Here is a 230,686-nt window from a genome sequence, read left to right as displayed (position 1 = left end):
GTGCCGGCTTCGCCATCGTGAACTTCGTCCGGGTGCAGCACCATGGTCCCGCCCGGCAGACTGTGGCGCCAGCCACCGCGGTACTGAAAACTCTGCACCCCCGCCAGGGTATGGCCGATGGCGTAGGTGTCGTGGCGGTGAAGGTCGTAGCCGTGCCCTGCAAAAAACGCCTCGAAACGTTGAAGCCCGCCAACGTCGGGCGCGCGGTGGAACCAGTCGATGGGAGGTGTGTGCTTGGCCATGGGTTGTTGCCTTGAACTCAATGCTGAACACGTTACCCCACTGACCAGCCGCCTGTCTGCTGCCGATCGAATCATCCGGCCGGTAGAAAATCCCCGGCTAATGTTGCAAGGTGTTGCATATTTTCTAAGCCAAGAAGGCGACCCACATCATGGAAATATCCCACCTTAGCTATGCTGCTCCGTTGTTGTCGTTGGCGCTGTTATGGACAGTTGCGGTGGTGACGCCGGGGCCGAACTTCTTCAACACCGCGCAACTGGCTGCCAGTTGCTCCCGGCGCCACGGGGTCGTCGCCGCACTGGGCGTGGCCACGGGCACGGTGCTTTGGGGGTTGGCGGGTGGCCTGGGCATCAAGTCGCTGTTCAGCGCCGCGCCGACGCTCTACCTGAGCTTCAAGATTGCCGGCGGTTGTTACCTGATCTATCTGGGTTTGAAGCAGTTCAAGCGCAAACCACCGAGTGTGCCGGGCGATAACGGCTCGCTGAATGTCGCCGGTCGCACGCTGCTATCGGCTTATGGCCGGGGCTTTGTGGGCAACATGACCAATCCCAAGGCCGCGCTGTTCGTTGCTACGATTTTCGCCACGGCCATGCCGGCCTCACCGCCACCGATGTTGCTGGCGCTGGCCGTGCTGACCATGGCGACCTTGTCTTTCAGTTGGTATTGCAGCGTGGCGCTGCTGTTTGCCAGCCGGCGGGTCGCGGGTGCTTATGATCGTTCGCGTAAATGGCTGGATCGCTTCGCCGGCAGTTGCTATCTGCTGTTCGGCGCGCATCTGGTGGCCAATCGTTGAGGAGTTCTGAATGAGCAAACTGCGGGTGGGCATTATTTTTGGCGGCCGTTCGGCTGAACATGAAGTGTCGCTGCAATCGGCGAAAAACATCGTCGATGCGCTGGACCGTTCGCGCTTTGAACCGGTGCTGATCGGCATCGACAAGCAAGGCCACTGGCATCTGAACGACCCTTCGAACTTCCTGCTCAACCAGGAAAACCCGGCGTTGATCGCCCTTAACCAATCCAACCGCGAACTGGCCGTTGTGCCGGGCAAGGCCAGTCAGCAATTGGTGGAAACCTCCAGTCAGGAAATGCTGGGTCATGTCGATGTGATCTTCCCGATCGTCCACGGCACCCTGGGCGAAGACGGTTGCCTGCAAGGCTTGCTGCGCATGGCCGATCTGCCGTTTGTCGGCTCCGACGTGCTCGGTTCGGCCGTCTGCATGGACAAGGACATCAGCAAGCGCCTACTGCGTGACGCCGGGTTGGCGGTTACGCCGTTCGTCACCCTGACCCGCGCCACCGCGGCCCGCACCGGGTTCGCCGAGGTGCAAGGCAAACTCGGCTTGCCGCTGTTCGTCAAACCGGCTAACCAGGGATCTTCCGTGGGCGTCAGCAAGGTGAATGACGAAATCGAGTACGCGGCAGCAGTGGCGCTGGCCTTGGGTTTCGATGAGAAAGTCCTGGTCGAGTCCGCCGTCAGCGGCCGCGAGATTGAATGCGCGGTGCTCGGCAACGAAGACGCCATCGCCAGCGGTTGCGGCGAGATCGTGGTACGTAGCGGGTTTTATTCCTACGACAGCAAATACATCGACGCTCAAGCGGCGGAAGTGGTGGTCCCGGCAAACATCAGCCGCGAGGCTAGTGAACGCATCCGTGCCCTGGCCGTCGAGGCATTCCAGGTGCTGGGCTGTTCCGGGCTGGCGCGGGTCGACGTGTTCCTGACCGACAGCGGCGAAGTGCTGATCAATGAAATCAACTCGTTGCCCGGCTTCACCCGCATCAGCATGTACCCCAAGCTATGGCAGGCCACTGGTATGACTTACAGCGAGCTGGTCAGCCGTTTGATCGACCTGGCGCTGGAGAAGCATCAGGCGCGGCAGGCGCTGAAGATCTCTCGCTAGGCTGAATCCAGCGCGCAGTGAACTCCGAAGTCGTCATCCAGCTCGATGGCGACGCTCACGGCGTCTCATATCATTTTGGGTATCTCGGCCTGATTCGTCTGCTGACGCAACCGCTTCGATTCATAGGCTTCGATCAGCGTGATCATAATGTCGAAGTAATCACCCTCAGGGGTGCCAGGCTCTGGTTCGTTGTCGAATAGCGCTGACACGTTCTTGAGGGCTGCACGATAGTCCTCGTCGGTGTGAATGGGGCGGATGTTCATGGGTTACTCCATCTCGACGGTATCAGCGTCGATTGCGTCGTACTGTTTGGGAGTGCCGACTCTATCCAAGAAGCAGTCACTTGCGGGTAGGAAAAGGCTGCGCGAAGTGGCCGATCAGGATGTATCGGGTGTAAAAAAGGGCCTACCTCCCGGTAAACCCTTGCTCATTCCCGCGTACGACTCAATCCCCCAACGCTGCCCCCTCACGCCGCGGATCAGCCCCACCCGCCAACGACGTTTTCCCTTGCGCATCCTTGACCCGAACAATCGCCTGGGTCCCGCTGGTCATGTCGATCTCGTTCACGCTGTGCCCTTTGTCCTTCAGCGCCTGAATCAGCGCCGGGCTGAACTGCCCCTGTTCCAGTTCGGTCGGGCCGTTGCGGCTGCCGAAGTTGGGCAGGCTGATGGCGGTTTGTGGGTCGAGGTTCCAGTCGAGCAGGCCGATGGTGGATTTGGCGACGTATTCGATGATCTGCGAGCCGCCGGGGGAGCCGATGGTGGCGAGGAATTCGCCGCTCTGGCGGTCGAAAATCAGGGTCGGTGCCATGGACGAGCGTGGGCGTTTTCCGGGTTCGACGCGGTTGGCAACCTTCTGGCCATTCTCTTCGGGGATGAACGAGAAGTCGGTCATCTGGTTGTTCAGCAGGAAACCCTGAACCATCAGGTGCGAGCCAAACGCGGATTCCACCGTGGTGGTCATGGACACGGCGCCGCCTTCGTCATCCACCGCCACCACTTGCGAGGTGGAGATGCGCAGCGGCGAGCGGTCCGGTGCATAGGCGACTTGAATGCCCGGCGGGGTGCCGGGTTTGGCTGTGCCCATGCTGCGATCGCCGATCAGGGCCGCGCGATCGGCCAGATACGCAGGGTCCACCAGACCTTTGACGGGGACGGGCACGAAGTCTGCGTCGGCCACGTACTGCGCGCGGTCGGCGTAGGCCAGGCGCTCGGCCTCGGAGATCAGGTGCACGGCTTCAGGCGTCGGTTCGATGCCCGCAGGTTTGTTTGTCTTGACCGGTTTGAGCGGCGCCAGGGCAAAACGCGGGTCACGGGTTTCCAGGGCCTGCAAGGTGCCGAGGATCTGCGCCACGGCGATCCCGCCTGACGACGGTGGCGGCATACCGCAGACCTGCCAGCGTTTGTAATCGGTGCACAGCGGCGCGCGTTCCTTGGCGCTGTAGCCGTTGAGGTCGTTCAGCGACAGGCTGCCAGGGTTGGCGTGGCCCTGAACCTTGGCGACGATCTCCTGTGCGACGGGGCCTTTGTACAACGCATCCGGTCCTTCCTTGGCAATGCGTTTGAACACCGCGGCCAGCGCCGGGTTTTTCAGCGTAGTGCCCGCGGCTTTCGGGCTGCCATCGGCATTCAGGAAGTAGGCGATCATGTCCGGCGAGCGTCGGATAGACGAGTCCGAGGCGATCAACTGGTGAAGACGTGGCGAGATGGCGAAGCCTTGTTCCGCGAGTTTGATCGCTGGTTCGAACAGCCGCGCCCACGGCAGATGACCGTGCTTCTGATGGGCCAACTCGAGTGCCCGCAACACGCCCGGTGTCCCGACTGAACGACCGCCAATCTGCGCCTGGGTGAACGGCATCGGTTTACCGTCGGCTTGCAGGAATAGCTTCTCGGTGGCGCCGGCCGGAGCAGTTTCGCGACCGTCATAAGTGCGCACAGCCTTGCCATCCCACAGCACGATCAACGCGCCACCGCCAATGCCCGAGGATTGCGGCTCGACCAGGGTCAGCACGGCCTGCATCGCAATCGCTGCATCGATTGCCGAACCACCCTGGCGCAACATCTCCCGCCCGGCCTCGGCCGCCAGCGGATTGGCCGCGGCTGCCATGTGTTTCGAGGCGTGTTGGGTTTGCAGGTCAGTGCGATAACCCGACGCGACTTCTGGTGCGACAGGCAACGTCGAAGTGGTCGGGGCGCTACAGGCTGCGAGGGTTAAAGCCGCGGCGATCAGCGAAAAGGCTGACAGGCGATAGTGGCTCAAGGGGAAGATTGAGAACACGTGGGGGCACTCCGTCCGTGGGAAAGATCAGGGGACTTTATCGGCCGAAAGGGAGTGACGCAAACCAGCGCCTACAGCAAAGATGCTTTTGCCCTTCATGAGTCCGCGGATTTTCTGTAGGGTCGAGGGCAACAGACTGGCCAGAAGATCAACAAGAGGCAGACATGCAGACCGAGTTCCCCACCCAGCCAAGTTACCGCACCCAGCGTGATCAATTCCTGGCCGCCGCGACCGCGGCCGGTGCGACGCTGACCGAGTACCCGCATCCACTCAAAGGGCCGTTCGGTGAGCCGTTGAGCACCGATGTGGCCGTGCTGGGTGATCCGCGGGCGAAGCGTTTGCTGATTGCGCTGAGTGGCACTCATGGCGTCGAAGGTTTCTACGGTTCGGGGTGTCAGATCAAGTGGTTGCAGGCGTTGGGCAAGCGTTCGCTGCCGGCCGATGTCGCGGTGGTGATGATCCACCTGATCAATCCGTGGGGCACTGCGTGGCTGCGTCGGGTCAACGAAGACAACATCGACTTGAACCGCAATCACCTGAACTTCGAGCATGCATTGCCAGATAATCAGGCCTATGCGGCGCTGCATGAAATCTATGCCTGCACGCAGTTGCAGGGCCCGGAACGTGATCGCGCCGATGCCTTGCTCGATGAACAAATCGCCGAACACGGCTGGCCCGCCGTGATGTCGATTGTCGAGGGTGGCCAGCACCGTCATCCCGATGGTTTGTTCTACGGCGGACTGGCGCCGAGCTGGTCGAACCGCACGTTGCATCAGATCCTTCAAAAGCATGTTTCCCATGCCGAAGTGGCCATGTGTTTTGATTTGCACACCGGCGCCGGGGAGTACGGGCATCCGATGTTGCTGACCATTACCGAAGCGGCGTATCCGGCGCTTGCGGATGCGCAGGCGATTTATGGTCCGTGGCTCTATACCTTGCACACGGGCGCCAACACGCTGAGCGAAACCGGCGTTGCTGCCACTGCTACCGGCTACACCTCGCAGGCGTTGATCAATGCGTTGCCGCACGTGCGGTTGATGCCGTTTGTGATCGAGTGCGGGACGTATCCCGGCGCAGAGGTTCATCGTCATCTGCGCGATGATCACTGGCTGCACCTGCATGGCAATCCGAGTGATGCAGTGGGGCGCGGGATCAAACTGAATCTGGTGGAGCAGTTCTATCCCGCCGACAGCGACTGGCAGGCGATGGTCTGGCTGCGCACCTGGCAGATTTGGGAGCGGGCGTTGTCAGCATTGCCGGCAATTCGTTCCTGACGTGATTTGCGCGGACGTGGCCTCTCGTTGCCCGAACTCATGCGGTTCAAATCTTCCTGCAACCGCAGCATGCTTTCTTCGCCGACGCGGATGAAGCCGCTGCGGGGTTGATCCAGGTCGAGGGTGATGGTGAAGACCATGGCAATCAGGATCGCGAAGATGGCCGTCGAGCCGTGCCGTCGACGGTGACCCAGGCCATAGCTGTAAGCGATGAAACCCAACGCACCGATGGCCACGACGAACAGCAGATTGATGACGGTTGCCGGGACATGATCGTCCTGCTCGGCGCGGCGCTTTTCATTGACGTTGTAGACGTCGGTCAACGCCTGGATCACCAGGTTCATGGCGGCTGTCGCTTCGCCCTGAGCCTCGGCGGCTGCGGCCAGGTTCCATAACTGGTCCTCGATCGTCCGCGACGATTCGCTGGCGGCCTTCAACAGTTTCTCGTCCGTGCCGGCGCGCATGAATTCAATCCGCGCCGAGACATAATCCTTGAGCATCGCTGACATCTTCCCGCGCAGATCAGACGGCAGCAATTTCGCTCGCAGGTAGGTCGAGCCGATCACCGTGACTTCATCTTGAATCAGTGTCTTGCGCGCTTCGAAACGTGAGGTGGCCATGGCGAAGTTGAAACCCAGCAACAACGCGAGCAGACCGAGGAGGGCGGTCTGCAAAACGGTGAGGTGGGAGCGGGTCGAATCATTGCTGTGGGTTCGGTGATGACGGCCGAGACGAAAAGCGAGTTCCAGCACCACGCAGAAGATGGCGACCACGATGAAAAACAGAATGATTTCGTCCAGGCCCCAGTACATAGGCTAGGTCTCTCTGCGTTCAAGCTTTGGCATTAACTGTAGGAGAGAACCGCGAAGAGTGGGCATTAACCGCCCTGTGGGCCGGGAGCACTTTTCTCGAGGCATAAAAAAACGGCCTACCTTTCGGTAAGCCGTTTTTAGTACTTGGTGGCTACACAGGGACTTGAACCCCGGACCCCAGCATTATGAATGCTATGCTCTAACCAACTGAGCTATGTAGCCAAGTGGCGCGCATTATTGGCTCGTAACGGAGATGTGTCAAGCGTAAATCTAAAATATTTCTCTACGCTTTCAACCGCTTATCCGCCTGACCCGAAAAAACGGGCCAGGAGGGGGCATCAACTGAGCTGAAATCTCCCGGTATTGGCACTCAAGGCCTTGCTGCCCTGGCTCAAGGTGTCCGCTGCCAGGTTCACCGCTCGCGCGCCTTCGAGCAAGCGTACCGCGGCCTGATCGACTTGCTGGATATTGCCGCTGACCTCGTCGGCGGTGGTCGCTTGCTCGTCGACCGCGGTAGCGATTTGCGCCAGCGTGTCGGTGACGCTCTGCACGGCACTGGCAATTTCCCCCAGGCGTTCGCCGAGGCCAGTGACGGCCTGGGCGTCGGACTGAGCCTGGCCGCAAGCGGCTTCCATCAGGCTCACCGCTTCGTTTACGGTGCTGCGCAGGCTGTCGACAGTCCCGGCAATCTGCGCGGTGGAGGACTGGGTGCGTTGCGACAGGCTGCGCACTTCATCGGCCACCACCGCAAAGCCACGACCTTGCTCGCCCGCGCGAGCGGCCTCGATGGCGGCGTTAAGTGCCAATAGATTCGTCTGCTCGGCAACGCCGCGAATGGTATCCACCACCAACTGAATTTGCTGCCCTTGTTCACTGACCCGGCCCAGTGCTGCCGCGGTGTCGTTCAAGCGCTGATTGAGTTGCTGAATACTCGCCGTCGTGCGCTGGCTGTCACGGCTGCTGTCGGCGGCGATGCGCTGGGTGTGCTGAGCGCTGCCGGAGGCCTGTTCGCAACTCTGGGCGACCCCTTGGGAGGTCGCGGCCAATTGCGTGGCTGCCGCGGCGATCTGGCTGATCTGCAACTGCTGGGCTTCGACTTCTCCAAGGGCGCCGCTGGAGTGATGGTTGAGGGTGCGAACCGCGTTGCTCAGCTGCAAGGTTTCATGATCGACCCCCAGCAAACTGTTGCGCAGTTGCACCACCGCGACGTTGAGGGCGGTGCTGATGGCGGCCAGTTCATCGCGACCTTCTACCGGTACTTGCAGGCTCAGATTGCCGTCGCGCAAGGCTTCGGCCAGCAGGGTAATACCGCTGGCGCTACGACGGATCGAGGTCTGCAAGCAGATGAACAGGTACAGCGCGGCCAGCAACAGGCAGCCAAAAATGCTCGCTACCAGGATGAACTGGCGAATGGCAGAACCGTGGTAATAGTCCAGGCGCTCATCCAGCGACACCAACGACTGCTGACGCAACGAAGCGAGGTCGGCGAGCAGGGTGTCGAGGCTGCGTTCGAACTCTTCCGGCTTGAGCTTGATGCTGCCACCGAACACACCGTCATCGAGGACTTTCAGCTCGGCGTCCAGGTGCTTGAGGCTGTCATGGTATTGCCCGGCCCAGGTTTGCAACGCGCTGGGCAGCCGCGCTTCCAGCAGGTTCGCTGTTTTGACCAACTGCTCCCGGGCGTCGCCGATGCGGCTGCGCAAGTCGCGCAGTTGCAGACGGCTTTGCAGGGTGAATTGCCCGGACACTACAGAGGCCTGGCCAACACTGGCGAGACGGCCGACGCGTTCAATCAGGTCTGGCGCGTGCTGCGTGGAGATCTGCGTCAGCAAATAGGTCTCGAGCCACGGCGCCAGCGTCAGGCGATTATCCATGGCGATCTGCTCGCGCAAGGCTTGCAGGGCACTCAAGGCATTGGTGAAACGATCGTAACCGTCCGGCCACCAACCGACGCTGCTCAGGCTTTTCGAGTCCAGGCCGTTGAGGGCGGTTTGCAGGGCTTGATATCGGGTCAGGGTTTCGCCCTCGGCGCCTTCGGTTTGCAGTGCGTTGCCAAGGTCGGTGGTGGCTTGGGCGACGGCGGGCTGAACCGTATCGAAAGCCGCCATCGCCGCGATCGTCGCGGGTGTCGGCTGGCGATTGGTTTCCGTGGCGCGCCAGCGAGCCGCGCGGTCACGTTGAGCGGCGAGCAGGTTATCCAGAGCATCGAGGGCGAGCAGTTGCCGAACCCCGGCACGTTCGCCGGAGATCAGGTTCAGTTTGTCGCGATAGTCCTGACCGATCATCCACAGGCTGCCCGTCAACGGCAGGATAAACAGTAGAAACAACAGCTGAAATTTGCGTGCGAAGCCAAAACGCCCCAGCAACCCGATCCCCGGTGATAAAAAAGCCTGCATGCCCCAAAACTCCTCTGGACACCACGCACCATTGGCGTGCGTCGCAACCGTTGCGGTCGCGACCTGTGCCCTTCTAAAAGGCCTCGAAAGTTCACCCTCGTCAGCTCTGTAGGCCGACTCTGTGGCGAAACTTCCCATTCTCGGTCCCCTTTGTAAGGGGCCGCGTTGAAGCGGATTACCAAGGCAAGATTCAGACCATGGCGTTGCGCTATCACCTTTCCAGCGATGAAAATCGAGGTCGTTAGCAGGCTAAGGGGATGGCGCTGCTGCACTGAAAAATGGCACATTGACGCACCTGCCCGTGTGCACCCATCTGTTGTACGGAAACTCTTATGGCTATCAGCAATGTCCAGACCGGCGCGCAGCCGGCATCCGCGACTTCACAAAGCAGCCCTTTGGTGATGCGTATTATCGGCGCCGTGGCGCTGGCGCATTTGATCAACGACTTGATCCAGTCGGTGCTGCCGTCGATCTATCCGATGCTCAAGGCCAACTATGGCCTGACGTTCACCCAGGTTGGCCTGATCACTTTGACGTTCCAGCTGACGGCTTCGCTGTTGCAGCCGTGGGTCGGTTACTACACCGATCGGCACCCCAAACCCTGGCTGCTACCGGCCGGAACGGTTTGCACCTTGATCGGCATTTTGATGATGTCGGTGGTCGGCACCTTCCCGTTGATTTTGCTGGCGGCAGGGTTGATCGGTATCGGCTCCTCGACCTTTCACCCGGAAGCTTCTCGCGTGGCGCGACTGGCCTCGGGCGGGCGATTTGGCCTGGCGCAATCGACCTTTCAGGTGGGTGGTAATGCCGGTTCGGCCTTCGGTCCGTTGCTCGCCGCCGCGATCATCATTCCATTCGGTCAGGGCCATGTGGCCTGGTTCGGCCTGTTCGCGGTGTTTGCGCTGTTCGTGCTTTATCGGATCAGCCGCTGGTACGCCAATCACTTGAGCCTGTTCAAACTCAAGCAAGGCCAGGCGGCGACGCATGGCTTGTCGAAGAACCGCGTGATCAGTGCACTGGTGGTACTCGGGCTGCTGGTGTTCTCCAAGTATTTCTACATGGCCAGCTTCACCAGTTATTTCACCTTTTACCTGATCGAGAAATTCGACCTGTCGGTAGCGAGTTCGCAGTTGCACCTGTTCCTGTTTCTCGGCGCGGTAGCGGCGGGGACCTTCTTTGGTGGACCGATCGGCGACAAGATCGGGCGTAAGGCCGTGATCTGGTTCTCGATCCTCGGCGTAGCGCCGTTCACCCTGATCCTGCCTCATGTCGACCTGTTCTGGACCAGCATTCTCAGCGTCGTGATCGGCTTCATCCTGGCGTCAGCGTTCTCGGCAATTGTGGTGTATGCGCAAGAGCTGGTGCCGGGCAATGTCGGGATGATTGCCGGGGTGTTCTTCGGGTTGATGTTCGGCTTTGGCGGGATTGGTGCCGCGTTGCTCGGGCATTTGGCGGACATACACGGCATCGAATACGTGTACTTGCTGTGTTCGTTCCTGCCGTTGTTCGGTGTGCTGGCGATCTTCCTGCCAAGAACCAAAAAAGCCTGACCCTCACAAATCCCCCTGTGGGAGCGAGCAAGCCCGCTCCCACAGTTGATCGGTGGTGTGGTGGTGATTATTTCAGGCACAAAAAAGCCGCGTCTAAACGCGGCTTTTTCTTGGGCGGGTGTCTTACACGTTAAAACGGAAGTGCATCACGTCGCCGTCTTTAACGATGTAGTCCTTGCCTTCCAGACGCCATTTACCGGCTTCTTTGGTGCCGGCTTCGCCCTTGTACTGGATGAAGTCGTCGTAGGCGATGACTTCGGCGCGGATGAAACCTTTCTCGAAGTCGGTGTGGATCACGCCAGCGGCTTGTGGTGCGGTGGCACCCACGCGGACGGTCCAGGCGCGGACTTCTTCGACACCGGCGGTGAAGTAGGTCTGCAGGTGGAGCATTTCGTAGCCGGCGCGGATGACGCGGTTCAGGCCAGGTTCTTCGAGGCCCAGGGCTTCGAGGAACATGTCTTTCTCTTCGCCGTCTTCCAGTTCGGCGATTTCGGCTTCGATCTTGTTGCAGACCGGAACCACCATGGCGCCTTCTTCTTCGGCGATGGCTTTGACGATGTCCAGCAGCGGGTTGTTCTCGAAACCGTCTTCAGCGACGTTGGCGATGTACATGACCGGCTTGGTGGTCAGCAGGTGGAAGCCACGAATCACCGCTTTGTCGTCGGCGCCCATGTTCTTCATCAGCGTACGGGCAGGCTTGCCGAGGGTGAAGTGAGCGATCAATTGCTCCAGCAGGCCTTTCTGGACCACGGCGTCCTTGTCACCACCCTTGGCGTTGCGGGCGACTTTCTGCAGTTGCTTCTCGCAGCTGTCGAGGTCGGCAAAGATCAGTTCCAGGTCGATGATTTCGATGTCGCGTTTCGGGTCGACGCTGTTGGAGACGTGAATCACGTTCTCGTCTTCGAAACAGCGGACTACGTGCGCGATGGCATCGGTTTCACGGATGTTGGCGAGGAACTTGTTGCCCAGGCCTTCACCTTTCGAGGCGCCGGCTACCAGGCCTGCGATGTCGACGAATTCCATGGTGGTCGGCAGGATGCGCTTTGGATTGACGATGACCGCCAGGGCTTCCAGACGTGGATCCGGCATCGGCACGATACCGGTGTTCGGCTCGATGGTGCAGAAGGGGAAGTTCTCGGCCGCGATCCCGGATTTGGTCAGGGCGTTGAATAGGGTGGACTTGCCGACGTTAGGCAGGCCGACGATGCCGCAATTGAATCCCATGGTGTTTTCCCCGAGGAGTGAGTCAGGCCTTCTGGCTGTGCAGGTTTTTCATCGCGCGGTTCCATTCACCGGCGAGGATATCCGGCAGCACGCCGAGGGCAAAGTCGATGCTGGCATCGAGTTTTTCCTGTTCGGCGCGTGGCGCACGACCCAGGACGAAATTTGAAACCATACTGGCAACGCCCGGGTGGCCAATGCCAAGCCGCAAGCGGTGAAAGGTATTCTGATTGCCCAGTTGCGCGATGATGTCGCGCAACCCGTTGTGACCGCCATGGCCGCCGCCCTGTTTGAGCTTGGCAACGCCGGGTGGCAGGTCGAGTTCGTCATGCGCCACCAGGATTTCTTCAGGCGTAATGCGGAAGAAGCCGGCAAGTGCCGCGACGGCCTGGCCGCTGCGGTTCATGTAGGTGGTGGGAATCAGCAGACGAACATCCTGACCCTGATGCGAAAAGCGCCCGGTCAGGCCGAAATATTTACGATCCGCCACAAGGTTTACGCCTTGTGCGTTCGCGATGCGCTCAACAAAAAGGGCCCCTGCGTTATGCCGGGTCTGTTCGTATTCAGCGCCTGGATTTCCCAGGCCAACGATCAGTTTGATGGCAGTCACGATAGGGGCCCTTCCTTGGAGTGGTGGATAACATCGCCGCGACAGGTGTGTGCGGCGAAAGTGGACGACAAGTGCTCATTTACCATTATGTAAACTCCGCGTTCTCGCCCGCTTTCTCGCTACGCTCTAGTCCGCGATGTTTCCGGTCACTCCGGCGAACAGAGTGAAATTACTCTGCTGCGCCTTCTTCAGTAGCTTCTGGAGCAACACGTGGAGCGTGGACGTTGGCAACAGCCTTGTCATCACCGTGTACCAGAGCAACAAACTCAACGCCTTTAGGGGCTTTGAGGTCAGACAGGTGAATGATCGAGCCGATTTCGGCGTTAGCCAGGTCGACTTCGATGAATTCAGGCAGGTCTTTCGGCAGGCACGAAACTTCGATTTCAGCAACAACGTGCGAAACTTCGCCGCCTTTCTTGATCGGCGCTTCTTCACCAACAAAGTGTACAGGCACGATAGCGGTCAGTTTCTGGCCAGCTACAACGCGTACGAAGTCAGCGTGCAACACGTGGCCTTTGGCCGGGTGACGCTGCAGAGCTTTGATGATTACGTTTTGCTTGGTGCCGCCAACGTTCAGCTCGATGATGTGGCTGTAAGCCGCTTCGTTTTCGAGCAGTTTGGCAACTTCTTTAGCCAGCATGCTGATGGATTCAGGGGCTTTTTCGCCACCGTAAACTACAGCTGGTACCAGGCTTGCGAGACGACGCAGGCGGCGGCTCGCACCTTTCCCCAGGTCGGAACGCACTTCAGCATTCAGAGTAAATTCGTTCATGTTGTATCTCCAAAATAACCACATTCGCCCCAGCGTTTGCGACCAGCGCTAAAGGCGATATGGGCAAAAAAGCCCCGCCCCGACAGGAATGCCGGGGCGGGGCGCTTTTCGTCAACGAAATATTCGAGAAGGGCAGGGCCCTTAACGGAACATCGCGCTGATCGATTCTTCGTTGCTGATGCGGCGAACCGCTTCGGCAACTACCGGCGCGATATCCAGTTGACGGATACGCGAGCAGGCTTGAGCAGCAGCGGACAACGGGATGGTGTTAGTCACCACCAGTTCGTCCAGCATTGAGTTTTCGATGTTTTCGATCGCCCGACCGGACAGCACAGGGTGTGTGCAGTAGGCGAAAACCTTGGCAGCGCCATGCTCTTTCAGGGCCTTGGCCGCGTGGCACAGAGTGCCGGCGGTATCGACCATGTCATCGACCAGAATACAGGTACGCCCTTCGACATCACCGATGATATGCATCACTTCAGAGTGATTGGCTTTCTCACGGCGTTTGTCGATGATCCCGAGATCCACGCCCAGGGATTTGGCAACAGCACGTGCACGCACGACGCCGCCAATGTCCGGGGACACGATCATCAGGTTTTCGAAGCGCTGATCTTCAATGTCATCCACCAATACCGGGGAGCCGTAGATGTTATCTACCGGAATATCGAAGAAACCCTGGATTTGGTCAGCATGCAGATCAACCGTGAGAACACGGTCGATGCCGACTACGGTAAGCATGTCAGCAACGACTTTCGCGCTGATAGCCACACGTGCGGAACGCGGACGGCGATCCTGACGGGCATAACCAAAGTAAGGAATAACAGCAGTGATACGAGTAGCCGAGGAGCGGCGGAAGGCATCAGCCATCACTACCAGTTCCATCAGGTTATCGTTAGTCGGAGCGCAAGTCGGCTGAATAATGAAGACATCTTTACCGCGGACGTTTTCATTGATCTCGGCGGTAATTTCGCCGTCGGAGAACTTACCGACAGAGATGTCACCGAGAGGGATATGCAGCTGACGTACAACACGCCGAGCCAGATCGGGGTTAGCGTTCCCCGTAAAGACCATCATCTTGGACACGCGCAGTACCTAGAGGCTGAGGGTAACCTGGATGAGTATAGAAAATGGCAGGGGCGGCTGGATTCGAACCAACGCATGGCAGGATCAAAACCTGCTGCCTTACCGCTTGGCGACGCCCCTGTATCTGTTGCAACGAGTACCCAGTACTCGATTCCTTTTAGAGCAGACTTTGCAGCTTGCGATGCAACATCGAAACGTTGCTTCCCTTTGCTACAAACCCTGTAAGGGTCTCTGTAAGAAGGGCCGAGACTTTATCAGCTTCAGCTTTGCTTGGGAAGCCCCCAAACACACAACTTCCAGTTCCGGTGAGTTTTGCTTCGGTAAATTTACCTAACAAATTCAAAGCGTTACGTACATCTGGGTAACGCCTTGCTACCACCGGTAAGCAGTCATTTCGACTGTTTCCCTTGGGAACGGGGCGCACTTTAATGGGAGAAGAGTTACGTGTCAACAACGGATCTGAAAAAATTTCTGCTGTACTTACAGAGACTTGCGGCACAAGCACGAGATACCACGGTTCTTCGGGGTCTACAGGGGTCAGTTTCTCCCCCACGCCTTCTGCAAAAGCCGCGTGCCCACGCACGAAAACCGGGACGTCCGCGCCAAGCGTCAGGCCCAGCACGGCCAGCCGATCCTCATCCCAACCCAGTTGCCAGAGATGATTGAGGCCGAGCAAAGTCGTCGCAGCATTTGAACTGCCACCACCGATACCACCGCCCATGGGCAGAATTTTTTCGATCCAGATGTCGATACCGAGGGAACAACCGGATTGCTCCTGAAGTTTTTTTGCAGCTCGAACAATCAGATTGCTGTCGTGAGGAACGCCATCGAATTCGGTGTGCAGTCGAATGACACCGTCATCACGAACGGCGAACGTGATTTCATCGCCGTAATCGAGAAACTGAAAAATAGTCTGCAACTCGTGATAACCGTCTTCACGGCGACCGAGGATGTGCAGCATCAGATTGAGTTTGGCCGGGGAGGGCAGCGTCAAGCGCGGAGCGGTCATGTTCACTGCCCCAATTTGCGAGGTTGCCATTCCTTGATCACCAGCGTGACGTCAAGGTCGGTGCCGTGCAGTTTGATCCGCTCGGGCAGCCAAAAGCCGTTTTGCTCGGCATAGCTGAGGTATTCGACCTGCCAGCCATCCTGCTCAAGATTGGCCAGGCGGCTGTCGGCATCCAGCGTCAGACGGCTTTTGCTGTCCGGAGCCGGGAGCCCGCGAACCCACCAGGCCAGATTGGACACCGGTAACTTCCAGCCCAGTTGTTCTTCGACCAGCACTTCGGGCGTCGGCGCTTCATAGCGGCCCTGGTTGGCGACTTCCAGCGAGACCTTGCCGGGGCGGCCGGTCAGGCGTGCTGCGCCGCGACCCAGGGGGCCGGAGAGGCGAATGTCGTAGTAATCCTGTCGCTGCAGCCAGAACAACGTGCCGCTGCCCGAGTCTTTCGGGGCGCGAATGCCGATCTTGCCGTTGATCTGCCAGCCGTCGAGGCTGGTCAGTTGCTGTTTGTACTCGCGCCATTGGGCCGGGTTGCCTTTGCCCTGGACCGATTCGCGGGCGCCGAAGCCCGCGCAACCGGCGAGCAGGGCGATGAAGCTGAAAACAATGAGGTGGCGCAAAAACATAATCTTAAAGAGTCTCTGATCCGGTCAGGCGCTTGATGGTGCTGCGCAGGAGGGGGCTGTCGGGCTGTTCCTTGAGGAACTTGCTCCAGATTTGTTTGGCTTCCCGTTGCTTGCCATTGGCCCACAGGACTTCGCCCAGGTGCGCGACGACTTCCTGATCGGGGAAGCGCTCCAGCGCCTGGCGCAGCAGGCGTTCGGCTTCGTCGAAATTGCCCATGCGGAAGTTCACCCAGCCGAGACTGTCGAGTACCGCCGGGTCTTCCGGATTGATCTTGTGCGCCTGTTCGATCAAGGCCTTGGCTTCGGCGTAGCGCGTCGTACGGTCGGACAGGGTGTAACCGAGGGCGTTCAGCGCCATCGCGTTGTCCGGGTCGCGCTTGATGATCAGGCGCAGGTCTTTTTCCATCTGCGCCAGGTCATTGCGTTTTTCCGCTTGCATGGCGCGGGTGTACAGCAGATTCAGATCGTCCGGGTATTGCTGCAAGGCTTGCTTCAATACATTCCAGGCCTTGTCGGGCTGTTTATTGGCGGACAAGGTTTCGGCTTCGATCAAATACAACTGAATCGCGTAATCGGGCTGTTCATCGCGCTCCGCAGCCAGGCGGCTTTGGGCTTCGGCGGTCTTGCCGTTGTTCATCAGGATATCGGCCTGACGCAATTGCGCCGGCAGGTAATCGTTGCCCGGGCCGACCTGGGCGTACTCGATCAGCGCGCCTTGAGGGTCATTGCGCTCTTCAGCGATACGACCGAGGTTCAAGTGCGCCGAATCGACGTGGCTTTCCCGGGCAATCAGGTCTTCCAGATAGCCCTTGGCCTCCTTCCAGGCCTTGGCTTCCAGGCAAACCAATGCCAGGGAGTAACGCAGTTCGTCGTCTTCGGGGTACTGCTGAACCAGGCTCGAGAACTCGGCTTTGGCGTCGTCCATGCGGTCCTGTTCAACCAGCATGCGCGCATAAGTCAGGCGCAGGCGTTTGTCGTCCGGGTATTTCTTGATGCTTTTTTGCAGAAGCGGCAAGGCTTCATCGCCACGACTGAGGGTCTGCAGCAGGCGTGCGCGCAACAGAATCGGTGCTATTTCGCCTTCGTCCGGAGGATTGTCTTCCAGCAGGCCCAGCGCACCCTTGGCGTCACCGTCCTGTTGCATCAGCAAGGCTTTGCCGAAAATCAGCTGACTGTTGTTCGGATGGCGCTGCAATAAACGGTCAAAACTTTTCATCAAGCCGTTGCGCGTGTCCTGGTCGGTATCGGCCGCAGACAGGGCGAGGAAGTCGAAATGCGTGTCGCCCTTGCCTTGCAGGACTTTCTCCATATAGGCCATGGAGTCGTCATAACGCCCGGCACGAGCCAGTTGCACGGCAGCGGCCCGTTGCGCCTCAAGGTCTTGCGGCGCGTTTTTCGCCCAGATCAACGAGGTGTCCAGGGCAGCCTGATCGGCGCCCAGGTACTCGGCGATACGGAATGCCCGCTCGGAGATGCCCGGATCCTGAGTGTTGATCGCCTGGGTCACGTAGTTGTCCAGGGCAATGTCGAAACGATTGCGCTGGCCAGCCAGTTCGGCGCTCAACAGACTGAAGATGGTTTCTTCACTGAATGAGCTGTAAACCTTGGGCTTTTCAGGGGCCGGAGTGCTGTCTTCGACCGGCGGCGTACCGTCCGACGAAACGGGTGCCAAGGCCTGGCAGCCGCTGAGGAAGACAAAAGCGAGGAGCAACGCGGAAGATCTATTCATATAGGAAGAGGACGACTAACCTGCGGTCGGATCATCATGACACAAGCCTTCGGCCAAACATAACCGTGTCTCAATTGGCGCCTTTATAGAGGCAGGTCATTGGGACAATAGTCAGCGGTAGTTGTTCTGGCTCTGTCGAAGTAGGACAATTGCCGGCTTCACGTCACCATCAGCGACCTTGAATGGCCTTCCTTGCACTCGGTATTAACCACAAGACTGCTTCAGTAGACGTCCGCGAGCGCGTGGCCTTTACCCCTGAGCAGCTGGTGGAGGCTTTGCAGCAGCTCTGCCGACTGACCGACAGCCGCGAAGCTGCGATCCTCTCCACCTGCAATCGCAGTGAACTCTATATAGAACAGGATCACCTTTCGGCGGACGTCATCCTGAGCTGGCTGGCCGATTATCACCATTTGAGCCTCGAAGAGCTGCGCGCGAGCGCTTATGTGCACGAAGATGATGCGGCAGTTCGTCACATGATGCGGGTGGCCTCCGGGCTCGATTCGCTGGTGTTGGGCGAACCGCAGATTCTCGGCCAGATGAAATCGGCCTACGCCGTGGCCCGCGAGGCCGGCACCATCGGTCCGTTGCTCGGGCGGCTGTTCCAGGCCACCTTCAATGCGGCCAAACAGGTGCGCACCGACACCGCCATCGGCGAGAACCCGGTGTCCGTGGCGTTTGCCGCGGTCAGTCTGGCGAAACAGATTTTCAGCGACCTGCAACGTAGCCAGGCCTTGCTGATCGGCGCTGGCGAGACCATCACCCTGGTCGCCCGCCACCTGCACGAATTGGGCGTAAAACGCATCGTCGTTGCCAACCGCACCCTGGAGCGCGCGAGCATTCTGGCCGAGCAGTTCGGCGCCCACGCGGTGTTGCTCTCGGACATCCCGGCGGAACTGGTGCGCAGCGACATCGTTATCAGCTCCACCGCCAGCCAGTTGCCGATCCTGGGCAAGGGCGCGGTGGAAAGCGCCCTGAAACTGCGCAAGCACAAGCCGATCTTCATGGTAGACATCGCCGTCCCCCGGGATATCGAGCCGGAAGTCGGCGAACTGGACGACGTTTACCTGTATAGCGTCGACGATCTCCACGAAGTGGTCGCCGAGAACCTCAAGAGCCGCCAGGGCGCAGCCCAGGCGGCGGAAGAGATGGTCTCGATCGGTGCCGAGGATTTCATGGTCCGCCTGCGTGAACTGGCGGCGGTGGATGTGCTCAAGGCCTATCGCCAACAAAGCGAGCGCCTGCGCGACGAAGAATTGCAGAAGGCCCAGCGCATGCTGGCCAACGGCAGCAGCGCCGAAGACGTGCTGGTGCAGCTGGCGCGGGGCCTGACCAACAAACTCTTGCACGCACCGAGCGTGCAGTTGAAAAAGCTCTCTGCCGAAGGCCGCCTCGATGCGCTGGCCATGGCCCAGGAACTCTTTGCCCTGAATGAGGGCTCATCGGATAGCTTTTCGGATAAAAAACCGCAATGAAAGCGTCACTGCTCAATAAGCTGGACATCCTCCAGGACCGTTTCGAGGAATTGACCGCCTTGCTTGGCGACGGCGAAGTCATTTCCGATCAGGCCAAATTCCGCACCTATTCCAAGGAATATGCGGAAGTCGAACCGATTGTCGAAACCTATAAACAGTTGCTCAAGGTGCAAAGTGATCTCGAGGGCGCTCAGGCGCTGCTCAAGGACAACGACCCGGACATGCGCGAAATGGCCGTGGAAGAAGTCCGCGAAGCCAAAGAGCAACTGATCGACATCGAAGCCAGCCTGCAACGCATGCTGCTGCCCAAGGATCCGAACGATGGTCGTAACGTGTTCCTCGAAATCCGTGCCGGCACCGGCGGTGACGAGGCGGCGATTTTCTCCGGCGACCTGTTCCGCATGTATTCGCGTTACGCCGAGCGTCGCGGCTGGCGGGTGGAAATCCTCTCGGAGAATATCGGTGAACACGGCGGCTTTAAAGAAGTCATCGCCCGCGTCGAAGGCGACAACGTCTATGGCAAGCTGAAATTCGAATCCGGTGCCCACCGCGTACAACGGGTTCCCGCTACTGAATCCCAGGGTCGCATCCACACCTCGGCCTGCACCGTAGCCGTGTTGCCCGAGCCGGACGAGCAGGAAGCAATCGAGATCAACCCCTCGGATTTGCGCATCGATACCTACAAATCCTCCGGTGCCGGTGGTCAGCACGTTAACAAGACGGACTCGGCGATCCGCATCACGCACTTGCCGTCCGGTATTGTCGTCGAGTGCCAGGAAGAACGTTCCCAGCACAAGAACCGCGCCCGGGCGATGTCCTGGCTGTCGGCCAAGCTCAACGATCAGCAAACCAGTGCCGCCGCGAACGCTATCGCCAGCGAGCGTAAGTTGCTGGTCGGTTCGGGCGATCGCTCGGAGCGAATCCGCACGTACAACTTTGCCCAGGGGCGGGTCACTGACCACCGGGTCAACCTGACGCTGTATTCCCTCGACGAAATCCTTGCGGGTGGCGTCGATGCGGTGATCGAGCCGTTGCTGGCCGAATACCAGGCCGACCAATTGGCAGCGATAGGTGAGTAAATGACGATCATTGCCAGTTTGTTACGCGCCGCCGACCTGCCAGATTCGCCCTCCGCGCGCCTGGATGCCGAACTGTTGCTGGCCGCTGCGTTGGGCAAGTCCCGCAGTTTTCTGCACACCTGGCCCGAGCGCATCGTTCCAAGCGAGGCGGCACTTAAATTTGCCGAGTATTTGCAGCGCCGCCGTGGCGGTGAGCCAGTGGCCTACATCCTCGGTCAGCAAGGTTTCTGGAAACTTGATCTGGAAGTGGCGCCGCACACGCTGATCCCGCGCCCGGACACCGAGCTGTTAGTGGAAGCGGCGCTTGAACTCCTGCCAGCCACACCTGCCAAGGTCCTCGACCTCGGCACCGGCAGCGGCGCCATTGCGTTGGCCCTGGCCAGCGAGCGTCCGGCCTGGAAGGTGACCGCCGTGGATCGCGTGCTCGAAGCCGTGGCCCTGGCCGAGCGCAATCGCCAGCGCTTGCATCTGAACAACGCCACCGTGCTGAGCAGTCATTGGTTCAGTGCGCTGGAAGGTCAGCGTTTTCAGCTGATCATCAGCAACCCGCCTTACATTGCCTCCGCCGATCCGCATCTGGTGGAAGGCGATGTGCGCTTCGAACCGGCCAGTGCCTTGGTGGCTGGCGTCGATGGGCTCGACGATCTGCGTCTGATCGTCGCCCAGGCGCCGGATTATCTGGAAGCGGGCGGTTGGCTGATGCTTGAACACGGTTACGATCAAGCCACTGCGGTACGCGATTTGCTGCTGACCCGCGGCTTTGAAGAAGTCCACAGCCGCACCGATCTGGGCGGTCACGAACGTATCAGCCTGGGGCGCCTGCCGTGCTGAATGATCAGGAATTGTTGCGCTACAGTCGGCAGATTCTGTTGCAACACGTCGACATCGACGGCCAGTTGCGACTGAAAGAAAGCCGCGTGTTGATCGTCGGTCTTGGCGGCCTCGGCTCGCCGGTTGCGCTGTATCTGGCCGCCGCCGGCGTCGGTGAGTTGCATCTGGCGGACTTCGACACTGTCGACCTGACCAACCTGCAACGCCAGATCGTCCATGACACCGACAGCGTTGGCCTGAGCAAGGTCGACTCGGCGATCCGCCGACTGACTGCAATCAATCCCGAAATTCAGTTGATCGCCCATCGCACCGCGCTGGACGAAGACTCCCTGGCCGCCGCCGTGGCCGCGGTGGATCTGGTGCTGGACTGTTCCGACAACTTCTCCACCCGCGAAGCGGTCAACGCTGCGTGTGTCGCTGCCGGCAAACCTCTGGTCAGCGGCGCAGCGATTCGGCTCGAAGGGCAGTTGTCAGTGTTTGACCCGCGTCGTCCGGAAAGCCCCTGCTACCACTGTTTATATGGTCACGGCAGCGAAGCCGAACTGACCTGCAGCGAAGCCGGCGTCGTAGGGCCATTGGTTGGCCTGGTGGGCAGCCTCCAGGCGTTGGAAGCCATGAAGTTGCTGGTGGGTTTCGGCGAACCGCTGGTGGGGCGCCTGTTGTTGATCGATGCCTTGGGCTCGCGCTTCCGCGAATTGCGGGTCAAGCGTGATCCGGGCTGCAGCGTTTGTGGTTCGAAGCATGCGTGAAGCGCCGATTGGCGTGTTCGACTCCGGCGTCGGTGGGCTTTCGGTGCTGGCCGAGATCCAGCGTTTGCTGCCCAACGAGTCACTGTTGTACGTCGCCGATTGCGGGAATATTCCCTACGGCGAGAAAACCCCGGAATTCATCCGTCATCGCTGCAGCGTGATGGCCGGTTTTTTTCAGCAGCAGGGCGCCAAGGCCTTGGTGCTGGCTTGCAACACGGCGACGGTCGCTGGCGTTGCCGACTTGCGACGCGATTATCCCGAGTGGCCCATCGTCGGCATGGAGCCGGCGGTCAAACCGGCCGCTGCCGCCACCCGCAGCGGTGTGGTCGGTGTGCTCGCTACCACCGGCACCTTGCAGAGTGCCAAGTTCGCCGCGTTGCTCGACCGATTCGCCACCGATGTGCGCGTCATCACTCAGCCGTGCCCCGGCCTGGTGGAGCTGATTGAAAACGGCGATCTGCACAGCGAGGCATTGCGCCAGTTGCTGGCCAGGTATGTCGAACCACTGCTCGGCGCCGGGTGCGACACGATAATTCTGGGCTGCACGCATTATCCTTTCCTAAAACCGTTGCTTAAGCAGATGATCCCCGATGACATCAGCTTGATTGATACCGGCGCCGCTGTAGCGCGGCAACTTCAGCGATTGTTGGCCGAGCGGGAATTGCTTGCCGAGGGGCCTGCACGTGCGGCACAGTTCTGGACGAGTGCCGATCCAGAGCATTTCAGAAATATCTTGCCGATACTGTGGAATACCGCTGGCGTTGTGCGAAGCTTCAAGGAGTAAACAAAACTCGGGGCAAGCGAGTAATTGGGGTGAACTTCTGATTAATCGTCGACTTCTATAGCGTCAAGCAACAAAAAAACCTTACGAAATCGTTCGGAAAAGGATGTTTCTAATGAAGCGACTATTCTGCTTGGCCGCGATTGCGGCTGCACTGATGGGGCACAGTTTTACCGCACAGGCGGCAGGCGTGGAGTTCGCGGTCGGAGAGACCAGCGACTCGACCATGACCTATCGACTGGGCATGCAATTCGATTGGGACAAGAGCTGGTTGCAGAGTGATATCGGTCGTGTGACCGGTTACTGGAGCGGTGCCTACACCTATTGGGAAGGCGACACGACCTCCAGCAACCACAGCCTGTCGTTCTCGCCTGTGTTTGTTTACGAGTTTGCCGGTCAGAACGTCAAGCCGTACCTGGAGGCCGGGATTGGCGTGGCGTTGTTCGCTCATAGCGAACTTGAAGACAACAACCTCGGTGGTGCTTTTCAGTTCGAAGACCGATTCGGCTTTGGTCTGCGCTTTGCGGGCGGACATGAAGTCGGGATTCGTGCGACGCACTACTCCAATGCCGGTCTTAACAGTTACAACGACGGCGTAGAAAGCTACTCGCTGCACTACACGATGCCGTTGTAGGCGCTTTGAATGTGGGAGCAAGTCATGTGGCGAGGGGATTTATCCCCGTTCGACTGCGAAGCAGTCGTAGACGCGGTTTAACTTTGAAATGCTGGGGCTGCTACGCAGCCCAACGGGGATAAATCCCCTCGCCACAGAGGCTTGCTCCCACATTTGTATTCGGTTGACTTCGACTTCAGCGATACGCCGTGGTAATCCCTTGGCGTTCGTCGATGCATTCTGGTGCGCCCATCTCGAACTCCCGGCAGATCAACGGGCGTTTTTCATAGATGGTGCACATCATCGTGTTGCGATCCAGCGCGGCGCACCAGCCGTCATCCAGACGCAGCATGACTTCCCCACCCCAGTCATCGGTATCGATAAAACGTTCGGGCACGCCCGTGTCCGTGATCAGCATGACTTCGAGCTGACAGCAGCAAGCTGCGCAGGTCGAGCAGGTGACCGCAGGCTCGGCGATTTGCGTATGGGGAATGGTTTTCATGGCGCCCAGTGTAAGGCACTGAGCCGGTGCTGTGTGAAAGGCCTGACGGACGCTTGGTTACCGGTTCGAACAGGGTGATCTTATGGCTGCGATTCAGCAGCCAGGTGCGATCAGCCTTGAGAGGCAGGTGATTTCACGGCTGGTCCTTGATCGGCGGATTGCTGCGCACCATGCGTTTGCCGATTGCCAGTTTTCCTCGGTTGGGTCTTGTCGACAATGGCCAGTGGTCGGCCATGAACAACGCCGGAAAGGCTATCTCCAGTGGACGATTCTTGAGTTCGGCGAAGATGTAGCGTGCGGACTTGTCCACCGGCCAGCTGAGTGGCATGGAGACGTTGTGCGCCGTCAGCGGCGTCTCGACAAACCCCGGGCTGACCACGGTGACTTCGATGCCTTGCGGTGCAAGATCAATTCGCGACGATTCAAACAGGTAACGCAGCCCGGGCTTTGAGGCACCATGCGCCTCGGACCGTGGCAGCGGCAGGTAGGTGACCGAGCTGGCGACGCCCACCAGATACGGCGCGGTGCCGGCGCGCAAGAGCGGCTGGGCAGCCTGGATGCAATAGCTGCTGGCAAGCAGGTTGGTGCGCACTACGTGCTCGACGATCGATGAATCGAACTGCTGAACGTCGACATATTCGCAAGTGCCGGCGTTGATAATCACTGTGTCCAGAGCTCCCCACGCCTCGGCGATCTGTTCGCCGATTTCTCGCACGGTCTGGCTGTTGGTCAGGTCACCGGCCACCACCAGCACTTGTCCCGGATAACGCTGGGACAAGACTTTGAGTGGTGCCACCGAGCGAGCGCTCACCGCGAGGTGAGCACCGGTTTTCAGTATTTCTTCGGCCAGCGAGGCACCAATGCCGTTACTGGCACCTGTCAGCCAGTAGCGCCGTGGAGGTGTAAAACTCATCCCATTCTCCTTTTCAGTCAGGCAATCGCCCGGCAGGTTGTCGTGATGGCAGGTTCTTGAACGCGGCCAGCGCCCGTTGGCGAGAGCTGCTCAGATTGACGATCGGTGACGGATAGTCCGCTACGCCGAACAGGCCGCCGAGGTTCGCCGGGTTGTGCACATCCTTCTTGTTCAGCCCGGCCAGTTCCGGCAGCCAGTACTTGATGAACAGCCCCTCGCTGTCGAATTTCTCCGACTGGCTCAGCGGGTTGAAAATCCGGAAGTAGGGCGCTGAATCGGTGCCAGTGGACGAACTCCACTGCCAGCCACCGTTGTTCGCCGCCAGGTCGCCATCGATCAGATGCCGCATGAAAAAACGCTCGCCTTCACGCCAGTCAATCAGCAGGTTCTTGGTCAGGAACATTGCCACCACCATGCGCAGACGGTTGTGCATCCAGCCGGTTTCAAGCAATTGACGCATGGCCGCGTCGATAATCGGCAGGCCGGTACGGGCTTCTTGCCAGGCCAGGAGTTCATCCGGGGCATCGCGCCAGGCGAGGGCTTCGGTTTCCGGGCGGAAGGCGCGATGACGCGAGACCCGTGGGTAGCCCACCAGAATGTGTTTGTAGAATTCGCGCCACAGCAATTCGTTGATCCAGGTGACGGCGCCGACCTTGCCACTTTCGAACTCGCCCTGATTGCTTTGCAGCGCGGCGTGCAGACATTGGCGGGGGGAAATCACCCCGGCGGCGAGATAGGCCGACAGCTGGCTGGTGCCCGGTTTGGCCGGGAAATCGCGTTCGTTTTTGTAGTCGTCGATCTGGGCATCGGCGAAGGTGTCGAGGCGATGGTGGGCTTCGGCTTCACCGGCAGGCCATAGACTGCGCAAGTTGTCGCCGGGCGTTGCGAAACCTTCAACGTTTGATGGGATCTTGTCGCTGCTGATCGCCAGCGGCGCCTGCACGGCAGGTGCTGGGACCCGCTTCGGCAACGACCCGCGCAGACGGTCGTAACACGCCTTGCGGAACTGGCTGAACACCTGAAAGTAAGTGCCCGTTTTGGTCAGTACGGTGCCCGGTTTTAACAGCAGTTGATCAAGGTAGCTAAAAAAGTCGATGGCATTGGCTTTCAGTGTTTCGGCCACCGCTGCGTCACGACGGCTTTCATGAATGCCGTACTCCTCGTTGACGTGCACCGCGCCAATCTTCAATTGTTGGCAAAGATCGAGCAGCACCCTGGGTGCCTCATCCCAGCGAGATGCCTTGCGGATCAACAAGGGAATGTTCAGCTCATCCAGCGCGCCGCGTAACTCGCTCAGGTTGCGTAGCCAGAAATCCACTTTGCATGGCGCATCATCGTGCTCCAGCCATTGCTCCGGGCTCAGCAGGTACACCGCCACAGTCGGGCCGCGGGCTGCGGCGGCCGAGAGGGCGGTGTTGTCCTGTAGGCGCAAGTCGCTGCGCAGCCAGATCAATTGCACAGAGGTGTCCGCACGATTCATTAAAAATTCGCCATTAAATGAGCCCACGCTGAATCAGGTCCTGATGCGCTGCTAACGGATCTTCAGCCAGGAACAAATCAGTAATCTTGAACGTTCGTGCGGACAACTCGGTGTGATGGATGCATACCGTTGGTCCGGCAATCATTTTTGGGCAACTGACACCATTCAAAAGTTTCGGCAGCTGCGAAAGATTCATCGCTTTGCTGGAATACAGCAGTACGCCGCGGGCTTGCAGATGATCGACCGCCAGCGCGAGTTCGCCAGCGGGGAGCGGCCAGTCAAACACTTCCACCGGGCAATCGGCGCTGCTGATCAGCCAGGCGGTCAGCCACAAGTGAGGTTCCAGTGGCAGGTCCGAGTGATTGATCAACAACAGTGGCGCGGTGCGTAACTGACGGTTGTTATGGTAGATGCGTGCGCCAAATTTGCTGCGTAACCAGGAGTAAAAAAACACTTGCTCCATCTGCGCGCCGAACTGGCCTTGCCAGCGTTGTTCCAGTTCAGCCAGCAAGGGCATCAGCAGTTGTGCGCACAAGGTCCGTGGTGGATACAGCGCCATGGCCTGATTGACCGTGTCATCGACGGTGCGTTCGTTCAGTTGAGTGACCGCTTGCAGCAGCGTATGGCGCAGCACGTGCCAATCGCTTTCGACGGATTCGGTAAAGGCCTGCGGAGTGTCGAGCAGTGGCTTGACCTGGCTGACGGCCACGCCACGGTTGAGCCAGGTGAGGATCGTCAGGATGCGTTGAACGTGTTCGGCAGAGAACAGTCGATGACCCTTGGGCGTGCGTTGCGGCACGATAAGGCCATAACGCCGTTCCCAGGCTCGCAGGGTGACGGCGTTGACACCAGTCTGCCGCGCGACCTCACGGATTGGCAGCCAGCCTTCGTCGAGGGCTTTCTTGAAGTCGGCGCCGAGGTCTTCGCTGGCGCTGGTGTCGAGTGGGCTTTTCATTGGATTGGCATTAGATTGCGTTTCGCAGGCTGAGATTTTCCGGATGCGGTTGCAGGTAAACCTGTTGCGCAATGTAGGGATCCGGGTGTTGACGGAAGTAGTGTTTGAGCAGCGTCAACGGCACCACCAACGGCACGATGCCGTGGCGGTACTGGCCGATGACGTGTTGCACTTCCTGTTTGTCTTCAGGGCTGATGGTCTGTTTGAGATAGCCACTGATGTGTTGCAGGACGTTGGTGTGGGTGCGGCGGGTGGCGCATTTTTTCAAGGCCCCCATCAGCTCGCTGAAGTAGCGTGGGCCGAGTTCGTTCGGGTCGGTCTGGCCCATGTTGCTCAGCAGGTTTCCCAGGGTTTTGTACTGCACCGGGTTGTGGGCCATCAGCAGGTATTTGTAGCGCGAGTGGAAGTCCGTGAGGCCGCGGCGAGTCAGGCCGTCGCGCAGCAACTGCTGCCAGGCACTGTAGGCGAACACGCGGGTGAGGAAGTTTTCTCGCAGCACCGGGTCGTTGAGTCGGCCGTCTTCTTCCACCGGTAAATCCGGATGCCGCGCGCAGAACGCCTGGGCGTAGATGCCGCGGCCACCACCGTCCACCGGCGCACCGTTGGCATGGTAGACCTTGACCCGATCCAGGCCGCATGACGGGGATTTCTGCATGAAGATGTAGCCGCAGATGTCGCCCAGTTCCGCGGCCATTTTCTGACCGTATTCGGCGAGCGGCCGGGTGACATTGAGTGTTGTGTTAACGGTACCGATGGCTTCTGGATGTTGTGGATCGCCCACCAGACGGATCGGTTCACGGGGAATGCCGAGACCGATGGCGACTTCCGGACAGACCGGAACAAAATCGAAATAGTCGGTGAGGGTGCGACTGCACAACTGCGAGGCCTTGTGCCCGCCGTTGAAGCGCACTTCTGCCCCCATCAGGCAGGCGCTGATGGCGATCTTCGGTTTCACGGTGACGTGGGGCATCGGAGCACCTCGAATCTAAACCTGTACAGACTGTTCGGTCTGTACAACATAACTTCATCATAGATTCAAAGGTGTACAAGTCAAATTATTTGTATAAGTTTTTCCTTCGGCCTCCTCCCGGATTAATGCGGTTCACTGCAAATGTGCATGCAAGCGGCGGGCGGCTTCCTGGCCGCTGAGCCAGGCGCCTTCGACACGACCGGACAAGCACCAGTCGCCACACACATAGAGGCCCAGATCGGCATCGGCCAGGGCTCCCCATTCATGGCTGCTGGCGGGCCGGGCGTAGAGCCAGCGGTGCGCAAGGCTGAAGGTCGGGGCGGGCATGGAGTCGTGCAGCAGCTCGGCAAATGCGCCGTGCAATTGCTCGATCACCGCTTCCTTGGACAGGTCGATATGTTGCCGGCTCCAGGCACTGGTCGCATGCAGCACCCATGTATCGAGGGTGTTATCGCGCCCGGGTTTGCTGCGGTTGCGAGCCAGCCAGTCGAGTGGACTGTCCTGTACGAAGCAGCCTTCCATGGGCGTATCCAGCGGTGTCTCGAATGCCAGCGCGACAGCCCAGGTCGGGTCCATTTTCACCCCGGCGGCGGCACCGGCGAGTTTCGGCGCGGTGGCCAGCAGTGCAGTCGCCTGAGGCGCCGGCGTGGCGATAATCACATGACTGAACGGGCCGTGGGTGAAGCCTTCGGCGTCCTGCAGATGCCAGTGCTCCTCGCCGCGATAGACCTCGGTAATGCGGCAGGCGAAATGAACTTCCAGGTCGCCGAGCAAGCCGCGGGTGATCGCGCTCATACGAGGCGTGCCGACCCAGCGAGTCTGTTCGTCCGGCGACAGGTTGAGCTGGCCGCCATGGTAGGTGTAGAGCTGCGGCATCCATTCAGCGACCCAGCCGTTGCCTTGCCAGCGCTGGACTTCAGTGACGAAGCGGCGATCGCGGGCGGTGAAATATTGCGCGCCCATGTCCAGAGCCCCCGCATCGCTGCGCTTGCTTGACATGCGTCCGCCACTGCCGCGGCTTTTATCGAAAAGTTGAACGACGTGCCCGACCTCTGTCAGGGCCTGGGCGGCGGAGAGTCCGGCGATGCCGGTGCCGATGATTGCGATAGGTACAGTCATAGGGGCCTCGTTTACCTTTCTGTACAGACTACGCCGTGGATGAAACCTGTACAATATTGTTTTTTGGTATAACTTTTAGCGTTCTCGTTCTGACAGCTTGGCCTATTGTTAAACACAGAGCCTGCCCGATACCAAAGATCCCTGCATATAAAAATAGACTAGTGATCAAGGTAAAACGCCACGCGAGGAAGAAGTCATGCACATATTGCTGACCGGCGGTACTGGTTTGATAGGACGTCAGCTCTGCCGACACTGGTTGAGTCAGGGACATCGTTTGACTGTCTTGAGTCGCACACCTGAAAAAGTCGCAAAAATTTGCGGTGCGCAGGTGCGGGGAATCGCACAGTTCGAGGATATTGGACAAGAAACGGTTGATGCCATTATCAATCTGGCGGGCGCACCGATTGCCGACCGGCCATGGACCTCCAAACGCAAAGCGCTGCTCTGGAGCAGCCGGATCACGCTGACCGAAACCCTGCTGGCCTGGCTCGAAAGCCGCGAGCACAAACCTCAGGTATTAATCTCGGGCTCCGCCATTGGTTGGTACGGCGATGGGGGCGAGCGGGAGTTGACTGAAAAATCCCCGCCCGTTATCGATGATTTCGCCAGCCAGTTGTGCATTGCCTGGGAGGAAACGGCCCAGCGCGCCGAGGCATTGGGCATTCGCGTGATTCTCATCCGCACCGGGCTGGTGTTGTCGGCAGAGGGCGGCTTTTTGTCGCGGCTGTTGCTGCCGTTCAAAGTGGGGCTGGGCGGGCCTATCGGCAGTGGCCGGCAGTGGATGCCGTGGATTCATATCAACGATCAAATCGCCCTGATTGATTTTCTTCTGCATCAGGAAGACACCAGTGGTCCTTATAATGCCTGCGCGCCCAAGCCGGTGCGCAACCGCGAATTCGCCGATACGTTGGGCCGCGTGTTGCACCGCCCGACGTTCATGCCCATGCCGGCCCTGGCGTTGAAGGTGTGTCTGGGCGAGTTGTCATTGCTGTTGCTGGGCGGCCAGAAGGCCGTACCGGCTCGCTTGCTGGAAGCGGGTTTCACTTTCCAGTTCACTGATTTGCGCGCGGCTCTGGACGACCTTTCCAGCCGCCTTTGAAATAGGACGTTGCATGACCGATCACGCATTGCTTCTGGTCAATCTGGGCTCACCGGCTTCCACCTCGGTGGCGGATGTGCGCAGTTACCTCAATCAATTTCTGATGGACCCGTATGTGATCGACCTGCCATGGCCGGTGCGACGTTTGCTGGTGTCGCTGATCCTGTTCAAGCGCCCGGAGCAGTCGGCCCACGCCTACGCCTCGATCTGGTGGGAGGAGGGCTCGCCGTTGGTGGTGCTCAGCCGTCGCCTGCAACAGGCCATGACTGCCCAGTGGCACCACGGGCCGGTGGAACTGGCGATGCGTTACGGTGAGCCGTCGATGGAGTCGGTGCTGGTGCGCATGGCAGCCCAGGGTCACAAGCGGGTCACGCTCGCACCGCTCTATCCACAGTTCGCCGACAGCACGGTGACCACGGTGATCGAGGAGGCCAAGCGGGTAGTCCGCGAGAAGCAGCTGGACGTGCAGTTGTCGATTCTCCAGCCGTTCTACGATCAACCGGAATACCTCGATGCGCTGGTCGCCAGCGCCAAGCCGTATTTGCAGCAGGATTACGATCACCTGCTGTTGAGTTTCCACGGTTTGCCGGAGCGGCACCTGACCAAGATCGACCCTACCGGTCACCATTGCTTCAAAAGCGACAATTGCTGCCAGAACGCTTCGCCAGAAGTCTTGGCGACTTGCTACCGCGCCCAATGCCTGCGCACGGCGTCCGAGTTTGCCAAGCGGCTGGGGCTGCCGGACGGCAAGTGGTCGGTGTCGTTCCAGTCGCGTCTGGGGCGGGCCAAATGGATCGAACCCTACACCGAAGCGCGCCTTGATGAGTTGGCTGGAATGGGCGTGAAGAAAGTGCTGGTGATGTGCCCGGCGTTTGTCGCCGATTGCATCGAGACGCTGGAAGAGATCGGGGATCGCGGCAAGGAGCTGTTCCGCGAGGCGGGGGGAGAGGAGTTGGTGCTGGTGCCGTGTCTTAACGACGATCCGCAGTGGGCGCGGGCGTTGAGCACCTTGTGCGAGCGAGCGCCGCTGGCACTTTAAAAGCTTCGCGAGCAAGCCCGCTCCCACATTTGATCTGAGTACACCGAATATCAAATGTGGGAGCGGGCTTGCTCGCGAAGGCGTCCTGTCAGTCAGCGATAATCTTGAGCCTGCTTACAGCAGCGATTCATTCGCCTTCTTGTGCTTCCAGCTGTCATTACCCGGCAGCAACAGGTTCAGCGCAATTGCCGTCACCGCGCACAGCGCGATGCCTTTGAGGCCGAAGTCGTCCGGCCCTGTGCCGGTGCCGACCAGTACGCCGCCAATCCCGAACACCAGGGTCACCGAGACAATCACCAGATTTCGTGCTTCGCCCAGGTCGATCTTGTGGCGAATCAGCGTGTTCATGCCCACCGCCGCGATCGAACCGAACAACAGGCACAGAATCCCGCCCATCACCGGCACCGGAATGCTTTGCAGCAGCGCGCCGAACTTGCCGATGAACGCCAGGCTGATGGCAAATATCGCCGCCCAGGTCATGATCTTGGGGTTGTAGTTCTTGGTCAGCATCACCGCGCCCGTCACTTCGGCATAGGTGGTGTTGGGTGGACCGCCAAACAGGCCGGCTGCGGTGGTGGCAATGCCATCACCGAGCAGGGTGCGGTGCAGGCCGGGTTTCTTCAGGTAATCGCGACCGGTCACGCTACCGACAGCGATCACGCCGCCGATGTGCTCGATGGCCGGAGCCAGGGCCACCGGAACGATGAACAGAATCGCCTGCCAGTTGAACTCCGGCGCGGTGAAGTGCGGGATTGCAAACCACGGTGCAGCAGCAATTTTCGCGGTATCAACGACGCCGAAGTAGAACGCCATCGCAAAACCCACCAGCACGCCCGAGATGATCGGCACCAGGCGGAAGATGCCTTTACCGAACACCGCGACGATCAGGGTGGTCAGCAGCGCGGGCATCGAGATCAGCATCGCCGTCTGATAATGGATCAGTTCGGTGCCATCGCCAGCCTTGCCCATCGCCATGTTGGCGGCGATCGGCGCCATGGCCAGGCCGATGGAGATGATCACCGGGCCAATCACCACCGGTGGCAGCAGGCGGTCAATGAAACCGGTGCCTTTGATCTTCACCGCAAGGCCGAGGAAGGTGTAGACGAAACCGGCCGCCATCACGCCACCCATGGTCGCCGCGAGACCGAACTGGCCCTTGGCGAGAATGATCGGGGTGATGAAGGCAAAGCTCGACGCCAGGAACACCGGCACCTGACGCCCGGTGACGATCTGGAACAGAATCGTCCCCAGGCCTGCGGTGAACAGCGCCACGTTCGGGTCGAGGCCGGTAATCAACGGCATTAACACCAGAGCGCCGAAGGCCACGAACAGCATCTGCGCACCCGACAGCACCGTGCGCCAGAGCGGATCGTTGAACTCTTGCTGCATGCTCAAGCGTCCTTCTGCTTGGTGCCGAAGATCTTGTCACCGGCATCGCCCAGGCCTGGGATGATGTAACCGTGTTCGTTGAGTTTTTCGTCAATGGACGCGGTGTAGATGGTCACGTCCGGGTGAGCTTTCTCTACCGCGGCAATGCCTTCAGGGGCCGCCACCAGCACCATCGCGCGGATATCCCGGCAACCGGCCTTTTTCAGCAGGTCGATGGTCGCGACCATGGAACTGCCGGTGGCGAGCATCGGGTCGATGATCATCGCCAGGCGTTCGTTGATTTCCGGAACCAGTTTTTCCAGGTAGGTATGAGCCTGTAGCGTTTGTTCATTGCGAGCCACGCCCACGGCGCTGACTTTGGCGCCCGGGATCAGGCTCAGCACGCCTTCAAGCATGCCGATACCGGCGCGCAGGATCGGTACTACAGTAATTTTCTTGCCAGCGATTTTCTCGACCGACACCGTGCCGCACCAGCCTTCGATGTCGTAGCTTTCCAGCGGCAGGTCTTTGGTGGCTTCATAGGTCAGCAGGGCACCGACTTCCTGAGCGAGCTCACGGAAATTCTTCGTGCTGATGTCGGCGCGGCGCATAAGGCCGAGTTTATGGCGGATCAGCGGATGGCGGATCTCGAGGATGGGCATGGGAAAGGCTCCGGCGGCGGGCAAAAAAACCGGCCTAGATTAATCTATCCGAGGGTGTTGTCCTATAGACATTCAGAACGTTAGTCCACAAACGCTTGATCTGGCCTCGCTTGATGCGTACCTTTGCCCGCTTTTCCTGAACCGCCACCCCCCTGGAGAACGCCATGCCCGCAGATCTCGAGCATATCCGTCAAATCATGCGAGAGGCTGACTGCCTGTACACCGAAGCAGAAGTCGAGGCGGCCATCGCCCGCGTCGGTGCACAAATCAACGACCAGCTGGCTGAAAGCAATCCGGTGGTGTTCTGCGTGATGAACGGCGGGCTGATTTTCTCCGGCAAGCTGCTGACCCATCTGAACTTCCCGCTGGAAGCGTCCTACCTGCACGCCACTCGTTATCGCAATGAAACCAGCGGCGGCGATCTGTTCTGGAAAGCCAAGCCGGAAGTGTCGTTCCTCGACCGCGACGTGCTGATCATCGACGACATCCTCGATGAAGGTCACACCCTGGGCGCGATCATCGACTATTGCAAACACGCCGGTGCCCGCGCTGTGCACACCGCCGTGCTGATCGACAAGGACCACGACCGCAAGGCTCGCCCGGACCTGAAAGCCGATTTCGTCGGCCTGCCATGTATCGACCGTTACATCTTCGGTTACGGCATGGACTACAAAGGCTACTGGCGTAACGCCAACGGGATTTTTGCTGTTAAAGGCATGTAAGAAAATGAGCGCTCCGAGCTTTCTCGATCAAACCCTGTTCGCTGAATTGGCCGAGAAAGCAGCAGCCAATCCTCGTGGGCGTCAGCATCACAACCTCCATCAGATGGAAGATGCCTGTCATCGCATGGTGGTTGGCTTGCAGCCCGACACCTATATCCCGCCTCACCGGCACTTGGGGGAAAACAAGGCTGAAACCTTGTTGGTCCTCAAAGGGCGACTGGGTGTGTTGATCTTCGATGAGTCAGGCGCGGTGGTGAACAAACAGATCCTGCAGGCCGGTGGCGACTGTCTCGGCGTGGACCTGCCAGCCGGCGTGTTCCATGGCCTGGTGGTACTGGAAGCGGACAGCCTGATGTTCGAGTGCAAGGCGGGCCCGTATCGCCCGGTCGGTGACGGTGAGCTTGCTCACTGGGCGCCGCGCGAAGGCGAGCCTGGTGTGGCTGAGTATCAGGCGTGGATGCGCGCACAGTTCACCTGAAGCGCGCTCAATTTTCCCCGGCCAGCCAGCGCTCGCTTTTGCGACGAGCCTGTTCCAGGTTGTTCACGTAGGCCAACTGACGCTGCTCCCGATGGATGCCCGCGCGCCTGAGCTTCAGGCGCACCCGTGGGGCGGTCGCCACTAGAATCAGGCCAATGCCGTCTTTGCGGTAATCCCTCAGGATATTGTCGAAGGCTGCCAGCGCGGTCATGTCCAGCATCGGCACGGCGCTCATCTCGACGATCACCACTTTGACCTCCGGACTGAATTTGCGTAGCACCCCCAGGGCTTTTTCGGCAGCACCGAAGAACAGCGGCCCGCGTATCGCATAGCAACGAACATGCGCCGGCATGTCCTTCAAGGCTTGATGGAAGCCGCGGGGCAGTTCGGCGGTGTCCGTGAGATCGCTCATGCGCTTGATAAATAACCCGGCGGCCAGCAGCAGGCCGACGGCGACGGCCATCACCATGTCAAACAACACGGTCAGGCTCAGGCAGGTCAACAAGACCAGCACATCGCTGCGGGGCGCGATGCGTAAGGTATGCAGCACGTGCCGGGCCTCGCTCATGTTCCACGCCACCATCACCAGCAACGCGGCCAGTGCTGCCATCGGCAGGTAGCTGAAAAGCGGTGCGAAAACGAGTATCGCCATCAGTACCACCGCGCTGTGAATAATGGCGGCCAATGGCGAAAAGGCCCCACTGCGCACATTGGTGGCGCTACGGGCGATCGCCGCCGTGGCGGTAATGCCGCCGAACAACGGTGCGATCAGGTTGCCCAGGCCCTGACCCAGCAGTTCTGCATTCGGGTCGTGTTTGCTGCCGGTCATGCCATCCGCCACCACCGCACACAACAAGGATTCGATGGCCCCGAGCATGGCAATGGCGAACGCCGGCGCCAGTAGCTGACGGATCAAGTCGTAAGACAGGTGCAGAGGCTGGCCGTCGGGACCGGAAAGGTTCCACGGCCAATCGAAGCTCGGCAGAAATGGCGGAATCCCGGGATGGCTGACGCCTTCGACCATATAGCTGAAACGCTCGCCCAATGTCGCCACCGACAGCCCGCCGTGCTCTAGCGCCAACCCCAGCAGCGCGCCGATGGTCAGCGCCACCAGATGCCCCGGAATCCTCGGTACCCACCGTGGCCAGACAATCAGAACGGCCAGGCAGGTGATGCCGATGATCCCGTCCCCCAACCGGGCGCTGGGCAACGCCAGAATCAGTACACCCAGCTGTTCGATGTAGTGTTCTGCCTGGCCGGCGGTGTTCAGGCCCAGCAAATCCTTCAATTGCAGGGTTGCGATGACAATACCGATCCCGGCGGTAAAGCCCAGGGTGACCGGATACGGAATGTACTGGATCAACCGCCCGGCTCTGATCAGCCCCAGGGCAATGAGGATGACGCCGGCCAGCATGGTGCAGAGCAGCAGGCCGCCGAGGCCATATTGTTGGGTGATGGGCAGCAGAATGACCACGAACGCAGCGGTCGGTCCGCTGACATTGAAACGCGAACCTCCTGTCAGGGCGATCAGGGGCGCGGCGATCAGCACCGTATACAACCCATGCTGAGGCGGCACCCCCACGGCAATCGCCAGGGCCATGGCCAGCGGGATGGCGATAATCCCTACCGTTACGCCGGCACTGATGTCGCCGCGTAAGCGTCTGAGGGTGTAGCCGGCGCGCCAGGTCTGACGCCAGGCGGCAAACAACGGGGGAACGGAGAACGACATGAGCACTCCACGGTAGACGGCGCACTGTTGAACGAAGGCTGAAAGCTCTTCCAGTTTGGTCAGCTTCGTACTGCGAAGTATTGACCCATATCGCTAATTCGCGCGGTTGATCCTCATGCTAGAGTGCTCGGCTTCGCCTTGGGAGCCCGTCATGAGCCTTTTGATCCGTAGCTGCGCCGCCCTGTTGCTGACCGTCAGCTTGCCTCTGGCGGCCGCCCCGGCGCCGATGCACGCGCAGTTCCTGCCCCCCGATGACCTAACCCTGCGTGACGCCGAACCCGAGCAGCAACAGCTGTTGCAGGTTACCGAGTACTCGGTGGTGGTCGGCAGCCAACGTCAGTCCAGCCAACAGCCGATTCCGGTGACCTCACCGTTGCTGATCCGCCTCAAGGGCAAATCCTTGAACAAGGGCGCGACCATCAGCCAGGTGCTGGTCAATTTCGATGGCGAAAGCAAAAGCCTGAAAAAGCCGATCTACGACGACAAAAGCAAAACCCTGACGCTGTTTTACCCGATGGCTCAGTACCGGGTGGTGATCGACCTGTTGCGCAATGACACGGTGTATTGCCAGTTCCTCAGCTACGCCAACGGTCATGTCTGGGCCGATCTGCACACGGGCGCTGTTCGTCCGCGTTGAGCCCGGTGGCAAGGGAGGGGTAAACTGCCCGCCCCGTGAAATGTCTGCGAGCTGGAGTCGGCAATGCGTAAAGATAAGAAGCAAGTGATTGGTGACGAGATCGGCGATGAGCAGATCAAGCTGTTCCTCGATTTCGAACCGGTCGACGCCACGTCGCCGTCGCTGCACAAACTGATCAAGGCCTACCGCGGCCTGCGCATCGATGACTTCGGGCGTTTTCTGACGTTCTTCGTCGAAGCCGGCCTGGATCTGGACGGCAAGGATGAGCACGGCAATGACTTCGTCACCCTGATCAAGGATCAGCGTAATGCGGCCGAGTACATCGAACTGATCGCCAAGGCTCGCGGTTAATTATTGCCTGACTGGGGTGGTGTTTGTGCTGGCCCCTTCGCGAGCAAGCCCGCTCCCACATTAGACCGCGATCAAAATGTGGGAGCGGGCTTGCTCGCGAAGGCGGTGTAAGTAACACCGAAGATCTTAGAGCCATCAGTTTCGCCGCCCATAAAAAAAACGCCCCGCTCTCAATGAGAACGGGGCGTTTTTTATGCGGCCGAATCAAGCGTAGCTTTCGGTCTCATTGCTGGCTTCAACCAGTTCCAGCGCGACGTTGTTCTGCACATTGATCTTGCGATACAGCGCAGCGTCGGTTTCCAGGACTTTTTCCCGAGCCGGGAAGATTTCCGCCAGTTTGGCAGCCCACTCACCGGAAGCCTTATTCGGGAAGCATTTCTCGATCAGTTCCAGCATGATCGAAACGGTCACCGACGCGCCTGGCGAAGCGCCGAGCAGGGCAGCAAGGCTACCGTCCTTGGCCGCAACCAGTTCGGTACCGAACTGCAGAACGCCGCCCTTTTTCGGGTCTTTCTTGATGATCTGCACCCGTTGGCCGGCCACTTCCAGGCGCCAGTCTTCGGCTTTCGCTTCAGGGTAGAAGCGACGCAGCGAGTCCAGACGCTGTTCCATCGACTGCATCACTTCGCTGACCAGGTACTTGGTCAGGTCCATGTTGTTTTTGGCCACGGCCAGCATCGGGCCGATGTTGCCGGCGCGAACCGACATCGGCAGGTCCATGAAGGAACCGTGCTTGAGGAACTTGGTGGTGAAACCGGCGTAAGGTCCGAACAGCAGGGACTTCTTACCATCGACTACGCGGGTGTCCAGGTGCGGCACCGACATCGGAGGCGAACCCACCGCCGCCTGGCTGTAAACCTTGGCCTGGTGGTGTTTGACCACTTCCGGGTTGTCGCAACGCAGCCACTGGCCGCTGATCGGGAAGCCGCCGAAGCCTTTGCTTTCTTCGATGCCCGAAGCTTGCAGCAGCGGCAGGGCCGCGCCGCCAGCGCCGAGGAACACGAATTTCGCGTCGACGTCACGGGAGTTACCGCTGTTGACGTCCTTGATGCTGACGGTCCAGCCGCCGTTGTTGCGCTTCAGGCCGGTCACGCGCTTGCAGTACTTGACCTGGGCATCGGGTGCGCTGGTCAGGTGCTTGAGCAGTTGATTGGTCAGGGCGCCGAAGTTGACGTCAGTGCCGTTCATGACGCGGGTGGCGGCGACGACTTCGTCGGCCGGCCGGCCAGGCATCATCAGCGGCATCCACTCGGCCATGGTGGCCTTGTCTTCGGTGTATTCCATGTCCGAGAAGGCGTGGTGCTTGCTCAGCGTCTTGAAGCGTTCCTTGAGGAAGGAAACGCCATCGTCGCCCTGCACGAAGCTCAGGTGCGGCACCGGGCTGATGAACGTCTTGCACGAGCCGAAGGTGCTTTTCCTGGTCAGGTAGGACCAGAACTGCTTCGACACCTCGAACTGGGTGTTGATGTGCACGGCTTTCTTGATGTCGACGGTGCCGTCGGCGGCCTGCGGCGTGTAGTTGAGCTCACACAGCCCGGCGTGACCGGTACCGGCGTTGTTCCACGGATTCGAACTCTCCGCGGCACCGGAATCCATCAGCTCGACGACTTCCAGCTTGATCGCGGGGTCGAGCTCTTTGAGCAGTACAGCGAGGGTGGCACTCATGATGCCGGCCCCAACCAGTACTACGTCGACTGCTTCGTTATGCGCCATTTAACGCGTCTCCAAAATCTGCAGCACCAAATTGTCGGCATGGCTGCCAGGTGTTCAGGGGCGTGTCAGTGATGCCCCAGGTACTCATGGCAGTATCGCCATGTCCGAATCTTCGCAATTTTTTGCAACTTCGACGGACGCTACCGGCCGGGTCTAAAAGAGTCACATGAACTCACTTCAACGCGCGGCTGGCAATTCGACTTATGGTCGATACATCCGTTTGTGCAACCAAATCCGTAGAGGACAGGCTTCAGGATCCGGTGTTCGAGGCGTACTCGGTCCTGTGTCGTTGGGCTGTTTCAGACGCTAATGGTGCATGTTCAGACGCAAAACTATTCATTTGCTCGCCACACTCTTGTGAAGTTGTGAAAACCCGTTTTTTTCACGCTCTTTTGAAGACGTGAACCTCAAAAAAGGGCTGCCCCAGCCTGGCACCGTGCCCGGATGGATTGCCGCCATGGGGTACATGACAGGCAAAACGGGCAAACAGCTCAGTGTCCGAGCGTAATGACAGCTCTGCAGATTCGCGAAAAGTGGGGTTTTTGCTCAAGGAACAGCAAGCGCGCCAGCTTCACTCGATCTGTGTGGGCGGCTCTCTGTAGGGCGGTGCGGGGTGTCAATACAAGCGCATTGACGATGCTGCGAGGCCCGATCAGGAGACGTCCTTATAATCGGGGGGAGATTGTAGCGAAGAAACGCAGGGAAATGGTCGTGTTTAATGACTTTTATTAGGTGTTCGGTCAGGTGGTCAACCCTTGCTGAGCCCGCGCACGTGGCTGGCGCTGGCTGACACGGGCGCTAGGGGGCAGGGGGTGGTGTAACCAATTGAGACGGATTTCTTCGATTTCGACCCAGTCATCGCCCATTGGCTGAAGGCTGCACTGTTTGAACGCCTGACAGTGGCCGTTGTGGTCGAGCAGGGCGAAGCAGCGATGCAGAGGACGTGGATTGAACAGCGAGATGAGATAGCGCATGGCGAAGTACCCTGTAGGTGGCTCCTATGAAGATAGCCAGCAAACCGTGACGTGCAAGTGTATGGGCGGTGACATATCTGTGACAGGAACCCGCTTCCCAAGGGTTTGTCAGACATTTCAGTAATCACTGAAGGGCTCTAGTTAGCCGCAGTGGCGCACCGCTATACTGCGGGCCTTAGTGCCTGATTCTGGAGAGAAGCGCATGTTGCAACGCCTGTTGTTCGGTTTGATCACTGTGACCAGTTTGACCCTGGTCGGCTGCGCCCACAGCCCGCAACAACTGAATCCGGAGCCCAAGCTGACGACTCAGCTGGCACCGGTCGGCCATGGTCAGCCGGTGGTGGTGCGTGTGGTGGACGGTCGTCCGTCGCCGACTCTGGGCACCCGTGGTGGCCTGTACCCTGAGACCAGCGCGATCACCGTGCAGGGCGCGCAAATTCTGCCGAAGTTGCAGGCTCAGGCCGAAGCGGCCGTGCGGTTGTTGGGCTTCACCCCAACCTCCAATGCGCTGAATGCTCCGCAGTTGACCGTGACCTTGGCCGAGCTGAAGTATCAGTCGCCTAAAGAAGGCATGTATGTGACTGAAGCCACCATTGGCGCGACGTTCCGCTCCGATGTGCAGAATGCCAACCGTCGCTACAGTGGTCGTTATGGTGCGTCCCTGGATCAGCGTTTTGGTATGGCGCCAAATCAGGAAACCAACACCAAGCTGGTCAGCGATGTGTTGAGCGATGCATTGACGCGTCTGTTCAAGGATCCGACGATTGGTCAGATTCTCGGCGAATAAACGTTCGCCGGACTCAAAAAAGCCCGGAGCCAGCAATGGCCCCGGGCTTTTTCATGCGAGCTGATTTTTGGCGGGACTGCACCCATCCCCTGTGGGAGCGGGCTCGCTCGCGAAGGCGGTGTGTCAGTCAACATCAATGCAGTTGATACACCGCCATCGCGAGCAAGGGATTGCTTGCGAACAAAAAACCAGAGGGCGGCACCGTCAAATAGGACAGGAGTCGGTCAATTCGTTCGTTATTTGTCGGAAAGCAAGGGCACAAGGTGAGGCTTTCGGTAGAATTCGCGCCGCGGTCGTCGGTTCGACGTCTGCCACCTGTTTTGCTGAGGTCCGTGATGTCGTTGCATTTGATTTCGCTGTTTACCAACCATCCCGCCAAGTTGATCAACCTGTTGGCCTTGTTGTTGGCCTTTCCGGGCGGCTGGTTGCTGCATGCCACTCGTCGCCGCGAACAGCGCGCGCTGGCCATTCTCGAAACGCAAAGCCAGAACCGTCGTATCGATGAACCGACGTTGATGCTGGATGGGGCGACCTTGCGCATGAACCGGTTTTTCTATCGATTCGGTTTTGCCTGCCTGGGGTTGGCGCTGCTGGTGTCGTGGATCAGTACGCGCTTCTGAAGCGCTGACACCAAGTGGCGAGGGCGCTTCTGTGGTGAGGGGATTTATCCCCGTTCGGCTGCGCAGCAGTCGTAAATCGGTACCCCTGGCCTGTCTGAAAAATATGATCGCAGGTTTTGGGGCCGCTTCGCAGCCCAACGGGGACAAGTCCCCTCGCCACAGGTGATGTGGTGACAGTCAAATAGAGCGCCGTTGTCGTATCCAGCCAAAACCCTTACAGCGGAAAACCTGCTTTGACACGGTACTGATTGCGCACCGGCGTCGCGTATTGCAGGACCATGAACGGACGATGCTCCTCAGGGCACGCGTCCAGACGCTGTTGCCATTGCTCCTGAGCCTTGGCCAGTTCGTCGGCCGCAAACACTTCAGAGGCTTTCGGCACCTGCAATTGCGGGTCGGCGTCTTTCCACTGGGCGTAGGCCAGGTAATGCACCGGGAACAGGCGGTAGCCGCCGAGGATCTGCCGGTCTATCTCGATCGCCAATTGCTTGGTGTCGTCGAACAGCTCGGTGATCGGCGAGGCGAAGTTCACATGCACCCGGCCCTTGTAGCCGGTGATGCCCTTGGCGATGCTCACATCGTCCTCGCCCGGTACTTTGGTGTAGCTGCCGGTGGTGGCGCGGATGAACAGCTCGCGAGCCTTGGCTTGATCGCACGGGTCATATTCATAGCTGATCGACACCGGGGTGAGGTTCAACGACTGAATGACTTCGCCGAACGGCTCGTCCTTGCGGCTCATGTGGAACATCTTGAGGATGGCCGACTCGGTGCGGTCGTCGCCGTCCTTGGCCCGGCCTTCGGCCTGGGCGATCCAGATCGAAGCGCAATCGTTGCGGATCGAGTGGTTGATGTAGGCCGACAGCAGCTGATACGCCGCCATCTTCTCGCGTCGACCGGTGATCGAACGGTGCACGATAAAGCTCTTGTTCAGGCGCATCAGATCGCTGACGAAGGGCTTTTGCAGCAGGTTGTCGCCGATCGCGATGCGCGGTGTCGGCAGGCCGGCGTGGTACACGGCGTAGTTGACGAAGGCCGGGTCCATCACGATGTCGCGGTGGTTGGCGATGAACAGGTAGGCGCAGCCTGACTTGAACTGCTCGACGCCGGTGTACGTCACACCGTCCGTGGCTCGCTCGATGGTGTGGTCGACGTACATCTCGACTTTATCCTGCAACGTGGCCACCGACGTAACGTCGGCGAACTCACGGCGCAGCCGATGAGCTATAAGAGGTTTGAGCATCCAGCCGAAAGCACCGGCAAAACGCGGGAAGCGGAAGTGGATGAGGATATCTAGAAACGCCTTGTCGCCGAGCAGCCGGTCCAGCACCGCAGGGACTTCGCTGTCATTGTAAGGTCGGATGGCATCGAATTCGCCCATCATGCTCTCTTGTTAGAAACGGCTAGGGTAAGTAAAGGTTTTGATCGAAAACCAACGGGGCACGGTCTGAAAAGTTAGCCAGACAAAAATAGCCCTGCAAATAGACCGGCGATTATACGCACAAGTCACCTGGGAGACCGCGATGCTGGAAACCGAGCGCTACGAATGTCCGTATTGTGGTGAAGAGGCTGAGGCCGTTCTGGACTTGTCCGGTGGCGATCAGACCTATATCGAGGACTGTCCGGTGTGTTGTCGCCCCATCACGTTTGTCTTGCAGACTGACGGTCAGGAATGGTTGCTCGAAGTTCACAGCGAAAACGAATGAAAGGGGCACCCCATGCAGCGAATCTACGAGCCGGAAAACCTCATGGAAGGTGAGTTGCTGCAAAGCATGTTGGCCAGCGAGGGCATTGAAGCGCATCTGGTGGGGCGCGATTTGCTCGGTGGCAGCGGCGAATTGCCGATCTTCGGCCTGCTGGGCCTGTCGGTCGATAACGACGAGGCCGAGTACGCCCGGGAGCTGATCACCGCGTACAATGCCGCGCTGCCACTGCCCGGCGATGAACCGGAAAGTTTTCCCGGCACGCTGGTCTGTTAGGCTGACGTTCGTTTTATCAAGAGTCGTGTTGCCCCATGTGTGGACGTTATGCCCTGTTTCGCTGGAACCCCGCCTTCGCGGCCCTGCCTGGCTTCCCCGCCGATCAGCAGGCCCAGTGGAATATTTCTCCCAACGATTCGGTGCTGATGCTGCGCGCTGGCGTTGAGGGGCAGCGAGAGTTGGCCCGCGCGCGCTGGGGGTTGACGCCGCCGTGGCTGACCGATTTGTCCCGTACGCCAGCCCATGCCCGGGCTGAAACCGTTGCCGAACAACCGATGTTTCGCCAGGCCCTGCGCGAACGCCGTTGCCTGCTGCCAGCCAACGGTTTTTACGAATGGCGCGGCACCACACGCAAGCGTCCGTATTGGCTGACACCGGGGGAGGGCTCGGCGCTGTTCTTTGCGGCGATTTGGGAAGCGTATCCGGTGCAGGAGCAGGTGTGGCTGAGTACGGCGGTGATCACTCAGCCGGCGGCGAGTCAGCGCCGGCCGTTGATTCTCGATGCGGCGGGGCAGGAGGTATGGCTCAATCCAGAGACTCCATTGCATGCCTTGCAAGCGTTACTCGCCAGTGAACCCGCGGCGTTGCGCGAACGGGTGTTGGCGAATCTGGTGAATGATCCGAAGCTCAATGGGCCGGAGTGTCTTACTCCGGGTTGATGGGTTGTCTGTGCCGGTCCCTTCGCGAGCAAGCCCGCTCCCACATTTGATCTCCAGCGGCTACAAAATCAGCGAACAATGGAGATACAGTGTGGGAGCGGGCTTGCTCGCGAAGGGGCCTTCGGATCAAACCTTGAACTGATTGATCAACCGCCGCTGCTGCTCAGCCAGCTTGGTCAGGTCCGCACTCGCCGCACTCGACTCATCCGCTCCGCCTGCCACTTCATTGGCCACTTGCCCGATGTTGATCACGTTACGGTTGATGTCATCAGCCACGGCACTCTGTTCCTCGGCCGCACTGGCAATCTGGGTGTTCATGTCGTTGATCACCGACACCGCCTGAGTAATCGTCTCCAGCGCCTCGGCCGCTTTCGCCGCGTGCTGCACGCTTTCGTCGGTACGGTTCTGACTGTCCTCCATCACCCGCACCACATCGCGCGTGCCTTGTTGCAGCTGCTGAATCATGGTCTGAATTTCTTCAGTGGCTTTCTGGGTCTTCTGCGCCAGATTGCGCACTTCATCGGCCACCACCGCAAAACCGCGTCCCTGTTCGCCAGCTCGTGCTGCTTCGATGGCGGCGTTCAAGGCCAGCAGGTTGGTCTGTTCGGCGATCCCGCGAATCGCTGTCAGGATCGCATTGATGTTCTCGCTGTCCTTGGCCAAGGTTTGCACCACGCCGACGGCCTTACCGATTTCTATCGCCAGTACGCCAATCGAGTTCGACGTATCGCGCACGATTTGCATGCCCTGCGCTGCTGCCTGATCGGCATGGCTGGCGGCTTGCGCAGCCTGGGTCGCGTTGCGCGCCACGTCCTGAGCGGTCGCTGTCATTTCATGCACCGCCGTGGCGACTTGATCAATCTCGGCCATTTGCTTGTGCACGCCGATATTGGTGCGAATGGCGATGTCGGCGGTGTGTTCCGACGAATCACTGACGCGCTGCACCGAAGTCACCACCTGGGTGATCATCACCTGCAACTTGGCCAGGAAGGTGTTGAAGCCTTTGGCGATCGAGCCCAGTTCGTCGGCACGGTCGCTGGTCAGGCGTCGAGTCAGGTCACCTTCGCCCTGAGCGATGTCGTCGAGCATGGCAACCATCTGTTTCAGCGGTCGGGCAATGCCGTGGCCCACCAACCAGATCACCAGCAAGCCGATACCGGCAATCAACAAGCCGACCATGGCCATGCCGAAGGTGTCGGACTTGCGCTGGGCGTCCAGATCGCCCTGAAGTTTTTGCAGGTCGGCCATCACCGCGTTCAGCGGCAATTGCAGCATGAGGGTCCAGCGAGCGTCGGTCTGGCCGATGCCGAACGGCAGGTACAACTCGATCCGGCCCTGGGCCTTGTCGACGGTGTAGGTGACTTCGCCGCGCTTGAGATTGGCCATGTTGGCAATCTGCTGGCTGTCGAGGATGTCGCTGACCTTCTCGCCGAATTTGCTTGGGTCCTTGGTGTAGGCAACGATCCGGCTGTTGCCTCCGATCAGGGCCATTTCACCGGCGCCGCTGTACAACTTCTGATTCGCGCCGAGGAGCATTTCCTGGATGAAGTTCACCGACAGGTCGGCGCCGACGATGCCCTGGAAGGCTCCATTGAGCATGATCGGTTCGATAAAGGAGGCGAGCATGACGATCTTGTCGCCGACCTTGTAGGGCGCCGGATCGATCACGCAGGACTTTTTGGTTTCTTTGGAACACAGGTAGTACTCGCTGGCACGCACGCCGGTGGACAGGGTTTTCTGGTCGTCGACGTCCACCAGTTTGTCCAGGCCCAGGCTGCCGTCTTCGTTGCGGAACCACCACGGCAGGAAGCGGCCGTTGCTGGCGTCGATGCCGACCACCTGGGTGCCGACGTAGGCTGCATCGTTGTGATCGAGGGCGTTTTTTTCCCAGCCGATGTAGGTGCCGAGAATTTTCGGGTTCTTGGTGACGTTTTCCTTGATCAGGCTGATCAATTGCTCACGGCTCAGGTTCAACTGCGGCTGGCCATCGGCGCCCGGGGTGCCGATCAATGCGTTGACTCGCACCAGCCCGCCGGCAATCAGCAGTGGTGCTTCGAGCTCGCGCTGGATCTGGCTGACCTGGGTTTGCGCCAGGGATGTCAGGCGTTGTTCGATGACTTGCTCGAATTGTGCCTGGGTCCGCTGCTGGACCATGTCTTGTGTCCGTGCGCCGGAAAACAGCGCGTACAGCACCAGCGCTGCCACGACACTAAGAACGATGGCGCCGGCGAGGGCCGCCACGGAAAACTGGATCGACTTGAAGTTCATGGGGGCTCCGCACGCAAGAGGACGTCTGCGGTGGTGTATCGGCAGGGGGGATGATGGCCATGAGCGGAGGTTGGCGAATTGGCTGTTTTTGAGGGTTTGATGTCGCAAACGAATCATTGCGGGCCGTAATCGATCGCGGTGGACACCGTTATGTGAATTTTTTCCTGCGGCCATGAGAGCTTTGTCTTAAATGTGCGTCTACACCTCTGTGGTATCTGGCGTCGATACAATTCCACGCCTAGGATACGCGGCATGTTTTCAGGGGTTTTTTTGATGAACAAGACATTGGTTGTGTGTGCACTGAGCGCAGGTCTGCTGCTCGCCGGTTGTCAGTCGGTCAATACCACCAGCGGTGGCGCGGTGGGCGTTGAACGCAAGCAGTACATGTTCAGCATGTTGTCGACCGACGAGGTCAACCAGATGTACGCCCAGTCTTATCAAAAGACTGTCGGAGAGGCGAACACCAAAGGCGTGCTGGACAAGACCAGTAACGAGGCCAAGCGTGTCCAGGCGATTGCCGACCGGCTGATTGCCCAGGCGCCGGTTTTCCGTCCGGATTCGGCCCAATGGAAATGGGAAGTCAACCTGATCAAGAGCGACGAACTCAACGCCAATTGCGGGCCTGGCGGCAAGATCATTTTCTACACAGGGCTGATCGACAGCCTGCAACTGACCGACGATGAGATCGCCGCGATCATGGGCCACGAAATCGCCCACGCCCTGCGCGAGCATGGTCGTGAAGCGATGTCCAAGGCTTACGGCATCGAAATGGCCAAGCAGGGCGCCGGTGCTTTGTTCGGTCTGGGTCAGGACAGCCTGGCGCTGGCGGATACCGTGGCCAACTACGGCATGACCTTGCCCAACAGTCGCGCCAATGAAAACGAGGCGGACCTGATCGGCCTGGAACTGGCCGCTCGCGCCGGTTACAACCCGAACGCCGCGATCACCCTGTGGAACAAGATGACCAAGGCCTCGGAAGGTTCGCCGCCGGAGTTCATGAGTACTCACCCGGCGTCGTCGAGTCGTATTGCTTCCTTGCAGGCGGCGATTCCTAAAGTCATGCCGCTGTACGAGAAAGCCAGGAAATCCTGATAGTCATGCGGGGCTGCCACTGACGCCTTCGTCGGAACGCCGCCCGGAGCAGGCTCGCTCCCACATTCGATCTCCAGTGAACACAAAATTTGCAAACAATGGAGATCCAGTGTGGGAGCGGGCTTGCTCGCGAAGAACGATGACACGGTCTATAGACCTACTGCATCAGACCCAACCGCTGCTCTGCATCGCCTTGTACACCGCGACAATGGCGAGGATGAAGAATGCCGACGCCGCCAGGCGACGAATTAACGTCAACGGCAATTTATCCGCAGCAAAGTTACCCGCCAAAACCACTGGCACGTTGGCAATCAACATGCCGGCGGTAGTGCCGATGATCACCAGCCACAGTTCCGGGTATTGCGCCGCGAGCATCACCGTGGCGACTTGAGTCTTGTCGCCCATCTCCGCAAGGAAAAACGCGATCAGCGTGGTCAGGAACGGTCCGAACTTGCGGGCGGTGCTGGCTTCGTCGTCATCCATCTTGTCCGGCACCAGGGTCCACAATGCGGTCGCGGTGAAGCTCGCGGCGAGGATCCAGTGCAGCGTCGCATTCGAGAAGAAACTACCGACCCAGGCGCCTACCGCGCCGGCTGCTGCGTGGTTGGCCAGGGTAGCCGCGACGATACCGGCGATGATCGGCCAGGGTTTGCGAAAGCGAGCGGCGAGAATGAGCGCGAGCAGTTGCGTCTTGTCGCCGATTTCGGCCAAGGCAACGATTGCGGTGGGAACGAGAAGTGAATCCAGCATCAGGGTTTTCCTAAGGGGCGGGTCGACACGGCTATGACACGTACAGCCTTCCCGCCCCGGGTAAGGTGTTCGTGTCATAGGTCTTGTCAAACCCTGCGATCCGTCTGATGCGGACGCTTGGGTCGCATACGCCATGGTCTGTTGACCAAGTATGTTGACGTATGCCGGACGAGCATGGCGCTCGTGGGAGACTACTCCCCTAGGACGGAGCGGATTCTGCCTAGGCAAAATCCGTTAGGCAAGCACTTATTTATCCGCCGCGTTTGGCCCGATAGATTCTGAAACCCTGTCCCTCGGCCTTGATTGCGCACACCCCGAGATGCTCTTCGATCAGCGGCTGGTACTTCAGGAAGCTGTTGGCTACCAAGCGCAGTTCGCCGCCGTTTTTCAGATGTTTGGCCGCTTTTCGCAGCAAGTTCTCGGTGGCGAAGTAATCGGTGTGGACACCGACATGGAACGGCGGGTTGCTCAAAATCGCACTCAAACCCATCGGTGCTGCGTCGATACCGTCACCGGTAATCACGTCAGCTTCCAGACCGTTGGCAGCCAATGTCAGGCGACTGCTGGCGGCGGCAAACGCATCCACATCAAGCAAGGTGACCTGGTTGTGTGGATAGCGACGTTTCACGGCCGCTCCCAACACACCGGCACCACAACCGAAGTCCAGCAAATGGCCGCTCGGCAATTTGTCCAGATGTTCCAGCAACAGTGCGCTGCCGCGATCCAGTCGACCATGGCTGAACACGCCCGGCAGGCTGATGACTTTCAATGGGCCTTCAGCCAGCGGCAATTCGTAGGTCTGCGCCAGGCTTTCCAGCGACTTGGCTTGTGGCGCCGTGGCCACGGTAACCAGCCACAGCTGGCAATGCCGCGCGCTGTCGAGCTTGCGCGGTTTGCCGAAGGGGTTCAGTTGTTTGGCGGCGCCTTCGATCCCGCTGCGTTTTTCCCCCACCAGGTACAACTCGCGACCGGCCAGGCGCGAGGCGAGGGCGTTGAGGATGTAATCGGTCAGGTCCTTGGACTTGGGCAAAAAAACCACGGCGGTTTCAAACTCACGCTCGGGGGCGTTCACACCAAAATGGCTGCGCTCGGCGAAACGGGCGTCCAGTGCGGCCTGGTCGCCGGCATGCCAGCACCAACCGTGGGCATCGGGCAGTCGGCCCAGCAGATCGTCGGCGGGCAAACCGGCCAACAACACCGAACCCTGGAATAACTCGGCCTGACGAAGCAGTACTTCACTGCGCGGATCCATACTCTGCTCCTGTGAAAAAAGTGCCGCAGTCTATCAACTGACGACCCGCAGTGCTTTACCGCTGAAGTATCCCTGCGCGTTTTCGGTCAACTGACCCACGATCCGCTGGCGTGCCTCGCGGCTGCCCCAGGCGTTGTGCGGGGTGACAATCAGCCGTTGAATGTCGTGGGCCAGCAGCGGATTGCCGGCGGTCGGTGGCTCGACGCTCAACACGTCGGTCGCCGCGCCACCCAGGTGACCGTTGCGCAAGGCATCGGCCAGCGCCTGTTCGTCGATCAGGCCGCCGCGTGCGGTGTTGACCACGAACGCACCGGGTTTCATCGAGGCCAGCTCACGGGCTCCGATGAAGTGGCGGGTGTGTTCGTTCAGCGGGCAGTGCAGGGTCAGCGCGTCGATCTGCGGCAGCAGCTCTTCCAGTGGCAAACGATCCGGCCGGGAAGGGCGCCCGGGAATCTGGCCGAGCAGTACACGCATGCCAAAGGCTTCGGCCAGTCGTGCGACCGCGCCGCCCAGTTCGCCGTGACCGAGCAGGCCGAGGGTTTTGCCTTCCAGTTCGACAATCGGGTAATCCAGCAGGCAGAACTGTTTCGCCTGCTGCCAGCGACCTTCGCCGACAGCCTTTTGATAATCGGCCAGGCGCGTGGCCAGATTGAGCAGCAACATGATCGTGTGCTGCGCCACCGACGGCGTGCCGTAACCCTGGCAGTTGCAGACAGTAATGCCATGGGCGCGGGCGGCGGCGAGGTCAACGTTGTTGGTGCCGGTGGCGGTGATCAAGATCAGTTTCAGCTCGGGGCTGGCAGCGATGGCGGCGGCGTCGATCAGGATTTTGTTGCTGATGGCAACGGTGGCGCCCTTGAGGCGTTCGATCACCTGGTCCGGCGCGGTCTGGGCGAAAAGCTGTAAGTCGCTGAAACACTCTTGCAGCGGGCTGAGGTCGAGGTCGCCCAAGTCCAGGGACGGGTGGTCGAGGAAAACGGCGCGGTGAGTGTTCGTCATCAACTGTACCTTTTGTGCAATGAACTGAAGGCGTAATCTGCCGAGCCTACCAGATGAAACAAACAGTTACGCTTGGCCAAAAGGAACCCCCATGTACTGGACAGAGTTTTTGACCGTTGCCCTGATTCACTTGCTGGCCGTGGCCAGCCCCGGCCCGGACTTTGCCGTGGTGGTGCGTGAGAGCGTGACCCATGGTCGTCGTGCTGGCACCTGGACGGCGCTGGGTGTCGGTACGGCCATTTTCCTGCACGTCGGCTATTCGTTGCTCGGCATTGGCCTGATCGTGTCCCAGTCGATCGTGTTGTTTAATGCCCTGAAATGGGCGGCCGCCGCGTACCTGCTGTACATCGGCTTCAAGGCCCTGCGAGCTCGGCCGGCCCAACCTGCGGCTGACGATCTGCACAAGGAAGCGGGCGAGCGTACGGCTCGCGGCGCTTTCACTTCGGGTTTCGTGACCAACGGTCTGAACCCGAAAGCGACGCTGTTCTTCCTCTCGCTGTTCACCGTGGTGATCAATCCGCACACGCCGCTGACGGTACAGGCGGGCTACGGCCTCTACCTCGCGGTGGCCACCGCGGTGTGGTTCTGCCTGGTGGCGATGCTGTTCAGCCAGCAGCGCGTGCGCGCAGGTTTTGCCCGGATGGGCCACTGGTTCGATCGGACCATGGGCGCGGTACTGATCGCCATTGGTGTGAAGCTCGCGTTTACCGAGATGCACTGAGGCTCGGTGAGACGGCTAGCGATGTAATACCAGCCGCGTGAAGCGTTTGAAGCTGGTTCTATTGAGGTGCCGCCAGGGAATCGAGCGTAACAGCTGCCAGGCTTCTGTCTTGTCTTCGACCACGGCATATTTGAGGGCCTTGTTCACCAGTCTGGTGCGGGCGCTCTGATAGCCGGGATGGTTCACATACGGCGCGATTGCCTCAAGGTCTGCCTGGAGCAGCATCCGGTATTTTCTCGACAGGTTGTTGGCATGGCGGCGATAACGGGTCATGCAGATTGGCAATTCATGGATCTCATATCCCAGCCGGGCAATCCGCAACGTCATCTGAAAGTCTTGAACCCGCAGCTTCGGCGCGTAGAAGTCGGCACTTCGCATCGCTTTCATGCGATAGAGCGCAACAGGCGCGCCGACCACGACAGCACCTCTGAGGACCTGATCGAAGTTGTAGGTGTGTATCCGGTCGCGTTGTTGCTGCTTGAGGGTGTTGCCGTCGCTGTCCATGTAGCTGATCAGCGCACCTACGCAGCCGACATTCGGGTGCTTGCACAGGTATTCGGCGCGAATGCGCACTGACTCCGGCAGCATGATGTCGTCCAGGTCCGGCGTCGACACATAGACGCCTTTGGCGTATCGCAAGCCGTGGTTGAGCGCCGCGCTCACGCCCTGATTCGGTTGCGAATACAGTTGGAAGTCATAGGTTTGTTGTAATCGCTTGAGCATGGCGAGGCTGTCGTCGCTGGAACCGTCATCCACGATGATGACTTCGAAGTTCGGGTAGTCCTGGGCGAAGATGCTCTTGATGGCGTCTTCCAGAAATCTTTGCATGTTGAAGCAGGGTGCCACGATGGAAACCAGGGGCGCTTGTGTCGATCGGGAGTTCTCGGGGGCGGTCAGTTCAATACTCATTGTTGTATGGGATACCGATGGCGTGTGACCAGACAGGTCTAGTGACAAGATCCTTCTCTTGTAGATGAGGTGGAGGGTTGGGCGGTTTGGCTGCCAACCGATCGGCTCATCGTGTCCGTATCGTACGTAGGGTCACAGACAAGTGTTGCGCGCATGCGTTACAACGTTTTACAGCGCAGATCCCGAATTCCCCACTAAACACCTCAGGTAGTGGCGCAAAGCTAGCATTTGTCCGGTTCTACAAATCATTCCTTTGGCTGATTTGGCTGGCGTCCAAGGGCACTAAAGTGCTTACTTTCAGTCACGACCGTGCAGTCAGAAAAGGGACTCTTATGTTGCAGACTCGCGTTATCCCCCCAGCCGAAGGCGCTTACCAGTATCCGCTGCTGATCAAACGGCTGCTGATGTCCGGCGCTCGTTATGAGAAAACCCGCGAGATCATTTACCGCGACCAGCTGCGCTACAGCTATCCGACCCTGATCGAACGGGTCGCCAGGCTGGCCAACGTGCTGACGGCGGCCGGCGTCAAGGCCGGGGATACCGTGGCGGTGATGGACTGGGACAGCCATCGTTATCTGGAATGCATGTTCGCCATCCCGATGATTGGCGCGGTGATCCACACCATTAACGTGCGCCTGTCACCGGAACAGATCCTCTACACCATGAACCACGCCGAGGACCGCTTTGTGTTGGTCAACAGCGAGTTCGTCGGGTTGTACCAGGCCATTGCCGGGCACCTGACCACGGTGGAGAAAACCCTGTTGCTGACTGACCTGCCGGAGAAAACCGCCGACCTGCCGAACCTCATCGGCGAGTATGAGCAGTTGCTGGCGGCGGCGAGCACGCAGTACGACTTTCAGGACTTCGACGAAAACTCGGTCGCGACCACGTTCTACACCACCGGCACCACCGGTAATCCCAAAGGTGTGTACTTCACCCATCGGCAACTGGTGCTGCACACCATGGGTGTGTCGACCATCATGGGCGCCATCGATAGCGTGCGGTTGCTGGGCACCAACGACGTGTACATGCCGATTACCCCGATGTTCCATGTACACGCCTGGGGTCTGCCGTATGTGGCGACCATGCTCGGGCTCAAGCAGGTCTATCCCGGTCGCTATGACCCTGAGTACCTGGTGGAGCTGTGGCGCAAGGAGAAGGTCACCTTTTCCCATTGCGTGCCGACCATCCTGCAAATGGTCCTCAATTCCAAAGCGGCGCAAGGCACGGATTTCGGTGGCTGGAAAATCGTCATCGGTGGCAGTGCGCTGAACCGTGCGCTGTACGACGCGGCCAAGGCCAAGGGCATTCAACTGACCGCCGCTTACGGCATGTCGGAAACCGGGCCGTTGGTGTCGTGTGCCCACCTCAACGATGAGCTGATGGCCGGCACCGAAGACGAACGCACCACGTACCGGATCAAGGCCGGTGTACCGGGGCCATTGGTGGAGGCTGCGATCATCGACACCGACGGCAACTTCCTGCCCGCCGATGGCGAGACCCAGGGCGAACTGGTGCTGCGTGCGCCATGGCTCACCGAAGGCTATTTCAACGAACCGCAAAAGGGCGCCGAGCTCTGGGCCGGGGGCTGGCTGCACACCGGTGACGTCGCGACCCTGGACAGCATGGGTGTGATCGACATTCGCGACCGGATCAAAGACGTGATCAAGACCGGCGGCGAGTGGATCTCCTCCCTGGACCTTGAAGACTTGATCAGCCGCCACCCTGCGGTACGCGAAGTAGCAGTGGTGGGCATCGCCGATCCGCAGTGGGGCGAACGTCCGTTCGCACTGCTGGTGGTCCGCGAAGGCCATGAGATCGGGGCCAAAGAACTGAAGGAACACCTCAAGCCGTTCGTGGAACTGGGGCACCTGAGCAAGTGGGCCATCCCGAGTCAGATCGCCCTTGTTACTGAAATTCCCAAGACCAGCGTCGGTAAACTCGACAAGAAGCGTATTCGCGTCGACATCACCGAATGGCAAGCCAACAACAGCACCTTCCTCTCGACGCTTTAAGCGTCACTTGGCGTGCCCAAAAGGGCACGCCAGCCCCACCAAGCAAGCGCTTGGCTTGTCAAATCTGAAATTTCAGCCATTCTTGCCGTGCCGACGGGTGTCGGCTTGGCAAAGGACTGTTCCAGAGTGGCTGGCAGCTGCAAATCACACTTTAGAGGGATCAAGCAGTACTACCTGCTGGCTATAGTCCGCTCAAGGATTTTTAAGAACGGAGCAAACGCACAAACCGGGGCGATGCAACTTTGGAATGACTTAGGGACTACCTTGGCTCCCAGTTATCCACAGCGTTTTTAGAAGTGCTCACTGCCATAACAATAATGCACATGGAGTAGCGTCGATGACATCAGTAAACCAGTTCTGGCGCAGGGCAAAACTGCCCCTGGCGGTCAGTCTTGCCTCTACGCTCGCCGGGCCAGCATTCGGCGTCAGTTTCAACGTTGGTGAAATCGAAGGTCAGTTCGACTCGTCCCTGTCGGTCGGTGCCAGTTGGTCTACTGAAAATGCCAACAAGAACCTCATAGGCGTCAACAACGGCGGCCGCGGCCTGTCCCAGACTTCCGACGACGGTCACCTGAACTTCAAGAGCGGCGAAACGTTCTCCAAGATCTTCAAAGGCATCCATGACCTTGAATTGAAATATGGCGATACCGGCGTTTTCGTCCGTGGCAAATACTGGTACGACTTTGAACTCAAGGACGAAAGCCGTCCGTTCAAGGACATCAGCGACAGCAACCGCAAGGAAGGCGCCAAGTCCTCCGGCGGCGAGATCCTCGACGCCTTCGTCTACCACAACTACTCCGTTGCCGATCAGCCGGGCTCCGTGCGTCTGGGCAAGCAAGTAGTGAGTTGGGGTGAAAGTACCTTCATCGGCGGCGGCATCAACTCGATCAACCCGATCGACGTGTCCGCGTTCCGTCGTCCAGGTGCCGAGATCAAGGAAGGCCTGATCCCGGTCAACATGTTCTACGTGTCCCAGAGTCTCACCGAGAACCTCTCGACCGAAGCCTTCTACCAGCTCGAATGGGACCAGACCGTTGTCGACAACTGCGGCACCTTCTTTTCGCAACCGGACGTGATTGCGGATGGCTGCGATAACAACCTGGCCGTACTGCGCACCCGTAACGGACTCAACAGCGCATTGACGGCTGCGGGGCTGCCGGCTTCGCTGCGTAATGCCAGCATCAATACCCTGGCTGCCAAAGGCGTGACCTGGGGCAACCCGGATGAAGGTGTAATCGTTCGTCGCGGTCCGGACCGCGACGCCCGTGACAGCGGTCAATTCGGTGTGTCCTTCAAATACATGTTCGATCCGCTGGACACCGAGTTCGGCGCCTACTTCATGAATTACCACAGCCGTGCGCCGATTTTCAGCGGCAAAGGTGCTCCGGCGAGCGCTTACAGCGCGGCGGGCCTGGTGGGTTCACTGAGGGCTGCGGGTGTTCCGGCCGGTGTCGCGGCAGGCCTGGCCCCGACCTTGCTGCCGTTGGTGGTGGCTGGTAACTCCAGCTACTACGTCGAGTACCCTGAAGATATTCGCCTGTATGGCTTGAGCTTCTCCACCACGTTACCGACAGGTACTGCGTGGAGTGGTGAAGTCAGCTACCGGCCGAATGCCCCGGTTCAGCTCAACACCACCGACATTCTCTTTTCCGGTTTGACGCCTCTGAACCCTAACGTTTCCGTGCTTCAGGGGACGCCAGGGCAGGATCAACAAGGCTATCGCCGCAAGGAAGTGACCCAGCTCCAGACGACCCTGACTCACTTCTTCGACCAGGTGATGGGCGCCGAGCGGCTGACCCTGGTGGGTGAGGTTGGCTTTACTCACGTTGGCGGTCTGGAAAGCTCTTCCAAAGCGCGTTACGGCCGTGACCCGAGCTACGGCCCTGGTCCATTGCCAAGTGGTCAGTGCGTGGCATTGAACACCTCTACCCTGGCAGGCGGCCCGCAAAACAACGTCAGTCGCTATTGCGAAAACGACGGGTTCACCACTGCAAACTCCTGGGGCTACCGTGGTCGTGCCATCTGGGAATACAACGACGTATTCGCCGGTGTGAACCTCAAGCCGAACGTGGCCTGGTCTCATGACGTGGAAGGCTACTCGCCTGGCCCTGGCGGCAACTTCGAGGAAGGTCGCAAAGCGGTGAGCCTGGGCGTCGATGCCGAGTACCAGAACACCTACACCGCGAGCCTGGCTTACACCAACTTCTTTGATGGCAAGTACACCACCGTCGATGACCGCGATTTCGTTGCGCTCAGCTTCGGCGTGAACTTCTAAGCACTGCATTATCAGGACGAACGCACTTATGAAAATAACAAAGAGTCTGTTCCACGTCGGTGTTCTGGGGCTTTCGCTGCTGGCGACCGGCGTCATGGCGGCGGTCCCCGCGGCCGAAGCGGACAAACTGGGCAAAAGCCTGACCCCGATGGGCGCCGAGATGGCGGGTAACGCTGACGGATCGATCCCGGCCTGGAAGCCGATGGCGAAAAATGCCGGCACCGCCGACAGCAAAGGTTTCCTGTCCGACCCGTTTGCCAGTGAAAAACCACTGTTCACCATCACCGCGCAGAACGTCGACCAGTACAAGGACAAACTCGCACCGGGCCAATACGCGATGTTCAAGCGCTACCCGGAAACCTTCAAGATGCCGGTCTACCCGTCCCATCGCGGCGCGACCGTGCCGGATGCCGTGTTTGCCTCCATCAAGAAAAACGCTACCGCCACTAATCTGGTGTCCGGCGGCAACGGTCTGGAGAACTTCGAAACTGCCGTTCCATTCCCGATTCCGAAGACCGGCGTCGAAGTCATCTGGAACCACATCACCCGCTATCGCGGTGGCAGCGTGACCCGTCTGGTGACCCAGGCCACGCCGCAGCCTAACGGCTCGTACAGCCTGGTGTACTTCCAGGACCAGTTCGTGTTCCGCGACAAGATGAAGGATTACGATCCGGCGAACCCGGGCAACATCCTGTTCTACTTCAAGCAGAAGGTGACCGCGCCGGCACGTCTGGCCGGTGGTGTGCTGCTGGTGCACGAAACCCTCGACCAGGTGAAGGAACCGCGTTCGGCGTGGGTCTACAACGCCGGTCAGCGTCGTGTGCGTCGCGCACCACAAGTGTCCTATGACGGGCCGGGTACCGCAGCCGATGGCCTGCGTACCTCCGACAACCTGGACATGTACAACGGTGCGCCGGATCGTTACGACTGGAAGCTCGAAGGCAAGAAAGAGATGTACATCGCCTCCGACAGCTACAAGCTCGACTCGCCGCAACTCAAGTACGACGACATCATCAAGGCCGGTCACATCAACCAGGACCTGGCTCGTTACGAGCTGCGCCGGGTCTGGCATGTGGTGGCCACCTTGAAGGAAGGTCAGCGTCACATCTATGCCAAGCGTGACTTCTACATCGACGAAGACACCTGGCAAGCGGCCGTGATCGATCACTACGACGGTCGTAATCAACTGTGGCGTGTGGCGGAAGCTCATTCCCAGAACTACTACAACGTTCAAGTGCCGTGGTACACCCTGGAAACCTTGTACGACCTGCAATCGGGCCGCTACCTGGCGCTGGGCATGAAGAACGAAGAGAAATCGGCTTATGACTTCGGCTTCACCGCCACCACCAGCGACTTCACTCCGGCCGCTCTGCGCCAGGATGGTGTTCGCTAAGTTGTCCTGAACAGAGGCCGCATCCTCGAAAAACGCCCCGACTGGTTCGGGGCGTTTTTTTTTGCCTGAAAATCTTCGGCGCCTGCGATGGCCTCTTCGCGAGCAAGCCCGCTCCCACACTGGATCTACATTGTTTACAAATTTTATGTCCACCGAAGATCACATGTGGGAGCGGCGGTGCGACGATTCGACTTGCTCGCGAAGGGTGCGACACGGTCTGTCAGGAAAACTTCATCTGTGGCTCGGTAACTTTGGGTTGTATTCTTTTTGTAGCCATTTGTAGCAACAACCTTCAATCCCTCTTCGTTTACCGCTAGGCTGCGGACATCTGCAACGCCGCCAACCGCCATTCAAACAAGAGCCGGCCATGACTGATTTGTCCCCACACCTGGGTCCTGCAAGCGTTGCCGTCGTCGCACTGGACGGGCGTTTTTTTCGGCCTCCGTTGCCTGACGGCCATGTGCTGCGGCCTCGTCTGTGCGAGCGCCTGAGTGCGGGCCTCGGTGGCAGGTTGTTGTTGGTCAGCGCACCGGCGGGGTTTGGCAAGAGTTCGTTGGCCGTGGAATTCTGTCAGGGCTTGCCGGCTCACTGGCAAAGTCTGTGGCTGGGGTTGAGCCCGCGAGACAGCGATCCCGGACGTTTTCTTGAGCGGTTGCTCGAAGGCCTCCAGGACTTTTTTCCGCAACTGGGCAGCCGGTCCCTGGGTCTGTTGAAAATGCGCCAGCGGCACCAGCCGTTTGCCTTTGAAGAATGGCTGGACGGTTTGCTCGATGAGTTGGCCGTGCACCTGTCTGCGAGTACGCCCCTGCTGTTGGTGCTGGATGACTACCATCTGGCGCAGGGCCCGGTTCTCGATCGCTGCCTGCAATTTTTCCTCAATCACCTGCCTGACGGGTTGCTGGTCATGGTCACCAGTCGGCAGCGGCCGGACTGGCATCTGGCGCGCCTGCGGCTGTCGCGGCAACTGCTCGAATTGAATGAACAGGACTTGCGCCTGACTCACGAAGAAGCCCTGACCCTGCTTGATCGGCACAGCAGCTCCTTGCGCGGTGAAGCACTGGAGAGCCTCATTCAGCGCAGCGAAGGTTGGGTCGCCGGGCTGCGTTTCTGGCTGCTGGCGGCGTCTGAAGCGGGCTCCCAGGGTGCTTTTCCGCAGGCCTTGCATGGCGGGGAAGGGCTGATCCGCGATTACCTGCTGGAAGAAGTCATCGATTGTCTGCCCGCCGAGGTGCAGTCATTCCTTTACGACACGGCACCTCAGGAGCGCTTTTGCAGCGAACTGTGCGATGCCGTTCGCGAAGCCCATGACAGTGCCGAGATCCTGCGTTTTCTGCTGGCCCATCAGGTGTTCCTGGTGCCACTGGATGAAAACGGTCACTGGTATCGCTACCACCATTTGTTTTCCGACCTGTTGCGCACCCGGCCTACCGCGCAAGCGATGGTGCCGGCGGCCAGCCTGCACCTGCGCGCCTGTCGCTGGTTCAATGCCCAGGGGCTGCTCGATGAAGCGGTGGAGCAGGCATTGCGCGCCGGGCACCTGGACGTCGCGGCGAACCTGGTGCAGAACCTGTCCGAAGAACAACTGCTGGCTGAACAGAACGTCGGCATGTTGCTGCGCTGGAAAATGGACTTGCCCGACAGCCTGCTGATCAGCACACCACGGCTGATCGTGCTGTACAGCTGGGCGTTGGGGCTGGCCTGTCAGCTGGACGCCGCCGAGGAGCTGGCCAGTCATTTGAGCCGCTTCCTGCCGGCCCCGTCCGCCACTGCACAGAAATCCATGCTGGCGCAATGGCTGGCCCTGAGCGGTGTCATCGCTCGCGGGCGCGGCAATCGTGAGCTGACGCTGCTCTATTGCACCGAAGCGCAGGAGAGTCTGCCGGCCAAACGCTACGGGCAGCGCCTGATGTGCCTCTCGACCCTGTCCAACCTGGCCATTGCCGACGGCGACTTGTGGCGTGCCCGCGGATTGAACCGTGAATCTCTGGAGTTGGCGCAACGGGTCGGCAATCCGCTGTTCGAAGCGCTGGCCCATTACGACCGCGCTCGCGTGCTGCAAGCGCGAGGGGAAATCCTGCGTGCGCTGGATGAAGTGCGCCAGGGGCTGCAACGCCTGCAACCGTTATCCCCGCAACGGCTCTATGCCGTACGCGCGCGACTGACGTTGTACGAAGGCTTTTTGTTAGCCCTGCGCTTGCAGCCCCAAGCCGCGCGGGCCCGGTTGCAAGCCGGTTTGAATGAAGCACGCGCCTGTCGTGATATCAGCGTATTGATCGGTCACTGCGTGATTGCCAGGCTTGAGGGCAGCAGCGGCGAATTCGCCAAAGCCTTTGCCGAACTCGCCGAAGCCGAACGCCTGATGCACATCTGGGACGTGCCACCGATCTACTACCTGGCGATGATCACCCTGGTCAAATGCGAACTCTGGCTGGCTCAGGGACGTACCGATCTGGCCGAAGCCTGGCTCGCTCGCTTGGGCCAGACCTACAACGGCAAACACGCGGCAGCCCCTCCGGAGTTCCATCCGCAACTGCCGCTGCATATCGAGTTGCAGCAGGCCTTGCTGGAGGTCATTCAGGGGCAGCCGATGCTGGCCGAAGGACGATTGAACGCGTTGCTTGAGCATGGGCAGCAAACCGGAAGGCAGCTGCTCAGTGTGATGGCACTGACTCAAAAAGTGACATTGTTGCTGGGGAGCGGACGCGAACCCGAGGCCCGCAAGGCTCTGGGGCAGGCGCTGGAAGCGGCGGCCGGTGGCGTGCTGCAACCGTTTGACAGGTTGTTGGCGGAACATCCGGACTGGCTGCGTAACCAACTTCAACTCGGTGTGCCGACGCCCGTTTCACAGAGCCTTTCAGAACAACTTCCAACAGTGGCAGCCCGTCCCCCGGAGTCGTCCGCCGCAGCGGAACAACTCAGTACGCGGGAAATGGCCGTCCTGCGACTGATTGCCCAAGGCTGTTCGAATCAGGAAATCAGCGATCAGTTGTTTATTTCGCTGCACACGGTGAAAACCCATGCCAGCCATATCAACAGCAAGCTCGGGGTTGAACGGCGCACGCAAGCGGTCGCCAGGGCGAAAGAGTTGGGTGTATTGCAGTAATCGCCATCTGAATACCTCCGACACAAGGTGGGCCTTGCGATCAGAGGTTTCGGTCATTTCTCCTCGGAGGCAGTCACTGCGGGGAGTTTGCCTCACGTCGATTCAGGGCTTCAGGATCGACAGTAAGCCCAGGGAGCAGTCATCTTCGGTTTTACTGGCAATGGACTGTTGCAGGTTGTCAGCCAGCACTTCCTTCATTTTTTTTCTGGGCAGCGTTGCATTTAACTCCAGCAACTTTTGAATCGCTGGGGCGGGGACGCCGCTGGCTTTGTCATAGAGGCTTTCTGCAGTGCCGTCGCTCATGATCGCGAAGCCAGTCGTGGCTTCGATTTGCCCACGGTACAACCTGAGCCGCGACGCCGCTTTATGGTCAGTCAGAAACAGGATGCTATTGGCTGGCTCGCCATTTTCCGGATGAGAAAGTGCCTGAAGGTGTCCGTCCGCATCAGCGCTTGCGATGACACCATCGCCCAAGTGGCCTGCCAGGTAACGGCCTCGTGAGTAAGCGACGAATGACAAGCTACAGGCCAGGTCGTTGATCTCGCCGCCGAGCTTTGCAGATTTGCGCCTGAACGCGTCCAGGCAGCGATTAACCAGTCGCTGGGCTGCCTTCGCGTTGTGTTTGTCCATGTTTTGCCAGAGGCTTTCAAAGTTTTTGCAGACAAAGGCCAAGGTAGCCGTGACCGCTACCTGGGCGCCGATTTCGGAGCTGGCTCGGGAGGCGGCCCCATTGGCCAATGAAATGCAGGTCACCTCGTTGGACTCTCTGGCCGCGACAAAGTCCTGGCAAGGCGTTTGAGTTTTGAGGTGCTCGCGTCCTGCCACAAACGCGCAGGCCGTTTTACAGCGCAAGTCTACCGGGATCTCAGGCATGGTTCAGACCTGTGCCCAGGCTTGGATACCTTTAATGTCCTGACGAAGGAGATAGTCTTCTTGCATGGGATTATCCTTTTTGAGCTGAGCGTTACAAAAAACGCTTCAAGAGTCGTTTGAACCAGGCATTGGCGTCCTGCCGGCTTGTTTCAAAATGGGCGCGGCGCGAGGATAACCTATCAATTTTGCGGATCATAACCGCAGTACCCAGCCTTGGCACCAGGATTAACCCCATGCAAACCCCGAATACCGCCCTCATCCGCGAAACCTTCCCAGTCGGCCCGTTGCAGTGCAACTGCACGATCATCGGCGATCCGATCACCAAAAAGGCCATCGTGGTCGATCCGGGCGGCAATCACGAACTGATCCTTGCGCGGCTCGACGCACTGGGCCTGAAGGTGGTCAGCATCATTCACACTCACGCGCACCTCGATCACTTCCTGGCGTCTGGTCAGTTGAAGGAAAAAACCGGCGCAACCCTGCACCTGCATAAAGAAGATCAATTTCTGTGGGACAACCTGGAAATGCAGTGCCAGATGTTCGGTGTGCCCTACACGCCAGTGCCGCCGCCGGATCGCTGGTTGGTCGATGATGAAGAACTGGCCTGCGGCTGCGGCGTGGCGTTGCACACACCGGGTCATACGCCGGGTTCCATGAGCTTTTGGTTTTCAGAGGCTAAGCTGCTGATTGCCGGTGACACGTTGTTTCGTCGCGGGGTAGGGCGCACGGATTTGTGGGGTGGCGATCAGGCGACCATCGTGCGGTCGATCAAGCAGCGGCTGTACACCCTCGATGAAGAGGCGACGGTGGTGACCGGGCATGGTCCGGACACACGTCTGGGCGATGAAATGCGCGAGAACCCTTTTGTACGGGCTTAATTGTTACGGACGGAATTTTTGTCCGCCGAAACAATCCAACGCCCGCAAAGGCTAATGCCTTGTCCGTTGCACCACAGAATGCAAAAAGAAGGAGCTCTTCATGTTCACCAAGCAGCGTTTGATTATTGTCGCTACGGCTGTGGCCTTGCTGTCTGGCTGCGCCTCGCCTAACCCTTACGACAACCAGGGCCAGGCCGACGGTGGTTCCACGGGCATGAGCAAAACCGCTAAATACGGTGGCCTCGGCGCTCTGGCCGGTGCTTTGGCCGGTGCCGCCATCAATCACGATAACCGTGGCAAGGGCGCGCTGATTGGCGCCGCCGTGGTGGGTGCTTCCGCTGCCGGTTACGGTTATTACGCCGACCAGCAAGAGAAAAAGCTGCGCGCCAGCATGGCCAACACCGGGGTGGAAGTGCAGCGCCAGGGTGATCAGATCAAACTGATCATGCCGGGTAACATCACCTTCGCCACCGATTCGGCGAACATTGCGTCGAGCTTCTATCAGCCGCTGAACAATCTGGCGGGCTCACTCAAGGAGTTCAACCAGAACCAGATCGAAATCGTCGGCTACACCGACAGTACCGGCAGCCGCCAGCACAACATGGACCTGTCCCAGCGCCGGGCCCAGAGCGTGGCGACTTACCTGACGTCTCAGGGCGTGAGCGGTACCAACCTGTCGGCTCGCGGTGCCGGGCCGGATAACCCGATTGCCAGCAATGGTGACGCCAATGGCCGGGCGCAGAACCGCCGGGTCGAGGTCAACCTGAAGGCGATTCCTGGCCAGGAGTATGGTGGTCAGCAACAGTAAGGTACGGTTCAGCAGTATCCATAAGCGTTTTGTGTCGTCAGTCAGGGCCTCTTCGCGAGCAAGCCCGCTCCCACAGGGGAGTGCATTCCAAATGTGGGAGCGGGCTTGCTCGCGAAGAGGCCCGAACTGGCAACTAAATCATCAGCAACAAAAAAGCCCCCGGACAATCACTCATCCGGGGGCTTTTTCATGTCGCGCGAAACCTGATTACTTCTTCAGGCCGTAATGCTCATCGAGCATGCCCGGCGCGTTCGGGGCTTTGGGGGCGTAGTCGCGAGGCGGCTCCTGATTGCGCGGCGGCGTCAGGCGTTCCCGTGGGGCGGCTGCTGCATCGGCGTGCAGCGAGGCCAGCAGGCGTTGGCGGGTTTGCTCGTCCAGGGCCAGGCGGTTGGCACCCTCGGCGAGGTGATCCTGCACTTCCTGATAGCTCTGAGTCAGCTTTTTGACCAGTGTTGCAGTGCTGTTGAAGTGGGTAACCACCTCGTTCTGATAACTGTCGAAACGTTCCTGAATGTCATCCAGCTGACGTTGCGTGCTGCTAGGCGCGGCATTCGGCACCAGGCGAGCGATCAGGAAACCAATGGCGACACCCACAACCAGGGCAAGAGTCGGTAACAACCAAACTAAGAGCGAGTGTTCCACGAGTCCTTCCTCTATAAACGGCTTTGCTTTACGTTAACGGCTCGAACCTGCGCTGTATACCGCGATTCACTCGCAATAGATTGGCACAGACAATTTGCTAGACGAGTCGACCCGATTCGAGGTCACGGAGTTCCTTCCTTGCTTATGCGCGAAACCCCTGTAGTGATTGATGGCCCGGTCGGCCAACTGGAAGCCCTTTACCTGGATAACGAGCAGCCTCGCGGCATTGCGCTGATCTGCCATCCGAACCCGGTGCAGGGCGGCACCATGCTCAACAAAGTCGTCTCGACCTTGCAGCGCACTGCGCGTGACGCCGGTTTGATTACTTTACGTTTCAACTACCGTGGCGTCGGTGCCAGCGAAGGCACCCACGATATGGGCACCGGCGAAGTCGACGACGCCCAGGCTGTGGCCGAATGGCTGCGAGTCAAACACCCCGAGTTGCCGCTGACGCTGTTCGGATTCTCCTTCGGCGGTTTTGTTGCAGCAAGTCTCGGCGGACGTCTGGAAGCCAAGGGTGAGCCGCTCAAGCACCTGTTCATGGTCGCGCCGGCGGTGATGCGTCTGGGCGATCAGGATCAACTGCCGCAGCAAGGCGAGCTGACCCTGATCCAGCCGGAAACCGACGAAGTCATCGATCCGCAGCTCGTTTACGACTGGTCCGACGCACTCGATCGCCCCCATGAGCTGCTGAAAGTGGCAGAATGCGGACACTTTTTTCATGGCAAGCTCACCGATCTCAAGGATCTGATCCTGCCGCGTCTTTCGAATTGATTGCAGTCTGACAAGCGATTACCCATGACGACTCGTACCCGTATCCTCACCGGCATCACCACCACCGGCACGCCGCACCTGGGCAACTACGCCGGCGCCATCCGCCCGGCGATCATCGCCAGCCGTGACAGCAATGCCGATTCGTTCTATTTCCTGGCCGACTACCACGCCCTGATCAAATGCGATGACCCGCTGCGCATTCAGCGCTCGCGTCTGGAAATCGCTGCGACCTGGCTGGCCGGTGGCCTGGATGTGGAGCGCGTAACCTTCTATCGCCAGTCCGACATCCCGGAAATCCCGGAGCTGACCTGGCTGCTGACCTGCGTCGCCGCCAAGGGCCTGCTCAATCGCGCCCACGCCTACAAGGCCTCGGTGGACAAGAACGTCGAAACCGGCGAAGACCCGGACGCCGGCATCACCATGGGTTTGTACAGCTACCCGGTGCTGATGGCCGCGGACATTCTGATGTTCAACGCCCATAAGGTGCCGGTCGGTCGTGACCAGATCCAGCACGTGGAAATGGCCCGTGACATCGGCCAACGCTTCAACCACCTGTTCGGTCAGGGCAAAGAATTCTTCACCATGCCCGAGGCGCTGATCGAAGAAAGCGTCGCCACGCTGCCAGGCCTCGACGGTCGCAAGATGTCGAAGAGCTACGACAACACCATTCCGTTGTTCAGCAGCGCCAAGGAAATGAAGGACGCGATTTCGCGGATCGTCACCGACTCCCGTGCGCCGGGCGAGGCGAAGGATCCGGATAACTCGCACCTGTTCACCTTGTTCCAGGCCTTCGCTACCCCGGCGCAGTCCGACGAATTCCGTAGCGAATTGTTGCAGGGCCTGGGTTGGGGCGAGGCGAAGAATCGCCTGTTCCAGTTGCTCGACAGCGAGCTGGGTGAGTCCCGCGAGCGTTACCACCAGCTGATCGAACGCCCGGCAGACCTGGAAGACATCCTGCAGATCGGCGCCAAAAAGGCCCGCTCGGTAGCGACACCGTTCCTCCACGAACTGCGTGAAGCGGTGGGTCTGCGTTCTTTCGTCGCACAGACCCAAGTCGCGACCACCACCAAGAAGAAAGCCGCGAAAGCCGCGCGTTTCGTCAGTTTCCGTGAAGACGACGGCAGTTTCCGCTTCCGTCTGCTGGCGGCCGACGGCGAGCAGCTGCTGCTGTCGCGCCACTTCGCCGACGGTAAAACCGCCGGCCAGGTGACCAAGCAACTGCAATCGGGTCAGCCATTGGACGTGCGCAACGAAGACCTGAGCTTCAGCGTCTGGCTGGAAGACGAGTGCATTGCCGACAGCCCGGCCTTTGCTGACAGCGCCGCTCGTGATGCTGCCATCGAGACCTTGCGGGTTGCCCTGACACCGGTTCAGGAATAAATCAGCGGCTCGGCCCGACCAAGGGCTGATTGCCATTCCCACGGGCCGTCGCTACAGTGACGGCCCGTTTTTGTTGCCTTGCTAACGAATTATGACGCCCCTAGAACGATATCAAGCTGATCTGAAACGCCCGGAATTCTTCCATGACGCCGCGCAGGAAACTGCGGTGCGCCACTTACAGCGCCTGTACGACGATCTGGTCGCGGCCTCGCACAGCAAACCGGGCCTGTTCGGCAAACTGTTTGGCAAGAAAGACGCGGCACCGGTCAAGGGTCTGTACTTCTGGGGCGGCGTTGGCCGTGGCAAGACCTATCTGGTCGACACCTTCTTCGAAGCGCTGCCGTTCAAGGAAAAGGTCCGCACTCACTTCCACCGCTTCATGAAGCGCGTGCACGAAGAGATGAAGACCCTCGGCGGCGAGAAAAACCCGCTGACCATCATCGCCAAGCGCTTCTCCGACGAAGCCCGGGTGATTTGTTTCGATGAGTTCTTCGTGTCCGATATCACCGACGCGATGATCCTCGGCACGCTGATGGAAGAGCTGTTCAAGAACGGCGTGACCCTGGTCGCGACGTCGAACATTGTGCCGGATGGTCTGTACAAGGACGGTCTGCAACGTGCGCGCTTCCTGCCAGCGATTGCGCTGATCAAGCAGAACACCGAGATCGTCAACGTCGACAGCGGCGTCGATTACCGTCTGCGTCACCTTGAGCAAGCGGAGCTGTTCCACTTTCCGCTCGACGCGGAGTCCCACGAAAGCCTGCGCAAGAGCTTCCGCGCCCTGACGCCGGAATGCACGGCAGCCATCGAGAACGATGTGCTGATGATCGAGAACCGCGAAATCCGTGCCTTGCGCACGTGCGATGACGTGGCCTGGTTCGACTTCCGCGAACTCTGTGACGGCCCTCGCAGCCAGAACGATTACATCGAACTGGGCAAGATCTTCCACGCCGTGTTGCTCAGCGGTGTCGAGCAAATGAGCGTCACTACCGACGACATCGCCCGACGCTTTATCAACATGGTCGACGAGTTCTACGACCGCAACGTGAAGCTGATCATTTCTGCTGAAGTCGAGCTCAAAGACCTCTACACCGGCGGTCGCCTGAACTTCGAGTTCCAGCGCACCCTGAGTCGCCTGCTGGAAATGCAGTCCCACGAATTCCTGTCCCGGGCACATAAGCCGTAGGATTTCGGAAAATGAAAAGGCCTGCATTGCAGGCCTTTTTTTGCACTGAAGAAATCCTGTGTACCTGGCCGCAGATATCTGGCCCACCACAACTCCTGTGGGAGCGGGCTTGCTCGCGAAGCGGACTGACATTCAATGTTGATGTCGACTGACACACCGCTTTCGCGAGCAAGCCCGCTCCCACAGGGTTATGCATTTTGAGTCCGGGATACAGCCGGCTGGCAGCGTGCGTCAGTTGGCGATCAGCAGTCCGATAATCGGAATGATCAGCAAAGTGCTGATGGCCATGGACAGGACATTCCCGATGTAGGCATGCATGTACGCAGGCACTCGCTGGGCAATGGCGCAAGCCAGGGGCGGTGCAATCAGCGCGCCCAGCAGTGCGCTCGAGAGGATCACCTGCCAACTGCCGCCGTACGTCAGAACGGCCGCCGGCACCACGGACACCAATGGAACGTAGGTGGGATACCAGCCGCGTGACATCCATTGCCGACGCCAGATCACCACCCCCAGCGCTGAGGTCAACGCCTGGGCACCGATCAATTGGGGCAGCAGGCCCGACCCATATACCGGGCTCATCGGATTCCAGGTGTAAGCCAGCAATACCCCCAGCAACAGGCCGAGGCTGGCCAGCTCATTGCCAAAGAACGGCGCTTCCGAAAAATCGGCCAGCACCCGGCGCAAGCTCCAGATAACCCCGTAGTCGGGCGTTTTGGTGTTGACGGTTGCGGGCGAAGGGGCGGATGGCTTCTCGCAGGGCTCGGACTTCACCAGGCTTGGCAGGTAACGGCAAAGCACAAAAGCGAAGACGCTGGCGACTGCCATGCCCAAGACATTGCCGATGACCACAGGCAAGCCCAGAGGATTGCACACGTAGTTGACGAACAGCAGGCACGTCGGCGTGACCAGCACGGCGCCCATGATTGCGCCATTGATCGTGACCTTCCAGCCACCACCAAACATGAGCACCATTGCCGCCGGCAGCGAAACAAACGCCGCAAACGTCGGCTGCCAACTGGTGGCGGTGACCGTCCAGCCCCACAGCAGGTTGCTCAGCAACAGTCCAAGCAACGAACTGGTCACCAGCCACGGCCACAATCCGGTCCCATAGGAAATGGCAAAACCTTGCCAGGTTTTTTCTGTGCGATTCGCCCAATAGGCCAGATAGGCTCCGGCCAATAACCCGATAGAGGCGAACTCGTGTTTGTAGAACGCCACCTCGCTGATGTCGCCCAGCACCCAGCGCAACCAGGCAGCCGGTTCGGGAAGGCTGGAGACCATGTCGCTGTAGCTTGGCCAATGCGCTTCCCAGGCAGAACGGTGGGTGAATGAAAGCCAGATAATCAGCAGTGCCGTGCCGATCATCAGCAGGATGATCGCAAGATCCAGTGGCGATCTGGCGCCAGGCCGGTTTTTTTCGGTTGTGATGTTCATCGGTTACCCCCTTGTCAGCGCGGCAGGCAAGGGTGCTGGGTGTAACCGAGCATTTGATCGTAGAGATCGGCTCTACGATCGCGGTGCAGGTCGTTCAAATTGTTCCAGATCGGCGCGCTTCGAGAGCTGGCCAGATCGATATCGGCATACAGGATTTGTTCCTGATCCGCTGACGCCACGGGGCCAATCGGCCAGCCATTCGTACCGGCAATCAGTGAGCAGCCCAGATAACGGGCTCCCCGTTCTTCCCCGATCCGGCTGGCGGCGGCGATAAACACATTGTTGACGTGTGCAGCGGTCATGGTCAGGTACGACGCCATGCACTTGCCGGCCTCATCGAACAGCGGTGGCGGTGTCCATACCCAGTTGTTCAGGCTGCAAATGATGTCCGCGCCTTGCTGGGTCAGGATGCGCGGCACCTCCGGGAACCAGATATCCCAACAGATCAACAGGCCGATACGACCAATAGGCGTATCAAACACCGGAAAGCCCAGATCACCCGGCGTGAACCACAGCTTCTCCAGGTTCCACAAATGGGCTTTGCGATACTTGCCGATAAAACCGTCAGGCCCGATCAGAACGCCGGTGTTGAACAGCCGCATGCCGTCACGCTCAGTCAATCCGGTAACCAGATAGGCCTTGTGGTTGCGGGCGAAGTCTATCCAGATTTTCACACTCGGTCCGTCGGGAATGGCCTCCGAATGGTCGAACGCATCTTGCCGGTTGCTGAAGAAATAACCTGTGCTGGAAAGCTCGGGCAGCACGATGAGATTGGCACCGCCATTTACCGCCTCCAGTGCCAATTCCAGACCATGACGCAAATTACCTGCACGTTTTTCTATGCCGACTTGTGGGTCGAATTGCACAACTGCTACACGAACAGGACTTGTTGGCTCGCTCATTCGGGATGACCTCTTTTTATTGTTATTCACGCTGTTTAATTGCGTGTTTATAAGAGTTGAAATGGCTTTTTTGCGTAAGTCAGCGGCTTCCGTTTGGGCTGTAGTCCGTGTCCGAAGATCGCGCAGGGCAGAGCGCCCGGGTTTCCCTGCCGGGGCGCAAGACGGCGTAATAGAGCGGTTTGACACAGGCAGAACCAACGCGCAGGGCGCATTGGTTCTGGGCGATGGAGCGGGGCGTCAGTTGCGGATGCGGTATTGCGGGTAGTCGCTCATGCAGAATCCGCCGTTGAATACTGCTGCGGTTTTATTGCAGATATGAATCACGGCATCTACGGCGCCGCGAAAGCAAGGCTCTGTCCAGCCGGCATCGACCGAAAACGATTCGCCGCAAAAATAAAGGCCGGACAGATGTGAGAAATCCCGGTTGTACTTCATCAGGCTCACTGCGTCGTAATAAGTGCCGGGCCTGTATAACTTTGCGCAGCCCAAGGCGTTTCTGTCCGTCATCCAGCGTTGGACCAAGGCCCGTTCAGTTTGAATATAGGGAGAAATCCTCTCCTGGATATTGGCGCAATTCATCAATATCCGGTCGAGTTCCTCTACGCACTTCGCCACCAGTTCCTGGTCGTTAAACAGCGCCAGTTTGGTCGCGTCATCCTCCCATGTGTAACTTAATAATATGCAGTCGTATGGATAATTCTCGTTATAACGATAGCTGTACACGTCATGAATGAAACTGTCGGTCACAATGGCCTGGGGGATTGTGGTGTTGCTTGAAAGGAAAGACTTACTTAACGGCGCATATACTTTGCAACTGGTTTCCCAGTGTGCTGTTTTGTAAGCGTTGATCATGTCGAACGGCAACATATGCTGATTGAAGTTTTCGAGCCGGACCCCCGTTTCGATCAGCCATGAAGGCAGGGTCATGATGACAGCGTCAAAGTCATTGAACAGTTCCTGCGATTGACTGGGCTGGCTGAATTTCCACGTGTAATAGACACGTATTTTTTGATCATCCAGTTTCTTCAGTTTGTTGACTGAAGAATCGGTGAAAAAACCGTCACCCCTTTCAAGGCAATGTTCGTAGAACGACTTGTGCGCACTGTCGGTGTTCATGAACAGCAAGCATTCGTCCAGCGCTGCAAGACCGATATAGCGCGGACTGTCGAAAGGCAGGCCCTTCGCATCGAGTACAGCATCGCTGTGCAAGTACGGCGCGGGAAGCGGTTCGCCGCACGAATCGACCCTGCCGTGAACGAGTTGCAGGCGGCTACTGAATCCGAAAATGGCGGTGCGCAGCGGGTAGAGCGCGCACACGTCATAAAAAGCGCCCCAACTACCGTCGCCGATGCCTATCGAATAGAACAGGGTTGATTCGTGCGAGGTCATTCCGACTCCGCCAAAATCTCCAGGTTTGTCTTTATCCCAATTGTCCAGCACCGGCATACAGACCAGGTCGCGAAACGAAACACGCTCGTACCTTTCGACGATCGCGGCCCAGACAGCTTCCCATTCCTGCGTGGCGTAGATCGGCGCAACCTGGCGAGTCATCCTGGCGGCAAAGGCTTTCCACTTGGCATAAACCGTTTGCAGCGCCTCGTCGGGTGGAGGCGTCAAGCCGTCTTCATTCGTCCAGATCAACATGTGCGGATCCGCACGACCGCCCAGGCTGCCTTCCTGGAGATAAATACCGGTCGAACTCACCCATTGGCTTCCCGGGTTGGGGAAATCCGATAGCGCCAGGTCAAATGCATTGGCGTAGTAAGCCATCAGCGATCGACCTTCTTTGGGTGGTTCGTTTTCCTTATTGAAGAATGGCATGCGCATGGCACCCATTTCGAAAGGAGTATGGCTTTCTTTAATTGAATGGCGGCCATGGACGGTCAGGTGTCTACCGCCAATGCGTGTCGATTGTTCTATCAGTGTCACGTCGGTAAAACCGCAACGATAGAGTTCTCGGGCGGTAGTCAGTCCGGTAACACCTGCGCCGATGATGCATATTTTATGCGTGGGATTGGTTGCCTTCGCGACGCCATGTTCCTGTTCGATTAACGCCCGGTAGTCAAAGCACAAGTCCGGCGGATTGGGGAATCGGCCTGCCCAGTTCTTTTTGGTCTGGAGATTTTCGGTCTTATCGTTAAATGAGGGAGGCTGGGAACTTGTTTCTATTGTCATGGTTGATCTTCCCTGAAGTGCAGTTCAGCTGACGGGAAGAATATATTGGGGTTTTCAGTAAGCGGCTCGCAAGAGTACAAAGGACTTGTCCGGTGCTCTGCATTCCGTTTTTCATGTAAGGGAAATAATCACTTTATCGTTATCTTTAAACACTGTTGGTACAGGCAGTTTAATTCGCAAGCAGACGCCGCTTGGCAATTGCGTGGCGGCGCCTGTATCAACCGTTAGGCTGCTTGTTGAAATTGCTGCCGATACTGGTTCGGCGACAACTCCGTGTGCTGACGGAACAGCCGAGCGAAGAAACTCGCATCGTCGTAACCGACTTCGTAGCTGATGGTCTTGATGCTCTTGCGGCTGCCGGACAGCAAGCCCTTGGCGGTTTCGATGCGCAGTCGTTGCAGGTAATGCAGCGGCTTGTCACCGGTGGCGGTCTGGAAGCGCCGCATGAAATTGCGGATGCTCATGCCGTGTTCGCGAGCCACGTCTTCGAAGCGGAATTTGTCGGCGAAGTGTTCTTCGAGCCAGTGCTGGATCTGCAGGATGATCACATCCTGGTGCAGCTTCTGACCGCCGAAACCGATTCGTCCTGGCGAGTAGCTGCGCTGCACTTCATAAAGGATGTCGCGGGCCACGGCCTGGGACACGTTGGCGCCGCAGAAGCGTTCGATCAGGTAAATGTAAAGGTCGCAGGCCGAAGTGGTGCCGCCCGCGCAATACAGGTTGTCGGCGTCGGTCAGGTGTTTGTCCTGATTGAGCTGAACCCGTGGGAAGCGTTCGGCAAACGCATTGAAGAAGCGCCAGTAAGTGGTCGCTTCCTTGCCGTCGAGCAGTCCGGCCTCGGCCAGCCAGAACACCCCGGTGGCTTCACCGCACAGCACTGCGCCGCGAGCATGTTGCTGACGCAGCCAGGGCAGGACTTGTGGGTAACGTTGGCAAAGCGTGTCGAAATCGTCCCAGAAGGCTGGAAGGATAATGATGTCGGCGTTTTCCAGGCCGCCGTCCACCGGCATGATCACATCGCTGAAGCTGTTCACCGGTTTGCCGTCGGGGCTGACCAGGCGGGTTTCGAACGCCGGAGTCAGGCCTTGGCCCAGTTGTTTGCCATAACGCAGGCTGGCCAGGTGGAAGAAATCCTTGGCTTGCATGAGGGTGGAAGCGAAAACCCGGTCGATAGCCAGGATGCTGACGCGCCGTAAGGGCGTGGAGACTTGGTTAGACATAATTCAACTTTATTCTTATAGGGGAAAGTGGTCACCAGACGGCTGGATCGTCTTATTTTTTGTCGGATGTGTCCAGTGTCCTGTGCCGGATGCGAGGCATAGTCTCTGAAGGTCAATTCCGGCTAACAATAACGACAGGTGCCGCATGATCCCCAGAACCTTGTTCAGCTCCGAGCACGAACTTTTTCGCGACAGCGTGCGAACGTTCCTCGAAAAAGAGGCCGTGCCGTTCCATGGGCAATGGGAAAAGCAAGGCTATATCGACCGCAAACTCTGGAACAAGGCAGGGGAGGCGGGGATGCTGTGTTCGCATCTGCCGGAAGAGTACGGCGGCCTGGGGGCGGACTTTCTCTACAGCGCGGTGGTGATCGAAGAGATCGGTCGTCTCGGCCTGACCGGTATCGGTTTTTCCCTGCATTCGGACATCGTCGCGCCGTACATCCTGCATTACGGCAGTGAAGCGCTGAAACACAAATACCTGCCGAAACTGGTGTCTGGCGAAATGGTCACGGCGATTGCCATGACCGAGCCGGGTGCCGGTTCTGACCTGCAAGGGGTAAAAACCACCGCGGTGCTCGATGGCGACGAATATGTGATCAATGGTTCGAAGACGTTCATCACCAACGGCTTTCTCGCTGACCTGGTGATTGTCGTGGCCAAGACCGATCCGAAAGCGGGTGCAAAAGGCACCAGCCTGTTTCTGGTAGAGGCCAACACCCCGGGCTTCGCCAAGGGCAAACGCCTGGAAAAAGTCGGCATGAAGGCTCAGGACACCTCGGAACTGTTCTTCCAGGACGTTCGGGTGCCCAAGGAAAACCTGTTGGGGCAGGCCGGGATGGGCTTCGCGTACCTGATGCAGGAATTGCCTCAAGAGCGTCTTACCGTGGCCATCGGCGGGCTTGCTTGCGCTGAAGCTGCGTTGCAATGGACGCTGGATTACACCCGCGAGCGCAAGGCATTCGGCAAGGCGATCGCCGACTTCCAGAACACCCGCTTCAAGCTGGCGGAGATGGCGACCGAGATTCAGATCGGTCGGGTCTTCGTCGATCGCTGTCTGGAACTGCACCTGCAAGGCAAGCTCGACGTGCCGACCGCGGCGATGGCCAAGTACTGGGGCACTGACCTGCAATGCAAAGTGCTCGACGAGTGCGTGCAGTTGCATGGCGGTTACGGTTTCATGTGGGAGTACCCGATCGCCCGGGCGTGGGCGGATGCGCGGGTGCAGCGGATTTATGCGGGGACCAACGAGATCATGAAGGAGATTATTGCGCGGTCGCTTTGATTATGCGGTGACTGTCAGGCCGCCTTCGCGAGCAAGCCCGCTCCCACATTTAACCGAGTTCTCCTGAAGGAATGCGGTCGAATGTGGGAGCGGGCTTGCTCGCGAAGGCTTTTTATCTGGCGATCAAGGTGCCGGGTTCGGGTGATCCTTGTGAATCGCCTCAATCCCTTCTAGCACTTCATCGGAAAGTTTCAGCTCGAAGCTGGCAATGTTGCTCTCCAGTTGCTCCATGGTGGTCGCGCCGATGATGTTGCTGGTCACAAATGGCTGCTGAGTGACAAACGCCAACGCCATTTGCGCCGGGTCCAGGCCGTGTTCACGCGCCAGTGCCACATAACGACTGCACGCGGCTTCCGACTGCGGGTTGAAATAGCGGCTGAAGCGGCTGTAGAGGCTCAGGCGACCTTTAGGCGGACGCGCGCCACCTTCGTATTTGCCCGAGAGGAAACCGAACGCCAGCGGCGAATAGGCGAGCAGGCCGCACTGTTCGCGGATAGCGATTTCCGCCAGGCCGACTTCGAAGCTGCGGTTGAGCAGGTTGTACGGGTTCTGGATCGACACGGCGCGCGGCCAGCCACGGGCTTCGGCCAGGGCAAGGAAGCGCATCGTGCCCCATGGCGTTTCATTGGACAGGCCGATGTGGCGGATCTTGCCGGCCTTGACTTGCTCGTCCAGTGCTTCGAGGGTGTCCTCCAGCGGCGTCAGGTTGGCTTCGGTCTGGTGTTTGTAACCGAGCTGACCGAAGAAATTGGTGCTGCGCTCCGGCCAATGTAGCTGGTAGAGGTCGATATAGTCGGTCTGCAAGCGCTTGAGGCTGGCGTCCACGGCTTCGTTGATGTGCTGGCGGTTGTGCCGCAGGTTTTTGTCGCGGATGTAGTCGATGGTGTTACCGGGGCCGGCGATCTTGCTGGCCAGGATCCAGTCGGCGCGATCACCACGGCTTTTGAAGTAATTGCCGATGTAGCGCTCGGTGGTGGCGTAGGTTTCGGCCTTGGGCGGCACCGGGTACATCTCGGCAGTATCGATGAAATTGATCCCGGCGCTCTTGGCCCGTTCAATCTGGGCGAAGGCTTCAGCCTCGCTGTTTTGCTCGCCCCAGGTCATGGTGCCGAGGCAGATGGCGCTCACGTTCAGATTGGTTCGGCCTAGCTGTCGATAATCCATCGGGTGCTCCTTGGGCAAAACAATCATAAAAGCAGGTTGAATTATTTTTCGCAATCTGCATAATTGCGCACCTCTTTCTGCAGTGGAAGTGATGCGCCGCCGCCGAAGAATCTTGCCGTTGAACGGACGCGCCGACCCGAGCCCCCGAAAGCGTCTGTATCCGGCTGCCTTTGACTTGTCAAAGTACGCACTATTCAGTAAGATCCGCCGTCTAATTTACAGGGCGGCCCCTGAGGCTATAAAGAATGAAAACTTTTACTGCTAAACCGGAAACAGTACAGCGCGACTGGTTTGTCGTCGACGCTGCAGGTCAGACCCTGGGTCGTCTGGCCACCGAAATCGCGAGCCGTCTGCGTGGCAAGCATAAAGCTGAGTACACTCCTCACGTTGACACCGGCGATTACATCGTCGTTATCAATGCCGAGCAGATTCGTGTAACCGGTGCTAAAACCACCGACAAAATCTACTACTCCCACTCCGGTTTCCCGGGCGGCATCAAGTCGATCAACTTCGAAAAGCTGATTGCTAAAGCCCCTGAGCGCGTGATCGAGACCGCGGTCAAAGGCATGCTGCCTAAGAACCCGCTGGGTCGCGACATGTATCGTAAGCTGAAAGTCTATGCGGGCGCTGTACACCCTCATACTGCTCAGCAGCCCCAAGAACTGAAGTTTTAACGGAATAGTTCATTATGTCGGCGACTCAAAATTACGGCACTGGCCGTCGCAAGACCGCAACCGCACGCGTTTTCCTGCGTCCGGGTACTGGTAACATCTCCATCAACAACCGCACCCTGGAAAATTTCTTCGGCCGCGAAACTGCCCGCATGGTAGTTCGTCAGCCGCTGGAACTGACTGAGACTGTCGAGAAATTCGACATCTACGTCACCGTGATCGGTGGTGGTGTAAGTGGTCAAGCTGGCGCAATCCGCCACGGTATCACTCGCGCACTGATGCAGTACGACGAAACCCTGCGTGGCGCTCTGCGCAAAGCTGGCTTCGTTACTCGCGATGCACGTGAAGTTGAACGTAAGAAAGTTGGTCTGCGTAAAGCGCGTAAGCGTCCGCAGTACTCGAAGCGTTAATTCGCTTTTACGTTCAAAAAGAACGCCCAGTTTCCTCGCGAAGCTGGGCGTTTTTTTATGGGCGCGATTTATCAAAGAATTGCTCTGTGACAACTTGCCACAGCCGTAGAAGCCCTATACTGCAAGGCTTGGCAGTGGAGCCCCTCGGTAATTACCTTGTCAGAATTGGGGCTTTTCATTACCATTCGGCAAAATTTTTATAAGTTCAGATTTTTACTTAGTAGACGCCTGATTTAACAGGCCACAAAGCTGATGGGAGAGGACTGAATGAGCAATGACGGCGTGAATGCAGGCCGGCGTCGCTTCTTGGTAGCAGCCACATCCGTGGTGGGTGCTGCAGGAGCGGTGGGGGCTGCGGTCCCGTTCGTGGGGTCATGGTTTCCCAGTGCCAAGGCGAAAGCCGCAGGTGCACCGGTGAAGGTGAATGTCAGCAAAATCGAGCCAGGCCAGCAGATGATTGCTGAGTGGCGCGGTCAGCCGGTGTTCATTGTCCGCCGTACCGGGGAAATCCTGGGGAATCTGAAAAAGATCGAGGGCCAGCTGTCTGACCCGACCTCCAAGAACTCGACACAACCGACTTACGTCGACCCGGAAACGCGTTCGATCAAGCCAGAGGTTCTGCTGCTGATCGGTATTTGTACGCACCTGGGTTGCTCGCCGACCTTCCGTCCAGAAGTGGCACCTGCGGATCTGGGCAAGGATTGGGTAGGTGGTTATTTCTGCCCTTGCCACGGTTCCCACTACGATCTGGCTGGCCGCGTCTACAAGTCGCAACCTGCGCCTTTGAACCTGCCAGTTCCCCCGCATTCCTATGAGACCGATGACATCATTGTCATTGGCGTCGATACGGAGAAAGCGTGATGAGCAAGTTCATGGATTGGGTTGATGCGCGCTTTCCCGCGACCAAAATGTGGGAAGACCATCTCAGCAAGTACTACGCCCCGAAGAACTTCAACTTCTTCTATTTCTTTGGTTCCCTCGCACTGCTCGTTCTGGTCAACCAGATCGTTACCGGTGTCTGGCTGACCATGAGCTACACCCCGTCGGCGGAAGAGGCGTTTGCATCCGTCGAATACATCATGCGCGATGTCGAGTACGGCTCGATCCTGCGTCTGCTGCACTCCACCGGCGCCTCGGCGTTCTTCATCGTGGTCTATCTGCACATGTTCCGTGGCTTGCTCTACGGTTCGTACCAGAAGCCGCGTGAGCTGGTGTGGGTCTTCGGCATGCTGATCTATCTGGCGCTGATGGCTGAAGCCTTCATGGGTTACCTGCTGCCGTGGGGGCAGATGTCCTACTGGGGTGCCCAGGTGATCATCTCGCTGTTCGGTGCGATCCCGGTCATCGGCAACGACCTGACTCAGTGGATCCGTGGTGACTACCTGATTTCCGGTATTACCCTGAACCGCTTCTTCGCCCTGCACGTTGTTGCCTTGCCGATCGTGATCCTCGGTCTGGTGGTGCTGCACGTTCTGGCGCTGCACGAAGTCGGTTCGAACAACCCGGACGGCGTGGACATCAAGAAATTCAAAGACGAAAACGGCGTACCGCTGGATGGCATTGCCTTCCACCCGTACTACACCGTGAAAGATATCGTCGGCGTGGTGGTGTTCCTGTTCATCTTCTGTTCGATCGTGTTCTTCTTCCCGGAAATGGGTGGTTACTTCCTCGAGAAGCCGAACTTTGAAGTGGCGAACGCCTTCAAGACACCAGAACACATCGCTCCGGTCTGGTACTTCACGCCGTTCTACGCGATTCTGCGGGCGATTCCGGACAAGCTCCTGGGCGTTATCGCCATGGGTGCGGCCATTGCTGTGCTGTTCGTCCTGCCATGGCTCGATCGTAGCCCGGTCAAGTCGATGCGCTACAAGGGTTGGCTGAGCAAGATCTGGCTTTGGGTGTTCTGCATCTCGTTCGTGATCCTGGGCGTGCTGGGCGTATTGGCCCCAACCCCCGAGCGGACGTTGCTGTCGCAGGTATGTACCTTCCTGTACTTCGCCTACTTCATTCTGATGCCGTTCTACACCAGGCTCGAGAAGACAAAACCGGTTCCGGAAAGGGTGACTGGCTGATGAAAAAGCTATTTGCTGTACTGATTCTTGCTGCTTTGCCTGTGCTGTCCTTCGCGGCCGAACACGGTGGTCCTGAGCTCGAAAAGGTCGATATCGACGTTTCCGACAAGGCTGCCATGCAGGATGGTGCGCGTACATTCGCGAACTACTGCATGGGCTGTCACAGCGCCAAGTTCCAGCGTTACGAACGTGTTGCCGATGACTTGGGCATTCCGCACGACCTGATGCTCTCGAAGCTGGTGTTCACCGGCGCCAAGATCGGCGACCACATGAGCATCGGCATGCAGCCGGCTGACGCCAAGACCTGGTTCGGTGCGGCGCCGCCCGACCTGACCCTGGTCGCCCGCGTTCGTGGCACTGACTGGCTCTACGGTTACCTGAAATCTTTCTACGAAGACCCATCGCGTCCTTGGGGCGTGAACAACAAGGTATTCCCGAACGTCGGGATGCCTAACGTTCTGGTCGGCCTGCAGGGTCGTCAGGTGGTAGGCTGTAAACAAGTTCAAATCGTCGATGACGGCAAGAAGCAATACGATCCGCTGACCGGCACGGCTTTGACGCATGAAGCCTGCGACCAGCTGACCATACTGCCGAAAACCGGCACGCTGAACGAAGAGCAGTTCGACGAGAAGGTCAAGAATCTGGTGACCTTCCTGGCCTACTCGGCCAACCCGGTGAAGCTGCAGCATCAGCGCATCGGTACCTATGTGTTGCTGTACCTGGCGTTCTTCTTCGTATTCGCATACTTGCTCAAGCGTGAATACTGGAAAGACGTCCATTGATATTGCTGTAAAATTGCTGTCAATCGCGCGCGCCCAAGGGCGTCTCTGAAGGTGTAACGAGCCTGGTGATCCAGGCGTTACGAGAGGCGCTCTCTGGGCGCGCGCGTTTTTCCGTTTCCGATAATTTCAACAAGCGAGGAGGACCGCCATGGGCGTGACCAATCGGTTGGCCTGTTACTCCGACCCCGCCGACCACTATTCCCACCGAGTGCGTATCGTACTTGCAGAGAAGGGTGTCAGCGCCGAGATCATTTACGTGGAAGCTGGTCGCCAGCCGCCTAAACTGATTGAAGTGAACCCTTACGGCAGCTTGCCCACCCTGGTCGATCGTGACCTGGCGTTGTGGGAGTCGACCGTGGTGATGGAATATCTGGATGAGCGTTACCCGCACCCGCCTTTATTGCCGGTTTATCCAGTGGCGCGTGCCAACAGCCGTCTGCTGATTCATCGTATTCAGCGTGACTGGTGTGGTCTGGTGGATCTGATCCTGGATTCCCGGTCCAAGGAAGCAGCCCGTGTCGTGGCTCGTAAAGAGCTGCGCGAAAGCCTGACTGGCGTGTCGCCGTTGTTCGCCGACAAGCCGTTTTTCCTCAGTGAGGAACAAAGTCTGGTGGATTGCTGCCTATTGCCAATACTCTGGCGATTGCCGATTCTGGGTATTGAACTGCCGCGGCCTGCCAAGCCGCTGCTTGATTATATGGAGCGCTCGTTTGCGCGTGAGGCTTTCCAGGCGAGTCTGTCTGGTGTCGAACGCGATATGCGCTAAGGCTTAAGGAGCCGCTATGAACTCCAGTCGACCTTATCTGGTCCGCGCGCTCTACGAGTGGATTGTGGACAACGATTGCACCCCGCACATGCTGGTCAATTCCGAGTATCCGTCGGTGCAGGTGCCTCAGGGTTTTGCCAGTGACGGACAGATTGTCCTGAACGTATCGCCGGCAGCCGTGCGTCATTTGCACATGGACAACGAAGCGGTCAGCTTCGAAGGGCGTTTCGGTGGCGTGCCACACACCCTGTACGTGCCTATCGCATCGATTCTGGGCATTTACGCCCGGGAGAACGGTCAGGGCATGGTGTTCGATCTGGAATCGCCTATGGAGGACGAGGAAGAGATCGAGCCGGATGACGATATTCCGCCACCCGACAGTGAGCCGCCGCGTCCCAGCGGTCGACCCAGTTTGAAAGTGGTGAAGTAATAAAAAAGGCGATCCGAAAGGATCGCCTTTTTTGTGCCTGCGTGTTGCGTGTCAGTCGATGTATTCGAACAGTTTCACAATCTTCTGCACGCCGGAAACACCCTGCACCAAATTGGTGGCTTGGGCAGCTTCCTGTTTGGTCAGCAGGCCCAGCAGGTAAACGATGCCGTTCTCGGTGACAACCTTGATGCGCGAGCCCGGAATGTTCGGGTCGGTGAGCATCTGGGTCTTGATCTTGGAAGTGAGCCAGGTGTCGTTCTGGCGGGCAAGGAAGCCGGAAGGTGGCAGGACTTGCAGTTCGTTGTGGACTGTCTTCACGCGTTGAACAGCCGCAGCGGCCTGTTCGGCCTTGGCCTTGAGGTCGGCACGCGGAGTTTGCCCGGCAAGCAGCACGACGCCATTGAAGCTGGTGACGACGATGTGCGAGTCGTTATCCAGGGCTGGATCGGCCTTGGCAATGTTCACGCCGACCTTGGTGTCGATCAGAGAGTCGTCGATCTTGCTGCCGAAGGTGCGGGTGCCGCGGTCATCTTCAATCGGTGCTTCACGGCTGGCGTTAACCACCGAGGTGCAGCCGCTGATGCCGAGGCACAGTGTCAAGGCCAGAAGGCCTAGGCGATTAGGGGTCATTCTTCACTCCCGAACAGTTGGCTGTCGATCAAATCGCAAAGGCAATGGATCGTCAGCAGGTGGACTTCCTGAATACGTGCGGTGACGTTGGCCGGTACGCGAATCTCGACGTCCTCGGGCAATAGCAGCGAAGCCATGCCGCCACCATCGCGACCGGTCAATGCTACGACAACCATTTCGCGATCATGTGCGGCCTGGATCGCTTGAATAATGTTTGCCGAGTTGCCGCTGGTGGAAATCGCCAGCAATACGTCACCCGGCTGGCCGAGGGCGCGGATCTGTTTGGAGAAGATTTCGTTGTAGCTGTAGTCGTTGGCGATCGAGGTGATCGTCGAGCTGTCGGTGGTCAGCGCAATCGCTGGCAGGCTCGGACGTTCACGCTCGAAACGGTTGAGCAGCTCGGACGAGAAGTGCTGGGCATCACCGGCAGAGCCGCCGTTGCCGCAGGACAGCATTTTGCCTTCGTTGAGCAGGGCGTTGACCATCACCTGGCTGGCTTGCTCGATGTGCGGTGCAAGTACGTCCATCGCCATTTGCTTGGTATCGATACTGGCCTGAAAAAGCTGGCGAATTCGGGATTGCATGTCCATCTGTGTGACCTTAATTAGCGCGGCTACTCGGCACATGAATGTGCAGCCCGCAAAGCAAAGAGCAAAAGTGTTGGGTGAAAGTGTCCGGTTCGGGGCGCACGCGATCAGCTGTCGAAGGCATTCTGCAACCAGTTCAACTGATCGAGGTTGCTGTCGATGGCAACCACGTCGAAACGGCAAGGGGAATTGGCCCAACGCGACTCGCGCTGAAGAAAATATTGCGCGGCAATTATCAGTTTCTGCCGTTTGCGCTCATCGATGCTGCCGAGCGCGCCACCCCATTGAGTGTTTTTTCTGTAGCGGACTTCAACGAATACTACTGTATCGCCATCAAGCATGACCAGATCAAGCTCGCCGCGTTTACACAACCAGTTCTGCGCCAGCAGGCGCAGACCTTGTTGTTGAAGATGCTCGAGCGCATGGCGCTCGGCATCTTTGCCGCTTTGCTGGCGTGATCGGTCGGGCATCAGTGCGGGGTGTCCGGCAGGCGTTGAACCTGGCCGCTGACGAACTGTGCCCACGGCAACTGGCGGACCACGCGTTGGTTCTGAGTCATGCCCAGGCTGCCCGATTGACCTTCGATGCGGCTGTCCGGCAGAGCCTTGAGTTGCCCCAGACGTGGTGCCAGGCGATAGGCGTCAACACCCATCGCGTACAGACGGCCCAGGCTGCCAGCAGCTTGCGGCCACTGAGCGGTTACTTGCTTGCGCAGTGGATCGTTAGCCTCCAGCAACCATGGGGTTTCGCAGAAGCGAATGCCGTTCATGTCGTTGTACTGGTTCACATCGCCGCTGGCGCTGAACACGTGGGAAGTGGCATAAACCGGCACGTCGCCGGCGTACTGGAAGTTCAGGGTCGGCTTGATCTGCTGGGCTTGCTGAGGCGTTGCAGCCAGGAAGATGAACTCGATGTCCTGGCGACGCGAAGGCTGGGCGGCGATCTGTCCGCCAACGGTGCTTTGCAGGCTCTTGGCACGACCTTCGCTCTGACGCAGCTGGAACATATCGGCGATCTGCTGGGCCAGTTGAACCGGTTGGTCGACGCGTTCGGTAGCGACGATGCTGCCACCGTTAGCCTGCCAATCCTGGCTGAACGCTTTCAAGACGCGATCGCCCCATTCGCCTTTCGGCACCATGATGGCTGCGCGATGCAGGCCATCGGCGCGAGCGCGGCGGGACACTTCGCGGGCTTCGTCTTCAGCCGCAAGACCGAACTGGAACAGTTGGGCCGGACCTTGTGCGCCTTCGCTGTAATTCAGTGCCAGGGTGGTGATCGGCAGTTGCGGGCGAGCGCTGAGCTGTTTGACCAGCGGTTTCTCCAGTGGGCCGATGACCAGTTGCACGCCGTCGGCCTGAGCCTTGCGATAGAACTCGTCGAGGGACGTCAGGCGCGAGCTGTCATAGAACTCGATCACTGGCGGCTTCTGCCCGGCTTGTTGGGCCTGGTAGTGAGCAGCCATGAAACCTTCACGCAGTGCTTTGCCAACCGATGCCAGCGGGCCGTCTTGTGGCAGCAGCAGGGCGATTTTGCTCAGGGGCTGGCTGGCCAGTTCCTTGAGTTTGGTCAGTGGCAGCGGCAATTGAATGGCGGCCGGGTGCTTTGGATTCTGTGCGCGCCAGTTGTCGATCGCGGCTTGCTGCTGTTCCAGGGTGCCGGCAGTTTTCACCGCCAGTGCCAGGCCCATCCAGCCGCCGAGGTCGTCGGTGGTGCTCGGCTGCAATTGATCAGTCGGCAGCGAGGCGATCAGGGTCCAGATCGCTTCGTGGTTTTTGCTGGCGGCTTCACCTTCAAGCATTGGTGCGATGAAGATGCGCTCCCGTGCGGCGGCCAGCGTCTGGCCATCGGCTTCAAGGGCGCGGGCATGAACAGTGCCGGTGCGAACCTGTTGCTCAACCGGCAGTTCACTCAGGCGTTGCAGGCTCGGATGACTCAAGGCTGTCAGCGCCGCTTTGGGCTGATTGCGAACCATGGCCAGTTCAGCCGCCAGGGTGCTGGCGAACACCTGTTGGCCAGGCTTGAGGGTTTCGACCGGGACTTGTTGCAGGATTTGCGCGGACTGGCCGGCATTCCCCTGACGATAGGCCAGGTCTGCCGCGCTCAGGCGCAACAGGGAGGCTTTTTCCGGGTCTTTGCTTTGAGCGGCCTGTGCGAGCAGTTGCTCGATACTGGCATCCGGGGTCCGTGGAAGTTCGCCAAGGCTGGAGGAGGGCGAGCTGGCGCAAGCCGCCAGCAAGGCAGCAAGGCAGAGGGCAGTGAACAGCCGCAGGCAAGCGATCATGTAGTGTTCCTGATACTCGATCAAATTAGCGTGGAATTGTACCCAAGCACTGGCCGGGGCGCGATGTTACTGGTGTGAATCGATCAATTTAGCTCGTGCAAATGTTGCGGCACTGCACAAAAGGCTGCAAAACCGAGGGTTGCTTGCGCGTATCGCGAACGTCACGACGCGCTACAATGGCGGCTTTTACCGATCATGAGGTGTGCGCTTTGACTGCTCCAGGTGCTTTGAATTCCGCTGCTGGCTCGCTTTATGTGGTGGCGACGCCCATCGGCAACCTGGACGACATCAGTGCGCGTGCGCTGAAAATCCTGCGCGACGTCGCCCTGATCGCCGCCGAAGATACCCGTCACTCCCAGCGATTGATGCAACATTTCGGCATTCCTACGCCGCTGGCGGCCTGCCATGAACACAATGAGCGGGATGAAGGTAGCCGCTTTATCACGCGTTTGCTTGCCGGCGACGATGTGGCGCTGATTTCAGATGCCGGCACGCCGTTGATTTCCGATCCGGGTTATCACCTGGTGCGCCAGGCCCGCGCGGCGGGGATCAATGTGGTGCCGGTCCCGGGCGCCTGCGCGTTGATCGCCGCGTTGTCGGCGGCGGGTCTGCCATCGGACCGTTTCATCTTCGAAGGCTTCCTGCCGGCCAAGGCAGTCGGTCGGCGCGCCCGTCTTGAGTTGGTAAAGGAAGAACCGCGCACGCTGATTTTTTATGAGGCCCCGCACCGGATCCTTGAGTGCCTTCAAGACATGGAGTTGGTGTTTGGTGGTGAGCGTCCGGCGTTGCTGGCGCGCGAGCTGACCAAGACTTTCGAAACCCTTAAAGGCTTGCCTCTGGCTGAGTTGCGCGAGTTCGTCGAGTCAGACAGCAATCAGCAGCGCGGCGAGTGCGTGGTGTTGGTGGCGGGTTGGTCTGCCCCCGAGACCGAGGACGCCGTCAGCAGTGAAGCGATGCGCATTCTGAATCTGTTGCTTGAAGAAATGCCGCTCAAGCGAGCCGCAGCGTTGGCGGCGCAAATTACCGGCGAGCGCAAGAATGTGCTCTATCAGGTTGCGCTGGATAAACAGAAGGGCGAGTAGAAACCGACGTGCAGGCGCAGCCCAAGGCGTTTAGCGCTTGTCCTTCGGCTGCTCTGCCGTTAATCTTCGCGGCGGAGAGTCGATCGGACAGTCGCTGCCCTCTATGAAAATTAGGGGGGGGAGGAAAGTCCGGGCTCCATAGGGCGAAGTGCCAGGTAATGCCTGGGAGGCGTGAGCCTACGGAAAGTGCCACAGAAAATAACCGCCTAAGCGCTTCGGCGCCGGTAAGGGTGAAAAGGTGCGGTAAGAGCGCACCGCACGTCTGGCAACAGTTCGTGGCTTAGGTAAACCCCACTTGGAGCAAGACCAAATAGGGTCCCAAGGCGTGGCCCGCGCTGGGACCGGGTAGGTTGCTAAAGATGTCCAGTGATGGCCATCGTAGACGAATGACTGTTCAAGACAGAACCCGGCTTACAGATCGACTCTCCACCTTTTTCCCCTCCCTGCTTTAATGATTGAGCAGGGCGCCTGTAGTAGCAATTCCCCTCCTTACAGAATCAACAGCAGAAGCACTTTCCTAATACCGAAAAAATCTTACTCTTAACAAATTACTTTAACTTTCGAACGCAGCCTTCAGTGCTGATTCAAGTTATTGAACAGAACGACACGTCAGATTCTCGCTGCCCCTCCTTTTGCGCTCCTAAATCTCAGTTCTGTAAGGCTTTTCCTTTAATCCGCGCCTTGACGGTGCGGTGGCCGCATTCCTATAGTGTGCGCAAGTGGCGGAAAGTGGCATGAAGTGGGTTTTTTGAGCTCAAAACGCTAATATTTGGAGAAACGCTGACGTGTTTCGCGGAGCTAACGCTATCAGTCTCGACGCAAAGGGCCGTCTCGCTATGCCGAGCCGGTACCGTGACGAGCTCGTTTCGCGTAGTTCCGGTCAGTTAATCGTCACAATTGATGCCGTTGATCCGTGTTTGTGTGTTTACCCCCTCGATGAGTGGGAAATTATTGAAACCAAACTGCGCGCACTGCCTTCGCTTCGCGAAGAGAACCGCCGCCTGCAACGTTTACTGATTGGTAATGCTGTCGACCTCGAGCTCGATGGCAGTGGTCGTTTTCTGGTCCCACCGCGTCTTCGTGAATATGCCAAGTTGGATAAGCGCGCGATGTTGGTAGGCCAACTGAACAAGTTCCAATTGTGGGACGAGGATGCCTGGGATGCGGTTTCTGCCGCTGACCTGGCTGCCATTCAACAACCGGGCGCCATGCCTGATGAACTGCGTGATTTGATCCTGTGACTATTGATAGCGGCTTTAACCACATCACCGTACTGCTTGACGAAGCCGTGGAGGCTCTCGCCGTACGTCCTGATGGCTGCTATCTGGACGGTACGTTCGGGCGCGGCGGACACAGCAGGTTGATCCTCAGCCAGCTCGGCCCCGAGGGTCGGGTACTCGGGTTCGACAAAGATCCTCAAGCGATTGCCACCGGGCAAACGCTAGCGGCCGAAGACGGCCGCTTTGTCGTTGTACAGCGCAGCTTTGCCGAGCTCGGTTCGGAAGTCGCCGAACGTGGTCTGGCCGGCAAGGTCAGCGGCGTTTTGCTCGACCTCGGCGTGTCCTCGCCGCAGCTCGACGACCCTGAGCGCGGCTTCAGTTTTCTCAACGATGGCCCGCTGGACATGCGCATGGACCCGTCCCGCGGGATCAGCGCTGCCGAATTCGTCAATACCGCCCCGGTGGAAGAAATCGCCCGGGTGTTCAAGCAATACGGCGAAGAACGTTTCTCCGGCCGGATGGCCCGTGCCGTGGCCGAGCGTCGCGACATCAAGCCGTTCGAGCGCACTGCCGATCTGGCTGAAGTCCTGAAAGTCGCCAACCCTGCATGGGAAAAGGGCAAAAACCCGGCGACCCGTGCGTTCCAGGGCCTGCGAATTCACGTCAACAACGAACTGGGTGATCTGGAAGCCGGCCTCGAAGCCGCACTGGAATGCCTGGAAGTCGGTGGCCGCCTGGTGGTCATCAGCTTCCACTCGCTGGAAGACCGCATCGTCAAACTGTTCATGCGCAAGCTGGTGAAAGGCGAAGCCGACAACTTGCCGCGCAACCTGCCGGTACGTCACGTCGCCTTCGAACCAATAATCAAAATCCATGGCAAAGCGCAGTCCGCCTCCGAGGCCGAACTCAAAGCCAACCCACGTTCCCGTAGCGCCGTCATGCGCGTCGCGGAGAAGCTGCGGTGAGCAAGCTTTTCGCCAAGCCACTTCCCGGCGGAAGCTTTTTCATGTTTCTGCTGTTTATTGGCGTGCTCGTGTCGGCCATCGGCGTTTCCTATAGCGCCCACTGGAACCGTCAACTGTTGAACTCCCTGTACAACGAGTTGAGCGTGCGCGACAAGGCGCAAGCGGAGTGGGGCCGTTTGATTCTCGAACAGAGCACCTGGACCGCCCACAGCCGTATCGAAGTCCTGGCGACCGAGCAACTGAAGATGCGCATTCCTGGCGCAGCTGAAGTGCAGATGGTGGCGCCATGATGAAACTCGAGGGCGCACTCTTTCCATGGCGGTTCCGCCTGGTGCTGGGTTTGCTCGGCGTCATGGTCGCGGCGATTTCCTGGCGCATTATCGATCTGCAGGTGGTCGACCGTGCCTTTCTTAAAGGTCAGGGTGATGCGCGCAGCGTTCGTCATATCCCGATTCCGGCTCACCGTGGTCTGATCACCGACCGTAACGGCGAGCCTTTGGCCGTGAGTACCCCGGTCACCACCCTTTGGGCCAATGCCAAGGAAATGCAAACGGCCAAAGAGAAGTGGCCTGCACTGGCGGCTGCCTTGGGGCAGGACCCGAAAGCCCTGGCCGAACGTCTCGAGGCCCAAGCCAACAAAGAATTCATCTACCTGGTGCGCGGGCTGACCCCCGAGCAGGGCCAGTCCGTGCTCGACCTGAAAGTGCCGGGCGTTTATGGCATCGAAGAATTCCGTCGTTTCTACCCGGCCGGTGAAGTCACTGCCCATATGGTCGGTTTTACCGACATCGATGATCACGGTCGTGAAGGCGTCGAGCTGGCCTACGACGAATGGCTGGCCGGGGTCCCTGGCAAGCGGCAGGTGATCAAGGATCGGCGTGGCCGACTTATCAAGGATGTTCAGGTCACCAAAAACGCCAAGGCCGGAAAGCCCTTGGCGTTGTCCATTGACCTGCGTCTGCAATACCTGGCCAACCGTGAACTGCGTAACGCGATCATCGAGAACGGCGCCAAGGCCGGCAGCCTGGTGATCATGGACGTGAAGAGCGGCGAGATCCTCGCCATGGTCAACCAGCCGACCTACAACCCGAATAACCGTCGCAACCTGCAACCGGCGATGATGCGTAACCGCGCCATGATCGACGTGTTCGAACCGGGTTCGACCATGAAAGCGATTTCCATGAGCGCCGCCATTGAAACCGGGCGCTGGAAGCCGACCGATACCGTTGAGGTTTATCCGGGCACCTTGCAGATTGGTAAATACACCATCAAGGACGTCTCCAAATCCGAAGGCCCGGTGCTCGACCTGACTGGCATCCTGATCAACTCCAGTAACGTCGGCATGAGTAAGGTCGCCTTCGATATCGGCGGCGAAACGATTTTCCGTCTGGCGCAAAAAGTCGGTCTCGGCCAGGACACCGGCCTGGGCTTCCCAGGCGAGCGCGTCGGCAACCTGCCGAACTACCGCGAATGGCGCAAGGCTGAAACCGCCACGCTGTCGTACGGCTACGGTATTTCCGTGACCGCGATCCAGTTGGTCCACGCCTTCTCGGCCCTGGCCAACAACGGTCGCCTCGCGCCGCTGACCCTGATCAAAACGGACAAGGCGCCGCAAACCACGCAGGTATTGCCGGAAGCTGTCGCGAAGACCATGCAAACCATGCTGCAACAAGTGATCGAAGCTCCGCGCGGTGTATTCCGTGCACAAGTGCCGGCGTATCACGTGGGCGGCAAGTCGGGTACCGCGCGTAAAACGTCGGTCGGCACCAAAGGCTACGCCGAGAATTCCTACCGTTCGCTGTTCGCCGGCTTCGGCCCGATGAACGATCCGCGCTACGCCATCGTGGTGGTGATCGATGAGCCGACCAAGGCCGGTTACTTCGGTGGTCTGGTATCGGCCCCGGTGTTCAGCAAAGTGATGTCCGGGACCTTGCGCCTGATGAACATCACCCCGGACAACCTGCCACCTACTCAACAAGCGAACGCAGCACCGGTCGTTCCGCTGAAAGCCAATGGAGGGCGAGGCTGATGTCTCTGAGTCTGAACAAGATTTTCGCCCACGCCGGCCGCGATCTGTTGATCCGCGAACTGACCCTGGACAGCCGCAACGTGCGGGCTGGCGATCTGTTTCTCGCCGTCCCTGGCGGCAAGTTCGACGGACGCGCGCACATCGCCGACGCCCTGCAACGCGGCGCTGCCGCTGTGGCGTATGAAGTCGAAGGCGCGACCGTATTGCCGATTACCGATGTTCCGCTGATTCCGGTCAAAGGCCTGGCGGCGCAGCTGTCGGACATCGCCGGGCGTTTTTACGGTGACCCTAGTCGCCACCTGAACCTGATCGGCGTGACCGGCACCAATGGCAAAACCAGCGTGACGCAGTTGGTTGCGCAAGCCATGGATTTGCTCGGCCAGCACTGCGGCATCGTCGGCACGTTGGGCACCGGTTTTTACGGCGCGCTCGAAAGCGGCTTGCACACCACGCCGAACCCGATTGCCGTGCAGGCAACCCTCGCCGACCTGAAAAAGGCCGGTGCCAAAGCCGTCGCCATGGAAGTTTCTTCCCACGGTCTGGATCAGGGACGCGTGACCGCACTGGCGTTCGATGTGGCGGTGATGACCAACCTGTCCCGCGATCATCTGGATTACCACGGCACCATGCAAGCCTACGGCGAAGCCAAGGCCAAGCTGTTTACCTGGAACGATTTGAAGTGCCGGGTGGTTAACCTCGACGACGAATTCGGCCGCCGACTGGCCGCTGATGATGGTGAGTCGCGCTTGATCACCTACAGCCTGGAAGACTCCAGGGCCTACCTTTATTGCCGTGAAGCGCAGTTCGATGACGAAGGCGTGCGCGCCACGCTGGTCACGCCGCAGGGTGAGCATCACTTGCGCAGCACCTTGCTCGGTCGTTTCAACCTGAGCAACGTGCTGGCCGCGGTCGGCGCCTTGCTGGGGCTGGACTACGCGCTGGACGAAATCCTTAACGTGCTGCCGAAACTCGAAGGCCCGGCCGGACGCATGCAGCGCCTCGGCGGCGGTACTCAGCCGCTGGTCGTGGTCGATTACGCCCACACTCCGGATGCGCTGGAAAAAGTCTTGATGGCCCTGCGTCCTCACGCCAAAGGCCGTTTGCTGTGCCTGTTCGGTTGCGGTGGTGATCGCGATCGCGGCAAACGTCCGCTCATGGCTGAAGTGGTCGAGCGTCTGGCTGACGGCGTGCTGGTGACCGATGACAACCCGCGCACCGAAGACCCGGCCGTGATCTTCGACGACATCCGCGCCGGTTTTACCGCTGTGGATAAAGTCACCTTCGTTGCTGGCCGTGGCCAGGCGATTGCCCAATTGATCGCCAGCGCTTCGGCGGATGACGTGATTGTCCTGGCCGGTAAAGGTCACGAGGACTATCAGGAAATCAACGGCCAGCGCCACGCTTTCTCCGATCTGGTCGAGGCCGATCATGCCTTGACCACGTGGGAGGTGGCCCATGCTTAAAGCCTTGAAACTGAGCGAACTGACCGGCGCGCTGAATGCCCGCCTGGTCACTGCCGATGCCAGCTTCGACGGCGTCAGCATCGACAGCCGCGCGATCAAACCAGGCCAACTCTTTATTGCCCTGACCGGCCCGCGTTTCGATGGTCACGACTATCTCAATGACGTAGCGGCAAAAGGCGCCGTAGCGGCGTTGGTCGAGCGCGAAGTCGCCGACAGCGCACTGCCGCAATTGCTGGTCAAAGATACGCGTCAGGCGCTGGGGCAACTCGGCGCGTTGAATCGTGCGACTTACACCCATCCTGTCGCAGCGATCACCGGTTCCAGCGGCAAGACCACGGTCAAGGAAATGCTCGCCAGCATCCTGCGCACGCGCGGTCCGGTGTTGGCGACCCGCGGCAACCTGAACAATGACCTCGGCGTTCCGCTGACCCTGCTCGAGCTCGCACCGGAACATACCGCAGCGGTGATCGAACTGGGTGCTTCGCGTCTCGGCGAAATTGCCTACACCGTCGGCATGACCAAGCCCCATGTGGCCGTGCTCAACAACGCCGGGACCGCCCACGTCGGCGAGTTCGGCGGGCCGGAAAAAATCGTTGAAGCCAAGGGCGAGATTATTGAAGGGCTGGATGCCGATGGCGTCGCCGTTCTCAATCTTGACGACAAGGCATTCGGCATCTGGAAGACCCGCGCTGCCGGTCGCAAAGTGCTGACCTTCGCTCTGAGCAATGTCAGTGCCGATTTCTACGCCAGCGATCTGGACCGCGACGCGCGCGGTTGCCCGGCGTTCAACCTGCACAGTCCTGAAGGTATGGAGCGCGTTCAACTGAACCTGCTCGGCACCCATAACGTTGCCAATGCCCTGGCCGCCGCCGCCGCTGCCCATGCGCTGGGCGTGTCGCTGTTCGGCATCGCCACCGGTCTGGGCGCGGTGCAACCGGTCAAGGGCCGCACCGTCGCGCAACTGGCCAGCAATGGCATGCGCGTGATCGATGACACGTATAACGCGAACCCCACCTCCATGTGCGCCGCCGTTGATATACTCGCCGGCTTTTCCGGCCGCACCGTTCTGGTGCTCGGGGATATCGGCGAGTTGGGCGATTGGGCGGAGCAGGGGCACCGCGATGTGGGCGAGTACGCCCGTGGCAAGGTTTCCGCGCTCTACGCTGTCGGGCCAATGATGGCTCACGCCGTGAACGCTTTCGGTCCACAGGCCTTTCACTTCAGCACTCAGGCTGAACTGATCAAGGCCCTGGGCGCCGAGCAAGACACAAACACCACCATTTTGATCAAGGGCTCGCGCAGCGCCGCGATGGAAAACATCGTCGCCGCTTTGTGCGGGACCAGCCTGGAGAAACATTAATGCTGCTGCTGCTAGCGGAGTATCTGCAACAGTTCTACAAAGGCTTCGCGGTCTTTCAGTACCTGACCCTGCGCGGGATTCTCGGTGTGCTGACCGCGTTGGTTTTGTCGCTGTGCTACGGCCCGTGGATGATCCGCACGTTACAGAACCGTCAGATCGGTCAATCCGTTCGCAACGACGGTCCACAATCGCACCTGTCCAAGTCCGGCACCCCGACCATGGGCGGCGCGCTGATCCTGTCGTCCATCGGCGTCAGTACTTTGCTGTGGGCTGACCTGAGCAACCGTTATGTCTGGACCGTGCTGCTGGTGACTTTGCTGTTCGGCGCGATCGGCTGGGTCGACGATTACCGCAAAGTGATCGAGAAGAACTCCCGTGGCCTTCCGAGCCGCTGGAAGTACTTCTGGCAGTCGGTGTTCGGCCTGGGCGCGGCGATCTTCCTTTATATGACCGCGGCAACACCGGTAGAAACCACCCTCATCCTGCCGATGCTCAAGGACTACAGCATTCCTCTGGGCGCGGGCTTCATCGTCCTGACTTACTTCGTGATCGTTGGCTCGAGCAACGCGGTCAACCTGACCGACGGCCTCGACGGTCTGGCGATCATGCCCACCGTAATGGTTGGCGGCGGGTTGGGGATCTTCTGCTACCTGTCGGGTAACGTGAAATTCGCTGAATACCTGCTGATCCCGTATGTACCGGGCGCAGGCGAGTTGATTGTGTTCTGCGGCGCCTTGATCGGTGCGGGCCTCGGGTTCCTCTGGTTCAACACGTATCCGGCTCAGGTGTTCATGGGCGACGTCGGCGCACTGGCGCTGGGCGCTGCACTGGGCACCATCGCGGTGATCGTCCGTCAGGAAATCGTCCTGTTCATCATGGGCGGCGTGTTCGTGATGGAGACCCTGTCAGTCGTCATTCAGGTGGCGTCCTTTAAGCTCACCGGTCGCCGTGTGTTCCGCATGGCACCGATTCACCACCACTTTGAACTCAAGGGCTGGCCCGAGCCGCGCGTGATCGTCCGTTTCTGGATCATCACCGTGATTCTCGTGCTGGTTGGCCTTGCCACCCTGAAGCTGAGGTAGAACGAGTGTCTCTGATCGCTTCTGACCACTTCCGCATCGTTGTCGGCCTCGGCAAGAGCGGCATGTCCCTGGTTCGCTTCCTGGCGAACCGGGGCACGTCGTTTGCTGTCGCCGACACGCGGGAAAATCCACCGGAACTGGCCACGCTCAAGCGTGACTATCCGCACGTGGAAGTGCGTTGTGGCGAGCTGGACGTCGAATTCCTGTGCCGCGCCGACGAGCTCTACGTGAGCCCCGGCCTGGCGCTGGCGACCCCGGCCCTGCAGGCTGCCGCCGCCCGTGGCGTGAAATTGTCCGGTGACATCGAGCTGTTCGCACGTAACGCGAAGGCGCCGATCGTCGCCATCAGTGGTTCCAACGCAAAAAGCACCGTCACCACACTGGTCGGCGAGATGGCTGCGGCGGCCGGCAAGCGAGTCGCCGTTGGCGGCAACCTCGGTACACCGGCACTGGACCTGCTCAGCGACGACGTCGAGCTGTACGTGATGGAACTGTCGAGCTTCCAGCTCGAAACCACCGATCAACTCAACGCCGAAGTGGCGACCGTGCTCAACGTCAGCGAAGACCACATGGACCGCTACAGCGGTCTGCCGGCTTATCATCTGGCCAAGCACCGGATCTTCCGGGGTGCCAAGCAGTTTGTGGTCAACCGTCAGGATGCCCTGAGCCGTCCGCTGATTGGCGAAGGTCAGCCATGCTGGACCTTCGGTTTGAGCAAACCTGATTTCAAGGCATTCGGTATTCGCGAAGAAGACGGCGAGAAGTACCTGGCCTTCGAATTCCAGAACCTGATGCCGGTGCGCGAGTTGAAAATTCGCGGTGCCCACAACCAGTCCAATGCCCTGGCGGCATTGGCCCTGGGCCACGCCGTCGGCCTGCCGTTCGACGCCATGCTGTCGAGCCTGCGTACCTTCGCCGGGCTTGAGCATCGCTGCCAGTGGGTCCGTGACCTGAATGGCGTGAGCTACTACAACGATTCCAAAGCCACCAACGTCGGCGCCGCACTGGCTGCCATCGAAGGCCTGGGCGCGGACATTGACGGCAAACTCCTGCTGATCGCCGGTGGCGACGGCAAGGGTGCCGAGTTCAAGGACTTGCGTGATCCGGTGGCGGCCAACTGCCGCGCGGTGGTGCTGATAGGCCGTGACGCCGAGCTGATCGCTCAGGCCATCGGCGATGCCGTGCCACTGATTCGCGTCAACTCGCTGATCGAAGCGGTCGAGCAATGCCGCGCCATCGCAGAGACGGGCGACGCCGTGTTGTTGTCGCCGGCCTGCGCCAGTTTCGACATGTTCAAGAATTACGAAGACCGTGGTCACCAGTTCGTCCGCGCAGTGGAGGATCTGGTATGAGCCTGAGAAACATCATCAAGCCGTACCCGTCGCCGATCATCACCGGGCGCGGCATCGACCTCGACTTCCCGATGCTCGCCGGCTGCCTGGCATTGATCGGCCTCGGGCTGGTCATGATTGCATCGGCCTCGACCGAAGTGGCAGCTGTGCAGTCGGGCAGCGCCCTGTACTACATGATCCGCCACCTTATCTACATCGTGCTGGGCCTCGGTGCCTGCGTCGTCACCATGATGATTCCGATCGCCACTTGGCAACGCCTGGGCTGGTTAATGCTGATTGGTGCGTTCGGTTTGCTGGTGATGGTGATCATCCCGGGGATCGGCCGTGAAGTGAACGGTTCGATGCGCTGGATCGGCTTCAGTTTCTTCAACGTTCAGCCGTCGGAAATCGCCAAGGTATTTGTCGTTATTTACCTTGCCGGTTACCTGGTGCGTCGCCAGAAAGAAGTGCGTGAAAGCTGGATGGGCTTCTTCAAGCCGTTCATCGTTCTGCTGCCAATGGCGGGTCTGTTGCTGATGGAGCCGGACTTCGGTGCCACCGTCGTGATGATGGGGGCTGCTGCTGCGATGCTGTTCCTTGGCGGGGTCGGCCTGTTCCGTTTTTCCTTGATGGTTGTCCTGGCGGTCGCAGCGGTGGTGTTGCTGATTCAAGTGCAGCCGTATCGAATGGCGCGCCTGACCAACTTTGCGGATCCGTGGGCCGACCAGTTCGGTGCCGGCTATCAGTTGTCTCAAGCGTTGATCGCTTTTGGTCGCGGCGAATGGCTGGGCGTTGGCCTGGGCAACAGCGTGCAGAAACAGTTCTACCTGCCGGAAGCCCACACCGACTTCGTGTTCTCGGTCCTGGCCGAAGAACTGGGTGCCGTCGGTTCTTTGTGCACGGTAGCGCTGTTCGTCTTTGTCTGTATTCGTGGCATGTACATCGGTTATTGGGCCGAGAAGGCCAAGCAGTTTTTCGCCGCCTACATCGCGTACGGCTTGTCGTTCCTGTGGATTGGTCAGTTCCTGATCAACATCGGGGTGAACGTCGGTCTGCTGCCAACCAAAGGTCTGACCCTGCCGTTCCTCAGTTACGGCGGTAGCTCATTGGTGATCTGCTGTGCCTGTCTCGGCTTGTTGCTGCGCATTGAATGGGAAAGTCGAACCCACTTGGGCAGCGAAGAGATGGAATTCCATGAGAGCGACTTCGCCGAGGAGCCGACCCATGGGCGCTAACGTATTGATCATGGCGGGCGGCACCGGTGGCCACGTGTTCCCGGCGCTGGCGTGTGCTCGCGAATTCCAGGCCCGTGGTTACACCGTGCATTGGCTCGGGACACCGCGCGGCATCGAGAACGATCTGGTTCCGGTGGCCGGCATCGAACTGCATCGGATCAATGCCAGCGGATTGCGTGGCAAGGGCAAATTGTCCCTGCTCAAGGCGCCGTTCATGTTGCTCAAGTCGATCTGGCAGGCGCGGGCGATCATTCGTCAGCTGCGGCCGGTGTGTGTCGTCGGCTTTGGTGGTTTTGTGACCGGCCCTGGTGGTGTTGCCGCCAAACTGGCTGGCGTGCCGGTGATCGTTCACGAGCAGAACGCCGTGGCCGGTACCGCCAATCGGTTGCTGGTGCCGTTGGCCGCCCGAGTCTGTGAAGCGTTCCCCGACACCTTTACCCTGTCGGGCAGCCGTCGGACCACCGGTAACCCGGTGCGCACCGAGCTGTTCCTCGAAACACCGCGACAGGCTCTGGCCGGTCGCAAGGCGCGTTTGCTGATCCTGGGTGGAAGCCTGGGCGCAGAACCGTTGAACAAGTTGCTGCCTGAAGCCCTGTCGCAAGTCGCCCCCGACCTGCGCCCGGAAGTGTTTCATCAGGCCGGCAAAAACCACGATGAAGTGACTGCAGAGCGCTATCGCGCGGCTGGCGTCGAGGCGCAAGTGCAGCCTTTCATCAAAGACATGGCCCAAGCCTATGGCTGGGCCGACCTGGTGGTGTGCCGCGCAGGCGCGTTGACCATCAGTGAACTGGCCGCCGCCGGTCTGCCCTCGATGCTGGTGCCTTTGCCCCATGCGATCGACGATCACCAGACCCGCAACGCCGATTATTTGGCCCGTGAAGGCGCTGCCTTCCTGATGCCGCAAAGAACGACTGGCGCAGCGGATCTTGCCGCACGCCTGACAGAGGTCCTGATGCAACCACAACGACTCACCGCCATGGCCACCGCGGCACGCCGCCTGGCCAAACCCGATGCAACCCGTAACGTGGTCGATACCTGCCTGGAGGTGGCCCATGGTTGAGAATCAGAAAGCCATGCCGCAACCGGAAATGCGCCGCATCCGTCGCATCCACTTCGTCGGGATCGGCGGCGTGGGCATGTGCGGCATTGCCGAAGTGTTGTTGAACCTGGGCTATGAAGTGTCCGGTTCCGACCTGAAAGCTTCGCCGGTGACCGAGCGTCTCGAGTCCTTCGGTGCCCAGATCTTTATCGGCCACCGCGCCGAGAACGCTGCGAACGCCGATGTGCTGGTCACCTCCAGTGCCGTGAACACGTCCAACCCGGAAGTCGCCACGGCCCTGGAGCGCCGCATTCCGGTGGTGCCTCGCGCTGAAATGCTGGCTGAGCTGATGCGCTACCGTCACGGCATCGCCGTTGCCGGTACCCATGGCAAAACCACCACCACCAGCCTGATCGCTTCGGTGTTTGCCGCCGGTGGCCTGGACCCGACATTCGTGATCGGTGGCCGTCTGAATGCCGCGGGCACCAATGCCCAGCTTGGCACCAGCCGTTACCTGATCGCTGAAGCTGACGAAAGCGACGCCAGCTTCCTGCACTTGCAGCCGCTGGTGGCCGTGGTCACCAACATCGACGCCGACCACATGGCGACCTACGACGGTGACTTCAACAAACTGAAGAAAACCTTCGTCGAGTTCCTCCACAACCTGCCGTTCTACGGTCTGGCGGTGGTGTGCCTGGACGATCCGGTGGTGCGAGAAATCCTGCCGTTGGTGAAACGTCCGACCGTCACTTATGGCTTCGGCGACGACTGCGACGTGCGCGCGATCAATGTGCGTCAACAGGGCATGCAGACCTTCTTCACCGTGCTGCGTCCTGATCGCGATCCGCTGGATGTATCGGTGAACATGCCGGGCAACCACAACGTGTTGAACGCACTGGCAACCATCTGCATCGCCACCGATGAAGGCGTCAGCGATGAAGCCATCGTCCAGGGCCTGTCCGGGTTCCAGGGTGTCGGCCGACGCTTCCAGGTCTACGGCGAACTGCCGGTAGACGGTGGCAGCGTGATGCTGGTCGACGACTACGGTCACCACCCGACCGAAGTCGCCGCGGTCATCAAAGCCGTGCGCGGTGGCTGGCCGGAACGCCGTCTGGTGATGGTCTACCAGCCGCACCGTTACAGCCGCACCCGTGACCTGTACGACGATTTCGTCAATGTATTGGCCGACGCCAACGTCCTGCTGCTGATGGAAGTCTACCCGGCCGGTGAAGAACCGATCCCGGGTGCAGACAGCCGCAAGCTGTGCAACAGCATCCGTCAGCGCGGTCAGCTCGACCCGATCTATATCGAGCGCGGTGTCGACCTCGCGCCGGTGGTCAAGCCGCTGCTGCGTGCTGGCGACATCCTGCTGTGTCAGGGCGCCGGTGACATCGGTGGTCTTGCACCGAAACTGTTGAAAAGTCCGTTGTTCGCAGGCGCCGTTGCTGCGCCGACTGTGGGGAAGTTGAAATGACTGCTGCTTACGCCAACCTCGTCTCCACGATTGCGCCGAAAGATTTCGGCCGCGTCGCCGTGCTCTTCGGCGGCAAGAGTGCCGAGCGTGAGGTTTCCCTGAAGTCGGGTAATGCGGTTCTCGACGCGCTACTAAGCGCCGGTGTGGACGCGTTTGGTCTCGACGTAGGCGATGATCTTTTGCAGCGTCTGCTGAACGAAAAAATCGATCGCGCCTTCATCATTCTCCACGGTCGTGGCGGTGAAGACGGCAGCATGCAGGGCCTGCTGGAATGCCTGGGTATTCCGTACACCGGCAGCGGCATTCTTGCTTCCGCGCTGGCCATGGACAAGCTGCGGACCAAACAGGTCTGGCACAGCCTGGGTATTCCGACGCCACGCCATGCGGTACTGAGCAGCGAGGCCGATTGTATTTCGGCGGCGACGGAACTGGGCTTCCCTTTGATCGTCAAACCGGCCCATGAAGGTTCAAGTATCGGGATGGCCAAAGTGACCTCCGCGTCGGAGTTGATCGACGCGTGGAAAGCGGCCAGTACCTACGATTCGCAAGTGTTGGTCGAGCAATGGATTCAAGGTCCGGAGTTCACCATCGCCACCCTGCGTGACCAGGTGTTGCCACCGATTGCCCTGGGCACGACGCACAGCTTCTACGACTACGACGCCAAGTACGTGGCTTCCGATACCCAGTACCGGATTCCGTGTGGCCTGGACAGCAACAAAGAAAAAGAACTGATGGACCTCACGGCGAAAGCCTGTGAGGCGCTGGGTATCGCCGGTTGGGGCCGGGCTGACGTGATGCAGGACGCCGACGGGCAGTTCTGGTTCCTGGAAGTCAATACCGCACCGGGCATGACCGATCACAGTCTGGTGCCGATGGCGGCCCGTGCTGCCGGTCTGGATTTCCAGCAACTGGTTCTGGCGATTCTGGCCGCCAGCATTGCCGGCAACAACGAGCCGCGAGGTTAAGACCATGCAAGGCGCACAGCTGAGACATCAGCCCTCCGCACCACCCGGCCGCAAGCCGGTACCGCGGGGTGCCAGCCGAATGGTGGCCAAAGAGCCGATGTCTGCGCGCCTGCCGAAAGCCAATTTTGGTTTTCTGAAAAGCCTGTTCTGGCCGGTGCTGTTGGTCGCACTGGGTTTCGGTACTTACGAAGGCGCACAGCGATTGCTGCCGTACGCCGACCGGCCGATCACCAAGATCAACGTGCAGGGCGACTTGAGTTACATCAGCCAGCAAGCGGTGCAGCAGCGGATCGCCCCGTACGTGGCGTCGAGCTTCTTCACCATCGACCTGGAGAGCATGCGTACCGAGCTTGAAACGATGCCATGGATTGCCCACGCCGAAGTACGCCGGGTGTGGCCGGATCAAGTGGTGATCCGCCTGGAAGAACAACTGCCGGTGGCCCGTTGGGGGGATGAATCGCTGTTGAACAACCAGGGCCAGGCGTTCACCCCGCGTGAGCTGGCGAACTACGAACACTTGCCACAGCTGTTCGGCCCACAACGGGCCCAACAGCAAGTGATGCAGCAATACCAGGTGCTGAGCCAGATGCTCAGGCCGTTGGGCTTCTCGATTGCACGCCTGGAATTGCGTGATCGAGGTAGCTGGTTCCTGACCACCGGCGCCGGCAGCGCGGGTCCGGGAATCGAACTGTTGCTGGGACGCGGCAACCTGCTGGAAAAGATGCGCCGCTTCATTGCCATCTATGACAAGACGCTTAAAGAACAGATTACGAACATTGCGCGCATCGATCTGCGCTACGCCAACGGCCTCGCTGTTGGCTGGCGGGAACCTGTAGCGCCCACGACAGCCCAACCCGCTGTCGCGAAGAATTAAGAAGAGGCAGGACCATGGCAAACGTGCAAAGCGGCAAAATGATCGTCGGTCTCGATATCGGCACCTCCAAGGTGGTGGCGCTGGTCGGCGAGGTCTCGGACGACGGCACGCTGGAAATCGTCGGGATCGGTACCCATCCGTCCCGTGGCCTGAAGAAAGGCGTGGTGGTGAACATCGAGTCCACCGTGCAATCGATCCAGCGCGCGATCGAAGAGGCGCAGCTGATGGCTGGTTGCCGCATTCACTCGGCGTTCGTCGGCGTGGCGGGCAATCATATCCGCAGCCTGAACTCCCACGGCATCGTGGCGATTCGTGATCGCGAAGTCAGCGCCGCCGACCTCGAGCGCGTGCTCGACGCCGCCCAGGCTGTAGCGATCCCGGCTGACCAGCGCGTGCTGCACACCCTGCCGCAGGATTACGTGATCGATAACCAGGAAGGTGTTCGTGAGCCTCTGGGCATGTCGGGCGTACGTCTGGAAGCCAAGGTTCACGTGGTCACCTGCGCCGTCAATGCCGCACAGAACATTGAAAAATGCGTGCGTCGCTGCGGCCTGGAAATCGACGACATCATTCTCGAGCAACTGGCTTCGGCCTACTCGGTCCTGACCGACGACGAGAAAGAGCTGGGCGTGTGCCTGGTGGACATCGGTGGCGGCACCACTGACATCGCGATTTTCACCGAAGGTGCGATCCGTCACACCGCGGTCATCCCGATTGCGGGCGACCAGGTAACCAACGACATCGCCATGGCGTTGCGCACCCCGACCCAGTACGCCGAAGAAATCAAGATTCGCTACGCCTGCGCCCTGGCCAAACTGGCCGGTGCCGGTGAAACCATCAAGGTTCCAAGCGTTGGCGACCGTCCACCGCGCGAGCTGTCCCGTCAGGCCCTGGCCGAAGTGGTCGAGCCGCGTTACGACGAGCTGTTCACGCTGATCCAGGCCGAACTGCGTCGCAGTGGCTACGAAGACCTGATCCCGGCCGGCATCGTGCTGACCGGTGGTACGTCGAAGATGGAAGGCGCAGTCGAACTGGCCGAAGAAATCTTCCACATGCCGGTCCGCCTGGGCGTGCCGCATGGCGTCAAGGGCCTGGACGATGTGGTCCGCAACCCGATTTATTCCACCGGCGTTGGCCTGTTGATGTACGGCCTGCAGAAGCAGTCCGACGGGATTTCGTTCTCGGGCATCAGCAGCCGCGACAGCTACAGCAATGAAGAACCGAAAGCCGCCTTGCTCGATCGCATCAAGAGCTGGGTACAAGGCAACTTCTAAAGATTTACGCAGCACCGCAAGACCGCAGCAAAAAGCAGTAGGCGAAAAAACTAGAGAAATGAAAGGAGAGGGAAAATGTTCGAACTCGTAGACAACATCCCCGCAAGCCCGGTTATTAAAGTTATCGGTGTTGGCGGAGGCGGCGGCAACGCCGTCAACCACATGGTCAAGAGCAACATTGAAGGCGTTGAATTCATCTGCGCCAACACTGATGCCCAAGCGCTGAAAAGCATCGGCGCGCGGACCATCCTGCAACTGGGCACCGGCGTGACCAAAGGTCTCGGCGCTGGCGCCAACCCTGAAGTAGGTCGTCAGGCCGCTCTCGAAGATCGTGAGCGCATTGCCGAAGTCCTGCAGGGCACCAATATGGTGTTCATCACCACTGGCATGGGCGGTGGTACCGGTACCGGTGCTGCGCCGATCATTGCTGAAGTGGCCAAGGAAATGGGGATTCTCACCGTTGCGGTGGTGACTCGTCCGTTCCCGTTTGAAGGTCGCAAGCGCATGCAGATCGCCGATGAAGGCATCCGTCTGCTGTCTGAAAGCGTCGACTCGTTGATCACCATTCCCAACGAGAAGCTGCTGACCATTCTTGGCAAGGACGCAAGCCTGCTGTCCGCATTCGCCAAGGCCGACGATGTACTGGCCGGTGCCGTTCGCGGTATCTCCGACATCATCAAGCGTCCGGGCATGATCAACGTCGACTTTGCCGACGTGCGTACCGTGATGAGCGAAATGGGCATGGCGATGATGGGCACTGGCTGCGCCAGCGGTCCGAACCGTGCACGCGAGGCCACCGAAGCGGCCATTCGCAACCCGTTGCTGGAAGACGTGAACCTGCAAGGTGCACGCGGCATCCTGGTGAACATCACCGCCGGTCCTGACCTGTCCCTGGGTGAGTACTCCGACGTGGGTAGCATCATCGAAGCTTTCGCTTCCGAGCACGCGATGGTCAAGGTCGGTACCGTTATCGATCCGGACATGCGCGACGAGCTGCACGTAACAGTAGTAGCCACTGGTTTGGGCGCGAAAATCGAGAAGCCTGTGAAGGTTATCGACAACACCATGCACACCTCCGTGACTTCGCAACCGCAGCAACAAGCGCCTTCGCGTCAGGAAGCGCCTGCTGTGAACTATCGTGACCTGGACCGTCCGACCGTCATGCGCAACCAGGCTCAGGCCGGTGCTGCGACTGCCGCGAAGATGAACCCGCAAGATGATCTGGACTACCTGGACATCCCGGCTTTCCTGCGTCGTCAGGCCGATTAATGGAATGTATCAGGGCTATGAAGGTGATTGGTGTTCAGCAAAGGTCTGGTCTGCTATCATCGCCAGCCTTTGTTGATACCAGTTCGCAATTTGCGCTGAAGCGGCCCAAGCCATGATTAAACAACGCACACTGAAAAATATTATCCGTGCTACAGGTGTAGGCCTGCACTCCGGGGAAAAGGTATACCTGACCCTCAAGCCCGCACCTATCGACACCGGCATTGTGTTTGTTCGTGCCGATCTCGACCCTGTGGTGCAGATTCCTGCCCGCGCGGAAAACGTTGGTGAAACCACGATGTCGACCACATTGGTCAGTGGTGACACTAAAGTGGATACGGTGGAGCACTTGCTCTCGGCCATGGCTGGCCTGGGCATCGATAACGCCTACGTCGAGCTCTCCGCGTCTGAAGTTCCGATCATGGATGGTAGCGCTGGACCTTTCGTATTCCTGATTCAATCGGCCGGCCTGGAAGAACAGGACGCACCGAAGAAGTTCATCCGGATCCTGCGGGAAGTGACAGTGGAAGACGGCGACAAGCGCGCCACTTTCGTCCCTTTCGAAGGCTTCAAGGTGAGTTTCGAGATCGATTTCGATCACCCGGTTTTCCGTAACCGCACACAAAGTGCAAGCGTGGATTTTTCCAGCACTTCGTTCGTAAAAGAAGTCAGCCGCGCCCGTACCTTTGGTTTCATGAGTGATATCGAGTACCTGCGCAAGCACAACCTCGCACTCGGCGGCAGCGTTGAAAACGCTATTGTGGTCGACGCGGATGGTGTACTGAACGAAGACGGCCTTCGCTATGAAGACGAATTCGTTAAGCACAAGATCCTCGATGCAATTGGTGACCTCTACCTGCTGGGCAATAGCCTGATAGGTGAGTTCAAGGGCTTCAAGTCCGGACATGCATTGAACAACCAGCTGCTGCGCAAGTTGATTGAGCAGACAGATGCTTGGGAAGTCGTGACTTTCGAAGACGCCAGCACTGCACCGATCTCTTACATGCGTCCAGTTGCGGCCGTGTAAGTAAAAAACCTCTCTAGTTTTTAAAGGCTACCTTCGGGTGGCCTTTTTTTATGCCTTCTAATCCGCACAAACCACCCGATTACGCCCACTTTCCTTGGCCTGATACAGCGCCTTGTCCGCTGCAAACAATAGCTGTTCCAGGCTGATCTCGGCGCAGGTGGTCCAGGTGCTGATACCGATACTGACAGTAATTGGCGACTCGGCACCTGCCACCAGCGGCAATTGTTCCACTGTCGCGCGGATGTGTTCGGCAATCTGTTGCGCACCCTGGCTGTCGGTTTCCGCGAGAATCACCGAAAACTCCTCACCGCCATAACGGGCGACCAGATCGGCTGGTCGCCTCACATTGTCGGAGATCACCTTGGCCACCGAGCGCAACGCATCGTCGCCAGCCTGATGCCCATGACGATCGTTGAACGCTTTGAAATGGTCGGCATCAATCATCAGCAGCGACAATGGCTGGCCGGAACGTTGAGCGCGGAACCACTCATGACGCAGGACCTGATCCAGCGTTCGGCGGTTGGCCAGGCCGGTCAAGGCATCGGTGGCCGCCAGTTGCGCCAGCTCCTGTTCGGCGTTGTGGCGCAGGCGCAGTTCCCGGCTGAGCAGCCAAGTCAGCCAGAGCAAGCCGATGCACAGCGCAATAGTCGCAACGCTGACCACCACCGCCGTGCGCTTCCACGACGCAAACACTTCATCACTGGACAGTGCAACGATGACGATCAACGGCAAGTTGCCCACCTTGGAGAACGTGTACAGGCGTTTGTCCTTATAGTGGCTTGAAACACTGGTGAAGCTGCCGTTGCCTTCCTTGACGATGCGCTGAAAGTTGGGACGGTTGCTGAAGTCCTTGCCAATCAGCTCTTCGGCCAAGCGGGGTTCCTGGGCCAGAAGAATCCCGTCCGAGCTGATCAGGTTGACCGAGCTGTCACGACCGATGCTCAAGCTGTTGAACAGTTGATCGAAATAACTCAAGCGCATGGCGGCTTCGGCCACGCCAAGAAATTCACCCTGTGAGCCGCTGACCCGGCGACTGAAGCTGATTCGCCATTCATGTTCAGGCAGTCTGGAACGGAAGGGACGGCTGATGAACATGCTCGGGTCGCTATTGTTCACGTGCGACTGAAAGTATTCGCGGTCAGCAAAATTGCCCTTTCTGGGCTCTACCGAGGCCGAGTCGGCGATCACGTCGCCCTTGTTGTCCAGCAACAAAATGTCGCCCTTGTACGGCGCGGCAGTGGCGCGGTCAAACAAGGCCAGATGGTGGATGGCAGGGGAAACGTTCTTGAGGTCTTCACGCTGGGAGGCGGCGATCAAGCCGAGCAAGGACAGGTCATAGAGTTCGACATTGCGCAGCACGTCGGCGTCGATCAGTTGCACGATGTTGGTGGCTGCGCGAGTGGCGGAGTGTTCAGCATTGGCGCGTTCGCGAATGAGCAGGAACGTCACGATGCTTGATATCGCAATCACCAGCAGCAAACTGCCGAGAAGCAGAAGCTGCTCCGATCGCGTCGACCGGATCGGATGGTGAGAAATTGCAGTGCTCACACTCATGGTTCTGACTTCTGCTAATGAGGCGTTATGAAAGTGTTTTGCAAGACTCAGGCAGAATCCCAGATACCCTTTGCGTTCGGAGCGCCTGTATAAATCCCGGATAAAAAAAAGGCCAGCAAAACATGCTGGCCTTTTACTTATAGAAGCTTAGAAGACATTGAGCGGGTAGTCGACGATCACCCGGTATTCATCGGTGTCCTGATCCAGTACGCCGTAGCCGTTGCCTCCACGGTTGGTCGCCCATTGCAGACGCAGCGCCAGGTTTTTGGCCTTGCCGCCCTGAACCACATACTTGAGATCGATGTCGCGTTCCCAGTGCCTGGCGTTTTTGCCATCAGCGCTGTACCACGAGGCATAACCGGGGCTGTCCGGGTCGACCTTGGTCAGGTCCAGTTCCCCTTGGGAGTAAGAGACCGCCGAGGTCAGGCCGGCGAGGCCGAGCCCGACAAAGTCGTAGGCGTACTTGAGTTTCCATGAGCGTTCGTTCGGGCCGTTGAAGTCCGAATACTGCTGGGAATTGTCGAGGTAGACGCTGTCGCCCTGGCTGATGTAATCGAATGGTGTGTTGCCGTTGACCCGCTGATAGGCCGCGGTAACGCTGTGATTGCCCACGCCCACGGTGAAATGCAGGCTGTAGGTGTTGTTGTCGATGTGGCCCAGCAGCGCATTGCCGGTGTCTTGCGTGTGATAGGCATGCAGACCCGGGTTGAGGCTGACCAGATCGTTCAAGGCGTAGGTGTAATCCAGGTCGTAGTAATACTGGTTCCAGATGTCCTTGAGTTCGGAAGCATAGAGGCTGCTGGTTAACCCCGGCAGGCCGCTCCAGGCCACGCCGGCCCAATTCAGGTGCTTACTTTCGTCACCGTCGGCCAGGCTGCCGTAGGACGTGCCGATTCGGGTGTGTCCACTCTGGTTGTAAGGCTTGGTGAAACTCGCCTGGCCACCTTCGATCATCCAGCCGTCAAAACTGTGGTTGGTCAGGCTGACGCCGCGAAAGGTCTGGGGCAGCATGCGGGTTTCGCCGCCGGCGATCACCGGGTTGGCGAGAAACAAGTCACCGGCCTTCAGTTCGGTGTCGAAGGCACGCATTTTCAGTGTGCCACCCGCCGTTGAGAACGAACCTGGCGCTTTGCCGTTGCCATCGCTGACCGGCAGGATGCTCGAATTATCAGTGCCGCCACCGCCGTCGAGCTTGAGCCCGAGCATGGCGTGGGCGTCAACGCCGAAACCGACGGTGCCTTGGGTGTAGCCCGATTCGAAGAGGCCAAGGAAACCCTGGCCCCATTCAATGTTGTCGTCCGTGTGCTGCAGGCGGTTGCGGTTCATGTAGTAGTTACGGGCGTTGAGGTTGAGGCTCGATCCTTCAACGAAACCTTCGGCGTTTGAGTCGTCTGCGGCGTGAGCGGCAGGCGTCACCGTTGCAGCGATTGCAATGAATAACGGGCTGAATCTGAGAGGGAAACGCACTAGCGGTAAAGCTCCTTGGGTCAACTTAGAGCCTCATTGTTTTGAGACTCAGGATGTTTCTTGTTAGGGAAGACGAACTAAAGCTGTTTAAAACCACAACGAAAAAAAGCCGCTGATAGCAGCGGCTTTGAAGACAACTTTTCAAAGGGAAGAGCCGATGAAAAGTGTCGAGGGAAACAGAGTGATACGGGGCAATCAGCTGTCTTTCTCAACCACTGGCAGGGTCTGAGTGCTCGACGCTTGAGGGGTTTGCGCAGCTTCCTGGGCCTTGGCTGTCATTTCGCTCTGATACTGTTCGAATGCAGCAGCGCGGGCGGAGTTTTGCGCGACGAACGTCTGCGACTCTTCAGCGATGGCGAACGGAGACAGAAACAAAGAGGACAAAACGAAAGCGCTGGCAATACCCATAGTGTTGGACATCTTTAAAACCTTCTTGCTTGGCAAGTGCTGTTTGGTGGGGCCAAGATAAGGGGGATTGGAGAGGGGAAAAAGAGCGGATTCATGAAAGGACTGTTGCGCTTAAAGCAACAGTAGGTGGCCGAATTGAACATGTCCTCTGGTGAGGTGGCTTCTGAGGGGCGGGTTGGATCAGACGGGGAGGTGGATGCCGAAGGTATTCATGCCGTGATCACTGCGCACAAACACGTCCCCGCCGTGCATCAGTGCAATCGCCTTGACGATCGCCAACCCCAAGCCATGGTTGTTTCCACTGTTGCTGCGCGATGCATCGACCCGATAAAAACGCTCAAACAGCCGCGACAAATGCTCGCTGGCAATCGGCGATCCAGGGTTCGCAACCCCGATGCTGACCTGATGCTCCTCAACCTCGATCCGCACCTCAATCACTTGCCCAGGCTCGGTGTGCTGCACCGCGTTGCTCAGCAGGTTGATCAACGCCCGGCGCAGATGAGCGATCTCGATCCGCACTTGGGCATCGCCACTGACCTGCACCTGAACCTGCGCGTCTTCAAGGATGAAATCCAGATACTCCAGGGTCGTGGCCACTTCATCGGCCAGCGAGGTGGAGGTCAGTTTGGTGGCTTTGCTGCCTTGGTCTGCACTGGCGAGGAACAGCATGTCGTTGATGATCGAGCGCAGTCGCTCAAGCTCTTCAAGGTTCGATTGCAGCACTTCAAAATAGTGTTCGGCGGATCGCCCGCGAGTCAGCGCAACCTGGGTCTGGCCGATCAGGTTGGTCAGGGGCGAGCGCAGTTCGTGGGCCACGTCCGCGTTGAACGACTCAAGGCGCGAGTAAGCCTGTTCGACCCGCTCCAGTGTCGAGTTGAACGAATTGACGAACTGATTCAGTTCCGGCGGTAGCGGCGACAATTGCAGGCGACCGGACAACAACGGCGGTGCCAGCCGCTGGGCTTCCTGGGACAACTTGATCAGCGGCTTGAGGCCGATCCGCGCCACCCAATAACCGAGGGCCGACGCCAGCAACACGCCGATGATCGCCAGGCTGATCAGGGCAACCAGCAAATGGTGCTGAGTTTGCAAAAACGTCTCGGTGTCGATGCCGATCATGAAGCGCAACGGCGGGCGTTGATCCTTGGCCGGGAACTGACTGACCAGCACTTTCAGCGGATAAGGCTGATCCGCAAGATTCAAGTCGCGCATGCCCAGCGGGCCTTCGGCAAAGGCGCGAATCTGCGGCGTCAGGTTGCCGTATTCGTAGTGCGGATCACCGCTGATGATCCAGAAGCTGATGCGTTTGTCTTCTTCGCCGAGCAGCTTGAGCTTGTTGTTGATCTTCACCCAATGCTCGGGCGTGCCATAACGCCCGACCGTGGATTCAAGCACGCTGTAGCGCGCGTCCAGTTCAGCCTCGGGCAACAAACCCAGGCCTTTATCGACCTGTTGATACAGCGCCCAGCCGATCAACAGAAACACCAAAAGTGCCACCAGCGTGAACATCCCGCTCAGGCGTAGCGCGATTGAGTTACTGGACACCACGGCTCTCCAGCACATAACCCATGCCACGAATTGTGTGCAGCAGTTTCTCTTCGAACGGCCCGTCGAGTTTGGCGCGCAGGCGTTTGATCGCGACTTCGACAACGTTGGCATCGCTGTCGAAATTGATGTCCCAGACCATTTCGGCAATGGCGGTTTTCGACAGGATTTCACCCTGACGGCGGGCCAGCACGCTCAATAGCGAGAACTCCTTGGCGGTCAGGTCCAGGCGCGTGCCGGCACGGGTGGCTTTGCGGCTGATCAAATCTATCCACAGGTCGGCGATGCTCACCTGCACTGGTTCATGACCACCGCTGCGGCGGGTCAGCGCTTGCAGGCGCGCCACCAGTTCCAGAAAGGAAAACGGTTTGCCAAGGTAATCGTCGGCACCGTCGCGCAGGCCTTTGATCCGGTCTTCCACACGTTCGCGGGCGGTGAGCATGATTACCGGGGTTTGCTTGCGCGCACGCAACGCGCGCAGTACGCCGAAGCCGTCGAGGCCCGGGAGCATGACGTCGAGGACGATCACCGCGTAGTCGCTTTCCAGCGCCAGGTGCAGGCCGTCAACGCCGTCGCGCGCCAGGTCCACGGTGTAACCCTGTTCCGTCAGGCCGCGGTGCAGATAATCCGCGGTTTTTTCTTCGTCTTCGATAATCAGAACGCGCATGACCCCGCCTCAGTCTGTGGTCGCCAGAGCCGGATGTGGCGTTGGCTTAGGCCGATGGAATAGCCGCTCAAGCCACAAGTATATGACCGGCGTGGTGAACAACGTCAGCGCCTGGCTCACCAGCAAGCCGCCGACGACCGCGATCCCCAAGGGCTGGCGCAGTTCGGCGCCGGTGCCATAACCGAGCATCAATGGCAGCGCGCCGAGCAGGGCGGCGAGGGTGGTCATGATGATCGGCCGGAATCGTGTGATACAGGCCTGGTAGATCGCTTCCTCCGGCGACAGCCCGCCCTTGCGTTGCGCTTCGAGGGCGAAGTCGATCATCAGGATGCCGTTCTTCTTCACGATCCCGATCAGCAACACCAGCCCGATCAGCGCCATGATCGAAAAGTCCTGCCCGCAAATCCACAACATGATCACCGCGCCGAGCCCCGCCGACGGCAGTGTCGAGATGATGGTCAGCGGATGGACGAAGCTCTCGTACAGCACGCCGAGAATGATGTACACCGCCACCAACGCGGCCAGGATCAGCCATGGTTGACTGGCCAGCGAACTCTGGAACGCCTGGGCCGCGCCCTGGAAATTACCGCTGATGGCCACCGGCATGCCGATGTCGGTCTTGGCCTGATTGAGCATGATCACCGCATCGCCCAGCGCCACACCGGGCGCCAGATTGAACGACAGGTTGGCCGCCGGGAACATGCCGTCATGGGCGATGGACAGCGGGCCGACCGTTGGCGCGTCGAATTTGGCCAGGGCCGACAGCGGCACCATTTCCCCGCTCAGGGGCGAGCGCAGGTAGAAATAGTTGAGGCTTTCGGCCTTGCCGCGCTGCTTGGTGTCCAGTTCCAGAATCACGTTGTACTGGTTGGTCTGGGTCTGGAACTCATTGATCTGCCGCTGGCCGAAGGCGTCGTACAACGCTTCGTCGACATCGCTGGCGGTCAGGCCGAAACGTGCGGCGGCGCTACGGTCAATGCTGATGTGGGTGATGCTGCCGCCCAGTTGCAGGTCGTTGGAAATGTCACGGAACGCCGGGTTGGCGCGCAGTTTTTCCGTCAGGCGCTGGGTCCAGGTGCTCAGGAGTGCCCCGTCGTTACTCTTGAGCACGTATTGGTACTGCGCGCGACTCGGACCGGAGCTGAGGTTGATGTCTTGCCCGGCGCGCAGGTACAGCACGATGCCCGGGACTTTCATCAGTTGCGGACGTATCCGGTCAATGAACTGACTGGCGGAGACGTCGCGGTCGCCGCGTTTTTTCAGAGAGATCCAGAAGCGACCGTTGGCGATGGTCTGGTTACTGCCAGAGACGCCGACCGAGTGGGAAAACGCCGCGACTGCCGGATCCGCCGCGACGATTTCGGCCATCGCCAGGTGTTTTTTCACCATGTCGCCGTAGGAAATATCGGCGGCCGCTTCGGTGGTGCCGAGGACGAAACCGGTGTCCTGCACCGGGAAGAAGCCCTTGGGGATAAAAATGTAACCGGCAATCGCCAGGCCCAGAGACAGGCCGAACACGCCGATCATCAGCTTCTGGTGGGCGAGGGCGCGGCGTAGAAGTTTTTCATAGCCTGCCAGCAAGCGTTCGCCAAACGTGGGTTTGCTGTGGGCGTTATGCACCGGCGCGCGCATGAACAGCGCGGCGAGCGTTGGCGCCAGCGTCAACGAGACCACCACCGAAATCATGATCGTCGAAGTGGCAGTCAGGGCGAATTCCTTGAACAGCCGCCCGACCACGCCGCCCATGAACAGCAGCGGAATGAACGCCGCCACCAGCGAAAAGCTGATGGAGACCACGGTGAAACCAATCTCGCCAGCACCTTTGATCGCCGCCTCGCGCATGTCGTCGCCGGCTTCCAAGTGACGGTGAATGTTTTCCACCACCACAATCGCATCGTCCACCACAAACCCGACGGACACCACGATCGCCACCAGCGTCAGGTTGTTCAGGCTGAAACCCATGATGTACATCAGGGCGAAACTGGCGATCAGCGACACACCGAGCACCGACGCCACGATCAGGGTCGCCGATAACTGCCGCAGGAACAGCGCCATCACCGCCACCACCAGCAGGATTGCGATCAGCAGGGTGACCTCCACTTCATGCAACGAAGCACGGATGGTCTGGGTGCGGTCGATCAACACTTTGACCTGCACCGATGCCGGCAGCATGGCCTCTAGCGTCGGCAGGGCCGCTTGAATACGGTCCACGGTCTCGACGATGTTGGCTCCCGGTTGCCGGAAAATCACCAGGTTCACCCCCGGCTGACCGTCAGCCCAGGCCTGGATGTAGGCGTCTTCCGAACCGTTGACGACTTTGGCTACATCCTTGAGATGAACCGGTGCGCCGTCCTTGTAGGAAACAATCAGCTGACCGTATTCCTGGGGGTGGAACAATTGGTCGTTGGTGGACAAGGTCGAAATGCTCGACTCGCCGTACAACGCACCCTTGGCCAGGTTGAGGCTGGTCCGCTGGATCGCGAGGCGAATGTCTGCCAGGGTCAGGCCAATGGCGGCGAGTTTGTCCGCCGACGCCTGCACGCGGATCGCCGGACGTTGCTGACCGGTGATGTTGATATTGCCTACGCCGTCGATCTGGCTGATCTGACGGGCGAGCAGGGTTTCCACCAGGTCACTGACCTCGGTGCCGGGCATTTGCGGCGAGTTGATGCTGAGGATCAGCACCGGGCTATCGGCCGGATTGACCTTCCTCCAGTTCGGCAGGTTCGGCATGTCTTTGGGTAGTTTGCCGGCGGCGGTGTTGATCGCGGCCTGGACTTCCTGGGCGGCGGTGTCGATGCTTTTGTCGAGGGTGAATTGCAGGGTCAGGATGGTCGAGCCCAGGGCGCTACTCGAGGTCATTTGGGTCACGCCGGGGATGGCGCTGAATTGCACTTCAAGCGGCGTGGCCACCGACGAGGCCATGGTTTCGGGGTTGGCGCCAGGCAGTTGCGCGGCCACCTGAATGGTCGGGAATTCTGCTTCCGGCAGTGGCGCAATCGACAGTTGCGGAAAGGCGATGACACCGAGCAGCACCAAGGCAAAGGTCAGCAGGACCGTCGCCACCGGATGATCGATGCACCACGCGGAAACCGAGCCATGGCCCTTCATGGTTTCGGCTCCGATTGCACCACTTGCGGTGGGTCGGTCACTACCTGCACGGTCGAGCCGGGCTTGAGCCGCGACTGGCCGTCGCTGACCAGCACATCGCCCGGTTTCACGCCTTTGATGAGGTCCTGGCCGCTGCCTTGATAAACCATCTGCACCTGAACGGCTTCAACCTTGTCGCCATTGACCCGGTAGACGAAATGTTGATCGAGGCCACGTTGTACGACGGTGGGCGGCACCACCAGCGCATTTTTATCCAGTGCTGTCTGAATCTTTACCGTTACCAGCAGGCCCGGCCAGAGTTTCTGTGCGGGGTTGGCGAATTCGGCCTTGGCGCGGATGGTCCCGGTGTTGGCGTTGATCTGGTTGTCGATCAGGGTCAAATGACCTTCGCCGAGCAGGTTGCCGGTTTCCCCGTCGGTGTCGGCGCCGATATAAGCCTTGACCGGCGTGTGCTGTGGGTCGTTGATCAGTCCCTGCAGGGTCGGCAGCATTTGCTGTGGCAGGGAGAACTCCACGGCGATCGGGTCGATCTGGGTCACCGTGAACAGGCCTTGAGCGTCGGTCATGCGCAGGAAGTTGCCTTCATCCACTGTGCGAATACCGACGCGACCGGTCACCGGGGAGCGAATCTGTGTGTAGGAAAGCTGCACTTGCGCGGCGTCGATCGAGGCCTGGTTACCTTGGGCGGTGGCTTTGAGTTGGTTGACTAACGCCTGTTGCTGGTCATAGGTCTGTTTGGATACGCCGTCATCCACGCTCAGTAGTTTGTAGCGTTTGAGGTTGACCAGTGCGACTTGCAGCTGCGCCTGGCTTTCGCCGAGTTGCGCCCGGGCTTGATCGAGGCTGGCGCGGATCGCGCGGTCGTCGATGGTGGCGAGCAGGTCGCCTTTGTTCACCAGTTGGCCTTCCTTGACCAATAATTTGGTGAGGATGCCGTCAATTTGCGGGCGCACCACAACGCTATGCAGGGACAGCACCGAGCCGATGCCGCTGACGTAGCGGGGGACGTCTTTTTCGGTGACGCTCACTACCCGAACGGGGATCGCCGTGGGCGCGGTCAGTTTGGTGGTAGCGGGCTTGATGGCGTACCACAGGCCCAGCGCTGCCAGAACGATCAGAAGGGCTGCGAGCAAGGCGGGTTTTTTCTGAATTCGCATGCGAGTGGGGCGCCGGGGCTGTGGGTCGGTTTTTTTCAGGTTTGTATCTTCCTTTATAAACCTGTTCGCCGGTCAGCGAGGTGACTGCTAACTGACGGCGCTGTCAGTTTGGGCTTGGTATGCCTGACAGCTGACTCCCCCAGATGTGCGCCGGCCGGTGTGTCAGTCAGCACAAACCCGACGGACTCGCTTGCTGCTTGAAGCTTGCGACTCCCGAGACAGGTATACTGCCGCCTTTCGCGGCTCGCTGACCGGGCCCGACTCTATGCATCACCCGGAGCTTTCATGACTTCCCCGACACAACCGCCGGTTGCCGACGCTTTGAGCGACGACCAGGCAGACCTGCCAGACAGCGTCGACTCCAGCGCAGACAGCGAAACCAAAGCCGAGATCCCGGCGTTCAAGTTCCCGTTCAAACCGGGCGACCTGGCTGCCGCAAAGAACGCCAGCCAGCCCTGGTACAAGAATGGCGCCAAGAACGGCCATACCAAGACCCCGGGCGCAGCGCCTCCTGGTACTCGTCGCTCCATGGGTAAACGCTGACTGTCAGGCGTTTTGTTGAGCGGTAATTGTTCTTTCTGTCATTGAGATAGTTCCTACAAAGATGAGCGATTTGCCCTCTGGGTAAGTCGGTGGCCACTCGTCGAAGATTCATGCCCGTGAATTTTCGATGAAGGCCGCCAAAATGTCTCTGGTTAAAACCCTCTCTCTACTGTCGCTGGTGGCCCTGACCACTGGCTGCATGTCGTCTGCGCCCGATCCACAGATCCGTTTCGGTGTCGAAGCGCTGGTTCCACCGTTCGAGAGTCGTAACGACAAGGGTGAGCTGGTGGGATTGAACGTCGAGTTGGGCAACGCGCTGTGTGCCGAACTCAAATCCCGCTGTGTCTGGGTTGATCAGGATTACGCGACCAACATTCATGCCCTTGAAGCCAACCGTTTCGACGTGATCATGCCGATGACCGCCACCCCTGCGCGTCGCGAGCGGGTTGACTTCACCGAAGACCTGTATCCCTTGAGTAACCGTCTGGTGGCTCGCGTGGGCTCGAATCTGCAGCCGGATGCGCAATCACTCAAGGGCAAGCGTGTCGGCGTCCTTGCAGGCACAAGTCGCGAGGCTTTCGCCAAGGCTCGCTGGGCGGCCGCCGGGGTGACGGTGCGCAGTTTCAATTTCAACGACCAATTGGTCGCCAGCCTGCTGGCGGGTGAGCTCGACGCGACCCTGCAAGACTCGATTGAAATCAACCAGGCGCTTTTAAGTCAGCCTCAGGGGCAAGGTTTCGATTTTGTCGGTCCAGCGCTCAAGGACCCCATGCTGGGCAGTGGCGTGGCCATGGCCGTGCGAAAAACCGACACCCCGCTGCGCGATAACCTGAATGCGGCGCTTGAGCGTCTTAAGCAAAATGGCCAGTACCAAGCGATTACCCAGCGTTATTTGCCACCCGCAGCACCAGACTCACCACGCTACTTTCCGAATGAGGAAGGTCTGGCATTCTCCGATGCGGTGCAGGTCGGCGAGACCATTTACCTTTCCGGAGTACTCGGCCTGGGGGCTGATGGTGAACTGGTGAAGGGCGGCATCGGTCCGCAGACGACCCAGGTCATGGAGAACTTGCGTACCGCGCTGCAACGTAGCGGTTCGTCCCTGGCTCAAGTGGCCAAATGCACGGTCATCCTTGCCGACATAAGGGATTTTTCCGCCATGAATGCTGTGTATCGTAGTTTCTTTGCGGCGGATCGTTTGCCCGCACGTACGACGTTCGCCGGCAAGTTGGTCGAGAACGCGCGGGTAGAAGTGGAATGTCTGGCAGTGACGGCCAGCTAACCCTCTTGGCGACGAATCACTGCGCAACGGAGTGCGCCGTGATTCTGAAGGCTGGCGCCTCAGGCCGCCCGCAACGAAATAAACGCATAGTTCACGGGCGTATCCGTCGCCACTTGCGCACCCGCCGCCTGCACTTGCCCGGCAATGTCCTCACCCGACACATGAAACAACCAGTCAGCGCCTGACCCGGGCACTGGCTGCACCGCAACCTGATCGATGACCCTCGCAAACGCCGTCATATCCGGCAGATAAGCGGTAAACCCATCACCTTTCAACGCTGTAGTCCGAATCCCCAACAGCGCGCAAATCGCCTCCTTGGTCTGAATGTCATCGCGATCCGCCTGACGGGAGCGCTGGATCAATCCGGCCAGTTCCTGATCGACCAATTCACCCCCCACAATCAGATCCGGTCCCTTTTCCCACGACTCGGGCGGACATTCTTTCACCGCAGGGTTCAGGGGAATATGCGGATTGATTTCCATCGGGTAGATGCGGCACACCAGCGGCCGGCGTTCATAAATGCGGCAGAGGTTATCTTCGTCAAGATTCCGGCAAGGACCAACGTTGTAGGCGGCAAAGGTGATGGCTATGTACGCCTCGGTTGCGCCGCTTCGAACCTTCACTGAGCGGCGTTCGGCGTGTTCGCGTTGCCGCACTGGCAGGCCCAGGCCATTGCCCAGGAAACCTTCCACCAGCACGATCACCTGACCGCCATCGGCCGCCCACATCCGGGCTTCGGGCAGGGTCAGGGGTACGTGGTGGTCGTTGCAGCATTTGCCACAGCCTACGCAGGAAAACGTCGTATTCATTGAACGGCCAGTCGCATTAAAGGACATGAAACGGCGACAGAATGCCGCCGCAAAGGCCGCTATCGAAGCAAGTTATGCGCCAGTCACTGCGCCTTGGCGGTTGGGCGGATGGAGTCCCATTCGGTGACGTAAGCGGTTTTGCTTTTTTTGTTGTAGAGACACAGTTCGGTGCCTTGCTGGCCTTTCATGTGTTTTTGCGGGTATTGGCCTTGCAACAGCAGTGCGGTGTAGCCAACCCGGTCATCGAACTGCGCGGCGTTGCCCACAGGTTTGGCATTTTTCAAGCCGCTGGCCTTGGTGCAACTGGCGAGCACGGCTTTGTCGTAGGCGGCCCAGGCGTCCGGGCTGGAAGCGTGAACCTGGGAGGCAAGAGCGGTGAGGCAGAGGAGGGTCAGGCTTGCTGCTTTCATGGGGTCGGGCATCCTTGGGGGTGTTTTGGCCAAGGTTGGAGTATGCCTGATGGGTTCAGGTTGAATGTGTCGGCCCCTTCGCGAGCAGGCTCGCTCCCACATTGGCTCTGCATAGGACACAGATTTTGTGTACGACAAAGATCCATTGTGGGAGCGAGCCTGCTCGCGAAGGCGGTGTGTCAGGCCGGAACCGGTTCCCGGCGGATTACACGCATTCCGGCGTTTTCATACAAACGCTGCGCTCTAAGGTTGTCTTCCAATACCTTCAAATCCACAAAACCTTCGCGCCGTTGCTGAAACACTTTGAAAGCATGCAGTAACAATGCACGACCCAAACCCCGGCCCTGAGCCCGTGGATGCACCACCAGGTTCTTGATATAGGCGCTGGTCCAGCACTGGCAAACACCCACAATACCTTCGGCATCCAGAGCGATGAAGCACAGGCTCGGATCATATTCAGGATCGGTTTCAAAACGCTGTTGCCAAACGTCCAGGGCCGGCACGCGACCGCCACCTTCCTGATAGCCCGATTCCATCAAACGATGAACGGCTTCAGCCAGATCGGGGCGGTATTCGCTGAGGACGATTCCCTGAGGCCAAGCGATCGCAGGCACACCTTCAGCAAGGTTGCGCCGCATCAGAAAGCAGAAGTCTTTGCTCAAGCCTCAATGACCTTGTTCAGCGACAGCCTTGGCCGCTTCGATCAGGCACTTGGTCAGCTCTGGCGAGGAGAACTTGGTCAGCACTGCGTTCGCGCCGGCAAGACGGGCCTTTTCGCTGTTCATCGCGCTGTCCAAAGAGGTGTGCAGCAGCACATAGAGGTGCGAGAAGTCCGGGGTTTCGCGCAGGGTTCGGGTAAAGGCGTAGCCGTCCATCTCCGACATTTCGATGTCCGAGACGATCAGGTTGATCTGCTGGGCCGTACCTTGCAGGTCCAGCAGGCAGTCGATGGCTTCCTTGGCACTGCGGGCGGTGTGGCATTGCAGGCCGAGGTTGCGCAGGGTGTGGACCGATTGCTGCAACGCCACCTGGCTGTCATCGACCACCAGGATCCGAGCGTTGCCGAGTACTTCGGCGTCTTCCATGCTCAGTTCGGTCGGGGCCGTTTCAATCTGCGCCGGGGCGATGCCATGGATCACTTTTTCGATGTCCAGCACCTGTACCAACGTACCGTCGACCGAGGTCACGCCAGTGATGTATGAGCGCACGCCGCCAGAGCCAAACGGCGGCGGACGGATGTCGGTGGTCAGGCAGTGGACGATCTTGCTCACGGCCTGAACGTGCAAACCCTGCTTGGAGCGGCTGACATCGGTGACGATCAGGCAGCCACCGTTCGGGTCTTCCAGCGGCCGTTCACCGATGGCACGGCTGAGGTCGATCACCGACAACGAGGCACCGCGCAGGGTGGCGATGCCTTTGACGTGGGGGTGCGACTCCGGCAGCTTGGTCAGCGGCGGGCAGGGAATGATTTCACTGACTTTCAGCAGGTTGATCGCCATCAGCTTGCCACTGCGCAAGGTAAACAGCAGAAGCGAAAGTGAGTCTGCGCGGGCTTTGTTTGAAGACATAAAAACCTTCTGTGGAAAAAGGTGATGGGCAATCGCGAGGATCGCCAGCAGCTATCGATGCCGGGTTATCGACCTGAACGGGGTGGGCTTTAGGGTAGTTATGGGTTGGTGGTCGGATCCACCCCTCACCCCACCCCTCTCCCCAGAGGGCTGGGGTGAGGGGTGGATTCAGAAACCGCCACATTTAATCCTTTATCCCCAACCGCTTCGCCATTCTTCCAAGATTCGCCCGATCCAAGCCTAGCTCACGCGCTGCACTCGCCCAATTGTTATGGTGCCGTTCCAGACAGGCGTTAATCAGTCGACGCTGATAATCCTCGGTCGCCGCCCGCAAGTCTCCCGAGACCAAAGCCGCAGGGCTGGCAGGGACTGGCTCGGTTGCAAGCTCAACGCTGCCATTGGGCAAATCCAGATCCGCCGCGCTCAAACTCAGAATCTTCGGCCGCTCCTTGCAGTTACCCAGCGCCTTCAAGGCACTGCGGCCAATCAAGTGCTCCAGCTCCCGCACATTGCCCGGCCATGTATACGCCAGCAATGCCGCCTGCGCATCGCTGGTCAGACGCAGGCTGTTGAGGCCCATGCGAGAGCGGTTTTGCTCCAGGAAGTAGCCGCTGAGCAGCAGCACATCCCGCCCGCGATCACGCAGTGCCGGTACCAGCAACGGATAAACGCTCAGGCGGTGATAGAAGTCGGCACGGTAGCGGCCGCTGCGCACTTCCTCGGCCAAGTCGCGGTTGGTCGCGGCGATCAGTCGTACGTCGACCAGATGCTCTTTATCCGAGCCCAATCGCTGCAGCTGACCGCTTTGCAGGACGCGCAGCAATTTGGCCTGGACGGTCAGGGACAGCTCACCGACTTCATCGAGAAACAGCGTGCCGCCATTGGCCAGTTCAAACTTGCCGCGCCGATCGTTCATCGCGCCGGTGAAGGCGCCGCGGACGTGGCCGAACAATTCGCTTTCCACCAGCGTGTCCGGCAGCGCGGCGCAGTTGAGGCTGATGATCGGCTTATCGGCCCGGGGCGATGCGGCGTGGATGGCTTGGGCGACCAGTTCCTTGCCGACCCCGGTTTCGCCGGTGATCAGCACGGTCAGATCGCTGCCGCCCACCAGATTGATTTCTTCTACCAGCCGTTTGTGCGCCTTGCTCTGGCCAATCATCTCGCGGTTCTGCTGGCCGCTGGCTTGTCGGTAAACCTCGGCCCGTTGATGTTCGTCTTCGACACGATTGGCCAGGCGTTCGATGCGCTCGGCGGCGTTGACGGTGGCGGCGGCGAGGCTGGCGAAGGCTTCCAGGGCGTCCAGTTCGATCGGTTCGAAGCGCTCCGGATCGAGTGCGTCGAGGGTCAGCAAACCCCACGGGCGCTCATCAATAAACAGCGGGCAACCCATGCAGTCGTGGACTTCCAGATGCTCACCGAGGCCATCGACCAAGCCGTCATAAGGGTCGGGCAGGTCGCTGTCGGCGGCAAAACGGGTCGGGCCGTGGCTGCTGAGCAGCGCTTCGAAACGCGGGTGTTCGCTGATTTTGAAGCGTCGACCGAGGGTGTCGGTGCTCAACCCGTCGACGGCCAGTGGCACCAACCATTCGCCATCAAGTCGCAGCAGGGCGGCTGCATCGCACGGGAGCAAGGCGCGCATGGCTTCGAGCAAGCGCCGATAACGCTCGCCTTCGGGGAGTTCGCGGGACAGGTCGGCGACCAGTGGCAGCAGGGTGGTGAGCAAGGCTTTTGCAGTCATAGTGACTCCATGTAGTCGGTATGACTATAAGTCAGTGTGTGTCGAAATGACTATAAAGAATTTAACTAATTGATTTATAAGGTTTTAATTTATGGCATGGAAACTGATAGGTATAAGGCAATCAGTTAGCAATCCAAGTAGATCAGGAGTCGCCTTATGCTTAGCGTTCAAGACCGTGCAATCGTCAAATCCACCGTGCCCTTGCTGGAAAGCGGCGGCGAAGCATTGATCACTCATTTCTACCGCATGATGCTGTCCGAATACCCGGAAGTACGCCCGCTGTTCAATCAGGCCCACCAGGCCAGCGGTGATCAGCCGCGTGCCCTGGCCAACGGTGTCTTGATGTATGCGCGGCACATCGACCAGCTCGATCAGTTGGGCGACCTGGTGGCCAAGATCATCAATAAGCATGTGGCGCTGCAAATCCTTCCGGAACATTACCCGATTGTCGGTTCCTGCCTGCTGCGAGCTATCTCTGAAGTGCTGGGTGAAGAGATCGCCACACCTGAAGTGATGGCTGCCTGGGGGGCTGCTTATGGTCAATTGGCCGACATCCTGATCGGCGCCGAAACCAGCATCTACGACCAGAAAGAACAAGCACCGGGCGGCTGGCGCGGGGCGCGGGAATTCATCGTGGTGGCCAAGGTCGACGAAAGCGAGGAAATCACCTCGTTCTACTTTGAACCAGCCGACAAAGGCCCGATTCTGGCGGCAGAGCCAGGCCAGTACATCGGCATGAAACTGATCCTCGATGGCGAAGAGATTCGTCGTAACTACTCGCTGTCGGCCTTGACCAACAAGGGTCAGTACCGGATCAGCGTCAAACGTGAAACCGGTGGCCGCGCCTCCAACCACCTGCACGATCATTTGCAGGTAGGCTCCAGCATCCAGCTGTTCCCGCCAGCGGGCGAATTCACTCTAACCGACAGCGACAAACCGCTGGTGCTGATCAGCGGCGGCGTCGGCATCACTCCGACATTGGCGATGCTTGAAGCGGCGCTGGCGACCGAGCGGCCGGTGCACTTTATCCACTGCGCACGCAACGGTAGCGTTCACGCGTTCCGTGACTGGATTGATGGCTTGGCCGAGCGTCACCCGCAACTCAAACGCTTTTATTGCTACGACGAAGATGACGGCGTGAGCCCGGCGGCGGACAAGGTTGGGTTGTTGAGCCAGGAGCAATTGGGTGAGTGGTTGCCGCAGCAGCGCGATCTGGACGCGTACTTCTTGGGTCCTAAAGGCTTCATGGCGGCGGTCAAGCGCCACCTGAAAGCGCTGGGTGTGCCAGAGAAGCAAAGCCGTTACGAGTTCTTCGGGCCGGCTTCAGTGCTGGAGTAACCGATTATCCCGTAGGAGCACGGCTTGCCGGCGATGGCGATCTCAAGGACGCCATCGCGGGCAAGCCATGCTCCTACAGATGGATATCGATCGTGAAAGCGCCATCGCCGGCAAGCCGTACGGAGGGATGTCGGTCTTTCAGCCCTTCAGTTCTTTCAAATGTTTGTACACCGTTGCCCGCCCCATGTTCAGCACGTTCGCCACATAGTTGGAGGCGCTTTTACCTTTGAAGGCGCCTTCGGCGTGCAGTGCCAACACCAGTTCGCGCTTATGGTCACGGGTCAGCACGTTCAGGCTCAGCTGACGCTCGCGCAGCCAGGCGTGCAGGAACGTGTTGATCCGCTCCTGCCAGTCATCGCGAAACAGCGAGTCCGGTTGCGGAATCAACTTGCTCGGTGACAGGAACAGATCCAGCGCGGCTTTGGCATTTTCGAACAGCGAAATATTCAGATTGATGCACAGCACCGCCAGCGGACGACCTTCGCTGTCGCGCAGCACGGTGCTCAGGCTGCGAATCTTCTGGCCGTCCCAATTGAGTTTTTCGTACGGCCCGATGTTTCGTTCGCTGATCTCTTCGCTGAGCATGTCCTCCAGCGACGAGTCATCACCGATTTCCCGTTTGGACAGGTTGTTGGCGATGTAATCGACCTTCTGGGTGCGCAGGTCGTGCAGCACCACCTCGGCGTGGGGAAAGAACAATGTGGCGATGGCATCGGCGATCGCGCGGAAGTTGTCCAGCGGCGAGCTCTTCAATGCAGAGTCATCACCGGCGGGTTCTTGTTCTTTGGCGTTCATAAAGTGGAGCTCCAGACAGCATCAGCGCCCCGTCAAAAAAGGGCGCTGGAAGTTTGCCGCAATCGTGTCAGCACGTCACCTGCGTCCGAACGTCAGCCCAGTCGAGCGGGGGAGAGCATCTGGGTGTTCAGCCCGAAGCGAGTCAGTTGCTCGGGCAAGGCTTCACCGCGTACCAGTGCAGCGCTGGCCTGGCCCATGGCCGGCGATGTCTGGATGCCATATCCACCTTGTGCCGCTACCCAGAATAACCCCGGCACCTGCGGATCGAAACCGGACAGCAAATCACCGTCGCTCACGAAACTGCGCAAGCCGGCCCAGGTGCGGGTCGGACGGCGGATGGTCAGGGTGGTGGCTTCTTCGATCTGGTAAATGCCCATCGCAATGTCCAACTCTTCGGGCTGCACGTCGTGCGGTTCCACCGGGTCGGCGTTGGCGGGCGAGCCGAGGAACATTCCGGCGTCAGGCTTCATGTAGAAGGATTCATCGAGGCTGACCAGCATTGGCCAATGGTGGATGTCCACGCCCTCGGGGCCGGCGAAGATGAACGCCGCACGGCGCTTGGGTTGCAGACCCAGTGGTTTGGCACCGGCCAGCTCACCGATTTTGTCGGCCCAGGCGCCTGCCGCGTTGATGATGATCGGGGCGCTGAAGGTCTGACCGTTGGTTTGCACGTGCCACACACCTTCGGCGTCGCGGCTCAGGCTCATGACTTCGCTGTCGGTATGAACTTCACCTTTGTTGCGTCGGATACCGCGCAGGTAGCCCTGGTGCAAGGCATCGGTGTCGATGTCGCTGGCGGTCGGGTCGTAAATGGCACCATGGACTTTCTCCCGACGCAGGATCGGCAGGCGCACGCAGGCCTCTTCGGCGCTGAGCAGTTGCATCTCCGGCACCGTGGCTTTGGCGCTCAGGTATTGATTGTTCAGTTCGGCCGGGTCACCGGTGAAGTCCACGGTCATCTCGCCACGCGGGGTCAGCAGCGGGTGTTCGCAGAAACCGGCTGGAGGGGCGTCGAAGAAATCACGGCTGGCCTGGGTCAGCGCCCGAACCTGCGGTGTGCCATAGGCGGCGGTGAACAGTGCAGCTGACCGTCCGGTGGAGTGGTAAGCCGGATGGGATTCGCGTTCGAGCACAATCACTCGGGCGTGCTGCGACAACCAGAAACCGGTGGAAGCACCGGCAATCCCGCCGCCGATGATGATGAAATCTGCCTGGCTCATGAACGTCTCCTGTGGGGAAATATTGTAGGAGCAAGGCTTGCCCGCGATTGCATCACCGCGGTGTACCTGAATGACCGCGGCGTCTGCATCGCGGGCAAGCCTTGCTCCTACAGGATCGGGGTTAGTGCTGTAGGCGATAGATGGCGTTGGCCAGTGCAATGTCTTCCAGGCCCAGGCCAATGGAGCGGAAGAACACATGACGGTCGTAGCCAGGGCGCTGGACTTTTTCGCTGAGCAGATCGGGCAAGTCGCCGATGATCGCGTTTTTGTCCCAGCCATGTTGTTCACCGGCAATCAGCATCTCGCCGGCCGAGCCCGGGGTGGTCAGACGATAGTCGCAGAACACTTGCATGTCATTGAGGCTCTGCGGCGGCACTTCGTGGGCACGTGGTGCGTTGGTGCTGATGGAGGTGATCAGCGCCGGTTTGCTCAAGCTTGACGGGTCGATCACCGGGCCTGCGGACGAGGTGCAGAGCATGATGACATCGGCGTCTTGAACCGCTGCTTCACGACTGTCGACGATGGTCAGGCGTGGATCGAGGCTTTTGAGCTGCGCCAACACCTCGGGATTCTTGTCGCTCAGGCTCGGCGAGTAGAGGCTGATGCTCTGCCAGTCGCGCAGGCCTTTGACGTAGTGCAAGTGCGCCTGGGCGACCTTGCCGCTGCCGATGATCGCCAGGCGTCGCGCCTTCAGCGGGGCGAGGGCGTCGACCGCCACGGCGGTGGTTGCGGCGGTGCGTGCCGTGGTCAGTTCACCGGCATCGCAGAGCAACAGCGGCTGGCCGGTCTGCATCGACATCAGCAGCGTCCAGGCGGTCACCAGCGGGCCTTGTTCACGCACGATGTATGGCGAGGTCTTGACCCCGTAGACGCCGTCTTCGGCCAGCACACCCAGGTAGTTGATGAAGTCGCCAGCGCCCTGCGGAAACTCCACCAGTTGCTGCGCCGGTTGCACAGCTTGCCCGGCGGCCAGATCGCGGAACAGTTTGCGCAGGATCTGCGGCACGTCGACCTGCGCCAGTAGCTCGCGGGCCTGAGGTTGGGTGATCACGTAAGGCGTACTGGACATGGTCGGCTCCGGGCGCTGGAAGTAAACTAATTTGTCCATTATGGACTTTTAGTTATCTCGAGCAAGCTCCTGTTGAAAAAACCGGACGAAAAAAAAGCGCAGTCCGTTTCCGGCTGCGCCTCTTTTTGTGCGACCCGCGTTACGGGCGCTTGCGCTCAACCGCCCGCAGCAGATGCGTCGGTGGTGTTTCGCAGCTGATCTTGCGACCCAGCAGCGCCTCGATGGACGGTAGCTGGTAGGAGTCGTCTTCACCGGCAAAACTGATGGACACACCATCGGCGCCGGCACGACCGGTACGACCGATGCGATGCACGTAGTCGTCCGGGACTTCCGGCAGGGTGAAGTTGATCACGTGGCTGATACCGTCGATGTGAATGCCGCGACCGGCCACATCGGTGGCGACCAGGACGCGGATCTTGCCTTCGCGGAAACCTTCCAGAGTCTTGATGCGCTTGTGCTGCGGCACGTCGCCGGACAGTTGCGCGGCGTTGACGCCGTCACGCACCAGGCGTTCTTCGATGCGCCGCACTTCATCCTTGCGGTTGGCGAACACCATCACCCGCTCCCAACCGTTGTCGTTGACCAGGTTGTAGAGCAGTTTGTATTTGTCGGCACCGGCGACGGCGTAGATGTGCTGCTCGACGTTTTCGCTGGCCACGTTCTGCGACTCGATCTCGACGATCGACGGCTCGGTGGTCCATTGCTTGGCCAGGTTCATCACGTCTTCGGTGAAGGTCGCGGAGAACAACAGCGTCTGACGCTCGTTCTTCGGCGGAGTCTGGCGAATGATCTGACGCACTTGTGGGATGAAACCCATGTCGAGCATCCGGTCGGCTTCGTCCAGGACCATGACTTCGACCATGTCCAGGTGCACGTCGCCGCGCTGGTTGAAGTCCAGCAAGCGGCCCGGTGTGGCCACGAGGATGTCGCAGTGACGGGCCTCGAGGTGCTTGAGCTGCTTGTCGAAGTCCATGCCGCCAACGAACGTCATGACGTTGAGGCCGGTGTATTTGGTCAGGTCGGCTGCGTCCTTGGCGATCTGCACCACCAGTTCACGGGTCGGTGCAATGATCAGCGCCCGCGGCTCACCCATGTAACGCTCTTTCGGCGGCGGGGTTTCCAGCAACTGGGTGATGATCGAAATCAGGAACGCTGCGGTTTTGCCGGTGCCGGTCTGGGCGCGACCGATGGCATCTTTGCCGGCCAGGGTGAAGCCGAGGACTTGTGCCTGGATCGGCGTGCAATACGGGAAGCCCAGGTCCTGGATGGCGTGCATCAGTTCGGGGGCGAGTTTGAAATCGTGGAAACGGGTTTTGCCTTCCTGGGGTTCGACGGCGAAGTCTTCGAGTTTCCAGGGAATAACCGGTGCTTTTGGCTTCGGTTCGCGACGCGGTCGGGCAGGTTTCGCAGCTTCGCTGCCCGGTTCTTCAGAGGCCTGAGCCTCAACGGGTTGGACGGCCGGCGTGGTGATCGGCTCGTGCTTCGGTACCGCTACGGTTGCGGTCCGGCCAGACTGATTACCGTCGGTGCGGTGGCTGGGATGGTGAGACGGAGCGCTGGAGACTGGCGCGAGCTGCTCAGTCTCGCTTTTACCGAACATTTTCTTGAGTGCTTTGAGCACGGTCATCTCATCAATTGGTTAAGGAATATACGCCGGCCAGTGTAATGCAAGAATCAGGCGCGGCGTAGTGGGATGGATCAATGGGCTGCTTTTCACATAAACAGTTAACGCAGGCGCTCGGCGAGCCAGACACCAATGTCGCGTATCTCCTCGGGTAACACTTCGTGGCCCATTGGGTATTCCTGCCATGTCACGGTGACACCATGCTGCTTTAAATACTCGTAGGCGGTGCGGCCCATGGAGTTTTGAACGACGTCATCGTACTGGCCGTGTAAAGACAGCACGGGAATACGCTGCTGGCTGGCGGAAAGCACCAGTTCATCGCTGAAGGTCGGTGCGTAGGTCGAGAGGGCAAGTACGCCACCCAATGGCCCCTGCCATTTCAGAAATGCGGCGTGTAATGCCACCGCGCCGCCTTGGGAAAAACCGGCTAGAAATATCCGCGAGGCGTCTATTCCGATGGCTCGCTCCACTTCGATCAGATTAATGATCCTTTGTGCCGACTCTTCCAGCTGGTCTCGGTTGATCGCGCGCGCGGGGCTCATGGCCAATATGTCGTACCAGCTCGGCATCTCGTAACCACCGTTGATGGTCACGGCGCAGGTCGGTGCCTGAGGGAGAACGAAGCGGGTGGTCAGCAGGGTTTCCTGCAGCGCTTCGGCCACCGGCAGGAAGTCGTAGCGGTCAGCGCCCAGGCCGTGCAGCCAGATAACGCAGGCGTCTGCGGGCTTGACGGGTTGAAGAATCAAGGGCTCGGTCATGGTTGCTCCAATATTGTGCAGGCGCTCTCATTGGGTGCGAGATCTGAGTGCGCGCCTGGTTGATCAGTTAAGAAGATGTCGCAAGGCTACAAGTTTTGCTATTGACCTGTCGCGCAATCGCTTCAGCGAGCGGTCTGGTACGGGCTTTGCTATGGGGAAACGGTGCAACCCATCTCGCGCCTTGCGGTAACACTATCAGTGTACTGCTGGCGGTGGGATAGCAAAGAATCCGGTGATGGATGTTCGCCAGTGGCCGTTACGGGCTTCGCGAACGTGAAAGGGCTACAGCCCGTTCGGCCGATTGGTGAGAAGTGAGTTGTCCATGATGTGGATTTTCTCCTACTAGACTCATAGCGCAGGTCTTACGTCGGTTGACCCCAAAAAAAGCCAACACGGGTCAACAACGCCTCATAAGGGTGCGACTGGACTCAGCTCCGACACAACAAGAGCAAAACTGGAGGTTTGAATGAAGATGTTGAAATCCACCCTGGCTATCGTGACTGCAGCCGCAGTACTCGGTGTCAGTGGGTTCGCTCAGGCGGGTGCAACCCTGGATGCAGTGCAGAAGAAAGGTTTCGTACAGTGCGGTGTAAGTGACGGTCTGCCGGGCTTCTCGGTACCGGATTCGACTGGCAAGATCGTTGGTATCGATGCTGACTACTGCCGCGCCGTGGCTGCTGCAGTGTTCGGCGATGCAAACAAAGTCAAATTCAGCCAGTTGAATGCCAAGGAGCGTTTCACCGCTCTGCAATCCGGCGAAATCGACATGCTGTCGCGCAACTCCACCATGACCAGTTCCCGTGACGCGGGCATGGGCCTGAAGTTTCCTGGCTTCATCACTTACTACGACGGCGTGGGCTTCCTGGCCAACAGCAAGCTGGGCGTGAAAAGTGCCAAGGAACTGGACGGTGCAACCATCTGCATTCAAGCCGGTACCACCACCGAGCTGAACGTGTCCGATTACTTCCGTGCCAACAATCTGAAGTACACCCCGATTACTTTCGACACCTCCGATGAAAGCGCCAAGTCGCTGGAATCCGGTCGTTGCGACGTGTTGACCTCCGATAAATCCCAGCTGTACGCACAGCGCAGCAAGCTGGCTTCGCCGAAAGACTACGTGGTTCTGCCGGAAACCATTTCCAAAGAACCTCTGGGTCCAGTCGTGCGTAACGGCGACGACGAGTGGCTGGCCATCGTTCGTTGGGTTGGCTACGCCATGCTCAACGCCGAAGAGGCGGGCGTGACTTCCAAAAACGTGGCTGAACAAGCCAAGTCCACCAAAAACCCGGACGTTGCCCGTTTGCTGGGTGCTGATGGCGAATACGGCAAAGACCTGAAGCTGCCGAAGGACTGGGTCGTCAAGATCGTCGGTCAGGTTGGCAACTACGGTGAAGTCTTCGAGAAAAACCTCGGCAAGAGCACTCCGTTGGAAATCGACCGTGGCTTGAACGCCCTGTGGACCAATGGCGGCATTCAATACGCACCACCAGTGCGCTGATGGTTCTATCACCCGGTGGGCCAACCACCGGGTGATGTTCTGTTCCATTATTTGCGGGGCACTTCATGCAAAATTCAATCGGCGCACCAAAGCAGAGGCTCAGCCTCAGCGATCCAAAAGTGCGTGCGTGGCTGTTTCAGATCATCACCATTGTGGCGGTGGTCTCGATGGGCTGGTATCTGTTCGACAACACGCAGACCAACCTTCAACACCGGGGCATTACCTCCGGCTTCAGCTTTCTGGAGCGCAGTGCCGGTTTCGGCATCGCTCAACACCTGATCGACTACACCGAATCGGACAGCTATGCCCGGGTGTTTGTCATCGGCCTGCTCAACACGCTGCTGGTGACCTTCATCGGCGTGATCCTGGCGACGATCCTCGGGTTCATCGTTGGTGTGTCACGGCTGTCGAAGAACTGGATCATTGCCAAGCTGGCGACGGTGTATGTTGAGGTTTTCCGTAACATTCCACCGCTGCTGCAAATCCTGTTCTGGTACTTCGCGGTGTTCCTGACCATGCCGGGGCCACGCAACAGCCATAACTTCGGCGACACCTTCTTTGTCAGCAGCCGTGGCCTGAACATGCCGGCCGCGTTGACGGCGGATGGTTTCTGGCCGTTTGTGGTCAGCATCGTCGTGGCCATTGTCGCCATCGTGCTGATGAGCCGCTGGGCGACCAAACGCTTCGAAGAGACCGGCGTACCGTTCCACAAATTCTGGGTGGGCCTGGCGCTGTTCCTGGTGATCCCTGCACTGTGCGCATTGATCTTCGGCGCGCCACTGCACTGGGAAATGCCGAAGCTGCAAGGCTTCAACTTCGTCGGTGGCTGGGTGCTGATCCCGGAACTGCTGGCGCTGACCCTGGCCCTGACGGTGTACACCGCGGCGTTTATCGCCGAGATCGTGCGTTCGGGCATCAAGTCGGTCAGCCACGGCCAGACGGAAGCGGCGCACTCGCTGGGGTTGCGCAACGGTCCGACCCTGCGCAAGGTGATCATCCCGCAAGCCCTGCGCGTGATCATTCCACCGCTGACCAGCCAATACCTGAACCTGGCGAAGAACTCCTCGCTGGCGGCCGGTATCGGTTATCCGGAAATGGTTTCGTTGTTTGCCGGTACGGTGCTGAACCAGACCGGGCAGGCGATCGAGGTGATTGCTATCACCATGAGCGTGTACCTGGCGATCAGTATCAGCATTTCCCTGCTGATGAACTGGTACAACAAGCGCATTGCGCTGATCGAGCGGTAAGGAAAAGCGCATGACGACTCATACTTTCAAACCTGACATGCCGCCCCCGAACCGCAGCATCGGTGTCGTGGCGTGGATGCGCGCCAACATGTTCTCCAGCTGGCTCAACACCCTGCTGACCTTGTTCGCGTTCTACCTCATCTACCTGATTGTTCCGCCAATCCTGAGCTGGGCGATCCTCGATGCCAACTGGGTCGGCACCACGCGCGCCGATTGTACGAAGGACGGCGCCTGCTGGGTGTTCATCCAACAGCGCTTCGGCCAGTTCATGTACGGCTACTATCCGACAGACCTGCGCTGGCGTGTGGACCTGACCGTGTGGTTGGCGGTCATCGGCGTGGCACCGTTGTTTATCTCGCGCTTTCACCATAAAGCGGTGTATGGGCTGAGCTTCCTGGTGCTGTACCCGATCATTGCCTACTTCCTGTTGCATGGCGGGCTCTTCGGCCTGACCAGCGTGGCGACCAGCCAATGGGGCGGCTTGATGCTGACCCTGGTGATCGCCACTGTCGGTATCGCCGGCGCTTTGCCGCTGGGGATCGTCCTGGCGCTGGGGCGTCGTTCGAACATGCCGGCGATTCGCGTGGTCTGCGTGACCTTCATCGAATTCTGGCGTGGCGTGCCGTTGATTACGGTGCTGTTCATGTCGTCGGTGATGCTGCCGTTGTTCCTGCCCGAAGGCATGAGCTTCGACAAGCTGCTGCGGGCACTGATCGGCGTGATCCTGTTCCAGTCGGCGTACGTCGCCGAAGTGGTGCGCGGTGGTCTGCAAGCGATTCCCAAAGGTCAGTACGAAGCGGCTGCAGCGATGGGCCTCGGTTACTGGCGCAGCATGGGCCTGGTGATTCTGCCGCAAGCCCTGAAGCTGGTGATCCCCGGCATCGTCAACACCTTCATTGCGCTGTTCAAGGACACGAGCCTGGTGATCATCATCGGCCTGTTCGACTTGCTCAACAGCGTCAAACAAGCCGCCGCCGACCCTAAATGGTTGGGCATGGCCACCGAAGGCTATGTATTCGCGGCCCTGGTGTTCTGGATTTTCTGTTTTGGTATGTCGCGCTATTCCATGCATCTGGAACGCAAGCTCGACACTGGCCACAAGCGTTAGGAGTTCTGTAATGAGCGAAGCAATCAAAAAGCCTGTGAGCCCTGAAGGCATTATTCAGATGCAGGGCGTGAACAAGTGGTACGGCCAGTTCCACGTGTTGAAAGACATCAACCTGAACGTTAAACAGGGCGAGCGTATCGTCCTGTGCGGCCCGTCGGGTTCTGGCAAATCCACCACCATTCGTTGCCTCAACCGACTGGAAGAACACCAACAGGGCCGCATCGTGGTCGATGGTGTGGAGCTGACCAACGACCTCAAGCAGATCGAATCGGTACGCCGTGAAGTCGGCATGGTGTTCCAGCACTTCAACCTGTTCCCGCACCTGACCATCCTGCAGAACTGCACCCTGGCACCGATGTGGGTACGCAAGATGCCCAAGCGCAAGGCCGAAGAAATCGCCATGCATTACCTGGAGCGCGTCCGCATTCCGGAGCAGGCACATAAATTCCCGGGGCAACTGTCCGGCGGTCAGCAACAGCGTGTGGCGATTGCCCGTGCCTTGTGCATGAAGCCGAAAATCATGCTGTTCGACGAACCGACCTCGGCACTCGACCCGGAGATGGTGAAAGAGGTTCTGGACACCATGATCGGCCTGGCCGAAGACGGCATGACCATGCTCTGCGTGACCCACGAAATGGGTTTCGCCCGCACCGTGGCCAACCGCGTGATTTTTATGGACAAGGGCGAAATCGTCGAGCAAGCCGCTCCGAACGACTTCTTCGATAATCCGCAGAATGAACGTACCAAGCTGTTCTTGAGCCAGATCCTGCATTGATCCTGCGCAGGCGTTGAAATGAACCCGGACTTGATCCGGGTTTATTTTGTCTGGGGTGTGAGGTCAGGAGGTTAGTGTCGCTTCCTGTTCCGGATGACGGGCGGCCAATAGTTGTTTGAGGGCGGCGCCTTCGTTCAATACTTCAATTTCGGCCAGTAAATAGGGGTGACGGTCCAACAGCTGCATCAGTGTGAGTAACGGTTTGGGCGCAGGCAGCTCTCCACGCTCATACCGCGAAAAGGCATTGTTCCCACCGCCGGACAGCAACTTCACTGCGTTTTTTTGCGTCAGGTGGAGTTTGCGGCGGATACGCTTGATCTCCGAGCCGATCAGTTGCAGGCAGTCCTGAAGCAATTGATCGCTGGCATCTGCATAACGCTCGGCGCTGTCGGTGTCATGATCGAATTCGATTTCACCGCAAACTCTGCATTCCCAACCCGCAAGCTCGTCAACAAGTCGCGACATCTGTTTGTAATTGACTGAGAGAGTGCGGCCTTCGAAGTGCCCCATCCCATCGTGTGTGCCACAGTTGACGCATTGCTGCGTTCTCATAGGTCTTTCTCCTTGAAGGAGACTACTGGATGTCCACCGCCGGGGCGGTAAGACACTTTTATGTAAATCTCCAATCCGTGAAATGTAGTGTGATAAACGTCCTGCCAAACCCGGTGGTCGACATAGGTGGTCATGGATTTGAAAAGCATTCGGCGTTCCAGTGCACCGATCACCTCGATCATTTGCCGGACGTTGAAACCCATGCAGCTGCCCGATTCCACAGCCCGTCGGGTGAATGCCTTTCCGCCCAGCCTGACTACCTCAGCCTTGATCACCGCCAAGTCGTAATGGGGTGTGCTCTTTTCCATAAGAAACCAAAACCCTGTCCTTGAAATTACCCTTAAAGGGTAATTTTGACTAATCGAAAATCCCGCTCCATTTCCTTCTCCCTGACCGTAGGCGGTTGCCGTCCTACGCGAAGCTGACTAACATGTCAGAAAATTCATCCTATGATTGGATGAAAGGGCGAATCCAATGTCAGAAATTTCTCCACTCATAAAACGGTCCCTGGTCGATCAGGCCCTGGATCAGTTACGCCTGCGCATCACAGAAGGCGTCTGGACGGTCGGCCAGCGTTTACCCACCGAACCGGAGCTGTCCGCCGAGTTGGGCATCAGCCGCAATACCGTGCGTGAAGCCATGCGCGTACTGGCGTTTTCCGGGTTGATCGAAATCCGTCAGGGCGACGGCAGCTATCTGCGGGCGGTGGTCGATCCGCTCGACACCATGAAGGCGTTGTCCCGCTGCTCCCATGAACAGGCCCGGGAGACTCGGCACATTCTGGAAGTCGAGGCCATCGGCCTGGCTGCGTTGCGTCGTACCGACGAAGACCTGGTGGCATTGCGCGAGGCGTTGGGCGTCAGCGGCAGTCACTATCACGGCGATCTCGACACGTATATCGCCTGCGATCTGGTGTTCCACCGGCGTTTGGTGGACGCCGCGCACAACCCGACCCTCAGCGAGCTGTATCGCTATTTTTCCAGCGTCATCGGTGCGCAGTTGCGCGAGACCCTGAACATTTCCCCCCGACGCCAAGAGGTGTTCGACCTTCATATCGAACTGCTTGATGCCGTCGAGCAACGCGACCCGGAACGGGCCAAAGCCCTGTCGAGGCAGTTGATCAATGAACCTTGAAACCGAGAACCCCATGTCCATCCTGCAGGTCGACAACAGCCGCATCCCCCAAGCCAAGCGCGCGGCGGAGCTCGAAGAGCTGCTGATCGACGCCGAGGCGGATGACGAACAGGTCCAGCAAAGTCACCCGATCCTGCGGCGGCCGTGGCTGCTGTTGCTGGGCCTGATACTGGTGGCGCTGAACCTGCGCCCGGCGCTGTCGAGCATGGCGCCGATGCTCAGCGAGGTGTCGAAAACCCTCGGGTTGTCGGCAGCCCAGGCCGGTTTGCTGACGACGTTGCCGGTGCTGTGCCTCGGCTTGTTTGCACCGCTGGCGCCCGTGCTGGCCCGACGTTTCGGCGCTGAGCGAGTGGTGCTGGGCATTCTCTTGATGTTGGCCGGCGGGATCATCCTGCGCAGTTCGCTCGGCGAGATCGGCCTGTTTGCCGGCAGCGTGCTGGCCGGCGCGAGCATTGGTGTAATCGGTGTATTGCTGCCCGGCATCGTTAAACGCGACTTCGCGAAACACGCGGGCACCATGACCGGCGTCTACACCATGGCCCTGTGCCTGGGGGCGGCGATGGCCGCGGGCGCGACCGTGCCGTTGAGCGAGCATTTCGACAAGAGCTGGGCCTTGGGCCTGGGCTTCTGGGTGGTTCCGGCATTGGTCGCGGCGATTTTCTGGTTGCCACAAGTCGGGCAGAAACACGGCGCGCACAACGTTGCGTATCGGGTTCGCGGTCTGTTGCGTGATCCTCTGGCCTGGCAAGTGACGTTCTACATGGGCCTGCAATCCTCTCTGGCTTACATCGTGTTCGGCTGGTTGCCGTCGATCCTGATCGGTCGCGGCCTGACGCCGACCCAGGCGGGTCTGGTGCTGTCAGGCTCGGTCATCGTTCAGTTGGCGAGTTCACTGGCGGCGCCTTGGCTGGCGACGCGTGGCAAGGATCAGCGTCTGGCGATCGTCATCGTCATGCTGCTGACCCTTGGCGGCTTGTTCGGTTGTCTTTACGCACCGATCGACGGCTTGTGGGGCTGGGCGATCCTGCTGGGTCTGGGGCAGGGCGGTACGTTCAGTCTGGCGTTGACCCTGATCGTGCTGCGTTCGCGGGACGCCCATGTCGCGGCGAACCTGTCGAGCATGGCCCAGGGCTTCGGCTACACCCTGGCGTCCATGGGACCGTTCGCGGTCGGCATCGTGCATGACTGGACCGGTGGCTGGAACGCCTTGGGCTGGATATTCGGCATCATCGGCCTTGGGGCGATCATCGCCGGCCTGGGCGCTGGACGTTCGCTGTACGTCCAGGTCGAAAGCGAAAAGGTCTGACCGCCGCACACTGTCGGTATTCGGCTCCCGAATGCCGATAGTGTTTCGCGTCTTTGTTGACTATCGTGCAGGCAATCTTTTGAAGCCACTTTGCACATCAGGGAGCCTGCCCATGAGTGATGCCCACAACGCATTGATCACCCAGTTCTACCAAGCCTTCCAGCGGCTGGATGCCGAGGCCATGAGCGCCTGCTATACCGACGACGTGGTGTTCAGTGATCCGGCGTTCGGCGAACTTCGCGGCCGCGATGCAGGCGACATGTGGCGGATGCTCACCACTCGGGCCAAGGATTTTTCCCTGACGTTCGATAACGTGCGCAGCGATGAGCGCACGGGCGGCGCCCATTGGGTGGCGACGTACCTGTTCAGTCAGACCGGCAACACCGTGGTCAACGACATTCAGGCGCGCTTCGTTTTTCGCGACGGCAAGATTTGCGAGCATCACGACAGCTTCGATGTGTGGACTTGGTCCCGACAAGCGCTGGGTTTCAAAGGGCTGTTGTTGGGCTGGACGCCGGTGGTGAGAAACGCCGTACGCGCTCAAGCCTTGAAGGGGCTGAAGGCATTCCAGGCCAGTCGCTGATAAGATCGCGGCTTGTTTCCTTTCAAGCCTTGATCGTCACGTGAACAGCGCCAGCGAATCTTCCGTCATTGCCGCCGAACCGCCGCTGCCTGTCAGCAAACCCTGGTTCGTCTACCTCGTTCGCGCGGCCAATGGTTCGCTCTACTGCGGGATCAGCGATGATCCCGTGCGCCGCTTCGCCACCCACCAGCGTGGCAAGGGCGCGCGCTTTTTTCTTTCCAGTCCTGCCGTGGCATTGGTTTACACCGAAGCCTGCCGCGATAAAAGCGAAGCGCTGCGTCAGGAACGGCTGATCAAAAAACTCAAGAAAAGCGCCAAGGAATGCTTGGTGGCGAGTGCTGCTGCGGGCTTATCAATCTGACTGATAAGTGCCCATCAGGCAGATCGGTGGGCTGCACAGGAAATGCGCGCTAAGCTGCGGATTCCCAAACCGTGCGGCGGAGCCGAGCATGTCCGAGTTGATTCTCCATCATTACCCGACGTCCCCTTTTTCTGAAAAGGCCCGCTTGCTGCTGGGCTTCAAGGGGCTGTCCTGGCGCTCGGTGAAGATTTCGCCGGTGATGCCAAAACCCGACTTGACCGCGCTGACCGGTGGCTACCGCAAGACGCCGGTGTTGCAGATTGGCGCTGATATCTTCTGCGACACGTCGCTGATCGCCCGTCGTCTGGAACAGGAAAAAGCCTTGCCGGCGTTCTTCCCGGAAGGTCAGGAAATGATCGCCGCGACCTTCGCTGCATGGGCGGATTCGGTGGTGTTCCAGCACGCGGTCAGCCTGGTGTTTCAACCAGAATCGATCGCCGTACGCTTCGCCAATATGCCGCCGGAAGCGATCAAGGCATTCATTGCCGATCGCACGGAGTTGTTCAGCGGTGGCAGTGCCACACGGTTGTCGGCTGAACAGGCCCGGCATCAGTGGCCGACCATCATGGCGCGTCTGGAGCAACAGCTTCAGCGCGAACAGGGCGACTTCCTGTTTGGCGAACCGTCGATTGCCGACTTTGCCCTGGCCCATCCGTTGTGGTTCCTCAAGGCCACGCCCGTCACGTCACCGTTGGTCGATGCTTATCCAGCGGTTTCGGCATGGCTGGGGCGCGTGTTGGGTTTCGGTCATGGCGCGTTCAGCGAGATGACCGCCGAAGAGGCCTTGGAGGTTGCGCGCAACGCCACACCGGCCGCATTGCCGGAGGAGCAATTCGACGAGCCGAATGGTTTTGAGGCGGGCCAGCAGGTGGTCATCGCCGCCATCGATTACGGCGTTGACCCGGTGGCGGGTGAGTTGCTGTTTGCGGGCAGTGAGGAATTGATTTTGCGTCGTGAAGATGAGCGGGGCGGTGTGGTGCATGTGCACTTTCCGCGATTGGGGTTTCGCATTGAAAAACGCTGAACCTTACTCCTGTAGGAGCATGGCTTGCCCGCGATGGCCGCGACTCGGTGTAACCGTCACACCGTGTAATCGTTCATCGCGGGCAAGCCATGCTCCTACAGGGATTTGTGTTTACTTCAGGGCGGCGAGAATGGTGTCCGGGTCATACCCGCGAATCAACGTCCCGTTCACATCGATGATCGGAATCCCGCGGCCACCCAGCGCTTCGTAGACCTTGCGCGCCTCGGCATCCTTTTCGATATCGAATTCCTTGTAGGGAATTCCCTTCTGATCGAGAAAGCGCCGGGTCAGTTTGCAGTAACCGCACCATTGGGTGGCATAGAGCACGACGTTGGCCTTGGCCTGAGTCTGCTCGGACACCACCTGCGCCGGATGGAATACCCGCTCGATCTTGCCCCAGTTCTGGTAGACCACGACCACCAGCAGGATCAGCAGGCATTTCTTCAGTACGCCGCCGAGCATCAGTTACGTCGCTTGAGCTGATCGGTGAGCTGGGTCGGCAGACCTTTGATGATCAGCGTGCCGGCTTCTTCGTCGTATTCGATCTTCGAGCCCAGCAGGTGCGCTTCGAAGCTGATGGACAGGCCTTCGGCGCGACCGGTGAAGCGGCGGAACTGGTTGAGGGTACGTTTATCGGCCGGGATCTCCGGCGACAGGCCGTAGTCCTTATTGCGGATGTGATCGTAAAAGGCTTTCGGGCGCTCTTCGTCGATCAACTCCGAGAGTTCTTCCAGGCCCATGGGTTCACCCAGTTTTGCCTGGCTGCTGGCGTAATCCACCAGGGTCTTGGTCTTCTCGCGGGCGGACTCTTCCGGCAGGTCTTCGCTTTCGACAAAGTCACTGAAGGCCTTGAGCAGGGTGCGGGTTTCGCCGGGGCCGTCGACGCCTTCCTGGCAGCCGATGAAGTCGCGGAAATACTCCGAAACCTTTTTGCCGTTCTTGCCTTTGATGAACGAAATGTACTGCTTGGACTGCTTGTTGTTCTGCCACTCGGACACGTTGATCCGTGCCGCCAGGTGCAGTTGGCCCAGATCCAGGTGCCGGGACGGGGTCACGTCCAGCTGATCGGTCACTGCAACGCCTTCACTGTGGTGTAGCAGGGCGATCGCCAGGTAGTCGGTCATGCCTTGCTGATAATGCGCAAACAGCACGTGGCCGCCCACAGAGAGGTTCGATTCCTCCATCAGCTTTTGCAGATGTTCCACCGCCACCCGGCTGAACGCTGTGAAATCCTTGCCGCCATCGAGGTATTCCTTCAGCCAGCCGCTGAACGGATGCGCCCCGGACTCGGCATGGAAGAACCCCCAGGCCTTACCTTGTTTGGCGTTGTAGCTCTCATTGAGGTCGGCAAGCATGTACTCGATGGCGCTCGACTCGGCCAGTTCGGAATCGCGAGCGTGGAGAACTGCAGGTGTGCCGTCGGGTTTTTTGTCGATCAGGTGGACGATGCAATGGCGGATCGGCATGGGCTTCTCGGCTGATTGAAGGGAGGAGGGCGTACTCCCCCAAAAAGTGCCAAGTGTACCGCAACCACTGGTTTTGGCGCGGCACGAAGGGCAATTCGCAGGTGTCCGATGGCGCTTATGCTGTTTTTTACCGTTTTAGAGCAATAAAGCTGACCAAATGGGTAGCTAGAGGCGGATATTTCCCCGTCTCTGTGCTAGTTTTGCCCGGTCTTACGCGAAGTCACTGCGTTAAGCGTGCATTCAGCATTTGTCAGGTCGAACCAAACCCTGATTTCGGTATCTATAACCCCGACTCGTCGCGGTTATGGCCGAGGGTGCCAGATCCAGAAGATCGGGCTCGATGGCTGACACTGCACTCTGCAATCCATATGAATTTGATAGGGAAGGAACACTACATGGCTCTTACTAAAGACCAACTGATCGCCGACATCGCTGAAGCTATCGACGCGCCAAAAACCACCGCGCGTAACGCTCTGGACCAACTGGGCCAAATCGTTGCTGATCAGCTGGAAAACGGCGGCGAAATCACTCTGCCAGGTATCGGCAAACTGAAAGTGACTGAGCGTCCTGCCCGTACCGGCCGTAACCCTTCGACTGGCGCTGCCATCGAAATCGCTGCCAAGAAAGTTATCAAGCTGGTTGTGGCCAAAGGCCTGACCGACGCTGTTAACAAGTAAGACGCAGTAAAAAAAAGCCGTGCTCCGGAGTGATCCGGGCACGGCTTTTTTGTGTCCGCGATTTAGCGGTGCTCCCGCATACACCGCTAAACCAATTGTGGGAGCGGGCTTGCTCGCGAAGGCGGTGTGTCAGTCAATATTAAAATCGACTGACACACCGCCTTCGCGAGCAAGTCGAATCGTCGCACCGCCGCTCCCACATTATTTGATCTGCGTCGGGTCAGTTACTCAGCTTTTCTTTACCCAGCGTTCGCGCCAGACCTGCTGCTCGGATTTGGTCTGGAAGGTCCAGGCGACGAAGCGGCTTTGCTTCTGGCCCTGAGACATTTCCACGACCTGGCTTTCCAATACGCCGGCCTTTTTCAGGGCCGTCTGGATCGCCGGCAGGTTGGAGGCTTTCGAGACCAAGGTGCTGAACCACAGCACTTTGTGTTGGAAGTGCGCGCTCTCGGCGATCAGTTGCGTCACAAAACGTGCTTCGCCACCTTCACACCACAATTCCGCCGATTGACCGCCAAAGTTCAGCACAGGCAGTTTGCGTTTTGGATCGGCGCGGCCCAGTGCGCGCCATTTACGCTCGCTGCCCTTGGTCGCTTCGTCCATCGAGGCGTGGAACGGCGGATTGCACATGGTCAGGTCAAAGCGTTCGCCGGGTTCGAGCAGGCCCAGCAGAATGTGCTTGGGATTGCTTTGCTGACGCAACTGGATGGCCTTGTTCAGCCCGTTGGACTGGACGATGGCTTTGGCGGCGGCCACGGCCGTCGGGTCGATTTCCGAGCCGAGGAAGTGCCAGCGATAGTCGCTGTAGCCGATCAACGGATAGACGCAGTTGGCGCCCATGCCGATATCGAGCACCTTGACCGGCGCGCCGCGCGGGATCTCACCGTCGTTGACGCTGGCCAGCAGGTCGGCCAGGAAGTGCACGTAATCGGCACGGCCCGGAACCGGTGGGCAGAGGTAGTCCGCCGGGATGTCCCAATGGGCGACGCCGTAGAACGACTTGAGCAACGCACGGTTGAACACCCGCACTGCGTCCGGGCTGGCGAAGTCGATGCTTTCCTTGCCGTACGGGTTGATGATCACGAACTTCGCCAGTTCCGGCGTGGTTTTGATCAGCGCCGGGAAGTCGTAACGACCCTGATGGCGGTTGCGCGGATGCAGGCTGGCCTTTTCGCGCGGCTCCACGGCTTTGGCCGGGGTGGCGGAATCAGGCTTTTTGCGCGCAGGTCTTGGTGTGCGGGGGGCGTTCATGGGCGTGGTCGATTCGGGTATGGCTAAAAGTGGCGGGTATTGTCCCACATCTAAACTGCGCCCGGCCAAAGTAGTGCGGTTGGTGCACCAGGGAGCACTTTTATGCCGAAAAGATCTTGAGGAACTGTTATTTATGACAGTGGGCGAGAGATGTTTTTTTCGATTTACTCAATGGTGAGCTCTGCCGAATGCAGCCACTTATTTTTGGAGTGATCGTAATGGATGATTTGCTTGCCGCAACATTTCCAAGCGCCAGTAATTTCGGGTTTATTAACTGCTCAAGCAAGCCCAGCCCTGTGCAAGGGATTATTGCAAAGGTTCCGTCGATAAAGGGTGTTGAGCCAGGCGATGTGCTGACGTTGTTTTCCAAGGGCTACACCCGTTTCGATAGTGAAGTGCCTATTCCAGGAACAGCGACTCAATTCGAGCGAGTGATAGGCCCTGGGGATGTGGGGCAGCCTGTTGATTTCATCATCGGGCCGTACGACACCGCGATCAAGCCTATTCGTTCGGGGGCGTTGGGTGTTTATTATTCGGTAACGCGTGGGGGGAATGCTGTTAGTTCGCCGAAGGCATTGGTGAAAATCAGTGTCGAGTTACCCGGCGGTGGCACTTGCCCTGAGTAAAAAGGCATAAAAAGGGAGGCCTCCTGGGCCTCCCTTTTTCATTGCGATTTGCCGTTACAGGCTGGCAATCCGCGCATGCTGCTCGGCCAGCTTGCCCAAAGCCTGTTCAGCTTCAGCCAGTTTGGCGCGTTCCTTCTCGATGACTTCGGCCGGGGCCTTGTCGACGAAGCCGGCGTTAGACAGCTTGCCGCCCACCCGCTGAACTTCGCCCTGCAGACGCAGGATTTCCTTGTCCAGACGCGCCAGTTCGGCGTCTTTGTCGATCAGGCCGGCCATCGGCACCAGCACTTCCATCTCGCCGACCAGTGCGGTGGCGGACAGCGGTGCTTCTTCGCCAGCAGCCAATACGGTGATCGATTCGAGGCGAGCCAGCTTCTTCAGCAGGGCTTCGTTCTCGGTGAGACGACGCTGATCTTCGGCGCTGACGTTTTTCAGGAACAGGTTCAACGGCTTGCCTGGACCGATGTTCATCTCGGCGCGAATGTTGCGCGTGCCGAGCATCAACGTCTTCAGCCACTCGATGTCATCTTCGGCGCCCTGATCAATGCGCGCTTCATTGGCCACTGGCCAAGGTTGCAGCATGATCGTCTTGCCTTCGATACCGGCCAGCGGCGCGATGCGCTGCCAGATTTCTTCGGTGATGAACGGCATGAACGGATGCGCCAGGCGCAGCGCGACTTCCAATACCCGAACCAGCGTGCGGCGGGTGCCGCGCTGACGTTCGACCGGCGCGTTTTCGTCCCACAGCACAGGCTTGGAGAGTTCCAGGTACCAGTCGCAATACTGGTTCCAGATGAACTCGTACAAGGCTTGTGCGGCCAGGTCGAAGCGGAACTGATCGAGTTGACGGGTCACTTCGGCTTCGGTGCGTTGCAGCTGCGAAATGATCCAGCGATCCGCCAGCGACAGCTCGTAAGCTTCGCCGTTCTGGCCGCAGTCTTCGCCCTTGTCCAGCACGTAGCGCGCAGCGTTCCAGATCTTGTTGCAGAAGTTGCGATAGCCTTCGACGCGGCCCATGTCGAACTTGATGTCGCGGCCGGTCGATGCCAGCGAGCAGAAGGTGAAGCGCAGGGCGTCGGTGCCGTAGCTGGCGATACCGTCGGCGAACTCGTCGCGGGTCTGCTTCTCGATCTTCTTCGCCAGTTTCGGCTGCATCATGCCCGAGGTGCGTTTCTGCACCAGGTCTTCGAGCTCGATGCCGTCGATGATGTCCAGCGGGTCCAGGACGTTGCCCTTGGACTTGGACATCTTCTGGCCCTGGCCATCACGCACAAGGCCATGAACATAAACGGTCTTGAACGGAACCTGCGGCGTGCCGTCTTCGTTTTTCACCAAGTGCATGGTGAGCATGATCATCCGGGCAACCCAGAAGAAAATGATGTCGAAACCGGTGACCAGCACGTCGGTGGAGTGGAATTTCTTCAGGAATTCGGTCTGCTCAGGCCAGCCGAGCGTGGAGAAAGTCCACAGGCCCGAACTGAACCAGGTGTCGAGTACGTCGTTGTCCTGTTGCAGCGCAACGTCCGGGCCGAGGTTGTGCTTGGCACGTACTTCGGCTTCGTCGCGACCGACGTAGACTTTGCCCGACTCGTCGTACCAGGCCGGAATCCGGTGGCCCCACCACAGCTGACGGCTGATGCACCAGTCCTGGATATCGCGCATCCACGAGAAGTACATGTTTTCGTATTGTTTCGGCACGAACTGAATGCGGCCGTCTTCAACCGCAGCGATGGCCGGCTCGGCCAATGGCTTGGTCGACACATACCATTGGTCGGTCAGCCACGGCTCGATGATGGTGCCGGAACGGTCGCCTTTCGGCACTTTCAGCGCGTGATCATTGACGCTGACCAACAGGCCGGCGGCATCGAATGCTGTAACGATCTGCTTGCGCGCTTCGAAGCGATCCAGGCCGACGTATTCGGCCGGGATCTTGCCGTCGATGCTTTCGTTCAGGGTGCCGTCGAGGTTGAACACCTGACAGGCCGGCAATACAGCGGCGTTCTTGTCGAAAATGTTCAGCAGCGGCAGGTTGTGGCGCTTGCCGACTTCGTAATCGTTGAAATCGTGGGCCGGGGTGATTTTCACGCAGCCGGTGCCGAATTCAGGATCGCAGTAATCATCGGCGATGATCGGAATGCGGCGGCCGACCAGCGGCAGCTCGACAAACTTGCCGATCAGGGCTTGGTAGCGTTCATCGTTCGGGTTAACGGCTACGGCGGCGTCGCCGAGCATGGTTTCCGGGCGAGTAGTCGCGACGATCAGGTAATCGTTGCCTTCAGCGGTCCTGGCGCCATCGGCCAGTGGGTATTTCAGGTTCCACAGGAAACCTTTCTCGTCGTGGTTTTCCACTTCGAGGTCCGAAATCGCCGTGTGCAACTTGGTGTCCCAGTTGACCAGGCGCTTGCCGCGGTAGATCAGGCCGTCTTCGTGCAGGCGCACAAAGGCTTCTTTCACGGCTTCCGAGAGGCCGTCGTCCATGGTGAAACGCTCGCGGCCCCAGTCCACGGACGAGCCGAGACGGCGGATCTGACGGCTGATGTTGCCGCCGGACTGATCCTTCCATTCCCAGACTTTCTCGAGGAATTTCTCACGGCCCAGATCGTGACGATTCTGGCCCTGGGCTTCGAGTTGGCGCTCCACCAGCATTTGCGTGGCGATACCGGCGTGGTCGGTACCCGGCTGCCACAGGGTGTTACGACCCTGCATGCGGCGGAAACGGATCAGGGCGTCCATGATCGCGTTGTTGAAGCCGTGACCCATGTGCAGGCTGCCGGTGACGTTCGGCGGCGGGATCATGATGGTGTAGGACTCGCCCGCGCCTTGCGGGGCGAAGTAATTCTCTGACTCCCAGGTGTTGTACCAGGAAGTTTCAATGGCGTGCGGCTGGTAGGTCTTATCCATGCGCGGCGGGACCCTATTGGCATTTATTCAGGAAAAGCCGGCAAGTATAGCGGGGCATGGGGCGTAGGGCGAGCGGGTGCAGACAGGGCGCTTGATCAATTACAGCGCAGATCCAATGTGGGAGCGGGCTTGCTCGCGAAGGGGCCATCACCTTCAGCATTGATGTTGGCTGATATATCGCTTTCGCGAGCAAGCCCGCTCCCACAAGGAGGCGGGGGTTATTCGTATTGGCTAAGGAGGCGTTCCATCCGCGCGCTGAGGCGGCGTTTGATTTCGGTTTCGATGTGCGGGGCGAAGTCGTCGATCACGTCTTGCATGATCAATTGCGCGGCGGCGCGCAGTTCGTCTTCCAGGTGCAGCAGCTCGTCGGCGCTCTTGCTGGCGGCGGGTGCCGGTTGGGCGGCAGGGGCTGCTGGGGCGGGTGGCGTCGGTTCGAGAATCGGCGGGCTGGCGCCGACGGTATCGAACAGCATCGGAATCTGTTCCTGGTCACCTTCCTCGACCGTGTCGGTGAGCAAGGGCGGTTGCAGGTTGTCGTCGCCGAGCAATTGACGGATCGACTCGAGGTCGTCCAGCAGGTGCGCGGACTTTTGCAGCGGTTTTGGAGTGTCCATCGGAATGCTCAGAGTCGCTGTAAACGGTGATCTTGCAAAGGATAGCCCTGTTCGCGGTAGAAACGGAAACTCTCCCGCGCAGCCGTACGTATCGTCGGATCTTCCACCACCACTTCCGCCACTCGGGCGAATTTGTTGGCGAATGCCGGGACTTTCAGGGCGAGATTGACCAGCAGGTCCTGATGCGGACCGCAGTCATCGCCAAGGCCCAACACAATCAAACCGTCCGGCTCATTTTCGGCGGGGCCGTGGGGCACAAAGCTTTCGCCCTTGAAGGCCCACAAACGCGCATCGAGATCGTCGCGCTGGACAGCATCGCTGCAATGCAGATAGATGCGGTGACCCATGCGCCAGGCTTTTTCGGTGAGCTTGCAGGCAAAGTCCAGCCGCGCCGAAGGATCGGCGCTGGGCAGGATATAGAAGTCGACTTTGGTCATTGCGGTTCCTGAGCCAAGGGCGGCGTCACCCGAAAGCAACGCGGCCCAAGGTCATCGGTTTCAGGCTTTGGCGCGGTCCAGCAGGTATTGGGTCAGCAATGGAACCGGACGGCCAGTGGCGCCCTTGTCCTTGCCGCCGCTGGTCCAGGCCGTGCCGGCGATGTCCAGGTGCGCCCAGTTGAGGTTCTTGGTGAAGCGCGACAGGAAGCAGGCCGCGGTGATGGTGCCGGCTTTCGGGCCGCCAATGTTGGCGATGTCGGCGAACGGGCTGTCCAGCTGTTCCTGATACTCATCGAACAGCGGCAGTTGCCAGGCGCGATCGTCAGCCGATTGGCCAGCGCTCAGGAGTTGGCCGATCAGTTCGTCGTTGTTGCCCAACAGGCCCGACGTGTGGGAACCCAGGGCAACGACGCAAGCGCCGGTCAGGGTCGCGATGTCGATCACTGCTTGCGGCTTGAAGCGCTCGGAGTAGGTCAGGGCGTCGCACAGCACCAGACGGCCTTCGGCGTCGGTGTTGAGGATTTCCACGGTCTGGCCGCTCATGGTGGTGACGATGTCGCCAGGACGCGAAGCATTGCCGCTCGGCATGTTCTCGGCGCAGGCCAGGATGCACACCAGGTTGATCGGCAGTTTCAGCTCGAGCACGGCACGCAGCGTACCGAATACGCTGGCAGCGCCGCCCATGTCGTACTTCATTTCATCCATGCCGGCGCCCGGTTTCAGGCTGATGCCGCCAGTGTCAAAGGTGATGCCTTTGCCGACCAGCGCATACGGCTTCTCGGATTTCTTGCCGCCGTTGTATTGCATGACGATCAGGCGCGGTGGCTGGGCGCTGCCCTGGCCCACGGCGTAGAACGAGCCCATGCCCAGGTCCTTGATCTTCTTCTCATCAAGGACTTCGACTTTCAGGCTCTTGAATTCTTTGCCCAGGTTCTTCGCTTGCTCACCGAGGAAGGTCGGGTGGCAGATGTTCGGCGGCAGGTTACCCAGGTCGCGGGTGAACGCCATGCCGTTGGCGATGGCAGTGGCGTGGGCCACGGCGCGCTCGACTTCAGCCTGTGCAGCCTTGATGGTCACCAGGGTGACTTTCTTCAGGATGCGAGGTTCGGCTTTCTGGCTCTTGAACTGATCGAACGTGTATTCGCCGTCCACCAGGGTTTCGGCCAGCAGGCGAGTTTTGCCGTAGCTGTCACGGCCTTTGACCACGACTTCGTCCAAGGCCAGCACCGCATCGCTGCCGCCCAGGCCTTTAAGGGTGTTGAGGATGCCGGCAATGATCTTGCGGAACGGGCGGTCGCCCAGCTCTTCGTCTTTGCCCACGCCCACCAGCAGCACGCGTTCGGCCTTGAGGTTCGGCAGGCTGTGCAGCAATAGACTCTGACCGACTTTGCCAGCCAGGTCGCCGCGCTTGAGCACAGCGCTGATGGCACCACCGCTCAGTTCGTCGAGTTGTTTGGCAACGGCGCCGAGCTTGCGGCCTTCGCCGACGGCGACCACCAGAGTGGCGGTTTTCAACGTTTCTGGGCTAACGCTTTTTACAACCAGTTCCATGTCCGGGTCCCTGAATTAATGGTCAACACGCAAGAGCTCGACAGCATGCATTCGAGCTTGCTTATAAATTGAAAGACGCAGGTCACGGCCCGCGACAAAGGCCGCAGTTTGAACCTCGTGCCCCGAGCCTGACAACCCTCGGTTGTACGATCTTCAGCGCTTTACCCGCCTGCTTGAGCATGCGCAGTGACAGGCGCACCCAATCACAGGATAATGCGCCAACTTTTTCGGCAGCTCTGCCCTGCGGGCCGTCTGATACGTTTGCTTGTTTGGCCGCCTTAGCCTGACAACCCTGGAGTGTCTGGTTTGATCGTCTTCCGTTACCTATCCCGCGAAGTCCTGTTGACCTTGAGCGCCGTCAGCGCTGTGCTGCTGGTCATCATCATGAGCGGTCGCTTCATCAAGTACCTCGCCCAGGCGGCCTCTGGCCTCCTGGACCCGGGCTCGCTATTCCTGATCATGGGCTTTCGTCTGCCGGGTTTCCTGCAGCTGATTTTGCCTTTGGGCCTGTTTCTCGGAATCCTGCTGGCCTACGGTCGCCTGTACCTTGAAAGCGAAATGACGGTGCTGTCGGCCACCGGCATGAGCCAGCAGCGTCTGTTTGCCATGACCCTTTTTCCAGCCACCCTGGTCGCACTGGTGGTGGCATGGCTGAGCCTGAGCCTGGCACCGCAAGGCGCCAATCAGTTCCAGTTGCTGTTGAACAAGCAGGATGCCCTGACCGAGTTCGACACCCTCGAGCCGGGTCGCTTTCAGGCGCTGCGTGACGGGACGCGGGTGACCTACACCGAAACGCTGTCGGATGATCGCATCAACCTCGGCGGCGTATTCATTTCGCAGAAAAACGTCAATTCCGATAACAAGGATCGCGGGATTTCCGTGCTGGTGGCCGAGAAGGGCCGTCAGGAAATTCGGCCCGACGGTAACCGTTACCTGATTCTCGACAATGGCTATCGCTATGACGGCAATCCGGGTCAGGCCGACTATCGGGCGATCAAGTACGAGGAGTACGGCGTCTTGCTGCCCAAGCCGGATGTCAGCGACGAAGTGACTGACCGTGACGCGATGCCCACCAGTTCCCTGATCAGCAGCGATGACATCCGTTTGCATACCGAGCTGCAATGGCGTTTGTCCTTGCCATTGCTGGTCTTCATCGTGACCTTGATGGCGGTGCCGTTGTCGCGGGTCAATCCGCGTCAGGGCCGTTTCCTCAAGCTGTTGCCGGCGATCCTTCTATATATGGCTTACCTGTCCATCCTGATTGCCGCTCGCGGCGCCCTTGAAAAGGGCAAAATCCCGCCAGCTCTGGGGTTGTGGTGGGTGCATGCAATCTTCCTGGCCATCGGCCTGGGCTTGCTCTATTGGGAAACCTTGCAGTTGAAGCTGGCGAGTCGTCGCAGTGCGCTGGAGGTGGCTCGTGGATAAGCTCGATCGCTACATTGGTAGCAGCGTGTTCGTGGCAATTCTGGCGGTACTGGGGATCATTCTCGGTCTGGCGACGCTGTTCGCGTTCATCGATGAAATGAGTGAGGTCAGCGATACCTACACCTTGGTCGACGTGTTGAGTTATGTCCTGCTGACCGCGCCGCGTCGTCTTTACGACATGTTGCCGATGGCTGCACTGATCGGTTGCCTGATCGGCCTCGGCAGTCTCGCCAGTCACAGCGAGCTGACCATCATGCGTGCTGCGGGCGTGTCGATCGGGCGCATCGTCTGGGCGGTCATGAAGCCAATGCTGATCCTGATGGTGGTGGGTGTGCTGATCGGCGAATACGTTGCGCCGGCCACCGAAGTCACCGCTCAGGCCAATCGCTCCCTGGCCCAGGGCAGCGGCGACGCGCAAAGCGCCAAGCATGGCCTGTGGCACCGTCAGGGGGACGAGTTCATTCACGTCAACTCCGTGCAGCCAAACGGTTTGCTGTATGGCGTGACCCGTTATCGCTTCGACGATCAGCGCCACATGCTGTCCTCGAGCTTCGCCAAGCGCGCCGAATTCGACAAGGATCACTGGCAGCTCAGCGATGTCACGACCACGTTATTCCATGACAAGAACACCGAAGTGGTGACCGCTCCGGTCGAGCGCTGGAACGTGGCGCTGAGCCCGCAACTGCTGGATACCGTGGTGATGTCGCCCGATTCGCTGTCGATCAGTGGTCTGTGGGGGTACATCCACTACCTGGCTGAGCAGGGTTTGAGCAATGGTCGTTACTGGCTGGCATTTTGGGTCAAGGTGTTGCAACCGCTGGTCACCGCCGCGCTGGTGCTGATGGCGATTTCCTTCATCTTCGGTCCGTTGCGCTCGGTGACCCTCGGTCAGCGGGTGTTCACTGGCGTGCTGGTGGGCTTCACCTTCCGTATCGTTCAGGATTTGCTCGGTCCTTCGAGCCTGGTCTTCGGCTTCTCGCCACTGTTTGCGGTGCTTATTCCGGCGGGTGTTTGTGCCTTGGCCGGGGTCTGGTTGTTGCGCCGGGCCGGTTGATTCAGGGTTTCTCCTGACGTTGCAGGTCACTCAAAACGCCCCTGTCGCAAGACCGGGGCGTTTTTGTAGGCGCCGTCTGACCTGCGAACGTGACGCTTGCGCCGTGGATCAGGTACAATTCCCGGCTATTTTTCGGCGGGCTATGCCTGCAGCCTTTTTGAGTGTTGATCCGTGAGTGATTTGAGTCATATCCGCAATTTCTCCATCATCGCCCACATTGACCATGGCAAGTCGACGCTGGCCGATCGCTTCATCCAGATGTGTGGCGGCCTTGCCGAGCGCGAAATGGAAGCCCAGGTTCTGGACTCCATGGACCTGGAGCGTGAACGCGGGATCACCATCAAGGCCCACAGCGTCACCCTGTATTACACCGCTCGCGATGGCATCAAGTACCAGCTGAACTTCATTGACACCCCGGGCCACGTCGACTTCACCTATGAAGTCAGCCGGTCGCTGGCGGCCTGTGAAGGCGCGTTGCTGGTGGTCGATGCCGGTCAGGGCGTTGAAGCGCAGTCGGTAGCCAACTGCTACACCGCCATTGAGCAGGGCCTGGAAGTGATGCCGGTCCTGAACAAGATCGACCTACCTCAGGCCGATCCGGACCGCGTGAAAGAAGAAATCGAAAAAATCATCGGCATCGATGCCACCGACGCGGTCGAGTGCAGTGCCAAGACCGGTCTGGGCGTCGACGAAGTGCTGGAGCGTCTGGTCAAGACCATTCCTGCGCCGACCGGCAACTATGAAGATCCGCTGCAAGCGCTGATCATCGACTCCTGGTTCGACAACTACCTGGGCGTTGTTTCCCTGGTTCGCGTGCGCCACGGTCGTGTGAAGAAGGGCGACAAGATCCTGGTCAAGTCCACCGGCAAGATCCACCTCGTGGACAGCGTCGGTGTCTTCAACCCGAAACACACCGCTACCGTTGACCTGAAGGCCGGCGAAGTGGGCTTCATCATCGCCGGCATCAAGGACATTCACGGTGCACCGGTCGGTGACACCCTGACCTTGAGCTCCACGCCGGACGTCGACGTGCTGCCAGGCTTCAAACGCATTCAGCCGCAGGTATACGCCGGCCTGTTCCCGGTCAGCTCCGACGACTTCGAAGATTTCCGTGAAGCCCTGCAAAAGCTCACGCTCAACGACTCGTCCCTGCAATACACCCCGGAAAGCTCCGACGCCCTGGGCTTCGGCTTCCGTTGCGGGTTCCTCGGCATGCTGCACATGGAAATCATCCAGGAGCGCCTGGAGCGCGAGTACGACCTGGACCTGATCACCACGGCGCCGACGGTGATTTTCGAGCTGCTGCTGAAAACCGGTGAAACGATTTACGTCGACAACCCGTCGAAGCTGCCAGACCTGTCCTCGATCGAAGACATGCGCGAGCCGATCGTGCGGGCCAATATTCTTGTGCCGCAAGAGCACCTCGGTAACGTCATTACCCTGTGTATCGAGAAGCGTGGCGTGCAACACGACATGCTGTTCCTCGGTACCCAGGTTCAAGTGACCTACGATTTGCCGATGAACGAAGTGGTCCTGGACTTCTTCGACCGTCTGAAATCCACCAGCCGTGGCTATGCTTCGCTGGATTACCATTTCGATCGTTATCAATCGGCTAATCTGGTGAAACTGGATGTGCTGATCAACGGTGACAAGGTCGACGCCCTGGCGTTGATCGTGCACAAGGATAACGCGCACTACAAAGGTCGCCAGCTGACCGAGAAGATGAAAGAACTGATTCCACGTCAGATGTTCGACGTCGCGATCCAGGCCGCCATTGGCGGGCAGATCATTGCGCGGACTTCCGTCAAGGCACTCAGAAAGAACGTATTGGCCAAATGCTACGGCGGTGACGTTAGCCGTAAGAAAAAGCTGCTGGAAAAGCAAAAGGCCGGTAAAAAACGCATGAAGCAAGTCGGTAACGTGGAAATTCCACAAGAAGCCTTCCTTGCAGTGCTCAGGTTGGATAGTTAGGTCCTATGTCACTAAATTTCCCGCTGTTGCTGGTCATCGCCGTGTTCGTCTGCGGCCTGTTGGCGTTGCTCGATCTGCTGTTCCTGGCGCCACGGCGCCGGGCTGCCATTAACTCTTACCAGGGTAGCGTCAGCCAGGCTGACATGGTGGTGCTCGAGAAACTGAACAAAGAGCCGCTGCTGGTCGAATACGGCAAGTCGTTCTTCCCGGTGTTGTTCATCGTGCTGGTGCTGCGTTCGTTCCTGGTGGAACCGTTCCAGATTCCTTCGGGCTCGATGAAACCTACACTGGATGTTGGCGACTTCATTCTGGTGAACAAGTTTTCTTACGGGATCCGCTTGCCGGTGATCGACAAGAAAGTCATCGAAGTCGGTGATCCACAGCGCGGCGATGTGATGGTGTTCCGCTACCCGAGCGATCCGAACGTCAACTACATTAAACGTGTGGTGGGCCTGCCGGGTGACCAGATTCGTTACACCGCCGACAAGCGTCTGTTCGTCAACGGTGAGTCGATTGCCGAACAACTGGTCGGCTCCGAGCCGGGCACGTTGGGCAGCGCTGAGCTCTACAAGGAAAAACTCGGCGTCGCCGAGCACCTGATCCGCAAGGAAATGAGCCGCTATCGTGCATCGCCGGACCATACATGGACCGTGCCTGCCGGGCACTACTTCATGATGGGCGACAACCGCGACAACTCGAACGACAGTCGCTACTGGGATGATCCGAGCATTCCCAAGGATCTGCTGGGCATGGTTCCCGACAAGAATATCGTCGGCAAGGCCTTTGCAGTCTGGATGAGCTGGCCGGAACCCAAACTCAGTCACCTGCCGAATTTCTCGCGGGTTGGCCTGATCAAGTAATCACACACGGCGCTGTTGAACACAGCGCCGAATGCATTTCTGGAGTCGGCACAATCGGCGCCAGACGCATGAAAACAATGATATTCAGGACGTAATTTTTGAACACAGCGTTAATTGTCCCAAGCCTGCGCCGCACCACGGCGATGGCGGTGGAATCCAGCCACGAACTCAGCGTGGGTACACCGTGAGCGTCTCCTTAAGCCGTCTAGAGCGTCAGCTCGGCTACACCTTCAAGGATCAGGAACTGATGGTCCTGGCCCTGACTCACCGCAGCTTTGCCGGGCGTAACAACGAACGCCTGGAGTTCCTCGGTGATGCCATCCTTAACTTCGTCGCTGGCGAGGCGCTGTTCGATCGCTTCCCGCTGGCCCGCGAAGGTCAATTGTCGCGCTTGCGCGCACGCCTGGTGAAAGGCGAGACCCTGGCCGTACTGGCTCGCGGTTTCGATCTGGGCGAATACCTGCGCCTGGGTTCCGGTGAGTTGAAAAGCGGCGGGTTCCGTCGCGAGTCGATTCTGGCCGACGCCCTTGAAGCGCTGATTGGTGCGATCTACCTGGATGCCGGCATGGACATGGCACGCGAACGCGTGCTGGCCTGGCTGGCCGGGGAGTTCGAAGGCCTGACGCTGGTCGACACCAATAAAGATCCTAAAACCCGTCTGCAAGAGTTCTTGCAGTCCCGTGGTTGCGAACTGCCGCGTTACGAAGTGGTGGATATCCAGGGTGAGCCGCATTGCCGGACGTTCTTCGTCGAATGTGAAATCACCTTACTGAATGAAAAAAGCCGAGGTCAGGGTGTGAGCCGTCGTATTGCCGAACAGGTAGCGGCCGCTGCAGCACTGATTGCCCTGGGCGTGGAGAATGGCCATGACTGATTCAACTGCAACTCGCTGTGGCTATGTCGCCATCGTCGGCCGTCCCAACGTGGGCAAGTCCACGCTGCTGAACCACATCCTCGGCCAGAAGCTGGCGATCACCTCGCGCAAGCCTCAGACCACTCGCCACAACATGCTCGGCATCAAGACCGAGGGCGCCGTGCAGGCGATCTACGTCGACACCCCCGGCATGCACAAAGGTGGCGAGAAAGCCCTGAACCGCTACATGAACAAGACCGCTTCGGCAGCGTTGAAAGACGTCGACGTAGTGATCTTCGTGGTTGACCGCACCAAGTGGACCGACGAAGACCAGATGGTCCTCGAGCGCGTTCAATACGTGACCGGTCCGCTGATCGTGGCGCTGAACAAGACTGACCGCATCGAAGACAAAGCCGAACTGATGCCGCACTTGACCTGGTTGCAGGAACAGTTGCCGAACGCGCAGATCATGCCGATCTCGGCGCAGCACGGTCATAACCTCGAAACGCTGGAGCGTGTGATTGCCGGTTACCTGCCGGAAAACGATCACTTCTTCCCGGAAGACCAGATCACCGACCGCAGCAGCCGCTTCCTCGCCGCTGAACTGGTACGCGAGAAAATCATGCGCCAGATGGGCGCCGAGCTGCCGTACCAGATCACCGTCGAAATCGAAGAGTTCAAGCAACAGGGCAAAACCCTGCACATCCATGCCTTGATCCTCGTTGAACGCGACGGCCAGAAGAAAATCATCATTGGCGACAAGGGTGAGCGGATCAAGCGCATCGGCACCGAGGCACGCAAGGACATGGAGTTGCTGTTCGACTCCAAGATCATGCTCAACCTCTGGGTGAAAGTGAAAGGCGGCTGGTCCGACGATGAACGCGCCTTGCGTTCGCTGGGTTACGGCGACCTGTAACACCGGGTTCCAGATACACCCGAGAAACCTTGTGGGAGCGGGCTTGCTCGCGAAAGCGATGTAACATTCAGCATTGATGTTGACTGTTACATCGCTTTCGCGAGCAAGCCCGCTCCCACATTAGTTTTGGGTTGTCTGAAAAACTGCATTCCTTCATTGAGAACTCCATGTCCCAACCCATCGGCCAACCCGCCTTCGTGCTCCACTCCCGCGCTTACCGCGAGAACAGCGCGCTGGTGGATTTCCTCACGCCGCAAGGCCGGCTACGGGCGGTGTTGCGCAGTGCGCGGGGCAAGGCCGGGACGTTGGCGCGGCCGTTCGTGCCGCTGGAAGTGGAGTTCCGTGGCCGTGGTGAGCTGAAGAATGTCGGGCGCATGGAAAGCGCTGGCGTCTCAACTTGGCTCAATGGTGAGGCGCTGTTCAGCGGTCTCTACCTCAATGAGCTGTTGATTCGGCTGTTGCCCTCCGAAGACCCGCATCCGGCTGTGTTTGACCACTACGCCGCGACCCTGCTTGCGCTTGCCGAAGGCCGTCCGCTGGAGCCTTTGTTGCGATCCTTCGAATGGCGGCTGCTGGATGACTTGGGTTACGGCTTCGCTCTGACTACTGACATCCATGGCGAGCCCATCGCGCCGGACGGTCTCTACCGTCTGCAAGTGGACGCGGGGCTCGAGCGGGTCTACCTGCTGCAACCCGGTCTGTTCAACGGCACCGAACTGTTGGCCATGGCCGATGCAGATTGGTCTGCCCCTGGCGCGCTATCGGCAGCCAAGCGATTGATGCGCCAGGCACTGGCGGTTCATCTGGGCGGTCGTCCCTTGGTAAGTCGCGAGTTGTTTCGCAAGCCGTAGGGTCTGTTGATGCTTGGCAGCGCCCGGCGCGGTCGCTGCCAAACATCAACAGACCCTATCTCCCCGTGTATGCTGTGCACCGAACTTTCCCTTCTTCAGGAGCGCTTCCGTGACCACCAGCAATCGCATTCTTCTTGGCGTGAACATCGACCACGTTGCCACCCTGCGTCAGGCCCGGGGCACTCGCTATCCGGATCCGGTCAAGGCTGCACTGGACGCGGAAGAGGCGGGCGCTGACGGCATAACCGTGCACCTGCGCGAAGACCGTCGGCACATTCAGGAGCGCGACGTGTTGCTGCTCAAGGATGTGCTGCAAACCCGCATGAACTTCGAAATGGGCGTGACCGAAGAGATGATGGCGTTTGCCGAACGCATTCGTCCGGCGCACATTTGCCTGGTACCGGAAACCCGTCAAGAGCTGACGACCGAAGGTGGTCTGGACGTGGCGGGGCAGGAAGCACGGATTAAAGCCGCGGTGGATCGCCTGTCAAAGATCGGCTGTGAAGTGTCGCTGTTCATTGATGCTGACGAGCGGCAGATCGAAGCATCCCGTCGTGTTGGTGCGCCGGCTATTGAGCTGCATACCGGCCGTTACGCCGATGCCGAGACGCCGACCTATGTGGCTGAAGAGCTCAAGCGTGTGGCGGATGGCGTGGCATTTGGTCTGGCTCAAGGTTTGATCGTCAACGCTGGCCACGGTCTGCACTATCACAACGTTGAAGCTGTAGCGGCGATCAAAGGCATCAACGAACTGAACATCGGTCACGCGCTGGTGGCTCATGCGTTGTTCGTCGGGTTCAAGTCGGCGGTATCGGAGATGAAAGCACTGATTCTGGCCGCCGCAAAAGCCTAAAGCCAAACACAAATTCAATTGTGGGAGCGGGCTTGCTCGCGAATGCGGTGTATCAGTCAAAGTTGATGTCGACTGACACACCGCATTCGCGAGCAAGCCCGCTCCCACATTTGATTGGTGGTGGCCGTTAAAGCTGTGGGGTTTCCGGATTCGGCTTGGTCTTGTCGACCCCCGGCACATGCAGGTTGCCCTCGGCGACCTGATTGCCTTCAAGCTGCGGCTGCGTCACCCAGGTCAGGATGTCGTAGTAGCGGCGGATGTTCGCCACAAAGTGAACGGGTTCGCCGCCACGGGCATAACCGTAACGGGTTTTGCTGAACCACTTCTTCTCGGACAGGCGCGGCAGGATCTTTTTCACGTCCAGCCACTTGTCCGGGTTCAGTCCTTCCTTGGCCGCCAGCTTGCGCGCGTCATCCAGATGACCGCTGCCAACGTTGTAGGCCGCCAGCGCAAACCATGTGCGATCCGGCTCCTGGATCGACTCATCCAGCTGATCCTTCATGTAGGCCAGGTACTTGGCGCCACCCATGATGCTTTGTTTGGGGTCGAGTCGATTGGACACACCCATGGCCTGCGCAGTGTTCTGGGTCAGCATCATCAGGCCGCGCACGCCGGTCTTCGACGTGACGGCCGCTTGCCATAGCGATTCCTGATAACCGATCGCGGCCAGCAGGCGCCAGTCGACTTTCTCTTTCTTGGCGTATGCCTTGAAGTGCTGTTCGTATTTGGGCAGACGTTGCTGCAAGTGTTGGGCGAAGGTGGTGGCGCCCATGTAACCCAGTACATCGACGTGCCCGTAATAGCGGTCTTTCAGACGTTGCAGGGTGCCGTTTTTCTTCACCTTGTCGAGGTAGTCGTTGATCTCGTTGAGCAAGCTGTTGTCGTCGCCAGCGGCCACCGCCCAGCTCTGGTTGCTGGCATCACCGAGGTCGAAGGCCACTTGTATGTTGGGGAAGTAGACCTGGTTCATCGCGACTTCGTTTGAATCGACCAGGGTCAGGTCTATCTGACCTTCATCGACCATCCGCAGCAAGTCGACGACTTCAACGGCGTCGGACTCTTCGTATTCAATGCCGGGATACTTCTTTTTCAGCTCCGCCAATTGCTCGGCGTGGGTGCTGCCCTTGAGCACCATGATCTTCTTGCCCACCAGATCCTTCGCGTCGGTCGGCCGCGATTGGCCGTTGCGATAGATGACCTGCGGGGTGACTTCGAGATAGGAGTGGGAAAACCGCACCTGCTGTTTGCGTTTGTCGCTGCTGACCAGGCCGGCAGCAGCGATCACCGGGCCGTTGGGTTTGCCTACCTGATTAAACAGGTCGTCGAGGTTGTCGGCGGTTTCGATTTTGAGTTCCACCCCCAGATCGTCGGCGAAGCGCTTCACCAGCTCGTATTCGAAGCCGGTTTCACCGTTGCGATCCTGAAAGTAGGTGGCGGGGCTGTTACGGGTAACCACCCGCAGCACGCCATCCTCCTTTACGCGCTCCAGCGTGTTGGGTTTATCAACACAGCCACTGAGCACCAGGAAGAGTCCGGTTGCGATCAGCCATTTGGCGAACCGCGGACGCAAAGCCGTTGGGGAAAACATCTGCGCAGTATACGCAAAGGACCACGAGCGCCATATCTCGACAGCGAAGGGCTTGTCTGCTAGGCAATTGAAAACCGCTCCGGACCCCGCAGGAATGGGCCCGAGCAGCATTTTGTGACAGAAAAAATATCGCTCGGCGTGCGCCTGTTTTATGTCCGAAGACCCGGCCCGACGCCCGGGTGCAGCCGCCCGTACCGTTTCGGGTGATGTCGCGGCCTGTTTAGGCTAGAATGCACGGCCTCAAAGCACACCCCTTCCCGAGGCTGTCCCGAAGATGTTGATCCTGCGCGGCGCTCCTGCCCTTTCTGCCTTTCGCCACAGCAAACTCCTTGAGCAACTGAGCCAGAAAGTTCCGGCTGTCAGTGGCTTGTATGCTGAATTCGCTCACTTCGCCGAAGTTACCGGCGTCCTGACCGGCGACGAACAGCAGGTGCTCGCGCGCCTTCTGAAGTACGGCCCAAGTGTTCCGGTACAAGAGCCGACCGGTCGTCTGTTCCTGGTTTTGCCGCGTTTCGGCACCATCTCGCCATGGTCCAGTAAAGCCAGCGACATCGCTCGCAACTGCGGCCTGACGAAAATCCAACGCCTGGAGCGCGGCATCGCGTTCTACGTGGCCGGCCAGTTCAGCGACGCCGAAGCGCAGTTGATCTGCGATGCGCTGCACGACCGCATGACCCAGATCGTCCTCGGCAACCTTGAACAAGCCGCCGGCCTGTTCAGCCATGCCGAGCCGAAACCGCTGACCGCGATCGACGTGCTGGGTGGCGGCCGCGCCGCGCTGGAAAAAGCCAACACCGAGCTGGGCCTGGCCCTGGCCGAAGACGAGATCGACTACCTGGTCAACGCCTTCATCGGCTTGAAGCGCAACCCCCACGACATCGAACTGATGATGTTCGCCCAGGCGAACTCCGAGCACTGCCGTCACAAGATCTTCAACGCCAGTTGGGACATCGACGGTCAGAGCCAGGAAAAAAGCCTGTTCGGCATGATCAAGAACACCTACGTGATGCACAGCGAAGGCGTTCTGTCGGCTTATAAGGACAACGCTTCGGTGATCGTCGGCAACGTCGCCGGTCGTTTCTTCCCGGACCCTGAAACCCGCCAGTACGGCGCGGTGCAGGAACCGGTGCACATCCTGATGAAAGTCGAAACGCACAACCACCCAACCGCAATTGCCCCGTTCCCGGGCGCTTCCACCGGTTCCGGTGGCGAGATTCGCGACGAAGGCGCAACCGGTCGCGGTGCCAAGCCAAAGGCTGGCCTGACCGGTTTCACCGTGTCCAACCTGCAAATCCCGGGCTTCGAACAGCCGTGGGAAGTGCCGTACGGCAAGCCTGAGCGCATCGTTACCGCGCTGGACATCATGATCGAAGGCCCACTGGGTGGCGCCGCGTTCAACAACGAATTCGGTCGTCCGGCCCTGACCGGTTACTTCCGTACCTTCGAACAGTCGATCACCACCCCGCGTGGCGACGAAGTTCGCGGTTACCACAAGCCGATCATGCTGGCCGGCGGTATGGGTAACATCCGTGCCGAACACGTGCAGAAAGGCGAGATCACCGTTGGCTCCAAGCTGATCGTGCTCGGCGGCCCGGCAATGCTGATCGGCCTGGGCGGCGGCGCGGCTTCCTCCATGGCCACCGGCACCAGCTCGGCAGACCTGGACTTCGCTTCCGTACAGCGCGAAAACCCGGAAATGGAACGTCGCTGCCAGGAAGTCATCGACCGTTGCTGGCAGTTGGGTGAACACAACCCGATCAGCTTCATCCACGACGTCGGCGCGGGCGGTCTGTCCAACGCCTTCCCGGAACTGGTCAACGATGGCAACCGTGGCGGTCGCTTCGAACTGCGCAACATTCCTAACGACGAGCCGGGCATGGCCCCGCACGAAATCTGGAGTAACGAATCCCAGGAACGCTACGTTCTGGCGGTCGGTCCGGCTGACTTCGAACGCTTCCAGGCGATCTGCGAACGCGAGCGTTGCCCGTTTGCGGTCGTCGGCGAAGCCACTGCCGAGCCGCAACTGACGGTCACCGACAGTCACTTCGGCAACAGCCCGGTGGACATGCCACTCGAAGTGCTGCTGGGCAAAGCCCCGCGCATGCACCGTTCGGCCGTTCGCGAAAATGAACTGGGCGACGATTTCGATCCGTCGACGCTTGAGATTGCAGACTGCGTCGAACGCGTTCTGCATCACCCGGCCGTGGCCAGCAAAAGCTTCCTGATCACCATCGGCGACCGCACCATCACCGGCCTCGTGGCTCGTGATCAGATGGTCGGCCCGTGGCAGGTTCCGGTGGCCGACGTTGCCGTCACCGCCACCAGCTTCGACGTCTACACCGGTGAAGCCATGGCCATGGGCGAGCGCACTCCGCTGGCACTGCTGGACGCTCCAGCGTCGGGCCGTATGGCCATCGGCGAAACCCTGACCAACATCGCGGCTTCGCGCATCAACAAAATTTCCGACATCAAACTGTCGGCCAACTGGATGTCCGCTGCCGGTCACCCAGGTGAAGACGCGCGTTTGTATGACACCGTGAAAGCGGTCGGCATGGAGTTGTGCCCGGACCTCGGTATCACCATCCCGGTGGGCAAGGACTCCATGTCCATGGCCACGCGCTGGAACGACGAAGGCGTCGACAAGACCGTGACCTCGCCGATGTCCCTGATCGTGACCGGTTTTGCGCCTGTGGCTGACATCCGTCAGACCCTGACGCCGGAACTGCGCATGGACAAGGGCACCACCGACCTGATCCTGATCGATCTGGGCCGTGGCCAGAACCGTATGGGCGCCTCGATCCTGGCTCAGGTTCACGGCAAGCTCGGTTCGCAAGCGCCGGACGTCGACGATGCCGAAGACCTCAAAGCCTTCTTCGCCGTGATTCAGGGCCTCAACGCCGACGGTCACCTGCTGGCTTACCACGACCGCTCCGACGGTGGTCTGTTGACCAGCACCGTGGAAATGGCTTTCGCCGGCCATTGCGGTCTGAGCCTGAACCTCGACGGTCTGGCAGAGACTTCTGCCGACATCGCCGCGATCCTGTTCAACGAAGAACTGGGCGCCGTGATCCAGGTTCGCCAGGACGCTACTCCAGACATCCTCGCGCAGTTCAGCGCTGCCGGTCTGGGCGAGTGCGTGTCGGTGATCGGTCAGCCGATGAACAACGGCCAGATCAGCATCACCTTCAACGGCGAAACCGTGTTCGAAGGTCAGCGTCGTCTGCTGCAACGTCAGTGGGCTGAGACCAGCTACCAGATCCAGCGTCTGCGCGATAACGCCGACTGCGCCGAACAAGAGTTCGACGTGCTGCTGCAAGAAGACAACCCGGGCCTGAGCGTCAAACTCAGCTACGACGTCAACCAGGACGTCGCCGCGCCTTACATCAAGAAAGGCATCCGCCCACAGGTTGCCGTGCTGCGTGAGCAGGGCGTCAACGGTCAGGTGGAAATGGCGGCTGCGTTCGACCGCGCCGGTTTCAACGCGATCGACGTGCACATGAGCGACATTCTGGCCGGCCGTGTCGACCTGAACGAGTTCAAAGGCCTGGTGGCGTGCGGTGGTTTCTCCTACGGCGACGTTCTCGGCGCCGGCGAAGGCTGGGCCAAATCCGCGCTGTTCAACAGCCGTGCTCGCGATGCGTTCCAGGGCTTCTTCGAACGTACCGACAGCTTCACCCTCGGCGTGTGCAACGGTTGCCAGATGATGTCCAACCTGCACGAGCTGATCCCGGGCAGCGAGTTCTGGCCGCACTTTGTGCGTAACCGTTCCGAGCAGTTCGAAGCTCGTGTGGCGATGGTTCAGGTCCAGGAATCGAACTCGATCTTCCTGCAGGGCATGGCCGGTTCGCGTATGCCGATCGCAATTGCTCACGGTGAAGGTCATGCCGAGTTCGCCAGCGAAGAAGCGTTGCTGGAAGCCGATCTGTCCGGTTGCGTGGCGATGCGTTTCGTCGACAACCACGGCAAGGTCACCGAAAACTACCCGGCCAACCCGAACGGCTCGCCGCGCGGGATCACCGGTTTGACCAGCCGCGACGGTCGCGTGACGATCATGATGCCGCACCCGGAACGTGTGTTCCGCGCCGTGCAGAACTCGTGGCGTTCGGAAGACTGGAACGAAGACGCACCCTGGATGCGTATGTTCCGTAATGCGCGCGTCTGGGTGAACTAAGAGCGGGTGAACTAAGCGCTGTGTACAAGCTCAGTTTTTTTGTTCCGGCCAGTCATGTGGAACAGGTCAAAAGTGCCGTATTCGCCGCCGGTGGCGGACGAATCGGCGCGTACGACCATTGCGCCTGGCAAGTGCTCGGCCTCGGCCAGTTTCGCCCGTTGGAGGGCAGTCAGCCGTTCATTGGGGACGCGGGGCAGGTCGAGCAGGTTGAGGAATGGAAGGTCGAGCTTGTGGTCAGTGACGAGTTGATTCGCGCTGTGGTGTTGGCTCTGAAGCAGAGTCATCCCTACGAGACGCCGGCTTATGAGGTGTGGCGGTTGGAGGATTTTTGATCTGCCTGCCGCTGAAATGAGAAACCCGCTGATGAAGATCAGCGGGTTTTTTTTGCCCGGGATTTGGACTGATGTACACAACTCAAACTGTGGGAGCTGGTTTGCCTTCGATGATGGCCTAATAGCCGTTTTCGTCGAGGTGTGCATACCTATTCTTGCGGTAACGGCTACATCACTCGATGAAATATCCGACAACCTTTTCAGGTTGTCCGTCGGAAGTCTCAAGTCCAGCCTTTGTCCATCACAAACACTTCAATCCACTTGAGGTTCAACGATGGAATTGCCGGACGCAATTACTCCCTGGGTTAACTCGAACACCGCGCTTGGGCAGGCGCTAATTTCGATGTTCAAATCAGTCGAACTGGAGCTAGTCGGTGAATGCGCAGAGCCAGGGGCGGTCAAAGTTGTCGTGTTCGGAGGGTGCGCCGTCCACCTCTACACTCATCACCGCGTGTCAACTGATGTTGATGCTGAGATCTATTATGCAAATCTTCCGCAGGGTCTTCACTTACAGACCTTACTCGCAGAAGTACCTGAACAATTCGTTGATGAGCAATCCGGCCGGTTAATGGAGCTGAACTACGACCTTCAGTACAACACCAGCTTCGGTCCCATTCATGAAGACTACTGGGAACGTAGTCTTCCTCTTGCAGATTTCTCCGTAGAGTCGCCGCTGCATGTCCATATTGCTGCTCCTGTCGACATCGCAATATCCAAACTAGGTAGAGCGACAGACCAGGATATCGGCGACGTCATGGCGCTGCTCCGGGCGGGTTTCATATTGACCACTGAACTCCGTCGTCTGGCATTGCAGGCAATTGATGTATATGTTGGCAACAAAGAGCCACCGACGTCCGTTCTCACTAACATATTGCAAGATTACCTGGAGACTACAGATGGCGACGCCCCTTAGCGGCCACGTCCTCTCATCCGCTTTGGACACCTTGGTCAAAAAACCGTTGAATCAAGCAGATGACGCTGCGTTGGTGCGCGCAGCTAAAGTTGTCTGGTATTCGGAGGATGATCTTGTGAGTGAAGTCGAAGCCTTCCTGAGCCTTCATTCTGACGAACTCGAAGTTCGCCGCGCAGGTTATTTGCTTGAGCGGTTCACGCGTTTTGCATGTGTTTCTGATAGCCGTGTATTGGAAACCTTCTGGGCTCTTAAGCTTTTTTTACGCTCTACGTCCAGACTGGAAGTGAGGTCGGAGGTAGCGACTGTTCCGCTTCGCAAGCGTCGCGATGAACTCGCGGCTTCTTGGGGACTGAGTGAGGGGCTTGGCCTGAAGGCTCAGACCCTCATGCCTTTCCAGACTCGACATTACGAAGCTGAGCAGCACGCCACGTCTGCTTGAGCTCATCCAATGCCTCATCGCGCGCAGGCTCGCTCCTGCATTGGTTCTATGTACGCCAATCCAATGTGGAAGCTGGCTTGCCTGCGAAGACTGACTATCAGGCACCCACAATTTAAACCTTGGCACTCACCTCACTGCGATTCAACAATGCCTCCAGTGCATCATTCAAGCTCGATGCCTTGTCGCCAATCAGCAGATGCCAAATCCCTCCCTCCAACTGACTGACGCCCTGGCAACCCAACGCCTTCAGATCACATTCCGACACTGCTTTGCCGTCCGCCAGTTGCAATCGAATCCGGGTCATGGCGATGCAGTCCATCTGCAACACGTTCTCGCCGCCGCCCAACGCATTCAGCCATTGCTGCGCTTCCAGCGGCGCCACCGCAGCTAGTTTCGGCGCGTCGATCACCGCAGCGGGGGAGGAAATGATCGCGCGCCCCAACGCAGGCATCGCCAAGCGAATCTCATCGGCAATGCTGTCTGCCATCGGCCCGACCACCACCTGCAAACTCCCACCCTTGCCCGGACGCACCACCGCCATCGCCCCCAGCGCTTTCAATTCCGCATCGTTCGCCTTGTTGCGATCCACCATGTCCAGCCGCAACCGAGTGGTGCAGGCACCCACGGTGATCAAATTCTGCGCACCCCCCAGCGCCTTGATGTAAGCGCCCGCCCGTTCGCTGTCGGCGACGACGACTTTGTCGCCCGTTGGAATGTCTTCACGCCCTGGGGTCTTGAGGTTGAAGCGGCGAATGCAGAAATCGAACACCACGTAGTAGATCACCGCATACGCCAGGCCGACCGGGACCATCAACCAGCCGTTGGTGGATTTCCCCCAGCCGAGAATCATGTCGATCAAACCACCGGAAAACGTAAACCCGAGGTGAATGTTCAGCAGGTTGGTGATCGCCATCGACAGGCCCGTCAGCAACGCATGCACCAGGTAAAGCAGCGGCGCGAGGAACATGAAGGCGAACTCGATCGGCTCAGTCACACCCGTTAAAAACGACGTCAGCGCCATCGACAGAAAGATCCCGCCCATGACCTTGCGGCGCTCCGGCGAAGCATTGCGGTACATCGCCAGGCAAGCGGCGGGCAGACCGAAGATCATCACCGGGAACATGCCGGTCATGAACTGGCCGCCCTTCGGGTCACCGGCGAAGTAGCGCGACAAGTCACCGGTGACGATGGCGCCGGTGGTCGGATCAGTGAAGTTGCCGAAGACAAACCACGCCATGTTGTTGAGGATGTGGTGCAGCCCGGTGACGATCAGCAGGCGGTTGAAAACGCCAAAGACGAACGCGCCGAAGCTGCCGCTCTCCATCATCAACGTGCCGAAGCTGTTGATGCCTTGTTGGATGGGCGGCCAGATCAAGCCGAAGATGACGCCCAGGCCGACGGCGGCGAACCCGGTGACAATCGGCACGAAGCGCCGGCCGCCAAAGAATGCCAGGTACTCCGGCAGTTTGATGTCCTTGAAACGGTTGTACAGCGCGCCCGCCATCAAGCCGCTGACGATCCCGGCGAGCATGCCCATGTTGATGCTCGCGTCGAGCACCTTGAGGGTGGAGATCATCACCAGGTAGCCAATGACTCCGGCCAGGCCTGCGGTGCCGTTGTTGTCCTTGGCGAAACCGACGGCGATGCCGATGGCGAAGATCATTGCCAGATTAGCGAAGATCACTTGGCCGGCGTCGTGGATGATCGCGATGTTCAGCAGGTCGGTGTCGCCCAGGCGCAGCAACAGGCCGGCGATCGGCAGGATCGCGATCGGCAGCATAAGCGCGCGGCCGAGGCGTTGCAGGCCTTCGATGAAGTAGTGGTACATGGCAGTTCTCCCTGTGTTCTTTTTGTTATAGAGCTGTTGTTCAGCTCAGAGGCCATTGCTGGTGACAGGCGTGACGCACCGAAGCGGCACTGCTCAACTTGAGCAAGTCCTGGCAGATGCGTCGGCATTCGGCGGCGTCGAGATGACGGACGCGGTCTTTGATTTCACCGATCTGCACCGGGCTGACCGACAGCTCGCTGACGCCCAGGCCAATCAGTACCGGCGTGGCCAGCGGATCGGAGGCGAGCGCGCCGCAGACACCGACCCAACGGTTATGCACCGCCGCACCGGCGCAGGTCTGGGCGATCAGCCGCAGCAGCGCCGGGTGCATGGCGTCTACCCGCGAAGCGAGGCCGGCGTGGTCGCGGTCCATGGCCAGGGTGTATTGCGACAAGTCGTTGGTGCCGATCGACAGGAAGTCCGCGTGTTCGGCCAGTTGCTCGGCCAGCAGTGCGGCGGCGGGGACTTCGATCATCACGCCTAACTCAGGGCGTTCACTCACACCGAGTTCAGTGCACAACGCCTCGAGACGCTGGCGGACGTGCAGCAACTCATCGACTTCAGTCACCATCGGCAGCAGGATCCGGCAACGCGACAGCGGATGGACATGCAGTAATGCGCGCAATTGCTGATCGAGGATTTCCGGACGAACCTGAGCCAGGCGAATGCCGCGCAGACCCAGCACAGGATTGGCTTCAGCCGGCAGCGGCAAATAGTCGAGTTGTTTGTCGCCGCCAACGTCGATGGTGCGAATGATCACCGACTTGTCGCCCATGGCGTCGAGCACGGCTTGATAGGCGGCACACTGTTCCTCTTCGTCCGGTGCGGTGTTGCGGTCGACGAAGAGAAACTCGGTACGCAGCAAGCCGACGCCGTCTGCACCATTGGCCAAGGCATCAGTCGCTTCAGCGCTGGAGGCCACATTGGCGGCGACTTCAATCTGCAAGCCGTCGAGCGTCAGCGCCGGGGTGTGAGCCTGAGCCTGTTGTTCGGCGCGACGCTGTTGATGATCGAGTTGCGCTTGATGCACTTCGGCCAAACGTTCGGCACTTGGCTTCAGTTCGAGACGACCGCCATCGGCATCCAGCACAACCGCTTGGCCTTGCTGCTGATCCAGCAGCGTAGAACCCAGCGCGACCATGCACGGCAGACCTTTGCCGCGAGCGAGAATCGCCACGTGGGAAGTCGCGCCACCCTCGGCCATGCACAACCCGGCAGCACCTTGCTGACTGAGTTGCAGCAGATCGGACGGGGTCAGTTCATGCGCGGCGACGATGGCGCCGGCCGGCACGTCGTAGTGCCAGGCTTCGCCGAGCAGGACGCGCAGCACGCGTTGTTTGAGGTCGCGCAGATCATTGGCGCGCTCGGCCAACAACGGGCTGCCGAGTTGCTGGAGCACCTCGCACTGCACCTCGATCGATTGGCTCCAGGCGTGGGTTGCGGCCATGCCCTGATCGATGGAGGTGTTGGCTGCGTTCAGCAGCGCCGGGTCTTCGAGCAGGGCGAGGTGTGCAGCGAAGATCGCTTCTTCGTCGGTGTTCTTATGTTTTCTTGCTTGGGCCAGCGTGTGGTCGATTTCACCGCGTACAACGGTCAGCGCGGTCTCGAGAACGAGCAGCTGTTGCTCGGGGGCATGGTTGCCGGCATCCACCGGCAAGCTGATGGCGCTCAAGCGGAACAACGGCCCGCCAACCAAACCGGGAGCGGCGCAGACGCCGTGCAACACGCCCGCTTCGGCCGCTCGAGTGCGTCGGGCAATCGGTGTCGGCGCGGCGGCGTGGCTGTCTTCGGCCAGCGCTGTGGATAACGCGATCAGCAGCGCTTGCAACGCAGCTTCGGCGTCCGGCCCCTGGCAGCTGACCTGAACCTCGTCCTGCTCGCCGATGGCCAAGCCCATCAAGCCGATCAAGCTGTCGCAGGTCGCCGATTTGCCAGCGAAGTGCAGCTGCGATTTGCTCTTGAAACCTTGCGCTGTCTGGCGAATCAGCGCTGCCGGACGGGCATGCAAACCGCCACGATGGGCGATGCGAATGTGGCCATGAACTTCTTCCCCGGAGAGTTCCGCTTCAGCCTGCGCGCCCGACGCGTGCCGACGAATGATGTGCAGCAATGGCTCGCCAACTTTCACCGACTTCAGCGTGATGGGTCGCGCCTGAAAGTCCTGGCTGTTGGTCAGGATCATCAAGCTGACCAGGCTCTTGCACTGCTGCGCGACCTTGTCCAGGTCGTAGCGCAACAGCGGCTGGCCATTGCTGACCCGCGCGCCTTCCTTGACCAGCATCGAGAAGCCTTGGCCCTGCAACTCGACCGTGTCGAGGCCCAGGTGCAGCAGCAATTCGGCACCGTTGTCGGCACGCAAGGTGATGGCATGGCCGGTGCGTGCGACGTGCACCACGACGCCGGCGCACGGGGCGTGGAGCGTGTCGTTCAGCGGATCGATGGCGATCCCGTCGCCCATGGCGCCGCTGGCGAACACCGGGTCAGGGACTTTGGCGAGCGTGAGCACCGGGCCGCTGAGCGGGGCGCTGAGGGTCAGCTCTTTATTATTGTTGTGCATGGCTCGGTCTCATCAGTAAAAACTACGGTTCGGATCAACTCGCCCTGTACGGATTAACGGGGGTATTCATCCGCCGGTAAATAGGGATAGATTCCAATCGGTTCAGTGGGTGCGGGTCACTTTGCTCAAGTGCCGTGGCTGGTCCGGGTCCATGCCTCGGGCGATGGCCAAACCGGCGGCCATGACGTAGAAACTCTGGATCGCCAGAATCGGGTCGAGGGCCGGGTGCTCGGCGCGGGTCAGGGTGAGGTCGCGTTCGGCAATGTCATCCGGTGCGGCCAGCAATACGCGAGCACCGCGCTGGCGCATGTCGGCGGCGAGGCTCAGCAAGCCGGCCTGCTCGGCACCGCGCGGGGCGAAGATCAGCAGTGGATAATTTTCATCGATCAACGCCATCGGACCGTGACGGACCTCGGCGCTGCTGAAGGCTTCGGCCTGGATCGCCGAGGTTTCCTTGAATTTCAACGCGGCTTCCTGGGCGATGGCGAAACCGGCGCCACGGCCGATCACCATCAGGCGTTGGCAATCGCGCAAGGCATCGATTGCCGGGCTCCAGTCCTGTTTCGCCGCCTCGCGCAAACCTTCCGGCAGTGCGAGGCCGGCCTCCAGCAATTGCGCGTCCTCTTTCCAGTGGGCGATCAGACGGGCGCTGGCGCTGAGGGTGGCGATAAAACTCTTGGTCGCCGCGACGCTGCTTTCGGTGCCGGCGCACAGCGGCAGGCTGAACTCACACGCGGCCTCCAGCGGCGAACTCTCGGCGTTGACCATCGAGATGCTCAGGGCGCCGCGCTTGCGCAGCAGACGCATGCTGTTCACTAGATCGGGGCTTTGCCCGGACTGCGAAAAGGCGAACGCCACCTGGCCGCTGACCTTTAGCGGCGCTTGCAGCATGGTCACCACCGACATCGGCAACGACGCCACCGGGAAGCCCAATTGCTGCATGGTCAGGTAGGCGAAGTAACTGGCGGCATGATCGGAGCTGCCGCGAGCGACGGTCATCACCACTTGCGGTGGCTGACGGCGCAGGCGCCCGGCGATCTCGATCATCTGCGGGTCGAGTTGCTGCAATTGGGCTTGCACGGCCTCGAACGAGGACAGCGCCTCTTCAAGCATTTTTGAAGTCAATGTCTTCTCCTTCGACCATGACGGCGGTCAGTGTGAGTGAGCGATCCAGCCGCACGCAGTCGGCCCAGCTGCCGGGTTGCAGGCGCCCGCGTTCGTTGAGGCCGAGGTAGTCGGCGGGGAATTGCGAAAGACGTTGCGAGGCCTCGGCGATCGGCAAACCGATCTTCACCAGATTGCGCAGGGCCTGATCCATGGTCAGGGTGCTGCCGGCCAGCGTGCCGTCGGGCAAGCGCACACCGCCCAGGCATTTGGTCACGGTGTGGCTGCCGAGCTTGTACTCACCGTCGGGCATACCCGCTGCGGCGGTCGAATCGGTAACGCAATACAGGCATGGGATCGAACGCAGGGCCACACGGATGGCGCCGGGGTGCACGTGCAGCAAGTCTGGAATCAGCTCGGCGTATTTGGCGTGAGCCAGTGCCGCGCCGACGATGCCTGGCTCGCGATGATGCAGCGGGCTCATGGCGTTGTAGAGGTGGGTGAAACTGCTGGCGCCGGCGTTCAGCGCGGCAACGCCTTCCTCGTAACTGCCGAGGGTGTGGCCGATTTGCATGCGCACACCGCGAGCGCTGAGGTCGCGGATCAATGCGTCGTGACCGGCGATTTCCGGGGCGATGGTGATCACCCGGATTGGCGCCAGTGCCAGGTATTCTTCGACTTCGGCCATCAATGCGGTGTGGGCGAAATTCGGTTGGGCGCCGAGTTTGCCGGGGTTGATGTACGGGCCTTCGAGGTGCACGCCGAGGACTCGGGCGCTGCCTTTCGGGCGCTGTACGCAATATTCGCCAACGGCTTTGAGCACGCTGGAAATTTCCGCAGGCGGCGCGGTCATGGTGGTCGCCAGCAGCGAGGTCGTGCCGAAACGCACGTGGGTTTTGGTGATGGTCTCGAAGGCTGGCGCACCTTCCATGATGTCTTTGCCGCCGCCGCCGTGAACGTGCAGGTCGATGAAACCCGGCAGCAGGTAAGGCAGGTCGTTGTCGGCCGGATCGCACGGTTGGCCTTCGATCGACACGACCTTGCCGTGTTCGTGAATCAGCCGGCCGCGAACCCAGCCGTGGGCGGTGAGGATATTGTCTTCGGACATGATCGGTTCTCAGTATTGGCGGCGAAGCTCTTTATCGACGAAGCTCGGCGACAAAGTCGTAGTAGTCGTTGCGGCAATAGGTGTCGGTGACTTCGATCGGCGTGTTGTCTTCCAGGTAACCGACCCGGGTCATCAGCAGCATGGCGGTGCCAGGGGCGATGCCCACCAGGGCGGCGAATTCGTCCGAGGCGTTGATCGCCTGAATGTGCTGCAGGGCACGGACGATCGGCTTGCCGATGCCGTCGAGGTATTCGTACAGGGAGTCGCCCACCGCTTGCGGCTTGGGAATGATCGAGGCGGGCAGGGTGCTCATCTCGATTGCCATCACCGTGTCGTCGGCTTTACGCAGGCGCTTGAGCCGGGCGACCTTATCGTTCGGCGAGAGGCCCAGGCGAATCAGTTCTTCGTGGGTCGGCGGAGTGATTTCACGCTCCAGCCATTGCGAGCCGGGGACGAAGCCTTTCAGGCGCAGCATCTCGCTGAAACCCGAGAGGCGCGACAGCGGTTGTTCCAGGCGCGGGGTGATGAAGGTGCCGGAACCCTGGTTGCGGCGGATCAGGCCTTGCTCGAACAAAACTTCCAGCGCCTTGCGGGCGGTGACGCGGGAGATGCCCAGTAGCTCGCTGAGGTTGCGCTCCGACGGCATGGCCTGTTCGGCTTTCCAATGGCCGGCATGGATCGCCGCTTCCAGATTGCGCGCCAGTTGCAGGTACAACGGCGTGGGCTGAGTGTCGTCAGGGCGTAGGGCCTGGAGGTCATTCATGTAGGTTTGGTCCGATGCGGATATAGGATTGTTGTCGCCCGGTGGTGGGGTGAAAGCTAATACCACTTAAATACCATGTCAATGAGACCACTTTGCTGTTGGCGCAGGAAAGCCTGCCCTTATTGATGGGCAATAGGGTTGCTGGTCTTAAGTGGTATTAGCGGTGGGGGTTTTGAGCACAAAGATCGCAGCTTGCGGCAGCTCTTACACAGGGAATTGGTATTCACCCGGTAGGCGCTGCCGCAGGCTGCGATCTTTGGAATTTATTTGTTGATGCCGACCGAAGGTAGCGGCCAGAACATAATGTTGGAGCCCACTCGATCCCTTGTGGTGAGGGGATTTATCGGAACGCCGCACCGCCCCGTTCGGCTGCGAAGCAGTCGCAAACTCAGGCGGCGCGGTGGGCCTGACACAATGCAATTGCAGGTTTCAGCGCTGCTTCGCAGCCGAACGGGGATAAATCCCCTCGCCAGTGAAGCCCATCACCAGTCTGGAAAAGTCTTTCATCCGTCCGGGAAGCTTGAGATTACGGGCGGATTTCGATCATCGTACCGTCCGGCACCAAACCCCAAACCTCGCGCATGTCCATGTTGCGCATGGCAATGCAGCCGTCGGTCCAGTCCAGCGTGTGGAACAGGTCTTCGGGGTTTTCTTCAGTGTCCGGGGTGCCGTGGATCATGATCATGCCACCGGGTTCGACGCCTTCACGTCGGGAGCGTACGGAGTCACTGATGTTCGGGTAGGAGATGTGCATCGCCAGATTGAATTTATCGCTGACCTTGCGCCAGTCCAGCCAATAGAAACCTTCAGGTGTGCGTTTGTCGCCTTCCATGAGTTTCGGGCCGATGGGTCTTTTTCCCAATGAGATGCGATAGGTCTTGATCGGCTTGCCGTCATTGATCAATTGCAATTGGTGAGCGGACTTGAGCACCAGAACTTTTTCGATGACTTTGCCGTCCAGCGTTTCCGCAACGGAAGCCTGGGAGACAGCGACGAACGCCAAGCAAAACAGGGCAAGCAACCAGCGCATTGAAACGATATCCCTAAAAGGTGTCGCGACTATTAAGTTATAGGTGATTTTAGAGCCAGGAGCTTTATGTATTGGCAGGCTGAGCAAGTGGCGGAATCGACTCGGACCGCACGGGGTAGACCTCGGTCCGCCGGTCAGCAAAGAAGCATTCTAAGGTACGGCCCACTGTGCGGAAAGCCAACTCGGACCACGGGATGTTGGCTTCGTCGAAAAGCGCCACTTCCAGGCTCTCGGGGCCGGCGGCAAAGTCCAGATCCACCAGCTCGGCGCGAAAGAACACATGCACCTGACTGATGTGCGGCACGTCGATCAACGTATAGATGGTCAGGTTACGCACCCGCGCGCAGGCTTCTTCGGCCGTCTCGCGAATGGCCGCCTGTTCGATGGTTTCCCCGTTTTCCATGAAGCCAGCGGGCAAAGTCCAATAACCGAGCCGAGGCTCGATGGCGCGTCGGCACAGCAAGACCTTGGAGCCCCAGGTCGCCACGCAACCGGCGACGATATTGGGGTTCTGGTAGTGAATCGCCTGACAGCTGTCACAGACAAAACGCAGGCGCGAATCGCCTTCTGGAATGCGCTGGGTCACCGGGTTGCCGCACTGACTGCAAAATTTCATGCTTGGGTTCCTGAATGCTGCGCCTATCTTGGCGTGCGGCGGTGTCTGTCGGCAAGTTGTCGTTTAGCGACATGCAGTGGTTATGGGGTTGGGCGGCCGGTTCGATTGGTGCATGATGCGAGATAGAGAACAAATCGAGAAGACTCATGCTGGACGAGCTACTTCACCGAGTAAGCAATCACACCCCAAGCACACTGGAAACCGATAAGCGTTTCCCCGAAGCCGCTGTGCTGGTGCCCATTACCCGCAGCGACGAGCCGGAACTGGTTCTGACCCTGCGCGCCAGCGGGCTCTCGACCCATGGCGGCGAAGTCGCCTTTCCCGGCGGGCGACGCGACCCTGAAGACCCGGACCTTATTTTCACCGCCCTGCGCGAAGCCGAAGAAGAAATCGGCCTGCCGCCGGGGCTGGTCGAAGTGATCGGCCCGCTGAGCCCGTTGATCTCCCTGCACGGCATCAAGGTCACACCCTATGTTGGTGTGATTCCGGACTTTGTCGAGTACCTGGCCAACGATGCCGAGATTGCCGCCGTCTTCAGCGTACCGCTTGAGTTCTTCCGCAAGGATCCGCGCGAGCACACCCATCGAATCGATTACCAGGGCCGCAGTTGGTACGTGCCGAGCTATCGTTACGGCGAATACAAAATCTGGGGCCTGACAGCGATTATGATCGTCGAGTTGATCAACCTGCTCTATGACGCCAAAATCAGCCTGCACCAGCCACCCAAGACGTTTATCAATACCTGAAGCCATCGCCCGTATGGCGTGAACCCCGCTTTCTGTAAGTGAGCCTGCCTGGCCTTGAGGACAATAAGATGAAATATCGCCTGGGCGACGCCCGCGTCGAAACCCATCCGCAGAGCTGGGTCGCACCCAATGCCGTGCTGGTGGGTAAGGTCAAGCTGGAAGAGGGCGCCAACGTCTGGTTCAACGCTGTGCTGCGTGGCGACAACGAACTGATCCTGATCGGCAAGAACAGCAACGTCCAGGATGGCACGGTGATGCACACCGACATGGGTTACCCGCTGACCATCGGCACCGGCGTGACCATTGGCCATAACGCCATGCTTCATGGCTGCACGGTGGGCGATTACAGCTTGATCGGGATTAACGCGGTGATCCTCAACGGCGCGAAAATCGGCAAGAACTGCATCATCGGCGCCAACTCACTGATTGGGGAGGGCAAAGAGATTCCAGACGGTTCGCTGGTCATGGGTTCCCCCGGCAAAGTGGTGCGCGAGCTGACCGAGCCGCAGAAGAAAATGCTGGAGGCCAGCGCTGCTCACTATGTGCATAACTCGCAACGTTATGCCCGCGATCTGGTTGAGCAGGAAGAATGAACACGCCCGAACGCCCGGTTCGATCGCCTTGCGTGAATATCTGCGCGCTGGACGAGGACGATATTTGCACCGGGTGTCAGCGCACAGTGGAAGAGATCACGCGCTGGAGCCGGATGGACAACGAAGAGCGGCGCAAGGTGTTGGGGTTGTGTCATGAGCGGGCCAAGTCCAGCGGGATACTCTGGATGATCGGGGGGAAATCCGATATTTGAGGTGCCGCTATCGCGAGCAAGCTTTGCTCCTACGGGCTCGGGGGATTACGCGATGATGTGATCGACACAAAACCGTAGGAGCATGGCTTGCCCGCGATTGCGTCATTACAGACGCCGCACTCTACCTTGGCCCAACCCGGTCCCTGAAGTACCCTGTGCACCAAATTGACAGGTTCCCTACTTGCCCATGCTCTTCCTGATCGCCTACATCAGCAGCGTCGTGCTGATCAACTACGCCTTTTCCACCGCTCCGCACCTGGACATCATCTGGTCAGCCTGGGGTGGTTTGGTGTTCGTTTTGCGCGACATGGTGCAAACCCGTTTCGGCCATGGCGCGATCGCGGCGATGCTGGCAGCGCTGGTGTTGTCCTACGTGACGTCCGATCCCTCCATCGCCCTGGCCAGCGCCACGGCGTTTGCGGTGTCCGAATGCATCGATTGGCTGGTGTTCAGCGTCACCAAGCGTCCCTTGCACGACCGCCTGTGGATAAGTTCAGCCCTGAGCATTCCTCTCGATACCTTTATCTTCTTCGGCATGATCGATGCGTTCACCCCGGCCGTGATCCTCACCGCCATGGGCTCGAAGTTCGCCGGCGTGACCATTGTGTGGATCGCAATGGCCTGGCGTCTGCGCAAGAACGCGATTCCCGGTTAAAGCCAAACCCCTCGGTTCATGTAAAATGCCGCGCTTTCTCCCCATGGGAAGCGCGCCAGGCGTCGCGTCCCTCGATGATCCGCTTCTTGAGGACCTGAGATGACCCGTATCGGAACTCCATTGTCGCCAACCGCGACCCGCGTATTGCTGTGTGGCTGTGGCGAGTTGGGCAAGGAAGTGGTGATCGAGCTGCAACGCCTGGGCGTTGAAGTGATTGCCGTGGATCGCTACGCCAACGCGCCGGCCATGCAGGTCGCGCATCGCAGCCATGTGATCAACATGCTCGACGGCGCCGCCCTGCGTGCGGTGATCGAAGCCGAAAAGCCGCATTTCATCGTGCCGGAAATCGAAGCCATTGCCACCGCGACCCTCGTGGAGCTGGAAGCCGAAGGCTTCACCGTGATCCCGACCGCTCGCGCGGCGCAGTTGACCATGAACCGTGAAGGCATCCGTCGCCTGGCCGCCGAAGAGCTGGACCTGCCGACCTCGCCGTACCACTTCGCCGACACCTTCGAGGATTACAGCAAGGCTGTCGAAGACCTCGGCTTCCCCTGTGTGGTTAAACCGGTGATGAGCTCGTCGGGCAAAGGCCAGAGCCTGCTGCGCAGTGCCGATGACGTGAAAACCGCTTGGGATTACGCTCAAGAAGGCGGCCGTGCCGGTAAAGGCCGCGTGATCATCGAAGGCTTTATCGACTTTGACTACGAAATCACCCTGTTGACCGTGCGCCACGTTGGCGGCACTACGTTCTGCGCGCCAGTCGGCCACCGTCAGGAGAAGGGCGACTATCAGGAATCCTGGCAGCCACAAGCCATGAGCCCGATTGCCCTGGCCGAATCCGAGCGCGTTGCCAAAGCCGTCACTGAAGCCTTGGGTGGTCGTGGGCTGTTTGGTGTCGAGCTGTTCATCAAAGGCGATCAAGTCTGGTTCAGCGAAGTCTCGCCGCGTCCACATGACACCGGTCTGGTGACGTTGATTTCCCAGGACCTGTCGCAGTTCGCGCTCCACGCACGGGCGATTCTGGGCCTGCCGATTCCATTGATCCGTCAGTTCGGTCCATCGGCTTCGGCGGTGATTCTGGTGGAAGGACAGTCCACACAAACCGCATTCGCCAATTTGGGCGCTGCGTTGAGCGAGCCGGATACGGCGTTGCGTCTGTTCGGCAAGCCTGAGGTGAATGGTCAGCGTCGGATGGGTGTGGCGTTGGCGCGTGATGAGTCGATTGACGCGGCTCGTGCTAAAGCGACCCGCGCTTCTCAGGCTGTTGTTGTAGAGCTGTAACCGAGTCGCGCCATTCGCGAGCAAGCCCGCTCCCACACTTGACCGGTGTGAATACAGATTTTGTATGCATCCAAAATCTAATGTGGGAGCGGGCTTGCTCGCGAAGCTTTTGCTTTTTCTTCAGACCACTCGATTCAGATCGTTATTGCGCGTTTCCTTCAGGCACAGCACAGCAATCAAGCTCAGCACCGCCGCCCCCGACACATACCCGCCGACATAACTCAAACCACCCATCGCCACCAGCTTCTGTGCGAAGAACGGCGCCGCCGAGGCCCCGACAATACCGCCCAGGTTGTAGGCCGCCGACGCACCGGTATAACGCACGCGGGTTGGAAACAGCTCAGGCAGCAGCGCGCCCATCGGCGCAAACGTCACGCCCATCAGAAACAGCTCGATGCACAGGAACAGCGCCACGCCCCAGGTCGAACCTTGGGTCAGCAGCGGCTCCATCAGGAAGCCGGACAGAATCGCCAGCACACCGCCGATGATCAGCACCGGTTTGCGCCCGTATCGATCACTGGCCCAGGCCGACAGCGGCGTAGCGGCGGCCATGAACAGCACGGCGAAGCACAGCAGCGCGAGGAAGGTTTCTCGGGTGTAGCCGAGCGTCGACACGCCATAGCTCAGCGAAAACACCGTCGAGATATAGAACAGCGCGTAGCACACCACCATCGATCCGGCACCCAGCAACATCGGCGCCCAATATTGGCTGAACAGCTCGACCAGCGGGATTTTTACCCGCTCCTGGCGAGCCATTGCGTTGGCAAACACCGGGGTTTCGTGAAGCTTGAGACGCACGTACAGACCCACCATCACCAGCGCGGCGCTGAGCAGGAACGGAATCCGCCAGCCCCACGAACGGAACTGCTCGTCGTTCAAGGTCATGGCCAGCGTAAGAAACAACCCATTGGCTGCGAGGAATCCGATCGAGGGGCCAAGCTGTGGGAACATGCCGAACCAGGCGCGTTTGCCCTTGGGTGCATTCTCGGTGGCCAGCAGCGCCGCCCCGCCCCATTCGCCGCCGAGTCCCAGGCCCTGGCCGAAGCGCAGCACGCAGAGCAGGATCGGCGCCCAGGCCCCGATGCTGTCGTAACCCGGTAGTACGCCGATCAGCGTGGTGCACACGCCCATCAGCAGCAACGAGGCAACCAGCGTCGATTTTCGCCCGATGCGGTCACCAAAGTGGCCGAAGAGCGCCGAGCCCAGCGGTCGAGCCAGGAAAGCGATGCCAAAGGTGAGGAACGCCGAGAGCATCTGGGCCGTGCCGGAGGTCTGCGGAAAAAATACCGGACCGATCACCAGCGCAGCGGCAGTGGCATAGACGTAGAAGTCGTAGAACTCGATGGCCGTGCCGATGAAACTCGCGGTCGCCACGCGGGTGGCGGAGTTCGTCGGCTGCGCAGGCGCGGTGTCGTTATAAGTCGTGCTGGTCGTCATGCGGTTATCCCTGACAGTCATGTGCCCCAGTGGAGCGAATTATTATGGTCGAACACCCAGGGATGTGGGTTTGATGCGGGGTGCGGGTAGCACGGGGGTATGGCGGGGCTTGGGTAAGCGGGGATGATTATAGGAAGGAGGCTAACGATCGAACAAGTGGCCAAGTGCTGGCGATGACAACAAGTGGATAAGGCTGGTAATGCAATTGTGGCGAGGGGATTTATCCCCGTTGGGCTGCGAAGCGGCCCCAGTACTTCAAAGTCAAACCGCTTTCGATGGGTTGACGACTGCTTCGCAGCCGAACGGGGATAAATCCCCTCGCCACAGATAAATCCCACTCCGCAGATAAACCCCCTCAGCGCAGGGGAGGTGCCACGGTTTAGATTACTGCGGGGACTGAACTGGTATGCCAGATCAAAACCCGCGTGACCCGATTATCTTCCGTCTCCAGAATCTCCAGCCGATAACGCCCGATTTTCAGGCATACCGCACTGTCCGGAATCGTTTCCAGCGCCTCGGTCACCAACCCGTTGAGGGTTTTCGGGCCGTCGCTCGGCAAGTGCCAGCCCAGGCTCTTGTTCAGTTCGCGAATCGACGCCGCCCCTTCGATCACCAGGCGGCCATCGGCCTGTGGGTGGATGTGCGGGTTATCCAGGCTGTGCTGGCTTTCGAACTCGCCGACGATTTCTTCGAGAATGTCTTCCAGGGTCACGACACCGAGCACTTCGCCATACTCGTCAACCACCATGCCCAGGCGTCGCTGTTGTTTGTGGAAATTCAACAGCTGCAGTTGCAGCGGAGTGCTTTCCGGCACGAAGTAGGGGTCATGACAGGCTGCCAGCAGTGCCTCACGGGTCAGGCTGGCGTCAGGCAGCAGATGGCGGATCTGCCGGGTATTGAGCACCGCCTCGACCTGATTGATGTCGCTGTGGAAAACCGGCAAGCGTGTGCGTTTATTGGCGCGAAGCTGCTCAATGATTTCCTCGAGGGAGTCGTCCAGATTGACCCCGTCGACGTCACTGCGTGGCACCAGAATGTCGTTGACCGTGATGTTGTCCAGCGCATGGATGCCTGACAGCGGGTGTGGGCGGCAGGCGGCGTGTTCGTGATCGTCGTGCCGATGGTTCGGGGTCTCGTCTTCGCTCTGCTGCACCACTTTGACTTTGCGGGCGAACGGTCGCATCAGCAGCTGGCTTATGCCATTGAGCAACCAGGCGGCGGGATAGATGATTTTCAGTGGCGCGCCCAGCAAGGTGTTACCCAGGGCCAGGACGGCGTCCGGATAACGCACGGCGAGGCTCCGCGGCAGGTAGTCGGCGAACACCAGAAGCACGGCGCCAGCCCCCAGGCAGGCCACCCATGGACCGTTTTCCGCCCAAGTGAAAATCGCCAGCAAGGTGCTGATGACCACGACCAGTGCGCGGCACAGGGTGTTGCAGAGGATCAGGCTGTTGAGCGAAAAGCTCAGTTTTGCCACCGGCTTGTCGCTCGAGCGCGAAGCTGTCCGCTGGGCGAGCAAGTGCTGTTGCGCAGCTTCGATGGCGGTAAACAGCCCCGACCATAAAATCAGCAGGGCCACTACCGCGAGCATCGGCCCTATGGGCAAGTCGTCCATTAATGCCGCCCGTCAGATATGCAGGATGTATTCACGAACCAGCTTACTGCCGAAATAAGCCAGCATCAGCAGGCAGAAACCGGCGAGGGTCCAGCGAATGGCCTTGTGGCCGCGCCAGCCGAGGCGATTACGGCCCCATAGCAGCACGCTGAAGACGATCCAGGCCAGGCATGCCAGCAAGGTTTTGTGCACCAGGTGCTGGGCGAAAAGGTTGTCAACGAACAGCCAGCCGGAGATCAACGACAGCGACAGCAGGGTCCAGCCGGCCCAGAGGAAACCGAACAGCAGGCTTTCCATGGTTTGCAGCGGCGGGAAGTTCTTGATCAGGCCCGACGGGTGTTTGTGCTTGAGCTGATGGTCTTGAACCAGCAGCAGCAATGCCTGGAATACCGCGATGGTGAACATGCCGTAGGCAAGGATCGACAGCAGGATGTGGGCGAGAATGCCCGGTTCTTCGTCGATGATCTGCACGGTGCCGGCGGGGGCGAACTGTGCGAGCAGCACGGTGGCGGCGCCGAGCGGGAACAGCAATATAAGCAGGTTTTCCACCGGGATCCGCGCGCAGGCCAACAGCGTCAGGGCAATCACCGCGGCTGCGATCAGGCTGGCGGCGCTGAAAAAATCCAGCCCCAGGCCAATCGGTGTCAGCAGGTGGGTGAACAGGCTGGCGCTATGAGCCAGCACGGCGAGCACGCCGAGCGTGACCAGCAGGCGTTTGTTCGCCTTGGCACCGGTGGCCAGACGAGTGCCCTGATAGAGGGTCGCAGCGGCATATAAGCAGGCGGCGGCGAGGGTAGCTAGCAAACTGGGTGACAAGGGGAGCATAAATCCTGTTAGGCAAGCCCGAAAGGCGCTGAGTTTGGCATAGAACCCCCACAGCACGAAAGACCATGCAACCTGACGACGAGGTGTCCGCCAGACGCAGTCTTCGCTATAATCCGCGACCTGCCCACGCCGCAGGCTCGCCGAGCACATGTTTTTTCCGGTCTGGGCCGCCATTATCCCGGTCTACACAGGGCCTGAAAGGATCGCGCAATGTTTGAAAACTTAACCGACCGTCTCTCGCAGACGCTGCGCCATGTCACCGGCAAGGCCAAGCTGACCGAAGACAACATCAAAGACACCCTGCGCGAAGTGCGCATGGCGTTGCTCGAAGCTGACGTCGCCTTGCCGGTCGTCAAGGACTTCGTCAATTCGGTCAAGGAACGCGCCGTCGGCACCGAGGTGTCGCGCAGCCTGACGCCGGGCCAGGCCTTCGTGAAGATCGTCCAGGCCGAACTCGAAAGCCTGATGGGCGCGGCCAACGAAGACCTGAACCTGAGCGCCGTTCCTCCCGCCGTCGTGCTGATGGCCGGTTTGCAGGGGGCGGGTAAAACCACCACCGCCGGCAAGCTCGCGCGCTTCCTTAAAGAGCGCAAGAAGAAGTCGGTCATGGTCGTGTCTGCGGACGTTTACCGTCCGGCAGCGATCAAGCAGCTGGAAATGCTCGCGGGTGAAGTCGGCGTTACCTTCTTCCCGTCCGACCTGAGCCAGAAGCCGGTCAACATCGCGCAAGCAGCCATTAAAGAAGCAAAACTGAAATTCATCGACGTGGTCATCGTCGATACCGCCGGTCGCCTGCACATCGATGAAGAGATGATGGGCGAGATCAAGGCGCTGCATGCCGCGATCAACCCGGTTGAAACACTGTTCGTGGTCGACGCCATGACCGGCCAGGACGCCGCCAACACGGCCAAGGCCTTCGGCGATGCTCTGCCGCTGACCGGTGTGATCCTGACCAAGGTCGACGGCGACGCCCGTGGCGGTGCTGCACTGTCGGTTCGCGCCATCACCGGCAAGCCGATCAAGTTCATCGGTATGGGCGAGAAGAGCGACGCGCTCGAGCCGTTCCATCCTGAGCGTATTGCTTCGCGCATCCTCGGTATGGGCGATGTGCTCAGTCTGATCGAGCAAGCCGAGCAGACCCTCGACAAGGACAAGGCCGACAAACTGGCCAAGAAGCTGAAGAAGGGCAAGGGCTTCGACCTCGAAGACTTCCGCGATCAGCTGCAACAGATGAAAAACATGGGCGGCCTCGGCGGCCTCATGGACAAACTGCCAAACATCGGCGGTATGAACCTGGCGCAGATGGGCAATGCTCAAGGCGCGGCAGAGAAACAATTCAAGCAGATGGAAGCCATCATCAATTCCATGACCCCGGCTGAGCGCCGCGACCCTGAGATGATCAGCGGTTCGCGTAAACGCCGGATCGCCATGGGTTCCGGCACTCAGGTGCAGGACATCGGTCGCTTGATCAAGCAGCACAAGCAGATGCAGAAGATGATGAAGAAGTTCTCCGCAAAAGGCGGAATGGCCAAAATGATGCGCGGCATGGGCGGTATGTTGCCCGGCGGCGGCGCGCCTAGAATGTAATTAATTTACGCGGGGGCTTGCCCTTGCACCTCCCACACGGAAGTGGGATCTCCAGCAAACCCGCACTTGGCGGGAGCTGACTGGCCGTTTTCAACGACGGCTCTATAGCAAATCTTGATGGCGGCCGAAAGACCGTCGGAAAAAGACATTTGCAAAAGTCCGGATATTCCTTAGAATATGCGGCCTTTCGGGCACCTATGCCCGCTGTGCCTTTAGATTTGCAGCACCGACTACAGGAACGATGTTCACATGCTAACAATCCGTCTTGCCCTTGGCGGCTCCAAAAAGCGCCCGTTTTACCACTTGACCGTAACCGACAGCCGCAACCCGCGCGACGGTTCGCACAAGGAACAGGTTGGTTTCTTCAACCCTGTTGCTCGTGGTCAAGAAGTCCGTCTGTCCGTGAACCAAGAGCGCGTAGCCTACTGGCTGAGCGTTGGTGCACAACCTTCTGAGCGTGTTGCTCAGTTGTTGAAGGACGCGGCTAAGGCTGCGGCCTGAGCAATATGAACGCGACGCCAGCTGTTGCTGATGATTTGATCGTTATCGGCAAAATTTATTCGGTTCATGGCGTTCGCGGCGAAGTGAAGGTGTATTCCTTTACTGATCCGACTGAAAACCTGTTGCAGTACAAAACCTGGACGCTCAAGCGCGAAGGTAATGTGAAACAGGTCGAGCTGGTCAGCGGACGCGGGAACGACAAGTTCCTGGTCGCAAAGCTCAAGGGTCTTGATGATCGTGAAGAAGCGCGTCTTCTGGCCGGTTATGAGATCTGCGTGCCGCGCAACCTGTTCCCTGAATTGACCGACGGCGAGTACTACTGGTACCAGCTGGAAGGTCTGAAGGTCATTGATCAACTCGGGCAATTGCTCGGGAAAATCGATCATCTTCTGGAAACCGGCGCCAATGATGTAATGGTGGTCAAGCCTTGCGCTGGCAGCCTGGATGATCGCGAACGCCTGTTGCCCTATACGGAGCAATGCGTGTTGGCCGTCGACCTTGCCGCAGGCGAGATGAAGGTGGAATGGGATGCGGACTTCTAAACGTGGCTAACCTGCGCGTAGAAGTGATCAGTTTGTTTCCCGAGATGTTCTCCGCCATCAGCGAGTACGGCATCACCAGTCGTGCGGTGAAACAGGGGCTCTTGCAGCTCACCTGTTGGAATCCGCGAGACTACACGACGGATCGACATCACACTGTGGACGATCGCCCATTTGGCGGTGGTCCGGGCATGGTGATGAAGATCAAGCCCCTGGAAGATGCGTTGGTTCAGGCCAAGGCAGCAGCCGGGGAGGCGGCGAAGGTAATTTACCTGTCCCCCCAAGGCCGTCAACTGACTCAGTCGGCGGTACGCGAGTTGGCGAATCTGGATGCATTGATCCTGATTGCCGGCCGCTATGAAGGCATTGACGAGCGTTTTATTGATGCTCATGTCGATGAAGAGTGGTCGATTGGCGACTATGTACTGTCTGGCGGCGAGCTGCCGGCGATGGTCCTGATCGATGCGGTTACACGACTGCTGCCTGGAGCTTTAGGGCATGCGGACTCCGCCGAGGAAGATTCCTTTACGGATGGTTTGCTGGATTGCCCGCACTACACCCGACCGGAGGTGTATGCGGATCAGCGTGTTCCCGACGTATTGCTAAGTGGCAATCACGCGCATATCCGGCGTTGGCGTTTACAGCAGTCCCTTGGTAGGACCTTTGAACGACGCGCCGATCTTCTGGAAAGCCGCTCGCTTTCTGGAGAAGAGAAGAAGCTGCTCGAGGAATACATCCGCGAGCGGGACGATAGTTAACAACGTATCGATGGTAGATCCGACGATTTACCTTAGGAGCACAGCATGACTAACAAAATCATCCTTGCACTCGAAGCAGAGCAGATGACCAAAGAGATCCCTACCTTTGCCCCGGGCGACACCATTGTCGTTCAGGTGAAAGTGAAGGAAGGCGACCGTTCGCGTCTGCAAGCGTTCGAAGGTGTTGTTATCGCCAAGCGTAACCGCGGCGTAAACAGTGCTTTCACCGTTCGTAAAATCTCCAACGGTGTTGGCGTAGAGCGTACTTTCCAGACCTACAGCCCGCAAATCGACAGCATGGCCGTTAAACGTCGCGGTGACGTACGTAAAGCCAAGCTGTACTACCTGCGTGACCTGTCCGGTAAAGCAGCTCGCATCAAGGAAAAACTGGCTTAAGTCCAGCTTCCGATGCAGAAAAAAGCAGCCTACGGGCTGCTTTTTTGTTGCCTGCGATTTATCTTCCCTGACCGTATTGTCGGTCTTGCCTGAGCCTTTATGCCCGCCATCGATCATCCTTTGATAGACCAGTTTCTTGACGCGCTGTGGCTGGAGAAAGGTCTTTCCGATAACACCCGCGATGCCTATCGCAGCGACCTGGCCCTGTTCAACGGCTGGCTGCAGGAAAAAAACCTGGAGCTGATCAACGCCGGACGCGAGCTGATCCTCGATCACTTGGCCTGGCGCCTGGAGCAGAACTACAAACCCCGTTCCACTGCGAGATTTCTCTCGGGTGTGCGCGGCTTTTACCGCTATCTGCTGCGGGAAAAGTTGATCGCGGTCGATCCGACGTTACGCGTCGATATGCCTCAACTCGGTAGGCCATTGCCCAAATCTCTGTCGGAAGCGGACGTAGAAGCGCTGTTGAAGGCCCCAGACTTGAGCGAAGCCATTGGCCAACGTGACCGCGCCATGCTCGAAGTGCTTTATGCCTGCGGCTTGCGCGTGACGGAGCTGATCAGCCTGACGCTGGAACAGGTCAATTTGCGCCAAGGCGTGCTGCGAGTGATGGGCAAGGGCAGCAAGGAGCGGCTGGTGCCGATGGGGGAGGAGGCGATTGTCTGGGTCGAGCGTTACCTGCGCGATGGCCGCCAGGAGCTGCTTGGCGGGCGTCCCAGCGATGTCATGTTCCCCAGCCAGCGCGGCGAGCAGATGACCCGGCAGACCTTCTGGCATCGCATCAAGCACCAGGCCAAGGTTGCCGGGATCGGCAAGTCGTTGTCGCCGCATACCCTGCGTCATGCCTTTGCCACCCACTTGCTCAACCACGGCGCCGACCTGCGGGTGGTGCAAATGCTGCTCGGCCACAGCGATCTGTCGACTACGCAGATATACACCCACGTCGCCCGCGCCCGCTTGCAGGACCTGCACGCCAAACACCACCCGCGCGGATGATCACGATTCTTGTGGGAGCGGGCTTGCTCGCGAATGCGGTGTGTCAGTCAAAGATGATGTCGACTGACACACCGCATTCGCGAGCAAGCCCGCTCCCACATAAGAGCCAGCGTCACCACGATGTCCCGCATCACCCGCATTCGGCCACAGGGGCCTTATGTGGTAGGCTTTGCCGGTTTGCACGGTGGGCGTTTATGACCCGGTGTTTCGGCACGGGCGTTCTGATCGTCCCATTTGTCCGCCTTCAGGAGTTCTTATGCGTCTGACCCAGATTTTCGCCGCCGCAGCCATTGCGCTGGTCAGTACCTTTGCCGTCGCCGATGATGCGGCCGACAAAGCCATTCGTAAAAGCCTGGAAAACCTCCAGCTCGAGGTGCCGGTAGAAAGCATCACCGCCAGTCCGCTGCCGGGCCTGTACGAGGTCAAGCTGCAAGGCAGCCGCGTGCTCTACGCCAGCGCCGACGGCCAATACGTGGTGCAGGGCTACATGTTCCAGCTCAAGGACGGCAAACCGATCAACCTGACCGAGAAGGCCGAACGCCTGGGCGTGTCCAAACTGATCAACGCCATTCCAGTCGCGGAAACCGTGGTCTACCCGGCGATCGGCGAAACCAAATCGCACATCACCGTGTTTACCGATACCACCTGCCCGTACTGCCACAAGCTGCACGCTGAAGTGCCTGAGCTGAACAAGCGCGGCATCGAAGTGCGTTATGTCGCGTTCCCGCGCCAGGGCCTGGGCTCACCGGGTGATGAGCAGCTGCAAGCGGTCTGGTGCTCGAAAGACAAGAAAGCGGCCATGGACAAGATGGTCGACGGCAAGGAAATCAAGGCCGCCAAGTGCGATAACCCGGTTTCCAAGCAGTTCGCCCTCGGTCAGTCGATCGGCGTGAACGGTACACCGGCCATCGTTTTGGCCGACGGTCAGGTCATTCCGGGCTACCAGCCTGCGCCACAAGTCGCCAAACTGGCGTTGGGCGCGAAGTAAATTCGCATCGTCACGGTCAGCCATTGACGATCGTGGTTCGGCGGCAGCGTTCGCCGGGCCATTAATAGAGAACCGCGAGTATGCGGTTGTTTTCACGGCCGGCCTTGAGTCGGCCGTTTCATGGGGAGTTCACAGTGAAACCGGTCAAAGTAGGCATCTGTGGGTTAGGGACCGTCGGTGGCGGTACCTTCAACGTACTTCAGCGTAACGCCGAGGAAATTTCTCGTCGTGCCGGGCGTGGAATCGAAGTGGCACAAATTGCCATGCGCACGCCAAAGCCTCAGTTCCAGACGACCGGTATTGCGATTACCAACGATGTCTTCGAAGTGGCCACGAACCCTGAGATCGACATCGTCATAGAGCTGATGGGCGGCTACACCGTTGCCCGCGAGCTGGTACTCAAAGCGATCGAGAACGGAAAACATGTGGTGACCGCGAACAAGGCGTTGATCGCCGTTCACGGTAATGAAATTTTCGCCAAGGCCCGCGAGAAGGGCGTGATTGTGGCGTTCGAAGCCGCCGTGGCCGGTGGCATTCCGGTGATCAAGGCGATCCGTGAAGGCCTGTCGGCCAACCGCATCAACTGGGTCGCCGGCATCATCAACGGCACCGGTAACTTCATCCTCACCGAAATGCGTGAGAAGGGCCGGACTTTCGAAGACGTACTCGCCGAGGCACAGGCCCTGGGTTACGCCGAGGCCGATCCGACCTTCGACGTTGAAGGCATCGACGCGGCCCACAAGCTGACGATCCTGGCGTCCATCGCGTTCGGTATTCCGCTGCAGTTCGACAAGGCCTACACCGAAGGCATCACCAAGCTGACCACCGCTGACGTGAACTACGCCGAAGCGCTGGGCTATCGCATCAAGCACCTGGGCGTGGCGCGCAGCACCGCGGCCGGCATCGAACTGCGCGTGCACCCGACGCTGATCCCGGCCGATCGCCTGATCGCCAACGTCAACGGCGTGATGAACGCAGTGATGGTCAACGGAGATGCCGCCGGTTCGACCCTGTTCTACGGCGCTGGCGCTGGCATGGAGCCGACCGCTTCGTCGGTGATCGCCGACCTGGTGGACGTGGTTCGCGCCATGACGTCCGACCCGGAAAACCGCGTACCGCACCTGGCGTTCCAGCCGGACTCGCTGTCGGCCCACCCGATCCTGCCGATCGAGGCCTGCGAGAGCTCCTATTACCTGCGTATTCAGGCCAAGGATCATCCGGGCGTGTTGGCGCAGGTGGCGAGCATCCTGTCGGAGCGCGGCATCAACATCGAATCGATCATGCAGAAGGAAGTCGAAGAACACGACGGCCTGGTGCCGATGATCCTGCTGACTCATCGCGTGCTGGAACAGCACATGAACGACGCGATCGCCGCCCTGGAAGCCTTGGCGGGGGTAGTCGGTCCGGTCGTACGGATCCGCGTCGAGCACCTGAACTAAGCCGTTATCGTTCACCGGGCTCGCTTGCGAGCCCGGGTTTGCGAACACTGTCTATTGGAGCCAGTCATGCGTTATATCAGTACCCGCGGCCAGGCACCGGCCCTGAATTTCGAAGACGTCCTGCTGGCTGGTCTGGCCACGGACGGTGGTCTGTACGTCCCGGAAAACCTGCCACGTTTCACTCAGGAAGAAATCGCTTCCTGGGCCGGCCTGCCGTATCACGAGCTGGCCTTCCGGGTGATGCGCCCATTCGTGACCGGCAGCATTCCTGATGCCGATTTCAAAAAGATCCTCGAAGAAACCTACGGCGTGTTCTCGCACAACGCCGTGGCACCACTGCGTCAGCTGAACGGCAACGAATGGGTGCTGGAACTGTTCCACGGCCCGACCCTCGCGTTCAAAGACTTCGCCTTGCAGCTGCTGGGTCGTCTGCTCGACTACGTGCTGGAAAAACGTGGTGAGCGCGTAGTGATTGTCGGCGCCACCTCTGGCGACACCGGTTCGGCCGCCATCGAAGGCTGCAAGCACTGCGAAAACGTCGACATCTTCATCCTGCACCCGCACAACCGTGTGTCTGAAGTGCAGCGTCGCCAGATGACCACCATCTTCGGCGAGAACATCCACAACATCGCGATCGAAGGCAACTTCGATGACTGCCAGGAAATGGTCAAGGCCAGCTTCGCCGACCAGAGCTTCCTCAAAGGCACGCGTCTGGTGGCAGTGAACTCGATCAACTGGGCGCGAATCATGGCCCAGATCGTTTACTACTTCCACGCAGCCCTGCAGTTGGGCGGCCCGGCGCGCTCGGTATCGTTCTCGGTGCCGACCGGCAACTTCGGCGATATCTTCGCCGGTTACCTGGCACGCAACATGGGCCTGCCGATCAACCAGTTGATCGTCGCCACCAACCGCAACGACATCCTGCACCGCTTCATGAGCGGCAATCAGTACGTCAAGGACACCCTGCACGCCACGCTGTCGCCGTCGATGGACATCATGGTGTCGTCGAACTTCGAACGCCTGCTGTTCGACCTGCACGGTCGCAACGGCGCAGCGATCGCCGGGCTGATGGACACCTTCAAGCAGGGTGGCGGTTTCAGCGTCGAACAGGAACGCTGGACCGAAGCCCGCAAGCTGTTCGATTCGCTGGCTGTGGACGATGCTCAAACCTGCGAAACCATCGCCGAAGTCTTCGAGCAAACCGGCGAGCTGCTTGATCCGCACACCGCCATCGGCGTGAAGGCGGCGCGCGAGTGCCGTCGCAGCCTGGATATCCCGATGGTGATCCTCGGTACGGCGCATCCGGTCAAATTCCCGGACGCAGTGGAAAAAGCTGGCGTAGGAAAAGCGCTCGAACTGCCTGCACATCTTTCTGATTTGTTTGAAAGAGATGAGCGCTGCACCGTGCTGCCAAATGACCTGAAAGCCGTGCAGGCCTTTGTCAGCAAGCATGGCAACCGCGGCAAGCCTCTGTAACCAATTAAAACTGTCACATTTTGAAGCCCGTCTCCTGACGGGCTTTCTCATTTCTGCGTGCCACACTTGTCGGGTTTTCGCCCCATGAAGGACGGGCGAGTTGATCGCGAAGGAAGTGGCAATGCTGTTTTTCAGAGGGTTAAAACCAGCCGCGTGCTGGATGTTTTTTTTAGTCGGCACCCTGGGCTTTGCTCAATGGGGGAGCGCGTCGCAATTGTCGGCAACCGATTCCAAAGGATCGGTTACTGGCCCAAGGATCGAGCTGGATGCTCAGGAGTTGAAATGGATTGCCGAGCATTCAAAAGTCATCGTCGCCTCGGTGCAGTACCCGCTGTACCTGTTCAAGGATAAGCACGGCCAATGGAGCGGCTTGAACAATGATCTGCTCAACCGCATCAGCGCGATGACGGGATTGCGGTTTGTTCACGAAGAATCGTTTTCCACCGATCAGTTGCTCGGGCGACTGGAAAGTGGCGCAGCGGACATGAGCACGACGCTGGCGATGAATGACGAACGCAAGACGTTTCTGGATTTCAGTCATGCGTTCGGTGGCGCTGGCTGGGTGTTCGTCGGGCGGGCCGGGGCGCCAGAGGTGCAATCCCTGGAGCAGCTGTCGGGAAGGGTTCTGGTGTTGCCGACCCGGCATGCGCTGGAGGCCACGATTCTCCGCGACTATCCTGACATCGAGCTGCGCTCGGTTAAAACCTACGCGGAGGCCCGGGCGCTGGTCGAGAGCGGTGAGGCCTATGCCACCATCGAAAATGAAACCGGAGCGCAACTCTATCCGTCCGGGCAGCTCAAGGTCGGGTATACGGTGGAGGGCAAATGGGAGGCGGACCACCTGGCCGTACGCAAAGGTCAGCCTCAGCTGTCGAGCATCCTCAACAAGGCGCTCGAGGCGCTTGATCCTGCCGAATTGCGCGCCATTCGCCTGAAATGGCTCAATGGGATTGCCCCCGTCAAGGTGCCTGGCACCTGGCACCGACTCGCCGAGTGGGGCTGCTGGGGAATGTTTATCGCCAGCCTGTTCGGCCTGTTGTCCCTGCTCTGGAACCGACGGCTCACGCTATTGATCCAGCAACGCGTGGATGCCGAGAAAAGTCTGAGTGATCAGCTCGCCTTCCAGCATGCGTTGATGGACGCCATGCCAGATCCGGTGTTTGTTCGTGATCTGGAAGGGCGTTTGATCATGTGCAACAAAAGTTATGAGGAGGGCTTGTCGACCCGTTTTGATCAGGTTCAGGGACGACAGCTGATTGAACTGGACGTGTTGCCCAAAGAGACTGCCGAACTGCTGCATGCAGAGTTCATGGCCCAGCTCGGTACGCGCAAGACGCGCTTCAGTGAGCGTCAATTGATGTTCAACAACGGCGTCAGGCATATCTATCAGTGGACGGTGCCTTTTTACGGTGCCGACGGACAATTGCGGGGCTTGCTGGGAGGATGGACCGATATCGGCAAGCGCAAGCAACAGGCATGACGCGGCTGTTTTTTATCTGTCATCTTGGCCGTGCATGCTCTATTGACCCGAGGCGCAGGTTTCCCAGCAGTCGGTATCCAGAACTTTCTTCTCGAGCCAGTGGTCATTTACTGTAGGTACGCCCCAGGCACTTTGTTTTCGGACTATTGAGTGGTGATCGAGATGGAAAGTATCAGTCTATTGCTCGGTGAAGCTCTGAGCCCGTATCAGGTAACGTTGACCCCGTCGGGAACCCATGGCGAATGCCTGGTGACACTGAAAAATGCGACCGGCGCGATCGTGGTCGAGCGGGCGTTCAATCAGGCCCAACTGACCAGCAAACGTCTGCTGACGGATGTCGTCGACGGATTGCATCGCGACGTGCTGATCGCCGAAGGCAGGCTGGAGCCCTGCGTCATTGCGGCGTTACGTAATGCTGCACAGGACAAGATCCTGGCCAACCGGAATTGAATTGTTTTTTGTGGGAACCTTCCTGCGCTTAGGTCAGTCAGACCTTGTAACAGCAGGATCAAGCATTGTGCTCCGGTGCTTGTAGCTTGCTGCCACTGGTCTTTATGTAGACCACGTTTAACCCCGAGTCGTCTCCCCACTTCTCGGGGTTTCTTTTTGCCTGCGATTTGTCATTGCTCGGCCTGCTGCAGGAAAAATGCCCGGCTGGCTTCCAGGTAGTCGCTGCGACTTTCGGGGTCCAGCCAGGCGGCGTATGCCTGGCTCAAGTGATCGTGGGGCAGGGTGCGCAGCAGTTGGTTGATCTCGATGATCGCCTGCCGGCCCTGGGGAGTGTCGGTACAGCCGATGTAACCGGACAGGTATTTGCCCGTGCCGCGAATCGGGTAGAACTGCAATTCATCTTCCGCGATCCCTTGCTGCTGGGCCTGGTAGCGGATTTCCGAGCGGTACCCCAACAGCATCCGCAAGCGCCCGAGGCGTTGCATTTGCAACAGACTGCCCAAGGCATCGTTACCGTAGTGGAGGGTCAGTGAGTTGGCTGGCGCTTGTTTGAGCAGCGCGTCGAGATATTCGCCGTAGTTGCGCTCGGCAATAATCCCCAGTTTCTCCCGGCCACTGGCCAGCAGGGCCGCCAGGTCCACTTCGCTGTCCTTGATAAAGGGCGCCAGGATCTCCCGATCAACGCGTCGCACGGCCAGGCCATTGCTCATGGCCCGAAAGACCGGGATGGAAAACGCGATCCAGTCATCGCGCTCCTTGCTCCAGTTCAGCGCCGCATCGCACGTGAGGGATGGCTCGTGGAGCATTTGCAAGCCGCGAGCGCGATTGACTCGCATCAGGGTGTGTTCGTATTGCGGCATGCGGGCGATCAGCAGCGGCAGCAGTTGATCAATGACGCCCTGGCCCTTTTTAGATCCTTCGAAAATCATCAGCGGTGGAAGGTCGCGCAACAGCCAGACCAGGGTTTCCTTCGGCTGCGCCCACGTTGGCTGAGCCTGGCCGGCGAGCAACAGAAAAAACCCGAACGCGCACAATGCTCGTCCGCCGCGCGTCAGGCAGTGGTTGATGGGCCGCGCAAGCAGGCGCCTCAGCTTAGATGGCCCCGTCTTCACGCAGCTTTGCGATCTGTTCCTTGTCATAACCAAGATCGTTGAGTACCTGCGCATTGTGTTCGCCCAACTGCGGCCCGACCCATTCCGATGTTCCGGGTGTCTCTGAGAGTTTCGGCACGATTCCCGGCATCTTGAAATCTTTGCCATCCGGCAACTTGGCCTTCAGGAACATTTCCCGGGCCAGGTACTGCGGATCACTGAACATGTCCTCGGCACTGAAGATCCGGCTGGCCGGTACGTCGGCCTGATTCAACTGCTCGATGATGGCGTCCAGCGGCAGCGAGTTGACCCAGCGATCAATCACCCCATAAATCTCGTCGCGACGGCTATCGCGTCCGTCGTTGCTCGCCAACACAGGGTCATTGGCCAGATCCTCGCGTCCAATGATCAGCATGAAGCGTTTGAAGATCGCATCGCCATTGGCGCCGATCTGCACATGTTTGCCGTCGGCACTGGTGTGGATCGAAGAGGGCGTGATGCCCGGCATGATGTTGCCGGTGCGTTCGCGGATGAAACCGAACACGTCGAATTCCGGGACCATGCTTTCCATCATGGCGAAGATCGCTTCATACAGCGCCACATCCACCACTTGGCCAAGGCCACCGTTGACCTCGCGATGACGCAGGGCCATCAATGCGCCGATTACACCCCACAACGCAGCAATAGAGTCACCGATGGAAATCCCGGTGCGTACCGGTGGCCGGTCTTCGAACCCGGTGATGTAGCGCAAGCCGCCCATGGATTCACCGACGGCGCCAAAGCCTGGCTGATCCTTCATCGGCCCGGTCTGACCGAAACCCGAGAGGCGCACCATCACCAGTTTCGGGTTCAGTGCGTGCAAGACTTCCCAGCTCAGGCCGAGCTTTTCCAGCACGCCAGGGCGAAAGTTCTCGATCAGGATGTCCGCCTCGCTGAGCAGTTTTTTCAGGATCGCCAAGCCGTCGGGGTGTTTGAGGTTCAGGGTCAGGGATTTCTTGTTGCGCGCCTGGACGAACCACCACAGCGAGGTGCCTTCATACAGTTTTCGCCATTTGCGCAACGGATCGCCGCCATCGGGGGACTCGATTTTGATCACCTCGGCACCGAACTCGCCGCAAATGCGCGAGGCAAACGGACCGGCGATCAGCGTACCCAATTCAATGACTTTCAGCCCTGAGAGCGGTTTTCCGGTGAGCGGCATGCTGGATCCTGTAGGACAAAGGTTGAGCGAAGACAGGGTTTTAACATAGCCGAACGTCAGACGACCAAGGTTGATCGCCTTCAATTCGTGGATTGCCTACCGCATCGGTTAGACTTGCCGCCTTTCCCCGTATCAAGAAGCCCGTTCATGGCCCAGCCGTCCACGACCTACAAGTTTGAACTGAACCTTACCGACCTCGACCGCAGCGTGTACGAGAGCGTGAAGCAGACCATCGCCCGTCACCCTTCGGAGACCGAAGAGCGTATGACCGTGCGGCTGCTGGCCTACGCCTTTTGGTACAACGAGCAGTTGTCGTTCGGTCGCGGTCTGTCAGACGTGGACGAACCTGCCCTGTGGGAAAAGAGCCTGGACGACCGTGTCCTGCACTGGATCGAAGTCGGCCAGCCAGACGCCGATCGCCTGACCTGGTGCTCGCGTCGCACCGAGCGCACCAGCCTGCTGGCCTATGGCAGCCTGCGCGTCTGGGAGACCAAAGTGATCCCGGCGATCAAAAACCTGAAAAACGTGCACATCGCTGCTGTTCCCCAGGAAGTGCTGGAAACCCTGGCCAAAGACATGCCCCGGGTTATCAAGTGGGATGTGATGATCAGCGAAGGGACGATTTTCGTCACCGACGACCGTGGTCAGCATGAAGTCCAGTTGCAGTGGCTGAGCGGCGAACGCGGCTGATTACTCGCTGCTGGTCCGCGTTATCCGGTTTTATCCTACGTATTCAAGAGAAGCACCTGTCACCCCATGCGCATCGAACCTCGCCTGTTGCCCGACACCCTGCCATTCCTCGGTGATCTGCCGCCGCTGCTGACCCGGCTGTACGCGGCGCGGGGCGTGCTGTCCGAGGCAGAACTGGACAAGAGCCTGGCGCGGTTGATCCCGTTCCAGCAACTCAAAGGCATCGATGCGGCTGTGGATTTGCTGGTGACGGCGCTGGAGCAGCGTCAGCGGATTCTGATCGTCGGTGACTTCGACGCCGATGGGGCGACGGCCAGCACCGTGGGCATGTTGGGCTTGCGCCTGCTGGGCGCGGCGCACGTCGACTACTTGGTGCCGAACCGGTTCGAGTACGGCTACGGCCTGACGCCGGAAATCGTTGAAGTGGCGCTGACCCGTACACCCCAGTTGCTGATCACCGTGGACAACGGAATCTCCAGCGTTGAAGGCGTGGCGGCGGCGAAAAAGGCCGGACTCCAGGTGCTGGTCACCGACCACCACTTGCCCGGTGACGAGTTGCCGTTGGCCGATGCCATCGTCAATCCGAACCAACCGGGTTGCGAGTTTCCGAGCAAGGCGCTGGCCGGCGTCGGGGTGATTTTCTATGTGCTGATGGCTTTGCGTGCGCGTTTGCGCAGCCTCGGTTGGTACGAGAGCAAGCCGCAACCGAACATCGGCGAGTTGCTGGACCTTGTGGCCCTGGGCAGCGTCGCCGACGTGGTACCGCTGGATGCCAACAACCGGATTCTGGTGCACCAAGGCCTGGAGCGGATTCGCGCCGGGCGCGCGCGACCGGGGATCAAGGCGATCCTCGAAGTCGCCAAGCGTGACCACACGCGCATCACCTCTACCGACCTGGGTTTCATTGTTGGCCCGCGCCTGAATGCGGCGGGACGTCTGGATGACATGAGCCTGGGCATCGAATGCCTGCTCACCGAAGACGCTGGTCTGGCGCGTGAAATGGCCGCACAACTCGACGGCATGAACCAGGACCGCAAATCCATTGAGCAGGGCATGCAGCGTGAAGCGCTGGCTCAACTGAAGGATTTGCCGGTCGAGTCGATGCCGTTCGGCTTGTGCCTGTTCGATCCCGAGTGGCACCAAGGTGTCATCGGAATCCTCGCATCGCGTATGAAAGATCGCTATTTCCGTCCGACCATTGCCTTTGCCGATGCCGGCGATGGCTTGCTCAAGGGCTCTGGGCGTTCGGTTCAGGGTTTTCATATTCGTGACGCGTTGAGCGTGGTGGCGGCGCGGCATCCGAATCTGATCAGCAAATACGGCGGCCATGCGATGGCCGCCGGCCTGACACTGCCGGAAGCGAATTTTCCGTTGTTCGCCGAAGCCTTTGACGCGGAAGTGCGTAGGCAATTACGCGAAGAAGACCTGACCGGGCGATTGCTGTCGGACGGCACGCTGGCGGTCGAGGAATTCCACCTGGAACTGGCCCGCGCCCTGCGTCATGCCGGACCCTGGGGGCAGCACTTCCCGGAGCCGTTGTTCCACGGCGTGTTCCAGCTGGTCGAGCAGCGAGTGGTCGGCGAGCGGCACCTCAAAGTGGTGCTGAAGAGTGAATGTGGCTCGGTAAAACTGGATGGCATTGCCTTCGGAATCGATCGCGACATCTGGCCGAATCCAACCATCAAGCGGGTGGAATTGGCCTACAAACTCGACCTCAACGAGTTCCGTGGCAACGAGACGGTGCAGTTGATGATTGCCCACATCGAACCGCGTTGAACTCTTCGCGAGCAAGCCCGCTCCCACATAGGTTTTGTGAACAGCACAGACCCCATGTGGGAGCGGGCTTGCTCGCGAAGGCGATCTCCCTCACGCCAAATTTCCCCGGAACCCGCCCTCATCCTCCGATGTCGACTAGTCTCTAAGCACTGCTTGATTATCCTTGTGACGTCTTGTCGAATTTTTTGCCCGCGGGGGCGGGTGCTGCACCTTTTTCCTGTCACTCGTCGACTTTCAAACAGAACCCTGGAGCCTGCCCACTGATTCGAGAGGTGCCCCATGAGTCTGCTGCTTGAACCCTATACCCTTCGCCAATTGACCCTGCTCAACCGCATTGCGGTATCGCCGATGTGCCAGTACTCCAGCGTTGATGGGCTGGCCAATGACTGGCACCTGGTCCACCTCGGCAGCCGCGCTGTCGGCGGCGCCGGCCTGGTGTTTACCGAAGCCACGGCGGTCACGGCCGATGGGCGCATCACCGCCGAGGACCTCGGCCTGTGGAACGATGAACAGATCGAACCGTTGCAACGCATCACGCGCTTCATTGCGGCGCAAGGCGCTGTGGCCGGCATTCAGTTGGCTCACGCCGGGCGCAAGGCCAGTACCCATCGGCCGTGGATCGGCAAACATGGCAGCGTCAAACCCGAAGACGGTGGCTGGGTGCCGGTGGGCCCTTCACCGATTGCTTTCGACCCGCAGCACACCCATCCCAGGCAGCTCGATGATGGCGAGATCGCTGAGGTCATTCAGGCCTTTGTCGCTTCGGCCAAGCGAGCGCTGACCGCCGGTTTCAAAGTGGTGGAAATACACGCCGCCCACGGTTATCTGTTGCATCAGTTTCTTTCGCCCCTGAGCAATCAGCGGCGCGATCAATATGGTGGTTCGTTCGAGAATCGCATCCGGCTGGTGCTGCAAGTCACCGAAGCGGTGCGTGCAGTGTGGCCTGAAGAGCTACCGCTGTTCGTGCGGGTGTCGGCCACCGATTGGGTGGAAGACGGCTGGAACCCGGATGAAACCGTGGAGCTGGCGCGACGCCTCCATGCGTTGGGCGTAGACCTGATTGACGTCTCGTCGGGCGGTACGGCGGCCAACGCCGAGATTCCTACAGGTCCCGGGTATCAGACCCGCTTCGCTGAACGTGTGCGCAAAGAGTCAGGTATTGCCACCGGCACGGTAGGAATGATCACCGAGCCGGCACAGGCCGAGCACATTCTGCGTACCTGCCAGGCTGACATCATCTTTCTCGCCCGTGAGCTGTTGCGTGATCCGTACTGGCCGCTGCATGCCGATGATGACCTGGGGGGACGCAAGGCCATCTGGCCAGCGCAGTATCAGCGGGCCACCCATCGTGAACAGCCGATTCATGAGTCGGATTTGCGCGACTGATTGATGCTGTAAAAACCAAAAAGCCCCGGTCGTTGTGATCGGGGCTTTTGCGTTTCTGTGCAGGAGTGTTTGTTGCCTGTTCGGCCGTCTTCGCGGGCAAGCCCGCTCCCACAGGGGTGTAGTGGAGTTCACTCATTTTGTGCGACACCGCCGATCCTTGTGGGAGCGGGCTTGCCCGCGAAGAGGCCCGCCCAGACAACCAATTACCCTCAGGTGTACTTACGCTTCTCAGGCGCCGGCGGGAAATACTGGTACAACCAGGTCTCACTCAACGTCCGGTCATTGGTGCGAATGAACAGTCGCAGCTCAACCGGAGCCACGCTGTCATTGGTCGGGTACCAGTCAAAGGTAATGCGGTAACCCTTGATGTCATCCAGCACCAGCACGTTGAAATCCTTGACCTGCCCATTCGAGCACGTGACCACCGGCTCGATCCCAGCGCCTTCCGGCAAGCGATCCAGACCGCCTCCGGTGAAGTCCACGGCAAACCGTCGAGCCCAAACCTGCGGGTAATGCTCGCCGGGGGCCCAGCCTTCGATGAAGCCGCCCATGCCCGAACGAGTGGCGTTGACCCGCGCCAACGGCGTGCCGACCGGTGGCAGGGCGCTCCAGTACAGCTTGTAGCCGTAGTTCAGTGAGTCGCCGGCTGCGACCGGTTTTTTCGGGGTCCAGAATGCGACGATGTTATCCAGGGTTTCGCCGGTCGTAGGAATTTCCATCAGATCGATAGAGCCTTCACCCCACGCGGTCGTAGGTTCTACCCACAGGCTCGGACGCTTGCTGTACCAGTCGACGGTGTCTTGATAGCTGTCGAACTCATGATCGGTCTGCACCAGACCGAAACCTTTCGGGTCGGTGTCGGCGAAGGCGTTGAATTGCAGGGTGGCCGGGTTGTTCAGCGGGCGGCAGATCCACTCGCCGTTGCCGCGCCACATGGCCAGGCGATCAGAATCGTGGATTTGCGGGTGAATCGTGTCGCACATGCGCCGTTCATGGGTGCCGCAGCTGAACATGCTGGTCATCGGCGCGATGCCCAGTTGTTCGATGGCAGTGCGCGCATTGATGTGGGCATCGATGCCCATGACGACCTGGCTGGCCTGACAATCGATATCGAAACGGTAGGCACCGGTGGCGCTCGGTGAATCCAGCAGGGCGTAGACCACGAAACGGGTGCTGTCCTTGTCCGGGGTCTCGAACCAGAACTTGGTGAAATCCGGGAATTCTTCACGCTTCTTGGCATAGGTATCGATCGCCAGGCCGCGTGCCGACAGACCGTACTGGCCTGAGGCATCGACCGCACGGAAATAGCTGGCGCCGAGGAAGGACAGCACGTCGTGCTGGTCCAGCTCCGGGGCCTTGAACAGCTTGAACCCGGAAAACCCCAGGTCGCCCGTGAGCTGTTTGGTATCGACCGTGGTTTTTTCATAGTTGAACAGGGACGGGCGGAAATGCACCTCCCGCGCCTGACGCGTCTTGGGGTCGACGCTGTACATGCGCACCGGCTGCTTGAAACCCATGCCCACGTGGAAAAACTGCACATCCAGCTGACCATTGAGGTCATTCCACAGCGAGTGGTTGCCGTCGTAGCGGATCGCGTTAAAGTTCTGCGGTGTCATGGTCGCCAGGGTTGGCGGCAACACCTGCTTGGTGTCCTGATAGCGATTGCCGGCGAGCTGCTTGGCCTGGATTTTCAGCGCTTCGAAGTCGAATGCCTGAGCCTCGCCATCCGCCGCGCCGGTGCCGGCCCAGGCCCGCGAAGCCAGCAGACCGGTGGCTGATAATCCGGTGTAGGCAGCGATGGCCATGGATGCTTTGAGCAAATTCCTGCGGTGCATAAGTTCAACCTGTCGTGAACAATCCCGCGCCGTTCCTGGCACGTGCTGGATCAAAAATAAAGGTTCGGACATGCCTTCGGCCAAACGCAACGGACATTAAACAGATAACAAATAGCTTAAACCGTTCGGTTACGGAGAAAAAATGATTGGTAGCACTTTGGCTTCGTGGCAATGAAACAAGAAATGTCGGTTAAGTTTTCCGACAGTACTTTCTGATTTATAGGGCATTTCTGCTTTTTTTGACTAATTACTCTAAAAATCGCTTTTCACCGCCGCGATAGTTCCTATTCTGTGTTCATGACCGACCTCTGCCCTTCAGGCCGGCGACTACAAAAAGGAGAGGGCGATGCGGTTTTTGAAGTTTTCTCGGGCTTATAGAAGGACATCGTCCATGACGAAAGTACAAGGCATCACCCAGTTGCTGGGAATCCTTCCTTGCCTGACCAGTGCGCGCCGAAGGCGTCGGGTCAGCTCGGACGAGATGAAATTGTTGGAACGCTATCGGGAGCTGTCGGAAAGCGACCAGATTGCGATGCGGTATCTGGTGGAGGCGATGAGGAGTGTTTCGCGGTTTTGACCGAGGATGGTTACCGTGAAAGCCATTTGGCTTTTACGGTGGCCAGGCGGGTCAGCTTGCCAGCATCGGCGTCGATGATGCCTTCCTGGATTGCTTGGCGGCGAGCCGCGATATTTTTTTGCTCAATGGTTTGTCGCAGATACTTTTCTGAAAAGGCGCTATCACTTGGAATCACTTCAGTGACGCTTTGGCTGGTGATGCGCGGTTGCTCACGGGTGCGGATTGCTCTTGCGGGAGATTGAACGGGGCTATTCAAACCAAAGGGGCAGACTATGAAGTCTGCCCCTTTTTCATTTATTCATCCCGCCTTCAACTGCAAGTGCCCATGATCGTGAACGGCCGTTGTGCCTGCATCAGATCAGGCATGTCCCGCCATTTGATCCAGGCCTGATGCTGCCAATGCAGCAGCGGCACCGAGATCCCGGCCCACTGCAACGAACTCAGGCTTGGAATGTTATCCACAGATGTCGCTTTCGACTCACGCAGCGAAGGTATGACTTCGTTGCTCAGCCATTGGCGCAGGTTTCGATTTTCCGGGACGAAATGGTGCACCAGAAGGGCATACATTCCTGATTCGCTGACCATCAGTGATTCGACCGTTTTGCCATTCTTCAGCATCCAGACATATTGGCGCTGATCGGGATCGAGTTTCAGGGTGAGGCGTTGGTCCATCGGGCGGCCCATCAAGCGACCGAGGTCCTGGACGCAGAACCAGGCTTGGTTGTCCTGCATGAAGGCGTGGAGGAAGCGGTTGTGGCGGGTGAAGATGGTTGGGGAGAAGTAAGGTAGAAGCGAGTTTTGAGCGTGTGCTGACATGAAGTGACTTCCGTTTTGAGTAGGAAAGTCGCCACCAACCCTTCGACAGGTTGGGTGGCGGACCGAGTGGCGTTCGAAGTCGGGACACTTCCAATCAAAACGGAAGCCGGAAGGCCCGCGCCACACGGCCCGCCATAAATCAGAGCTGAAGACATGAAACTGCCTCAATTCTATGGGGGCGCGTAAGCACCGTTTTGAAATTTCCCGGCTTCGACCCCGGGTCGCTGATTTGGCAGCGACGAGGTGAAGCCTATCGTTCAGGCGCTCGCGGCGCCAAGTCTACCTTGGCGCCGCATGCTGTAGGAATCGGTGTCTATGCCGGAAGGTTCGATCTGTAGGAATTTCCTGTTTTTGCCTGAAGTGCAGTCAAGCAGCGTCACAGCCGTGGTTTTTCCTATAGTTTTTCCCGCATTCAGGAACGAACTGCAGGTTTGCTACATGTTGATCGAATTTTCAGTTTCCAATTATCGCTCCTTCCGTGACAAGCAAACCCTGTCCATGGCTGCGACGCCGCGCTTGAGCAAAAAGCGCAACGTGTTCACACCCATCGTAAATGGAGAAAAGCTGCCTGATTTATTGAAAGTGGCGGCGATTTACGGACCGAACGCATCCGGTAAGTCTTCGCTTATCCGGGCAATGGGGGTCATGGGGAGTTTGCTCGCTTCGATACCTACATCAAATGATGAGCCGCTACCTGTCTCTCCATTTCGTTTTGACCCGCAACTTCAAAACGAACCCAGTTCTTTTGAGTACAACTTCATTCAACGCGGGGTCCGATATCGGTTTGTTCTGCGCATGACTGTGCAGCGAATTGTCGAGGAACAATTGGATTCCTATCCCAAAGGTAAGGAAACGCTGTTGTATTCGCGTCGCTTTGTAGATGAGGGGGAGCATTATGTTTTTGGCTCAAGCCTCGAGGGTGGCAAAGAGGTGCACAACGCCTGGCGGCGTCTGACGAGCCCCAAGATGTTGTTTATTTCGCAGGCGGTTGCGAACAGTAGTGAAGAGTTGACTCAGTTGCGGGGGCCGTTTAGCTGGTTTCAAACCGGTCTACTCGTTATTGAGCAGAACAACATGATGGGGCTGTCAGCAGCGTCCATCAGATTTCTTCGGATGGCCTCGGATTACACACATGATTTACGAGACTTTCTAAAGGAAGTGGATATCCCGGTGTCAGCGATCCGGCTCAATACCGAAGACGCAGAGTCTGTTCAACGCACCAAAAAACTCACACTGAAAGAGTTCTTCGCCGCCGCCCAAAAAGACAAAGTAACCCTCACACATACGAGCTTTTTAGGTACCGCTGAGTTTGATTTTTCCGAGGAATCCGACGGTACGAAAAACCTGATTGGATTCTGGCTGCCCTGGTTCATGATCAATCACGCCGATGGTAGCGGGATACTTTCTGTCGATGAGTTGGACAGCAGTCTTCATCCCTCAATCGTCGCGGACTTGATTGAGAAGCACCTGGACGGTGGGTTGGATACTCAACTGATCTTTACCACTCACGACACTCATCTGATGAACGCCAAAGCGCTTCGGCGCGATCAGTTCTGGATCACCGAAAGAGACGCTAACGGTGCAACCTGCCTTTTTTCTGTTTACGACTTTGAAGGACGGGAAGGGGAGGATGTTGAGAAACGCTACTTTGAAGGTCGTTATCGCGGGTTGCCACTGATAAGGCGGGGTTGATCATGGCGCGTTCGATACGGCAATTTGATCGAAAGGCACCTCGGTTCAGGCCTCAACCCAAAGTGTTGATCCTCTGTGAAGACAGCAAGTCAGGAAAACGATATCTGGAGGAGGCTGCATTTCATTTTCGCGCCAAAGCTCAAGTGGAAATTGCCCACTGTGGCGTCACACACCCAAGCGGCATTGTTGAAACAGCAATAGCCCGCCAGAAATGCTTCGACAAGGTTTTTTGTGCATTGGATCGCGATACACATCTGTGTTTTGAACGAGCAATAAATCTGGCGAGGCCTCATCCGAAAATCAAAGTCATCGCTTCGTACCCCTGTTTTGAGTTTTGGCTGCTTCTGCACTTCGGTTTTAATCGAAAGCCTTTTCGAGCGGTTGGAAAGCACTCTCCAGGCGACTTGGTGGCCAAGAGCCTCAGAGAGAAACCCAGCATGGATAAGTACGAGAAAGGCGAAGACACCAACTATTTCGCACAACTTTTAGGTCAGCCATTCCAAAGGGCGAGAGATTTAGCACCAAAGATTATCGAGGACGTCGCTATCAGCGGCGAACCCAACCCCAGCACCGAAATCCATCTGCTGATGGACGAATTCGAAATTCTCTCCAAACCCCTACTGATCTAACACCTCAAACCCAGCCCGCATCGCTGCGGGCTGGGTAAGTACCCTTACCGACTAACCTTCCAAGCATCCCCCGCAGGCGCAGTCCCATGGTCATACGGCTTGGCCAGCCACATGTAAATCAACCCCAACCCAATCACGATCGCAGTACTCAACACCATCGCGTAGTTGATGTACCACGCCGCATCCGGCGTGCGCGGCCAGGCCATGTTGATGATCGCGCTGACGCCATAGACCAGCGCGCCGATGTTCACGGCCCAGCCCCAGGTGCCGAGGGTGAATTTGCCGCTCGGTTTCCAGCCTTTCATACGTGCGTAAAGCGCCGCGAGCACGATCATCTGGAATGCCAGGTAGATGCCGATGGCCGCGAAGCTGACGATGGTTGCCACCGCATCCTGCAGGAAGAAGCCCAGCACAATGATCAGCGCCGGCAGGACGCCGGACACGAACAGTGCCGCAACCGGAACCTGGGTCGTAGGGGAAATCTTCTTCAGCAGTGAGCTGCCGATGACCATTTCATCCCGTGCGTAGGAATACAGCAGACGACTCGCCGCGGCTTGCAGGCTGATGACGCAGGAGATGAAGGAAATCATCACCACGCCCATCACCACTTTCGAACCGACCGGGCCAAAGGCGTTGTTGAGGATGGTGGTGACCGGGTCCTTGTCGGTGCCATTGATGACGGCTTGCATGTCTGGCACGGCGAGGATCAGCGCCAGGCAGGCGAACATCGCCGCGATGCCGCCGATGTAGATGGTCATGCGCATGGCCACCGGGATTTGCTTGCTCGGGTTCGGGGTTTCTTCGGCCACGTCGCCGCAAGCCTCGAAGCCGTAATACAGGAACATCCCGGCCAGTGAGGCGGTGAGGAACGCCGGCAGATACGAGCCGTCGATGCTGATATCGAAGGTGTTGAACAACACACTGATCGATTGATGACGTTCGAAAATCAGCAGGTAAACGCCGACGATCACTGCGCCGACCAGCTCGCAGAGGAAGCCGAACATGGCGATCCGCGCCAGCACTTTGGTACCGCTGAGGTTGACCAGGGTGGCGAACAGCGTCAGGAACAGTGCGATGACGATGTTGGTGTTGTTGTTCGGTTCAAAGCCCATCATCGCGGCCAGGTACGGACCGGCGCCCACCGCAACGGCGGCGATGGTGACGCACAGGGCGATGGAGTAGATCCAGCCGACCATCCACGCCCAGCGCTTGCCCACCAAGCGACGAGCCCACGGGTACACGCCGCCGGAAATCGGGAACTGCGAGACCACTTCACCGAAGATCAGGCACACCAGCAACTGGCCGCATCCGACCAGCAAATAAGCCCAGAACATCGGAGGCCCACCGGCGGCGAGGCACAGGCCGAACAGGGTATAAACCCCTACGACCGGAGAGAGATAAGTGAAGCCCAGGGCGAAGTTTTCCCACAGGCTCATGCTGCGATTGAAGTTTGAGGTGTAACCCAGCTTGCGCAGTTGCTCGGCATCGCTGTCGGCAACGGCTGCGGAGAGTTCGGGTGATGCACTCATGGTGTGTTAACTCCGGAAAATCGGCAGATTTCGGATGTCCGAAACCGTGACAGGGCCATGACGGCGCTGCCCGGATCGGTGGTTATTGTTTTGGTTGTCTGGGGTGGAGCCTGGTGGTGCTTGGTGCCGGTTTCTTCCTTGACGTAGCGGTGACGCCTTCGCGAGCAAGCCCGCTCCCACATTTGGAATGCATTCCCCTGTGGGAGCGGGCTTGCTCGCGAAGCTTTTAGTGCTTGAACATCACATGCCGAACGACGGTGTAGTCCTCCAGCCCGTACATGGACATGTCCTTGCCATAACCGGACAGTTTCTGACCGCCGTGCGGCATTTCGCTGACCAGCATGAAGTGTGTATTCACCCAGGTGCAGCCGTACTGCAAGCGTGCGGACAAGCGATGCGCACGACCGACGTCCGAGGTCCACACCGACGACGCCAGGCCGTAGTTCGAATCGTTGGCCCAGCCCAGCACCTGCGCTTCATCGGCGAACTTGGTCACCGACACCACCGGCCCGAACACTTCGCGACGGACGATTTCATCGTCCTGTTGCGCGTCGGCCAACACCGTCGGTTCGAAGAAGAAGCCATTGCCTTCAACAGCCTTGCCGCCAGTGATCAATCGGATATGCGGCTGCGCCAAGGCACGCTCGACAAACCCGGCCACGCGGTCGCGATGTTGCGCGGTGATCAGCGGGCCCAGTTCGGTCGACGGATCATCCTGCACGCCGTACTTGATGCTGCTGACCGCTTCGCCGAGCTTCTCGACGAATTTGTCGTAGATGCCTTCCTGCGCGTAGATGCGGCAGGCGGCGGTGCAGTCCTGGCCGGCGTTGTAGAAACCGAAGGTGCGAATGCCTTCCACGGCGGCGTCGATGTCAGCGTCGTCGAAGATGATCACCGGGGCCTTGCCGCCCAGTTCCATGTGCATGCGTTTGACGCTGTCGGCGGTGCTGGAAATGATGTTCGAACCGGTGGCGATCGAACCGGTCAGCGAGACCATGCGCACTTTCGGGTGTGTGACCAATGGATGACCAACCGTAGGACCACGACCGAACACCAGGTTCAGCACGCCGGCCGGGAAAATCTCCGACGCCAGTTCCGCCAGACGCAGCGCGGTCAGCGGGGTTTGTTCCGACGGCTTGAGCACCACGGTATTACCCGCGGCGAGGGCCGGGGCGATTTTCCAGGCGACCATCATCAGCGGGTAGTTCCACGGTGCGATGGACGCGATCACGCCGACCGGGTCGCGGCGGATCATCGAGGTGTGGCCGTGCAGGTATTCACCGCCCGCTGAACCGCTCATGCAACGGCTGGCGCCGGCGAAGAAACGGAACACGTCGGCAATCGCCGGGATCTCGTCGTTCAGTGCAGCACTGTAAGGCTTGCCGCAGTTGTCCGATTCCAGTTTGGCCAGCTCTTCGCCGTGGGTTTCAATGGCGTCGGCGAGTTTGAGCAGCAGCAGCGAACGTTCTTTCGGCGTGGTTTGCGACCAGCTTTCGAAGGCGCTGTCGGCGGCACGCACGGCGGCATCGACCTGGGCTTCACTGGCTTCGTTGATTTCCACCAGCACACGACCGAGGGCCGGGTTGAACACCGGTTGGGCGGGGCCTTCGCCGTCGATCAGTTGGCCATTGATCAAGAGTTTGGTTTGCATGGCTTTGTCCTTTTCGAAAGTGTTGTTTTCTTGTGGGAGCGGGCTTGCTCGCGAAGAGGCCATCACATTCAACATTGATGTTGTCTGATACACCGCTTTCGCGAGCAAGCCCGCTCCCACATTTGAACCGGTTCCTACAGGGGGTAGTCGTTGTTCGTTATTTCCCGCCACTGCCCGCAACGCTTTCGCCGCCACGGGTCAGGTAATAGGCGCCGAGGATCGGCAGCATGGTCACCATCATCACCAGCATCGCGACGACGTTGGTCACTGGCACATCCCGTGGGCGGCTGAGCTGGTTAAGCAGCCACAGCGGCAGGGTGCGTTCATGGCCAGCGGTGAAGGTGGTGACGATGATTTCGTCGAACGACAGGGCGAACGCCAACATGCCGCCGGCCAGCAAGGCCGAGCCGAGGTTCGGCAGGACGATGTAGCGAAAGGTCTGCCAGCCGTCGGCGCCGAGGTCCATCGAGGCCTCGATCAAACTGTGAGAAGTGCGACGCAAGCGGGCGATGACGTTGTTGTAGACGATCACCACACAGAAGGTCGCGTGACCGACGATGATGGTGAACATTCCCGGCTCGATCCCCAGTGTCTTGAAGGTCGCCAGCAACGCGATGCCGGTGATGATCCCCGGCAAGGCAATCGGCAGGATCAGCATCAGCGAGATGCCTTGCTTGCCGAAGAAATCCCGGCGGTACAACGCCGCCGATGCCAGCGTGCCGAGGACCAGCGCAATCAACGTCGCGACGGAGGCAATTTGCAGCGACAGCTTGATCGCTTCCAGCACGTCGGGTCGCAAGAACGCCACGCCGATCCACTTCAACGTGAAGCCTTTAGGCGGAAAACTGAACGCCGCGTCTTCAGTGTTGAAGGCGTACAGGAAGATGATCAGGATCGGAAAGTGAAGAAACAGCAACCCGCCCCAGGCCGCGATGCGCAAGCCAAGTGAGGCTTTCTCCCCGTGGGTTTCCGGCGCTGGTTTTTTTGCATCAGAGCGCATCGAAGGCCCCCAGTCGTTTCACGATAGTCAGGTAAATGGCGATCAACACAATCGGCACCAACGTGAAGGCCGCGGCCATCGGCATGTTGCCGATCGCGCCTTGCTGGGCGTACACCATGCTGCCGACGAAGTAGCCCGGCGGGCCCACCAGTTGCGGCACGATGAAGTCGCCCAGGGTCAGCGAAAAGGTGAAGATCGAACCGGCCGCGATGCCCGGAATCGACAGCGGCAAAGTCACTTGCATGAAAGTCTGTCGCGGCGTGGCGCCGAGGTCGGCCGAGGCTTGCAGCAAGGACGGCGGCAGACGTTCCAGCGAGGCCTGAATCGGCAGGATCATGAACGGCAGCCAGATGTAGACGAACACCATGAACCGGCCCAGGTGCGAGGTCGACAAGGTGCTGCCGCCGACGCCCGGAATCCCCAAAACGAATTGCAAAACCGGCTCAAGACCCAGGTGTTGAACGAACCATTGCGCCACGCCGCCCTTGGCCAGCAGCAAGGTCCAGGCATACGCCTTGACGATGTAACTGGCCCACATCGGCATCATCACCGCGATGTAGAAAAACGCCTTGGTTTTGCCGGTGGTGTAGCGCGCCATGTAGTAGGCGATCGGGAACGCGACGATGGCGCTGGCGATCGACACGACGACGGCCATGCTCAAGGTGCGCAGGATGATGTCGAAGTTCGACGGCTGGAACAGGGCCGCGAAGTTCGCCAGGGTCAGGTCGGGCGTGACCGCCATGGTGAAGTCATCGAAGGTGTAGAAGCCTTGCCACAGCAGAACCAGCAGCGAGCCGAGGTAGATCGCGCCGAACCACAGCAGCGGCGGCACTAGCAGCAGCGACAGGTAAAAATTCGGCCGGCGATACAGCAGGTTGGAAAACCTGCGCAACGGCGAGCCGCCGGCCGGGGTTTGAGGGAGCGCCACGCTGTTCATCTCACACCCCGCCGATAACGTTGTCGTGCAGCGGGATCATCGCTTCCCGTGCCCAGCGTGCGCTGATGCGTTGTCCGGTCTGATGTTGCGCGCTGACGTCCAGCCACTGGACGTTGGCCTGGCTGATGTTCAGGGTCTGGCCGTTTTCCAGTTTCAGTTCATAGCGCGTGGCGCTGCCCTGGTACTGAATGTCATGGAGCAAACCGCTGACTTCGATTTCATGACTGGCCAACGGTCCTTCAGCAAAACGCACGTGTTCCGGGCGAATCGAAAACGGCTGTGGATTGCCACTCAATTGTTTCGCCAGGTCGCCGCGAATCACGTTGGAGGTGCCGACGAATTCGGCGACAAAGGTTGTAGCCGGTTTCATGTAGAGGTTGCGCGGGGTATCGACCTGCTCGATGCGCCCTTTGTTGAACACCGCCACGCGATCCGACATCGACAGGGCTTCGGTCTGGTCGTGGGTGACGAAGATGAAGGTGATGCCGAGCTGGCGTTGCAGCTTCTTCAGTTCACCCTGCATTTGCTCGCGCAGTTTTAAATCGAGCGCGCCCAAGGGTTCATCGAGCAGCAGCACGCGCGGACGATTGACCAGGGCGCGGGCCAGGGCCACACGCTGGCGTTGGCCGCCGGACAGTTGCACCGGTTTGCGCTCGCCGTAGCCGCCGAGGGCGACCATGTCGAGGGCTTCTTCGGCGCGTTTCTGGCGTTCGGTTTTGCCGACGCCTTTGACTTTCAAACCGTAGGCGACGTTGTCGAGTACGTTCATGTGCGGAAACAACGCGTAATCCTGGAACACGGTGTTCACGTCACGCTGATACGGCGGCAGCCCGGCGGCCTCTAAGCCGTGAATACGGATAGAGCCAGCACTCGGTTGTTCGAAACCGGCGATCAGGCGCAGACAGGTGGTTTTGCCCGAACCGGAAGGGCCCAGCATGGAAAAGAACTCGCCGTCCTGGATATCGATGGAAACCCGGTCAACGGCCTTCACTTCGCCGAACTGACGGGAAACGTTGGTGAACTGGACTGCAAGCGTCATGGTGCGGTGCTCCAAAAAATCGAAGGCTGGTGATGATCGTTCCCACGCTCTGCGTGGGAATGCAGCCCGTGACGCTCTGCGTCACCTTTGCGCGAATGGACGCGGAGCGTCCGGTGATGCATTCCCACGCGGAGCGTGGGAACGATCGGTCTCAACAGGGGTTAACGGCCGCCCATGATCGCGATGTAGTCCTGGGTCCAGCGGCTGTACGGCACGAACTTGCCGCCTTCAGCCTGCGGGGTTTTCCAGAAGGCCAAATTGTCGAATTGATCGTAACCGTTGGTTTTGCAACCCTCGGCGCCGAGCAATTCGCTCTCCTTGCACCCCGCCGGAACCGACGGCAGCGAACCGAACCAGGCCGCCAGGTCACCCTGGACTTTCGGTTGCAGCGACCAGTCCATCCACTTGTAGGCGCAATTCGGGTGCTTGGCTTCGGCGTGCAACATGGTGGTGTCGGCCCACCCCGTTGCACCTTCTTTTGGAATGACCGAGGCAACCGGCTGCTTGTCCGCCACCAGGCCGTTGACCATGTAGCCCCAGGTGCTGGACGCCGCGACGCCTTCGTTTTTGACGTCGCTCATCTGGACCGTTGCGTCATGCCAGTAGCGGTGGATCAAGGGCTGTTGCTTGCGGAGCAGATCCAGCGCCGCTTTGTATTGCGCTTCGTTGAGCTGGTACGGGTCTTTGATGCCCAGTTCCGGCTGTTTCGATTTGAGATAAAGCGCCGCATCGGCGATGTAGATCGGGCCGTCGTAGGCCTGGACCCGGCCCTTGTTGGACTTGCCGTCCGGCAGGGTTTGCTCTTCGAACACCACGCTCCAGCTGTCCGGCGCCGTTTTGAAGATATTGGTGTTGTACATCAATACGTTCGGGCCCCATTGGTACGGGGTGCCGTAGGTTTGTTTATTGACGACGTACCACGGGCCATCCTTGAGTCGAGGGTCGATGTTCTTCCAGTTCGGGATCAACGCCGTGTTGATCGGCTGCACACGCTTGCCGGCGATCAACCGCAGGGAGGCGTCGCCGGATGCAGTCACCAGGTCGTAACCGCCCTTGGACATCAGGCTGACCATCTCATCGGAAGTGGCGGCAGTCTTGACGTTGATCTTGCAGCCGGTTTCCTTTTCGAAGCCGGTGACCCAGTCGTAGGCCTTGTCGCTTTCGCCACGTTCGATGTAGCCAGGCCAGGCCACAATATCCAGTTGACCTTCGCCGGCACCGACGGCTTTCAACGGTTCGGCGGCCTGGATACTGGCACTGGCCAGCAGCGCGGTGGTGATTGCACTGAGCAGTGCGGTCTTGTGCACGAACATGGGGTTTCCCTCTTCTTTAATTATGGTCGGGGCAGTTTTGAACGTGGTGAAGCAGGCCGTTAGCGGCTTGTTATAAGCGTAGTCAGAGATGCTGGCCGTGACGGGCCATGATGTGCCGCACCACGCTGTAGTCCTGGAGCGAATCGCTGGATAAGTCTTTGCCGTAGCCCGAACGCTTCAGGCCGCCGTGGGGCATTTCGCTGACCAGCATGAAATGGCTGTTGATCCAGGTGCAGCCGTACTGCAAGCGCGCTGCCACCTGCATCGCCTTGTCGAGGTTCTGGGTCCAGACCGAGGAGGCGAGGCCGTATTCCGAGTCGTTGGCCCAGTCCACGGCTTGTTCGAGCTGATCGAAACGGGTCACGGTGACCACCGGCCCGAACACTTCGCGCTGGACGATCTCATCAGTCTGCTTGCAACCGGCCAGCAAGGTTGGCTGGTAATAGAAGCCGGCACCGGAATGCACTGCCGCGCCGGTCACTCGTTCGATGTGCGGCTGGCCGAGGGCGCGCTCGACGAAACTGGCCACGCGATCACGCTGGCGGGTGCTGATCAGCGGGCCGATCTCGTTGTCGGCGTCGCGCTTGCCGGCAAACCGCAGGCTGCTGACCGCTGCGCCGAGTTCGGCCACCAAGCGGTCATGAATCCCGGCCTGTGCATAAATGCGGCAGGCCGCGGTGCAGTCCTGGCCGGCGTTGTAGTAGCCATAAGTGCGCACGCCTTCGACCACGGCTTGAATGTCCGCATCGTTGCAGACGATCACCGGCGCCTTGCCGCCGAGTTCGAGGTGAGTGCGTTTCAGGGTTTTCGCCGCGGCTTGCAGGATTTTTTGCCCGGTGACGATATCGCCGGTCAACGACACCATGCGCACTTTAGGATGACTGACCAAGTGGCTGCCGACGCCTTCACCGCCACCGCAAATGATGTTGATCACCCCGCGCGGCAGGATCTCGGCCAGCGCGGGCGCCAGGGCCAGAATCGACAGCGGCGTGTGTTCGGACGGCTTGAACACCAGTGTGTTGCCGGCGGCCAGGGCCGGGGCGATTTTCCACGCGGCCATCATGATCGGGTAGTTCCACGGCGCAATCGAGGCCACCACACCAATCGGATCGCGGCGAACCATGCTGGTGTAGCCCGGCAGGTATTCGCCGCTGAGCTGGCCAGTCTGGCAACGCACGGCGCCGGCAAAGAAGCGGAACACATCGACCGTCGCGCTCAAGTCATCCTGACGCGCCAGGTGCAACGGTTTGCCACAGTTCAGGGATTCGAGGCGGGCGAGGAGGTCGGCTTGTTTTTCGATGGCGTTGGCGATGTCCAGCAACAGGTTCGAGCGTTGTTGCGGTGTGGTCCGCGACCAACCGGCAAAGGCGCGGTGGGCGCCGAGGATCGCGGCTTCGACTTGCTCGGTGCTGGCTTCGGCGATGTGCGTCAGCACTTCCCCGGTGGCCGGGTTGAGGATCGGTTCGACAAACCCCTGGCCCGCGACCAATTCGCCATCGATCAACAACGCGGTGAACAACGGGGTCTGTGCGCCAGCCATTTTTCGGGTTCTCTTTTCTTGTGTGGCCATGCTGCTCCCTGTGACTGGGGCGCGGCCGTCTTATAGATGTACCAAGACTAGGCGCCGCACCCGAGGTCGACAAATACTAAATACTGAAGGTGGCGTTCGATTAAATAGATGGCTTGCGCCCGCCGTGGGGCTGCTCGCGGGCGACGGTCAGAAATGGGTCCACCAGCGCTGGGCGCGCGGTGCCCCGACGCCAGGCCAGGCCGACGTCGAGGGTCTGGCTCAGGTCGGCAATCGGCCGCGCTTCGATGATGTCGCCCTCCAGTGACCATGGGCGATAAGTCATGTCGGGCTGGATCGACACGCCCAAACCCGCTGCCACCAGGCTTCGCACCGCTTCCGTCGACGCTGTTCTCAAGGTTATGCGCGGTTGTAGGGAGGCCGCTGTCCACATGCGCTGGGCGTTGCGGTCCATTTCATCGACGTTCAGCTGAATCAACGGCTCACGGGCCACGTCGGCGAGGTTGATGCTGTCGTGTTCCAGCAGCGGATGCTGGGCTGGCAGCCACAGCCGATGGGGCGAGTGGGTCAGCACTTCGGTCTGCAAGGCGTGGCGGTCTTCGAGGTTGGAGAGGATCAGCACGCCAACATCGATCTCGCCGCTGACCAGCAAATGCTCGATGTAAGGGCGCTCGTCCTCCATCACCCGGATTTCGACGTTGGGGTAGGCGCGCTGGAAACGGGTGAGCAAGTCTGCGAGGTAATAACCCGCCACCAGGCTGGTCACACCGATGATCAACTGCCCGGCGACTTGATCGGTACTCTGCTGCAGGCTGCGTTTGGCGTTGTCCACCGTCGCCAGAATCAGGTGCGCCTGGCGTAGGAATTGGTGGCCCTGGTGGGTCAGCGTCATGCCCTTGGCGTGGCGGTTAAACAGGCCGACGCCGATTTCCTGCTCCAGTTGCTGGATCGCCAGGGTCAGTGTCGATTGGGAAATAAACGCGGTTTGTGCGGCGGCGGAGATCGAGCCGGTCTCGGCCACGGCGATGAAGTGACGGATCTGACGCAAGGTCATCATGGAGAAAGTACCCGGTGGGCGGTTTTTATAGATTTGCTTGAGTGTATATCCATTTTTCTGAAGGGTTGCGGTCGGCTGAGCGGCGCTACGCAACATCTCGAAGCACTCTCGCCCCCGAATGCCGGGCACTTTCGATCTAGGCTGGTGGCCTTATTGATCCGGTTAACCCCTTTTTTGGAGGCGGCAAATGAACACGCGTGGATTGCTCGATCAGCTACTCAAGTCCGGTCAAGACATGTTGCAGAACAAGGCCGGCGGCTCACAAAACAAGACCTCCGGCAGTGGTTTGGGCGGATTGCTCGGCGGCAGCGGTGGTTCGGGCGGCCTCGGCAGTTTGCTGTCGGGCGCGGGGGGTGGTGCGTTGGCGGCAGGCGCCATGGGGTTGCTGCTGGGCAGCAAGAAAGGGCGCAGTGTTGGCGGCAAGGTCCTGACTTATGGCGGCCTGGCTGCGTTGGGCGTGATTGCCTACAAGGCCTATGGCAACTGGCAGGCCCAGCAGGGCACCGCGGCGAAGACTGAACCGCAAACCATCGACCGCTTACCGGTGGCGCAAGTTGAACAGCACAGTCAGGCGATTCTCAAAGCATTAGTGGCAGCCGCTAAAGCTGATGGCCATGTCGATGAGCGGGAACGTGCGCTGATTGAAGGTGAATTCACTAAGCTTGATAACGATCAGGAGTTGCAGCACTGGCTGCACGCCGAACTGAACAAACCGCTGGACCCGGCCGACGTCGCCCGCGCCGCGAGTACGCCGGAAATGGCCGCAGAGATGTACATCGCCAGCGTGATGCTGGTGGATGAGGAGAGCTTCATGGAGAAGTCCTACCTGGATGAACTGGCGCGTCAGTTGAAGCTTGAGCCGGGGTTGAAGGCTGAGTTGGAGAAGCAAGTCAGGCAGGCGTCGTTATCGGTCGCCTGATCGGGTCGCTTACAACAAATCCCATCAGTGCTTTCCTGTATCACTGATGGGGTTTGTTTAGTTTCAGATTGGGCTTAAAAAGGCAACTAATGCTGTCATCCCCGATGAGGGATAGTGTTACCAAGGATTGGACATTTTAAAGTTTCCGCCGACCTCCTCCTTACTTCCCTTTAATGTAACGTGGTAACTGCCTTCGGCGGATTCACCTTCCAGTCCGAAGGTAACAGTTAGCGTGCCTTTCTCAATTTCCCGATTGACGCCATTTACGTCTACGGTCCATTTCAGGGAATCAGGGAGCTGGGCGACGTCCTCTGGATAGACCACGGTATGGAGGCCATCTTCCAGATCCTTCGGGGCACAAAGCGCTACCTGCCTGTATTGGCCTTCGTATCCGATGATGAATCTCGTACTCCCGTGAAGTCCGTAGTAGACCCTTTCACTTTTGAATATTTCTTTTGAGTTTTGCATGACATTTATTGTGCCTGTGGAGGCTTTTAGATCTTTTACAACATCGGCATAAGAAAGAGCAGGCATGACGAATTCCTTTCAAGTTTTGAAACTCGAGTTTCCGGAAGTTCGGGCTTAAGTGCTATTGACATAAATGACAGTTTTTTATCGTATCTTGGAATTGATTGAATGGTTTTTATATAAAACCAAGATGAGTCACCTAAAATCGGCTCATGGAGCTTCGGGTTGCGCTCTGACCAGGGCATTTTTTCAACAGTGCTACAGAGTCCAATGGCCCGTTTTCTTCCGATTCATCACGGGTACCTGGCTCCCGATCTGGCAGAAAGTCTCCCAGAGCTCATTCCACCGTCTTATAAATGAAACACCCTCAGCTATACTCCGCAACATTTCAACCGCCCCCGAGGACTGACTGTGAAGAACTGGACGTTGCGCCAACGCATCTTGGCGAGCTTTGCGGTGATTATCGCCATCATGCTGCTGATGGTCGTCGTCTCGTATTCCCGGCTGTTGAAGATCGAAACCAGCGAAGCCAGCGTTCGTGAAGACGCGCTGCCTGGGGTGTATTACAGCGCCATGATTCGTGGTGCCTGGGTCGACAGTTTCATCCAGACCCAGGAAATGCTTGGTTTTAGGGAAGGGCAGGGCATCAGCACTGAAGATGCCGCAGAATTCAAATCCTTTGAGGTGCATCTGCACGAGGAGATGAATAACTATCGCGGCACCATCACCACGGATGAAGACAAGGTCGAGTACGCCGACTTTGAAAAGCTCTATGACAATTACAACAAGGCCCTGGCGGCTGTGCTCGATTTGCATAAGCGCAATCAGGAAGCCGAAGCCATCAAGATGTTCAACGAGCAACTGACCCCGGCCTGGACCGCAGGTCGCATGAAACTCAATGACATCATTCGCGAAAACAAAAAAGTGGCCGACCGGGACATCGCGAACATTGATGACGCCGTGGTCACCGCGAAAACCATCATGGGCATTTCACTGCTGGTCGCGGTACTTGCAGCCGGTCTCTGCGGCCTGCTGTTGATGCGCGCAATCATGGCGCCAATGAACCGTATCGTCGAAATTCTCGAAGTCATGCGCACCGGTGATCTGAGCAACCGTCTGAACCTGGCGCGCAAGGACGAATTCGGCGCCGTGGAAACCGGCTTCAACGACATGATGACCGAGCTGACGTCCCTGGTGTCCCAGGCCCAGCGCTCCTCGGTGCAGGTCACCACCTCGGTGACCGAGATCGCTGCCACCTCCAAGCAACAGCAAGCGACCGCCACCGAAACCGCCGCCACTACCACCGAAATCGGCGCGACGTCCCGTGAGATTGCGGCCACTTCGCGGGATCTGGTGCGCACGATGACCGAAGTTTCCACCGCCGCCGATCAGGCCTCGGTGCTCGCCGGTTCCGGGCAGCAAGGCCTGGCGCGGATGGAAGAGACCATGCACTCGGTGATGGGCGCGGCCGATCTGGTCAACGCCAAACTGGCAATCCTCAATGAGAAGGCCGGCAACATCAATCAGGTGGTCGTGACCATCGTCAAGGTCGCTGACCAGACCAATCTGCTGTCGCTCAACGCGGCGATTGAGGCCGAAAAGGCCGGTGAATACGGCCGCGGGTTTGCCGTGGTCGCCACCGAAGTGCGGCGTCTGGCGGACCAGACCGCTGTTGCCACGTACGACATCGAGCAGATGGTGCGCGAGATCCAGTCGGCGGTGTCGGCCGGGGTGATGGGCATGGACAAGTTCTCTGAAGAAGTGCGCCGTGGTATGTCCGAAGTGCAGCAGGTCGGCGAGCAGCTGTCGCAGATCATCCATCAGGTTCAGGCATTGGCGCCGCGGGTGTTGATGGTCAACGAAGGCATGCAGGCCCAGGCCACGGGCGCCGAACAGATTAACCACGCGCTGGTGCAGTTGGGCGATGCCAGCAGCCAGACCGTCGAGTCCCTGCGCCAGGCCAGTTTCGCCATCGACGAATTGAGCCAGGTGGCCGTAGGGCTGCGGGGCGGCGTTTCGCGATTCAAAGTCTGATGAGCGAACCCACGGCCAAACGCACCGCCGTGAAGCCGGCGCTGCACTCATTGTTTCTGGTGTTCCGCATCGGCAACGAGCGCTATGCCCTGCAGGCCATCGAGGTGGCGGAAGTGCTGCCGCGCCTGCCGTTGAAACCGATTCCCCGCGCGCCGGACTGGGTGGCCGGGGTGTTCGCCTACCGCGGCGCGGTGGTGCCGGTGATCGACCTCAGTGCGCTGACGTTCGGCCAGCCGGCGCAGACCCGCACCAGCACCCGCCTGGTACTGGTCAATTACCGTCCGGATGAGTTCGCTGAGGCGCAATTGCTCGGGCTGATTCTGGAGCAGGCCACCGATACCTTGCGCTGCAACCCGGCGGATTTTCAGCCCTATGGCCTGGACAATCGTCAGGCGCCGTACCTTGGGCCGGTGCGTGAAGATGCTCAGGGTTTGCTGCAATGGGTGCGGGTTGCCGACTTGCTCGACGATCAGGTTCGCGCGCTGCTGTTTCCGTCGCAGCCGTTGGACCTGGCACTGCTTGAGGAACGGCCATGAGCAGTGATCAACGGTTTTTCGATTTTCTCAAAGAGCGCATCGGTCTCGACGTGACCTCGGTGGGCCCGGCGATCATCGAGCGTGCGGTGCGCCAGCGCAGCACGGCATCCAACGCGCTGACGGCCGATGAGTACTGGCACACCTTGCAGGGTTCGCAGGACGAGCAGCAGGCGTTGATCGAAGCGGTGATTGTCCCCGAGACCTGGTTTTTCCGTTACCCGGAATCCTTCGCCACGTTGGCGAAACTGGCCACCAAACGCCTGAACGACATCAACAACATGCGCGCACTGCGGATTCTCAGCCTGCCGTGTTCCACCGGTGAAGAACCGTATTCCATCGCCATGGCGTTGCTCGATGCCGGGTTACAGCCGCACCAGTTCAAGGTCGAAGGCATGGACGTCAGCCCGTTGTCGGTGGAAAAAGCCCGGCGCGCGCTGTACGGCAAGAATTCGTTTCGGGGTCAGGACATCGCCTTTCGCGACCGGCATTTCGCCGCCGAAGGCGAGGGCTATCGCCTCAGCGGGCGAGTGCTCGAACAAGTGCGTCTGCAGGTCGGCAATCTGCTGGATCCGATATTGTTGGCCAACGAGCCGCCGTATGACTTTGTGTTTTGCCGCAACCTGCTGATCTATTTCGATCAGCCGACCCAGCAGCAAGTGTTCGAAGTGCTCAAGCGTTTGACCCATGTGGATGGCGTGCTGTTTATCGGCCCGGCCGAGGGCAGTTTGCTCGGCCGTTTCGGCATGCGTTCGATCGGCATCCCGCAGTCCTTTGCGTTCAGTCGTCAGAGCGCACCAGAGCCTGCGCCCATTGCGACGTTCGTTCCGACGCCTCTGCCCGTGCACCAACCGGTGCGCAGCGTGACACCGCCGCCCGTTCGCAATCGACCCTTCGCAACGGTGGCGCCGCTGCCTGTCGTGACGAAAGTCGCCAATCCGGACACCGCCGCACTGCTGGCGAACATCGCCGCGCTGGCCAACGAAGGCAAAAGTGCCGAGGCCCGCGCCGCGTGCGATAGCTATTTGCGCAGTCATGAACCCGTGGCCCAAGTCTTCTACTGGCTGGGCTTGCTCAGCGATGTCGCCGGCAGAGTCCTTGAGGCTCAGGGTTTTTATCGCAAGGCGTTGTACCTCGACCCGCACCATCCCGACGCGTTGATGCACCTGGCGGCGTTGCTGCAATCCCTGGGCGACACGGCGGGAGCCAGACGATTGCAGGACCGCGCCGCCCGCAGTGAGCGCGCCGCTGACAGTGAGCGTAACCGATGATCGCCGCCGACACTTTTAGTCTCACCCATCAAGATGCCCAGGCCATCGATGACTGCTGGAACCGCATCGGTATCCACGGCGACAAGTCCTGCCCGCTACTGAGCGATCACATTCACTGCCGCAATTGCGCGGTGTATTCGGCCGCGGCGACGCGCTTGCTCGACCGCTACGCGTTACAACAGGAAGACCGCGGGCAAGTCTCCACGGCGGTCGAGAGCGAGGTGAAAACCCGTTCGCTGCTGATGTTCCGTCTGGGCGAAGAATGGCTGGCCCTGGCCACTCGCAGTCTGGTGGAAGTCGCGCCGCTGCAAGCGATTCATTCCCTGCCGCACCAACGCTCCCGGGCCTTGCTCGGCGTGGCGAATGTGCGCGGCGCGTTGGTGGCGTGCCTGTCGCTGGTGGAATTACTGGCGCTCGACGGCGCCAGCAGCGTGGCGACCGGCGCACGGGTCATGCCGAGGATGCTGATCATCGCTGCCCACGGCGGACCGGTGGTGGTGCCGGTGGATGAAGTGGACGGGATTCACGCCATCGACGAACACCTCCTCGAGGCGGCGTCCCGCTCCGGCACGCAGGCCAGCGCCAAATACACCCGTGGCGTGTTGCAATTCAAAGGTCGCAGCCTGCGTTGGCTGGATGAAGAACAGCTGCTGTCCGCCGTGACCCGGAGCCTCACATGACCCCCGAGCAAATGCGCGACGCCTCTTTGCTGGAACTGTTCAGTCTGGAAGCCGAGGCCCAGACCTTGGTGCTAAGCGCCGGCCTGCTGGCGCTCGAGCGCGATCCGACCCAGGCCGATTACCTCGAGTCGTGCATGCGCGCGGCCCACTCGCTCAAGGGCGCGGCGCGGATTGTCGGCGTCGATGCCGGGGTCAGCGTCGCCCATGTGATGGAAGATTACCTGGTCAGCGCCCAGGAAGGGCGCCTGTACCTTCGGCCCGAATACATTGATGCACTGTTGCAAGGCACCGATCTGCTGATGCGAATTGCGACGCCGAACAACGCTCCGGCGCCTGCGGATATCGAAGCTTACGTCGTCTTGATGGGACGGCTGCTTGATCACATGGTGGCTACCCCCATCGCGCCGCCGATGGCAGAACTTCAGCTGGAACCGCCGACGCCCAAGGCTGAACCGCCCATGCCGGCCGCCACCGACGCCCCCCCGGCAGCGCCCGCCGAGCCAACGCCCAAGACTAAACGCACCACCGAAAACGGCGAGCGGGTGCTGCGGGTCACGGCCGAACGCCTGAACAGCCTGCTTGATCTGTCGAGCAAATCCCTGGTGGAAACCCTGCGGCTCAAACCGCACCTGGCCACCATGCAACGCCTCAAGCGTATGCAGAACAAGGGCCTGCGGGCCCTGGAAAACCTCAACGTCCACCTCAAGGAACATGCCTTGAGTCTGGAAGCACAGGAAGCCCTCGAAGACGCTCGTCGGCTACTGGCTGAATCTCAGCAATTGCTGGTGGAAAAGAACGCCGAACTGGATGAGTTCGCCTGGCAGGCCAGTCAGCGGGCGCAGGTGTTGTACGACACCGCGCTGGCCTGCCGCATGCGGCCGTTTGCCGATGTGTTGGCCGGGCAAGGGCGCATGGTCCGCGACCTCGGTCGCAGCCTCGGCAAACAGGTGCGGCTGGAGATCGAGGGTGAGAAAACCCAGGTCGACCGCGACGTGTTGGAAAAGCTTGAAGCGCCGCTGACCCACCTGCTGCGCAATGCCGTGGATCACGGCATCGAATCCCCGGAGCAACGGCTATTGGCGGGCAAACCCGCTGAAGGCCTGATCCGTTTGCGCGCTTCCCATCAGGCCGGATTGTTGCTGCTGGAACTGAGTGATGACGGCAATGGCGTCGATCTGGAAAAGGTCCGCCGCAGCATCATCGAGCGCCAATTGTCCCCGGCCGAAACCGCCGCGCAATTGAGTGAAGAAGAGCTGCTGACCTTCCTGTTTCTACCGGGTTTCAGCCTGCGCGACACGGTCACCGAAGTCTCCGGGCGCGGCGTCGGACTGGATGCGGTCCAGCACATGGTTCGTCAGTTGCGTGGCGCGGTCGTGCTGGAGCAGGCGGCGGGCGAGGGCAGTCGTTTCCATCTTGAAGTGCCGCTGACCTTGTCGGTGGTGCGCAGTCTGGTGGTGGAAGTCGGTGACGAGGCGTATGCCTTCCCGCTGGCCCACATCGAACGGATGTGCGATCTGGAGCAGGCGGACATTGTCCAGGTCGAAGGCCGGCAACATTTCTGGCACGAAGGCCGGCATGTCGGGCTGGTCGCGGCCAGTCAGCTGTTGCAGCGTCCGGCGGGCCAGAACAGTCAGCAAACCCTCAAAGTGGTGGTGATTCGCGAGCGCGAGGCGATTTACGGCGTGGCGGTCGAGCGTTTTATCGGCGAGCGGACGTTGGTCGTTTTGCCGCTGGATGAGCGTCTGGGCAAGGTGCAGGACATTTCCGCCGGGGCCTTGCTCGACGACGGTTCGGTGGTGCTGATCGTCGACGTCGAGGACATGCTGCGTTCGGTGGACAAACTGCTCAATACCGGGCGTCTTGAGCGCATTGCCCGCCAAGGCCACCAGGCGGTTGAAGCGGCTCGAAAACGGATTCTGGTGGTCGACGATTCGCTGACCGTACGTGAGCTGCAACGCAAGTTGCTACTCAATCGCGGCTACGACGTGGCGGTGGCGGTGGACGGGATGGATGGCTGGAACGCCTTGCGATCGGAGGATTTCGATCTGCTTATCACTGACATCGATATGCCACGCATGGATGGCATCGAACTGGTGTCTTTATTGCGTCGGGACAATCGCCTGCAATCCCTGCCGGTGATGGTGGTGTCTTACAAGGATCGTGAAGAGGACCGTCGCCGTGGACTGGACGCTGGAGCCGACTATTATCTAGCCAAAGCCAGTTTTCATGACGACGCCCTGCTTGACGCGGTGGTTGAGCTCATTGGAGGAGCGCGTGTATGAAAATAGCGATCGTCAATGACATGCCCATGGCGGTAGAGGCTCTACGCCGCGCCTTGGCGTTCGAGCCGGCGCACGAGGTGGTCTGGGTCGCCAGTAATGGGGCCGAGGCGGTGCAGCGTTGCGCTGAAAATACGCCGGATCTGATTCTGATGGACTTGATCATGCCGGTGATGGATGGCATCGAGGCGACCCGGCGGATCATGGCCGAGACGCCGTGCGCGATTGTCATCGTTACGGTCGACCGCCAGCAGAACGTGCATCGGGTGTTTGAGGCCATGGGTCACGGCGCGCTGGATGTGGTCGATACGCCGGCCATCGGTGCCGGCAATGCCCAAGAGGCCGCGGCCCCGTTACTGCGCAAGATCATGAACATCGGTTGGCTGATCGGTGACCGTGGCAATCGCGAGCGTGCCGCCCCGAGCCCGCTGCGCAGTTCCGGTTCGCGCCAGCGCCTGATCGCCATTGGCTCATCCGCCGGTGGGCCGGCCGCGCTGGAAGTATTGCTCAAGGGGTTGCCGCGAGATTTTTCGGCCGCCATCGTTCTGGTGCAGCACGTGGACCAGGTGTTCGCCGCCGGCATGGCCGAATGGCTCAGCAGCGCCAGCGGCTTGAATGTGCGCCTGGCCCAGGAAGGTGAGCCTCCGCAGGCCGGCTCGGTGTTGCTGGCGGGCACCAACCACCATATTCGCTTGTTGAAAAACGGCACGCTGGCCTACACCGCCGAACCGGTCAACGAAATCTACCGGCCCTCGATCGATGTGTTCTTCGAGAGCGTGGCCAGTTACTGGAACGGCGATGCCGTGGGTGTTTTGCTCACCGGCATGGGACGCGATGGCGCACAGGGGCTTAAACTCATGCGCCAACAGGGCTACCTGACCATCGCTCAGGATCAGAACAGCAGTGCGGTGTACGGAATGCCGAAGGCGGCAGCGGCCATCGACGCCGCTGTGGAGATTCGCCCACTGGAAAAGATAGCGCCACGGTTGCTGGAAATTTTCCCCAAATGAACACTTTTCACAGCAATCTGGCCCAAGTAGTACTCAGGTGACTGCCCATGACTGAATTACAGCTCGACGACTTCAAAACCGACGAAAACGCCGCCATGGTGTTGTTGGTGGACGATCAGGCAATGATCGGCGAGGCGGTGCGCCGCGGGTTGTCGAACGAAGATAACATCGACTTCCACTTCTGCGCCGACCCGCACCAGGCCATCGCCCATGCGATCCGCATCAAACCGACAGTGATCCTCCAGGATCTGGTGATGCCCGGTCTTGACGGCTTGAGTCTGGTGCGCGAGTACCGCAACCATCCGGCGACCAAGGACATCCCGATCATTGTCCTGTCGACCAAGGAAGACCCGCTGATCAAGAGCGCGGCGTTTGCGGCCGGGGCCAATGATTACCTGGTGAAGTTGCCGGACAACATCGAACTGGTGGCGCGCATCCGCTACCACTCGCGTTCCTACATGACGTTGCTGCAGCGTGACGCCGCGTATCGCGCGCTGCGGGTCAGCCAGCAGCAGTTGCTCGACACCAACCTGGTGCTGCAACGCTTGATGAACTCAGACGGCTTGACCGGGCTGTCGAACCGCCGGCATTTCGACGAATACCTGGAGCTTGAGTGGCGCCGTTCGCTGCGCGACCAGAGCCAACTGTCGCTGCTGATGATCGATGTCGACTACTTCAAGTCCTACAACGACAGCTTCGGCCACCTTGAAGGCGATGAAGCCCTGCGCAAAGTGGCCACGGCGATTCGTGATGCCAGCGCCCGACCTTCGGACCTGCCGGCCCGTTACGGCGGCGAAGAATTCGCCCTGGTGCTGCCCAATACTTCGCCGGGCGGCGCGCGACTGGTCGCGGAAAAACTGCGCCAAACGGTGGCTTCGCTAAAGATTCCGCATATTTCCCCGGCCGAAGGTTCGAGCCTGACCATCAGCATCGGCCTGTCGACCATGACCCCGCAACCGGGCGGCGATTGCCGTCAGTTGATCTCCGCGGCGGACAAGGGGCTGTATCTGGCGAAGAACAATGGGCGTAATCAGGTCGGGATTGAGTGAAAGGGCTGGTTGGTATCTGTGTTGTAGCTTGAGTCCACCCCTCTCCCCACGGGGGAGAGGGGGAAGGGGAGCCGATCGGGGGATTTTCAGAACCTGAGTTCGACTCGGAATTTTCAGGTCGCAGTATTTCGCAAGACACTTAGGTCAGTCTCCTCGCCCCTTGGGGAGAGGGTCAGGGTGAGGGGGAGCGATCTCAAGCCCGATAAAGAACCCGCTAAAGCCGCCAGGCGGGCTGCCGTGACAGCCTGATTACGTTATACTCGCCGGCTTTCAAAAGTTCGCCAACGAGTGCTGCCCGCCATGGAAATCAACCCGATCCTTAACAGTATCAAGGACCTGTCCGAGCGCTCCGAAACTATTCGGGGGTATCTTTGACTACGATCAAAAGCATGAGCGTCTGACTGAAGTCAATCGCGAGCTTGAAGATCCGTCTGTCTGGAACAACCCGACGTACGCTCAGGAGCTGGGCCGCGAGCGGTCCCTGCTGGCTCAGATCGTCGAAACCCTCGACGAAATGCACACAGGCCTGGCCGACGCCAAAGACCTGCTGCTGATGTCCGCCGAAGAAGAAGACCAGGCCGCCGTCGATGACGTCGCTGCCGAAGTCGAGCGTTTGCGCGAATCCCTGGAAAAACTCGAATTCCGTCGCATGTTCAGCGGTGAGATGGACGCCAACAACGCCTACCTGGACATCCAGGCCGGCTCCGGCGGCACCGAGGCTCAAGACTGGGCCAACATCCTGCTGCGTATGTACCTGCGCTGGGCCGACAAACGCGGTTTCGACGCGACCATCATGGAGCTGTCCGCCGGTGAAGTCGCCGGGATCAAGGGCGCGACCGTGCACATCAAGGGCGAATACGCCTTTGGCTGGTTGCGGACCGAGATCGGCGTGCACCGTCTGGTGCGCAAGAGCCCGTTCGACTCCGGCAACCGCCGTCACACCTCGTTCTCGGCCGTATTCGTGTCGCCGGAAATCGATGACAACATCGAAATCGACATCAACCCGTCGGACCTGCGCATCGACACCTACCGCTCCTCCGGTGCCGGTGGTCAGCACGTAAACACCACCGACTCGGCCGTGCGTATTACTCACGTACCGACCAACACCGTGGTCAGCTGCCAGAACGAACGCTCCCAGCACGCCAACAAAGACACCGCGATGAAAATGTTGCGGGCGCGCTTGTACGAGCAGGAAGTGCAGAAACGTAACGCCGCGTCCCAGGCCCTGGAAGACACCAAGTCCGACATCGGCTGGGGTCACCAGATCCGCTCGTATGTACTCGATGCGTCGCGAATCAAGGATTTGCGCACTAACATCGAACGCAGCGACTGCGACAAGGTGCTCGACGGCGACATCGACGAATACCTGGTGGCCAGCCTGAAGCAAGGCCTGTAAACCGCCAGTCAAGACCTCAAGTCCCCTGCCGCCCGCGGGGGCAACGAACCTGTGATGGAATTTTTAAAGACATGAGCGACCTAGAACTCGACCCGCAAGCCCTGCAACAGGAAGAAAACTCCCTGATCGCCCTGCGCAAGGAAAAGCTGGCTGCCGAGCGCGCCAAGGGCAATGCCTTCCCGAACGACTTCCGCCGCGACAACTACTGCGAAGACTTGCAGAAACAGTACGCGGACAAGACCAAGGAAGAGCTGGCAGAGGCTGCGATTCCGGTCAAGGTTGCCGGTCGCATCATGCTCAACCGTGGCTCGTTCATGGTGATCCAGGACATGACCGGTCGCATTCAGGTCTACGTCAACCGTAAAACCCTGTCCGAAGACACCCTGGCCTCGGTGAAAACCTGGGACATGGGCGACATCATCGCAGCCGTTGGCACCCTGGCGCGTTCCGGCAAGGGCGACCTGTACGTCGAAATGACTGAAGTGCGCCTGCTGACCAAGTCCCTGCGTCCGCTGCCGGACAAACACCACGGCCTGACCGACACCGAACAGCGCTATCGCCAGCGTTACGTTGACCTGATCGTCAACGAAGACGTGCGCCAGACCTTCCGCGTACGTTCGCAAGTGATTGCGCACATCCGCAGCTTCCTGATGCAGCGTGACTTCCTGGAAGTGGAAACCCCGATGCTGCAAACCATTCCGGGTGGCGCGGCAGCCAAGCCGTTCGAGACTCACCACAACGCGCTGGACCTGGAAATGTTCCTGCGTATCGCGCCTGAGCTGTACCTCAAGCGTCTGGTGGTCGGTGGTTTTGAAAAGGTCTTCGAGATCAACCGCAACTTCCGTAACGAAGGCGTTTCGACTCGTCACAACCCTGAATTCACCATGTTGGAGTTCTACCAGGCTTACGCCGACTACGAAGACAACATGGACCTGACCGAGGAACTGTTCCGCGAGCTGGCGCAGCTGGTTCTGGGCAGCACCGACGTGCCTTACGGCGACAAAGTGTTCCACTTCGGCGAACCATTCGTGCGTCTGTCGGTGTTCGACTCGATCCTCAAGTACAACCCTGAGCTGACCGCTGACGACCTGACTGATATCGAGAAGGCCCGCGCCATCGCCAAGAAGGCCGGCGCCAAGGTGCTGGGCTTCGAAGGTCTGGGCAAATTGCAGGTGATGATTTTCGAAGAGCTGGTCGAGCACAAGCTGGAGCAGCCGCACTTCATCACGCAATACCCGTTCGAAGTGTCGCCGCTGGCCCGTCGTAACGACGACAACCCGAACGTCACCGACCGTTTCGAACTGTTCATCGGTGGCCGCGAAATCGCCAACGCCTACTCCGAGTTGAACGACGCGGAAGACCAGGCCGAGCGCTTCATGGCGCAGGTGGCTGACAAGGACGCCGGCGACGACGAGGCCATGCACTACGACGCCGACTTCGTTCGCGCGCTGGAGTACGGAATGCCGCCAACGGCCGGTGAAGGTATCGGCATCGACCGTCTGGTGATGCTGCTGACCAACTCCCCGTCGATCCGCGACGTGATCCTGTTCCCGCACATGCGGCCGCAAGCGTAAGTGTTTCGATAAAAAAGCCGCCTAAAACAGGCGGCTTTTTATTGCCTGTCTGGTACAAACGTATCATTTGGTTACTTTTGAAGTTAGAGAGGAATACCTGTCGTGAACCGTGCAATTGCTCAAGAGGGTGCAGCGGACGTCGCCACTGCGGTCGCTGAAAGTGTTCAGTACCAGGGTCGCAAGGCTAGCCGACAGGGCAGTGAGCAGCGTCGACAGGACATTCTCGATGCGGCGATGCGCATTGTCGTGCGCGATGGCGTGCGGGCCGTGCGCCACCGCGCGGTGGCCGCCGAGGCTGGTGTGCCGCTGTCGGCCACCACTTACTATTTCAAGGACATCGATGACCTGCTCACCGATACCTTTGCCCAATACGTGGAACGCAGCGCGGCGTTCATGGCCAAGTTGTGGACCAGCAACGAAGGCCTGCTGCGCGAGATGGTTGCTTATGGCGATGGCAGCCCCGAGTCCCGTTCACAGCTGGCGGACGATATCGCGCGGCTGACCGCCGATTATGTGCAGCGGCAATTGCACAACCGTCGCGAACACTTGATGGCCGAGCAGGCGTTCCGTCAGGAAGCCCTGTTGAACCCGCGCCTGGCGGTGTTGGTGCGCTCGCATCAGCAAATTCTTCTGCAAGGCACCTGCCATTTTTTCGAGGTGTTGGGTTCCCGCGAGCCACAACAGGATGCCAAAGTGTTGACGGCGATTATCGGACGGATGGAATATCAGGGCCTGCTCAACGACGCCGAGCCTGTCGCCGAAGCCGAAATGCTCGGCATCCTGACCCGCTACATGCATTTGGTGCTGGCGTCGGTGTGATCCTCAGGGTTGTACGCTCAACCCCTGTGGGAGCGGGCTTGCTCGCGAAGACGGTGTGTCAGTCGACATTCATATTGAATGTTCACCCGCATTCGCGAGCAAGCCCGCTCCCACATTAGATCGGCGTGTGTTCATAGGGAGTGTTGAATGAAAGCCTGGCGTGTCGTTGTGATCGCCTTGTCGTTCCTGCTGCTCAGCGGCTGTCTGGTGACCTTCAAGGAGCCGCTGCCCTCGAGCGAGCCCGCGCCTAAAGGGTTACTCGGCAAATGGACCAGCACCAACGCCTGGGGCCAGCCGCTCAATCTGGAGCTGACGCGCCTGGGCGACAATCACTATCAGGCCGTCAGCTACTTCAAGGCTAAACCCAAGGAGCGTGAAGCCTGTTCCTTCACGGTGACTCGCCATGGCAGTCGCTGGTACCTGTCGGCGAAGGTGCCGGCGCAATTCGGTGGGCATTTCACGCTTTTGGGTTTTGAACTCACCGATAAGCATGAACTGGTGGTCTATAACCTCGACCTCGAGCAGATCAACCAGGCCCTGAGGCAAAAAGTCCTCAACGGCGAAGGCTTCCAGACCGACGACGGTGACGGCGTGTTGATCAACAACAATCTGGACCAGGTCTTCGCCTACCTTGATGACCCGGCCAATTCCGATGTGTTCGTCGAGGCCGTGCGCTATCAGCGCCTGGCCAAAGCCAAATAAACCCAGCACGTAAACGGTTTTTCTACAGGAGTTTCGGGTGGACGATTACCAGCAGTCGATACGCATTTTGTCCGATCGCATTGTGCTGGCGCAGACGCCGATTCGCGTCCTGGATGCGGTGAAGTGGGACGACAACATCCGCAAGGGTTTCCTCAAGGCCAAGGGCAAGGAAATGCCGGCGGTGGACCGCGATTACTACCTGAACCGGCCGCTGGCGTTCGACTCCAGCAAGGTGAAGCTGGAATTCCAGAACATCGAGCGCGACATCACCCGTCAGCTGGGTCAGTTCAACCCGGTCGGCCAGATCATGCGCCGCATGTGCAAGGAATACCGGATGGTGGTGCGCATGCTCGAAGCGCGCGGCACCGAGGATTTCGGGCTGATTTCACAGGAGCTTTACGGTGCCGCTTCCGACGCGTTCCACGCCGGCGATCCGACCCTTTCCGACCTGGGCCTGATGCTTTCGGATTACCTGAACAACATCGATGGCCGTGGCGACCTGAAGGACGAACCGAAACTCCTCACCGCCAAGGAAGCCGTCCACCTGCTGCAAACCCGCTTGAACAAGGTGTTCGGCGAGGCCGAGGAAACCATTCGCGTATTCGAGTCCGACGGGATCGTCGCCGATGCGGCGGCCGGCGCCGACTACATCAAGATCCGCGCCGACGCGATGTTCAACGACCGTGACGTACGCGCTCTGGAAGTCCACGAAGGGCTGGTGCATGTGGGGACCACGCTCAATGGTCTGAACCAGCCGATTTGCACCTTCCTCTCCAAAGGCCCGCCGTCGTCGACAGTGACTCAGGAAGGCCTGGCGATCCTGATGGAAATCATCACCTTCGCCTCGTACCCGAGCCGCCTGCGCAAACTGACCAACCGCACCCGCGCCATTCACATGGTGGAAGAGGGCGCGGACTTCCTGCAGATCTTCGAGTTCTTCCGCGAGCAAGGGTTTGAAATGGCCGAAAGCTACGGCAACGCCAGTCGGGTTTTCCGTGGCTCGGTGCCGACAGGTCTGCCATTTACCAAAGACTTGTCCTACCTCAAGGGCTTTATCATGGTTTACAACTACATTCAGTTGGCCGTGCGTAAAGGCAAGCTTGAGCAGATACCGCTGCTGTTTTGCGGCAAGACCACGCTGGAAGACATGCGCACCTTGCGTCAGTTGGTGGACGAAGGGCTGGTGGTGCCACCGAAGTATTTGCCGGATCAGTTCCGTGACCTGAACGCACTGTCGGCGTGGATGTGCTTCTCCAACTTCCTCAATCACCTGAGCCTGGACCGGATCGAAGCGGATTACTCCAATATCCTCTAACGTGTACGCCGTTCAAATGTGGGAGCGGGCTTGCTCGCGAATGCGGTCTAACATTCAACATTTCTGTTGTCTGACACACCGCTTTCGCGAGCAAGTCGGATCGCCGCACCGCCGCTCCCACATTTGGTCCGTATTTCAACCACACTTCGCGAGGTTTCATCGGATGAGAATCCTCGGCTTCTTCTGCCTTCTCCTGACCTTGAGCGGCTGCAGCTCGCTGCTGTTCTACCCCGAGCCCGGCCAGCTGTTCACCCCGGAAAAAGCCAAACTCGAATACCGCGACGTCACCCTGACCACCGCTGACGGCCTCAAGCTGCACGGCTGGTGGTTGCCGGCCAAACAAGGTGTCGAGGTCAAAGGCACGGTGCTGCATTTGCACGGTAACGGCGGCAATCTGCCCATGCACCTTGGGGGGAGCTGGTGGTTGCCGAAAGAAGGGTATCAAGTGCTGCTGCTGGACTATCGCGGCTACGGTTTGTCCGAGGGTGAACCGACGCTGCCGGCGATCTACCAGGACATCGACGCCGCGTTCAAATGGCTCGACCAGGCGCCGGAGGTCAAGGGCAAGCCGTTGATCCTTCTGGGCCAGAGCCTCGGCGGTTCGATGGCCGTTCACTATCTCGTTCAACACCCCGAACGGCAGAAGCAACTCAAGGCCTTCGTCCTCGACGGCGTGCCCGCCAGCTATCGCAGTGTCGGCCGCTTTGCGTTGAGCAACTCATGGGTTTTCTGGACGTTCCAGGTCCCGCTATCGTGGCTGGTGCCGGACGGCGACAGCGCAATCAACTCCATGGCGCAGCTCAATGGCGTGCCCAAACTGATCTACCACAGCATCGACGATCCGATCGTGCCCCTTTCCAACGGCATCCGTCTGTATCAAGCTGCGCCGCCGCCGCGGGTGCTGCAACTGACCCGTGGTGGTCATGTGCAGACGTTCGCCGACCCGGTCTGGCGCAAAGTCATGCTGCGTTTTCTCGATGACCCGCAGCATTTCAACGGTCTGCGCCGCCTGGGTGAAGTCCCGAATTACCCGGCGCCGAAAAATTCTGAAGATGAACCACCAGAGAGTCCGCAATGAGTGAAGAACGTAACGCCATCCCGCTGATCATCACCGGTATCTGCAGCATCCTCGGCACTGTCGGAGCCCTGTGGTTCTACGGCTACCTGCACTTCGCCAAACCCGAAGATGCGCTGCTGCTCAGCGACTTCACCATGCTCAAGACGGTGCCGGGCGAAGACTACAAAGTCTCCCTGGAGCCGGCCTCGCAAGTCGCGCAGTGCATCGATGGCGTGCTGGTGATGTTCGACACCGAACAGAAAGGCCTGAGCGGCGTGTTGGTCAACAACAAGAAAAAAGCGGTGCGCTGCATGGGTGAGGATACCCCGCAGAAGCTCGAGCAATAACCCAACTCATACAAAATTTTGTGACCACCAAAGATCCAATGTGGGAGCGGCGGTGCGGCGATCCGACTTGCTCGCGAAAGCGGTGTGTCAGTCAACAGAGATGTTGAGTATTAAACCGCTTTCGCGAGCAAGCCCGCTCCCACAGGGGGGTGGTGTTTGCCAAACAGAAAGCCCCGCCTGATCTGATCAGGCGGGGCTTTTGTGTTTCAGCAGGCGATGCTTAGTTCGAGCTGACCGCCGAACGCGGGATCACCGGCTGGTTGTCGTTGGAAATGGTCACTTCCACCCGACGGTTCATCGCACGGCCCGAGACGCTGCTGTTCTCGGCCACCGGGTATTCCTTGCCGTAACCCTGCGCCACGATGCGCGCCGGATCAACGCCCATTTTCACCAGCGCCATGCGCACGGAACCGGCACGTCGCTCGGACAGTGACTGGTTGTGGTTTGCGGCGCCCGTGCTGTCGGTGTAGCCCTCAACGATCACCTTGCGATCAGGGTTTTCCGAGAGGAACTGCGCCAGTTTGTTGATATTCACCAGACCGCTGGACTTCAGGTCAGCCCTGTCAGTGGCAAACAGCACATCACCGAACGTCACCAAGGTACCGCGATCAGTCTGCTTGGCGTTCAGGCTGTCCTGTAATTGCTTGATCTGCGCGTCGCGGGCATCCAGACGAGCCTGGGCACGCTGCGCGGAAGCATTTTTCAGATTGGCTTCGGCGTTGCGCAGGGCGATGGTCTGCTTCGCCACTTCAACACGTTGATTGGTCAGGTAAGCCAGTTGATCGACCTTGGCCTGGTCTTCTTTGTCCTGGTAAGCCTTGTCGGCCTTGTCCAGGTAATCGCTGGCTTCCTTGGTTTCCAGCGCCGCGACTTTACTGGCTTGCGGGTTGGTTTGCAGGCCGGTGTAGTTGCTGCGGGCCTGTTCCAGGTTCGCGTTCGGCGGCGTGGAGCAGGCGGCCAGTGCAACGCTTGCGGCCAGCAGGGCAGGGATCATCAATTGTTTACGGGTCATGGTTTCGTCCTTTTAATCGAGTAAGAAGTGCGTCGTGCCGGCCGTCTATTGAACGGTGCGCTGGCTTTCCTGACGCAGTTCTTGAACACCTTTCTGAGAGTCCTTCACAGCCTGTTCAGCTTTGATCGCCTGGGCTTTGCGCTCAGCCACGCGAGCGTCCCACTCAGCCTGCTCGGCCAGGACTTTGGCTTCGTCATACTTTTTGTCGTGCAGGGCGATTTCGGCTTGTTTGAGCTTGTCCTGCGCGGACTTCATTTCCACTGCCGCGAATTCGGTACCGCCGGCACTGACGGCGCTGTTGACCGCCGATTCCGTCACGGCGAATTGCTCGCTTGGCGGATTACCGGCACAACCGGCCAGAACGAGGCTGCTGCCGATGGCCAGTGCAGCCAGTTTCAGGCTACGCAGAGGGGGGAACGAGGATTTGGCAGTTCGGGTTTTCATGGTCTTCAACTCCATTGGAATAACTCCTGAAAAACTTAAAAATCCATCCTGGGTATGGAGCCGCAACCTTCAATTTCCGTGGTTGTTTTGAAACGGCCGTCCCAGGCGTGGTTAATGGGTGTGACCCGTGGCGTTTTTCGAAAGTTCAGAGAATATGGCCCATTGCCCGAAAAACTTTGACCGAACGGACAAGGCTCTCACTCTGGAACTTTGGCGATGTGCAGCTCTATCCCCGACCTTTTTTCGGTGGGTAATACGCAGTTTTTGAAGGGAACAGCAACTTATGTGGGAGCGAGCTTGCTCGCGAAAGCGGTCGTTCAGTCAACCTGATGTTGAATGCGCTGACGCCTTCGCGAGCAGGCTCGCTCCCACAGGTTCATATCGGTTGGGATCAGTGTTTCTGTTTGTCGTCGACGGCCGACAAATCGTGCAAATGACGACGGGACAATGCGAGAAAACGTGGAGTCGGACCGATGTCTTCGTACAGCGGATCACCTTCTTCGTCGGTGGCCACGACGGTCGAGCCCTTGACGTACGGGAAGCTTTTTTCGAGCTCTTCCAGGGCTGCGCCGATCAGCTCGCCGAGCAGTTCTTCGGGCTGGCGTTTGGGGTACATCTCGATAATGGCTGCCAGCCGTGCGGCGGCCTCCACATCCAGATGAATCGAGTATCCGGTGTCGGTCAGGCGACCCTTGGCGTTTTCTTCCCAGTGATGGGCAAGCTCGCGGATTTTCATAGTGACCTCAATGCGCACCTGCTCGTGGCAGGCAGTGTCAGTGTCCGGCAATCGCCGGCGGCAGCTGTTGTAAGGCTTACTCTTCAGACTAGCTTTAACGCCCAAGGTTTAAAGTCCCTTCGTCGTCTTATGGCGCTGGGGGGGCATTGGGGGGATTGGGTGTATATCCGTTTTTGCGGTGATGGCGGCTGGCGGTTTCGCTTTTACAGCCAGCCCTTTCAAGGTGTTTTCTTTTTATGGGCCTTAAGCACGCGAGCCGTCGACACATGAGCATTTGCAGCCCTGCCCTCCAGCCATTCCTTGGACTTGGCGATTTTGGGACCTCGTATGCTTTT

General features: G+C 59.3%; 213 protein-coding genes, 2 tRNA genes, 1 other RNA gene, 2 pseudogenes and 1 riboswitch (1 of these 219 cut by a window edge). Of the genes and pseudogenes, 121 read left to right on the top strand and 97 right to left on the bottom strand.

What is annotated here, in order from left to right:
* Positions 1-242 carry the 5' end (the start) of an AraC family transcriptional regulator gene (locus KW848_RS21695; RefSeq protein WP_074880285.1) on the bottom strand. It extends 568 nt beyond the left edge of the window, so 242 of the gene's 810 nt are visible here — the first part of the coding sequence; its start codon is at positions 240-242; its stop codon lies beyond the left edge, outside the window.
* 149 nt (positions 243-391) lie between these two features.
* On the opposite strand from KW848_RS21695, the gene KW848_RS21690 reads away from it, so the two are divergent.
* Both KW848_RS21690 and ddlA read left to right on the top strand, forming a co-directional pair.
* Positions 392-1,033, top strand: a complete 642-nt coding sequence (locus KW848_RS21690) for a LysE family translocator (protein WP_076029765.1) — start codon at positions 392-394, stop codon at positions 1,031-1,033.
* Positions 1,034-1,043: 10 nt separating this feature from the next.
* Positions 1,044-2,138 (top strand): D-alanine--D-alanine ligase, encoded by a 1,095-nt coding sequence (gene ddlA, locus KW848_RS21685; protein ID WP_218538010.1) that lies wholly within the window; start codon positions 1,044-1,046, stop codon positions 2,136-2,138.
* A gap of 110 nt (positions 2,139-2,248) precedes the next feature.
* On the opposite strand, the pseudogene KW848_RS21680 reads toward ddlA, so the two are convergent.
* Both KW848_RS21680 and ggt read right to left on the bottom strand, forming a co-directional pair.
* Positions 2,249-2,401, bottom strand: a pseudogene (locus KW848_RS21680) (transcriptional regulator); the annotation flags it as partial.
* Positions 2,402-2,582: 181 nt separating this feature from the next.
* Entirely contained in the window at positions 2,583-4,415 is a 1,833-nt protein-coding gene (gene ggt, locus KW848_RS21675; protein WP_218538009.1) for a gamma-glutamyltransferase, read from the bottom strand.
* Positions 4,416-4,579: 164 nt separating this feature from the next.
* Here ggt and KW848_RS21670 point away from each other — a divergent pair, with 164 nt between their 5' ends.
* On the top strand, positions 4,580-5,689 hold the full coding sequence (locus tag KW848_RS21670) for a DUF2817 domain-containing protein (protein ID WP_218538008.1): 1,110 nt from the start codon (positions 4,580-4,582) through the stop codon (positions 5,687-5,689).
* Here KW848_RS21670 and KW848_RS21665 read toward each other — a convergent pair.
* From KW848_RS21665 to KW848_RS21655, 3 genes are all read right to left on the bottom strand, one after another.
* A complete protein-coding gene (locus KW848_RS21665; protein ID WP_218538007.1) occupies positions 5,593-6,501 on the bottom strand; it encodes a hypothetical protein in 909 nt (302 codons plus the stop codon). The genes KW848_RS21670 and KW848_RS21665 overlap by 97 nt on opposite strands.
* A 145-nt stretch (positions 6,502-6,646) precedes the next feature.
* Positions 6,647-6,723: transfer RNA gene (locus KW848_RS21660), tRNA-Met, on the bottom strand.
* A 116-nt stretch (positions 6,724-6,839) separates the two neighbouring features.
* Complete coding sequence (locus tag KW848_RS21655) at positions 6,840-8,897, bottom strand: methyl-accepting chemotaxis protein (RefSeq protein WP_218538006.1); 2,058 nt, start codon at positions 8,895-8,897, stop codon at positions 6,840-6,842.
* Between the two features lie 332 nt (positions 8,898-9,229).
* On the opposite strand from KW848_RS21655, the gene KW848_RS21650 reads away from it, so the two are divergent.
* Positions 9,230-10,447, top strand: coding sequence for an MFS transporter (locus tag KW848_RS21650; protein WP_218538005.1), 1,218 nt, complete (start codon positions 9,230-9,232; stop codon positions 10,445-10,447).
* Positions 10,448-10,570: 123 nt separating this feature from the next.
* Here KW848_RS21650 and ychF read toward each other — a convergent pair whose 3' ends face one another.
* The 8 genes from ychF to KW848_RS21610 form a co-directional block, all read right to left on the bottom strand.
* Positions 10,571-11,671, bottom strand: a complete 1,101-nt coding sequence (ychF, locus tag KW848_RS21645; RefSeq protein ID WP_218538004.1) for a redox-regulated ATPase YchF — start codon at positions 11,669-11,671, stop codon at positions 10,571-10,573.
* A gap of 22 nt (positions 11,672-11,693) precedes the next feature.
* Positions 11,694-12,278 carry an aminoacyl-tRNA hydrolase gene (pth, locus tag KW848_RS21640; RefSeq protein WP_111451263.1) on the bottom strand — a complete coding sequence of 195 codons (585 nt, stop codon included), beginning with the start codon at positions 12,276-12,278 and terminating at the stop codon, positions 11,694-11,696.
* A gap of 169 nt (positions 12,279-12,447) precedes the next feature.
* Positions 12,448-13,050: a 50S ribosomal protein L25/general stress protein Ctc gene (locus KW848_RS21635; RefSeq protein ID WP_218538003.1), complete on the bottom strand. Its 603-nt coding sequence runs from the start codon at positions 13,048-13,050 to the stop codon at positions 12,448-12,450.
* Between the two features lie 141 nt (positions 13,051-13,191).
* A complete protein-coding gene (locus KW848_RS21630; protein ID WP_003208392.1) occupies positions 13,192-14,133 on the bottom strand; it encodes a ribose-phosphate pyrophosphokinase in 942 nt (313 codons plus the stop codon).
* Between the two features lie 45 nt (positions 14,134-14,178).
* A tRNA-Gln gene (locus tag KW848_RS21625) sits at positions 14,179-14,253 on the bottom strand.
* Positions 14,254-14,290: 37 nt separating this feature from the next.
* The gene (ispE, locus tag KW848_RS21620) at positions 14,291-15,142 is read right to left on the bottom strand and encodes a 4-(cytidine 5'-diphospho)-2-C-methyl-D-erythritol kinase (protein ID WP_046053453.1); all 852 of its coding nucleotides are present in this window, start codon (positions 15,140-15,142) and stop codon (positions 14,291-14,293) included.
* Positions 15,143-15,144: 2 nt separating this feature from the next.
* Positions 15,145-15,762, bottom strand: coding sequence for a lipoprotein insertase outer membrane protein LolB (lolB, locus tag KW848_RS21615; RefSeq protein WP_111451266.1), 618 nt, complete (start codon positions 15,760-15,762; stop codon positions 15,145-15,147).
* 4 nt (positions 15,763-15,766) lie between these two features.
* A complete protein-coding gene (locus tag KW848_RS21610) occupies positions 15,767-17,491 on the bottom strand; it encodes a tetratricopeptide repeat protein (protein ID WP_218538002.1) in 1,725 nt (574 codons plus the stop codon).
* Positions 17,492-17,673: 182 nt separating this feature from the next.
* Between KW848_RS21610 and hemA the strand changes: the two genes are divergently transcribed.
* The 6 genes from hemA to KW848_RS21580 all read left to right on the top strand — a co-directional run bounded on the left by hemA (position 17,674) and on the right by KW848_RS21580 (position 23,037).
* On the top strand, positions 17,674-18,963 hold the full coding sequence (gene hemA, locus KW848_RS21605) for a glutamyl-tRNA reductase (protein ID WP_192406191.1): 1,290 nt from the start codon (positions 17,674-17,676) through the stop codon (positions 18,961-18,963).
* On the top strand, positions 18,960-20,042 hold the full coding sequence (prfA, locus tag KW848_RS21600; RefSeq protein ID WP_111451269.1) for a peptide chain release factor 1: 1,083 nt from the start codon (positions 18,960-18,962) through the stop codon (positions 20,040-20,042). The genes hemA and prfA overlap by 4 nt, the downstream gene beginning before the upstream one ends.
* The gene (gene prmC / locus KW848_RS21595; RefSeq protein WP_008153419.1) at positions 20,043-20,873 is read left to right on the top strand and encodes a peptide chain release factor N(5)-glutamine methyltransferase; all 831 of its coding nucleotides are present in this window, start codon (positions 20,043-20,045) and stop codon (positions 20,871-20,873) included.
* The gene (locus KW848_RS21590; RefSeq protein ID WP_008153418.1) at positions 20,867-21,622 is read left to right on the top strand and encodes a molybdopterin-synthase adenylyltransferase MoeB; all 756 of its coding nucleotides are present in this window, start codon (positions 20,867-20,869) and stop codon (positions 21,620-21,622) included. Before prmC ends, KW848_RS21590 begins: the two co-directional genes overlap by 7 nt.
* On the top strand, positions 21,615-22,406 hold the full coding sequence (murI, locus tag KW848_RS21585; protein WP_192406193.1) for a glutamate racemase: 792 nt from the start codon (positions 21,615-21,617) through the stop codon (positions 22,404-22,406). Before KW848_RS21590 ends, murI begins: the two co-directional genes overlap by 8 nt.
* A 112-nt stretch (positions 22,407-22,518) precedes the next feature.
* Entirely contained in the window at positions 22,519-23,037 is a 519-nt protein-coding gene (locus KW848_RS21580; RefSeq protein ID WP_111451273.1) for an acyloxyacyl hydrolase, read from the top strand.
* Between the two features lie 175 nt (positions 23,038-23,212).
* Here the strand turns inward: KW848_RS21580 and KW848_RS21575 are convergent, their stop codons facing one another.
* The 6 genes from KW848_RS21575 to KW848_RS21550 all read right to left on the bottom strand — a co-directional run bounded on the left by KW848_RS21575 (position 23,213) and on the right by KW848_RS21550 (position 28,955).
* Positions 23,213-23,518, bottom strand: a complete 306-nt coding sequence (locus KW848_RS21575; protein ID WP_008153413.1) for a YkgJ family cysteine cluster protein — start codon at positions 23,516-23,518, stop codon at positions 23,213-23,215.
* 133 nt (positions 23,519-23,651) lie between these two features.
* On the bottom strand, positions 23,652-24,431 hold the full coding sequence (locus KW848_RS21570) for an SDR family oxidoreductase (RefSeq protein WP_111451274.1): 780 nt from the start codon (positions 24,429-24,431) through the stop codon (positions 23,652-23,654).
* Between the two features lie 13 nt (positions 24,432-24,444).
* On the bottom strand, positions 24,445-25,890 hold the full coding sequence (gene phrB, locus KW848_RS21565) for a deoxyribodipyrimidine photo-lyase (protein WP_218538001.1): 1,446 nt from the start codon (positions 25,888-25,890) through the stop codon (positions 24,445-24,447).
* 34 nt (positions 25,891-25,924) lie between these two features.
* Positions 25,925-26,866: a MerR family transcriptional regulator gene (locus KW848_RS21560; protein WP_218538000.1), complete on the bottom strand. Its 942-nt coding sequence runs from the start codon at positions 26,864-26,866 to the stop codon at positions 25,925-25,927.
* Positions 26,867-26,876: 10 nt separating this feature from the next.
* Complete coding sequence (locus KW848_RS21555) at positions 26,877-27,836, bottom strand: DUF523 and DUF1722 domain-containing protein (RefSeq protein WP_218537999.1); 960 nt, start codon at positions 27,834-27,836, stop codon at positions 26,877-26,879.
* 132 nt (positions 27,837-27,968) lie between these two features.
* Positions 27,969-28,955 carry an NAD(P)/FAD-dependent oxidoreductase gene (locus tag KW848_RS21550; RefSeq protein WP_111451277.1) on the bottom strand — a complete coding sequence of 329 codons (987 nt, stop codon included), beginning with the start codon at positions 28,953-28,955 and terminating at the stop codon, positions 27,969-27,971.
* A 196-nt stretch (positions 28,956-29,151) separates the two neighbouring features.
* On the opposite strand from KW848_RS21550, the gene KW848_RS21545 reads away from it, so the two are divergent.
* Together KW848_RS21545 and hemH are read left to right on the top strand one after the other, a co-directional pair.
* Complete coding sequence (locus KW848_RS21545) at positions 29,152-30,054, top strand: TIGR01777 family oxidoreductase (RefSeq protein WP_111451278.1); 903 nt, start codon at positions 29,152-29,154, stop codon at positions 30,052-30,054.
* Positions 30,055-30,067: 13 nt separating this feature from the next.
* Positions 30,068-31,093, top strand: a complete 1,026-nt coding sequence (gene hemH / locus KW848_RS21540; RefSeq protein WP_192406199.1) for a ferrochelatase — start codon at positions 30,068-30,070, stop codon at positions 31,091-31,093.
* A gap of 114 nt (positions 31,094-31,207) precedes the next feature.
* Here the strand turns inward: hemH and KW848_RS21535 are convergent, their stop codons facing one another.
* Together KW848_RS21535 and upp are read right to left on the bottom strand one after the other, a co-directional pair.
* The gene (locus KW848_RS21535) at positions 31,208-32,482 is read right to left on the bottom strand and encodes a uracil-xanthine permease family protein (RefSeq protein WP_008153403.1); all 1,275 of its coding nucleotides are present in this window, start codon (positions 32,480-32,482) and stop codon (positions 31,208-31,210) included.
* Positions 32,483-32,484: 2 nt separating this feature from the next.
* A complete protein-coding gene (gene upp / locus KW848_RS21530; RefSeq protein ID WP_008025893.1) occupies positions 32,485-33,123 on the bottom strand; it encodes a uracil phosphoribosyltransferase in 639 nt (212 codons plus the stop codon).
* Positions 33,124-33,287: 164 nt separating this feature from the next.
* On the opposite strand from upp, the gene KW848_RS21525 reads away from it, so the two are divergent.
* Both KW848_RS21525 and KW848_RS21520 read left to right on the top strand, forming a co-directional pair.
* On the top strand, positions 33,288-33,845 hold the full coding sequence (locus KW848_RS21525) for a hypoxanthine-guanine phosphoribosyltransferase (RefSeq protein ID WP_111451281.1): 558 nt from the start codon (positions 33,288-33,290) through the stop codon (positions 33,843-33,845).
* Between the two features lie 4 nt (positions 33,846-33,849).
* Entirely contained in the window at positions 33,850-34,323 is a 474-nt protein-coding gene (locus KW848_RS21520) for a WbuC family cupin fold metalloprotein (protein WP_111451282.1), read from the top strand.
* 7 nt (positions 34,324-34,330) lie between these two features.
* Here KW848_RS21520 and dauA read toward each other — a convergent pair whose 3' ends face one another.
* A complete protein-coding gene (gene dauA / locus KW848_RS21515; protein WP_218537998.1) occupies positions 34,331-36,052 on the bottom strand; it encodes a C4-dicarboxylic acid transporter DauA in 1,722 nt (573 codons plus the stop codon).
* A gap of 151 nt (positions 36,053-36,203) precedes the next feature.
* On the opposite strand from dauA, the gene KW848_RS21510 reads away from it, so the two are divergent.
* Positions 36,204-36,689, top strand: coding sequence for a hypothetical protein (locus KW848_RS21510; protein WP_218537997.1), 486 nt, complete (start codon positions 36,204-36,206; stop codon positions 36,687-36,689).
* A gap of 63 nt (positions 36,690-36,752) precedes the next feature.
* Positions 36,753-37,040, top strand: coding sequence for a PA4642 family protein (locus KW848_RS21505; RefSeq protein WP_111451285.1), 288 nt, complete (start codon positions 36,753-36,755; stop codon positions 37,038-37,040).
* Between the two features lie 204 nt (positions 37,041-37,244).
* Here the strand turns inward: KW848_RS21505 and mqo are convergent, their stop codons facing one another.
* Entirely contained in the window at positions 37,245-38,753 is a 1,509-nt protein-coding gene (mqo, locus tag KW848_RS21500; protein ID WP_218537996.1) for a malate dehydrogenase (quinone), read from the bottom strand.
* A gap of 740 nt (positions 38,754-39,493) precedes the next feature.
* Positions 39,494-39,727: a hypothetical protein gene (locus KW848_RS21495; RefSeq protein ID WP_218537995.1), complete on the bottom strand. Its 234-nt coding sequence runs from the start codon at positions 39,725-39,727 to the stop codon at positions 39,494-39,496.
* Between the two features lie 202 nt (positions 39,728-39,929).
* On the opposite strand from KW848_RS21495, the gene KW848_RS21490 reads away from it, so the two are divergent.
* Entirely contained in the window at positions 39,930-40,514 is a 585-nt protein-coding gene (locus KW848_RS21490) for a YajG family lipoprotein (protein WP_033061281.1), read from the top strand.
* Between the two features lie 335 nt (positions 40,515-40,849).
* The gene (locus KW848_RS21485; RefSeq protein WP_111451288.1) at positions 40,850-41,134 is read left to right on the top strand and encodes a hypothetical protein; all 285 of its coding nucleotides are present in this window, start codon (positions 40,850-40,852) and stop codon (positions 41,132-41,134) included.
* 214 nt (positions 41,135-41,348) lie between these two features.
* Here KW848_RS21485 and KW848_RS21480 read toward each other — a convergent pair whose 3' ends face one another.
* The gene (locus KW848_RS21480; protein ID WP_192406205.1) at positions 41,349-42,512 is read right to left on the bottom strand and encodes a 1-acyl-sn-glycerol-3-phosphate acyltransferase; all 1,164 of its coding nucleotides are present in this window, start codon (positions 42,510-42,512) and stop codon (positions 41,349-41,351) included.
* Positions 42,513-42,654: 142 nt separating this feature from the next.
* Here KW848_RS21480 and KW848_RS21475 point away from each other — a divergent pair, with 142 nt between their 5' ends.
* From KW848_RS21475 to KW848_RS21465, 3 genes are read left to right on the top strand one after another with little or no spacing between them, the layout of a single operon-like run.
* Positions 42,655-42,837: a CPXCG motif-containing cysteine-rich protein gene (locus KW848_RS21475; protein WP_008153387.1), complete on the top strand. Its 183-nt coding sequence runs from the start codon at positions 42,655-42,657 to the stop codon at positions 42,835-42,837.
* Positions 42,838-42,849: 12 nt separating this feature from the next.
* Positions 42,850-43,110 (top strand): putative signal transducing protein, encoded by a 261-nt coding sequence (locus tag KW848_RS21470; protein ID WP_008153386.1) that lies wholly within the window; start codon positions 42,850-42,852, stop codon positions 43,108-43,110.
* A gap of 35 nt (positions 43,111-43,145) precedes the next feature.
* Positions 43,146-43,769, top strand: coding sequence for an SOS response-associated peptidase (locus KW848_RS21465; RefSeq protein ID WP_218537994.1), 624 nt, complete (start codon positions 43,146-43,148; stop codon positions 43,767-43,769).
* 126 nt (positions 43,770-43,895) lie between these two features.
* Here KW848_RS21465 and KW848_RS32490 read toward each other — a convergent pair whose 3' ends face one another.
* Both KW848_RS32490 and KW848_RS32485 read right to left on the bottom strand, forming a co-directional pair.
* On the bottom strand, positions 43,896-44,639 hold the full coding sequence (locus tag KW848_RS32490; protein WP_370693218.1) for a methyl-accepting chemotaxis protein: 744 nt from the start codon (positions 44,637-44,639) through the stop codon (positions 43,896-43,898).
* Positions 44,640-44,753: 114 nt separating this feature from the next.
* A pseudogene (locus tag KW848_RS32485) lies at positions 44,754-44,948 on the bottom strand (HAMP domain-containing protein); the annotation flags it as partial.
* A 1,362-nt stretch (positions 44,949-46,310) separates the two neighbouring features.
* On the opposite strand from KW848_RS32485, the gene KW848_RS21455 reads away from it, so the two are divergent.
* On the top strand, positions 46,311-47,129 hold the full coding sequence (locus KW848_RS21455) for a M48 family metallopeptidase (protein WP_111451412.1): 819 nt from the start codon (positions 46,311-46,313) through the stop codon (positions 47,127-47,129).
* Positions 47,130-47,294: 165 nt separating this feature from the next.
* Here the strand turns inward: KW848_RS21455 and KW848_RS21450 are convergent, their stop codons facing one another.
* The 3 genes from KW848_RS21450 to KW848_RS21440 form a co-directional block, all read right to left on the bottom strand.
* A complete protein-coding gene (locus KW848_RS21450) occupies positions 47,295-47,879 on the bottom strand; it encodes a TMEM165/GDT1 family protein (RefSeq protein ID WP_008155932.1) in 585 nt (194 codons plus the stop codon).
* Positions 47,880-47,968: 89 nt separating this feature from the next.
* Positions 47,969-48,091, bottom strand: a riboswitch (yybP-ykoY riboswitch).
* 38 nt (positions 48,092-48,129) lie between these two features.
* Positions 48,130-49,131 carry a class I SAM-dependent methyltransferase gene (locus KW848_RS21445; RefSeq protein ID WP_218537992.1) on the bottom strand — a complete coding sequence of 334 codons (1,002 nt, stop codon included), beginning with the start codon at positions 49,129-49,131 and terminating at the stop codon, positions 48,130-48,132.
* A gap of 33 nt (positions 49,132-49,164) precedes the next feature.
* Complete coding sequence (locus tag KW848_RS21440) at positions 49,165-50,130, bottom strand: 2-hydroxyacid dehydrogenase (RefSeq protein WP_218537991.1); 966 nt, start codon at positions 50,128-50,130, stop codon at positions 49,165-49,167.
* A gap of 91 nt (positions 50,131-50,221) precedes the next feature.
* On the opposite strand from KW848_RS21440, the gene KW848_RS21435 reads away from it, so the two are divergent.
* Positions 50,222-50,851, top strand: coding sequence for a LysE family translocator (locus tag KW848_RS21435; protein WP_192406209.1), 630 nt, complete (start codon positions 50,222-50,224; stop codon positions 50,849-50,851).
* Positions 50,852-50,866: 15 nt separating this feature from the next.
* On the opposite strand, the gene KW848_RS21430 is transcribed toward KW848_RS21435, so the two are convergent.
* Positions 50,867-51,760 (bottom strand): glycosyltransferase family 2 protein, encoded by an 894-nt coding sequence (locus KW848_RS21430; protein ID WP_218537990.1) that lies wholly within the window; start codon positions 51,758-51,760, stop codon positions 50,867-50,869.
* Between the two features lie 332 nt (positions 51,761-52,092).
* Between KW848_RS21430 and KW848_RS21425 the strand changes: the two genes are divergently transcribed.
* The 4 genes from KW848_RS21425 to KW848_RS21410 all read left to right on the top strand — a co-directional run bounded on the left by KW848_RS21425 (position 52,093) and on the right by KW848_RS21410 (position 60,546).
* On the top strand, positions 52,093-53,775 hold the full coding sequence (locus KW848_RS21425; RefSeq protein ID WP_111451296.1) for a fatty acid--CoA ligase: 1,683 nt from the start codon (positions 52,093-52,095) through the stop codon (positions 53,773-53,775).
* Positions 53,776-54,112: 337 nt separating this feature from the next.
* Positions 54,113-56,050 carry a DUF1302 domain-containing protein gene (locus KW848_RS21420; RefSeq protein WP_218537989.1) on the top strand — a complete coding sequence of 646 codons (1,938 nt, stop codon included), beginning with the start codon at positions 54,113-54,115 and terminating at the stop codon, positions 56,048-56,050.
* A 28-nt stretch (positions 56,051-56,078) separates the two neighbouring features.
* A complete protein-coding gene (locus KW848_RS21415) occupies positions 56,079-57,443 on the top strand; it encodes a DUF1329 domain-containing protein (RefSeq protein ID WP_008155947.1) in 1,365 nt (454 codons plus the stop codon).
* A gap of 367 nt (positions 57,444-57,810) precedes the next feature.
* Positions 57,811-60,546, top strand: coding sequence for a LuxR C-terminal-related transcriptional regulator (locus tag KW848_RS21410; RefSeq protein WP_218537988.1), 2,736 nt, complete (start codon positions 57,811-57,813; stop codon positions 60,544-60,546).
* A 102-nt stretch (positions 60,547-60,648) separates the two neighbouring features.
* Here KW848_RS21410 and KW848_RS21405 read toward each other — a convergent pair whose 3' ends face one another.
* Positions 60,649-61,419 (bottom strand): PP2C family serine/threonine-protein phosphatase, encoded by a 771-nt coding sequence (locus KW848_RS21405; protein ID WP_218537987.1) that lies wholly within the window; start codon positions 61,417-61,419, stop codon positions 60,649-60,651.
* A gap of 233 nt (positions 61,420-61,652) precedes the next feature.
* On the opposite strand from KW848_RS21405, the gene KW848_RS21400 reads away from it, so the two are divergent.
* A complete protein-coding gene (locus KW848_RS21400; protein ID WP_218537986.1) occupies positions 61,653-62,297 on the top strand; it encodes an MBL fold metallo-hydrolase in 645 nt (214 codons plus the stop codon).
* 100 nt (positions 62,298-62,397) lie between these two features.
* Positions 62,398-63,105, top strand: coding sequence for an OmpA family protein (locus KW848_RS21395; protein WP_218537985.1), 708 nt, complete (start codon positions 62,398-62,400; stop codon positions 63,103-63,105).
* A gap of 207 nt (positions 63,106-63,312) precedes the next feature.
* Here the strand turns inward: KW848_RS21395 and KW848_RS21390 are convergent, their stop codons facing one another.
* Entirely contained in the window at positions 63,313-63,747 is a 435-nt protein-coding gene (locus KW848_RS21390; protein WP_008155956.1) for a YhcB family protein, read from the bottom strand.
* Between the two features lie 144 nt (positions 63,748-63,891).
* Here KW848_RS21390 and KW848_RS21385 point away from each other — a divergent pair, with 144 nt between their 5' ends.
* From KW848_RS21385 to zapE, 3 genes are all read left to right on the top strand, one after another.
* Complete coding sequence (locus KW848_RS21385) at positions 63,892-64,521, top strand: alpha/beta hydrolase (RefSeq protein ID WP_218537984.1); 630 nt, start codon at positions 63,892-63,894, stop codon at positions 64,519-64,521.
* A 24-nt stretch (positions 64,522-64,545) separates the two neighbouring features.
* A complete protein-coding gene (locus tag KW848_RS21380) occupies positions 64,546-65,901 on the top strand; it encodes a tryptophan--tRNA ligase (RefSeq protein ID WP_218537983.1) in 1,356 nt (451 codons plus the stop codon).
* A gap of 91 nt (positions 65,902-65,992) precedes the next feature.
* Complete coding sequence (zapE, locus tag KW848_RS21375) at positions 65,993-67,087, top strand: cell division protein ZapE (RefSeq protein WP_123365674.1); 1,095 nt, start codon at positions 65,993-65,995, stop codon at positions 67,085-67,087.
* A gap of 231 nt (positions 67,088-67,318) precedes the next feature.
* Here zapE and KW848_RS21370 read toward each other — a convergent pair whose 3' ends face one another.
* The 4 genes from KW848_RS21370 to KW848_RS21355 all read right to left on the bottom strand — a co-directional run bounded on the left by KW848_RS21370 (position 67,319) and on the right by KW848_RS21355 (position 72,719).
* Positions 67,319-68,521, bottom strand: coding sequence for a threonine/serine exporter family protein (locus tag KW848_RS21370; RefSeq protein ID WP_218537982.1), 1,203 nt, complete (start codon positions 68,519-68,521; stop codon positions 67,319-67,321).
* Positions 68,522-68,535: 14 nt separating this feature from the next.
* Positions 68,536-69,423: a nitrilase family protein gene (locus KW848_RS21365; protein WP_218537981.1), complete on the bottom strand. Its 888-nt coding sequence runs from the start codon at positions 69,421-69,423 to the stop codon at positions 68,536-68,538.
* A 237-nt stretch (positions 69,424-69,660) separates the two neighbouring features.
* Positions 69,661-71,598, bottom strand: a complete 1,938-nt coding sequence (locus KW848_RS21360; RefSeq protein ID WP_218537980.1) for an FAD-dependent oxidoreductase — start codon at positions 71,596-71,598, stop codon at positions 69,661-69,663.
* A gap of 224 nt (positions 71,599-71,822) precedes the next feature.
* On the bottom strand, positions 71,823-72,719 hold the full coding sequence (locus tag KW848_RS21355) for a GlxA family transcriptional regulator (RefSeq protein WP_192407545.1): 897 nt from the start codon (positions 72,717-72,719) through the stop codon (positions 71,823-71,825).
* A 244-nt stretch (positions 72,720-72,963) separates the two neighbouring features.
* Here KW848_RS21355 and KW848_RS21350 point away from each other — a divergent pair, with 244 nt between their 5' ends.
* Positions 72,964-74,100 (top strand): acyl-CoA dehydrogenase family protein, encoded by a 1,137-nt coding sequence (locus KW848_RS21350; RefSeq protein WP_218537979.1) that lies wholly within the window; start codon positions 72,964-72,966, stop codon positions 74,098-74,100.
* A 123-nt stretch (positions 74,101-74,223) separates the two neighbouring features.
* Here KW848_RS21350 and KW848_RS21345 read toward each other — a convergent pair whose 3' ends face one another.
* A complete protein-coding gene (locus tag KW848_RS21345) occupies positions 74,224-75,264 on the bottom strand; it encodes an NADP(H)-dependent aldo-keto reductase (protein ID WP_218537978.1) in 1,041 nt (346 codons plus the stop codon).
* A gap of 245 nt (positions 75,265-75,509) precedes the next feature.
* On the opposite strand from KW848_RS21345, the gene rplM reads away from it, so the two are divergent.
* From rplM to KW848_RS21310, 7 genes are all read left to right on the top strand, one after another.
* A complete protein-coding gene (gene rplM, locus KW848_RS21340; protein ID WP_007905295.1) occupies positions 75,510-75,938 on the top strand; it encodes a 50S ribosomal protein L13 in 429 nt (142 codons plus the stop codon).
* Between the two features lie 14 nt (positions 75,939-75,952).
* Positions 75,953-76,345: a 30S ribosomal protein S9 gene (gene rpsI, locus KW848_RS21335; protein ID WP_003216038.1), complete on the top strand. Its 393-nt coding sequence runs from the start codon at positions 75,953-75,955 to the stop codon at positions 76,343-76,345.
* Positions 76,346-76,612: 267 nt separating this feature from the next.
* Positions 76,613-77,206: a ubiquinol-cytochrome c reductase iron-sulfur subunit gene (gene petA, locus KW848_RS21330; RefSeq protein WP_008155973.1), complete on the top strand. Its 594-nt coding sequence runs from the start codon at positions 76,613-76,615 to the stop codon at positions 77,204-77,206.
* Positions 77,206-78,417, top strand: a complete 1,212-nt coding sequence (locus tag KW848_RS21325) for a cytochrome bc complex cytochrome b subunit (protein WP_008155974.1) — start codon at positions 77,206-77,208, stop codon at positions 78,415-78,417. Before petA ends, KW848_RS21325 begins: the two co-directional genes overlap by 1 nt.
* Positions 78,417-79,199, top strand: coding sequence for a cytochrome c1 (locus KW848_RS21320; protein WP_111451310.1), 783 nt, complete (start codon positions 78,417-78,419; stop codon positions 79,197-79,199). The genes KW848_RS21325 and KW848_RS21320 overlap by 1 nt, the downstream gene beginning before the upstream one ends.
* A gap of 148 nt (positions 79,200-79,347) precedes the next feature.
* Entirely contained in the window at positions 79,348-79,965 is a 618-nt protein-coding gene (locus KW848_RS21315; RefSeq protein WP_008155978.1) for a glutathione S-transferase N-terminal domain-containing protein, read from the top strand.
* Positions 79,966-79,981: 16 nt separating this feature from the next.
* Positions 79,982-80,395 carry a ClpXP protease specificity-enhancing factor gene (locus tag KW848_RS21310; protein WP_008155980.1) on the top strand — a complete coding sequence of 138 codons (414 nt, stop codon included), beginning with the start codon at positions 79,982-79,984 and terminating at the stop codon, positions 80,393-80,395.
* 51 nt (positions 80,396-80,446) lie between these two features.
* On the opposite strand, the gene KW848_RS21305 is transcribed toward KW848_RS21310, so the two are convergent.
* From KW848_RS21305 to KW848_RS21290, 4 genes are all read right to left on the bottom strand, one after another.
* Positions 80,447-81,025 (bottom strand): BON domain-containing protein, encoded by a 579-nt coding sequence (locus KW848_RS21305; RefSeq protein ID WP_008147477.1) that lies wholly within the window; start codon positions 81,023-81,025, stop codon positions 80,447-80,449.
* A complete protein-coding gene (locus tag KW848_RS21300; protein ID WP_192406234.1) occupies positions 81,022-81,615 on the bottom strand; it encodes a phosphoheptose isomerase in 594 nt (197 codons plus the stop codon). The genes KW848_RS21305 and KW848_RS21300 overlap by 4 nt, the downstream gene beginning before the upstream one ends.
* Before the next feature lie 104 nt (positions 81,616-81,719).
* Complete coding sequence (locus KW848_RS21295; protein WP_008147480.1) at positions 81,720-82,082, bottom strand: YraN family protein; 363 nt, start codon at positions 82,080-82,082, stop codon at positions 81,720-81,722.
* On the bottom strand, positions 82,082-83,893 hold the full coding sequence (locus tag KW848_RS21290) for a penicillin-binding protein activator (protein ID WP_218537977.1): 1,812 nt from the start codon (positions 83,891-83,893) through the stop codon (positions 82,082-82,084). Before KW848_RS21290 ends, KW848_RS21295 begins: the two co-directional genes overlap by 1 nt.
* Before the next feature lie 176 nt (positions 83,894-84,069).
* Here KW848_RS21290 and rsmI point away from each other — a divergent pair, with 176 nt between their 5' ends.
* The 18 genes from rsmI to lpxC all read left to right on the top strand — a co-directional run bounded on the left by rsmI (position 84,070) and on the right by lpxC (position 103,579).
* Positions 84,070-84,975: a 16S rRNA (cytidine(1402)-2'-O)-methyltransferase gene (gene rsmI, locus KW848_RS21285; protein WP_201120586.1), complete on the top strand. Its 906-nt coding sequence runs from the start codon at positions 84,070-84,072 to the stop codon at positions 84,973-84,975.
* Between the two features lie 75 nt (positions 84,976-85,050).
* An RNA gene (rnpB, locus tag KW848_RS21280) (RNase P RNA component class A) lies at positions 85,051-85,405 on the top strand.
* 355 nt (positions 85,406-85,760) lie between these two features.
* Complete coding sequence (mraZ, locus tag KW848_RS21275) at positions 85,761-86,216, top strand: division/cell wall cluster transcriptional repressor MraZ (protein WP_008147486.1); 456 nt, start codon at positions 85,761-85,763, stop codon at positions 86,214-86,216.
* Positions 86,213-87,160: a 16S rRNA (cytosine(1402)-N(4))-methyltransferase RsmH gene (rsmH, locus tag KW848_RS21270; protein WP_074880092.1), complete on the top strand. Its 948-nt coding sequence runs from the start codon at positions 86,213-86,215 to the stop codon at positions 87,158-87,160. The genes mraZ and rsmH overlap by 4 nt, the downstream gene beginning before the upstream one ends.
* Positions 87,157-87,450: a cell division protein FtsL gene (gene ftsL / locus KW848_RS21265; RefSeq protein ID WP_033053422.1), complete on the top strand. Its 294-nt coding sequence runs from the start codon at positions 87,157-87,159 to the stop codon at positions 87,448-87,450. Before rsmH ends, ftsL begins: the two co-directional genes overlap by 4 nt.
* On the top strand, positions 87,450-89,189 hold the full coding sequence (locus KW848_RS21260; protein ID WP_192407547.1) for a penicillin-binding protein 2: 1,740 nt from the start codon (positions 87,450-87,452) through the stop codon (positions 89,187-89,189). The genes ftsL and KW848_RS21260 overlap by 1 nt, the downstream gene beginning before the upstream one ends.
* The gene (locus tag KW848_RS21255) at positions 89,189-90,652 is read left to right on the top strand and encodes a UDP-N-acetylmuramoyl-L-alanyl-D-glutamate--2,6-diaminopimelate ligase (protein ID WP_218537976.1); all 1,464 of its coding nucleotides are present in this window, start codon (positions 89,189-89,191) and stop codon (positions 90,650-90,652) included. Before KW848_RS21260 ends, KW848_RS21255 begins: the two co-directional genes overlap by 1 nt.
* Positions 90,645-92,012 (top strand): UDP-N-acetylmuramoyl-tripeptide--D-alanyl-D-alanine ligase, encoded by a 1,368-nt coding sequence (gene murF / locus KW848_RS21250; protein WP_218537975.1) that lies wholly within the window; start codon positions 90,645-90,647, stop codon positions 92,010-92,012. Before KW848_RS21255 ends, murF begins: the two co-directional genes overlap by 8 nt.
* Entirely contained in the window at positions 92,012-93,094 is a 1,083-nt protein-coding gene (mraY, locus tag KW848_RS21245; RefSeq protein WP_046026697.1) for a phospho-N-acetylmuramoyl-pentapeptide-transferase, read from the top strand. The genes murF and mraY overlap by 1 nt, the downstream gene beginning before the upstream one ends.
* A 5-nt stretch (positions 93,095-93,099) precedes the next feature.
* Positions 93,100-94,446: a UDP-N-acetylmuramoyl-L-alanine--D-glutamate ligase gene (gene murD, locus KW848_RS21240; RefSeq protein WP_218537974.1), complete on the top strand. Its 1,347-nt coding sequence runs from the start codon at positions 93,100-93,102 to the stop codon at positions 94,444-94,446.
* Positions 94,443-95,660 carry a putative lipid II flippase FtsW gene (gene ftsW, locus KW848_RS21235; RefSeq protein ID WP_111451317.1) on the top strand — a complete coding sequence of 406 codons (1,218 nt, stop codon included), beginning with the start codon at positions 94,443-94,445 and terminating at the stop codon, positions 95,658-95,660. Before murD ends, ftsW begins: the two co-directional genes overlap by 4 nt.
* The gene (gene murG / locus KW848_RS21230; RefSeq protein ID WP_111451318.1) at positions 95,650-96,720 is read left to right on the top strand and encodes an undecaprenyldiphospho-muramoylpentapeptide beta-N-acetylglucosaminyltransferase; all 1,071 of its coding nucleotides are present in this window, start codon (positions 95,650-95,652) and stop codon (positions 96,718-96,720) included. Before ftsW ends, murG begins: the two co-directional genes overlap by 11 nt.
* Complete coding sequence (gene murC, locus KW848_RS21225; protein ID WP_218537973.1) at positions 96,713-98,173, top strand: UDP-N-acetylmuramate--L-alanine ligase; 1,461 nt, start codon at positions 96,713-96,715, stop codon at positions 98,171-98,173. Before murG ends, murC begins: the two co-directional genes overlap by 8 nt.
* Positions 98,170-99,138, top strand: coding sequence for a D-alanine--D-alanine ligase (locus tag KW848_RS21220; RefSeq protein ID WP_218537972.1), 969 nt, complete (start codon positions 98,170-98,172; stop codon positions 99,136-99,138). The genes murC and KW848_RS21220 overlap by 4 nt, the downstream gene beginning before the upstream one ends.
* A gap of 4 nt (positions 99,139-99,142) precedes the next feature.
* The gene (locus KW848_RS21215) at positions 99,143-100,012 is read left to right on the top strand and encodes a cell division protein FtsQ/DivIB (RefSeq protein WP_056740930.1); all 870 of its coding nucleotides are present in this window, start codon (positions 99,143-99,145) and stop codon (positions 100,010-100,012) included.
* 14 nt (positions 100,013-100,026) lie between these two features.
* Positions 100,027-101,286, top strand: a complete 1,260-nt coding sequence (gene ftsA / locus KW848_RS21210) for a cell division protein FtsA (RefSeq protein ID WP_046048247.1) — start codon at positions 100,027-100,029, stop codon at positions 101,284-101,286.
* 75 nt (positions 101,287-101,361) lie between these two features.
* Positions 101,362-102,555, top strand: a complete 1,194-nt coding sequence (ftsZ, locus tag KW848_RS21205) for a cell division protein FtsZ (protein WP_133840314.1) — start codon at positions 101,362-101,364, stop codon at positions 102,553-102,555.
* A 112-nt stretch (positions 102,556-102,667) separates the two neighbouring features.
* Positions 102,668-103,579, top strand: coding sequence for a UDP-3-O-acyl-N-acetylglucosamine deacetylase (gene lpxC, locus KW848_RS21200; RefSeq protein WP_008147525.1), 912 nt, complete (start codon positions 102,668-102,670; stop codon positions 103,577-103,579).
* 57 nt (positions 103,580-103,636) lie between these two features.
* On the opposite strand, the gene KW848_RS21195 is transcribed toward lpxC, so the two are convergent.
* From KW848_RS21195 to KW848_RS21165, 7 genes are all read right to left on the bottom strand, one after another.
* Positions 103,637-105,133: a sensor domain-containing diguanylate cyclase gene (locus tag KW848_RS21195; RefSeq protein WP_218537971.1), complete on the bottom strand. Its 1,497-nt coding sequence runs from the start codon at positions 105,131-105,133 to the stop codon at positions 103,637-103,639.
* A 147-nt stretch (positions 105,134-105,280) separates the two neighbouring features.
* Complete coding sequence (locus tag KW848_RS21190; RefSeq protein WP_218537970.1) at positions 105,281-106,600, bottom strand: OprD family porin; 1,320 nt, start codon at positions 106,598-106,600, stop codon at positions 105,281-105,283.
* Between the two features lie 195 nt (positions 106,601-106,795).
* Positions 106,796-107,020, bottom strand: coding sequence for a hypothetical protein (locus tag KW848_RS21185; RefSeq protein ID WP_218537969.1), 225 nt, complete (start codon positions 107,018-107,020; stop codon positions 106,796-106,798).
* Between the two features lie 168 nt (positions 107,021-107,188).
* A complete protein-coding gene (locus tag KW848_RS21180) occupies positions 107,189-108,553 on the bottom strand; it encodes a heavy metal sensor histidine kinase (RefSeq protein WP_111451326.1) in 1,365 nt (454 codons plus the stop codon).
* Positions 108,543-109,220: a heavy metal response regulator transcription factor gene (locus tag KW848_RS21175; RefSeq protein WP_111451327.1), complete on the bottom strand. Its 678-nt coding sequence runs from the start codon at positions 109,218-109,220 to the stop codon at positions 108,543-108,545. Before KW848_RS21175 ends, KW848_RS21180 begins: the two co-directional genes overlap by 11 nt.
* A gap of 9 nt (positions 109,221-109,229) precedes the next feature.
* The gene (locus tag KW848_RS21170) at positions 109,230-112,331 is read right to left on the bottom strand and encodes a multidrug efflux RND transporter permease subunit (RefSeq protein WP_218537968.1); all 3,102 of its coding nucleotides are present in this window, start codon (positions 112,329-112,331) and stop codon (positions 109,230-109,232) included.
* On the bottom strand, positions 112,328-113,488 hold the full coding sequence (locus KW848_RS21165; protein WP_111451329.1) for an efflux RND transporter periplasmic adaptor subunit: 1,161 nt from the start codon (positions 113,486-113,488) through the stop codon (positions 112,328-112,330). Before KW848_RS21165 ends, KW848_RS21170 begins: the two co-directional genes overlap by 4 nt.
* Positions 113,489-113,773: 285 nt before the next feature.
* On the opposite strand from KW848_RS21165, the gene KW848_RS21160 reads away from it, so the two are divergent.
* A complete protein-coding gene (locus KW848_RS21160; protein ID WP_008147542.1) occupies positions 113,774-114,031 on the top strand; it encodes a hypothetical protein in 258 nt (85 codons plus the stop codon).
* Between the two features lie 142 nt (positions 114,032-114,173).
* Positions 114,174-115,313 carry a transporter substrate-binding domain-containing protein gene (locus KW848_RS21155; RefSeq protein WP_218537967.1) on the top strand — a complete coding sequence of 380 codons (1,140 nt, stop codon included), beginning with the start codon at positions 114,174-114,176 and terminating at the stop codon, positions 115,311-115,313.
* Between the two features lie 59 nt (positions 115,314-115,372).
* Here the strand turns inward: KW848_RS21155 and KW848_RS21150 are convergent, their stop codons facing one another.
* The 5 genes from KW848_RS21150 to norR all read right to left on the bottom strand — a co-directional run bounded on the left by KW848_RS21150 (position 115,373) and on the right by norR (position 119,838).
* Positions 115,373-116,122, bottom strand: coding sequence for a YkgJ family cysteine cluster protein (locus KW848_RS21150; RefSeq protein WP_218537966.1), 750 nt, complete (start codon positions 116,120-116,122; stop codon positions 115,373-115,375).
* Positions 116,123-116,205: 83 nt separating this feature from the next.
* Entirely contained in the window at positions 116,206-116,532 is a 327-nt protein-coding gene (locus tag KW848_RS21145) for a hypothetical protein (protein ID WP_111451331.1), read from the bottom strand.
* Positions 116,533-116,711: 179 nt separating this feature from the next.
* On the bottom strand, positions 116,712-117,170 hold the full coding sequence (locus KW848_RS21140) for an N-acetyltransferase (RefSeq protein WP_218538021.1): 459 nt from the start codon (positions 117,168-117,170) through the stop codon (positions 116,712-116,714).
* A 27-nt stretch (positions 117,171-117,197) separates the two neighbouring features.
* Positions 117,198-118,100 carry a chemotaxis protein CheV gene (locus KW848_RS21135; protein ID WP_008147551.1) on the bottom strand — a complete coding sequence of 301 codons (903 nt, stop codon included), beginning with the start codon at positions 118,098-118,100 and terminating at the stop codon, positions 117,198-117,200.
* 184 nt (positions 118,101-118,284) lie between these two features.
* Positions 118,285-119,838 carry a nitric oxide reductase transcriptional regulator NorR gene (norR, locus tag KW848_RS21130; RefSeq protein WP_218537965.1) on the bottom strand — a complete coding sequence of 518 codons (1,554 nt, stop codon included), beginning with the start codon at positions 119,836-119,838 and terminating at the stop codon, positions 118,285-118,287.
* A gap of 156 nt (positions 119,839-119,994) precedes the next feature.
* On the opposite strand from norR, the gene hmpA reads away from it, so the two are divergent.
* Positions 119,995-121,176, top strand: coding sequence for an NO-inducible flavohemoprotein (gene hmpA, locus KW848_RS21125; RefSeq protein ID WP_111451334.1), 1,182 nt, complete (start codon positions 119,995-119,997; stop codon positions 121,174-121,176).
* Positions 121,177-121,314: 138 nt separating this feature from the next.
* On the opposite strand, the gene KW848_RS21120 is transcribed toward hmpA, so the two are convergent.
* From KW848_RS21120 to KW848_RS21100, 5 genes are all read right to left on the bottom strand, one after another.
* On the bottom strand, positions 121,315-121,971 hold the full coding sequence (locus KW848_RS21120) for a transcriptional regulator (protein WP_192406251.1): 657 nt from the start codon (positions 121,969-121,971) through the stop codon (positions 121,315-121,317).
* 92 nt (positions 121,972-122,063) lie between these two features.
* Complete coding sequence (locus tag KW848_RS21115; protein WP_218537964.1) at positions 122,064-123,191, bottom strand: FAD-binding oxidoreductase; 1,128 nt, start codon at positions 123,189-123,191, stop codon at positions 122,064-122,066.
* A 121-nt stretch (positions 123,192-123,312) separates the two neighbouring features.
* Positions 123,313-124,260: an ornithine cyclodeaminase family protein gene (locus tag KW848_RS21110; protein ID WP_218538020.1), complete on the bottom strand. Its 948-nt coding sequence runs from the start codon at positions 124,258-124,260 to the stop codon at positions 123,313-123,315.
* Between the two features lie 139 nt (positions 124,261-124,399).
* A complete protein-coding gene (rhlB, locus tag KW848_RS21105) occupies positions 124,400-125,887 on the bottom strand; it encodes an ATP-dependent RNA helicase RhlB (RefSeq protein ID WP_111451339.1) in 1,488 nt (495 codons plus the stop codon).
* A 98-nt stretch (positions 125,888-125,985) separates the two neighbouring features.
* Complete coding sequence (locus KW848_RS21100) at positions 125,986-126,642, bottom strand: alpha/beta hydrolase (protein ID WP_218537963.1); 657 nt, start codon at positions 126,640-126,642, stop codon at positions 125,986-125,988.
* Positions 126,643-127,108: 466 nt separating this feature from the next.
* Here KW848_RS21100 and KW848_RS21095 point away from each other — a divergent pair, with 466 nt between their 5' ends.
* From KW848_RS21095 to KW848_RS21080, 4 genes are all read left to right on the top strand, one after another.
* Positions 127,109-128,140, top strand: a complete 1,032-nt coding sequence (locus tag KW848_RS21095; protein WP_111451341.1) for an amino acid ABC transporter substrate-binding protein — start codon at positions 127,109-127,111, stop codon at positions 128,138-128,140.
* 65 nt (positions 128,141-128,205) lie between these two features.
* Positions 128,206-129,387, top strand: coding sequence for an amino acid ABC transporter permease (locus tag KW848_RS21090; RefSeq protein WP_008147571.1), 1,182 nt, complete (start codon positions 128,206-128,208; stop codon positions 129,385-129,387).
* Between the two features lie 10 nt (positions 129,388-129,397).
* Positions 129,398-130,495, top strand: a complete 1,098-nt coding sequence (locus tag KW848_RS21085) for an amino acid ABC transporter permease (RefSeq protein WP_192406259.1) — start codon at positions 129,398-129,400, stop codon at positions 130,493-130,495.
* Positions 130,496-130,505: 10 nt separating this feature from the next.
* Positions 130,506-131,270, top strand: coding sequence for an amino acid ABC transporter ATP-binding protein (locus KW848_RS21080; protein ID WP_008147575.1), 765 nt, complete (start codon positions 130,506-130,508; stop codon positions 131,268-131,270).
* Between the two features lie 63 nt (positions 131,271-131,333).
* Here the strand turns inward: KW848_RS21080 and KW848_RS21075 are convergent, their stop codons facing one another.
* Together KW848_RS21075 and KW848_RS21070 are read right to left on the bottom strand one after the other, a co-directional pair.
* Positions 131,334-131,822 carry a type II toxin-antitoxin system MqsA family antitoxin gene (locus KW848_RS21075; RefSeq protein WP_111451343.1) on the bottom strand — a complete coding sequence of 163 codons (489 nt, stop codon included), beginning with the start codon at positions 131,820-131,822 and terminating at the stop codon, positions 131,334-131,336.
* Entirely contained in the window at positions 131,819-132,130 is a 312-nt protein-coding gene (locus KW848_RS21070; RefSeq protein ID WP_218537962.1) for a type II toxin-antitoxin system MqsR family toxin, read from the bottom strand. Before KW848_RS21070 ends, KW848_RS21075 begins: the two co-directional genes overlap by 4 nt.
* Positions 132,131-132,296: 166 nt before the next feature.
* On the opposite strand from KW848_RS21070, the gene KW848_RS21065 reads away from it, so the two are divergent.
* The 5 genes from KW848_RS21065 (at position 132,297) to KW848_RS21045 (ending at position 136,230) form a co-directional block, all read left to right on the top strand.
* Entirely contained in the window at positions 132,297-132,956 is a 660-nt protein-coding gene (locus KW848_RS21065) for a FadR/GntR family transcriptional regulator (protein ID WP_008147581.1), read from the top strand.
* Entirely contained in the window at positions 132,946-134,262 is a 1,317-nt protein-coding gene (locus KW848_RS21060; RefSeq protein WP_218537961.1) for a CynX/NimT family MFS transporter, read from the top strand. Before KW848_RS21065 ends, KW848_RS21060 begins: the two co-directional genes overlap by 11 nt.
* Before the next feature lie 112 nt (positions 134,263-134,374).
* Complete coding sequence (locus KW848_RS21055) at positions 134,375-134,845, top strand: nuclear transport factor 2 family protein (RefSeq protein ID WP_218537960.1); 471 nt, start codon at positions 134,375-134,377, stop codon at positions 134,843-134,845.
* A gap of 40 nt (positions 134,846-134,885) precedes the next feature.
* The gene (locus KW848_RS21050; RefSeq protein WP_111451347.1) at positions 134,886-135,206 is read left to right on the top strand and encodes a GIY-YIG nuclease family protein; all 321 of its coding nucleotides are present in this window, start codon (positions 134,886-134,888) and stop codon (positions 135,204-135,206) included.
* An 88-nt stretch (positions 135,207-135,294) separates the two neighbouring features.
* Positions 135,295-136,230, top strand: coding sequence for a glutathione S-transferase family protein (locus tag KW848_RS21045; protein ID WP_218537959.1), 936 nt, complete (start codon positions 135,295-135,297; stop codon positions 136,228-136,230).
* 111 nt (positions 136,231-136,341) lie between these two features.
* Here KW848_RS21045 and KW848_RS21040 read toward each other — a convergent pair whose 3' ends face one another.
* Positions 136,342-136,692 (bottom strand): glutaredoxin domain-containing protein, encoded by a 351-nt coding sequence (locus KW848_RS21040; RefSeq protein WP_218537958.1) that lies wholly within the window; start codon positions 136,690-136,692, stop codon positions 136,342-136,344.
* A complete protein-coding gene (gene yejK, locus KW848_RS21035; protein WP_008147593.1) occupies positions 136,692-137,696 on the bottom strand; it encodes a nucleoid-associated protein YejK in 1,005 nt (334 codons plus the stop codon). The genes KW848_RS21040 and yejK overlap by 1 nt, the downstream gene beginning before the upstream one ends.
* Before the next feature lie 395 nt (positions 137,697-138,091).
* On the opposite strand from yejK, the gene KW848_RS21030 reads away from it, so the two are divergent.
* The gene (locus KW848_RS21030) at positions 138,092-138,373 is read left to right on the top strand and encodes an HU family DNA-binding protein (RefSeq protein WP_007905514.1); all 282 of its coding nucleotides are present in this window, start codon (positions 138,092-138,094) and stop codon (positions 138,371-138,373) included.
* A 228-nt stretch (positions 138,374-138,601) separates the two neighbouring features.
* Here KW848_RS21030 and rlmF read toward each other — a convergent pair whose 3' ends face one another.
* Complete coding sequence (gene rlmF / locus KW848_RS21025; protein WP_033056419.1) at positions 138,602-139,624, bottom strand: 23S rRNA (adenine(1618)-N(6))-methyltransferase RlmF; 1,023 nt, start codon at positions 139,622-139,624, stop codon at positions 138,602-138,604.
* Between the two features lie 218 nt (positions 139,625-139,842).
* Between rlmF and KW848_RS21020 the strand changes: the two genes are divergently transcribed.
* Complete coding sequence (locus KW848_RS21020; protein WP_218537957.1) at positions 139,843-140,250, top strand: hypothetical protein; 408 nt, start codon at positions 139,843-139,845, stop codon at positions 140,248-140,250.
* A 54-nt stretch (positions 140,251-140,304) separates the two neighbouring features.
* Here KW848_RS21020 and KW848_RS21015 read toward each other — a convergent pair whose 3' ends face one another.
* From KW848_RS21015 to KW848_RS21000, 4 genes are all read right to left on the bottom strand, one after another.
* Complete coding sequence (locus KW848_RS21015; RefSeq protein ID WP_218537956.1) at positions 140,305-143,151, bottom strand: valine--tRNA ligase; 2,847 nt, start codon at positions 143,149-143,151, stop codon at positions 140,305-140,307.
* Positions 143,152-143,369: 218 nt separating this feature from the next.
* Entirely contained in the window at positions 143,370-143,765 is a 396-nt protein-coding gene (locus KW848_RS21010) for a DNA polymerase III subunit chi (protein ID WP_111451353.1), read from the bottom strand.
* Positions 143,766-143,773: 8 nt separating this feature from the next.
* Positions 143,774-144,202 carry a DNA polymerase III subunit chi gene (locus tag KW848_RS21005; protein WP_218537955.1) on the bottom strand — a complete coding sequence of 143 codons (429 nt, stop codon included), beginning with the start codon at positions 144,200-144,202 and terminating at the stop codon, positions 143,774-143,776.
* 60 nt (positions 144,203-144,262) lie between these two features.
* Positions 144,263-145,753: a leucyl aminopeptidase gene (locus tag KW848_RS21000; protein WP_111451355.1), complete on the bottom strand. Its 1,491-nt coding sequence runs from the start codon at positions 145,751-145,753 to the stop codon at positions 144,263-144,265.
* A 306-nt stretch (positions 145,754-146,059) separates the two neighbouring features.
* On the opposite strand from KW848_RS21000, the gene lptF reads away from it, so the two are divergent.
* The 8 genes from lptF to pdxJ all read left to right on the top strand — a co-directional run bounded on the left by lptF (position 146,060) and on the right by pdxJ (position 154,536).
* Positions 146,060-147,178, top strand: a complete 1,119-nt coding sequence (gene lptF / locus KW848_RS20995; RefSeq protein ID WP_111451356.1) for an LPS export ABC transporter permease LptF — start codon at positions 146,060-146,062, stop codon at positions 147,176-147,178.
* Complete coding sequence (lptG, locus tag KW848_RS20990) at positions 147,171-148,232, top strand: LPS export ABC transporter permease LptG (protein ID WP_218537954.1); 1,062 nt, start codon at positions 147,171-147,173, stop codon at positions 148,230-148,232. The genes lptF and lptG overlap by 8 nt, the downstream gene beginning before the upstream one ends.
* A 171-nt stretch (positions 148,233-148,403) precedes the next feature.
* The gene (gene lepA, locus KW848_RS20985; protein ID WP_008151572.1) at positions 148,404-150,203 is read left to right on the top strand and encodes a translation elongation factor 4; all 1,800 of its coding nucleotides are present in this window, start codon (positions 148,404-148,406) and stop codon (positions 150,201-150,203) included.
* A 5-nt stretch (positions 150,204-150,208) separates the two neighbouring features.
* Positions 150,209-151,063 carry a signal peptidase I gene (gene lepB, locus KW848_RS20980; protein ID WP_111451359.1) on the top strand — a complete coding sequence of 285 codons (855 nt, stop codon included), beginning with the start codon at positions 150,209-150,211 and terminating at the stop codon, positions 151,061-151,063.
* A gap of 184 nt (positions 151,064-151,247) precedes the next feature.
* Positions 151,248-151,937 (top strand): ribonuclease III, encoded by a 690-nt coding sequence (gene rnc / locus KW848_RS20975; protein ID WP_033053426.1) that lies wholly within the window; start codon positions 151,248-151,250, stop codon positions 151,935-151,937.
* Positions 151,930-152,832, top strand: a complete 903-nt coding sequence (era, locus tag KW848_RS20970) for a GTPase Era (protein ID WP_008151577.1) — start codon at positions 151,930-151,932, stop codon at positions 152,830-152,832. Before rnc ends, era begins: the two co-directional genes overlap by 8 nt.
* Positions 152,833-152,999: 167 nt before the next feature.
* On the top strand, positions 153,000-153,683 hold the full coding sequence (gene recO, locus KW848_RS20965; RefSeq protein WP_218537953.1) for a DNA repair protein RecO: 684 nt from the start codon (positions 153,000-153,002) through the stop codon (positions 153,681-153,683).
* A gap of 109 nt (positions 153,684-153,792) precedes the next feature.
* Complete coding sequence (gene pdxJ, locus KW848_RS20960) at positions 153,793-154,536, top strand: pyridoxine 5'-phosphate synthase (RefSeq protein ID WP_218537952.1); 744 nt, start codon at positions 153,793-153,795, stop codon at positions 154,534-154,536.
* Between the two features lie 127 nt (positions 154,537-154,663).
* Here the strand turns inward: pdxJ and mltF are convergent, their stop codons facing one another.
* Positions 154,664-156,124 carry a membrane-bound lytic murein transglycosylase MltF gene (mltF, locus tag KW848_RS20955; RefSeq protein ID WP_192406276.1) on the bottom strand — a complete coding sequence of 487 codons (1,461 nt, stop codon included), beginning with the start codon at positions 156,122-156,124 and terminating at the stop codon, positions 154,664-154,666.
* 274 nt (positions 156,125-156,398) lie between these two features.
* Between mltF and purL the strand changes: the two genes are divergently transcribed.
* From purL to KW848_RS20935, 4 genes are all read left to right on the top strand, one after another.
* Positions 156,399-160,295, top strand: coding sequence for a phosphoribosylformylglycinamidine synthase (gene purL, locus KW848_RS20950; RefSeq protein ID WP_218537951.1), 3,897 nt, complete (start codon positions 156,399-156,401; stop codon positions 160,293-160,295).
* Positions 160,296-160,315: 20 nt separating this feature from the next.
* The gene (locus KW848_RS20945; RefSeq protein WP_218537950.1) at positions 160,316-160,627 is read left to right on the top strand and encodes a YqfO family protein; all 312 of its coding nucleotides are present in this window, start codon (positions 160,316-160,318) and stop codon (positions 160,625-160,627) included.
* Between the two features lie 274 nt (positions 160,628-160,901).
* Entirely contained in the window at positions 160,902-161,540 is a 639-nt protein-coding gene (locus tag KW848_RS20940; RefSeq protein WP_192406280.1) for a DUF6036 family nucleotidyltransferase, read from the top strand.
* Entirely contained in the window at positions 161,524-161,979 is a 456-nt protein-coding gene (locus KW848_RS20935; RefSeq protein WP_111451363.1) for a hypothetical protein, read from the top strand. Before KW848_RS20940 ends, KW848_RS20935 begins: the two co-directional genes overlap by 17 nt.
* Positions 161,980-162,091: 112 nt before the next feature.
* On the opposite strand, the gene nagE is transcribed toward KW848_RS20935, so the two are convergent.
* From nagE to KW848_RS20900, 7 genes are all read right to left on the bottom strand, one after another.
* Positions 162,092-163,807, bottom strand: coding sequence for an N-acetylglucosamine-specific PTS transporter subunit IIBC (gene nagE, locus KW848_RS20930; protein ID WP_218537949.1), 1,716 nt, complete (start codon positions 163,805-163,807; stop codon positions 162,092-162,094).
* A gap of 40 nt (positions 163,808-163,847) precedes the next feature.
* Positions 163,848-166,364: a phosphoenolpyruvate--protein phosphotransferase gene (gene ptsP / locus KW848_RS20925; RefSeq protein WP_218537948.1), complete on the bottom strand. Its 2,517-nt coding sequence runs from the start codon at positions 166,362-166,364 to the stop codon at positions 163,848-163,850.
* Between the two features lie 102 nt (positions 166,365-166,466).
* The gene (locus tag KW848_RS20920; RefSeq protein WP_375154727.1) at positions 166,467-167,477 is read right to left on the bottom strand and encodes an SIS domain-containing protein; all 1,011 of its coding nucleotides are present in this window, start codon (positions 167,475-167,477) and stop codon (positions 166,467-166,469) included.
* Positions 167,470-168,576: an N-acetylglucosamine-6-phosphate deacetylase gene (gene nagA / locus KW848_RS20915; RefSeq protein ID WP_218537946.1), complete on the bottom strand. Its 1,107-nt coding sequence runs from the start codon at positions 168,574-168,576 to the stop codon at positions 167,470-167,472. Before nagA ends, KW848_RS20920 begins: the two co-directional genes overlap by 8 nt.
* Before the next feature lie 31 nt (positions 168,577-168,607).
* Positions 168,608-169,339: a GntR family transcriptional regulator gene (locus tag KW848_RS20910; RefSeq protein ID WP_218537945.1), complete on the bottom strand. Its 732-nt coding sequence runs from the start codon at positions 169,337-169,339 to the stop codon at positions 168,608-168,610.
* Between the two features lie 526 nt (positions 169,340-169,865).
* Entirely contained in the window at positions 169,866-170,369 is a 504-nt protein-coding gene (locus tag KW848_RS20905; protein WP_218537944.1) for a murein L,D-transpeptidase family protein, read from the bottom strand.
* Positions 170,370-170,433: 64 nt separating this feature from the next.
* Entirely contained in the window at positions 170,434-170,985 is a 552-nt protein-coding gene (locus tag KW848_RS20900) for an NUDIX hydrolase (RefSeq protein ID WP_218537943.1), read from the bottom strand.
* A 146-nt stretch (positions 170,986-171,131) separates the two neighbouring features.
* On the opposite strand from KW848_RS20900, the gene KW848_RS20895 reads away from it, so the two are divergent.
* The 5 genes from KW848_RS20895 to purT all read left to right on the top strand — a co-directional run bounded on the left by KW848_RS20895 (position 171,132) and on the right by purT (position 174,472).
* Positions 171,132-171,731: a CoA pyrophosphatase gene (locus KW848_RS20895; protein WP_111451370.1), complete on the top strand. Its 600-nt coding sequence runs from the start codon at positions 171,132-171,134 to the stop codon at positions 171,729-171,731.
* A 68-nt stretch (positions 171,732-171,799) separates the two neighbouring features.
* Positions 171,800-172,324, top strand: a complete 525-nt coding sequence (locus KW848_RS20890) for a gamma carbonic anhydrase family protein (protein WP_007954617.1) — start codon at positions 171,800-171,802, stop codon at positions 172,322-172,324.
* Positions 172,321-172,536: a DUF1289 domain-containing protein gene (locus KW848_RS20885; protein WP_218537942.1), complete on the top strand. Its 216-nt coding sequence runs from the start codon at positions 172,321-172,323 to the stop codon at positions 172,534-172,536. Before KW848_RS20890 ends, KW848_RS20885 begins: the two co-directional genes overlap by 4 nt.
* Before the next feature lie 187 nt (positions 172,537-172,723).
* Positions 172,724-173,191 (top strand): VUT family protein, encoded by a 468-nt coding sequence (locus tag KW848_RS20880; RefSeq protein ID WP_192407549.1) that lies wholly within the window; start codon positions 172,724-172,726, stop codon positions 173,189-173,191.
* 99 nt (positions 173,192-173,290) lie between these two features.
* Positions 173,291-174,472: a formate-dependent phosphoribosylglycinamide formyltransferase gene (purT, locus tag KW848_RS20875; RefSeq protein WP_218537941.1), complete on the top strand. Its 1,182-nt coding sequence runs from the start codon at positions 173,291-173,293 to the stop codon at positions 174,470-174,472.
* Between the two features lie 120 nt (positions 174,473-174,592).
* On the opposite strand, the gene KW848_RS20870 is transcribed toward purT, so the two are convergent.
* The 3 genes from KW848_RS20870 to KW848_RS20860 form a co-directional block, all read right to left on the bottom strand.
* Positions 174,593-175,909 carry an MFS transporter gene (locus tag KW848_RS20870; RefSeq protein ID WP_218537940.1) on the bottom strand — a complete coding sequence of 439 codons (1,317 nt, stop codon included), beginning with the start codon at positions 175,907-175,909 and terminating at the stop codon, positions 174,593-174,595.
* Between the two features lie 379 nt (positions 175,910-176,288).
* On the bottom strand, positions 176,289-177,524 hold the full coding sequence (locus tag KW848_RS20865; RefSeq protein ID WP_218537939.1) for a transporter associated domain-containing protein: 1,236 nt from the start codon (positions 177,522-177,524) through the stop codon (positions 176,289-176,291).
* A gap of 12 nt (positions 177,525-177,536) precedes the next feature.
* Positions 177,537-178,349 (bottom strand): inner membrane protein YpjD, encoded by an 813-nt coding sequence (locus KW848_RS20860; protein WP_218537938.1) that lies wholly within the window; start codon positions 178,347-178,349, stop codon positions 177,537-177,539.
* 210 nt (positions 178,350-178,559) lie between these two features.
* On the opposite strand from KW848_RS20860, the gene ffh reads away from it, so the two are divergent.
* The 11 genes from ffh to KW848_RS20805 all read left to right on the top strand — a co-directional run bounded on the left by ffh (position 178,560) and on the right by KW848_RS20805 (position 188,959).
* Complete coding sequence (gene ffh / locus KW848_RS20855; RefSeq protein WP_218537937.1) at positions 178,560-179,936, top strand: signal recognition particle protein; 1,377 nt, start codon at positions 178,560-178,562, stop codon at positions 179,934-179,936.
* A gap of 249 nt (positions 179,937-180,185) precedes the next feature.
* A complete protein-coding gene (rpsP, locus tag KW848_RS20850) occupies positions 180,186-180,437 on the top strand; it encodes a 30S ribosomal protein S16 (protein WP_007944872.1) in 252 nt (83 codons plus the stop codon).
* 5 nt (positions 180,438-180,442) lie between these two features.
* Positions 180,443-180,979, top strand: a complete 537-nt coding sequence (gene rimM, locus KW848_RS20845) for a ribosome maturation factor RimM (protein WP_008014731.1) — start codon at positions 180,443-180,445, stop codon at positions 180,977-180,979.
* Positions 180,961-181,734 (top strand): tRNA (guanosine(37)-N1)-methyltransferase TrmD, encoded by a 774-nt coding sequence (gene trmD, locus KW848_RS20840; RefSeq protein WP_173667518.1) that lies wholly within the window; start codon positions 180,961-180,963, stop codon positions 181,732-181,734. The genes rimM and trmD overlap by 19 nt, the downstream gene beginning before the upstream one ends.
* A 45-nt stretch (positions 181,735-181,779) precedes the next feature.
* Positions 181,780-182,130 (top strand): 50S ribosomal protein L19, encoded by a 351-nt coding sequence (gene rplS, locus KW848_RS20835; RefSeq protein WP_003175895.1) that lies wholly within the window; start codon positions 181,780-181,782, stop codon positions 182,128-182,130.
* A 99-nt stretch (positions 182,131-182,229) separates the two neighbouring features.
* Positions 182,230-183,126 carry a site-specific tyrosine recombinase XerD gene (gene xerD / locus KW848_RS20830; protein WP_074879884.1) on the top strand — a complete coding sequence of 299 codons (897 nt, stop codon included), beginning with the start codon at positions 182,230-182,232 and terminating at the stop codon, positions 183,124-183,126.
* Between the two features lie 256 nt (positions 183,127-183,382).
* Positions 183,383-184,114, top strand: a complete 732-nt coding sequence (gene dsbC, locus KW848_RS20825) for a bifunctional protein-disulfide isomerase/oxidoreductase DsbC (RefSeq protein ID WP_192406304.1) — start codon at positions 183,383-183,385, stop codon at positions 184,112-184,114.
* 134 nt (positions 184,115-184,248) lie between these two features.
* Positions 184,249-185,553: a homoserine dehydrogenase gene (locus KW848_RS20820; protein ID WP_074880855.1), complete on the top strand. Its 1,305-nt coding sequence runs from the start codon at positions 184,249-184,251 to the stop codon at positions 185,551-185,553.
* Between the two features lie 66 nt (positions 185,554-185,619).
* Complete coding sequence (thrC, locus tag KW848_RS20815) at positions 185,620-187,029, top strand: threonine synthase (protein ID WP_076029878.1); 1,410 nt, start codon at positions 185,620-185,622, stop codon at positions 187,027-187,029.
* 121 nt (positions 187,030-187,150) lie between these two features.
* Entirely contained in the window at positions 187,151-188,509 is a 1,359-nt protein-coding gene (locus KW848_RS20810) for a transporter substrate-binding domain-containing protein (protein WP_218537936.1), read from the top strand.
* A 162-nt stretch (positions 188,510-188,671) separates the two neighbouring features.
* The gene (locus KW848_RS20805) at positions 188,672-188,959 is read left to right on the top strand and encodes a DUF3509 domain-containing protein (RefSeq protein ID WP_033056390.1); all 288 of its coding nucleotides are present in this window, start codon (positions 188,672-188,674) and stop codon (positions 188,957-188,959) included.
* Between the two features lie 170 nt (positions 188,960-189,129).
* On the opposite strand, the gene KW848_RS20800 is transcribed toward KW848_RS20805, so the two are convergent.
* Positions 189,130-190,098 (bottom strand): TIGR02285 family protein, encoded by a 969-nt coding sequence (locus tag KW848_RS20800; protein WP_218537935.1) that lies wholly within the window; start codon positions 190,096-190,098, stop codon positions 189,130-189,132.
* Entirely contained in the window at positions 190,052-191,251 is a 1,200-nt protein-coding gene (locus KW848_RS20795; RefSeq protein ID WP_218537934.1) for a CaiB/BaiF CoA-transferase family protein, read from the bottom strand. The genes KW848_RS20800 and KW848_RS20795 overlap by 47 nt, the downstream gene beginning before the upstream one ends.
* Before the next feature lie 147 nt (positions 191,252-191,398).
* On the opposite strand from KW848_RS20795, the gene KW848_RS20790 reads away from it, so the two are divergent.
* The 3 genes from KW848_RS20790 (at position 191,399) to KW848_RS20780 (ending at position 195,103) form a co-directional block, all read left to right on the top strand.
* Positions 191,399-191,941 carry a YaeQ family protein gene (locus KW848_RS20790; RefSeq protein ID WP_007897614.1) on the top strand — a complete coding sequence of 181 codons (543 nt, stop codon included), beginning with the start codon at positions 191,399-191,401 and terminating at the stop codon, positions 191,939-191,941.
* 66 nt (positions 191,942-192,007) lie between these two features.
* Positions 192,008-193,717 (top strand): single-stranded-DNA-specific exonuclease RecJ, encoded by a 1,710-nt coding sequence (gene recJ / locus KW848_RS20785; protein ID WP_218537933.1) that lies wholly within the window; start codon positions 192,008-192,010, stop codon positions 193,715-193,717.
* Positions 193,718-193,996: 279 nt separating this feature from the next.
* On the top strand, positions 193,997-195,103 hold the full coding sequence (locus KW848_RS20780) for an NADH:flavin oxidoreductase/NADH oxidase (protein WP_218537932.1): 1,107 nt from the start codon (positions 193,997-193,999) through the stop codon (positions 195,101-195,103).
* A 209-nt stretch (positions 195,104-195,312) separates the two neighbouring features.
* Here KW848_RS20780 and KW848_RS20775 read toward each other — a convergent pair whose 3' ends face one another.
* Positions 195,313-196,938, bottom strand: a complete 1,626-nt coding sequence (locus KW848_RS20775; protein ID WP_218537931.1) for a glucan biosynthesis protein D — start codon at positions 196,936-196,938, stop codon at positions 195,313-195,315.
* A gap of 391 nt (positions 196,939-197,329) precedes the next feature.
* Between KW848_RS20775 and KW848_RS20770 the strand changes: the two genes are divergently transcribed.
* Positions 197,330-197,515 carry a hypothetical protein gene (locus KW848_RS20770; protein WP_111451415.1) on the top strand — a complete coding sequence of 62 codons (186 nt, stop codon included), beginning with the start codon at positions 197,330-197,332 and terminating at the stop codon, positions 197,513-197,515.
* Positions 197,516-197,525: 10 nt separating this feature from the next.
* On the opposite strand, the gene KW848_RS20765 is transcribed toward KW848_RS20770, so the two are convergent.
* Positions 197,526-197,771 (bottom strand): hypothetical protein, encoded by a 246-nt coding sequence (locus KW848_RS20765; protein WP_218537930.1) that lies wholly within the window; start codon positions 197,769-197,771, stop codon positions 197,526-197,528.
* A gap of 53 nt (positions 197,772-197,824) precedes the next feature.
* Positions 197,825-198,331, bottom strand: a complete 507-nt coding sequence (locus KW848_RS20760; RefSeq protein WP_218537929.1) for a Bro-N domain-containing protein — start codon at positions 198,329-198,331, stop codon at positions 197,825-197,827.
* 438 nt (positions 198,332-198,769) lie between these two features.
* Between KW848_RS20760 and KW848_RS20755 the strand changes: the two genes are divergently transcribed.
* Together KW848_RS20755 and KW848_RS20750 are read left to right on the top strand one after the other, a co-directional pair.
* The gene (locus tag KW848_RS20755; protein WP_218537928.1) at positions 198,770-200,023 is read left to right on the top strand and encodes an ATP/GTP-binding protein; all 1,254 of its coding nucleotides are present in this window, start codon (positions 198,770-198,772) and stop codon (positions 200,021-200,023) included.
* Between the two features lie 2 nt (positions 200,024-200,025).
* The gene (locus KW848_RS20750; protein WP_218537927.1) at positions 200,026-200,652 is read left to right on the top strand and encodes an RloB family protein; all 627 of its coding nucleotides are present in this window, start codon (positions 200,026-200,028) and stop codon (positions 200,650-200,652) included.
* 44 nt (positions 200,653-200,696) lie between these two features.
* On the opposite strand, the gene KW848_RS20745 is transcribed toward KW848_RS20750, so the two are convergent.
* From KW848_RS20745 to KW848_RS20710, 8 genes are all read right to left on the bottom strand, one after another.
* Positions 200,697-202,181 carry an APC family permease gene (locus KW848_RS20745; protein ID WP_218537926.1) on the bottom strand — a complete coding sequence of 495 codons (1,485 nt, stop codon included), beginning with the start codon at positions 202,179-202,181 and terminating at the stop codon, positions 200,697-200,699.
* A gap of 226 nt (positions 202,182-202,407) precedes the next feature.
* A complete protein-coding gene (locus KW848_RS20740) occupies positions 202,408-203,832 on the bottom strand; it encodes a gamma-aminobutyraldehyde dehydrogenase (protein WP_218537925.1) in 1,425 nt (474 codons plus the stop codon).
* A gap of 157 nt (positions 203,833-203,989) precedes the next feature.
* A complete protein-coding gene (locus KW848_RS20735) occupies positions 203,990-204,832 on the bottom strand; it encodes an ABC transporter permease (RefSeq protein ID WP_111451389.1) in 843 nt (280 codons plus the stop codon).
* Entirely contained in the window at positions 204,822-205,769 is a 948-nt protein-coding gene (locus tag KW848_RS20730) for an ABC transporter permease (protein WP_111451390.1), read from the bottom strand. Before KW848_RS20730 ends, KW848_RS20735 begins: the two co-directional genes overlap by 11 nt.
* A 1-nt stretch (position 205,770) precedes the next feature.
* Positions 205,771-206,808 carry an ABC transporter ATP-binding protein gene (locus tag KW848_RS20725; protein WP_111451391.1) on the bottom strand — a complete coding sequence of 346 codons (1,038 nt, stop codon included), beginning with the start codon at positions 206,806-206,808 and terminating at the stop codon, positions 205,771-205,773.
* Between the two features lie 161 nt (positions 206,809-206,969).
* Complete coding sequence (gene ydcS, locus KW848_RS20720; RefSeq protein WP_111451392.1) at positions 206,970-208,121, bottom strand: putative ABC transporter substrate-binding protein YdcS; 1,152 nt, start codon at positions 208,119-208,121, stop codon at positions 206,970-206,972.
* A gap of 82 nt (positions 208,122-208,203) precedes the next feature.
* Complete coding sequence (locus tag KW848_RS20715) at positions 208,204-209,691, bottom strand: gamma-aminobutyraldehyde dehydrogenase (RefSeq protein WP_111451393.1); 1,488 nt, start codon at positions 209,689-209,691, stop codon at positions 208,204-208,206.
* 100 nt (positions 209,692-209,791) lie between these two features.
* The gene (locus tag KW848_RS20710) at positions 209,792-210,706 is read right to left on the bottom strand and encodes a LysR family transcriptional regulator (RefSeq protein WP_008151654.1); all 915 of its coding nucleotides are present in this window, start codon (positions 210,704-210,706) and stop codon (positions 209,792-209,794) included.
* 187 nt (positions 210,707-210,893) lie between these two features.
* On the opposite strand from KW848_RS20710, the gene KW848_RS20705 reads away from it, so the two are divergent.
* On the top strand, positions 210,894-211,625 hold the full coding sequence (locus tag KW848_RS20705; RefSeq protein ID WP_218537924.1) for a tellurite resistance TerB family protein: 732 nt from the start codon (positions 210,894-210,896) through the stop codon (positions 211,623-211,625).
* 117 nt (positions 211,626-211,742) lie between these two features.
* On the opposite strand, the gene KW848_RS20700 is transcribed toward KW848_RS20705, so the two are convergent.
* Positions 211,743-212,159 (bottom strand): hypothetical protein, encoded by a 417-nt coding sequence (locus KW848_RS20700; protein ID WP_218537923.1) that lies wholly within the window; start codon positions 212,157-212,159, stop codon positions 211,743-211,745.
* Between the two features lie 405 nt (positions 212,160-212,564).
* Between KW848_RS20700 and KW848_RS20695 the strand changes: the two genes are divergently transcribed.
* The 14 genes from KW848_RS20695 (at position 212,565) to KW848_RS20630 (ending at position 228,159) form a co-directional block, all read left to right on the top strand.
* Positions 212,565-214,127, top strand: a complete 1,563-nt coding sequence (locus tag KW848_RS20695) for a methyl-accepting chemotaxis protein (RefSeq protein ID WP_375154726.1) — start codon at positions 212,565-212,567, stop codon at positions 214,125-214,127.
* Positions 214,127-214,663: a chemotaxis protein CheW gene (locus tag KW848_RS20690; protein WP_218537921.1), complete on the top strand. Its 537-nt coding sequence runs from the start codon at positions 214,127-214,129 to the stop codon at positions 214,661-214,663. Before KW848_RS20695 ends, KW848_RS20690 begins: the two co-directional genes overlap by 1 nt.
* Positions 214,660-215,931, top strand: coding sequence for a CheR family methyltransferase (locus KW848_RS20685; RefSeq protein WP_218537920.1), 1,272 nt, complete (start codon positions 214,660-214,662; stop codon positions 215,929-215,931). Before KW848_RS20690 ends, KW848_RS20685 begins: the two co-directional genes overlap by 4 nt.
* A complete protein-coding gene (locus KW848_RS20680; protein WP_218537919.1) occupies positions 215,928-216,611 on the top strand; it encodes a chemotaxis protein CheW in 684 nt (227 codons plus the stop codon). Before KW848_RS20685 ends, KW848_RS20680 begins: the two co-directional genes overlap by 4 nt.
* Complete coding sequence (locus KW848_RS20675) at positions 216,608-218,893, top strand: hybrid sensor histidine kinase/response regulator (RefSeq protein WP_218537918.1); 2,286 nt, start codon at positions 216,608-216,610, stop codon at positions 218,891-218,893. The genes KW848_RS20680 and KW848_RS20675 overlap by 4 nt, the downstream gene beginning before the upstream one ends.
* Positions 218,890-219,900 (top strand): chemotaxis response regulator protein-glutamate methylesterase, encoded by a 1,011-nt coding sequence (locus tag KW848_RS20670; RefSeq protein WP_218537917.1) that lies wholly within the window; start codon positions 218,890-218,892, stop codon positions 219,898-219,900. The genes KW848_RS20675 and KW848_RS20670 overlap by 4 nt, the downstream gene beginning before the upstream one ends.
* A 47-nt stretch (positions 219,901-219,947) precedes the next feature.
* Positions 219,948-220,949, top strand: a complete 1,002-nt coding sequence (locus tag KW848_RS20665) for a PleD family two-component system response regulator (protein ID WP_218537916.1) — start codon at positions 219,948-219,950, stop codon at positions 220,947-220,949.
* 300 nt (positions 220,950-221,249) lie between these two features.
* A protein-coding gene (gene prfB / locus KW848_RS20660; protein WP_111451403.1) for a peptide chain release factor 2 occupies positions 221,250-222,345 on the top strand; the annotation gives its coding sequence in 2 pieces (ribosomal slippage) (positions 221,250-221,321 and positions 221,323-222,345; 1,095 coding nt in all).
* 71 nt (positions 222,346-222,416) lie between these two features.
* Positions 222,417-223,919, top strand: a complete 1,503-nt coding sequence (lysS, locus tag KW848_RS20655) for a lysine--tRNA ligase (protein ID WP_218537915.1) — start codon at positions 222,417-222,419, stop codon at positions 223,917-223,919.
* 114 nt (positions 223,920-224,033) lie between these two features.
* Complete coding sequence (locus KW848_RS20650) at positions 224,034-224,738, top strand: TetR/AcrR family transcriptional regulator (RefSeq protein ID WP_218538019.1); 705 nt, start codon at positions 224,034-224,036, stop codon at positions 224,736-224,738.
* 147 nt (positions 224,739-224,885) lie between these two features.
* The gene (locus tag KW848_RS20645) at positions 224,886-225,440 is read left to right on the top strand and encodes a hypothetical protein (protein WP_218537914.1); all 555 of its coding nucleotides are present in this window, start codon (positions 224,886-224,888) and stop codon (positions 225,438-225,440) included.
* Between the two features lie 37 nt (positions 225,441-225,477).
* Positions 225,478-226,755, top strand: coding sequence for a flavohemoglobin expression-modulating QEGLA motif protein (locus KW848_RS20640; RefSeq protein WP_074879795.1), 1,278 nt, complete (start codon positions 225,478-225,480; stop codon positions 226,753-226,755).
* A 163-nt stretch (positions 226,756-226,918) separates the two neighbouring features.
* Positions 226,919-227,833, top strand: coding sequence for an alpha/beta hydrolase (locus KW848_RS20635; RefSeq protein ID WP_218537913.1), 915 nt, complete (start codon positions 226,919-226,921; stop codon positions 227,831-227,833).
* A complete protein-coding gene (locus KW848_RS20630; protein ID WP_218537912.1) occupies positions 227,830-228,159 on the top strand; it encodes a hypothetical protein in 330 nt (109 codons plus the stop codon). Before KW848_RS20635 ends, KW848_RS20630 begins: the two co-directional genes overlap by 4 nt.
* A 220-nt stretch (positions 228,160-228,379) precedes the next feature.
* Here the strand turns inward: KW848_RS20630 and KW848_RS20625 are convergent, their stop codons facing one another.
* The 3 genes from KW848_RS20625 to KW848_RS20615 all read right to left on the bottom strand — a co-directional run bounded on the left by KW848_RS20625 (position 228,380) and on the right by KW848_RS20615 (position 230,351).
* A complete protein-coding gene (locus KW848_RS20625) occupies positions 228,380-229,171 on the bottom strand; it encodes an OmpA family protein (protein ID WP_111451409.1) in 792 nt (263 codons plus the stop codon).
* A gap of 45 nt (positions 229,172-229,216) precedes the next feature.
* Complete coding sequence (locus KW848_RS20620; protein ID WP_111451410.1) at positions 229,217-229,630, bottom strand: DUF4398 domain-containing protein; 414 nt, start codon at positions 229,628-229,630, stop codon at positions 229,217-229,219.
* A gap of 376 nt (positions 229,631-230,006) precedes the next feature.
* Complete coding sequence (locus tag KW848_RS20615; protein ID WP_008156734.1) at positions 230,007-230,351, bottom strand: hypothetical protein; 345 nt, start codon at positions 230,349-230,351, stop codon at positions 230,007-230,009.
* Positions 230,352-230,686: the final 335 nt, after the last annotated feature.

The organism is Pseudomonas sp. PDM25 (genome assembly GCF_019219045.1).
Lineage (GTDB): Bacteria > Pseudomonadota > Gammaproteobacteria > Pseudomonadales > Pseudomonadaceae > Aquipseudomonas.
This window is presented reverse-complemented; position numbering and strand designations above follow the sequence as displayed.

Coding starts and splice junctions, on each gene's coding strand:
- KW848_RS21690 (WP_076029765.1), top strand. CDS start 392: ATGGAAATATCCCACCTTAGCTATGCTGCTCCGTTGTTGTCGTTGGCG.
- ddlA (WP_218538010.1), top strand. CDS start 1,044: ATGAGCAAACTGCGGGTGGGCATTATTTTTGGCGGCCGTTCGGCTGAA.
- KW848_RS21670 (WP_218538008.1), top strand. CDS start 4,580: ATGCAGACCGAGTTCCCCACCCAGCCAAGTTACCGCACCCAGCGTGAT.
- KW848_RS21665 (WP_218538007.1), bottom strand. CDS start 6,501: ATGTACTGGGGCCTGGACGAAATCATTCTGTTTTTCATCGTGGTCGCC.
- KW848_RS21655 (WP_218538006.1), bottom strand. CDS start 8,897: ATGCAGGCTTTTTTATCACCGGGGATCGGGTTGCTGGGGCGTTTTGGC.
- KW848_RS21650 (WP_218538005.1), top strand. CDS start 9,230: ATGGCTATCAGCAATGTCCAGACCGGCGCGCAGCCGGCATCCGCGACT.
- ychF (WP_218538004.1), bottom strand. CDS start 11,671: ATGGGATTCAATTGCGGCATCGTCGGCCTGCCTAACGTCGGCAAGTCC.
- KW848_RS21635 (WP_218538003.1), bottom strand. CDS start 13,050: ATGAACGAATTTACTCTGAATGCTGAAGTGCGTTCCGACCTGGGGAAA.
- ispE (WP_046053453.1), bottom strand. CDS start 15,142: ATGACCGCTCCGCGCTTGACGCTGCCCTCCCCGGCCAAACTCAATCTG.
- lolB (WP_111451266.1), bottom strand. CDS start 15,762: ATGTTTTTGCGCCACCTCATTGTTTTCAGCTTCATCGCCCTGCTCGCC.
- KW848_RS21610 (WP_218538002.1), bottom strand. CDS start 17,491: ATGAATAGATCTTCCGCGTTGCTCCTCGCTTTTGTCTTCCTCAGCGGC.
- hemA (WP_192406191.1), top strand. CDS start 17,674: ATGGCCTTCCTTGCACTCGGTATTAACCACAAGACTGCTTCAGTAGAC.
- prfA (WP_111451269.1), top strand. CDS start 18,960: ATGAAAGCGTCACTGCTCAATAAGCTGGACATCCTCCAGGACCGTTTC.
- prmC (WP_008153419.1), top strand. CDS start 20,043: ATGACGATCATTGCCAGTTTGTTACGCGCCGCCGACCTGCCAGATTCG.
- murI (WP_192406193.1), top strand. CDS start 21,615: ATGCGTGAAGCGCCGATTGGCGTGTTCGACTCCGGCGTCGGTGGGCTT.
- KW848_RS21580 (WP_111451273.1), top strand. CDS start 22,519: ATGAAGCGACTATTCTGCTTGGCCGCGATTGCGGCTGCACTGATGGGG.
- KW848_RS21575 (WP_008153413.1), bottom strand. CDS start 23,518: ATGAAAACCATTCCCCATACGCAAATCGCCGAGCCTGCGGTCACCTGC.
- KW848_RS21570 (WP_111451274.1), bottom strand. CDS start 24,431: ATGAGTTTTACACCTCCACGGCGCTACTGGCTGACAGGTGCCAGTAAC.
- KW848_RS21560 (WP_218538000.1), bottom strand. CDS start 26,866: ATGAAAAGCCCACTCGACACCAGCGCCAGCGAAGACCTCGGCGCCGAC.
- KW848_RS21555 (WP_218537999.1), bottom strand. CDS start 27,836: ATGCCCCACGTCACCGTGAAACCGAAGATCGCCATCAGCGCCTGCCTG.
- KW848_RS21550 (WP_111451277.1), bottom strand. CDS start 28,955: ATGACTGTACCTATCGCAATCATCGGCACCGGCATCGCCGGACTCTCC.
- KW848_RS21545 (WP_111451278.1), top strand. CDS start 29,152: ATGCACATATTGCTGACCGGCGGTACTGGTTTGATAGGACGTCAGCTC.
- hemH (WP_192406199.1), top strand. CDS start 30,068: ATGACCGATCACGCATTGCTTCTGGTCAATCTGGGCTCACCGGCTTCC.
- KW848_RS21535 (WP_008153403.1), bottom strand. CDS start 32,482: ATGCAGCAAGAGTTCAACGATCCGCTCTGGCGCACGGTGCTGTCGGGT.
- upp (WP_008025893.1), bottom strand. CDS start 33,123: ATGCCCATCCTCGAGATCCGCCATCCGCTGATCCGCCATAAACTCGGC.
- KW848_RS21525 (WP_111451281.1), top strand. CDS start 33,288: ATGCCCGCAGATCTCGAGCATATCCGTCAAATCATGCGAGAGGCTGAC.
- KW848_RS21520 (WP_111451282.1), top strand. CDS start 33,850: ATGAGCGCTCCGAGCTTTCTCGATCAAACCCTGTTCGCTGAATTGGCC.
- dauA (WP_218537998.1), bottom strand. CDS start 36,052: ATGTCGTTCTCCGTTCCCCCGTTGTTTGCCGCCTGGCGTCAGACCTGG.
- KW848_RS21510 (WP_218537997.1), top strand. CDS start 36,204: ATGAGCCTTTTGATCCGTAGCTGCGCCGCCCTGTTGCTGACCGTCAGC.
- KW848_RS21505 (WP_111451285.1), top strand. CDS start 36,753: ATGCGTAAAGATAAGAAGCAAGTGATTGGTGACGAGATCGGCGATGAG.
- mqo (WP_218537996.1), bottom strand. CDS start 38,753: ATGGCGCATAACGAAGCAGTCGACGTAGTACTGGTTGGGGCCGGCATC.
- KW848_RS21495 (WP_218537995.1), bottom strand. CDS start 39,727: ATGCGCTATCTCATCTCGCTGTTCAATCCACGTCCTCTGCATCGCTGC.
- KW848_RS21490 (WP_033061281.1), top strand. CDS start 39,930: ATGTTGCAACGCCTGTTGTTCGGTTTGATCACTGTGACCAGTTTGACC.
- KW848_RS21485 (WP_111451288.1), top strand. CDS start 40,850: ATGTCGTTGCATTTGATTTCGCTGTTTACCAACCATCCCGCCAAGTTG.
- KW848_RS21480 (WP_192406205.1), bottom strand. CDS start 42,512: ATGGGCGAATTCGATGCCATCCGACCTTACAATGACAGCGAAGTCCCT.
- KW848_RS21475 (WP_008153387.1), top strand. CDS start 42,655: ATGCTGGAAACCGAGCGCTACGAATGTCCGTATTGTGGTGAAGAGGCT.
- KW848_RS21470 (WP_008153386.1), top strand. CDS start 42,850: ATGCAGCGAATCTACGAGCCGGAAAACCTCATGGAAGGTGAGTTGCTG.
- KW848_RS21465 (WP_218537994.1), top strand. CDS start 43,146: ATGTGTGGACGTTATGCCCTGTTTCGCTGGAACCCCGCCTTCGCGGCC.
- KW848_RS32490 (WP_370693218.1), bottom strand. CDS start 44,639: ATGGCCGAGATTGATCAAGTCGCCACGGCGGTGCATGAAATGACAGCG.
- KW848_RS21455 (WP_111451412.1), top strand. CDS start 46,311: ATGAACAAGACATTGGTTGTGTGTGCACTGAGCGCAGGTCTGCTGCTC.
- KW848_RS21450 (WP_008155932.1), bottom strand. CDS start 47,879: ATGCTGGATTCACTTCTCGTTCCCACCGCAATCGTTGCCTTGGCCGAA.
- KW848_RS21445 (WP_218537992.1), bottom strand. CDS start 49,131: ATGGATCCGCGCAGTGAAGTACTGCTTCGTCAGGCCGAGTTATTCCAG.
- KW848_RS21440 (WP_218537991.1), bottom strand. CDS start 50,130: ATGACGAACACTCACCGCGCCGTTTTCCTCGACCACCCGTCCCTGGAC.
- KW848_RS21435 (WP_192406209.1), top strand. CDS start 50,222: ATGTACTGGACAGAGTTTTTGACCGTTGCCCTGATTCACTTGCTGGCC.
- KW848_RS21430 (WP_218537990.1), bottom strand. CDS start 51,760: ATGAGTATTGAACTGACCGCCCCCGAGAACTCCCGATCGACACAAGCG.
- KW848_RS21425 (WP_111451296.1), top strand. CDS start 52,093: ATGTTGCAGACTCGCGTTATCCCCCCAGCCGAAGGCGCTTACCAGTAT.
- KW848_RS21420 (WP_218537989.1), top strand. CDS start 54,113: ATGACATCAGTAAACCAGTTCTGGCGCAGGGCAAAACTGCCCCTGGCG.
- KW848_RS21415 (WP_008155947.1), top strand. CDS start 56,079: ATGAAAATAACAAAGAGTCTGTTCCACGTCGGTGTTCTGGGGCTTTCG.
- KW848_RS21410 (WP_218537988.1), top strand. CDS start 57,811: ATGACTGATTTGTCCCCACACCTGGGTCCTGCAAGCGTTGCCGTCGTC.
- KW848_RS21405 (WP_218537987.1), bottom strand. CDS start 61,419: ATGCCTGAGATCCCGGTAGACTTGCGCTGTAAAACGGCCTGCGCGTTT.
- KW848_RS21400 (WP_218537986.1), top strand. CDS start 61,653: ATGCAAACCCCGAATACCGCCCTCATCCGCGAAACCTTCCCAGTCGGC.
- KW848_RS21395 (WP_218537985.1), top strand. CDS start 62,398: ATGTTCACCAAGCAGCGTTTGATTATTGTCGCTACGGCTGTGGCCTTG.
- KW848_RS21385 (WP_218537984.1), top strand. CDS start 63,892: ATGCGCGAAACCCCTGTAGTGATTGATGGCCCGGTCGGCCAACTGGAA.
- KW848_RS21380 (WP_218537983.1), top strand. CDS start 64,546: ATGACGACTCGTACCCGTATCCTCACCGGCATCACCACCACCGGCACG.
- zapE (WP_123365674.1), top strand. CDS start 65,993: ATGACGCCCCTAGAACGATATCAAGCTGATCTGAAACGCCCGGAATTC.
- KW848_RS21370 (WP_218537982.1), bottom strand. CDS start 68,521: ATGAACATCACAACCGAAAAAAACCGGCCTGGCGCCAGATCGCCACTG.
- KW848_RS21365 (WP_218537981.1), bottom strand. CDS start 69,423: ATGAGCGAGCCAACAAGTCCTGTTCGTGTAGCAGTTGTGCAATTCGAC.
- KW848_RS21360 (WP_218537980.1), bottom strand. CDS start 71,598: ATGACAATAGAAACAAGTTCCCAGCCTCCCTCATTTAACGATAAGACC.
- KW848_RS21350 (WP_218537979.1), top strand. CDS start 72,964: ATGATCCCCAGAACCTTGTTCAGCTCCGAGCACGAACTTTTTCGCGAC.
- KW848_RS21345 (WP_218537978.1), bottom strand. CDS start 75,264: ATGGATTATCGACAGCTAGGCCGAACCAATCTGAACGTGAGCGCCATC.
- rplM (WP_007905295.1), top strand. CDS start 75,510: ATGAAAACTTTTACTGCTAAACCGGAAACAGTACAGCGCGACTGGTTT.
- rpsI (WP_003216038.1), top strand. CDS start 75,953: ATGTCGGCGACTCAAAATTACGGCACTGGCCGTCGCAAGACCGCAACC.
- petA (WP_008155973.1), top strand. CDS start 76,613: ATGAGCAATGACGGCGTGAATGCAGGCCGGCGTCGCTTCTTGGTAGCA.
- KW848_RS21325 (WP_008155974.1), top strand. CDS start 77,206: ATGAGCAAGTTCATGGATTGGGTTGATGCGCGCTTTCCCGCGACCAAA.
- KW848_RS21320 (WP_111451310.1), top strand. CDS start 78,417: ATGAAAAAGCTATTTGCTGTACTGATTCTTGCTGCTTTGCCTGTGCTG.
- KW848_RS21315 (WP_008155978.1), top strand. CDS start 79,348: ATGGGCGTGACCAATCGGTTGGCCTGTTACTCCGACCCCGCCGACCAC.
- KW848_RS21310 (WP_008155980.1), top strand. CDS start 79,982: ATGAACTCCAGTCGACCTTATCTGGTCCGCGCGCTCTACGAGTGGATT.
- KW848_RS21305 (WP_008147477.1), bottom strand. CDS start 81,025: ATGACCCCTAATCGCCTAGGCCTTCTGGCCTTGACACTGTGCCTCGGC.
- KW848_RS21300 (WP_192406234.1), bottom strand. CDS start 81,615: ATGGACATGCAATCCCGAATTCGCCAGCTTTTTCAGGCCAGTATCGAT.
- KW848_RS21295 (WP_008147480.1), bottom strand. CDS start 82,082: ATGCCCGACCGATCACGCCAGCAAAGCGGCAAAGATGCCGAGCGCCAT.
- KW848_RS21290 (WP_218537977.1), bottom strand. CDS start 83,893: ATGATCGCTTGCCTGCGGCTGTTCACTGCCCTCTGCCTTGCTGCCTTG.
- rsmI (WP_201120586.1), top strand. CDS start 84,070: ATGGCGGCTTTTACCGATCATGAGGTGTGCGCTTTGACTGCTCCAGGT.
- KW848_RS21260 (WP_192407547.1), top strand. CDS start 87,450: ATGAAACTCGAGGGCGCACTCTTTCCATGGCGGTTCCGCCTGGTGCTG.
- KW848_RS21255 (WP_218537976.1), top strand. CDS start 89,189: ATGTCTCTGAGTCTGAACAAGATTTTCGCCCACGCCGGCCGCGATCTG.
- murF (WP_218537975.1), top strand. CDS start 90,645: ATGCTTAAAGCCTTGAAACTGAGCGAACTGACCGGCGCGCTGAATGCC.
- mraY (WP_046026697.1), top strand. CDS start 92,012: ATGCTGCTGCTGCTAGCGGAGTATCTGCAACAGTTCTACAAAGGCTTC.
- ftsW (WP_111451317.1), top strand. CDS start 94,443: ATGAGCCTGAGAAACATCATCAAGCCGTACCCGTCGCCGATCATCACC.
- murG (WP_111451318.1), top strand. CDS start 95,650: ATGGGCGCTAACGTATTGATCATGGCGGGCGGCACCGGTGGCCACGTG.
- murC (WP_218537973.1), top strand. CDS start 96,713: ATGGTTGAGAATCAGAAAGCCATGCCGCAACCGGAAATGCGCCGCATC.
- KW848_RS21220 (WP_218537972.1), top strand. CDS start 98,170: ATGACTGCTGCTTACGCCAACCTCGTCTCCACGATTGCGCCGAAAGAT.
- KW848_RS21215 (WP_056740930.1), top strand. CDS start 99,143: ATGCAAGGCGCACAGCTGAGACATCAGCCCTCCGCACCACCCGGCCGC.
- ftsA (WP_046048247.1), top strand. CDS start 100,027: ATGGCAAACGTGCAAAGCGGCAAAATGATCGTCGGTCTCGATATCGGC.
- ftsZ (WP_133840314.1), top strand. CDS start 101,362: ATGTTCGAACTCGTAGACAACATCCCCGCAAGCCCGGTTATTAAAGTT.
- lpxC (WP_008147525.1), top strand. CDS start 102,668: ATGATTAAACAACGCACACTGAAAAATATTATCCGTGCTACAGGTGTA.
- KW848_RS21195 (WP_218537971.1), bottom strand. CDS start 105,133: ATGAGTGTGAGCACTGCAATTTCTCACCATCCGATCCGGTCGACGCGA.
- KW848_RS21185 (WP_218537969.1), bottom strand. CDS start 107,020: ATGTCCAACACTATGGGTATTGCCAGCGCTTTCGTTTTGTCCTCTTTG.
- KW848_RS21175 (WP_111451327.1), bottom strand. CDS start 109,220: ATGCGCGTTCTGATTATCGAAGACGAAGAAAAAACCGCGGATTATCTG.
- KW848_RS21170 (WP_218537968.1), bottom strand. CDS start 112,331: ATGAAGGGCCATGGCTCGGTTTCCGCGTGGTGCATCGATCATCCGGTG.
- KW848_RS21165 (WP_111451329.1), bottom strand. CDS start 113,488: ATGCGAATTCAGAAAAAACCCGCCTTGCTCGCAGCCCTTCTGATCGTT.
- KW848_RS21160 (WP_008147542.1), top strand. CDS start 113,774: ATGACTTCCCCGACACAACCGCCGGTTGCCGACGCTTTGAGCGACGAC.
- KW848_RS21155 (WP_218537967.1), top strand. CDS start 114,174: ATGTCTCTGGTTAAAACCCTCTCTCTACTGTCGCTGGTGGCCCTGACC.
- KW848_RS21150 (WP_218537966.1), bottom strand. CDS start 116,122: ATGAATACGACGTTTTCCTGCGTAGGCTGTGGCAAATGCTGCAACGAC.
- KW848_RS21145 (WP_111451331.1), bottom strand. CDS start 116,532: ATGAAAGCAGCAAGCCTGACCCTCCTCTGCCTCACCGCTCTTGCCTCC.
- KW848_RS21140 (WP_218538021.1), bottom strand. CDS start 117,170: ATGCGGCGCAACCTTGCTGAAGGTGTGCCTGCGATCGCTTGGCCTCAG.
- KW848_RS21135 (WP_008147551.1), bottom strand. CDS start 118,100: ATGTCTTCAAACAAAGCCCGCGCAGACTCACTTTCGCTTCTGCTGTTT.
- norR (WP_218537965.1), bottom strand. CDS start 119,838: ATGACTGCAAAAGCCTTGCTCACCACCCTGCTGCCACTGGTCGCCGAC.
- hmpA (WP_111451334.1), top strand. CDS start 119,995: ATGCTTAGCGTTCAAGACCGTGCAATCGTCAAATCCACCGTGCCCTTG.
- KW848_RS21120 (WP_192406251.1), bottom strand. CDS start 121,971: ATGAACGCCAAAGAACAAGAACCCGCCGGTGATGACTCTGCATTGAAG.
- KW848_RS21115 (WP_218537964.1), bottom strand. CDS start 123,191: ATGAGCCAGGCAGATTTCATCATCATCGGCGGCGGGATTGCCGGTGCT.
- KW848_RS21110 (WP_218538020.1), bottom strand. CDS start 124,260: ATGTCCAGTACGCCTTACGTGATCACCCAACCTCAGGCCCGCGAGCTA.
- rhlB (WP_111451339.1), bottom strand. CDS start 125,887: ATGACCGTGCTCAAAGCACTCAAGAAAATGTTCGGTAAAAGCGAGACT.
- KW848_RS21100 (WP_218537963.1), bottom strand. CDS start 126,642: ATGACCGAGCCCTTGATTCTTCAACCCGTCAAGCCCGCAGACGCCTGC.
- KW848_RS21095 (WP_111451341.1), top strand. CDS start 127,109: ATGAAGATGTTGAAATCCACCCTGGCTATCGTGACTGCAGCCGCAGTA.
- KW848_RS21090 (WP_008147571.1), top strand. CDS start 128,206: ATGCAAAATTCAATCGGCGCACCAAAGCAGAGGCTCAGCCTCAGCGAT.
- KW848_RS21085 (WP_192406259.1), top strand. CDS start 129,398: ATGACGACTCATACTTTCAAACCTGACATGCCGCCCCCGAACCGCAGC.
- KW848_RS21080 (WP_008147575.1), top strand. CDS start 130,506: ATGAGCGAAGCAATCAAAAAGCCTGTGAGCCCTGAAGGCATTATTCAG.
- KW848_RS21075 (WP_111451343.1), bottom strand. CDS start 131,822: ATGAGAACGCAGCAATGCGTCAACTGTGGCACACACGATGGGATGGGG.
- KW848_RS21070 (WP_218537962.1), bottom strand. CDS start 132,130: ATGGAAAAGAGCACACCCCATTACGACTTGGCGGTGATCAAGGCTGAG.
- KW848_RS21065 (WP_008147581.1), top strand. CDS start 132,297: ATGTCAGAAATTTCTCCACTCATAAAACGGTCCCTGGTCGATCAGGCC.
- KW848_RS21060 (WP_218537961.1), top strand. CDS start 132,946: ATGAACCTTGAAACCGAGAACCCCATGTCCATCCTGCAGGTCGACAAC.
- KW848_RS21055 (WP_218537960.1), top strand. CDS start 134,375: ATGAGTGATGCCCACAACGCATTGATCACCCAGTTCTACCAAGCCTTC.
- KW848_RS21045 (WP_218537959.1), top strand. CDS start 135,295: ATGTCCGAGTTGATTCTCCATCATTACCCGACGTCCCCTTTTTCTGAA.
- KW848_RS21040 (WP_218537958.1), bottom strand. CDS start 136,692: ATGCTCGGCGGCGTACTGAAGAAATGCCTGCTGATCCTGCTGGTGGTC.
- yejK (WP_008147593.1), bottom strand. CDS start 137,696: ATGCCGATCCGCCATTGCATCGTCCACCTGATCGACAAAAAACCCGAC.
- KW848_RS21030 (WP_007905514.1), top strand. CDS start 138,092: ATGGCTCTTACTAAAGACCAACTGATCGCCGACATCGCTGAAGCTATC.
- rlmF (WP_033056419.1), bottom strand. CDS start 139,624: ATGAACGCCCCCCGCACACCAAGACCTGCGCGCAAAAAGCCTGATTCC.
- KW848_RS21020 (WP_218537957.1), top strand. CDS start 139,843: ATGGATGATTTGCTTGCCGCAACATTTCCAAGCGCCAGTAATTTCGGG.
- KW848_RS21015 (WP_218537956.1), bottom strand. CDS start 143,151: ATGGATAAGACCTACCAGCCGCACGCCATTGAAACTTCCTGGTACAAC.
- KW848_RS21010 (WP_111451353.1), bottom strand. CDS start 143,765: ATGGACACTCCAAAACCGCTGCAAAAGTCCGCGCACCTGCTGGACGAC.
- KW848_RS21005 (WP_218537955.1), bottom strand. CDS start 144,202: ATGACCAAAGTCGACTTCTATATCCTGCCCAGCGCCGATCCTTCGGCG.
- KW848_RS21000 (WP_111451355.1), bottom strand. CDS start 145,753: ATGGAACTGGTTGTAAAAAGCGTTAGCCCAGAAACGTTGAAAACCGCC.
- lepB (WP_111451359.1), top strand. CDS start 150,209: ATGTCACTAAATTTCCCGCTGTTGCTGGTCATCGCCGTGTTCGTCTGC.
- era (WP_008151577.1), top strand. CDS start 151,930: ATGACTGATTCAACTGCAACTCGCTGTGGCTATGTCGCCATCGTCGGC.
- recO (WP_218537953.1), top strand. CDS start 153,000: ATGTCCCAACCCATCGGCCAACCCGCCTTCGTGCTCCACTCCCGCGCT.
- mltF (WP_192406276.1), bottom strand. CDS start 156,124: ATGTTTTCCCCAACGGCTTTGCGTCCGCGGTTCGCCAAATGGCTGATC.
- purL (WP_218537951.1), top strand. CDS start 156,399: ATGTTGATCCTGCGCGGCGCTCCTGCCCTTTCTGCCTTTCGCCACAGC.
- KW848_RS20940 (WP_192406280.1), top strand. CDS start 160,902: ATGGAATTGCCGGACGCAATTACTCCCTGGGTTAACTCGAACACCGCG.
- KW848_RS20935 (WP_111451363.1), top strand. CDS start 161,524: ATGGCGACGCCCCTTAGCGGCCACGTCCTCTCATCCGCTTTGGACACC.
- nagE (WP_218537949.1), bottom strand. CDS start 163,807: ATGTACCACTACTTCATCGAAGGCCTGCAACGCCTCGGCCGCGCGCTT.
- ptsP (WP_218537948.1), bottom strand. CDS start 166,364: ATGCACAACAATAATAAAGAGCTGACCCTCAGCGCCCCGCTCAGCGGC.
- KW848_RS20920 (WP_375154727.1), bottom strand. CDS start 167,477: ATGCTTGAAGAGGCGCTGTCCTCGTTCGAGGCCGTGCAAGCCCAATTG.
- nagA (WP_218537946.1), bottom strand. CDS start 168,576: ATGTCCGAAGACAATATCCTCACCGCCCACGGCTGGGTTCGCGGCCGG.
- KW848_RS20910 (WP_218537945.1), bottom strand. CDS start 169,339: ATGAATGACCTCCAGGCCCTACGCCCTGACGACACTCAGCCCACGCCG.
- KW848_RS20905 (WP_218537944.1), bottom strand. CDS start 170,369: ATGCGCTGGTTGCTTGCCCTGTTTTGCTTGGCGTTCGTCGCTGTCTCC.
- KW848_RS20900 (WP_218537943.1), bottom strand. CDS start 170,985: ATGAAATTTTGCAGTCAGTGCGGCAACCCGGTGACCCAGCGCATTCCA.
- KW848_RS20895 (WP_111451370.1), top strand. CDS start 171,132: ATGCTGGACGAGCTACTTCACCGAGTAAGCAATCACACCCCAAGCACA.
- KW848_RS20890 (WP_007954617.1), top strand. CDS start 171,800: ATGAAATATCGCCTGGGCGACGCCCGCGTCGAAACCCATCCGCAGAGC.
- KW848_RS20885 (WP_218537942.1), top strand. CDS start 172,321: ATGAACACGCCCGAACGCCCGGTTCGATCGCCTTGCGTGAATATCTGC.
- KW848_RS20880 (WP_192407549.1), top strand. CDS start 172,724: ATGCTCTTCCTGATCGCCTACATCAGCAGCGTCGTGCTGATCAACTAC.
- purT (WP_218537941.1), top strand. CDS start 173,291: ATGACCCGTATCGGAACTCCATTGTCGCCAACCGCGACCCGCGTATTG.
- KW848_RS20870 (WP_218537940.1), bottom strand. CDS start 175,909: ATGACGACCAGCACGACTTATAACGACACCGCGCCTGCGCAGCCGACG.
- KW848_RS20865 (WP_218537939.1), bottom strand. CDS start 177,524: ATGGACGACTTGCCCATAGGGCCGATGCTCGCGGTAGTGGCCCTGCTG.
- KW848_RS20860 (WP_218537938.1), bottom strand. CDS start 178,349: ATGCTCCCCTTGTCACCCAGTTTGCTAGCTACCCTCGCCGCCGCCTGC.
- ffh (WP_218537937.1), top strand. CDS start 178,560: ATGTTTGAAAACTTAACCGACCGTCTCTCGCAGACGCTGCGCCATGTC.
- rpsP (WP_007944872.1), top strand. CDS start 180,186: ATGCTAACAATCCGTCTTGCCCTTGGCGGCTCCAAAAAGCGCCCGTTT.
- rimM (WP_008014731.1), top strand. CDS start 180,443: ATGAACGCGACGCCAGCTGTTGCTGATGATTTGATCGTTATCGGCAAA.
- trmD (WP_173667518.1), top strand. CDS start 180,961: ATGGGATGCGGACTTCTAAACGTGGCTAACCTGCGCGTAGAAGTGATC.
- rplS (WP_003175895.1), top strand. CDS start 181,780: ATGACTAACAAAATCATCCTTGCACTCGAAGCAGAGCAGATGACCAAA.
- xerD (WP_074879884.1), top strand. CDS start 182,230: ATGCCCGCCATCGATCATCCTTTGATAGACCAGTTTCTTGACGCGCTG.
- dsbC (WP_192406304.1), top strand. CDS start 183,383: ATGCGTCTGACCCAGATTTTCGCCGCCGCAGCCATTGCGCTGGTCAGT.
- thrC (WP_076029878.1), top strand. CDS start 185,620: ATGCGTTATATCAGTACCCGCGGCCAGGCACCGGCCCTGAATTTCGAA.
- KW848_RS20810 (WP_218537936.1), top strand. CDS start 187,151: ATGCTGTTTTTCAGAGGGTTAAAACCAGCCGCGTGCTGGATGTTTTTT.
- KW848_RS20805 (WP_033056390.1), top strand. CDS start 188,672: ATGGAAAGTATCAGTCTATTGCTCGGTGAAGCTCTGAGCCCGTATCAG.
- KW848_RS20800 (WP_218537935.1), bottom strand. CDS start 190,098: ATGACAAGGAACAGATCGCAAAGCTGCGTGAAGACGGGGCCATCTAAG.
- KW848_RS20795 (WP_218537934.1), bottom strand. CDS start 191,251: ATGCCGCTCACCGGAAAACCGCTCTCAGGGCTGAAAGTCATTGAATTG.
- KW848_RS20790 (WP_007897614.1), top strand. CDS start 191,399: ATGGCCCAGCCGTCCACGACCTACAAGTTTGAACTGAACCTTACCGAC.
- recJ (WP_218537933.1), top strand. CDS start 192,008: ATGCGCATCGAACCTCGCCTGTTGCCCGACACCCTGCCATTCCTCGGT.
- KW848_RS20780 (WP_218537932.1), top strand. CDS start 193,997: ATGAGTCTGCTGCTTGAACCCTATACCCTTCGCCAATTGACCCTGCTC.
- KW848_RS20775 (WP_218537931.1), bottom strand. CDS start 196,938: ATGCACCGCAGGAATTTGCTCAAAGCATCCATGGCCATCGCTGCCTAC.
- KW848_RS20770 (WP_111451415.1), top strand. CDS start 197,330: ATGACGAAAGTACAAGGCATCACCCAGTTGCTGGGAATCCTTCCTTGC.
- KW848_RS20760 (WP_218537929.1), bottom strand. CDS start 198,331: ATGTCAGCACACGCTCAAAACTCGCTTCTACCTTACTTCTCCCCAACC.
- KW848_RS20755 (WP_218537928.1), top strand. CDS start 198,770: ATGTTGATCGAATTTTCAGTTTCCAATTATCGCTCCTTCCGTGACAAG.
- KW848_RS20750 (WP_218537927.1), top strand. CDS start 200,026: ATGGCGCGTTCGATACGGCAATTTGATCGAAAGGCACCTCGGTTCAGG.
- KW848_RS20745 (WP_218537926.1), bottom strand. CDS start 202,181: ATGAGTGCATCACCCGAACTCTCCGCAGCCGTTGCCGACAGCGATGCC.
- KW848_RS20740 (WP_218537925.1), bottom strand. CDS start 203,832: ATGCAAACCAAACTCTTGATCAATGGCCAACTGATCGACGGCGAAGGC.
- KW848_RS20735 (WP_111451389.1), bottom strand. CDS start 204,832: ATGCGCTCTGATGCAAAAAAACCAGCGCCGGAAACCCACGGGGAGAAA.
- KW848_RS20730 (WP_111451390.1), bottom strand. CDS start 205,769: ATGAACAGCGTGGCGCTCCCTCAAACCCCGGCCGGCGGCTCGCCGTTG.
- KW848_RS20725 (WP_111451391.1), bottom strand. CDS start 206,808: ATGACGCTTGCAGTCCAGTTCACCAACGTTTCCCGTCAGTTCGGCGAA.
- ydcS (WP_111451392.1), bottom strand. CDS start 208,121: ATGTTCGTGCACAAGACCGCACTGCTCAGTGCAATCACCACCGCGCTG.
- KW848_RS20715 (WP_111451393.1), bottom strand. CDS start 209,691: ATGGCCACACAAGAAAAGAGAACCCGAAAAATGGCTGGCGCACAGACC.
- KW848_RS20710 (WP_008151654.1), bottom strand. CDS start 210,706: ATGATGACCTTGCGTCAGATCCGTCACTTCATCGCCGTGGCCGAGACC.
- KW848_RS20705 (WP_218537924.1), top strand. CDS start 210,894: ATGAACACGCGTGGATTGCTCGATCAGCTACTCAAGTCCGGTCAAGAC.
- KW848_RS20700 (WP_218537923.1), bottom strand. CDS start 212,159: ATGCCTGCTCTTTCTTATGCCGATGTTGTAAAAGATCTAAAAGCCTCC.
- KW848_RS20695 (WP_375154726.1), top strand. CDS start 212,565: ATGCTGCTGATGGTCGTCGTCTCGTATTCCCGGCTGTTGAAGATCGAA.
- KW848_RS20690 (WP_218537921.1), top strand. CDS start 214,127: ATGAGCGAACCCACGGCCAAACGCACCGCCGTGAAGCCGGCGCTGCAC.
- KW848_RS20685 (WP_218537920.1), top strand. CDS start 214,660: ATGAGCAGTGATCAACGGTTTTTCGATTTTCTCAAAGAGCGCATCGGT.
- KW848_RS20680 (WP_218537919.1), top strand. CDS start 215,928: ATGATCGCCGCCGACACTTTTAGTCTCACCCATCAAGATGCCCAGGCC.
- KW848_RS20675 (WP_218537918.1), top strand. CDS start 216,608: ATGACCCCCGAGCAAATGCGCGACGCCTCTTTGCTGGAACTGTTCAGT.
- KW848_RS20670 (WP_218537917.1), top strand. CDS start 218,890: ATGAAAATAGCGATCGTCAATGACATGCCCATGGCGGTAGAGGCTCTA.
- KW848_RS20665 (WP_218537916.1), top strand. CDS start 219,948: ATGACTGAATTACAGCTCGACGACTTCAAAACCGACGAAAACGCCGCC.
- lysS (WP_218537915.1), top strand. CDS start 222,417: ATGAGCGACCTAGAACTCGACCCGCAAGCCCTGCAACAGGAAGAAAAC.
- KW848_RS20645 (WP_218537914.1), top strand. CDS start 224,886: ATGAAAGCCTGGCGTGTCGTTGTGATCGCCTTGTCGTTCCTGCTGCTC.
- KW848_RS20635 (WP_218537913.1), top strand. CDS start 226,919: ATGAGAATCCTCGGCTTCTTCTGCCTTCTCCTGACCTTGAGCGGCTGC.
- KW848_RS20630 (WP_218537912.1), top strand. CDS start 227,830: ATGAGTGAAGAACGTAACGCCATCCCGCTGATCATCACCGGTATCTGC.
- KW848_RS20625 (WP_111451409.1), bottom strand. CDS start 229,171: ATGACCCGTAAACAATTGATGATCCCTGCCCTGCTGGCCGCAAGCGTT.
- KW848_RS20620 (WP_111451410.1), bottom strand. CDS start 229,630: ATGGAGTTGAAGACCATGAAAACCCGAACTGCCAAATCCTCGTTCCCC.
- KW848_RS20615 (WP_008156734.1), bottom strand. CDS start 230,351: ATGAAAATCCGCGAGCTTGCCCATCACTGGGAAGAAAACGCCAAGGGT.